Annotated in this window: 179 protein-coding genes and 1 tRNA gene (2 of these 180 cut by a window edge); 102 read left to right on the top strand and 78 right to left on the bottom strand. The window is 74.8% G+C overall.

The genetic code is table 11. The features are described 5' to 3' along the window. The 3 genes from ACZ3J7_RS17355 to ACZ3J7_RS17345 all read left to right on the top strand — a co-directional run. A protein-coding gene (locus ACZ3J7_RS17355; RefSeq protein ID WP_465621570.1) for a type I polyketide synthase crosses the window boundary here: on the top strand, positions 1-518 show its final stretch. It extends 7,543 nt beyond the left edge of the window; 518 of the gene's 8,061 nt are visible here — the last part of the coding sequence; its start codon lies beyond the left edge, outside the window; the stop codon is at positions 516-518. 121 nt (positions 519-639) lie between these two features. Further along, positions 640-9,621 carry a type I polyketide synthase gene (locus tag ACZ3J7_RS17350; RefSeq protein ID WP_465621568.1) on the top strand — a complete coding sequence of 2,994 codons (8,982 nt, stop codon included), beginning with the start codon at positions 640-642 and terminating at the stop codon, positions 9,619-9,621. Beyond that, positions 9,611-13,600 carry a type I polyketide synthase gene (locus ACZ3J7_RS17345; RefSeq protein ID WP_465621566.1) on the top strand — a complete coding sequence of 1,330 codons (3,990 nt, stop codon included), beginning with the start codon at positions 9,611-9,613 and terminating at the stop codon, positions 13,598-13,600. Before ACZ3J7_RS17350 ends, ACZ3J7_RS17345 begins: the two co-directional genes overlap by 11 nt. Before the next feature lie 71 nt (positions 13,601-13,671). On the opposite strand, the gene ACZ3J7_RS17340 is transcribed toward ACZ3J7_RS17345, so the two are convergent. Then, positions 13,672-14,529, bottom strand: coding sequence for a TetR/AcrR family transcriptional regulator (locus tag ACZ3J7_RS17340; RefSeq protein ID WP_465621564.1), 858 nt, complete (start codon positions 14,527-14,529; stop codon positions 13,672-13,674). A 150-nt stretch (positions 14,530-14,679) separates the two neighbouring features. Here ACZ3J7_RS17340 and ACZ3J7_RS17335 point away from each other — a divergent pair, with 150 nt between their 5' ends. Both ACZ3J7_RS17335 and ACZ3J7_RS17330 read left to right on the top strand, forming a co-directional pair. Beyond that, positions 14,680-16,155, top strand: a complete 1,476-nt coding sequence (locus ACZ3J7_RS17335) for an MFS transporter (RefSeq protein ID WP_465621561.1) — start codon at positions 14,680-14,682, stop codon at positions 16,153-16,155. Between the two features lie 70 nt (positions 16,156-16,225). Further along, positions 16,226-17,371 (top strand): LLM class flavin-dependent oxidoreductase, encoded by a 1,146-nt coding sequence (locus tag ACZ3J7_RS17330; RefSeq protein ID WP_465621560.1) that lies wholly within the window; start codon positions 16,226-16,228, stop codon positions 17,369-17,371. Here the strand turns inward: ACZ3J7_RS17330 and ACZ3J7_RS17325 are convergent. The 6 genes from ACZ3J7_RS17325 to ACZ3J7_RS17300 all read right to left on the bottom strand — a co-directional run bounded on the left by ACZ3J7_RS17325 (position 17,323) and on the right by ACZ3J7_RS17300 (position 26,769). Beyond that, positions 17,323-20,427 carry a helix-turn-helix transcriptional regulator gene (locus ACZ3J7_RS17325; RefSeq protein ID WP_465621558.1) on the bottom strand — a complete coding sequence of 1,035 codons (3,105 nt, stop codon included), beginning with the start codon at positions 20,425-20,427 and terminating at the stop codon, positions 17,323-17,325. The genes ACZ3J7_RS17330 and ACZ3J7_RS17325 overlap by 49 nt on opposite strands. Positions 20,428-20,588: 161 nt before the next feature. Then, positions 20,589-21,344 carry a thioesterase II family protein gene (locus tag ACZ3J7_RS17320; RefSeq protein WP_465621556.1) on the bottom strand — a complete coding sequence of 252 codons (756 nt, stop codon included), beginning with the start codon at positions 21,342-21,344 and terminating at the stop codon, positions 20,589-20,591. 59 nt (positions 21,345-21,403) lie between these two features. Then, on the bottom strand, positions 21,404-23,275 hold the full coding sequence (locus ACZ3J7_RS17315; RefSeq protein ID WP_465621554.1) for a dipeptide ABC transporter ATP-binding protein: 1,872 nt from the start codon (positions 23,273-23,275) through the stop codon (positions 21,404-21,406). After that, positions 23,272-24,108: an ABC transporter permease gene (locus tag ACZ3J7_RS17310; RefSeq protein WP_465621552.1), complete on the bottom strand. Its 837-nt coding sequence runs from the start codon at positions 24,106-24,108 to the stop codon at positions 23,272-23,274. Before ACZ3J7_RS17310 ends, ACZ3J7_RS17315 begins: the two co-directional genes overlap by 4 nt. Before the next feature lie 4 nt (positions 24,109-24,112). Beyond that, positions 24,113-25,114, bottom strand: a complete 1,002-nt coding sequence (locus ACZ3J7_RS17305) for an ABC transporter permease (RefSeq protein WP_465621550.1) — start codon at positions 25,112-25,114, stop codon at positions 24,113-24,115. After that, complete coding sequence (locus tag ACZ3J7_RS17300; protein WP_465621548.1) at positions 25,111-26,769, bottom strand: ABC transporter substrate-binding protein; 1,659 nt, start codon at positions 26,767-26,769, stop codon at positions 25,111-25,113. Before ACZ3J7_RS17300 ends, ACZ3J7_RS17305 begins: the two co-directional genes overlap by 4 nt. A gap of 197 nt (positions 26,770-26,966) precedes the next feature. Here ACZ3J7_RS17300 and ACZ3J7_RS17295 point away from each other — a divergent pair, with 197 nt between their 5' ends. Continuing rightward, entirely contained in the window at positions 26,967-27,824 is an 858-nt protein-coding gene (locus ACZ3J7_RS17295) for a LysR family transcriptional regulator (RefSeq protein ID WP_465621547.1), read from the top strand. A gap of 41 nt (positions 27,825-27,865) precedes the next feature. Here the strand turns inward: ACZ3J7_RS17295 and ACZ3J7_RS17290 are convergent, their stop codons facing one another. After that, a complete protein-coding gene (locus tag ACZ3J7_RS17290; RefSeq protein ID WP_465621545.1) occupies positions 27,866-29,116 on the bottom strand; it encodes an acyl-CoA dehydrogenase family protein in 1,251 nt (416 codons plus the stop codon). A 146-nt stretch (positions 29,117-29,262) separates the two neighbouring features. Continuing rightward, positions 29,263-29,409 (bottom strand): hypothetical protein, encoded by a 147-nt coding sequence (locus ACZ3J7_RS17285; RefSeq protein ID WP_465621543.1) that lies wholly within the window; start codon positions 29,407-29,409, stop codon positions 29,263-29,265. 236 nt (positions 29,410-29,645) lie between these two features. Here ACZ3J7_RS17285 and ACZ3J7_RS17280 point away from each other — a divergent pair, with 236 nt between their 5' ends. The 3 genes from ACZ3J7_RS17280 to ACZ3J7_RS17270 all read left to right on the top strand — a co-directional run bounded on the left by ACZ3J7_RS17280 (position 29,646) and on the right by ACZ3J7_RS17270 (position 31,859). Beyond that, positions 29,646-30,164 (top strand): SigE family RNA polymerase sigma factor, encoded by a 519-nt coding sequence (locus ACZ3J7_RS17280; protein WP_465621541.1) that lies wholly within the window; start codon positions 29,646-29,648, stop codon positions 30,162-30,164. An 82-nt stretch (positions 30,165-30,246) separates the two neighbouring features. Beyond that, positions 30,247-31,314 (top strand): hypothetical protein, encoded by a 1,068-nt coding sequence (locus ACZ3J7_RS17275; protein WP_465621539.1) that lies wholly within the window; start codon positions 30,247-30,249, stop codon positions 31,312-31,314. A gap of 50 nt (positions 31,315-31,364) precedes the next feature. Beyond that, the gene (locus ACZ3J7_RS17270; protein WP_465621537.1) at positions 31,365-31,859 is read left to right on the top strand and encodes a GNAT family N-acetyltransferase; all 495 of its coding nucleotides are present in this window, start codon (positions 31,365-31,367) and stop codon (positions 31,857-31,859) included. Positions 31,860-31,959: 100 nt separating this feature from the next. On the opposite strand, the gene ACZ3J7_RS17265 is transcribed toward ACZ3J7_RS17270, so the two are convergent. The 6 genes from ACZ3J7_RS17265 to ACZ3J7_RS17240 all read right to left on the bottom strand — a co-directional run bounded on the left by ACZ3J7_RS17265 (position 31,960) and on the right by ACZ3J7_RS17240 (position 42,051). Then, complete coding sequence (locus ACZ3J7_RS17265; protein WP_465621536.1) at positions 31,960-33,627, bottom strand: translation initiation factor 2; 1,668 nt, start codon at positions 33,625-33,627, stop codon at positions 31,960-31,962. A gap of 106 nt (positions 33,628-33,733) precedes the next feature. Continuing rightward, positions 33,734-35,608 carry a flavin monoamine oxidase family protein gene (locus ACZ3J7_RS17260; protein WP_465621535.1) on the bottom strand — a complete coding sequence of 625 codons (1,875 nt, stop codon included), beginning with the start codon at positions 35,606-35,608 and terminating at the stop codon, positions 33,734-33,736. Positions 35,609-35,773: 165 nt separating this feature from the next. Continuing rightward, on the bottom strand, positions 35,774-39,466 hold the full coding sequence (locus ACZ3J7_RS17255; protein ID WP_465621533.1) for a DUF4132 domain-containing protein: 3,693 nt from the start codon (positions 39,464-39,466) through the stop codon (positions 35,774-35,776). A 75-nt stretch (positions 39,467-39,541) separates the two neighbouring features. Continuing rightward, positions 39,542-41,167, bottom strand: coding sequence for a hypothetical protein (locus ACZ3J7_RS17250; protein WP_465621531.1), 1,626 nt, complete (start codon positions 41,165-41,167; stop codon positions 39,542-39,544). A 77-nt stretch (positions 41,168-41,244) separates the two neighbouring features. After that, positions 41,245-41,763 (bottom strand): GNAT family N-acetyltransferase, encoded by a 519-nt coding sequence (locus ACZ3J7_RS17245; RefSeq protein ID WP_465621529.1) that lies wholly within the window; start codon positions 41,761-41,763, stop codon positions 41,245-41,247. A gap of 200 nt (positions 41,764-41,963) precedes the next feature. Beyond that, a tRNA-Leu gene (locus ACZ3J7_RS17240) sits at positions 41,964-42,051 on the bottom strand. Between the two features lie 275 nt (positions 42,052-42,326). Between ACZ3J7_RS17240 and ACZ3J7_RS17235 the strand changes: the two genes are divergently transcribed. From ACZ3J7_RS17235 to ACZ3J7_RS17225, 3 genes are all read left to right on the top strand, one after another. Beyond that, positions 42,327-43,643: a M20/M25/M40 family metallo-hydrolase gene (locus tag ACZ3J7_RS17235; RefSeq protein WP_014139673.1), complete on the top strand. Its 1,317-nt coding sequence runs from the start codon at positions 42,327-42,329 to the stop codon at positions 43,641-43,643. A 191-nt stretch (positions 43,644-43,834) separates the two neighbouring features. Beyond that, the gene (locus ACZ3J7_RS17230) at positions 43,835-44,077 is read left to right on the top strand and encodes a chaplin (protein ID WP_465621528.1); all 243 of its coding nucleotides are present in this window, start codon (positions 43,835-43,837) and stop codon (positions 44,075-44,077) included. Between the two features lie 393 nt (positions 44,078-44,470). Beyond that, on the top strand, positions 44,471-45,301 hold the full coding sequence (locus tag ACZ3J7_RS17225; protein WP_465621526.1) for a chaplin family protein: 831 nt from the start codon (positions 44,471-44,473) through the stop codon (positions 45,299-45,301). A 98-nt stretch (positions 45,302-45,399) separates the two neighbouring features. On the opposite strand, the gene ACZ3J7_RS17220 is transcribed toward ACZ3J7_RS17225, so the two are convergent. Then, positions 45,400-45,609, bottom strand: coding sequence for a DUF5703 family protein (locus ACZ3J7_RS17220; RefSeq protein ID WP_033258625.1), 210 nt, complete (start codon positions 45,607-45,609; stop codon positions 45,400-45,402). A gap of 340 nt (positions 45,610-45,949) precedes the next feature. On the opposite strand from ACZ3J7_RS17220, the gene ACZ3J7_RS17215 reads away from it, so the two are divergent. Further along, positions 45,950-46,555: a hypothetical protein gene (locus ACZ3J7_RS17215; protein ID WP_465621524.1), complete on the top strand. Its 606-nt coding sequence runs from the start codon at positions 45,950-45,952 to the stop codon at positions 46,553-46,555. 174 nt (positions 46,556-46,729) lie between these two features. Beyond that, the gene (locus ACZ3J7_RS17210) at positions 46,730-49,672 is read left to right on the top strand and encodes an AfsR/SARP family transcriptional regulator (RefSeq protein WP_465621523.1); all 2,943 of its coding nucleotides are present in this window, start codon (positions 46,730-46,732) and stop codon (positions 49,670-49,672) included. Between the two features lie 599 nt (positions 49,673-50,271). On the opposite strand, the gene ACZ3J7_RS17205 is transcribed toward ACZ3J7_RS17210, so the two are convergent. Then, complete coding sequence (locus ACZ3J7_RS17205) at positions 50,272-52,443, bottom strand: helix-hairpin-helix domain-containing protein (protein WP_465621521.1); 2,172 nt, start codon at positions 52,441-52,443, stop codon at positions 50,272-50,274. 30 nt (positions 52,444-52,473) lie between these two features. Further along, positions 52,474-53,451 carry an aldo/keto reductase gene (locus ACZ3J7_RS17200; protein ID WP_465621519.1) on the bottom strand — a complete coding sequence of 326 codons (978 nt, stop codon included), beginning with the start codon at positions 53,449-53,451 and terminating at the stop codon, positions 52,474-52,476. 231 nt (positions 53,452-53,682) lie between these two features. Here ACZ3J7_RS17200 and ACZ3J7_RS17195 point away from each other — a divergent pair, with 231 nt between their 5' ends. Continuing rightward, entirely contained in the window at positions 53,683-54,729 is a 1,047-nt protein-coding gene (locus ACZ3J7_RS17195) for an LLM class F420-dependent oxidoreductase (RefSeq protein ID WP_465621517.1), read from the top strand. 73 nt (positions 54,730-54,802) lie between these two features. On the opposite strand, the gene ACZ3J7_RS17190 is transcribed toward ACZ3J7_RS17195, so the two are convergent. Then, on the bottom strand, positions 54,803-55,396 hold the full coding sequence (locus tag ACZ3J7_RS17190; RefSeq protein ID WP_465621515.1) for a TetR/AcrR family transcriptional regulator: 594 nt from the start codon (positions 55,394-55,396) through the stop codon (positions 54,803-54,805). 212 nt (positions 55,397-55,608) lie between these two features. On the opposite strand from ACZ3J7_RS17190, the gene ACZ3J7_RS17185 reads away from it, so the two are divergent. Further along, positions 55,609-56,256: a peroxiredoxin-like family protein gene (locus ACZ3J7_RS17185; protein WP_465621514.1), complete on the top strand. Its 648-nt coding sequence runs from the start codon at positions 55,609-55,611 to the stop codon at positions 56,254-56,256. A 73-nt stretch (positions 56,257-56,329) separates the two neighbouring features. Here the strand turns inward: ACZ3J7_RS17185 and ACZ3J7_RS17180 are convergent, their stop codons facing one another. Next, positions 56,330-57,136, bottom strand: coding sequence for a helix-turn-helix domain-containing protein (locus ACZ3J7_RS17180; protein WP_465621512.1), 807 nt, complete (start codon positions 57,134-57,136; stop codon positions 56,330-56,332). 495 nt (positions 57,137-57,631) lie between these two features. On the opposite strand from ACZ3J7_RS17180, the gene ACZ3J7_RS17175 reads away from it, so the two are divergent. The 4 genes from ACZ3J7_RS17175 to ACZ3J7_RS17160 all read left to right on the top strand — a co-directional run bounded on the left by ACZ3J7_RS17175 (position 57,632) and on the right by ACZ3J7_RS17160 (position 61,668). Continuing rightward, the gene (locus ACZ3J7_RS17175) at positions 57,632-58,429 is read left to right on the top strand and encodes a TIGR03084 family metal-binding protein (protein ID WP_465621510.1); all 798 of its coding nucleotides are present in this window, start codon (positions 57,632-57,634) and stop codon (positions 58,427-58,429) included. Between the two features lie 76 nt (positions 58,430-58,505). Then, positions 58,506-59,861: an ABC1 kinase family protein gene (locus ACZ3J7_RS17170; protein WP_465621508.1), complete on the top strand. Its 1,356-nt coding sequence runs from the start codon at positions 58,506-58,508 to the stop codon at positions 59,859-59,861. Beyond that, positions 59,858-60,916 (top strand): SDR family NAD(P)-dependent oxidoreductase, encoded by a 1,059-nt coding sequence (locus tag ACZ3J7_RS17165; protein WP_465621507.1) that lies wholly within the window; start codon positions 59,858-59,860, stop codon positions 60,914-60,916. Before ACZ3J7_RS17170 ends, ACZ3J7_RS17165 begins: the two co-directional genes overlap by 4 nt. 44 nt (positions 60,917-60,960) lie before the next feature. After that, entirely contained in the window at positions 60,961-61,668 is a 708-nt protein-coding gene (locus ACZ3J7_RS17160; protein WP_465621505.1) for a maleylpyruvate isomerase family mycothiol-dependent enzyme, read from the top strand. A 174-nt stretch (positions 61,669-61,842) separates the two neighbouring features. On the opposite strand, the gene ACZ3J7_RS17155 is transcribed toward ACZ3J7_RS17160, so the two are convergent. The 5 genes from ACZ3J7_RS17155 to ACZ3J7_RS17135 form a co-directional block, all read right to left on the bottom strand. Continuing rightward, positions 61,843-62,625 carry a helix-turn-helix domain-containing protein gene (locus ACZ3J7_RS17155; RefSeq protein ID WP_465621503.1) on the bottom strand — a complete coding sequence of 261 codons (783 nt, stop codon included), beginning with the start codon at positions 62,623-62,625 and terminating at the stop codon, positions 61,843-61,845. A gap of 293 nt (positions 62,626-62,918) precedes the next feature. Next, positions 62,919-63,956 carry a carboxymuconolactone decarboxylase gene (locus tag ACZ3J7_RS17150; protein ID WP_465621501.1) on the bottom strand — a complete coding sequence of 346 codons (1,038 nt, stop codon included), beginning with the start codon at positions 63,954-63,956 and terminating at the stop codon, positions 62,919-62,921. A gap of 222 nt (positions 63,957-64,178) precedes the next feature. Further along, positions 64,179-65,057, bottom strand: coding sequence for an SDR family NAD(P)-dependent oxidoreductase (locus tag ACZ3J7_RS17145; protein ID WP_465621499.1), 879 nt, complete (start codon positions 65,055-65,057; stop codon positions 64,179-64,181). Continuing rightward, positions 65,054-65,689 carry a carboxymuconolactone decarboxylase family protein gene (locus ACZ3J7_RS17140; protein ID WP_465621497.1) on the bottom strand — a complete coding sequence of 212 codons (636 nt, stop codon included), beginning with the start codon at positions 65,687-65,689 and terminating at the stop codon, positions 65,054-65,056. Before ACZ3J7_RS17140 ends, ACZ3J7_RS17145 begins: the two co-directional genes overlap by 4 nt. Before the next feature lie 288 nt (positions 65,690-65,977). Beyond that, positions 65,978-67,525: a GMC family oxidoreductase gene (locus ACZ3J7_RS17135; RefSeq protein WP_465621495.1), complete on the bottom strand. Its 1,548-nt coding sequence runs from the start codon at positions 67,523-67,525 to the stop codon at positions 65,978-65,980. 280 nt (positions 67,526-67,805) lie between these two features. Between ACZ3J7_RS17135 and ACZ3J7_RS17130 the strand changes: the two genes are divergently transcribed. The 5 genes from ACZ3J7_RS17130 (at position 67,806) to ACZ3J7_RS17110 (ending at position 77,740) form a co-directional block, all read left to right on the top strand. Then, positions 67,806-69,791 (top strand): ASPIC/UnbV domain-containing protein, encoded by a 1,986-nt coding sequence (locus tag ACZ3J7_RS17130; RefSeq protein WP_465621493.1) that lies wholly within the window; start codon positions 67,806-67,808, stop codon positions 69,789-69,791. Continuing rightward, on the top strand, positions 69,788-70,804 hold the full coding sequence (locus ACZ3J7_RS17125; protein ID WP_465621492.1) for an enediyne biosynthesis protein: 1,017 nt from the start codon (positions 69,788-69,790) through the stop codon (positions 70,802-70,804). The genes ACZ3J7_RS17130 and ACZ3J7_RS17125 overlap by 4 nt, the downstream gene beginning before the upstream one ends. Positions 70,805-70,875: 71 nt before the next feature. Next, positions 70,876-76,683, top strand: a complete 5,808-nt coding sequence (locus ACZ3J7_RS17120; RefSeq protein WP_465621624.1) for a type I polyketide synthase — start codon at positions 70,876-70,878, stop codon at positions 76,681-76,683. A 2-nt stretch (positions 76,684-76,685) separates the two neighbouring features. Next, a complete protein-coding gene (locus ACZ3J7_RS17115) occupies positions 76,686-77,156 on the top strand; it encodes an acyl-CoA thioesterase (RefSeq protein ID WP_465621623.1) in 471 nt (156 codons plus the stop codon). A 5-nt stretch (positions 77,157-77,161) separates the two neighbouring features. After that, a complete protein-coding gene (locus ACZ3J7_RS17110) occupies positions 77,162-77,740 on the top strand; it encodes a flavin reductase family protein (RefSeq protein ID WP_465621490.1) in 579 nt (192 codons plus the stop codon). A gap of 188 nt (positions 77,741-77,928) precedes the next feature. Here the strand turns inward: ACZ3J7_RS17110 and ACZ3J7_RS17105 are convergent, their stop codons facing one another. Then, the gene (locus ACZ3J7_RS17105; protein ID WP_465621621.1) at positions 77,929-79,221 is read right to left on the bottom strand and encodes a cytochrome P450; all 1,293 of its coding nucleotides are present in this window, start codon (positions 79,219-79,221) and stop codon (positions 77,929-77,931) included. Between the two features lie 194 nt (positions 79,222-79,415). Continuing rightward, complete coding sequence (locus tag ACZ3J7_RS17100) at positions 79,416-80,399, bottom strand: DUF1702 family protein (protein WP_465621488.1); 984 nt, start codon at positions 80,397-80,399, stop codon at positions 79,416-79,418. Positions 80,400-80,616: 217 nt separating this feature from the next. Between ACZ3J7_RS17100 and ACZ3J7_RS17095 the strand changes: the two genes are divergently transcribed. Further along, positions 80,617-81,588: a hypothetical protein gene (locus ACZ3J7_RS17095; protein WP_465621486.1), complete on the top strand. Its 972-nt coding sequence runs from the start codon at positions 80,617-80,619 to the stop codon at positions 81,586-81,588. 241 nt (positions 81,589-81,829) lie between these two features. Here the strand turns inward: ACZ3J7_RS17095 and ACZ3J7_RS17090 are convergent, their stop codons facing one another. Continuing rightward, the gene (locus ACZ3J7_RS17090; protein WP_465621485.1) at positions 81,830-82,471 is read right to left on the bottom strand and encodes a TetR/AcrR family transcriptional regulator; all 642 of its coding nucleotides are present in this window, start codon (positions 82,469-82,471) and stop codon (positions 81,830-81,832) included. Between the two features lie 80 nt (positions 82,472-82,551). On the opposite strand from ACZ3J7_RS17090, the gene ACZ3J7_RS17085 reads away from it, so the two are divergent. Further along, positions 82,552-83,934, top strand: a complete 1,383-nt coding sequence (locus tag ACZ3J7_RS17085) for a carotenoid oxygenase family protein (protein ID WP_465621483.1) — start codon at positions 82,552-82,554, stop codon at positions 83,932-83,934. Here the strand turns inward: ACZ3J7_RS17085 and ACZ3J7_RS17080 are convergent. Continuing rightward, positions 83,849-84,454, bottom strand: coding sequence for a TetR/AcrR family transcriptional regulator (locus ACZ3J7_RS17080; RefSeq protein WP_465621619.1), 606 nt, complete (start codon positions 84,452-84,454; stop codon positions 83,849-83,851). The genes ACZ3J7_RS17085 and ACZ3J7_RS17080 overlap by 86 nt on opposite strands. Before the next feature lie 206 nt (positions 84,455-84,660). Between ACZ3J7_RS17080 and ACZ3J7_RS17075 the strand changes: the two genes are divergently transcribed. Together ACZ3J7_RS17075 and ACZ3J7_RS17070 are read left to right on the top strand one after the other, a co-directional pair. Then, a complete protein-coding gene (locus tag ACZ3J7_RS17075) occupies positions 84,661-86,232 on the top strand; it encodes a GMC family oxidoreductase (protein WP_465621481.1) in 1,572 nt (523 codons plus the stop codon). Between the two features lie 154 nt (positions 86,233-86,386). Then, complete coding sequence (locus ACZ3J7_RS17070; protein WP_465621479.1) at positions 86,387-87,208, top strand: SAM-dependent methyltransferase; 822 nt, start codon at positions 86,387-86,389, stop codon at positions 87,206-87,208. Positions 87,209-87,303: 95 nt separating this feature from the next. On the opposite strand, the gene ACZ3J7_RS17065 is transcribed toward ACZ3J7_RS17070, so the two are convergent. The 11 genes from ACZ3J7_RS17065 to ACZ3J7_RS17015 form a co-directional block, all read right to left on the bottom strand. Next, positions 87,304-88,074, bottom strand: coding sequence for an AfsA-related hotdog domain-containing protein (locus ACZ3J7_RS17065; protein ID WP_465621477.1), 771 nt, complete (start codon positions 88,072-88,074; stop codon positions 87,304-87,306). Positions 88,075-88,112: 38 nt separating this feature from the next. Further along, positions 88,113-89,165 (bottom strand): ketoacyl-ACP synthase III family protein, encoded by a 1,053-nt coding sequence (locus ACZ3J7_RS17060; protein ID WP_465621475.1) that lies wholly within the window; start codon positions 89,163-89,165, stop codon positions 88,113-88,115. After that, the gene (locus tag ACZ3J7_RS17055) at positions 89,162-90,436 is read right to left on the bottom strand and encodes a cytochrome P450 (RefSeq protein ID WP_465621473.1); all 1,275 of its coding nucleotides are present in this window, start codon (positions 90,434-90,436) and stop codon (positions 89,162-89,164) included. The genes ACZ3J7_RS17060 and ACZ3J7_RS17055 overlap by 4 nt, the downstream gene beginning before the upstream one ends. After that, positions 90,433-91,347 carry a hypothetical protein gene (locus ACZ3J7_RS17050; protein ID WP_465621472.1) on the bottom strand — a complete coding sequence of 305 codons (915 nt, stop codon included), beginning with the start codon at positions 91,345-91,347 and terminating at the stop codon, positions 90,433-90,435. Before ACZ3J7_RS17050 ends, ACZ3J7_RS17055 begins: the two co-directional genes overlap by 4 nt. Continuing rightward, on the bottom strand, positions 91,344-94,061 hold the full coding sequence (locus tag ACZ3J7_RS17045; RefSeq protein WP_465621470.1) for a PEP/pyruvate-binding domain-containing protein: 2,718 nt from the start codon (positions 94,059-94,061) through the stop codon (positions 91,344-91,346). The genes ACZ3J7_RS17050 and ACZ3J7_RS17045 overlap by 4 nt, the downstream gene beginning before the upstream one ends. Next, a complete protein-coding gene (locus ACZ3J7_RS17040; protein ID WP_465621468.1) occupies positions 94,058-94,816 on the bottom strand; it encodes a nitroreductase family protein in 759 nt (252 codons plus the stop codon). The genes ACZ3J7_RS17045 and ACZ3J7_RS17040 overlap by 4 nt, the downstream gene beginning before the upstream one ends. Beyond that, a complete protein-coding gene (locus tag ACZ3J7_RS17035) occupies positions 94,810-95,484 on the bottom strand; it encodes a methyltransferase family protein (protein WP_465621466.1) in 675 nt (224 codons plus the stop codon). Before ACZ3J7_RS17035 ends, ACZ3J7_RS17040 begins: the two co-directional genes overlap by 7 nt. Before the next feature lie 122 nt (positions 95,485-95,606). Next, positions 95,607-96,806, bottom strand: coding sequence for an acyl-CoA dehydrogenase family protein (locus tag ACZ3J7_RS17030; protein WP_465621464.1), 1,200 nt, complete (start codon positions 96,804-96,806; stop codon positions 95,607-95,609). Positions 96,807-96,958: 152 nt separating this feature from the next. Further along, a complete protein-coding gene (locus ACZ3J7_RS17025; protein WP_465621461.1) occupies positions 96,959-98,041 on the bottom strand; it encodes a sigma-70 family RNA polymerase sigma factor in 1,083 nt (360 codons plus the stop codon). Then, a complete protein-coding gene (locus ACZ3J7_RS17020; protein WP_465621459.1) occupies positions 98,020-98,736 on the bottom strand; it encodes a formyltransferase family protein in 717 nt (238 codons plus the stop codon). Before ACZ3J7_RS17020 ends, ACZ3J7_RS17025 begins: the two co-directional genes overlap by 22 nt. 158 nt (positions 98,737-98,894) lie before the next feature. Beyond that, entirely contained in the window at positions 98,895-99,929 is a 1,035-nt protein-coding gene (locus ACZ3J7_RS17015; RefSeq protein WP_465621457.1) for an LLM class flavin-dependent oxidoreductase, read from the bottom strand. Between the two features lie 235 nt (positions 99,930-100,164). Here ACZ3J7_RS17015 and ACZ3J7_RS17010 point away from each other — a divergent pair, with 235 nt between their 5' ends. Then, on the top strand, positions 100,165-100,575 hold the full coding sequence (locus ACZ3J7_RS17010; RefSeq protein WP_465621455.1) for an SgcJ/EcaC family oxidoreductase: 411 nt from the start codon (positions 100,165-100,167) through the stop codon (positions 100,573-100,575). 116 nt (positions 100,576-100,691) lie between these two features. On the opposite strand, the gene ACZ3J7_RS17005 is transcribed toward ACZ3J7_RS17010, so the two are convergent. Next, positions 100,692-101,894 carry a phthiocerol/phthiodiolone dimycocerosyl transferase family protein gene (locus ACZ3J7_RS17005; RefSeq protein WP_465621453.1) on the bottom strand — a complete coding sequence of 401 codons (1,203 nt, stop codon included), beginning with the start codon at positions 101,892-101,894 and terminating at the stop codon, positions 100,692-100,694. 62 nt (positions 101,895-101,956) lie between these two features. Beyond that, complete coding sequence (locus tag ACZ3J7_RS17000; RefSeq protein ID WP_465621451.1) at positions 101,957-102,280, bottom strand: NIPSNAP family protein; 324 nt, start codon at positions 102,278-102,280, stop codon at positions 101,957-101,959. A gap of 251 nt (positions 102,281-102,531) precedes the next feature. Here ACZ3J7_RS17000 and ACZ3J7_RS16995 point away from each other — a divergent pair, with 251 nt between their 5' ends. The 5 genes from ACZ3J7_RS16995 (at position 102,532) to ACZ3J7_RS16975 (ending at position 108,635) form a co-directional block, all read left to right on the top strand. Continuing rightward, positions 102,532-104,040, top strand: a complete 1,509-nt coding sequence (locus ACZ3J7_RS16995; protein WP_465621447.1) for an MFS transporter — start codon at positions 102,532-102,534, stop codon at positions 104,038-104,040. A 160-nt stretch (positions 104,041-104,200) separates the two neighbouring features. Next, positions 104,201-106,081 carry an FAD/NAD(P)-binding protein gene (locus ACZ3J7_RS16990; RefSeq protein WP_465621445.1) on the top strand — a complete coding sequence of 627 codons (1,881 nt, stop codon included), beginning with the start codon at positions 104,201-104,203 and terminating at the stop codon, positions 106,079-106,081. Then, positions 106,082-107,335, top strand: coding sequence for a putative PEP-binding protein (locus ACZ3J7_RS16985; RefSeq protein WP_465621443.1), 1,254 nt, complete (start codon positions 106,082-106,084; stop codon positions 107,333-107,335). It begins immediately after the preceding gene. Positions 107,336-107,451: 116 nt separating this feature from the next. After that, positions 107,452-108,042, top strand: coding sequence for a hypothetical protein (locus tag ACZ3J7_RS16980; protein WP_465621441.1), 591 nt, complete (start codon positions 107,452-107,454; stop codon positions 108,040-108,042). After that, positions 108,039-108,635: a copper resistance CopC family protein gene (locus ACZ3J7_RS16975; protein WP_465621439.1), complete on the top strand. Its 597-nt coding sequence runs from the start codon at positions 108,039-108,041 to the stop codon at positions 108,633-108,635. The genes ACZ3J7_RS16980 and ACZ3J7_RS16975 overlap by 4 nt, the downstream gene beginning before the upstream one ends. A gap of 67 nt (positions 108,636-108,702) precedes the next feature. On the opposite strand, the gene corA is transcribed toward ACZ3J7_RS16975, so the two are convergent. Continuing rightward, positions 108,703-109,692, bottom strand: a complete 990-nt coding sequence (gene corA / locus ACZ3J7_RS16970) for a magnesium/cobalt transporter CorA (protein WP_465621437.1) — start codon at positions 109,690-109,692, stop codon at positions 108,703-108,705. A gap of 62 nt (positions 109,693-109,754) precedes the next feature. On the opposite strand from corA, the gene ACZ3J7_RS16965 reads away from it, so the two are divergent. The 4 genes from ACZ3J7_RS16965 to mshC all read left to right on the top strand — a co-directional run bounded on the left by ACZ3J7_RS16965 (position 109,755) and on the right by mshC (position 113,338). Then, a complete protein-coding gene (locus tag ACZ3J7_RS16965) occupies positions 109,755-110,471 on the top strand; it encodes a histidine phosphatase family protein (protein ID WP_465621434.1) in 717 nt (238 codons plus the stop codon). A 118-nt stretch (positions 110,472-110,589) separates the two neighbouring features. Continuing rightward, complete coding sequence (locus ACZ3J7_RS16960) at positions 110,590-111,153, top strand: DUF3090 domain-containing protein (protein WP_465621432.1); 564 nt, start codon at positions 110,590-110,592, stop codon at positions 111,151-111,153. After that, positions 111,123-112,019 carry an SCO1664 family protein gene (locus ACZ3J7_RS16955; RefSeq protein ID WP_465621430.1) on the top strand — a complete coding sequence of 299 codons (897 nt, stop codon included), beginning with the start codon at positions 111,123-111,125 and terminating at the stop codon, positions 112,017-112,019. Before ACZ3J7_RS16960 ends, ACZ3J7_RS16955 begins: the two co-directional genes overlap by 31 nt. Before the next feature lie 89 nt (positions 112,020-112,108). Next, positions 112,109-113,338, top strand: a complete 1,230-nt coding sequence (gene mshC / locus ACZ3J7_RS16950) for a cysteine--1-D-myo-inosityl 2-amino-2-deoxy-alpha-D-glucopyranoside ligase (RefSeq protein ID WP_465621428.1) — start codon at positions 112,109-112,111, stop codon at positions 113,336-113,338. 99 nt (positions 113,339-113,437) lie between these two features. Here mshC and ACZ3J7_RS16945 read toward each other — a convergent pair whose 3' ends face one another. Then, positions 113,438-114,349, bottom strand: coding sequence for a PAC2 family protein (locus ACZ3J7_RS16945; protein ID WP_465621426.1), 912 nt, complete (start codon positions 114,347-114,349; stop codon positions 113,438-113,440). 256 nt (positions 114,350-114,605) lie between these two features. Here ACZ3J7_RS16945 and adhP point away from each other — a divergent pair, with 256 nt between their 5' ends. The 3 genes from adhP (at position 114,606) to ACZ3J7_RS16930 (ending at position 121,260) form a co-directional block, all read left to right on the top strand. Continuing rightward, complete coding sequence (adhP, locus tag ACZ3J7_RS16940) at positions 114,606-115,619, top strand: alcohol dehydrogenase AdhP (protein ID WP_465621424.1); 1,014 nt, start codon at positions 114,606-114,608, stop codon at positions 115,617-115,619. A gap of 102 nt (positions 115,620-115,721) precedes the next feature. Then, complete coding sequence (locus tag ACZ3J7_RS16935; protein WP_465621422.1) at positions 115,722-116,735, top strand: LacI family DNA-binding transcriptional regulator; 1,014 nt, start codon at positions 115,722-115,724, stop codon at positions 116,733-116,735. Between the two features lie 223 nt (positions 116,736-116,958). After that, on the top strand, positions 116,959-121,260 hold the full coding sequence (locus tag ACZ3J7_RS16930) for a galactose-binding domain-containing protein (protein WP_465621421.1): 4,302 nt from the start codon (positions 116,959-116,961) through the stop codon (positions 121,258-121,260). A gap of 67 nt (positions 121,261-121,327) precedes the next feature. Here ACZ3J7_RS16930 and ACZ3J7_RS16925 read toward each other — a convergent pair whose 3' ends face one another. Continuing rightward, positions 121,328-122,350, bottom strand: coding sequence for a LacI family DNA-binding transcriptional regulator (locus tag ACZ3J7_RS16925; RefSeq protein ID WP_465621419.1), 1,023 nt, complete (start codon positions 122,348-122,350; stop codon positions 121,328-121,330). A 234-nt stretch (positions 122,351-122,584) separates the two neighbouring features. On the opposite strand from ACZ3J7_RS16925, the gene ACZ3J7_RS16920 reads away from it, so the two are divergent. The 4 genes from ACZ3J7_RS16920 to ACZ3J7_RS16905 all read left to right on the top strand — a co-directional run bounded on the left by ACZ3J7_RS16920 (position 122,585) and on the right by ACZ3J7_RS16905 (position 127,532). Further along, a complete protein-coding gene (locus ACZ3J7_RS16920; protein WP_465621417.1) occupies positions 122,585-124,012 on the top strand; it encodes an extracellular solute-binding protein in 1,428 nt (475 codons plus the stop codon). A 75-nt stretch (positions 124,013-124,087) separates the two neighbouring features. Further along, positions 124,088-125,032, top strand: a complete 945-nt coding sequence (locus ACZ3J7_RS16915; protein ID WP_465621415.1) for a carbohydrate ABC transporter permease — start codon at positions 124,088-124,090, stop codon at positions 125,030-125,032. A 2-nt stretch (positions 125,033-125,034) separates the two neighbouring features. Further along, positions 125,035-125,922 (top strand): carbohydrate ABC transporter permease, encoded by an 888-nt coding sequence (locus ACZ3J7_RS16910; RefSeq protein WP_465621413.1) that lies wholly within the window; start codon positions 125,035-125,037, stop codon positions 125,920-125,922. A 35-nt stretch (positions 125,923-125,957) separates the two neighbouring features. Then, positions 125,958-127,532: a glycoside hydrolase family 13 protein gene (locus ACZ3J7_RS16905; protein ID WP_465621411.1), complete on the top strand. Its 1,575-nt coding sequence runs from the start codon at positions 125,958-125,960 to the stop codon at positions 127,530-127,532. A 55-nt stretch (positions 127,533-127,587) separates the two neighbouring features. Here the strand turns inward: ACZ3J7_RS16905 and ACZ3J7_RS16900 are convergent, their stop codons facing one another. Continuing rightward, positions 127,588-128,700, bottom strand: coding sequence for a glycoside hydrolase family 18 protein (locus tag ACZ3J7_RS16900; protein ID WP_465621408.1), 1,113 nt, complete (start codon positions 128,698-128,700; stop codon positions 127,588-127,590). Positions 128,701-128,848: 148 nt separating this feature from the next. Here ACZ3J7_RS16900 and metH point away from each other — a divergent pair, with 148 nt between their 5' ends. The 3 genes from metH to ACZ3J7_RS16885 all read left to right on the top strand — a co-directional run bounded on the left by metH (position 128,849) and on the right by ACZ3J7_RS16885 (position 135,166). Continuing rightward, positions 128,849-132,352: a methionine synthase gene (metH, locus tag ACZ3J7_RS16895; protein ID WP_465621406.1), complete on the top strand. Its 3,504-nt coding sequence runs from the start codon at positions 128,849-128,851 to the stop codon at positions 132,350-132,352. A gap of 171 nt (positions 132,353-132,523) precedes the next feature. Beyond that, positions 132,524-133,228 carry an HAD family hydrolase gene (locus tag ACZ3J7_RS16890; RefSeq protein WP_465621404.1) on the top strand — a complete coding sequence of 235 codons (705 nt, stop codon included), beginning with the start codon at positions 132,524-132,526 and terminating at the stop codon, positions 133,226-133,228. A 342-nt stretch (positions 133,229-133,570) separates the two neighbouring features. Then, positions 133,571-135,166 carry an ABC transporter substrate-binding protein gene (locus ACZ3J7_RS16885; protein ID WP_465621400.1) on the top strand — a complete coding sequence of 532 codons (1,596 nt, stop codon included), beginning with the start codon at positions 133,571-133,573 and terminating at the stop codon, positions 135,164-135,166. A gap of 75 nt (positions 135,167-135,241) precedes the next feature. Here the strand turns inward: ACZ3J7_RS16885 and ACZ3J7_RS16880 are convergent, their stop codons facing one another. Together ACZ3J7_RS16880 and ACZ3J7_RS16875 are read right to left on the bottom strand one after the other, a co-directional pair. Continuing rightward, the gene (locus ACZ3J7_RS16880; protein WP_380331778.1) at positions 135,242-135,913 is read right to left on the bottom strand and encodes a response regulator; all 672 of its coding nucleotides are present in this window, start codon (positions 135,911-135,913) and stop codon (positions 135,242-135,244) included. Then, complete coding sequence (locus tag ACZ3J7_RS16875; protein ID WP_465621395.1) at positions 135,914-136,780, bottom strand: RecB family exonuclease; 867 nt, start codon at positions 136,778-136,780, stop codon at positions 135,914-135,916. It lies immediately after the preceding gene. Positions 136,781-136,938: 158 nt separating this feature from the next. Between ACZ3J7_RS16875 and ACZ3J7_RS16870 the strand changes: the two genes are divergently transcribed. From ACZ3J7_RS16870 to ACZ3J7_RS16860, 3 genes are all read left to right on the top strand, one after another. Further along, a complete protein-coding gene (locus ACZ3J7_RS16870) occupies positions 136,939-138,135 on the top strand; it encodes a site-2 protease family protein (protein ID WP_465621393.1) in 1,197 nt (398 codons plus the stop codon). Positions 138,136-138,180: 45 nt separating this feature from the next. Next, complete coding sequence (locus ACZ3J7_RS16865; RefSeq protein ID WP_465621390.1) at positions 138,181-139,149, top strand: tRNA (adenine-N1)-methyltransferase; 969 nt, start codon at positions 138,181-138,183, stop codon at positions 139,147-139,149. Between the two features lie 183 nt (positions 139,150-139,332). Further along, complete coding sequence (locus tag ACZ3J7_RS16860) at positions 139,333-139,902, top strand: hypothetical protein (protein ID WP_465621386.1); 570 nt, start codon at positions 139,333-139,335, stop codon at positions 139,900-139,902. 37 nt (positions 139,903-139,939) lie between these two features. Here ACZ3J7_RS16860 and ACZ3J7_RS16855 read toward each other — a convergent pair whose 3' ends face one another. Further along, complete coding sequence (locus tag ACZ3J7_RS16855) at positions 139,940-140,227, bottom strand: ferredoxin (protein ID WP_465621384.1); 288 nt, start codon at positions 140,225-140,227, stop codon at positions 139,940-139,942. Between the two features lie 232 nt (positions 140,228-140,459). Between ACZ3J7_RS16855 and arc the strand changes: the two genes are divergently transcribed. The 26 genes from arc (at position 140,460) to ACZ3J7_RS16725 (ending at position 164,884) form a co-directional block, all read left to right on the top strand. Then, a complete protein-coding gene (arc, locus tag ACZ3J7_RS16850; RefSeq protein ID WP_465621382.1) occupies positions 140,460-142,226 on the top strand; it encodes a proteasome ATPase in 1,767 nt (588 codons plus the stop codon). A 105-nt stretch (positions 142,227-142,331) separates the two neighbouring features. Continuing rightward, on the top strand, positions 142,332-143,843 hold the full coding sequence (gene dop / locus ACZ3J7_RS16845) for a depupylase/deamidase Dop (RefSeq protein ID WP_465621380.1): 1,512 nt from the start codon (positions 142,332-142,334) through the stop codon (positions 143,841-143,843). Between the two features lie 97 nt (positions 143,844-143,940). Next, on the top strand, positions 143,941-144,159 hold the full coding sequence (locus ACZ3J7_RS16840; RefSeq protein ID WP_465621378.1) for a ubiquitin-like protein Pup: 219 nt from the start codon (positions 143,941-143,943) through the stop codon (positions 144,157-144,159). A 181-nt stretch (positions 144,160-144,340) separates the two neighbouring features. Beyond that, positions 144,341-145,186, top strand: a complete 846-nt coding sequence (prcB, locus tag ACZ3J7_RS16835) for a proteasome subunit beta (protein WP_465621376.1) — start codon at positions 144,341-144,343, stop codon at positions 145,184-145,186. A gap of 32 nt (positions 145,187-145,218) precedes the next feature. Beyond that, the gene (gene prcA, locus ACZ3J7_RS16830) at positions 145,219-145,971 is read left to right on the top strand and encodes a proteasome subunit alpha (protein ID WP_465621374.1); all 753 of its coding nucleotides are present in this window, start codon (positions 145,219-145,221) and stop codon (positions 145,969-145,971) included. Between the two features lie 97 nt (positions 145,972-146,068). Beyond that, positions 146,069-147,430: a Pup--protein ligase gene (gene pafA / locus ACZ3J7_RS16825; protein WP_465621370.1), complete on the top strand. Its 1,362-nt coding sequence runs from the start codon at positions 146,069-146,071 to the stop codon at positions 147,428-147,430. Between the two features lie 80 nt (positions 147,431-147,510). Further along, positions 147,511-148,506 (top strand): FKBP-type peptidyl-prolyl cis-trans isomerase, encoded by a 996-nt coding sequence (locus ACZ3J7_RS16820; RefSeq protein ID WP_465621368.1) that lies wholly within the window; start codon positions 147,511-147,513, stop codon positions 148,504-148,506. A gap of 113 nt (positions 148,507-148,619) precedes the next feature. After that, the gene (locus ACZ3J7_RS16815) at positions 148,620-149,909 is read left to right on the top strand and encodes an FKBP-type peptidyl-prolyl cis-trans isomerase (protein ID WP_465621366.1); all 1,290 of its coding nucleotides are present in this window, start codon (positions 148,620-148,622) and stop codon (positions 149,907-149,909) included. A 59-nt stretch (positions 149,910-149,968) separates the two neighbouring features. Further along, the gene (locus ACZ3J7_RS16810; protein ID WP_380331750.1) at positions 149,969-150,340 is read left to right on the top strand and encodes an FKBP-type peptidyl-prolyl cis-trans isomerase; all 372 of its coding nucleotides are present in this window, start codon (positions 149,969-149,971) and stop codon (positions 150,338-150,340) included. A 117-nt stretch (positions 150,341-150,457) separates the two neighbouring features. Next, entirely contained in the window at positions 150,458-151,432 is a 975-nt protein-coding gene (locus ACZ3J7_RS16805; protein WP_465621363.1) for a helix-turn-helix transcriptional regulator, read from the top strand. A 26-nt stretch (positions 151,433-151,458) separates the two neighbouring features. Next, on the top strand, positions 151,459-152,394 hold the full coding sequence (locus tag ACZ3J7_RS16800) for a helix-turn-helix transcriptional regulator (protein WP_465621617.1): 936 nt from the start codon (positions 151,459-151,461) through the stop codon (positions 152,392-152,394). Next, positions 152,391-152,621, top strand: coding sequence for a hypothetical protein (locus tag ACZ3J7_RS16795; protein WP_465621361.1), 231 nt, complete (start codon positions 152,391-152,393; stop codon positions 152,619-152,621). Before ACZ3J7_RS16800 ends, ACZ3J7_RS16795 begins: the two co-directional genes overlap by 4 nt. A 13-nt stretch (positions 152,622-152,634) precedes the next feature. Then, positions 152,635-152,811, top strand: coding sequence for a hypothetical protein (locus ACZ3J7_RS16790; RefSeq protein WP_465621359.1), 177 nt, complete (start codon positions 152,635-152,637; stop codon positions 152,809-152,811). A 173-nt stretch (positions 152,812-152,984) separates the two neighbouring features. Beyond that, positions 152,985-153,254, top strand: a complete 270-nt coding sequence (locus ACZ3J7_RS16785; RefSeq protein WP_465621356.1) for a twin-arginine translocase TatA/TatE family subunit — start codon at positions 152,985-152,987, stop codon at positions 153,252-153,254. A gap of 103 nt (positions 153,255-153,357) precedes the next feature. Continuing rightward, positions 153,358-154,251 (top strand): twin-arginine translocase subunit TatC, encoded by an 894-nt coding sequence (gene tatC / locus ACZ3J7_RS16780; RefSeq protein ID WP_465621615.1) that lies wholly within the window; start codon positions 153,358-153,360, stop codon positions 154,249-154,251. A gap of 133 nt (positions 154,252-154,384) precedes the next feature. Then, positions 154,385-155,551, top strand: a complete 1,167-nt coding sequence (locus ACZ3J7_RS16775; RefSeq protein WP_465621353.1) for an NAD(P)/FAD-dependent oxidoreductase — start codon at positions 154,385-154,387, stop codon at positions 155,549-155,551. Next, positions 155,548-155,697, top strand: a complete 150-nt coding sequence (locus ACZ3J7_RS16770; RefSeq protein WP_465621351.1) for a hypothetical protein — start codon at positions 155,548-155,550, stop codon at positions 155,695-155,697. Before ACZ3J7_RS16775 ends, ACZ3J7_RS16770 begins: the two co-directional genes overlap by 4 nt. Positions 155,698-155,701: 4 nt before the next feature. Then, a complete protein-coding gene (locus ACZ3J7_RS16765; RefSeq protein ID WP_465621349.1) occupies positions 155,702-156,010 on the top strand; it encodes a (2Fe-2S)-binding protein in 309 nt (102 codons plus the stop codon). Next, positions 155,991-157,412, top strand: a complete 1,422-nt coding sequence (locus tag ACZ3J7_RS16760) for an FAD/NAD(P)-dependent oxidoreductase (RefSeq protein ID WP_465621347.1) — start codon at positions 155,991-155,993, stop codon at positions 157,410-157,412. Before ACZ3J7_RS16765 ends, ACZ3J7_RS16760 begins: the two co-directional genes overlap by 20 nt. A gap of 103 nt (positions 157,413-157,515) precedes the next feature. Beyond that, the gene (locus ACZ3J7_RS16755; protein WP_465621345.1) at positions 157,516-158,424 is read left to right on the top strand and encodes a dihydrodipicolinate synthase family protein; all 909 of its coding nucleotides are present in this window, start codon (positions 157,516-157,518) and stop codon (positions 158,422-158,424) included. Between the two features lie 99 nt (positions 158,425-158,523). Next, positions 158,524-159,528, top strand: a complete 1,005-nt coding sequence (locus ACZ3J7_RS16750) for a proline racemase family protein (protein WP_465621343.1) — start codon at positions 158,524-158,526, stop codon at positions 159,526-159,528. A 166-nt stretch (positions 159,529-159,694) separates the two neighbouring features. Next, complete coding sequence (locus tag ACZ3J7_RS16745) at positions 159,695-161,074, top strand: aldehyde dehydrogenase family protein (RefSeq protein ID WP_465621341.1); 1,380 nt, start codon at positions 159,695-159,697, stop codon at positions 161,072-161,074. Beyond that, entirely contained in the window at positions 161,074-162,087 is a 1,014-nt protein-coding gene (locus ACZ3J7_RS16740) for a proline racemase family protein (protein ID WP_465621338.1), read from the top strand. Before ACZ3J7_RS16745 ends, ACZ3J7_RS16740 begins: the two co-directional genes overlap by 1 nt. After that, entirely contained in the window at positions 162,084-162,980 is an 897-nt protein-coding gene (locus tag ACZ3J7_RS16735; protein WP_465621336.1) for an ornithine cyclodeaminase family protein, read from the top strand. The genes ACZ3J7_RS16740 and ACZ3J7_RS16735 overlap by 4 nt, the downstream gene beginning before the upstream one ends. Before the next feature lie 176 nt (positions 162,981-163,156). Continuing rightward, complete coding sequence (locus tag ACZ3J7_RS16730) at positions 163,157-163,876, top strand: GntR family transcriptional regulator (protein WP_465621334.1); 720 nt, start codon at positions 163,157-163,159, stop codon at positions 163,874-163,876. Between the two features lie 276 nt (positions 163,877-164,152). Then, the gene (locus ACZ3J7_RS16725; protein ID WP_465621332.1) at positions 164,153-164,884 is read left to right on the top strand and encodes a hypothetical protein; all 732 of its coding nucleotides are present in this window, start codon (positions 164,153-164,155) and stop codon (positions 164,882-164,884) included. 53 nt (positions 164,885-164,937) lie between these two features. Here ACZ3J7_RS16725 and ACZ3J7_RS16720 read toward each other — a convergent pair whose 3' ends face one another. Further along, positions 164,938-165,684 (bottom strand): ABC transporter ATP-binding protein, encoded by a 747-nt coding sequence (locus tag ACZ3J7_RS16720; protein WP_465621329.1) that lies wholly within the window; start codon positions 165,682-165,684, stop codon positions 164,938-164,940. Between the two features lie 47 nt (positions 165,685-165,731). Further along, complete coding sequence (locus tag ACZ3J7_RS16715; RefSeq protein ID WP_465621326.1) at positions 165,732-166,784, bottom strand: FtsX-like permease family protein; 1,053 nt, start codon at positions 166,782-166,784, stop codon at positions 165,732-165,734. A 271-nt stretch (positions 166,785-167,055) separates the two neighbouring features. Between ACZ3J7_RS16715 and ACZ3J7_RS16710 the strand changes: the two genes are divergently transcribed. The 5 genes from ACZ3J7_RS16710 to ACZ3J7_RS16690 all read left to right on the top strand — a co-directional run bounded on the left by ACZ3J7_RS16710 (position 167,056) and on the right by ACZ3J7_RS16690 (position 172,013). Continuing rightward, positions 167,056-168,354 carry a sensor histidine kinase gene (locus tag ACZ3J7_RS16710; RefSeq protein WP_465621613.1) on the top strand — a complete coding sequence of 433 codons (1,299 nt, stop codon included), beginning with the start codon at positions 167,056-167,058 and terminating at the stop codon, positions 168,352-168,354. Then, positions 168,351-168,995 (top strand): response regulator, encoded by a 645-nt coding sequence (locus tag ACZ3J7_RS16705; protein WP_465621611.1) that lies wholly within the window; start codon positions 168,351-168,353, stop codon positions 168,993-168,995. The genes ACZ3J7_RS16710 and ACZ3J7_RS16705 overlap by 4 nt, the downstream gene beginning before the upstream one ends. 139 nt (positions 168,996-169,134) lie before the next feature. After that, positions 169,135-170,025: an AraC family transcriptional regulator gene (locus tag ACZ3J7_RS16700; RefSeq protein ID WP_465621324.1), complete on the top strand. Its 891-nt coding sequence runs from the start codon at positions 169,135-169,137 to the stop codon at positions 170,023-170,025. 187 nt (positions 170,026-170,212) lie between these two features. Further along, complete coding sequence (locus tag ACZ3J7_RS16695) at positions 170,213-171,394, top strand: hypothetical protein (RefSeq protein ID WP_465621321.1); 1,182 nt, start codon at positions 170,213-170,215, stop codon at positions 171,392-171,394. Beyond that, positions 171,324-172,013, top strand: coding sequence for a TetR/AcrR family transcriptional regulator (locus ACZ3J7_RS16690; protein ID WP_465621319.1), 690 nt, complete (start codon positions 171,324-171,326; stop codon positions 172,011-172,013). Before ACZ3J7_RS16695 ends, ACZ3J7_RS16690 begins: the two co-directional genes overlap by 71 nt. A gap of 101 nt (positions 172,014-172,114) precedes the next feature. On the opposite strand, the gene ACZ3J7_RS16685 is transcribed toward ACZ3J7_RS16690, so the two are convergent. The 3 genes from ACZ3J7_RS16685 to ACZ3J7_RS16675 form a co-directional block, all read right to left on the bottom strand. Continuing rightward, positions 172,115-172,588 carry a carboxymuconolactone decarboxylase family protein gene (locus tag ACZ3J7_RS16685; RefSeq protein ID WP_465621317.1) on the bottom strand — a complete coding sequence of 158 codons (474 nt, stop codon included), beginning with the start codon at positions 172,586-172,588 and terminating at the stop codon, positions 172,115-172,117. Positions 172,589-172,686: 98 nt separating this feature from the next. Then, positions 172,687-173,190, bottom strand: coding sequence for a hypothetical protein (locus ACZ3J7_RS16680; RefSeq protein ID WP_465621315.1), 504 nt, complete (start codon positions 173,188-173,190; stop codon positions 172,687-172,689). Continuing rightward, positions 173,187-173,678: a hypothetical protein gene (locus ACZ3J7_RS16675; RefSeq protein WP_465621313.1), complete on the bottom strand. Its 492-nt coding sequence runs from the start codon at positions 173,676-173,678 to the stop codon at positions 173,187-173,189. The genes ACZ3J7_RS16680 and ACZ3J7_RS16675 overlap by 4 nt, the downstream gene beginning before the upstream one ends. Before the next feature lie 101 nt (positions 173,679-173,779). Here ACZ3J7_RS16675 and ACZ3J7_RS16670 point away from each other — a divergent pair, with 101 nt between their 5' ends. Continuing rightward, positions 173,780-174,796: a nitronate monooxygenase gene (locus ACZ3J7_RS16670; protein WP_465621311.1), complete on the top strand. Its 1,017-nt coding sequence runs from the start codon at positions 173,780-173,782 to the stop codon at positions 174,794-174,796. A 55-nt stretch (positions 174,797-174,851) separates the two neighbouring features. Here the strand turns inward: ACZ3J7_RS16670 and ACZ3J7_RS16665 are convergent, their stop codons facing one another. Next, positions 174,852-176,297, bottom strand: a complete 1,446-nt coding sequence (locus ACZ3J7_RS16665) for an aminopeptidase P family protein (RefSeq protein WP_465621308.1) — start codon at positions 176,295-176,297, stop codon at positions 174,852-174,854. A gap of 234 nt (positions 176,298-176,531) precedes the next feature. Here ACZ3J7_RS16665 and ACZ3J7_RS16660 point away from each other — a divergent pair, with 234 nt between their 5' ends. The 7 genes from ACZ3J7_RS16660 (at position 176,532) to ACZ3J7_RS16630 (ending at position 186,672) form a co-directional block, all read left to right on the top strand. Continuing rightward, positions 176,532-178,271, top strand: coding sequence for an ABC transporter substrate-binding protein (locus ACZ3J7_RS16660; RefSeq protein WP_465621306.1), 1,740 nt, complete (start codon positions 176,532-176,534; stop codon positions 178,269-178,271). A 16-nt stretch (positions 178,272-178,287) separates the two neighbouring features. Continuing rightward, entirely contained in the window at positions 178,288-179,256 is a 969-nt protein-coding gene (locus tag ACZ3J7_RS16655) for an ABC transporter permease (protein ID WP_465621304.1), read from the top strand. Further along, the gene (locus ACZ3J7_RS16650; protein WP_465621301.1) at positions 179,253-180,242 is read left to right on the top strand and encodes an ABC transporter permease; all 990 of its coding nucleotides are present in this window, start codon (positions 179,253-179,255) and stop codon (positions 180,240-180,242) included. Before ACZ3J7_RS16655 ends, ACZ3J7_RS16650 begins: the two co-directional genes overlap by 4 nt. Then, positions 180,239-181,225 carry an ABC transporter ATP-binding protein gene (locus tag ACZ3J7_RS16645; protein WP_465621299.1) on the top strand — a complete coding sequence of 329 codons (987 nt, stop codon included), beginning with the start codon at positions 180,239-180,241 and terminating at the stop codon, positions 181,223-181,225. Before ACZ3J7_RS16650 ends, ACZ3J7_RS16645 begins: the two co-directional genes overlap by 4 nt. Continuing rightward, on the top strand, positions 181,222-182,256 hold the full coding sequence (locus tag ACZ3J7_RS16640; protein ID WP_465621297.1) for an ABC transporter ATP-binding protein: 1,035 nt from the start codon (positions 181,222-181,224) through the stop codon (positions 182,254-182,256). Before ACZ3J7_RS16645 ends, ACZ3J7_RS16640 begins: the two co-directional genes overlap by 4 nt. A gap of 151 nt (positions 182,257-182,407) precedes the next feature. Further along, the gene (locus ACZ3J7_RS16635; protein ID WP_465621295.1) at positions 182,408-184,789 is read left to right on the top strand and encodes a collagenase; all 2,382 of its coding nucleotides are present in this window, start codon (positions 182,408-182,410) and stop codon (positions 184,787-184,789) included. Positions 184,790-184,884: 95 nt separating this feature from the next. Further along, positions 184,885-186,672, top strand: coding sequence for a glycoside hydrolase family 36 protein (locus ACZ3J7_RS16630; RefSeq protein ID WP_465621293.1), 1,788 nt, complete (start codon positions 184,885-184,887; stop codon positions 186,670-186,672). Positions 186,673-186,706: 34 nt separating this feature from the next. Here ACZ3J7_RS16630 and ACZ3J7_RS16625 read toward each other — a convergent pair whose 3' ends face one another. The 8 genes from ACZ3J7_RS16625 to ACZ3J7_RS16590 form a co-directional block, all read right to left on the bottom strand. Next, positions 186,707-187,081: a hypothetical protein gene (locus ACZ3J7_RS16625; RefSeq protein ID WP_465621291.1), complete on the bottom strand. Its 375-nt coding sequence runs from the start codon at positions 187,079-187,081 to the stop codon at positions 186,707-186,709. A gap of 128 nt (positions 187,082-187,209) precedes the next feature. Beyond that, positions 187,210-187,599, bottom strand: coding sequence for a roadblock/LC7 domain-containing protein (locus tag ACZ3J7_RS16620; RefSeq protein ID WP_465621289.1), 390 nt, complete (start codon positions 187,597-187,599; stop codon positions 187,210-187,212). 79 nt (positions 187,600-187,678) lie between these two features. Beyond that, positions 187,679-188,749, bottom strand: coding sequence for a transcriptional regulator (locus tag ACZ3J7_RS16615; RefSeq protein ID WP_465621287.1), 1,071 nt, complete (start codon positions 188,747-188,749; stop codon positions 187,679-187,681). Beyond that, positions 188,749-189,132, bottom strand: a complete 384-nt coding sequence (locus ACZ3J7_RS16610; RefSeq protein WP_465621284.1) for a hypothetical protein — start codon at positions 189,130-189,132, stop codon at positions 188,749-188,751. The genes ACZ3J7_RS16615 and ACZ3J7_RS16610 overlap by 1 nt, the downstream gene beginning before the upstream one ends. A 325-nt stretch (positions 189,133-189,457) precedes the next feature. Beyond that, a complete protein-coding gene (locus tag ACZ3J7_RS16605; RefSeq protein WP_465621282.1) occupies positions 189,458-190,744 on the bottom strand; it encodes an MFS transporter in 1,287 nt (428 codons plus the stop codon). After that, positions 190,741-191,334: a winged helix-turn-helix domain-containing protein gene (locus tag ACZ3J7_RS16600; protein ID WP_465621279.1), complete on the bottom strand. Its 594-nt coding sequence runs from the start codon at positions 191,332-191,334 to the stop codon at positions 190,741-190,743. The genes ACZ3J7_RS16605 and ACZ3J7_RS16600 overlap by 4 nt, the downstream gene beginning before the upstream one ends. An 81-nt stretch (positions 191,335-191,415) precedes the next feature. Beyond that, positions 191,416-193,770 (bottom strand): immune inhibitor A domain-containing protein, encoded by a 2,355-nt coding sequence (locus ACZ3J7_RS16595; protein WP_465621277.1) that lies wholly within the window; start codon positions 193,768-193,770, stop codon positions 191,416-191,418. 64 nt (positions 193,771-193,834) lie between these two features. Then, entirely contained in the window at positions 193,835-195,937 is a 2,103-nt protein-coding gene (locus tag ACZ3J7_RS16590; protein WP_465621275.1) for a S9 family peptidase, read from the bottom strand. A gap of 80 nt (positions 195,938-196,017) precedes the next feature. On the opposite strand from ACZ3J7_RS16590, the gene ACZ3J7_RS16585 reads away from it, so the two are divergent. Next, positions 196,018-197,277, top strand: a complete 1,260-nt coding sequence (locus ACZ3J7_RS16585; protein ID WP_465621273.1) for an aminotransferase class V-fold PLP-dependent enzyme — start codon at positions 196,018-196,020, stop codon at positions 197,275-197,277. A gap of 91 nt (positions 197,278-197,368) precedes the next feature. On the opposite strand, the gene ACZ3J7_RS16580 is transcribed toward ACZ3J7_RS16585, so the two are convergent. Together ACZ3J7_RS16580 and ACZ3J7_RS16575 are read right to left on the bottom strand one after the other, a co-directional pair. Further along, positions 197,369-199,855, bottom strand: coding sequence for an RICIN domain-containing protein (locus tag ACZ3J7_RS16580; protein WP_465621271.1), 2,487 nt, complete (start codon positions 199,853-199,855; stop codon positions 197,369-197,371). Between the two features lie 427 nt (positions 199,856-200,282). After that, positions 200,283-201,587: an ROK family protein gene (locus tag ACZ3J7_RS16575; protein ID WP_465621269.1), complete on the bottom strand. Its 1,305-nt coding sequence runs from the start codon at positions 201,585-201,587 to the stop codon at positions 200,283-200,285. A 354-nt stretch (positions 201,588-201,941) separates the two neighbouring features. Between ACZ3J7_RS16575 and ACZ3J7_RS16570 the strand changes: the two genes are divergently transcribed. The 4 genes from ACZ3J7_RS16570 to ACZ3J7_RS16555 are packed head-to-tail and all read left to right on the top strand — an operon-like array spanning position 201,942 to position 207,106. Then, positions 201,942-203,240, top strand: a complete 1,299-nt coding sequence (locus ACZ3J7_RS16570; RefSeq protein WP_465621266.1) for an extracellular solute-binding protein — start codon at positions 201,942-201,944, stop codon at positions 203,238-203,240. A 2-nt stretch (positions 203,241-203,242) separates the two neighbouring features. Beyond that, entirely contained in the window at positions 203,243-204,241 is a 999-nt protein-coding gene (locus ACZ3J7_RS16565) for a carbohydrate ABC transporter permease (protein ID WP_465621264.1), read from the top strand. Continuing rightward, positions 204,238-205,104: a carbohydrate ABC transporter permease gene (locus ACZ3J7_RS16560; protein ID WP_465621262.1), complete on the top strand. Its 867-nt coding sequence runs from the start codon at positions 204,238-204,240 to the stop codon at positions 205,102-205,104. The genes ACZ3J7_RS16565 and ACZ3J7_RS16560 overlap by 4 nt, the downstream gene beginning before the upstream one ends. A 34-nt stretch (positions 205,105-205,138) precedes the next feature. Further along, entirely contained in the window at positions 205,139-207,106 is a 1,968-nt protein-coding gene (locus tag ACZ3J7_RS16555) for a DUF5107 domain-containing protein (protein ID WP_465621260.1), read from the top strand. Positions 207,107-207,158: 52 nt separating this feature from the next. Here ACZ3J7_RS16555 and ACZ3J7_RS16550 read toward each other — a convergent pair whose 3' ends face one another. The 3 genes from ACZ3J7_RS16550 to ACZ3J7_RS16540 form a co-directional block, all read right to left on the bottom strand. Further along, positions 207,159-207,488, bottom strand: a complete 330-nt coding sequence (locus ACZ3J7_RS16550) for an ArsR/SmtB family transcription factor (protein WP_100839265.1) — start codon at positions 207,486-207,488, stop codon at positions 207,159-207,161. A 44-nt stretch (positions 207,489-207,532) separates the two neighbouring features. Next, a complete protein-coding gene (locus ACZ3J7_RS16545; RefSeq protein ID WP_099905299.1) occupies positions 207,533-207,907 on the bottom strand; it encodes a hypothetical protein in 375 nt (124 codons plus the stop codon). A gap of 607 nt (positions 207,908-208,514) precedes the next feature. After that, positions 208,515-209,246, bottom strand: a complete 732-nt coding sequence (locus tag ACZ3J7_RS16540; RefSeq protein WP_465621257.1) for a DUF7873 family protein — start codon at positions 209,244-209,246, stop codon at positions 208,515-208,517. Between the two features lie 246 nt (positions 209,247-209,492). On the opposite strand from ACZ3J7_RS16540, the gene ACZ3J7_RS16535 reads away from it, so the two are divergent. Next, positions 209,493-212,372, top strand: coding sequence for a DEAD/DEAH box helicase (locus ACZ3J7_RS16535; RefSeq protein WP_465621609.1), 2,880 nt, complete (start codon positions 209,493-209,495; stop codon positions 212,370-212,372). Between the two features lie 86 nt (positions 212,373-212,458). Here ACZ3J7_RS16535 and ACZ3J7_RS16530 read toward each other — a convergent pair whose 3' ends face one another. The 3 genes from ACZ3J7_RS16530 to ACZ3J7_RS16520 form a co-directional block, all read right to left on the bottom strand. Continuing rightward, positions 212,459-213,094: a hypothetical protein gene (locus tag ACZ3J7_RS16530; RefSeq protein ID WP_465621255.1), complete on the bottom strand. Its 636-nt coding sequence runs from the start codon at positions 213,092-213,094 to the stop codon at positions 212,459-212,461. A 49-nt stretch (positions 213,095-213,143) separates the two neighbouring features. After that, the gene (locus tag ACZ3J7_RS16525; protein ID WP_465621252.1) at positions 213,144-213,758 is read right to left on the bottom strand and encodes a hypothetical protein; all 615 of its coding nucleotides are present in this window, start codon (positions 213,756-213,758) and stop codon (positions 213,144-213,146) included. A gap of 541 nt (positions 213,759-214,299) precedes the next feature. Beyond that, positions 214,300-215,319: a LacI family DNA-binding transcriptional regulator gene (locus ACZ3J7_RS16520; protein WP_465621250.1), complete on the bottom strand. Its 1,020-nt coding sequence runs from the start codon at positions 215,317-215,319 to the stop codon at positions 214,300-214,302. Positions 215,320-215,480: 161 nt separating this feature from the next. Here ACZ3J7_RS16520 and ACZ3J7_RS16515 point away from each other — a divergent pair, with 161 nt between their 5' ends. From ACZ3J7_RS16515 to ACZ3J7_RS16495, 5 genes are all read left to right on the top strand, one after another. Next, complete coding sequence (locus ACZ3J7_RS16515) at positions 215,481-217,403, top strand: discoidin domain-containing protein (RefSeq protein WP_465621248.1); 1,923 nt, start codon at positions 215,481-215,483, stop codon at positions 217,401-217,403. 72 nt (positions 217,404-217,475) lie between these two features. Further along, on the top strand, positions 217,476-219,374 hold the full coding sequence (locus ACZ3J7_RS16510; protein WP_465621246.1) for an RICIN domain-containing protein: 1,899 nt from the start codon (positions 217,476-217,478) through the stop codon (positions 219,372-219,374). A gap of 234 nt (positions 219,375-219,608) precedes the next feature. Continuing rightward, on the top strand, positions 219,609-221,075 hold the full coding sequence (locus ACZ3J7_RS16505) for a carbohydrate binding domain-containing protein (RefSeq protein ID WP_465621244.1): 1,467 nt from the start codon (positions 219,609-219,611) through the stop codon (positions 221,073-221,075). Between the two features lie 110 nt (positions 221,076-221,185). Next, entirely contained in the window at positions 221,186-222,535 is a 1,350-nt protein-coding gene (locus ACZ3J7_RS16500; RefSeq protein WP_465621242.1) for a radical SAM protein, read from the top strand. Next, complete coding sequence (locus tag ACZ3J7_RS16495; RefSeq protein WP_465621240.1) at positions 222,532-223,560, top strand: aminotransferase class I/II-fold pyridoxal phosphate-dependent enzyme; 1,029 nt, start codon at positions 222,532-222,534, stop codon at positions 223,558-223,560. The genes ACZ3J7_RS16500 and ACZ3J7_RS16495 overlap by 4 nt, the downstream gene beginning before the upstream one ends. 7 nt (positions 223,561-223,567) lie before the next feature. On the opposite strand, the gene ACZ3J7_RS16490 is transcribed toward ACZ3J7_RS16495, so the two are convergent. From ACZ3J7_RS16490 to ACZ3J7_RS16460, 7 genes are all read right to left on the bottom strand, one after another. After that, on the bottom strand, positions 223,568-224,767 hold the full coding sequence (locus ACZ3J7_RS16490) for a type III PLP-dependent enzyme (RefSeq protein WP_465621238.1): 1,200 nt from the start codon (positions 224,765-224,767) through the stop codon (positions 223,568-223,570). Beyond that, complete coding sequence (locus tag ACZ3J7_RS16485) at positions 224,764-225,765, bottom strand: alpha-ketoacid dehydrogenase subunit beta (protein WP_465621236.1); 1,002 nt, start codon at positions 225,763-225,765, stop codon at positions 224,764-224,766. Before ACZ3J7_RS16485 ends, ACZ3J7_RS16490 begins: the two co-directional genes overlap by 4 nt. Then, on the bottom strand, positions 225,762-226,769 hold the full coding sequence (locus ACZ3J7_RS16480) for a thiamine pyrophosphate-dependent dehydrogenase E1 component subunit alpha (protein ID WP_465621234.1): 1,008 nt from the start codon (positions 226,767-226,769) through the stop codon (positions 225,762-225,764). Before ACZ3J7_RS16480 ends, ACZ3J7_RS16485 begins: the two co-directional genes overlap by 4 nt. Then, positions 226,766-227,680, bottom strand: coding sequence for a phytanoyl-CoA dioxygenase family protein (locus ACZ3J7_RS16475; protein ID WP_465621231.1), 915 nt, complete (start codon positions 227,678-227,680; stop codon positions 226,766-226,768). The genes ACZ3J7_RS16480 and ACZ3J7_RS16475 overlap by 4 nt, the downstream gene beginning before the upstream one ends. 83 nt (positions 227,681-227,763) lie before the next feature. After that, positions 227,764-228,756: a 4-hydroxyphenylpyruvate dioxygenase gene (gene hppD / locus ACZ3J7_RS16470; protein WP_465621229.1), complete on the bottom strand. Its 993-nt coding sequence runs from the start codon at positions 228,754-228,756 to the stop codon at positions 227,764-227,766. 116 nt (positions 228,757-228,872) lie between these two features. Next, entirely contained in the window at positions 228,873-230,135 is a 1,263-nt protein-coding gene (locus tag ACZ3J7_RS16465; protein WP_465621227.1) for a beta-ketoacyl-[acyl-carrier-protein] synthase family protein, read from the bottom strand. Continuing rightward, positions 230,132-230,686: the end of a class I adenylate-forming enzyme family protein gene (locus tag ACZ3J7_RS16460; protein WP_465621224.1), read on the bottom strand. The gene runs 1,110 nt beyond the window's last position; the window shows 555 of its 1,665 coding nt (coding positions 1,111-1,665); the start codon falls outside the window, past its right edge — the gene reads right to left on this strand; its stop codon occupies positions 230,132-230,134. The genes ACZ3J7_RS16465 and ACZ3J7_RS16460 overlap by 4 nt, the downstream gene beginning before the upstream one ends.

The raw sequence follows: 230,686 nt of genomic DNA, 5'->3' as shown, positions 1-230,686 counted from the left end.
GCCGCCGCACCCTGCTGCGCGCCGTCCGGACCGAGTCCGCCGCCGTGCTCGGCCTGCCCGGCGCCGACGCCGTCGACCCCCGACGCGGCCTCCGCGACCAGGGGTTCGACTCGATCGCCGCCGTCGAACTGCGCAACCGGCTCGGCCGGCTCACCGGCCTGCGGCTCCCCACCACCCTGATCTACGACCACCCGACCGCCCAGGCCCTCACCGGCGAACTGCTCGCCCTGCTCCCGCTGTCCGCCCCCACGGGCGCGGCGGAAGCCGGGCCCGGGCAGCCGGAGGAGGCGGGCCCCGGGGCCCGCGCGCTGGCCCGACTCGACGAACTGGAAGCCCTGTTCGCCGCCCTGCCCGCCGACGACCCCGACCGGCCGCACCTGCTGCGCCGCCTGGGCGCGCTCACCGGCACGGCCACCGAAGCGGAGCAGGGCCCCGCGTACGACCTCGCCGCCGAGCTGGCCGCCGCCCCCGAGGACGACCTGATCGCCTTCATCGGACGCGAGTTCGGCATCTCCTGAGCAACCCGAGCGGCCCGAGCAACCCGAGCGGTCCGAGCGGTCCGCACGGACCGGACACCTGAACAACCCGAGTAGCAGCCGATCCCTGTCACCAGCCGTGACAAGCGCGAAGGGCGGAACCTTGAACGACGGCCGGATGCGGTACCTCCTGGAACGGGTCACCGCTGAACTGCAGCAGACCCGCCGCGAGTTGAACGACACCAAGGAACGGGCCGGCGAACCGGTCGCGATCGTCGGCATGGCCTGCCACTTCCCCGGCGGCGTCGACTCGCCCGAGGACCTGTGGCAGCTGGTCACCGAAGGCCGGGACGTGGTGGGGGAGTTCCCCGGCAACCGGGGCTGGGACCTGTCCGCGTTGTTCGACGCGGACCCGGACCGCCCCCGTACCTCCTCGACCCGGCAGGGGGCCTTCCTCGCCGAACCCGGCGCGTTCGACGCCGACTTCTTCGGCATCTCGCCGCGCGAGGCGCTGGCCGCCGACCCACAGCACCGGCTGCTGCTGGAGACCGCCTGGGAGGCGCTGGAACGGGCCGGCATCCGCCCCGCCGACCTGCGCGGCACCCGTACCGGCGTGTACGTCGGCGGCAACGGCAACGACTACGTCCCGCCGTTCGGCACCGCCCCCGAGGAACTGGAGGGCTACCTCACCGTCGGCAACGCGGCCTCCGTCGCCAGCGGCCGGATCTCCTACACGCTCGGCCTGGAGGGCCCCGCCGTCACCGTCGACACCGCCTGCTCCGCCTCCTCCGTCGCCCTGCACCTGGCCGTCCGCGCCCTGCGCTCCGGCGAGGCCGACCTCGCCCTCGCCGGCGGCGTCAGCGTGATGACCACCCCGCAGCTGTTCGTCGAGTTCTCCCGCCAGCACGGTCTCGCCCCGGACGGCCGCTGCAAGGCGTTCGCCGCCGCCGCCGACGGCACCGGCTGGTCCGAGGGCGCCGCCCTGCTGGTCGTCGAACGCCTCTCCGACGCCCGCCGCAACGGCCACCGCGTGCTCGCCGTCATCCGGGGCAGCGCGGTCAACCAGGACGGCGCCTCCAACGGCCTCACCGCCCCGTCCGGCCCCGCCCAGCAGCGCGTCATCCGGCAGGCCCTCGCCGACGCCGGGCTCGCCCCGCAGGACGTCGACGCCGTCGAGGCGCACGGCACCGGGACGACCCTGGGCGACCCGATCGAGGCCCAGGCCCTGCTCGCCACCTACGGCCAGGACCGCGACGGCGAACGGCCGCTCTGGCTCGGCTCGGTGAAGTCCAACCTCGGCCACACCCAGGCCGCCGCCGGAGCCGCCGGCCTGATCAAGACCGTCCAGGCCCTGCGCCACGGCGTCCTGCCGCGCACCCTGCACGTCGACTCGGCCACCCCGCACGTCGACTGGGAGGCCGGCGCGGTCCGACTGCTCACCGAGGAGCAGCCCTGGCCGCGCACCGGCACCCCGCGCCGGGCCGGCGTCTCCGCGTTCGGCGTCAGCGGCACCAACACCCACATCATCCTGGAGGAGGCGCCGGCCGAGGAGCCCGCCGAGGCGCCGGTCGGGGCACCGGCCGGGGCACCGGACGGGGCCCTCCCCGCCGAGAACCCGCCCGGCGAGTCGTGGCCCGCCGGACCCTCGCCGACCCCCGTGCTCTGGACGCTCTCCGGCCGCACCGAACCCGCGCTGCGCGCCCAGGCCGCCCGCCTCGCCGACCACCTGCGCGCCACCGGGACCGCCGAACACCCGGCCGCCCTCGCCGCGATCGGCCACGCCCTGCACGCCGAACGCACCGCCTTCGAGGAACGCGCCGCCGTCGTCGGCCGCGACCGCCCCGCACTGCTCGCCGCCCTCGACGCGCTCGCCACCGGCGAACCCTCGCCCGCCGTCGTGCGCGGCCGCGCCACCGACGACCCGAAGACCGTCCTGGTCTTCCCCGGCCAGGGCGCCCAGTGGCTCGGCATGGCCACCGAACTCCTCGACACCGCACCGGTGTTCGCCGAACGCATCGCCGCCTGCGAGAAGGCCCTCGCCGGATACGTCGACTGGTCGCTGGAGGACGTGCTGCGCGGCCGCGCGGACGCCCCCGGCTACGACCGGGTCGACGTCGTCCAACCCGCCCTGTGGGCCGTCATGGTGGCCCTCGCCGCCCTCTGGGAGTCCTACGGGCTGCGCCCCGACGCCGTGGTCGGCCACAGCCAGGGCGAGATCGCCGCCGCCACCGTGGCCGGCGCCCTCGAACTCGACGACGCCGCACGGGTGGTGGCCCTGCGCAGCCGCGCCATCACCGCGCTGGCCGGCACCGGCGGCATGGCCTCCGTCCCGCTGCCCCGCGCCGAGGCCGAGGAACTGATCGCCCGCTGGGACGGCCGGCTGTCGATCGCCGTGGTCAACAGCCCCGAGGCCGTCGTGGTGGCCGGCGAGGCCGCCGCCCTCGACGCACTCGTCGCCCACGGCGAGGCCGAGGGCCTGCGGGTGCGCCGCGTCCCCGTCGACTACGCCTCGCACTCCCCGCAGGTCGAACGGCTGCGCGCCGAACTCGCCACCGCCCTCGCCCCGATCGCCCCGCGCACCGGACGCCTGCCGCTGCTGTCCGCCGTCACCGGCGACTGGATCGACACCCGGCTGCTCGACGGCGCCTACTGGTACACCAACCTGCGCGAGACCGTCCGCTTCGAGGACGCCACCCGCGCCCTGCTGGCCGGCGGCCACCGGATCTTCGTCGAGGCCTCCCCGCACCCCGTCCTCACCGCCGCCGTCCAGGCCACCGCCGAGGACGCCGGGCACCCCGTCACCGCCACCGGATCGCTGCGCCGCGACGAGGGCGGCCTCGACCGCTTCCTCACCTCGCTGGCCGCCGCCGTCACCGCCGGCGCCCGCCACGACGCCGACGCCGTCCTCGGCCGACGCCCCACCACCCGCGTCGACCTGCCCACCTACGCCTTCCAGCGCACCCGGCACTGGATCGACCGCCCCGCCGACCGGGCCGGCGACCCGCTCGGCCTCGGCCTGCGCCCCGCCGCGCACCCCGTGCTCGGCGCCGTCCTCACCGCCGCCGACGGCACCACCACCCTCACCGGCCGCCTCGCCGCGCACACCCACCCCTGGCTCGCCGACCACACCGTGCACGGCCGCACCGTCGTCCCCGGCACCGCGCTCGTCGAACTCGCCGTCCGGGCCGGCGACGAGACCGGACTGCCCGTCCTCGAGGAACTCGTCATCGAGGCACCGCTGCTGGTGCCCGCCGGAGAAGCCGTCGAAGTGCAGGTCACCGTCGGCGCCACCGAGCAGGCGGGCCGCCGCACCGTCGAGGTGCACGCCCGCCCGCAGCACGCCGACCCCGGCCCCTGGCAGCGCCACGCCCACGGCCTGCTCGCCCCCGAGGACAACGACCCCGAGGGCAACCACCCCGCCGTGGAAGGGGACTGGCCGCCGGAGGGCGCCGAACCCGTCCCCGTCGACGAGCTGTACGCGCGCATCGCCGCCACCGGACGCGCCTACGGCCCGCACTTCCAGGGCCTGCGCGCGGCCTGGCGGCACGGGGACGCCCACTACGGGCACCTCGAACTCCCCGCCGAGGACCACGCCGACGCCGCCCGCTGGGGCGTCCACCCCGCGCTGCTCGACGCCGCCTTCCACCTCGCCGACCTGGCCGCCCCGCCGCCCGCCGACGGCACCGTCGCGCTCCCGTTCGCCTGGAGCGCGATCCGCCTGCACGCCACCGGCGCCCACACCCTCCGCGTCCGGCTGCGCACCACCCCCGACCGCACCCTCACCCTGGACGCCGTCGACTCCGACGGCGCCCCCGTCCTCAGCGTCGGCGCGCTCGCCTCCCGCCCGATCACCGCCGCCCAACTCGCCACCGGCACACCGCTGTACGTCGCGGGCTGGCGCGAACTCGCGCCCGGAGCGGCCGCTTCGGGCGCAGCCGCTCCGGGGGAGGACGGCTGGGCCCTGCTCGAACCCCCCGGCGCCGAAGACCCGTTCGGCCTCGACGTGCCCCGCCGGTACCCCGACCCCGTCGCCCTCGCCGCCGCCATCCGGGCCGGCGGGACCCCGCCCGCCCTCGCCTGGCTGCCCGTCGCACCCGGCGCGCCCGGTGCCGGGACACCGCCCGAACGGGCCCGCACCATCCTGGCCGCCCTGCTGGCCACCGTCCAGGAGTGGCTGGCCCACGAGGAGTTGGCCGGCGTCCGGCTCGCCGTCGCCACCCGGTACGCCGCCACCCTCGACGGCGAGGACCCCGACCCGGCCACCGCCGCCGCCTGGGGCCTGCTGCGCACCGCGCAGGCCGAACACCCCGACCGGCTGCTCCTGGTCGACCTCGACACCGCCGCTCCCGGCACCCCCACCCGGCACGCCCTGCCCGCCGTCCTGGCCACCGCCCTCGCCGCCGGCGAGCCCCAACTCGCCCTGCGCGAGGGCCGGGCGCACCTGCCGCGACTCGTCCTCGCCGGGACCGGCGGGAACGGCGGGACCGGCGGGAACGCGGACGCCGCACCCGCCGCCGGCCCGCGGCTCGACCCCGCCGGCAGCGTGCTGATCACCGGCGGCCTGGGACTGCTCGGCGCGCTGACCGCCCGGCACCTGGTGGCGGAGCACGGCGCCCGGCACCTGGTCCTGCTCGGCCGGCAGGGGCCCGACACGCCCGGCGCCGCCGAACTGCTCGCCGAACTCGCCGCCCTGGGCGCCGAAGCGCGGGCCGTCGCCGCCGACGCCACCGACCGGGACGCGCTCGCGGCCGTCCTCGCCGACCTGCCCGCCGCACACCCGCTCACCGCCGTCGTGCACGCCGCCGGGGCGCTCGACGACGGCGTGCTGACCGCCCTGGACGCCGACCGGCTGGAGACCGTGCTGCGCCCCAAGGTCGACGCGGCCTGGCACCTGCACGAACTCACCGCCGAACTCCCGCTCACCGCCTTCCTGCTGTACTCCTCGGCGGCCGGCGTCCTCGGCACCCAGGGCCAGGCCGGGTACGCCGCCGCCAACGCCTTCCTGGACGCCCTCGCCGCCCACCGGCACGCCCGGGGCCTGCCCGCGAGCTCCCTCGCCTGGGGCCTGTGGGCCGACAGCAGCACCCTGACCGGCCACCTCACCGCCGCCGACCTGGCCCGCCTCGCCCGCCAGGGCCTCCGTCCGCTCACCGGCGACGAGGGGCGCGCCCTGCTCGGCGCGGCCCTCACCGCCGGCCACCCCCGCCCCGTCCCGCTCGCCCTCCGTCCGGCCGCCCAACCGGCCGCCGTACCGGCGGTGCTGGCGGACGTCCTGCCCAGCACCGGAACCGCCGCCACCCGGCGCCGCGCGGGCGGCGGCGGGGCCGCGGGCCAGGACCTCGCCGCCCGACTGCGCACCCTCGACCCGGCCCGCCGCGCCTCGACCCTGCTGCGACTGGTCCGGAAGGAGGCCGCGGCCGTCCTCGGCCACCCCGGACCCGACGGCGTCGAAAGCGAACGGGCCTTCAAGGAACTCGGGTTCGACTCGCTCACCGCCGTCGAACTGCGCAACCGCCTGACCACCGCGACCGGCGTGCGACTGCCCGCCACCCTGGTCTTCGACCACCCCACCGCACACACCCTCGCCGCCCACCTCGACCGCCTGCTGCCCGGCGGCCGGACGGACGCCGAGCACACCCGGGACGCCGAGAGCGCCCGGGACGCGGCACCCGCGGTCGACCAGGACGACCCCGTGGTGATCGTCGCGGCCGGCTGCCGCTTCCCCGGCGACGTCAAAACCCCGGAACAGCTCTGGGAGCTGGTCGCCGAGGGCCGCGACGCCATCACCCCCTGGCCGACCGACCGGGGCTGGGACAACGACGCCCTCTACGACCCCGACCCCGACCGCCCCGGCCGCACCTACACCCAGTACGGCGGATTCCTGCACGACGTCGCCGAGTTCGACGCCGCGTTCTTCGGCATCTCCCCGCGCGAGGCGCTGGCCACCGACCCGCAGCAGCGCCTGCTGCTGGAGACCGCCTGGGAGACCTTCGAACGCGCCGGCATCGACCCGCACACCCTGCGCGGCAGCCGGACCGCCGTCCACCTCGGCGTCATGTACAACGACTACGCGGGCCGACTCCGCGCCCTGCCCGAGGAGTTGGAGGGCTACCTGCACAACGGCAGCGCCGCCTCGGTCGCCTCCGGCCGGATCTCCTACGCCTTCGGCTTCGAGGGCCCGGCGGTGACGGTCGACACCGCCTGCTCCTCCTCGCTGGTCGCCCTGCACCTCGCCGCCCAGGCGCTGCGCTCCGGCGAGACCGACCTCGCCCTCGCGGGCGGCGTCGCCGTGATGGCCTCCCCGGCCGGCATGGTCGCCACCTCCCGCCACCGGGCCTTCGCCCCCGACGGCCGGGTCAAGGCCTTCGCCGCCGCCGCCGACGGCACCTCCTGGGCCGAGGGCGTCGGACTGCTGCTGCTCGAACGCCTCTCCGACGCCCGCCGCAACGGCCACCCCGTGCTGGCGGTCATCCGGGGCAGTGCCGTCAACCAGGACGGCGCCTCCAACGGCCTCACCGCCCCGTCCGGCCCCGCCCAGCAGCGCGTCATCCGGCAGGCCCTCGCCGCGGCCCGCCTCACCCCGCAGGACGTCGACGCCGTCGAGGCGCACGGCACCGGGACGACCCTGGGCGACCCGATCGAGGCCCAGGCCCTGCTCGCCACCTACGGCCAGGACCGGCCCGCCGACCGGCCGCTCTGGCTCGGCTCGCTGAAGTCCAACCTCGGCCACACCCAGGCCGCCGCCGGCGCCGCCGGCCTGATCAAGCTGCTCGGCGCCCTGCAGCACGGCATCCTCCCCGCCACCCTGCACGTCGACCAGCCCGCCACCGAGGTCGACTGGGCCTCCGGCGGCGTCGCCCTCCTCACCGAGGCCCGCCCCTGGCCGGAGACCGGCCGCCCGCGCCGCGCCGCCGTCTCCTCGTTCGGCGTCAGCGGCACCAACGCGCACGTCATCATCGAGCAGCCGCCGGCGGAGGAGCCCGGCGGTGGTGGTGGCAGCGGCGAGACGGTCGGTGTCGCGTCATCAAGTGTCGCGTCATCGAATGTCACGTCACCGACCTCCGCGCCGCTCGTCCCCTCCGCGTCCCCTGCGCCGCCCCTGCCCTGGGCGCTCAGCGCCCGGACGGCCGCCGCGCTGGCCGCGCAGGCCGGGCGGGTGGCCGAGCGGCTGGACGGCACCGGGCACGCCGCCGCGGACCTCGCGCACACGCTGCTGACCGGTCGCGCCGGCTTCGAGCACCGGGCGGTGGTGGTCGCCGCCGACGCCGCGGGCGCGGCGGAGGGGCTGCGGGCGCTCGCGGCGGGAGAGCCCGCGGACGGCCTGGTGCGGGGACGGGCGGACGGGGCGCCGAACGTGGTGTTCGTGTTCCCCGGCCACGGGTCGCAGTGGCCCGGCATGGCCCGGGAACTGCTGGCGGCCGAGCCGGTGTTCGCCGAGCGGGTGGCGGAGTGCGCGCGGGCGCTCGCTCCGCACCTGGAGTTCGACGGCGACGGCAGCGGCGGCGAGGACGGCCGCAGCGGCGGGTTCGACCTGCTGGACGTGCTGTGGCAGCGGCCGGGAGCACCCGACCTGGCCCGGGTGGAGGTCGCGCAGCCCGCGCTGTGGGCCGTGCTGGTGGGGCTCGCCGCGCTGTGGGAGTCGTACGGGGTGCGTCCCGACGCGGTGGTCGGGCACAGCCAGGGGGAGGTCGCCGCCGCCACCGTGGCCGGTGCGCTCAGCCTGGCCGACGCGGCGCTGGTGGTCGCCGCCCGCAGCCGGATCCTGGCCCGGCTGGTCGGGCAGGGGTCGATGGCCTCCGTCGCGCTCTCCGTCGACGAGGCGCGGCGCCGGATCGAGGCCTGGCCCGGACGGCTGTCCGTCGCCACCGTCAACGGCCCGGGGCAGGTGGTGGTCGCCGGGCACGAGGACGCCCTGGACGCGCTGGTCGCCCAGTGCGATGCCGAGGGCGTCCGGGCCAAGCGGCTGCGCAACGCGACCCTGGCCGGGCACTCCCCGGTGATCGACCAGGTCCGCGACGAGGTGCTGGCCGCGCTGGCCCCCGTCCGGCCCGGGCCGGAGCGGGTGCCGATCTGGTCCACCGTCACCGCCGCGCCCGTCGACGGCACCGAGCTCGACGCCGCGCACTGGTACCGGAACCTGCGCGAGACCGTCCGCTTCGCCCCCGTCGTCGAGCAGCTCGCGGACGCCGGACGGACCCTGTTCATCGAGGTCAGCCCGCACCCGGTGCTGACCGGCGCGATCCAGGGCACCCTGGACGCGGCCACCGGTGCGGCAGCCGGCGAGGGGGCCGGTGGCAGCGCCGCGGTCGAGACGCTGCGCCGCGACCACGGCGGCCCGGAGCGGTTCGTGCTGGCGCTCGGCGGGGCGTACGTCCAGGGCGTGCCGGTCGACTTCGGCCCGCTGCTCGGCGGCGCCCGTCCGGTGCCCACCGCGCTGCCCACGTACGCGTTCCAGCGCCGCCGCTACTGGCTGGACGCCGACCTCGGTCCGCTCACCACCACGCTGGACGGGCCGGAGCCCGACGCCGACGAGGCCGCCGACGGCGCCTCCGGCGGGCTCGCCGCCGCACTGGCCGCGCTGCCCGCCGCCGAGCGGGAGGCCGCGCTGCTCGACCTGGTGCGCCGACAGGCCGCCGCCGCGCTCGGCCACCCCGACGAGGAGGAGGTGGTGGCCGAACAGGCGTTCCGCGAGCTGGGGTTCGAGTCGCTGACCGCCGTCGACCTGCGCAACCGCCTGGCCACCGCGACCGGCCTGCGGCTGCCCGCCACGCTGGTCTTCGACCACCCGACCCCGGCCGCCGTCGCCGCCGAACTCGCCGTCCGACTGGCGGGGGAGGAGCAGGCCGAAGGAGAACGCCGACTGAGGCTGCTCGTCGAGCAGTTGGAGCAGACCGCGCTGCCGGGCACGCCCGACGACCGGCGGGAGCTCGCCGCCCGCCTGGCCGCCCTCGCCGCCACCCTCGACCCGGGCACCGGCCCCGCCCCGGACGCCGGCCGGGCCCCAGAAGCCGACCCGACCCCGAATGCCGACCAGGCCCCGGATGCCGGTCTCGAACTCGCCAGCGACGAAGAGCTGTTCGCCGCACTCGACCGCGCCCGCCCCGCCGGCGCCCGTACCGGAAGGGGCCGCGACGGTGGCCGATGAGGACACGCTGCGGCAGTACCTGCGCCGCGCGCTGAGCGACCTGCGGGAAGCCCAGGAACAGTTGGAGCAAGTGGAGTTCGAGCGGACCGAGCCGATCGCCGTGATCGGCATGGCCTGCCGCCTGCCCGGCGGAGCCGACTCGCCCGAGCGGCTGTGGCGCCTGCTGCTCGACGAACGCGACGCCACCGGCGACTGGCCCACCGACCGCGGCTGGGACACCGACGCGCTCTTCGACCCGGACCCGACCGTCCCCGGCACCAGCTACGCCGTCCGGGGCGGATTCCTCTACGACGCCGCCGAGTTCGACGCCGCGTTCTTCGGCCTCTCGCCGCGCGAGGCGCTGGCCACCGACCCCCAGCAGCGCCTGCTGCTGGAGACCTCCTGGCACGCCCTGGAGGACGCCGGACTGGACCCCGAGCGGCTGCGCGGCAGCCGGACCGCCGTCTACGCGGGCCTCACCGCGCAGGACTACCACACCCGCCCGGGCGCGGCCCGCCCCGAACTGGAGGGGTACCTCGGCATCGGCAACCTCTCCTCGGTCGCCTCCGGCCGGATCGCCTACACCTTCGGCTTCGAGGGCCCGGCGGTGACGGTCGACACCGCCTGCTCCTCCTCGCTGGTCGCCCTGCACCTGGCCGTCCGCGCCCTGCGCTCCGGCGAGAGCGACCTCGCCCTCGCCGGCGGCGCCGCCGTGATGTCCTCGCCCACCGGGTTCGTCGAGTTCTCCCGCCAGCGCGGCCTCTCCCCGGACGGCCGCTGCCGCTCCTACGCGGCCGCCGCCGACGGCACCGGCTGGGCGGAGGGCGCGGGCGTCCTGGTGCTGGAACGCCTCTCCGACGCCCGCCGCAACGGCCACCCCGTGCTGGCGGTGGTCCGGGGCAGCGCGGTCAACCAGGACGGCGCCTCCAACGGTCTCGCCGCCCCGTCCGGCCCCGCCCAGCAGCGGGTCATCCGGCAGGCCCTCGCCGACGCCGGACTCACCCCGGGCGAGATCGACGCCGTCGAGGGCCACGGCACCGGGACGACCCTGGGCGACCCGATCGAGGCGCAGGCCCTGCAGGCCGTCCTCGGTACCGGGCGCGACCCCGAACGCCCGCTGCTGCTCGGCTCGTTGAAGTCCAACCTGGGCCACACCGCGGCCGCCGCCGGAGTCGCCGGCGTGATCAAGACCGTCCAGGCGCTGCGCCACGGCGTCCTGCCGCGCACCCTGCACGTGGACGCCCCGACCCCGCACGTCGACTGGGCGGGCGGTGGCGTCGCGCTCCTCGCCGAGGCCCGCCCCTGGCCGGAGACCGGCCGCCCGCGCCGGGCCGGCGTCTCCGCGTTCGGCGTCAGCGGCACCAACGCGCACGTGATCCTGGAGCAGTGGACCGAGGAGGAGGGGGAGGAGGAGCGGGAGGAAGCGCGGGCGGTGCCGGACGGTCCGCTGCCCTGGGTGCTCAGCGCCCGGACCGAGGGCGCGCTGCGGGCCCGGGCCGGGCAGGTCGCGGAGCTGCTGCGGACGGACGGCGGCGCGACGGCAGCCGAACTCGCCCGGGCCGTGGCCGAGTCGCCCCGGCACCCGCTGCGGGCCGTGCTGGCGGCCCGGCCGGCGGACGCCGCCGAGCGGCTGGCGGCGTTCGCGGCCGCAGACGGCTCGGGCGAGGCGCCGCGCCCCGCCGGGACGGGCGGCCGGACCGCGTTCCTGTTCACCGGCCAGGGCGCCCAACGTCCGGGCATGGGCGCCGCGTTGTACCGGACCTACCCGGTCTTCGCGGAGGCCTTCGACCAGGCCGCGGCCGCCTTCGAACCGCACCTGCCGTACTCCGTGGCCGAGGCCGTCCTGCGCACCGCCGACGCCGAACGGCTGAACCGCACCCTCTACACCCAGCCCGCGCTGTTCACGCTGCAGACCGCGCTCCTGCGACTGCTGGAGTCCTGGGACGTGCGGCCCGACCTGGTGGCCGGACACTCGATCGGTTCGCTGGCCGCCGCCCACGCCGCCGGACTGCTCGAACTCGCCGACGCCGCCACCCTGGTGGCCACCCGCGCCACCCTGATGCAGCACCTCCCGCCCGGCGGCGCGATGGCCGCACTGGAGGCGGCGGAGGACGAAGTGCTGTCCGAACTCGGCTGGCAGGACGGCAAGGTGGACCTGGCCGCCGTCAACGGCCCCCGCTCGACGGTGATCTCGGGCACCGAGGCGGCCGTCGAAGAAGTCGCGGAGAGCTTCCGGGCCCGCGGCCGACGAGCCACCCGGCTCCGGGTCAGCCACGCCTTCCACTCGCACCTGATGGACCCCGTCCTGGACGAACTCCGCTCGACCGCCAAGGGACTGGCCTTCCGGCAGCCGAACGTCACCCTGGTCTCCGACCTCACCGGCCGCCCCGCGACCGCCGCCGAACTCGCCGACCCCGACTACTGGGCCGAACACGCCCGCCGCCCCGTCCGCTTCCTGGCCGCCGTCCACGCGCTGCGCGCCGAAGGAGCCACCCGGTTCCTGGAGTTGGGGCCGGACGGCATCCTCACCGCCCTCGCCAAGGACGCCCTCGCCGCCGGACCGGCCACCCGCCGACCCGCCGTCCTCGCCGCCGCGCTGCGCCGCAACCGCCCCGAGCCGGAGACCCTGCTGGAGTCCGTCGGCCGCCTGCACGCGGCCGGCGCCCCCGTCGACTGGTCCGCACCGCTGGGCGGGCGGACCACGAACCCGGTCGGCCTGCCCGGCTACCCGTTCGACCGGCGCCGCTACTGGCTGGACGCCGGACCGACCCCCGCAACCGCACCGCCGAGCCGGGAGGAGGCACCGCCGGGCCGGGAGGAGACGCCGACGGCACCGGCCGCCGGACGCTTCGAGGGCCTCGACGGAGACGCCCTGCTGGACGCCGTCCACGCGCTGGTGCGCGCCGAGGCGGCCACCGTGCTCGGGCACCCCGACGCGGCCGCGCTACCCGCCGACGCGGCGTTCGTGGAGCTCGGCTTCGACTCGCTCACCGCCACCGACCTCGCCGAACGCCTCTCCGCCGCCACCGGGCTGCGCCTCTCCGGCGCCCTGACCATCCACCACCCCGACCCGGCGGACCTCGCCGAGCACCTGCGCGGCGAACTGCTGAAGGCCAGGGGAGCGGGAGCCCCGGCGACCGAACCGCTGGCGGAGGTCTACCTGCGGCTGTGCCGGGCCGGCCGGATCCCCGCCGCCACCCGGGTGCTGCTGGCCGCGTCCGAGCTGCGCGCCGAATTCACCGCCGCCGACCGGGCCGGGCACGCCCTGCCGCCGCTCGCCCTCGCCACCGGGCCGGAACCGGAGCCGGGGTCGGCGCCGGAGCCGGCCCTGGTCTGCTTCCCCGCGCTGACCGCGCTGTCCGGGCCGCACGAGTACGCCAGGTTCGGCCGCGCCCTTGACGGCCGGCGCGCCGCGCACGCCGTCCCCGCCCCCGGTTACCGTCCCGGCAGCGCGCTGCCCGACTCCGCCGGGGCGTTCGTCGCGCTGCAGGCCGACGCCGTCCAACAGCTCTACGGGGAGCGGCCGTTCGCCGTCCTCGGCCGCTCGCTCGGCGGCTGCGTCGCGCACGCCGTCACCGCCGAACTGGAGCGGCGCGGCGTCCGGCCGCTCGGCCTGGTCCTGGTCGACAGCTACCCGATGGACACCGGCGCGCTGCCCGGCATGGACTGGTGGATGCCCGCCATGGTCGGCGGCATGCTCGACCGGATCGGCGACCAGGACCTCACCTTCACCGACACCGGCCTCACCGCGATGGGCTCCTACCTGCGCACCTTCGGGCCCTGGCAGCCCACCCCGATCGCCACGCCCACCCTGCTGCTGCGCGCCGCCGACCCCCTCCCCGGCACCCCCGGGCCCGAGCGGCTCGGCGACACCGACTGGCGGGCGTTCTGGCGGCTGCCGCACGAGCGGCTGGACGTCCCCGGCGACCACTTCACGGTGCTGGAGGAGCACTCCGCCACCACCGCCGACGCCGTCCACCGGTGGCTGGCGGCGCGCTGAACCGACGACGAGCAACCGACCGGACAGCGACAACCAGGGTTGTCGGAGAGGAGGTGAAGATGATCGACAACTCAGGTTGTCGCAACGGTGGCCCGGACGGCCGACCGCGGCTCCTCGCGCGGCCAGCGCTTGCGGGCGGCCTGGCGGGTGATGCCCAGCGACTGCCCCACCTCGCCGAAGGACGCACCGGCGGCGAGGGCCGCCCGGGCCGCCCGGTCCACGCGGTCGGCGGCGGCCAGCCGCTCGGCCTCGGCGGCGGCCAGCTCCCGGAGCGGGTCGCCGGTAGCAGGGCCGTCGGCGCCGGTGGCAGGGGTGGCGAGCAGGGGGCGCAGGCACGGTCCGAGCAAGGCGGTCAGCCGCTCGGCGGGGGCGGCGTCGACCTCCGGGACGCGCAGCAGGTAGCGGGAGACCAGCAGGCCGAGGACGACCGTGCCGACCAGGGTGGCCCGCAGCTCGACGTCCTCGCCGGTCAGGGCGTCGGCGACCGGGCTGTTGCCGGGGTCGGCGACCGCGCAGCGCACCGCCTCGGCCGCCTGGGGATGCGTCAGCATCGAGCGCAGCACCGGCATGCTGCGGTCGGGGCGGCCGTCGACGTCGGCCAGGACGTGGGCGAGCAGGCGTTCGCCCAGCTGCTCGGGCGGGCCGGAGAGCGCGCCGCCGAAGGAGAGGGCGAGCTCCGAGACCGCGTCGAACAGGCCCTCCTTGGAGCCGAAGTACTTCATCACCAGGGCCGGGTCCACCCCGGCCCGGTGGGCGACGGCGCGCACCGTCGTCTGCTCGTAGCCGAGGTCCGAGAACAGCTCGCGGGCCGCCGCCAGGATCGCCTGCCGGCTCTGGCTGCGGACCCGTCGGGTGCCGGTGCCGACCGGCGGGGACGGCGAAGGCGGCGGTGGGGAGGGCGGTGCGGCGGTCGGTTCGGGTGCGGGCACGTCGGCCTCCTGCTGGCGGGCCACTGTTGCGGCCGTGTTTCAACGCTCGTTGACCTATTCTCCGGGCGTCCCTACCATGAAAAAGTCTACAAGCGTCGACCGCGGTCGAACCCTCGGCGCTTCCCTCGCCCCGCGCTCCAGGAGCACGTCATGACCACCCGCGCCCCGAATCCGTCCGTGGTCGAACGAGTGCCGCCCGCGCCGCACGGCGCCGGCGCCCTGGCCCTGGCGGTGATCGTCACCTGCCAGCTGATGGTCGCGATCGACGGCAACGTCGTGAACATCGCGCTGCCGCGGATCCAGTCCGGCCTGGACATCTCCCCGGGCGGCCTGGCCTGGGTGTTCAGCGCCTACTCGCTCGCGTTCGGCGGCCTGCTGCTACTCGGCGGCCGGGTCAGCGACCTGCTGGGCCGGCGCCGGACGCTGGCCGGGGGGCTGCTCACGGTGGTGGCGGCCTCGCTGCTCGGCGGCGCGGCCCCGAACGCGGGACTGCTGGTCGCCGCCCGCGCCCTGCAGGGCGTCGGCTTCGCGTTCGCCGCGCCCGCCGCGCTCTCGCTGATCGCGGTGACCTTCGCCGAGGGGCCCGCCCGCACCCGGGCACTGGGCGTGTTCTCCACCGTGGCCGGCCTCGGCATCACGCTGGGGCTGATCCTCGGCGGCCTGCTCGCCACGCTCTCCTGGCGGCTGGTGTTCCTCGTCAACGTGCCGATCGGCCTGGCCGCCGTACTGCTGGCGTACCGGCACCTCCCGGAGACCGAGAGGCACCCGGGACGCCCCGACGTACCGGGCGCGCTGACCTCCACCGCAGGCACCACAGCCCTGGTGTACGGCCTGGTCCACGCCTCCTCGGCGGGCTGGGGCTCGACCGGCACCGTGGCCGCGCTGCTGCTCGGCGCCGCCCTGCTGGCCGGCTTCGTGTACGGCCAGGCCAGGGCCGCGGCCCCGCTGGTCCCGCTGTCGCTGTTCGCCCGGCGCGACCGCTCCGGCGCGTACGCGGTCTTCCTGCTGCTGTTCGCGGCGATGAGCGGCACCTACTTCCTGCTGTCGCTGTACGTCCAGGACGGCCTGGGCCTGCACCCGCTGACCGCCGGGCCGGCGTTCCTGCCGCTGGCGCTGGCCCAGTTCCTGACCGCCCGCAACGCGCCCCGGCTGATCCCCCGGTACGGGGCGAGGGCGCTGATCGTCACCGGCGCCGCCCTGCTGCTCGCCGCCAGTCTCTGGCTGTCCGCGACCGGCCCCGGCACCGGCTACTGGGGCGGCCTGCTCGGGCCGCTGCTGCTGCTCGGCGCGGGCCTCGGCACCGGCTTCGTCCCGCTCAACACGACCGTCCTGGCCGGCCTCGCGCCCCGGGAGACCGGCGCCGCCTCCGGACTGCTCCAGGCCGTCCAGCAGGTCGGCCTCTCGCTGGGCGTCGCCGTGCTGGCCACCCTCTACGGCCGGGCCGTGCACGGCACCGCCGACCCCACCCGGGCCGACCTCGCGCACGGCCTGGCCACCGCCGTGACGGCCGCCGCCGCGTTCAGCGCGCTGGCCGTCCTGATCGGCCTGTTCGTCATCCCCCGCCCGGCCGCGCCCGGGCGGACCGCCGACGCCGCGACCAAGGACACGGCGGGAAACAAGAGTTGACGCAACGTCAGAGAAGCGGCGCGCCCGGAACGAACCCCGGACGCGCCACCCACCCCGAAAGGCACCGCACGTGAGCACACCGCAGCACCTGCACCTCTCCGCCGCCCTCGACGGGGCCGGCTGGCACCCCGCCGCCCGCCACCAGCCGGACGGCACACCGCAGTTCACCCTCGACCACTGGGCCGGGCAGGCCGCCACCGCGGAGGCCGCGCTACTGGACTTCGTCACCGTCGAGGACCCGCTCTCCCGGCTGCCCGGGCCCGGCGACGACCTCGACCGGCGGCTCGGCCACACCCTGCGCCGCCTGGACGCGCTCACCCTGGCCGGCGCGCTGGCCGCCCGCACCCGGCACCTCGGCGTCATCCCCACCGTCGTCCTCAACACCGCGCGGCCCGCGCCGGTCGCCAAGGCGATAGCCAGCCTCGACCACCTGAGCGCGGGCCGGGCCGGCGTGCGCACCCAGCTCAGCCCGGACAAGCCGATCCCGCTGGAGACGCTGTTCAGCCCCGAGGTGCAGGCCCAGCTCGCCCGGATCTTCGACCGCGCCGCCGACGTGGTCGCGGTCGTCCGGGCGCTGTGGGACGGCGTGGAGGACGAGGCGCTGCTGCGCCCGCTGGCCCCCACCCGGTTCGCCGACCCGGACGCCCCGGACGCCGAAGCGGCGGCCGCCGCCGCGGAGTGGCGACTCGACCCCGCCCCGTCCACCGCGCCCCGCCCGCCGCAGGGCCACCCGGTGGTGTTCACCCTCGCGCACATCCTGATCCCGTGGCGGTACGGCGCCCGCGCCGCCGACGTGGTCGCGGTCACCCCGCACACCGCCGAGGACGTCCGCACCACCGTCGCCGAGATCCGCACCGAACAGGCCGCCGCCGGACGGGCCGACCGGACCGTGCACGTCTTCGCCGACCTGCTCGTGCACCTCGACGAGAAGCCCGGCGCGGCCGCCGACCGGCGCGACCGGCTCGACGAGACGCTCGGCACCGCACACACCTCGGACGCCCGGATCTTCGCCGGGACGCCGGCCGAACTCGCCGACCTGCTCCAGGAGTGGCAGGCCGCCGGCCTCACCGGCTACCGGCTCCGGCCCGCCACCACCGCCCACGACCTGCCCGCGATCGCCACCGGCCTGGTCCCCGAGCTGCAGCGCCGCGGCCGCTACCGCACCGCCTACGCCGAGGGCACCTTGCGCGACCGGCTCGGCCTCGGCGCCCCCTGAGCCCCCGTCGGCCGCACCCCGGCCCGCCGCCCGGCGGGCCGGTCACCACCGCCCCGGTCACCGCCCCGGTCACCGCCGCCCCGGTCACCACCCCGTTCGCCGGTACGCTCGGTGGCACCACCGGGAGCCCCCGCTCCCGAACCCGGCCCCGAACCCGGCCCCGACCCCGGGCCCAGCGCCAGCGAACGGGCCAGCTCCGCCCGGCCCTTGACGCGCAGCTTCCGGTAGGTGTGGGTGAGGTGCTGCTCGACCGTGCTGACGGTGACGAACAGCCGCTCGGCGATCTCCCGGTTGGAGTGCCCGGCCGCCGCCAGCGCCGCGACCCGCCGCTCCGAGGCGCTCAGGCCCCACTCGTCGGTGTCCGCCGCGTTCTCCCGCAGCCGCTCCAGCAGCGGACGCAGCCCGGCGGACTCGGCCAGTTCGCGGGCCTGCCGCAGCGCCTCCCGGGCTGCCCTGGGGTCGCCCGCCGCACTCCGGGCCTCGCCCAATTCGGCCAGTGCCCAGGCGTGTTCGGTGAGGTCGACGCCGTCGAGCCGGGCCGCGGCGGAGGTCAGCAGCGCGACCCGGTCGGCGGGGTCCGGCTCGCAGGCGGCCATCGCCCGCAGCGACAGGCCGGCGGTGCGCGGCGCGCCAGCCGCCGGGTGGGCCAGCTGCGCCGCCGCCAACTGCCGTGCCTCCTGCGGGCGTTCGAGGGCCAGTAGGGCGCGGGCCGCGTCGCCCCGCCAGGGCAGGAAGGAGGGCACGTCGAAGCCCCAGTCGATCAGCAGTCGCCCGCAGCGGCCGAAGTCCTCCAGCGCGGCGTCCGGTTGGCCGGCTGCCAGCCGGTGCCGCCCGCGCGCGTACAGGAACTGCGCGCCGTACCGGGAGCGGGTCAACCGGCCCGGCAGGACCGGCAGTCGGCGTTCGGCGTCGGGGCGGACGCCCAGCGCGGCGGCGGAGAGCAGCAGCGCGGAGAGCGGGGCGCCGACCCAGATGCCCCAGCCGTCCGGGGGGAGCAGTTCCAGGGAGCGGACGGAGAGCCGTTCGGCGGAGCGCTGGTCGCCGGTGCGCCAGCGGATCTCGGCCAGCGCCCCCGCCAACAGGGCCTGCCAGACCGGGATCCGGCGCGCGGTGGCCTCGCGCAGCAGCGTCGCGCACCACGGTTCGGCGGTGTCGGCCCGGTCCGCGTACAGCAGCACGTGCAGCGCGGAGACCAGCGAACCGAACGTGCTGTCCTCCAACGGCGTGGTGCGGAGCACCAGTTCGGCGGTGCGCAGGTCGTCGGGGGCGGCGCCCTGGCGCAGCACCCGGGGCAGCGCGAGGGCGGAGCGCTGCTGGGGTTCGCCGACCGGCAGGCCGGGCGGCGGGGAGGGGCGGCCGGGCGGCACCAGGTGCGGGGAGATCGCCCGCACCTGCTCCAGCGCGCGGGTCAGGTCGTCCCGGCCGACCGCGTCGGCGGGCTCCGGCCAGGTCGCCAACCGGGTGATCTCGTCCTCGGTGCCGTGCCAGGGCAGGGACCGCAGCGTGGTCACCCGCTGGCCGTCGGTCAGCTGCTCGGGCCGGTGCGCCAGCGCGCGGACGTGCCGGTACGCCGAGCGCGGGTCGCTGCGGAAGCGCACCAGGGCGCGGGCCAGCACCACCTCGGCGTCGGCCGGGTCCGCGGCGGCGGCCAGCGCCAGGCAGGCCTCGGCGAAGCCCGGGTCGTCCCGCCGCAGCGCCGCGTACGCGGCCTCCCGCAGCACCGGCCCGGCCCAGTCGGCCGAGCCGTCCCGGGCCGCCAGCAGGTGCCCGGAGACCGCCTCGGCGGCCCCGCCCGACTCGTACACCAGCTGGGCGGCGCGCAGTTCGCGGGCGGTGCGCTCGGTGTCGGAGAGGCCGTCCAGGACGGCCCGGGCCACCGCCGGGCCGCGCAGCCGCCACCCGCCGTCCACGCCGTCCGCACCGCCCCCGTCGGTCCCGTCGGCCCCGCCGCCGGTGCCGTCGCCGCCGGTGCCGTGGACCGCCAGGCCGGCGGCGGCCAGCGCGCCCAGGGCGGGGTGCGGGCCGGGCGCGGGGCGGTCCAGCAGCTGGGGGAGCAGGGCGGTGGAGCCGGAGGCGGTCAGCACGGCCAGGGCGCGGGCCGGTTCGGCGGCGGCGGACCCGGCCCGGTGCAGGCAGTCCCGGACGGCGAGGGCGAAGGCCGGGCCGGGCCGGGGCGCCGGATCGCCGGGCGCGGCGTCCTCGGCCAGCGCGCGCAGCAGCAGCGGGTTGCCGCCGGTGAGCCGGTGCCACGGGCCGGGATCGACGGGCGGGGGAGGTGGAACGGGATCGGCGGTCCCGGCGGTCCCGGCGGACGGGGCGGGCAGCAGCCGGGCCAGCAGCAGGCCGGTGCCGGCGGCGGAGAGCCGGTCCACCCGGAGCCGGGCCAGGTGCGGCAGGCGCAGCAGGGCCGCCCACCAGTCCCGGTCGGCGGCGGGGTCGCTCGGCGGGTCGGGCTCGGTGGCCACCAGCAGGACGCGGCCCTGCGGGGTCAGCGCCGCCAGCCGCGCCAGGACCAGCTGGGACGCCGGGTCGGCGTGCCGCAGGTCGTCGACGGCCAGCACCAGCGGCACCCGCCGGGCGCCCGCCGCGAACAGCTGCCACAGCTCCTGGTGCACCCGGGACGGCACCTGCCCGGCGGACGGCGGGTCGGCCGCGCAGGCCTCGTCCCGTTCCGACCGGGCCAGCAGCGCCGCCGCCGCGGCCCGCACCGGTCCGGGCAGCCGGGGCGCGCGCAGCAGCTGCCGGAGCACGCCGTACCGGGCCGAGCGCTCCGAGCAGCGCCCGGTGGCGGTCAGCACGGCGGCGCCGTGCCGTTCGGCGTGCGCGGCTAGGGCGCGCAGCAGCTCGGTCTTCCCGCACGCGGTGGGGCCGGTCACCGCGAGGACGCCGCCGGAGCCGTTCCGGCAGTCGTCCAGCAGGCGGGCGAAACGCGCGAGGTGCGGTGCGCGCTCGACCAGCGCGACGGCCGCGGCCCCGGCGGTGGCCTCGGGGGCGGTGGCCTCGGTGGCCTCGGTGGCCTCGGTGGGCGAGTCCGGACGGCGTTCGGCAGGGGTCACTTCTGCTCCCGGTGGGTCAGGTCGGGGCGGGGTCGCCGCCCGGTGCTGTCGCTGGGGGGTGTGCCGGGCCCGCCGGACCGCGCTGTCCGGGGAGAGTGCCCGTCCGCCGCGGGGCGGCGCAGGCTCCGCGGCGGACGGTCGGTCGGGGCGGAGGTCGGTCGTCAGGCGACGCCGACGGTGAGGCGGTCGCCGATCAGGGCGGCGACGGATTCCAGGTGGGCGGTCAGGTAGAAGTGGCCGCCCGGGTAGCTGCGGACCTCCAGCGGGCCGGTGGTGTGTCCGGCCCAGGCCACCGCCTCGTCCGCGGTGACCTGCGGGTCCGCGTCGCCGGTGAGCACCGTCACCGGACACTCCAGCGGCGGCCCGGGCCGGTACCGGTAGGTCTCGACCGCCCGGTAGTCGGCGCGCAGCGGCGGCAGGAACAGCGCGCGCAGCTCCGGGTCCTCCAGGACGGCGCCGACCGTGCCGCCGAGCGTGGCGAGGTGGGCGATCACCTCTTCGTCGGACGCGTCGTGCAGGGCGGAGTCGGCGCGCACGGTGTGCGGGGCGCGCCGGGCGGAGAGGATCAGCAGCCGGGGCTCCCGTCCGGTGGCCTCGGCCAGCCGCCGGGCGGTCTCGTAGGCGAGCAGCGCGCCCATGCTGTGGCCGAGCAGCGCGGGGGGTTCGGGCAGCCAGTCCGGCAGCAGCACCTCGGCGATCCGGTCGGCGAGTTCGTGCAGGTCGCCGACCGGCGGTTCGGCGTACCGGTCCTGTCGGCCCGGGTACTGCAGGGCGGTGACCTCGGCGCGGCCGCGGAGCGCCGCGGACAGCGGGTGCCAGAAGGTGGCCGTCCCGCCGGCGTGCGGGAAGCACACCAGTCGGGGCGTCCCGGGCTCCTGGGGGTGGTAGCGGCGCAGCCAGTCGTCCTCCGCGGTCATGCGGGGGAACTCCCTTCGATCAGTGGGCGGTTGCTCGTCCGGCGCGGACGGACGGCGGGTCAGTCGACCCGGACGCCGCCCGAGACGGCGGCCAACAGCCGTTCGGTGTAGGGGTGTTGCGGCCGGTCGAAGACCTCGTGGACGTCGCCGCTCTCTACCGCGGCGCCGTCCTTCATCACGATCAACCGGTCACTCACATGGTGCACCACACCCAGGTCGTGCGAGATGAAAAGCAGCGCCAAGCCGAGTTCCCGCTGGAGTTCGGTGAGCAGGTCGAGCACCTGGGCCTGCACCGAGACGTCGAGGGCCGACACCGGCTCGTCGCAGACCAGCAGCCGCGGTTCGACGGCCAACGCCCGGGCGATCGCCACCCGTTGGCGCTGTCCGCCGGAGAGCCGCCCGGGGCGGGCCCGCAGGACGGTGGCGGGCAGGCCGACCTGGTCGAGCAGTTCCAGGGTGCGGGCCTCCCGGGCGGCGCGCGCCAGGCCGGTCGCGGCCAGCGCCTCGCCGACGATCCGGCGCACGTCGTGGCGCGGGTCGAAGGAGCCCAGCGGGTCCTGCTGGACGGTCTGCACCAGCCGCCGCCGCTCCCGCCGCCGCCGCTCGGGCAGGCCGGACCACGGCTCGCCGGCGAAGCGCACGGTGCCCGCGTCGGGCTCCAGCAGGCCGAGGGCGATCCGGGCGACGGTGGTCTTCCCGGAGCCGGACTCGCCGACCAGCCCGAGCGTCTCGCCCGCCGCGACCTGGAACGACACCCCGCGCACCACCTGCTGCACCGACCCGTCCGGGCCCCGGTAGGACTTCTCCAGGCCCTCCGCCGCCAGCAGCACCGGCCGGTCCGCGACCGGCACCGCCGCTGCGGGCTCGCGCAACACGGGCGCGGCGAGCGGGAGTTCCCCGCCCGGGTGCCAGCAGCGCACCCCGTGCCCGGCCGCGTCGGGTCCGGCCGGATCGTGCCTGGCCGAATCGGGCCCGGCCGGATCGGGTTCCGGCAGCGCGACCAGGCAGCGCTCCTCGGCGAACGCGCAGCGCGCCGCGTACGGGCAGCCGTCCGGCCCGGCCGCCCCGACGAGCGCGGGGGCGGGGCGGACGGACAGCGGGCCGCCCTTGCGCTCGCGGCGCGGCACGGCGGCCAGCAGCGCCCGGGTGTACGGGTGCCGGGGGTCGCCGAGCACCCGCTCGGCCGGGCCCTGCTCGACCACGGTGCCCGCGTACATCACGGCGACCCGGTCGGCGAGCCGGCCGACCACTGCCAGGTCGTGGCTGATCAGCAGCAGCGAGGTGCCGCCCGCGACCAGCTCGCCCAGCAGGTCGAGGACCTGGGCCTGCACGGTGGCGTCGAGCGCGGTGGTCGGCTCGTCCGCGATCAGCAGCTCGGGGCCGCCGGCCAGCGCGGAGGCGATCAGCGCGCGCTGGCGCAGGCCGCCGGAGAGCTGGTGCGGGTACTGCGCGGCGCGGCGCTCCGGTTCGGGCACGCCGACGTCCGCGAGCAGGCCGAGGATCCGCTTCCGGGTCTCGGCGCGCGGCGCGGGCCGGTGCAGGCCGAGTACCTCGCCGATCTCGGCGCCGACGGTGCGCAGCGGGTCGAGCGAGACCAGCGCGTCCTGCAGGACCAGGCCGATCCGGCGCCCGCGCACCCCCCGCCAGCCGCGCTCGTCCAGGCTCCGCAGGTCGGTGCCGTCGAACTCCAACCGCCCCGCCTGCACCGAGGACTGACGGCCCGTCAGGCCGACCAGGGTCCGGGCGGTGACGCTCTTGCCGGAACCGGACTCGCCGACCAGCGCCAGGCACTCGCCGCGCTCCAGCCGCAGCGAGACCCCGCGCACCGCGGGCACGCCGCCGAACGCGACCCGCAGGTCGTCGACGGCCAGCAGCGGGGGAACGGCGGCCGCCGCCGCGGGGACGGTCGGCGCGGGGGACGGGGTGCTCATGCGGACCTCCGGGTGAAGCGCTGCTGCAGGTGGCGGCCGACCACGGTGACGGCGACCACGGTCACGGTGACCGCCGCGCCCGGGAACACCCCGAGCCACCAGGCGGTCTCCAGGAAGCCCCGGCCCTCGGCGAGCATCGCGCCCCACTCGGGGGACGGCGGGCGCGGGCCGAGGCCGAGGAAGCTGAGCGCGGACGCCGCGATCAGCGCGGTGCCGAACCCGACGGTCGCCAGGGTCAGCAGCGGCGCCAGCGAGTTCGGCAGCACGTGCCGCAGGACCAGCAGCGGCCGGGGCACGCCGAGCGCCACCGCCGCCTCCACGTACCCGGAGCGGCGCACCAGCAGCGCCTCGGAGCGCACCATCCGGCCGTAGCCGGGCACCAGGGCGAAGCCCAGCGCGAGCACCAGGTTCCCGGTGCCGGTGCCGAGCACCGCGATCGCCAGCAGCGCCAGCAGGGTCGCGGGCAGCGCCAGCAGCACGTCGGCGGCGCGCATCAGCACCTGGTCGGCCCAGCGCCCGCCGAGCGCGGCCGCCAGGCCCAGCACGGCGCCGCCGGCCATCGCGATCACCGTCGACCCGAAGCCGATCGACAGCGCCGGCCCGGCGCCGTGCACCAGCCGGGACCACAGGTCGCGGCCGAGCTGGTCGGTGCCCAGCAGGTGGGCGGAGCCCGGCCCCTGGAGGGCGTTCAGCGGGTCGGTGGCGGTCGGCGGGGCCGAGGCGAACAGGCCCGGCGCGAGCGCGGCCAGCACGATCAGCGCCAGCAGCAGGCCGGCCGCGAGCACCGCCCACGGCGGCCGCCGCACCGTGGTCGAGGAAGTGGGGGAGGCCACCGGATCACCTGCTCCCGAGTCGGGGGTCGAGCACGGTGTAGAGCGCGTCCACCACCGCGGAGATCACCACGAACGCCAGCGCGGAGAACAGCACCACGCCGATCACCACCGGCACGTCCCGGCTGTTGACCGCGCCGAGCACCAGCGCGCCCACCCCGGGCCGGCCGAACACCGCCTCCACCAGCACCGTCCCGCCCAGCAGCGAGCCGGTCAGCCAGCCGGTCAGCGTCACCATCGGCACCGCGGCGTGCCGCAGCGCGTGCCGCACCACCAGCGCCGTCCGCCCGCGCCCGCGGGCCCGTACGGTCACCGCGAACGGCTGCGCCAGCGCCGCCTCCAGGCCCTCGCGCAGCACCTGGGCGAGCGTCCCGGCCAGCGGCAGCGCCAGCGTCACGGCGGGCAGCACCAGCGAGCCGAAACCGTCCGCCCCCGCGACCGGGAACCAGCGCAGGTGGAAGGAGAACACCGTCAGCAGCACCAGGCCCAGCCAGTACGAGGGAGTGGAGACCGCGACCAGCTCCCACGCCCCGGTCAGCGCCCGCAGCCCCGGCCGCCGCCCGGCGGTGGCCACCGCCGAGACGGCCGCCACCAGCAGCGCCAGCAGCACCGCCGCACCCACCAACTGCAGGGTGGGACCCAGCTGCTCGCCGACCAGCCCGGCCACCGGCCGCTGCAACTGGTACGACTGGCCGAGGTCACCGCGCAGCAGCTGCCCCAGGAAGTGCAGGTACTGGCTGAACACCGGCTGGTCGAAGCCCAGTTGGTGCCGGATCTGCTCGCGGACCTCCGGCGAGGTGGTGGTCGACGGGCCGAGCAGCACCGCCACCGGGTCGCCCGGGATCAGCTGCAGCGCGGCGAACGCCAGCGTCGCCGCGCCGAACAGCACCGCCAGCGCCCCCGCCAGCCGGCGCGGCAGCGCCCGCAGCAGCCACCGCAGCAGCGCGGCCGGGGCCGGGCCCCGCGACGGCCGCTTCGCCGTCGCGGGGCCCGGGTGCACCGCTGTCACGCGGTGCGCCAGGTGTCGTAGAAGCTCAGCCAGGTGTCCGAGTCGAAGCTCAGCCCGCCGACCTTCGCCGACGCGCCGGTCAGCGCGTACGGCGTGTACACCGGGACGACGGTGGCCAGCTCGACCGCCCGCTTCTGCACCTTCGTGTACAGCTCGGAGCGCTGGCCGGCGTCCAGGGTGGCCCGGGCCGCGTTGGTCCACTCGTCGAGCTGCGCGTCCGGCAGGAAGGTCGCGTTGATGCCGCCCTTGGCAGGATCGGAACCGGAGTTGAGGAACAGCCAGAGCACGTCCGGCTCGAACCGGGCCCAGGCCAGGTCGACGATGTTGGCCTTGCCGCCGTACACCAGGGTCGAGTAGCCGCCGACGTCCAGCGCCGGGCGCTGCACCTCCACGCCGATCTTCTTCAGGTCGGCCTGGAAGGCCTGGCCGAGGATGTCGCGGCTCTGCTGCGTGGCGGTCGCGGTCAGCTGCGGCCACACCAGGGTCAGCCGCTTGCCGTCCTTGGTGCGGTAGCCGTCACCGTCCCGGCTGGTCCAACCCGCCTCGTCCAGCAGCTTGTTCGACAGCGACTGGTCGAACGGCCAGGAGCCCTCCAGCTCCTTGGCGTAGCCCGGGGTGGTCGCCGAGATCGGGCTCCAGGCGCGCGGGAACTGCCCGAACTGCACGGACTTCACGTCCAGTTCGACGTCGATGCCGCGCTGCACGGCCTGCCGGACCTTCTGGTCGTCCAGCGGCGCCAGCGAACCGTTCAGCCACAGGTTGTAGTTCCCGCCCGGCTGCGCCTGGGTGAGCAGCTTCAGCTTCGAGTCGGCCTTCACCGAGGCGACGCTCTGCGGCGGCACCGCCTTGACCACCTGCACCTGCCCGCTGCTCAGCGCGCCGACCCGTACCGAGGCGTCCGGCAGGAACCGCACCACGAACTTGTCCAGGTACGCCGGACCGGTGTGCTTCGCGGTCGGCGGCGCCCACTGGTAGGCCGGGTTCTTCTCGAACACCGCCTCCTGGCCCTTGCTGTACGACACGAACCTGAACGGCCCGGTGCCGACGTCCGCCGCCCCGCCCTGGCCGAGCTTCGCCGCGCTGTCGGCCAGCGCCTTCGGCGAGTAGAAGCCCAGGTAGGTGGTGGACGCGGCCTGCAGGAACGGCGCGGACGGCTGGGCGAAGTCGACCCGGACGGTGGCCGGGTCGAGCACCGTGGTGCCGGTGTAGGAGCCCAACAGGTTCGCCGCGTACTGCGACTTGGTGTCCTTCGCCACGATGTGGTCGAAGTTGGCCTTCACCGAGGCGGCGTCGAACGGCGTCCCGTCGTGGAACTTCACGTCGGTGCGCAGGTGGAAGGTGAAGCTCTTCAGGTCCGGCGCCACCTCCCAGGAGGTGGCCAGCCACGGGTGGAACTTGCCCTCGGCGTCCTCCGACACCAGCGAGTCGAACACCTGGCGCTGCAACTCGGCGGTGAGGTCCTGGGTCGACACGTGCGGGTCCCAGGACACCGGCTCGGTGTCCACCGCGTACGTCAACGTGCCGCCGGCCACCGGCTTGCCCGCGTCCGCGGAAGCCCCGCCGCCGCCCTTCGCGCCGGAGCACCCGGTCAGCAGCAGGGCGCCGACGACGGCGGGCACGAACACCCGGGCCGGGCCGGGTCTGGGAATGCGCATGGGAATCTTTCCTCCGTACTGATCTCACGTACCGCGTGAAGTGCCGTGCGAACGCGCCCGCTGTTTCCGGGTGTTGCGTTCTGATGACATGCCTCCGACCTGCGCCGGAGCCAAGAAGCCTGCTGTCAGAGAAAGTTGACCGATCGTCGGGTACAGCGCCCTGCCCTGTCGCGGTTCCGCGCTGTTAGCCTCGGCGAATGACCGCGACACTGGACATCGGGGCGCTGCGCAGCCTCACCGCGATCGGCGACCACGGCGGCTTCCACCGCGCCGCGGCGGCCCTGGGCATCTCCCAGTCCGCCGTCAGCCAGCACGTCCGGCGCCTCGAACGCACCCTCGGGCACGCCCTGGTGGAGCGCAGCGGCCGCGGCATCCGGTTCACCGCCACCGGCGAGCTCGCCCTCACCGAGGCCCGCCGGGTGCTCGCCGCCCACGACGAGGCGCTGGTGCGGCTCGGCGTCACCGAACCCGCCGAGAGCGGCTACCTGATCGGCTCCACCGAGCACGTCGCCGAAGGCGTCCTGCCCGCGATCACCCGCACCGTCACCAGCCAACTCCCGGGCCGCACCGTCCGGTTCCGGCTCGACCGGGGCGGTCGGCTGCACGAGGCGCTGGACGAGGGCGCGCTCGACGCCGCCGTGTTCATCGGCGACAACGGCGGCCGCCCCGGCGAGGTGGCCGGCGGCGTCCCGCTGTCCTGGTTCGCCGCCCCCGACTGGGGCGTGCCCGACCCGGGCACGCCCGTCCCGCTGGTCGCCATCGACGGCCCCTGCGTGCTGCGCGACCGCGCGCTGACCGCGCTGCGGGCCGACGGCCGGGCCGTCACCGTGATCGCCGAAGCCGCCCAACTCGCGGGCGTGATCGGCGCGGTGCGCGGCGGGCTGGGCGTCGCCCTGCTCGCCGACCACGGCCCGCCGCCGCCCGGGCTGGTCCGACTGCGCGACCTGCCCGCCGTCCCGCCCGAACCCCTCTACCTGCGCTACCGGGCCGGCGCCCCGGAGCAGCTGACCGGGGTGCTGCGCAGCGCGCTGGACAACCTGGCCCCCCGCCCCTAGGGCGGGGAGCCGGGCGGCGGCGACGACGGCGGGCCGGGGGCTCACGCGAACCGCTGCCCGTAGTCGTTCAGCGCCGACGTGCCGATCGCCAGCAGGGCCGCGTCCTCCTGCGGGGCGTGCACCCCGGCCGCCTGCACGTCGCGGAAGATCCGCTCCAGCGGGCCGGTCTGCGACAGCGCGGAGCTGCCCAGCAGCCGCACCGCGAGCTCCACCGCCCGGGTCAGGTCGCGGATCACCGCGACCTTCGCCGCCAGCGCCTCCACCCCCGACACCACCTCGCCGCGGTCCAGCTTCCCGGCGATCGCGAACACCAGCTGCTCGGCCGTCGACAGCAGCACCTCGATCTCGCCCGCCGTCCGGCGGAACCGCTCGGTGACGCCCACCGGCCGCCCCAGCTGGCTGGGCACCTTGGTGTACCCGACGTGGTGCACGTGGTCCTGCGCCGCCCGGGCCGCGCCCAGGTACAGCGAGGCCGAGATCAGCAGGATCGCGTTGGCGTGCTCCTGGTCCGGCGCGGGGCCGCCGCCGGCCGGGCGCGGCGCGTCGAAGCCGTCGAACTCGATCAGGTCGTCCGGACCGACCTCCACGTCGGTGAACACCACCTCGTGGCTGACCGTCGCCCGCATGCCCAGCTGCCGCCAGGTCGGCAGGATCTCGATGCCCGGCGACCCGCCCGGCACCACGAACACCGCCAGCCGGGGCTGCGGCTCGTCGGTGACCGCCCACAGCAGGAAGTACGCCAGCCCCTCCGCGCCCGTCACGAAGCGCTTGCGGCCGGTGATCGCCCAGCCGTTCGCGGTGCGGCGGGCCACCGTGCCGCCGCCCGGCCCGGAGTCCGGCTCCGCCCGGGCGTGGTTGAGCAGGGTGGGCCGCTCGGCCGACTCGGCCAGGATCCGCCGGTACAGCGCCGCCGGCCACGGGCGGCCGGGCGCCAGCACGTGCGGCACCAGCGTCATGGTGGCGATCAGCGCCACCGAGGTGTCGCCCCGTCCCAGCGCCAGCAGGATCCGTGCCAGGTCACCGAACGAGACGCCCGGCCCGCCCCACTCCTCGCCCACCGTCGCGGTCAGCAGCCCCGCCTCGTGCAGCAACCGGATCGCCGCGTGCGGGAACTCGCCGGTCCGGTCGTACTCGCCCGCGGTGTCGGCGAGCGCCGAGGTGATCTCGTCCAGCCGGGACAGGTCGGGCTTCGGCAGCCGGAAACCCCCGGCCGGAGCCGGAGCGGCGGCCGGGAAGGACGTCGGAAGGGGAGCGGCCGCGGGGTCGCCGGCGGGCGGGGCGGTGCTGGTCATGGCGTGTCCTCGGGGAGGCAGGGGGCACGGGGAGGCAGGACCGGCCGGCGGCACCGGGCGGGCAGGCCGCGGTGGCCGGACGGCACGGCGGCCGGACCGGAGTCAGGGGCAGGAGGAAGGCGGGGGAACGGCGCGGACGGCCGGACTCAGCGACAGCAGGCGGAGCCGACGAACCCGAAGTCGACGGCACGGCGGCTGGTCAGCAGCGGCGCCGACGCGGGGGACAGACGCGGGCAGGCGAACACCGCGGCCGCACACCGGCCGCCGATCACCGCACACACGTTCCCGGACATGCCCCGAGTCTGCTGGATCGCCCGCGCCCCCGTCCACCGCCGACTTGTGATCGGAACCGAACGCCGACGCTTATCGGTCACCCGGCCGCCCGGTGTCCGGCGGGCCGTCACCGACCCGGCGCCCGAACCCGCCTGACGTCCCGTTACCCAATCTTGATCACCCGGGGCGCGACCGGCCGCCCCACCCGCGACGTGTCTTCCCCACGTCGACGAAAACTTTCCATCCGGGGGACCACATGACCGAGGGGCTCGACTTCGACGAGTTCGCGGCCAGCCGGGCACGCCGCCTGTTCCACCTGGCGTACCTGATGTGCGGGGACTGGCACCAGGCGCAGGACCTCGTGCAGACGGCACTGTCCAAGCTCTACCCCGTCTGGGGCCGGCTGCGCCGGGGGGACGGCGAGGCCGGCCTCGACGCGTACGCCCGCAAGGTCCTGCTGCGCTGCTACCTCTCCCACCGGCGGCTGCGGCGCTCCAGCGAACTCGCCGTCGACGAGTTCCCCGAGGAGCCGACGATCGGCGCGCACGAGGGCAGCGCCGCCGCCCTCCGGCTCACCCTGATCGGCGCGCTGCGCCAACTCCCGCCCCGCAACCGGGCCGCCGTGGTGCTCCGCTACCTGGAGGACTACAGCCTGGAGGAGACCGCCGAGGCGATGGGCATCACCGTCAGCGCGGTCAAGAGCCTCAACTCCCGCTCGATGGCCCGGCTGCGTGCCATCCTCGGCCCCGACCGGGCCCTGCTGCTCCAGGACTGACCCGCCACCCCGACCCGCCCGCCCCCGCCACTTCCCACCCCGCCCCCCGTCACCCACCTGCCCGCACGGAAGGCCGCCGACCTTGGACCCGGACCTGGACCTTGAACTCTCCACCCTGATGGAGACGAGCGTCAGGGACCTGAGCGTGCCCGTCGCGGTGATCGTCGCCGAGAGCAGCCGCCGCGGCCGCCGCCGACAGACCGCCCGGCGGCTGCGGATCGCCGGAACGACGCTCGCCGTCGCCGCTGTCGCCCTGGCCGGCGCGAACATCGGCCTGCCGCTGCTCGACGCCGCCCCGGACAGCGGCGCCGGCGTCGCCCCGGCCGCCCACCTGACCGGCGCCGCCGACCCGCTGCCCTCCGCCCCCCCGTCCGTCGACCAGCCCCCACAGCCGCCCGGGCAGACGCCGTCCGTCCCGCCGTCCCCCTCCTCGACCACCGCCGCCCCCCCGTCCTCCTCGCCCGGAGGGCCGTTCACCCCCGGGCCGCTCCCCTCCCGCTCCGTCGACGCGGACGGCCGGGTGCGCTGGCAGCCACTGTCCGCCCCCACCGCCCCGGTCTACAGGGGGGTGAAGGCCCCGCCGGCGAAGGGCATCGTCTTCGAGTTCCGCGACGCGACGGTGCTCGGCAACCTGCGGGCGATGCTGCCGGAACTGGAGGACAACCTCACACCGAGCCAGGGCCACCGGGCCGACCGGGCCCCCGGCGGCTCCACCGTCTTCCTGAAGTACCAGGACCAGGCCGGCCCGGTCAGCCTCGAACTGACCCTCCGCCACGCCGACATCCCCTTCCCGGACGACGGCCTCTCGCCGCGCCCCGACCAGGTCCCCTTCCACTGCGGCCTCGACAGCGGCCTCGGCGGCAACCACCAGACCGCCTGCTTCGCCGGCTACCGCGACACCGGCACCTGGGAGATGGTCGAGATGGACGACTCCCAGGCCACCGGCCTCTACAGCTACCGCGTGGTGATCTGGCGGGTCGACGGCACCATCCTCGACTTCACCCAGTACTGCGGCACCCTCGACTCCCTCGGAGAGGTCCCCGGCGTCCCCCCGGGCGCCCGCGACAAGCCGCCCCTCGACCTCACCACCTGGCGCGGCATCGCCGAGAGCCCGCTCTGGGACGCCTACGTCCTGCCCGTCAAGGGCTGACCGGTGACAGGCGGTTCCGCTCCGTCCCCCCGACCTGCGAGAGTGCCGACATGGACGTGAACGACGCGAACACGAACGACGCGGTCATCCGCCGGGCCGGACCCGAGGACGCGCCCGCGCTGGCGGCCCTGCGCCGACGGTTCAAGATCGAGGACGGCGGGGACGGAGCCCCGCAGGACGAAGCGGAGTTCGTCGCCGCGTGCACGCGGTGGCTGCGCTCCCGGCTGGCCGGGCCCTGGCGCGCCTGGGTCGCGGAGGTGGACGGCCGGATCTGCGGCCACGTGTTCCTGTGCCTGGTGGACAAGGTCCCGAGCCCCTACCCGGACCCCGACGCCCTCGGCTACCTGACCAACTTCTACGTCACCCCCGAGCGGCGCGACCGCGGCCTGGGCCGGTCCCTGCTGGACGAGGCGACCGGCTACGCGCGCGCCCACGGCCTCGACACCCTGGTGGTCTGGCCGTCCGAACGCAGCGCACCGCTCTACCGGCGCCACGGCTTCGACACCCCGGACGAACTCCTCGAACACCCCCTCACCCCCGGCTGAACACCCCACCGCCCACCGCGCCCGCGCCGCCGCCCTCCGCGAAGCGGCCTGCGGCGTGACGCCGTAGCGCCGGCGGGGCGGGGGCGGGGGCGGGGTGGGGTCAGAGTTCCGCGTCGAGGTCGTTCCGGTCGGCGGTCCGTAGGGTCAGGGGGACGGTCGACGGGCCGACGGTGCAGGTGAGTTCGACCGGGGGGTGGGTGGCCGGGCGGGGGTGGGCGACCAGCCAGGCGTAGGCGGCGGAGGCGGCGGCGGCCGGGTCGACCCGGTCCAGGCGGCCGTTCGCGCGGTGCGGGGCGAGGTCGAGGGCGAAGGCGCCGTGCCGGCGGTGGACGAGCAGGCAGCGTTCGGGGGAGAGGAGCGCGGCGGCGACCCGGCAGGACGGCAGTTCGTCCAGGACGTGCGCCGCCCAGCCCGCCGCCGACCAGCCGGTGCCGGGCCGCTGCCACAGGACGGCGGAGCCGCGCTGTTCGGCGAGTCCGGCCGCGCCGTGCCGGGCGGCCAGGTGGTGCACCGGCAGGTCGGTGGCGACCGGGTAGCGGGCGATCCGCACCCGCCGCCCGTCCACCTCGGCCCGGACCGCGAGCGCCGCGGCGCCGGACGCGACGGCGCCGGACGCGGCGGGCCGCGGGTCGGGCAGCAGTTCGGGCGTCAACGGGGTGCGCGGCGGGGTCAGGCCGATCAGCCGGTACAGCTCGGCGCGCAGCAGCGGCAGCGCCTCGTCCGGGCGGGCGAAGGCGTCGACGGCGAACCGGGCCGGGTCCGGGACGGTGGCGCGGGCGTCGCGCAGCAGGGCGGGCAGGTCGGCGGTGCGGGTGAAGCGCGGGGCGCGGTCCAGCAGCCGGGCCATCGGCGTAGCGGGGAGGAGTTCCGTCCCGCCGCCGTAGCCGTCCAGGACCAGGGTGCGGCCGAGCGCCGCCGCGTACAGCGCGGTCGAGCCGTGGTCGGTGAGCACCGCGTCGGCGGCGACCAGCACGGACGCCCACTCCTGGTGGGCGGAGGGCAGCAGCAGTCCGGCGCGCAGCGCGGGGCGGAGCTGTTCGGCGAGGTCGAGCGCGCCCCGGCTGCTGACCTCGTTGGGGTGCACCACCAGTGCCACCCGGTACTCGTCCACCGGCAGCCCGAGCACCAGTTCCAGCGGCAGGTCGGGGCGGCGCGCCAGCAGGCTCTCCGGGCCGTGGGTGGTCAGCACCGCGAGCAGGGTCCGCCCGTCGGCGCCGAGCGCGGCCCGGTACGTCTCGCGGCGGCCGGTGGACTGCCGCATCCGGTCCAGCGTCGGGTCGCCCACCACGACGGCGCGGGCGGCGGCCGGCGGGCAGAACTCGGTGAGCCGGACCAGCTGCTCCTGGTGCCCGAGGCCGTGCAGGTCGGCCCACGGCTCGCCGTCGGCGAGCAGGAACGCCGGATCGAGGCCGGACGGCAGAGCGGGCGAACCCTCGTCCCCGAACGCCTTGTTGAACCCGGCGCCGTGCGGCAGCAGCGCCCGGTTGCGGGCGGACAGGCTGGTCAGCGCGCCCTTCGGGCTGGTGGACAGCACCAGGTCGAACGTCCGGCCGCGCGCCTCGTCGAAGTCCACCACCCGGGCGCCCGACCGGTCCAGCGCGGCCAGCGCGTCCGCCTCGAACCGGGAGCCGGGCACCACGGTGAACCACCGGTCGATCCGCGGGTCGCCCTCGAACACCGGCAGCACGTCCAGCAACCGGTGCAGTGCCACCGCCGACCGGAACGCCAACAGCACGGCGCACCGCTCGATCCGTCCGGCCCCGGGCATGCCCCGATGCTATCCGCGTCCCGCCCTGCCCCGCCCCGGGGACTGACCCGCGGTCAGCCCCCGGAGCCCCCCGGAGGCCCCGGGCACGGGACGGGCCGACGCGGCGTCAGCCGCCGGTGAGCTGGACGGCCGCCTCCACGCCGGAGGCGATCGCGCCGGCGATCCAGGCGTGGTAGCGCGGCTGGCAGTGGTCGCCGGCGAAGAACAGGCGGCCGTCGACCGGGGCGGGGACGTGCGGGCCGAGGCTGAGCAGCTGGCCCGGGGTCTCGATGACGGCTTCGCCGAGGGCCCAGCGGTTGCGCAGCCAGGACTGCGAGACGTGCCGGTCGGTGGCGTAGCGGCGGATCCGCTCGCCGAACAGGCCGGCCAGGTGGTCCAGGGCCTCGGTGTGCCGGTCGGCGGGGGTGAGGGAGTCGAAGCGCAGCGCGTCCTCGGCCCAGTTGTAGGCGGCGAGGACGATGCCGCCGGGGGCGCCGTCGTCGCCCGGGTGGGAGGGGAAGTAGACGAAGCGGCTGGCCTCGTCGGAGACGCAGCCGCCGCCGACGGCCGGGACGGCGTCGCCGTGCGGAGCGGGCCGGTAGTCGGCGCCGAGCTTCGCCCGCCAGGTGGACTCGTCCCACTCCCACCAGCGTTCGGTGAACTCGACCAGCACCTTGTGCGCGGTGTCGTGCTTGACCTCGGCGATCGCCCGGCGCTTGCCGTACGGGAGGAGCGGCGCGAAGTCGACGTGCCGCAGCGCCGCGTACGGCACGGCCAGCACCACCGCGTCGGCCCGGTACTCGCAGCGGTCGCCGCCGATCGCGCCCGCGCAGGCCTCGTCCTCGGGGCCGGTCTCGGGCTCGGCGACCACGGTCACCCCGCCGTCGTCGAACCGGACCCGGGTGACGACCCGGCCGCGTTCGATCGGCAGGTCCTCGGCGAGGGCCTCGGTGAGCGCGTCGGTGCCCGCGCTGAACTCGAAGTAGGTGACCGCCGGGTTGATGTCGGACGCGTCGAAGACCGAGTGCAGGAAGCCGTAGGAGAGCCGGCTGGTCAGGTTCTCCAGCGTCCCGACGGCCTGCACCTGGGCGTCGCTCCAGCCCTCGCTCTCCTGGAGGTAGCGCAGCAGCGAGTAGCCGTCCAGGTCGTACAGCAGCCGGGCCATGCCGATGACGCGCTGGTCGATCGGCTTGTCGCTCCAGGTGCCGTCGCCGTTCCGCACCATGGTGTAGGCGCGGGCGGTGTCCAGGGCGCGGTCGAAGGCCTGGGCGGCGGTCTGGCCGCTGTCCCAGCCGAAGCTCTTGTTGACCGGGCGCGGGTCGGCGGCGTACGCGGCCTTGCTGACGGTCTGCCCGTTGACGTGCACCAGCCGGCCGCCGAGGCCCTTCGGGGCGGTGTACGCGGGGGCGTCGCCGGTGGCGAACTCCTCGCCGGTCCACGACCGGTAGACCACCCGGGCGTCGCCGGAGGACAGGTCCGGGCTGGGCGGGACGTCCACCAGGTGGAACGGGCGGCGCGGCACCTTCAGGTGGTCGGCCAGCGCGAGGGTCAGCACGTGGCTGGACGGGATCCGCATCGCGCCCGCCTCGGCGTGCAGCCGGGGGTCCTGCCACAGGTCGCCGCGGAAGGTCTTCACCCGGCCGCCGACCCGGCTCCGGTTGGCCTCCAGCACCCGCACCCGGTGCCCGGCGGCGAGCAGCAGCCGGGCGCACACCATGCCCGCCACGCCCGCGCCCACCACCAGCACCTCGCGCGCCGCGCCCGGACGCAGCCGCTGACGGCCGGTCAGCAGCTTCAGGTAGTCCAGGGTCAGGTCGCGGTGGTCGGCGTCGGTGAGCAGGATCCGGCGCGCCATGGTCAGCGCGGCCTCCTGTCGGGCCGGGTCGGGCGGGGGCGGGGCCGCCGCGCCGGCGGCCCGGGAGAGGCCGGCCCCGGGGCCGGCCAGGGCGGCGGCGGTCACCGCACCGCCGGAGGCAAGGAAGAGTCCGCGTCGAGAGATCACCCGCCAACCCTGGGCAGCCACCGGCCCCCCGACGCGCTGGCTCGCCCACGAACCGAACCCCGTCACCCCCAGGGGGGCGCTCGAAGCACGCCCCGGCGCGCCTCCCGCGTCCGCACCCTGGCCCTGGCCCTGGCCCTGACCCGCACCCTGGCCCGCACCGCCGGGTCACCCGGCGGTGACCTCCTCCAGGTCGGCGAGCAGTTCGGACGCGACGACCGGGTCCAGGTCGCCGTAGCGCAGCGGGTAGTCGCCGCGGGGGTGGTGGTCACCGGGGGAGGAGTCCAGCCAGACCGTTTCGAAGGTCTGGTCGGGGAACTCGTCGAGCATGCCCACCGCGATGCCCTCGTCGAGCTGGACGACCAGGTGGCAGCCGTCCGCGAGCCGCTTGGAGAACCAGCGCTCCACCCCGGCGTCCTGGGGGGCGCCGCGCTCCCAGCCGCGCTTGGTCAGGCCGAGCAGCCGGCCGACCGGGACGGTGGCCCCCTCGAAGCGGTGCAGCCGGTTGGCGGCGGCCTCCTCGGGGGTCAGGCGGTGGACGGGGCGGCCGAGTTGCGGGAACGGCTGGAGGATCTCGTAGTCGGCGAACAGCTCCGACCAGGCCGCCACCGCCGCCTCGCCCAGCAGCAGCGGATGGGCCAGCCGGACGACCGCGTCGGCCGGCAGCTCGAAGGGCCGGTCGTCGCGGTCGGCGAGGGTGCGGTCCTCGGCGACCCGGAACGCGACGGCGCCCTCCGCCTGCCAGACCAGTCGCCGGGCCAGGTGCCAGACCAGCGGGTGCTCGACGAACAGCGCGGTGAACTCCTCGGCGCTCCAGGCGCGTTGGGCGACCATCGCGGCTTCGAGGCGACGGAGCTGGTCGGCGGCGACGGTGCGGACGTCCTTCTTCAGGGCGGTGTAGCGCTTGCGCTCGGCGGGGGCGAGGGCCTGGTCGTCGCGGGCGCCGACGGCGGGCAGGTCCTTGCGGCGCTTGCCGTCGGCGTCCAGCACGTACGGGCGGAGCTGCTCGTCGAAGCCGACGGTGAACGTCCGCGTCCCGTAGTCGACGACGGTGGTGCCGTCCGGGTCCAGGCCGAAGTCGGGCACCAGGCGGTCGCCCAACTGCTCGGCACTCAGGCCGAGGCCCTCGGCGACCTCGGTGATCTTCTCCTGGGCGCGGGCCTTCAGGGCCTTGAACTTCACCCGCTGCGCGATGCCGTGCAGGTGCAGCAGGGCCAGGTCGGTGCCGATCGCGGCCAGGACGTCCAGCCCATCCACGGCGCGCTGGTGGGCGCCCTGGCCGGGCCAGTCGCGCACGACCGGGGTCAGTCGGCGCACCGTCCCGTCGTCGCCGAGGACGCCGAGCGCGTGCAGGGCCCAGCTCTCCCGGGCGGGCATCCCGGCCTGCCGCCACTGTTCGAACAGGGCCCAGCCGAACTCGGCCAGCGCATCGGCCCGGCAGGCCCCGGCCACCACCGCCAGCCCGGGGTAGGGCGCTCCGGGCCTGGACAGCGCCAGCATGGTCAGCACGTGCCCCGCCGCCGCCTCCGGCAGCGCCGCACCGGAACCGTCGCCCAGCAGCACCTGCGGCAGCACCCCGGGCCGGGCCCAGACGGGCAGGACCGGCAGCCGGGTCGGCAGGGCGGTCTCCAGCGGGTCGGCGGCCAGCACCTCGGCGACGGCCTCCGCCGCCGGGGCGCCGTAGCGGTCGGCCACGGCGGCCGACAGGGCCGCCTCGCCGCCCGCGTCGGCGGCCACCAGCCGCAGGGCGTGCTCGGCGGCCTCCCGCTCCCGCCCGGCCGGGCCGACCGCGTCCGGGACGAGCAGCAGCGCGCCCGCCACACCGTGCCGGGCGAACCACGAACGGGCCGTCGCGTGCACGGACTTGAGCCGGAGCAGACCGTCGGCCAGCAGCCGGGCCGCGTCCGCGTCCAGGAACGGCAGCAGCAGCGGAGCGAGGGCGCCGGGCTTGGACCGCGCGGCGTGCAGCGCCATCGGCAGCGCCGCCGGGCCGTACTTGGCGACGACCGGCGGCAGGAGCTCCGAGCCGCCCCACAGGTCGTTCGGACGCCAGTCGGCGAGGGCCGGGGCGAGCGCGTCGACGGGACCCTGGAACAGCAGCCGGGTCGCGTACCAGAGGCTCCCGGACCCGCTCAGCACCTTCTCCGCCTGGGCGGCCCAGTCGGTGTCCGCCGGGTACCGGTACCCGGAGAAGTCGGCCCGGGCCCAGCGCTCCCGCTCGCCGGGCCGCCAGACCAACTCCCCGCCCCCGCCCGGCCCGTCCGGCCGCAGGCCCTCGACCACCCGCGGCGTCCGGCGGGTGCGCGGGCGGGTCCACGGCGGCGCGACCAGCAGCGGCGGCAGCGCCTCCGGCGCGGCCTCGGGGACCCGGGCGCGGGCCGTCCCCAGCTCGGCGAGCAGCGCGGCCGCCGAGGTGCCCAGCAGGGGCAGGACCAGCGGCAGGGCCCGCGGCAGCAGCTCCGGGTGCGCCGAAAGGTGCAGGGCGAGCAGCTGCCGGGCCGCCGCCGGGTCCGGGCCGCCCCGCGCCTCGCCGTCCCGGCCGTCCGGTGCCGCCGCCTCCGCCAGCAGCCGGACGGCCCGGACCGGGTACCGCCGGGCGGCCTCCAGCAGCGCCGGGCGGACGTGCTTGTCGCCCGCCCGGGCCAGCAGCACCCGGAACGCCCCGTCGGTCGGGAAGTGCACCAGCGCGGCGGCGAGGCCCTTGGCCCCGTCCGTCCCGCGCGCCGTCGCCAGCCAGTCGCCGACCAGCGGGGCGGCGGCCGTGCCGACGCCGTCGACGACGGTCGCGATCAGCTGCACCGGCACCTTGCGCCAGAGCCCCAGGAAGGCGTCACGGAGCGGTTCCACCTGGGCCGGGTCGTCCAGCGCGTGCAGCAGTTGCAGCTGCAGGTGCGACCGGTCGTCGCCGTAGCCGGGCAGGTCCGCCAGGCACTCGTCCAGCCAGCCGGGCACCCCCGGGGCCAGGTACGAGGCGAGCGCCCGGCGCCGGGGCGTGGTCCGCCGCTCGGCGAGGGCGGCGAGGGCCTCCCGGAACTCCGGCTCCGGCGCAGTGGCGAGCAGGGTACGCAGCCGGTCCTCGGCCGGGAGCCGCTGGTCCCCGTAACGCCGCGGGAAGACGGTCCGCGGGCGCAGCGCGACGTCCGAGACGTCGCGCCCGGCCTGCAGGTAGTGGACCTCCACCGCGTCCTTCTCCAGCAGCGCCCGCACCGCGAAGGGGAGGCCGTGCCGGAACGTCCAGGCGTCGACGAACAGCGCGTGCTCCGCGTCGTCGGCCTGCCAGGTGGCCGGCGCCATGGCCGCCACCACGGCGGCACCCACCGCGTCCGGCGCCCCGGCCAGGTAGTCGCGGGCGGCCCGCACCAGCTCCGGGTCGGAGGCGGGGGCGTCCAGCACCCGGGCGATCCACTCCGACCGGCCGTCGATCCGCTGCCGCTCCCGCTCCACCGCCTCCGCCCCGGGCCGCACCACCTCCGGCACCCGGCCGCCGCGCCGGGGCAGCGCCGCCTTCCGCCAGGCGGCGGGCAGCACGAACGCCTCCTCGTCCGGCAGCCCGTCCGCCGCGACCTCCTCGGCAGCGACAGCCGCCACAGCCGCGGCCGGGACGGCCGTCCTGACCGGCCCGGCCGCGATGGCCGCGGCGGCGGTGACCTCGGAGTACCCCTTGCGCTCCTTCTCCGCGACCTGCTTGGCGAAGTGCGCCGCCGCCGCGTCCGCCGAGGGCAGTTCCTTCAGCTGCTCGCGCCCCTCGGTGCCGATCCGCCCGTAGCGCACCCGCACCGAGGAGGCTTCGACGGCCGCCTCCCAGAACTTCGCTGAACCGTCCCCGACGAGCTCCCAGCGCCGCACAGCCCACTCCTCCACGCCCTGACGGTCCGATGATCGACCGATCGACACCGGAACCCTAGCGACGAGCCCCGACACCCCGGTCGCCCGACGTCAGCCACCCGAACGCTCACCCGGCTCCCCGCCCGGCTCCCACGCGGGGCGCTCCGGGGGCGAGGCGTCCGGACGCGGCAGCCAGCCGATCAGCCCGGCCAGCGCACCGCCCAGCACGGCGAACCCGATCGCCGTCCAGCAGGCACCCGTCCAGGAGCGCGAGGCGCCCCGCAGGAACGCGTCGAGCATCGACGCGCAGGAGACCAGGATCCCCACCGCCAGGATCGCCACGGTGTTCCAGGCCCCCGGCGACGCGTACGGCGAACGCTGCCACAGCAGGGCCGGCAGCGGCATCAACAGCGCCGACCCCAGCCAGAACAGCCACGGCCTCCCGTCCCCGCCGAGGAACACCGACGCGGCCACCAGCCAGCCGAACGGCACGGCCTGCCGCAGCACCAGCATCCACCGCAGGTCCGCCGGGTCGCCGGGCTGCGGACCCGCGCGCAGCCGGCGCGCGTTCAGCCCGCTGAAGAGCGCCGCCAGGCCCGCGACGAAGGACGCCAGCAGGCAGGAGAGGAGCAGCCCGATCCCGCTCTCCGACGGCTCGCGCTCCTCCACCGGGGGCAGCTCCACCTGCTGCCACCGGCCGTCCACGGAACGCACCTGCAACCGCTGCCCGGACGGGTAGAGCACCACCACCGTGTGCCCGCCGGGCACGGGCGCCAGCACCAGCGCACCAGGCCGCGGCTGCGGGGCGGCGGTGCCGGTGCCGGTGACGCGAGTGCTCACGGCGACGTCCGGTTCGGCGCTCGGGCCGGCGGCCGGGTCCGCGGCGGTCGGCGTCTCCCCGGGCAGCGGCGGCCGCCGCTCCTGCGGCTCCCGCCACTGCTGCATGCCGGGCGGGAGGTACTCCGCCTGCCAGCCGCTCCCGCCGTCCCGGCTGACCTCGACCGGCAGCCCGTCGCCGCGCAGCCGGAAGCACACCTGCGGGTCCTCGGGCAGGCAGCGGCCGTCCGCCGCGAGCGGGGCGGGGGCGGGGGAGGCCGTCGGCTCGCCGCTGCCCCGGCCGCTCGCGGTGTCGAGGTGCCAGCTCAGGCCGCCGTCCTCGGTGGTCCACCGGCGGCCGTTGTCCAGCACCGGCCTCCCGTCCTGGCTCCACAGGCGCGGCGGCCGCTCGAACGGCGCCGAGGTCGCGGCCATCGCGGCGACCGCGAGCGGGACGGTGACCAGGGCGAGGGTCCGCCGCCAGGGCCGGGGGCGGGCGCCGCGCCGCCACAGCCACCAGGACAGCGCCAGCACCGGCAGCGCCAGCAGGTCGGTGCGGTCGGCGACCATGCGGCTGGGAACACCGGTCAGCAACGACCAGGCGCGGGAGGCGAGTTCGGCGCCGGCCGCGGAGGACTTGGCGGCGGCGAAGGTCACCGCCGTCAGCGCCACGCCCAGCAGCGCCGCCGCCCGCCCGCGCAGGCGGGGCACGGCCGAGGCCGCCAGTGCCAGCACCGGCGGGACGACCAGCATCCAGGCCGCGTCGCTGAGCTTGCCGGTCACCGGTCCGGGCCAGGCCCGCTTGCCCACCCGGTCGTTGAAGGCCAGCACCGCCACCGCCAGCAGCGTCCCCGGGTGCCCCACCCAGCGCAGCGCCCGGCCCCCGCCCGTTCCCCGGGCCGTCCCCCCGTGCGTCCTCATGGTGGCGAGTGTGAAGAACCCGTGTCACGTCACGGACACGGGCTCGTCTCACTCTCGCCGGGCCGGCCGGGCCCCGGTCAGACCCGCAGCTCCAGGACCTGGCCGGGCCAGGGGCGGCCCGCCTGGTCGACCGTGAAGGTCTCGGTGGGGGTGAAGCCGAGGCGCTCGTACTGGCCCACCAGGCGGCGGTCGTCGCCCGCGTAGCAGTCCACCCGCAGCAGGGGGTGGCCCCGGCGCCGGGTCTCCTCGACCGCGTCGGCGACCAGCGCTGCGCCGACGCCGGAGCCGGAGTGCTCACGGGAGGTGACCAGCAGACGCAGGTACAGCTCCGGTGCGCCGGCCGGGGGAACGTACCCGGGGACGAGCTCGGAGAGCACGCAGGCGCCGAGCAGGGTGCCGTCCGCACTCTCGGCGAGCCGGGGCAGGAAGCCCTCGGTGAAGTAGGTGCGCACGTGCTCGACCCGCCCGGGGACGGAGCTGTACGGCTGGTCGCCCCACTGACCGGTGCGGCCGAGCGAGACGAGCCAGGCCACGGCCTCGTCGAGCAGGCGGAGGACTCCGGGGACGTCGTCGGCGGTGCCGGTGCGGATCTTCATGGCCACGGTCTACCAGGTGGCCGGGGCCGGGACGAGTGCTTTTCGCGGCGGCACTGCCCGCCGGTGCGGCGGCCGCGCGGGTCGGGCGGTGAGGGCCGCCCCCCGACGCTCGGAGACCCGGCCGTCCTTCGCCGGAAAACGAAAAAACGGGCCAGGATCTCTCCTGGCCCGTCTCTCCCGGATCCGCCTGAGCGAACCACTGGTGTCCGAGGGGGGACTTGAACCCCCACGCCCGATAAAGGGCACTAGCACCTCAAGCTAGCGCGTCTGCCATTCCGCCACCCGGACCGGGTGTCGTCCGCGCGGTGCGTTCCCCGCGCTGACGTGGACAACAGTAGCAAAGATCGTCCGGCAGACCCAAAACCGGGGGTCGCGGGGAGGGCGGGGCTTCGAAAGCGGGGGAGCGGGGGCGGTGGCGAGGAGTGTCGGGGGGATATGCCCTTGGGGCCGGACGGGTGCTGCGGGAGGATGGCGGGACGGTGCCCGCGGCCCCCGGCCGGGGTCGGGGCGGCGCGGGCCGCAGCCGCGTCGGGGCGGGCAGAGACGAGGTGGGAGTGGTGAGCGTGGGCAGCGAGCGCGTGGTGACGGCGGAGACCGAGGTGGCGGAGATCTGCCGGGACCTGATCCGGATCGACACCAGCAACTACGGTGACGGCTCGGGTCCGGGGGAGCGGAAGGCGGCCGAGTACGTGGCCGAGCAGCTCGCCGAGTTCGGCCTGGAGCCGCAGATCTTCGAGTCGGCCAAGGGCCGGGCGTCCACGGTGGTCCGGATCGAGGGCGAGGACCGGTCCCGGCCCGGCCTGCTGATCCACGGGCACACCGACGTGGTGCCGGCCAACGCCGACGACTGGACGGTGCACCCCTTCTCCGGCGAGATCACCGACGGCTGCGTGTGGGGCCGCGGCGCCGTCGACATGAAGGACATGGACGCGATGACCCTCGCGGTGGTCCGCGACCGGCTGCGCACCGGCCGCAAGCCCCCGCGCGACCTGGTGCTGGCCTTCCTCGCGGACGAGGAGGCCGGCGGCACGTACGGCGCCCGGTTCCTGGTGGACCGGCACCCCGAGCTGTTCGAGGGCGTCACCGAGGCGATCGGCGAGGTCGGCGGCTTCTCCTTCACCGTCAACGACCAGGCCCGGCTGTACCTGGTGGAGACGGCGGAGAAGGGCATGCACTGGATGCGCCTGACTGTCGAGGGCCGGGCCGGGCACGGCTCGATGGAGAACGACGACAACGCGATCACCGAGCTGTGCGAGGCGGTGGCCCGGCTCGGCCGGCACCAGTTCCCGCTGCGGATCACCAAGACCGTCCGCGCCTTCCTGGACGAGCTCTCGGACGCGCTGGGCGTGCGCCTCGACCCGGAGGACATGGACGAGACGCTGCGGGTGCTCGGCGGCATCGCCAAGATGATCGGCACCACCCTGCGCAACACCGCCCAGCCGACCATGCTCGGCGCCGGCTACAAGGTCAACGTGATCCCCGGCCAGGCCACCGCGCACGTGGACGGCCGCTTCCTGCCCGGCTACGAGGAGGAGTTCCTGGCCGAGCTGGACAGCGTCCTCGGCCCGCGCGTCAAGCGCGAGAGCCTGCACCACGACAAGGCGATCGAGACCAGCTTCGACGGCGCCCTGGTCGAGGCCATGCAGACCGCGCTGCGCGCCGAGGACCCGATCGCCCGGGCCGTCCCCTACTGCCTGTCCGGCGGCACCGACGCCAAGTCCTTCCAGGACCTGGGCATCCGCTGCTTCGGCTTCGCGCCGCTGCAGCTCCCGCCGGACCTGGACTTCGCCGGGATGTTCCACGGCGTGGACGAGCGGGTGCCGGTGGACGGCCTGAAGTTCGGCGTACGGGTGCTGGACCGGTTCATCGACCTGGCCTGAACCCGGAGGAGGCGCGCGGTTAATCGGTCCAGCATCAGAGCTTTCCAGCATCCGAAATGGCGATCACCTGTTCGCTTGATCACTTCAACGGGTGAATGCGGTTCCGGTCCCGTTTCCCGGTCGCGGCGGCTTCGTTCTTCCGTCTGCAGCCCGGGGGAACGGGCTGGAAACGACCAGGAGGAACAGTTCAGATGAAGGCCAAGAAGATCGCCGCCGTCGTCGCCGCCACCGGTGGCCTGGTGCTCGCGGGCGCCGGCGCCGCCTCGGCGCACGGCGGCGCGCACGCGGACGGTTCCGCGGTCGGCTCCCCGGGCGTGCTCTCCGGCAACCTGATCCAGGTCCCGGTGCACGTCCCGGTGAACGTCTGCGGCAACACGATCAGCGTGATCGGCCTGCTCAACCCCGCGTTCGGCAACGCCTGCCAGAACGTCTGAGCCGACCCCGCCGCTCGGCGGCGGGCCGCGTGACCCCGAGCTTCCGCCCCCGTGCGACCACTGTGTCGCACGGGGGCGGAAGTATTTCCGGGCGCGTTTCCGGACGCGTTTCCGAGCGCTTTTCCGGAAGCGTGTCGGACGCGCGTCCGGGGCCGGAGCCGGATGGACCTCCCCGGTCGGGTGAAGGGCGCGGTTCCCGCGGGGCGGCGAGTCTCACCCGATCGGATGAACTGACTGCAGACGGCCCAACCTTCACCGTCAGGGGTCGTTGAAGTAGTGCCGCCGCCGTTTCGGCAGGCAATTCCGACTATCCGACCGATGTCCGGTTCCGGGCGAGTGAGAAATCAAGGGGAGTCAATGCGACAGGGCGCCAGGAAAGGCCTCCTCACGGCCATGGCCACCGGCAGCGTGCTGGCCTCGACCGCGGGCTACGCCCACGCGGCCGCCGACGCGCACGGCGTGGCGGCCGACTCGCCCGGCGTGGCCTCCGGGAACGCGGTGCAGGTGCCCGTGGAGCTCCCCGTGAACGCCTGCGGCAACACGATCAACGTGATCGGCCTGCTCAACCCGGCGTACGGCAACGACTGCTCCAACGTCGGCACCGTCCGGCACGCCCCCACCACCGGCACCCACACCGGCGGCACCCACACCGGCGACGACCGCAGCGGCGGCGGCCACACCGGCGACGACCGCAGCGGCGGCGGCCACGGCGGCACCTGGTCGGGCTCCGCCGCGAGCGGGACGGCGAGCGGCTCGCCCGGCGTCGTCTCGGGCAACAACGTCCAGCTGCCGGTCACCGCGCCGGTCGACGCCTGCGGCAACTCGGCCGACGTGGTCGGCCTCGGCAACCCGGCCTTCGGCAACGACTGCGCGAACACCGCCACCGAGCACCACCACCCGGCCACCCCGCCGACCACCCAGCACCCCGGCGACGACTGCCCGCCCGAGCCGACCGGCGGCGACCACGGCACCACCACGCCCGGCACTCCGGGCACCGACCGCACCGGCGGCCTCAACGGCGACCGGCCCGCCACCCCCGTGATCAGGGTCGACACCCCGGCCGCCCCCCAGGTGCAGGCGCGGGCCGCCGCCCCGGTCGTCGAGCAGGCCCAGCTGGCCTCGACCGGCGCCTCGGGCCTGGAGGTGATCGCTCCGGCCGGCTTCGCGCTGCTGCTCGGCGGCGGCGTCCTCTACCGCCGCTCGCGCGCCCTGGCCCGCCGCTGACCCACCCCCGCACGCGCGCGCCCGGGCACCCCGCCGCCGTACCGGACGGCGGTGGGGTGCCCGGGCGCGGGTGCGTGGCGGCTCGGGCGCCGGTCGCGCTACCAGGTGGAACGGACCTGCCGGATGATCCGCCGCTTCAGCCGGACCGTGCGGCTGCCGTCGGGGAACAGCCGGAGCCGGTCCAGCTCCCAGTTCCCGTACTCGGCGTGCTCGGTGAGGAGCTGGCGCGCGGCGTTCCGGGTGGTGCCGCGGGGCAGTCGAAGCGACTGGTACTCGTACTCCGGGAGCCGGACCGTTTTGGTAGGGATCAAGGCGTCTCCTCCGCTGCTGTGCTGCCTGCAAGCCTACGGCGCGTCGCCGACGGGCCGCCGGTTCGGGTGCGCCCCGCCCGCGCGGACGGTCCGAGCCTCGCCCCGGCCGGAGCTGATCGTCAATCAGTTTTCCCGCACCCGGAGGGATACCCGTCCCGAGCCGCGCCGACGCGCGCCCCGGAGGCCGCCCCGGGCCCGCGGCGGATCGGGAAACGGCGTGCGGCGCCGGGAACAGAAGCACGCGGAACGGACATCCGGGGTGAACTTGCCCGGTTTTAGCGGCTGTAGGTGACAACCACTGTGCGTGTCGTCGCCAGGTGGGGATAGCGTCTGCACCATGTCTGATGCCGCGCAGCTGACCATCACCGAGGTACGGGCCGCCGCAGAGGCGGTCAAGGCCGCCATCGACCGCCACCTGCAGGCCGTCTCCAGCTCCACCGAACCCGGCGATCCGGTCGTCGTCCACGCCTACGAGGAGCTCGCGGCGGCGGCCATCGCCTACGACCAGATCCTGTACGAGGTCTACGACGAGGTCACCCCCTTCGAGATCCCCGGCGACGACGCCGGGTCCGGCTACCAGGGCCCCGAGCACCCCGAGGCGATCAGCGTGCTGATCCGCCGCGACTACCTGATCGCCGACCCGAAGCGGCTGCGCGCCCAGGCCGAGCGGGTCGACGAGTCGCTCGCGCCCGCCGAGGGCGCCGAGGGCGAGGTGACGGCCGCGATCGGCGTGCTGTTCGGCGAGTACGAGCCGGACGAGATCGCCGCCCGCGCCGAGGAGTTCGGCCTGGAGGAGGGCGACTCCACGCTCTGGGTCTCGGCCACCGAACCGGCCGACCCCGGCGAGTGGCTGCCCGAGCCGTTCGACGGCGCCGACCCGGAGCTGCTGATCTGCCGCTTCGACGTCAGCGAGGTCTACGACGACGAGCTCGACGAGCTCTGAGCCGCCCGCCCGCCCAGGACGGGTGGACGGACGGATGGACGGACGGTCGGACGGGGCCCGTCCGACCGGTGATCGCCGACGCGACCGGGACCGGACCGAGCCGCGACCCCGCGGCCCGGTCCGGCCCCCGCGCGTCCGGGGGGCCGGCGAACGGCCATGGAGGCGGTGGGACGGGTGCGGTTCCGACTTCTCGGAGCGCTGGAGGTCAGTCGGGACGGCACGCCCTTCGACGTGCCCCGCCCGCGGCTGCGGGCCGCCCTCGCCTACCTGCTGCTGAACGCCGACCGGCCGGTCCCCGCCGAGCGCCTGGTCGACGCGCTCTGGGGCGAGCACCCGCCGCGGACCGCCCGCAACCAGGTGCACACCGTCGTCTCCGGCCTCCGGCGGGCCCTGCCGCCGGAGGCCGCCGGGCTGCTCCGCTCCGACCCGGCCGGCTATCGGCTCGCCGTCGACCCGGACAGCGTCGACGTCGAGCGGTTCGCCCGCGCCGTCACCGCCGCCCGGGCCGCGACCGCCGACGGCCGCCCCGACGAGGCCGCCCGCCGGCTGCGCGGCGCCCTCGACCTGTGGCGCGGCGAGGCCCTGGCCGGCATCGACGCCCCGTTCGCCGGACCGGTCCGCACCCGGCTCGCCGAGGAGCGGTTCGCCGCCCTCGAACTGCTCGCCGACACCGAGCTGGAGGCCGGCCGCCACCACGGCCTCGTCCCCGAACTGACCGCCCTGCTGCGCGAGTTCCCCGACCGTGAGGGCATCGCCGCCCGCCTGGCCACCGCCCTGCACCGCAGCGGCCGCCCGGCCGACGCGCTCACCGTGCTGCGCGAGACCCGGGCGCTGCTGGCCGACGAGTACGGCCTCGACCCCGGCCGCGCCCTGCGGGACGCCGAGGCCGCCGTCCTGCGCGGCGACCCGCCCGCCCCGGCCGGGCCCGGTCCCACCGCCCCCGGGCCCGGTCCCACCGCCCCCGGTCCCGGTCCCGCCGCCTCCGGGGCCGAACCCGCCGCGTCCGCCGGTCCCGCCGCGTCCGGGCCGCCCCCGTACCCCTGCCCGGCCCAGCTCCCGCAGGCCCCGCACGGCTTCGTCGGCCGCCGGGCCGAGCTGGACCGGCTGACCCGTCTGGCCGCCCCGCACGCCACCGCCCCGCACGCGACCGCCCCGGACGGCGGCGGTCCGCGGCTCGCGGTGGTGGCCGGGCCGGCCGGGGTCGGGAAGACCGCGTTCGCGGTCCGCTGGGCGCACTCGGCCGCCGCCGGGTTCCCGGACGGGCAGCTCTTCGTCGACCTGCACGGCTACGACGAGAACGAGCGCGAGACGGCCCCCCGGGTGCTGGAGCGCTTCCTGCTGGCGCTCGGCGTGCCCGGGCACCGGATCCCGGAGGACCCGGTGCTGCGCGAGGACCTGTACCGCTCGACCGTCGCGGGACGCCGCCTGCTGGTGGTGCTCGACAACGCGCAGGACTACGAGCAGGTCCGCCCGCTGCTGCCCGGCGCGCCCGGCTGCTTCACCGTGGTCACCAGCCGGGGCCGGCTGGGCCGGCTGGTGGTGCAGACCGGCGCGGTGCCGCTGCGGCTGGGCGTGCTGCCCCGGGACGAGGCGGTCGAGGTGCTGGCCCGGCTGGCCGGCCCGGACCTGGTCCGGGCCGCACCCGGGGCCGCCGCCGAACTCGCCGACCTGTGCGGCGGCCTGCCGCTGGCGCTGCGGATCTCGGCGGTCCGGCTGATCGAGGAGCCGGAGCTGCCGATCGGCGAGCTGGCCGGCGAACTCGCCCCCGAGCAGGACCGGTTGGCCGGCCTCGGCCTGTTCGGCGACGACCTGACCGTCTCCGGGGCGCTCTCGCACAGCTACCGCCGCCTCACCGCCGAGCAGGCCCGGCTGTTCCGCCTGTTCAGCCTGCACCCCGGCGCCGTCGTCCCGGCAGGGGCCGCCGCCACCCTGCTGGAGCCCCCGGGCACCCCGTTGAGCACCGGCACGCCCGCGCCCGCCCGCCGCCTGCTGCGCTCCCTGGAGGACGTCCACCTGCTGGAGCGGCCCGCCGACGACCCGGGCCGCTACGGCATGCACGACCTGGTCCGGCTGTACGGCCGCCAGCTCGCCGCCGCCGTCGGCACCGACTGCAGCACCCCCGAGGGCGCGGAGGCCGCCGCCGCCCTGGACCGCCTCGCCGAGTGGTACATCGCGCACGCCGACGCCGCCCACCGGCTGCTCGACCCGAAGCGGCTGCGCCCGCCGGTCGAACTGGAACTGGCCTGGCGCGGCCCCGAGCCGTTCGCCGACGCCGACGAGGCCCAGCAGTGGTTCGTCCAGGAGTCCGACAACCTGCTGGCGTTGACCAGGCTGGGCGTCGCCTACCGGCGGCACCGGTCGGTCTGGCAGCTGGCCGTCCTGCACTTCCCCCACCTGATGCGCGGCCACCGGCTGGGCCTGCTGGCCGAGGTGCAGCGGTTCGGCGAGGAGGCGGCGCTGGCGATCGGCCACCGCCCGGCCGCCGCCGCGCTGGCCAACAACCTGGGCATCGCCTACGCGATCCGCCGCGACCGGGCCGCCGCCGGGCACCTGGAACGGGCGATCGCCGGCTACGAGGCGCTCGGCGAGCCCGGCGGCGCCGCCCGGGCCCGGCTCAACCTGGGCAACATGCACTACGAGTTCCGCGAACTGGAGCGGGCCGCGCACTACCAGGAGGGTGCGGTCGGCGCCGCCCGCGCCACCGGCGACGACGCGCTGCTCTACCAGTCCCTGCAGAACCTCGCCCTGGTCCGCAACGAGCAGGGCCGGCACGCGGACGCCCGGGACCTGCTGGTCGAGGCGCTGGCCGTCAGCGAGCGGACCGGCACCGAGCTCGCCGTCGCCGACACCCGGGAGAAGCTCGCCTGGGTCCTGCAGCGCCTCGGCGAGTACCAGCGGGCGTACGAGCTCAGCGAGGGCTCGCTCGCCGTCGCCCGCCGCTTCGGCGACCTGCTGATGGTCGGCCGGGCCGTCGACCAGATGGGCACGGCCCGGATCTCCCAGGGCCGGGCCGCTGAGGGCCGGGAACTGTGGGAGGAAGCGGTCCGGGTCTTCACCGGGATCGGCAGCGTGGAGGCCGAGACCGTGCGCCGCCGGCTCGCCGAACGCTTCCCCTGACCCGCGCCGACCGGGCGCGTTCCCATTCCGGATTCCGGGAATCCCCGCCGGAATCCGTTCCACCCCGGTTCGACGACGATCCGACGCCGATCCGACAGCGTCCCCGCCACGGCCGCGGACGGTCGGGCGCCCCATTCCGGGCCGGTCGGGGACGCCAGCATAAGAAGGCCCGCTACTCGGATTCTCCTCGTCCGCTACTCGCCCCGGGCCAGGCCGCACACGGTCCCACCGAGGGAAGCGCGAATTCGGGTGAGCCGCGTCACTTCGCGAAATCCCCGCCCGGACGGGCGGAATTTCGGCTAACGTTCGGGCAGCAACGGAGTCGCATTCCGGTGTTCCGGTCCGGGGGGAGCGGAACACGGGAGCGCGGTCGCCGTTGCGGCCGTACGTCGTCGCACGGGGGAGTGCTGTCGGCCACGGCGGGGGACGGACGACGGCGCCTCGAAGTCGAGGCGTCCGGGGGGATTGCGGCGGCTCTCCTCCCACCGGACCGCGTCGAACGGCTGGCCCGGCAGCACCGTGTACGCCGTTCCGGGGGCCCGGCGGTGGGGAGCCTTCCCACCGCCGGGCCCCCGGTCTTCCGCCCCGGCGCGTTGCCGCTACTGCTCGGTGAGGACCGACCGCAGCCGGGTGGTCCGGGCCGCCGCGGGCCGCTCCGCGACCGCCTGGGCGAGCGCCGGGCCGACCGCGTGGACCACGGACAGGTGCCGCTCGGCGCGGCCGAACGCCGCGTACACCCACTGCCTGGTGAGCTGCCCCGCCGCCTCCGGGGGCAGCACCACGACCACCGCGGGCCAGCGCCGCCCGACCGCCTGGTGGGCCGTCACCGCCCAGCCGTGCCGCAGCTTCCGGGCCTGGGCGGGGGAGAGCGTGAGCCGCCCGCCGTCGGCGAGCTCCACGTGCAGGCCGTCCGCGTCGCCGTCCAGCACCCGGCCGGGCAGGTTGACGCCCAGCGCGGGGGAGTGCACCACCCGGTCGCCCGGGTCGAAGCCGCCGAACCGGCCGGGGCCGGGGTTCAGCCGGGCCTTGGCGGCGGCGTTCAGCGCCCGGGTGCCGGCCGGGCCGCCGTGGCCCGCGGTCAGCAGCACGGTCCGCTCGGGCGGGACGGACAGCGCGCGCGGGATCGAGTCGGTCAGCAGCTGGACGGCCCGGTGCACGGCCTCCCCGCCGTCCTGCGCGGTGAGGATCACCACCTCCTTGTCCGGGGCGTCCACCGGCAGCAGCTCGCCGACGCCGACGCCGGAGACCAGCTCGCCGATCGGGCCCGGGTCGGGCGTCCGGGAGGCCACCGCCGGGCAGGCCTTCGCGGCCCGCAGGTCGGCGAAGAACCGGCCGGGGCCGGCCGACCACAGGCCCTCCGGGTCGCCGGACAGCACCAGCCGGGCGCCGTCCGGCACCGCCTCCAGCAGTGTCGCGGCGGTCTCCACGTCCAGCAGCGGGGCGTCCAGCACCACCAGCACGTCCAGTTCGAGGGTGCCGTCCACCGCGCGCGGCACGTCGGCGCCGTACAGCAGGTCGCCCAGCGTGCCGATCCGCCCGGCGGCGGGGGAGCCGGCCGGCAGCAGCGCGGCCAGCGCGTCCCGCCCCTGGCCGGTCCAGGTCGCCGCCCAGGCCCGCAGGCCGAGGCCGGCGGCGGCGTGCAGCAGCGCGGCCGGCTCGGCCCGGGCCGCCTCACCGCCGGTGTGCAGCACCAGGCCGGACCCGGCCGCCGCCCGGACCAGCTCCTGCGCGGCGCGCGGCACGGCCGCCGCGGCCTCCGCCCAGGCGTCCGGGCCCGGCGCGCCCTCCTCCGGGTCGGGCGAGAAGGTCGACAGCAGCCGGACCAGGCCCTCGCCCAGGCTCTCCTCCGCCAGCGCCAGCCGCTCCAGCGCCAGCATGGTGCGGACCGGCGGCTCCTCGTCCTCGTCGTGGCTGCCGGGCGGCAGCGGCAGCTCCTCCTGGAACGGCATCACCCGCCCGTCCTCCAGCACCGCCTGCAGCGCGCCCTCCGGGTCCGGCACGTGCCGGTCGCGCAGCGCGGTGGCGACCTCGCCGAGCTCCTGCGCGGAGTGCCCGTGCAGCGCGGCCTGCTCCAGCAGCCAGGCGACCAGCGCCTGGGCGCGGCGCGGGTCGTCCGGCCGGGCGGCGGGGCCGAGCAGGCCCTTCGCGAAGCCGTCCGCGTGCTCGGGGCGCACCCCGGGGAGCGACAGCACCGCCCACGGGTCCTCCCGCAGCTGCTCGGCCGCGCCCTCGCCGAACGCGCCCAGCGCCTCGGCCGCCAGCTCGGCGGGCGCGCCGCCCGCCGCCAGCACCTCGCCGACGGCGGCCAGCGCGGCCCGCCGCTGCGCGTCGTCGAGCGGCACCTCGGACCGCGCGGCGGCGGCGACCGGACGGCGGGCCGGGCGCTCGGCCGGCTCGGCCGGCTCGGTGGGCCCGGCCGGCTCGGACGGTCCGTCGGCCTCGGCCGTTTCGACGGTCTCGACGGCCCCGGCCGCCTCCGCCGCCTCCGCCCCGGGCTCCGGCTCCTCGGACGGGGCGTCGGGGGTCGCCAGGTCGACCTCGCGCGGGGGGCGGGGCGGGGCGACGATGTCGTTCGCGTCGATCGCGCCGATCGCCTTGGCGAGCGCGGCCACCGCGGCGGCCCGCTGCTCGCCGGTGAGCGGCGGGTCAGCGGGCCGTCCGGCTCCGCCGTCCGGGGCGACCGGGGTGTCCGGGGCGCCCGTCGGCTCCGCCGGGCGCTCGGCGCGGCTCTCGACCTGGCTCTCGGCCGGGCTCTCCTCGGGGGTGGTCATCGCGGGAAGGCTCCTTCGACGGGCGGGCGGTCACAGCTCCGTCCAGCCCTGGTCCGGGTAGCGGTGCACCGGGGCCGACACGTCGTCCAGCGCAGCGCGGATCTCACCCGGAAGCGTAAGGGCCTCGACCGACAGTGATGCCTGCAGCTGGGCGGAGGTGCGGGCGCCCAGCAGGGTGGCCGACACGCCGGGGCGGTCGCGGACCCAGGCGAGCGCGACCTTCAACGGGGTGGAGGCCAGGCCGTCGGCGGCGGTGGCGAGCGCGTCCACGATCCGCCGGGAGGCCTCGCCCAGGTAGGGCTGCACCGGCCCGGCGGGGTGCGGGGAGGAGCCGCGCGACTCGGGCGGCACGCCGTGCCGGTACTTGCCGGTCAGCACGCCCCGGCCGAGCGGCGAGCGGGCCAGCAGGCCGACCCCGGCGTCCAGCGCGGCGGGCAGCGCCTCGCGCTCGATGCCGCGCTGGAGCAGCGAGTACTCCAGCTGCACGGCGGCCAGCGGGGTGGCGCCGGGCAGCGCGTGCTGCCGGGCGGCGGCCTTCGCCAGCTGCCAGCCGCTGTACTGGCAGACGCCGACGTACCGGGCCCGGCCGGAGGAGACCGCCAGGTCGAGCGCGTGCAGGGTCTCCTCGGCGGGGGTGGCCGGGTCGTGCGCGTGCACCTGCCACAGGTCGACGTGGTCGGTGTTCAGCCGGCGCAGCGAGCCGTCCAGCGCGTCCAGCAGGTGGCCGCGGGAGGTGTTCGGGCGGCGCGAGCCGGGCAGCGCGCCCGCCTTGGTGGCGATCACCAGCTCGGAGCGCGGGACCAGGCCGTCCGTCAGCCGGGACAGCAGGTACTCGGCGCCGCCGTCCGCGTACACGTCGGCGGTGTCGACCAGGGAGCCGCCCGCGTCCACGAACGCCTTCAGCTGTTCGGCGGCCTCGTGCTCGTCGGTCTCGCGTCCCCAGGTGAGGGTGCCCAGTCCGAGGCGGGAGACCCGCAGGCCGGTCCGGCCGAGCAGTCGCTGTTCCATCGCGCCCTCCGTCACGCCCGCTGTGCCAACCGTGATGGCGCAGGTGGAGGGGTGGTCTCCCCCCACGTGCTGTGAGGGTAGCGGCGAAACCCGCCGGGGCCCGGGACCACCCGCGCGCCGCGCCGCCGCGCGCGCCGCGGTGTGACCCGCACCACCCCTACCGATCGGTAGCACGACCTCCGGCGGGGCGGCTACGCTCACCGGCAGCACCCGACTGGAAGGCTTGGGCACATGCGACTCGGGATCAACCTCGGCTACTGGGGACTCGGCCTGGACGCCGACAACATCGCGGTCGCCCAGGAGGCGGACCGCCTGGGCTACGCGGTCTGCTGGGCCGCCGAGGCCTACGGCTCGGACGCCGCGACCGTCCTCTCCTACGTCGCCGCGAAGACCGAGCGGATCGACGTCGGCTCCGCCATCTTCCAGATCCCGGCCCGCACCCCCGCGATGACCGCGATGACCGCCGCCACCCTGGACACCCTCTCCGGCGGCCGCTTCCGGCTCGGCCTCGGCGTCTCCGGCCCGCAGGTCTCCGAGGGCTGGTACGGCGTCCGCTTCGACAGGCCGCTGGCCCGCACCCGCGAGTACGTGGAGATCATCCGCAAGGCGATGTCCCGCGAGCGCCTGGTCCACGAGGGCGCCAACTGGACGCTCCCGCTGCCCGGCGGCCCCGGCAAGCCGCTCAAGCTCACCGTCCACCCGGTCCGCGAGCGCATCCCGCTGTACATCGCCTCGATGGGCCCGAAGAACCTCGAACTCACCGGCGAGATCGCCGACGGCTGGCTCGGCCTCTTCTTCGCCCCCGAGCACGCCGCCCTCTCCACCGACGCCCTCGCGGCCGGCCGCGCCAAGGCCGGGCTCACCCTCGACGGCTTCGACCTCTGCCCCACCGTCAACATCGCCGTCGGCGAGGACGTCCGGGCCGCCGCCGACACGCTGCGCGACTACACCGCCCTCTACCTCGGCGGCATGGGCAGCAAGGAGAAGAACTTCTACAGCCGGCTGGCCCGCCGGATGGGCTTCGAGCAGGCCGCCGACGAGGTCCAGACCCACTACCTGGCCCACGACAAGGCCGCCGCCGCGGCCGCCGTCCCGCACGAGTTCATCGACGCCACCTCCCTGCTCGGCGACACCGCCCGGATCGCCGACCGGATGCAGGCCTACGCCGCCGCCGGCGTCAGCACGCTGACCCTCGCCCCGGCCGGCTGGACCCTGGACGAGCGGATCGCCGCGCTGCGCACCGGCGTCGACGCGCTGGAGCGCGCCGGACTGGCCTGACCCTCCCCGCTGCCCCGCCCCCGGCGGCCCCCGCACCCGCCCGTCCGTCGCGCCGGGCGTCAGGCGCCGGGCGTCAGGCCGCGGGGGCCAGCGCGTCGATCGCGGCGGCGGCGGTGGCCCGCAGCTCCCCGGCGTCCGCCCCGGCGCGCGAGCGCAGGTTCACCCCGTGCGCCAGCAGGGCCAGCACGTCGGCCGCGGTCTCCGGGTCCGCGCCCGGGGCGAGGGCGCCCCGCCGCCGCGCCGCGCCGAGGGCGGCGAGCAGGGCGGCGCGCAGCTGCCGGTGCTGCCGGTCGAGGACGGCCCGCACCCCGGGGTCGCCGTCCCCGCCGCCCGCGTGGGCGTTGGAGACCATGCAGCCCCACCGGGCGAACTCGCCGGTGCAGCGCGCCTCGACCAGCCGGTCGAAGAACGCGTGGACGGCGGGCAGGCCGCGGCCGTCCTCCTCCAGCTGGTCGAGCAGCGGCCGGGAGCGGCCCTGGACGTAGCGCTCCAGGGCCGCGCGGTACAGCTCCTGCTTGCCGCCGAAGGTGGCGTACAGGCTGGAGCGGCTGAGGCCGGTGGCGTCGAGGACGTCCTGGACCCCGGTGGAGGCGACGCCCCGCCGCCAGAACAGCCGCATCGCCGTGTCCAGTGCCGCGTCCGGATCGAAGTGCTTGACGTCCGCCACGTTCCACCGCCCCTTCCTGAACCGATGGTTCCAAGATATCCGCCCCGGCCCTTGACCGGAGGAGCGCCGCCGACGCTATCTTGGAACGAGTGTTCCAGGATCGGGGGGCGCCGCGGCCGCAGGGCCGGGGCGGCCGCCCGCCGGGGACCGCCGCAGGCACCACCCCGTCCGCCGCAGCCGGCCCCCGGGCCGGCCGACACCCGTGGAGACCCGTGAGCGTCAACGCCGAACTGCGCGCCTTCTTCGCACAGCGCCAGCAGCAGATCCCCGCCGAAGTCCGCGACGTGATGCGGCGGGCGACCCAGGAGCTGGCCGACTCCGGCCAGGCGGACCGGGCCCCGGGCGTCGGCGCCCGGGCGCCGCACTTCACCCTGCCCTCGGCCGACGGCCGGAGCGTCGACCTGGCCGGGCTGCTCGCCGACGGCCCGGTCGTGCTCACCTTCTACCGGGGGTCCTGGTGCCCCTACTGCAACATCGCGCTGCGCTCCCTGCAGCAGCACCACGACGCCATCACGGCCCGCGGCGCCCGCCTCGTCGCCGTCTCGCCCCAGCTCCCGGACGAGTCGCTGTCGCACGCCGAGAAGAACGGGCTGGCCTTCGAGGTGCTGAGCGACCTCGGTTGCGACACCGCGAAGCAGTACGGCCTCGCCTTCGACCTGCCGGACGACCTCGCGGCCGTCTACGCCCGCTCGGGCATCGACCTGGCCCGCTCCAACGGCGGCCACCCGCGCACCCTGCCCATCCCGGCGACCTATGTCATCGACCGTACGGGAACGATCCGTTGGGCCTTCGTCGACGCGGATTACACCGCCCGCGCCGAGCCGAGCGAGATCCTAGCGGCGCTCCAGCGACTGGACTGAGCGACGGCGGGCCGTCCGCACGCCGCCGCCATTCCCGGCCGACGAAATCCGGGGCCGGGCATTCCGGGTGTGTTCATGCCGTGTCGGAAACGGCACCGGCGAATGGCCACCGCGCGGCGGGGGGGCATTCGACCGGCGCCGGCAGGAGCTCCGGCCGGGCCTCGGCCCGCGCCGGGCGCCCGGTGCCGTCGAGCTCCGGAAGGGCCAGCAGGATCGGCAGGTCCAGCTGGGTCACCTCGCGGAGCTGGACGTCGGTGCTGTAGGCCCGGCCGCCGCGGGCCCGGACCGCCCAGCCCGAGCCGACCAGCCGGGGCGGGCGGATCCGGTGCCGGGGGGAGCCGTCCAGCGCCACGGCGGCGGCCCGGATGAACCACAGGCCGTCGGGGACCTGCAGGTGGAACGGCCGCGCCTCGTCCAGCACGTCGCAGGCCTGCGGGTACCCCTCCACGATCGGGGTGTTGAACGCGCCCACGTACACCCGGACCGGGCCGACGTCGGACGGGAAGTAGAGCTGCCCGGTGACGGAGGACAGGCCGTGACCGCCCCGGAGGGAGGACGGGCCGGTCGGCCGGGTGAGCGCCGGCAGGTCGCCGACCTGCGCCAACGCGCGGTAGCGGGTCGGCGAGATGCCGACGCTGCGGGTGAAGCGACTGGTGAAGGTGCCCAGGCTGTTGTAGCCCACCCGGTAGGTGATGTCGGTGACGCTGTCGGACGTTTCCAGCAGATGTCTCTTCGCCATGAATATTCTGATGGCGGTGAGGAATCTCCCGGGCGACGTCCCGGTCAGCTGATTGAATATCCGGGTGTAGTGGAACTTGCTGTAGGAGGCTATTTCCGCCAGCTGCTCCAGGGAAATCGCATTCCCGTGCTCCTGCCACATGACGTCTATACTGCGCTCTATTGCCGCCGCAATCGACATTAGGCTCTCCCCGCCTGGAATCGTGGTGGTCTCGCGCGCCTTGCCTCGGATCGGTGGTCCTGCCCGGCCCCTTCACGTGGCTGTGAGCAGCCCCCCGGCCCGGTGCGGGCGGTGCGACCCGGCGGCGGACGGGGCGGCTGCGGCGGTGGCTTCAGCGGTCTGGTGGCTCCCTCATCCGGCGCGGTGCTCCCCGGTGCTCGTCGCGGCCGGCCGGGGTGGCCCCGGCCGGGTTTTGGCGCAGACACATCGTTTTGCCAGCGGGTAACTCTCGCACCTTCTGGATTGCGGTGTGGGTCAAGTACCTGAAGTCGGCCCGGGCCGGGGGCAACCCATACGTCCCTGAATGTCCAGTGCCGGATACGGGAGGCAAACGCGGAGAAGCGCCCCGCCGGACGCGTCCGGAAAATTGGCGCCGGATCGGATTGAACGCGCTTCACCGGGGAAGGGAATGCCCACATGACCGCGATGCAGGACGTCCGTGCCGACCTGGCCGAGGAGGGGGCCGGGCTCGCCCGGCTGGTGGCGGGGCTCCCGCCGGAGCAGTGGTCCGCGCCGACTCCGGCCGCGGGCTGGACGGTCCGGCACCAGGTGGCGCACCTGGCGCAGGTCAGCCGCCTGCTCGACCTCGCGGTGCACGACCCGGCCGCCTTCGAGACCCGTACGGCGCCCGTCCGGGCCGACTTCGAGACCGGCATGGCGGCCGGGCTCGCCGACCACCTCGCCGAGCCCGTCCCCGCCCTCCTGCGCCACTGGGCCGAGTGGCGCACCGCCGCCGAGAAGGGCCTCGCCGACCTGCCCCGGGGCGAACCGGTGCCCTGGCTGGCCGGCCCGCTCCCGGCGAGCGTGCTCGCCGCGGTCGCGCTGATGGAGGTGTTCGCGCACGGCCACGACGTCCACGAGGCCCTGGGCGTCCCGTACGCCTTCACCGACCGGATCGGCCACGTCGCCTTCCTCGGCACCAGGACCCGGGACCTCGCCTACCGGGCCTGCGGGCTGGAACCCCCCGCCGAGCCGTTCCGGTACGAGCTGACCGGCCCCTCCGGCGTCCACTGGGCCTTCGGCCCCGAGGACGCCGAGCAGCGGATCAGCGGCCCGGCCGCCGACTTCTGCCTGCTCGTCACCCGGCGCAGGCACCGCGACGACCTCGCGCTGACCGCCGACGGCGCGGCGGCCGACCACTGGCTCGGCATCGCCCAGACCTACCTCGGCCCGCCCGGCGGCGGCCCCGGCCGCATTGGGCAATATCGCGTATAGATCGGCCGTTCGACGGCCTGGTTTCCTCGCAGTCGGGCCGGTTCGGCCCGCCCCCCACGAGGAACCTGGAGGCACCGTGCCGCAACGACGGGTGAGCGGATGGCTGCTGGCCGGACGGGCCTGCAGCACCGCGTCGATCCTCGCCGGACACCTGATCGCCGCCCTGCCCCGGCTGCTGACCCGCTCCGGCCGGGCCCGGCTGGCCGACCGGGCGCCGAGGCTGCTGACCGCGCTCGGGCCGTTCTTCGTCAAGGCCGGGCAGCTGGTCAGCACCCGGCGCGACCTGCTCCCCGAGCGCTGGTGCGACGCGCTCGCCGAACTGGCCGACGAGGTCCGCCCGCCGCGCCGCGCCGAGGTCGCCCGGTCCCTCGCGGCGGCCGGACTCGCCGACGCCTACGCCGAGTTCGAGTGGGAACCGGTGGCCTGCGGCAGCATCGCCAGCGTCCACCGCGCCCGGCTCGCCGACGGCACCCTCGTCGCCGTCAAGGTCCAGCGGCACGGCCTGCGCCCGGTGCTGGAGGCCGACCTGCGGCTGGCCCTGCTCGGCGCCCGCGCCGGACGGCTGCTGCCGAGCATGCGGGACCTGCCCGCCGAGGAGATGATCGGCCAGCTCGGCACCGCCGTCCTGCACCAGCTCGACTTCGCCGCCGAACGCGACTCGCTGCTCCTGCTGCGCGCCAACCTCGCCGACCACACCGACCTGCGGATCCCGGCACCGGTCGAGGACCTCTGCCGGCCCGGGGTGCTCACCATGGAGTTCGTCCCCGGCATCCGGCGCTTCCGGCCGCTGGGCATGACCCCCGAACGCCGCGGCGAGGTCGTCCGCGACGTGCTCCGGGCCGTCTACCGGATGCTCTTCGTCGACGGCCTGGTCCACTGCGACCTGCACCCCGGCAACCTCTGCCTGGACGAGGACGGCCGGGTGGTCGTCCTGGACGCCGGCTTCGTGGTCCGGCTGCCCGACGCCGTCCGGCGCTCCTTCGCCGGGTTCTTCCTCAACATGGCGCAGGGCAACGGCCCGAAGTGCGCCGACATCGTCCTGGACAGCGCCGCCCGGCTGCCCGCCGACCTCGACCGCGAAGCCTTCCGCACCGCCGTGACGGAACTGGTGGACGAGGCCTTCGGCGCCCTCTCCAAGGACTTCGAGCTCGGCGCGTTCGCCCCCCGCCTGTTCAAGCTCCAGCGCGACCACGGGGTGTTCGCCGCCGCCGAGTTCGCCTTCCCGCTGCTGTCGCTGCTGGTCCTGGAGGGAATGATCAAGGAGTTCGACTCCGAGGTCGACTTCCAGGCCGAGGCCGTCCCCGTGCTGATGGCCTCCTTCGCCGAGGACGTCCGGGTGGACGCCGAAGCCAAGGCCGCCGCCGAAGCCGCGGCCGCCGGGACCGAGGCCGCCGCCGACGCCAAAGCCGCCGCCCTGCGGGAGCGGGCGTGAACGCCCCCGGACGGCCCTCGGCGCTGGTCGCCGTGACCGGGGGCACCGGCTTCCTCGGCGCGCACACCGTCGCCGCCCTGACGGCCGCCGGCGCCCGGGTGCGGCTGCTGGTCCGCGACCCGGACCGGACGGCGCGCGCGCTCGAACCGCTCGGGATCGCCCCGGACGCCGTGCGGACCGTCGTCGGCGACGTCACCGACCCGGCCTCGGCGGAACGGCTGTGCCGGGGCGCCGACGCGGTCCTCCACCTCGGCTCGGTGTACTCCTTCGACCGCCGGCGCCGCGACGACATCGCCCGCACCAACGTGCTGGGCACCGAGACCGTCCTGCGCGCCGCGGTGCGCTCCGGCGCCGGCACGGTGGTGCACGTCTCCACCGTCGGCGCGCTGCTGCCCAGCGCCGACCCCGCCCTGCACGCCGACAGCGCCGTGGGGCGCCCGACCGAGCCCTACCTGGCCAGCAAGGCCGCCTGCGAGCACACCGCCCGGCTGCTCCGGCGCGAGGGCGCCCCGGTCCGCATCGTCTACCCGCCCGCGCTGCTCGGCCCGCACGACCCCCGGATCGGCGACCAGACCGGCCGGCTGCGCGACGCGCTTCGCGGACTCATGCCGCTCTGGCCCACCGGCGGCTTCCCGCTCGGCGACGTGCGGGACACCGCCGCCGTCCTGGCCGGCCTCGCCACCGGACCGGCCGCCGCCGCCCCGGACCGGGTCTTCACCCCCAACCACTACCTCACCACCGCCGACTACCTGACGGCCCTGCGCACCGCCACCGGCCGCGCCCTGCCCGCCGCCCGGCTGCCCGGCCGGGCGATGCTCCCGGCGGCCCGGCTCGCCGACCTCCTGCAGCGCTGGTGGCCCTGGCACATCCCGGCCGAGTACGGGGCGGCCTACACCTGCGTCCACGCCGTGCCCGTCGCCCCCGCCGCCACCGCCGGCGGCCCCGCGCCCCGGCCGGTCGAACGGACGATGGCCGACACCGTCCACTGGCTCCACCGGCAGGGCCTGCTGACCCGGCGCCAGGCGGGGACCGCGGCCGGACGGACCACCCCATGACGGCGGCGGCACCGCACGGTGCCCCGGGACCGGAGGAGACGAACGTGACAGCGGAACCGACCCGGCACGACCCGGCGGAGCAGTACGCCGCCTACCGCCACGGCCGGGAGGCGGTGACCGGCCTGCTCGCCGCGCTGCCCGACCCGGCGGCCCACCGGGTGCCCGCCTGCCCGCGGTGGAGCGCCCGGGACCTGGTCGGCCACCTGGTGCACATATGCGAGTCCTTCGTCGCCCTGGAGGAGAGCCAGATCGACCTGGACCCGCCGGCCGGCGTGCCGCTGGCCGACCTGCTCGACCGCTGGGAGGCGCTGGACGGCCCGCTGCGGGCGGCCCTGGACCGCAGCCCGGAGCTGCGCCGGCGCATCCTGCTGCTCGACGTGTTCTCGCACGAGATCGACCTGCGGCTGGCCCTGGGGCTGGACCTGCCCGCCGAGCCGGCCGCCCACCCCGCCTTCGACGGCGCGCTGGACCTCTCCACCATGGGCTTCGGCCTGGCGCTGCACGGCGGCGGACTGCCGGCGCTGCGGATCGAGGTCCCCGGCCGCTCCTGGCAGGTGGGCGAGGGCACCCCCGCCGGGACGGTGCGCGGGTCGGCGGTGGACGTGTTCCGGTCGCTGACCGGCCGCCGCACCCCGGCGCAGATCGAGGCCCTGGAGTGGACCGGGGAACCGGCCGGGAAGTGGGCGCAGGCGTTCGCCTGGGGCCCGTTCACGCCGCCCGGGACCGAGGTGGAGCCGCTCGCCGGGCGCTGACCGCGGCCGGACGGCGGCCGCGGTCGGACGGCGGGTGCGCCGGGCCCGGTGGACCCGCCGCCCGGCGCACCCGCCGGGCGGGACGGGCGGGACGGGCAGGACCGGCAGGGCGAGTACGACGGAGGGGCGGGACCACCCGACAGTGGACCCGCCCCTCCGCCGTGCGGCGGGCCCTCATGCCCCGGTCAGTGAGGGCACCCGGGTCGCGGCCGCGGCCGGCACCGGCAGCCGCTGGGAGTCGAGTTCCGGCAGCGCCAGCAGGATCGGCAGGTCCAGCGGGGTGAGCGGCCGGGCGGCCAGCCGGACGGGGAGGTTGTCGAGCCCGTGGCGCACGCACAGCTCCGGGCCCGAGGCGACCAGCAGCGGACGCCGCTCCCAGGGCGGCGCCGGGAAGTCGCTCGCGGCGACCACGGCCGCCCGGATGAACCAGACGCCCTCGGGGACGCGCAGCGTGAACGGGCCGGACCCGTCCAGGAGCTCGCAGGCGACCGGCCGGCCCTGGACGATGGGCTCGCGGAACGCGCCGACGTAGATCCGCACCGGACAGCCGGTCTCCGGCAGGCGGATGCTGCCCTGCACCGTGCAGGTGCGGCGGCCGTCGTTCGGGTGGGCCGGGCCGCTGCGCTCGGTCAGTCCGGCCCGGGCCAGGTTCCGGTAGCGGGCGGGGGAGAGGCTGACGCTGCGGGTGAAGCGGCTGGTGAAGGTGCCCAGGCTGTTGTACCCGACGCGGTAGGAGATCTCGGTGACGCTGAGGTCGGTCTCCAGCAGCATGGTCTTCGCCTGGTGCAGGCGGACGGCGGAGAGGAAACGGCCCGGCGAGGTGCCGGTGAGGTTGCGGAAAACCCGGGAGAAGTAGAACTTGCTGAGGATCGCCGTATTCGCTATCTCGTCGAGCGAGAGCGGTTCCTCGTATCTCTCCCACATGGTGGATATCGCGCGTTCGACAGCGGTCTGCACAGCTTCTCTCCAAGTTCGTCGATGAGTCGTCGGCGGAATGGCCGGAGAATTCCGGGAATTCCGGCAGTTCTCCTCCGGTCGGGAAAGGGGGACGTCAATCCGGAGGCGAAGCGGGGTGCGTGGACATCGGTGGAACCGCGCCCGGGGACGCGTGGAGGAATGCGCCGGAGCGGGAAAGCGCCGGTGCGGGGAAAAGGCCGGAGCGGCGAAAGCGTCGGAGTGGGGAAAGCGCCGGATTTCCGGGCGGGAGCCGCGACGGGGCTTCCCGCCCGGGGCGGGGGAATTCCGGGGGGTCAGTCGTCGGAGAGGAGGTGCCGGACGCGCCGCTGGGCCGCCCGCAGGCTCGCCCAGGCGCAGGTCGCGAGGAGCTCCGGGTCGCCCGCGCCGGCCTGCCGGGCGGCGGTGACGACCCGTTCGTCGACCCGGTAGGAGGCCAGCGCGGTGAGCAGCGCGAGTTCGCCCGCCGGGCGCTCGTCCGGCGGCAGGTCCCGCAGGGGGGCGTCCAGCCAGGTCCGGCCGAGGCCGGGGTCGGTGCCGTCCCAGCGGTCGAGTTCGGCCGCCACCACGGCCCGGACCGCACCGGGCACCAGGTCGGTGCCGGTCCGCTCCACGGCCGCCGCGGCGCGGGCCAGCGCGGAACCGATCCGCTGGTCGGGCGCGGCCCAGTCCAGGTCGGCCGGCAGCGGGGCGGGCGGCAGCAGCGACAGCGAGGCGCCCGGTGCGGTGCCGCCCCGGGCGGAGCCCCGCATCAGGCCGACCAGCACCCGCATCACCGGCCCGAGCGCCCGCTCGGGGGCGTTCGGCGGCAGCGGGTACGGGCCCAGGAAGACGTTGACCATCCGGTTGAGGTACTGCAGGCAGAGCGCCGTCCCGGCCAGTTCGGGGAGCTGCTCGGGCGGGAACGGCGGCTTCCCCCCGCCGGCGACCCACGCCGCCAGCTCGTCGGCGGCCGCCCCGTCCCGGTCGTCCCGGCGCCGCCGGACCGGCCGGGCGGACAGCGAGTCGAGCATGGTGCCGTGCACGGTGGTGCAGAACGGGCAGCGGTTGCCCGCCGAGACGGCGGCCGCCACCGCCTCCTTCGCCGCCCGGGGGGCGTGCCCCTCGACCAGCATGGTCTCGCGCAGGACGGCCCAGCAGGCGGCGAGCAGCTCGGGCACCGGGGCGTGCAGCGCCACCGGCGGGGCGAGCACCCCGAAGTCCCGTTCCAGTTCCCGGTAGACCCGGGCGGTGTCACCGGTCGCCGCCCCGAAGGACACGGTCGACAGGTGGCGGACCTGGAGCAGCGACAGGCCCCTGAGCGGGGCCTGGACGAGCCGTCGCCCGCCGCTCACGCCCCCGCCCCCGGCCCCTGTCCGGTACCGCGGCGGTGCGTCCGTCTCTCGTCCCCCGCAGGCATCTGCGAGTCCTCCCTCGGCTCGTCGACGTCTTCTCACCGGTGCCGTACCCGATCGTGACATCCGGAGCGGATCCGTCCTTCTTCCCGGTTGCGCAGTGCCCCGGCCCGTTCCGCCCGAGCGGGGGCCGGGGCCGCGCCGTCCCTCCCCGGGGACCGGCTAGGGGACCGGGAAGAAGGCCCGGACGAAGCGCTCGAACAGCGCGTCGCCGATGGTCCAGCGCATCCGCGGCAGCAGCCGGGACGGCACCCCGATCCGGTAGCGGATGCGCGGGCGGTCGCTGGTGACGGCCTTCTCGATCACCTTCGCCACGGTCTCCGCGCGCACCGCCATCCGGCCGCGGCCGGTGGGGTGCTCGGTCTCCCGGTAGGCGCCGTGCCAGTCGACGAAGTACTGCCAGAACTCGTCGTACAGGCCGTTGCGCTCCTGCCCGGTCATGCCGAGGTCGGCGACCGAGGTCGGCACGAACCCGCCGAGCACCGGCGACGGCTCGATCAGCACCACCTTGACGCCGTCCCGGGCCACCTCCAGCCGCAGCGAGTCGCTGACGGCCTCCAGGGCGTGCTTGGTGGCCTGGTAGTAGCCGCGGCCGGGGGTGGCGAACTGGCCGAAGATGGACGACATCATGACCACCCGGCCGCCGCCCTGCGCCCGCATCCCGGGCAGCACCAGCTGGGTCAGCCGGCACAGCCCGAACAGGTTGGTCTCGAACTGCCGGCGCACCTCGTCGACGGGGGTCTCCCCGATGGTGCCGTTGAGGCTGTACGCCGCGTTGTTGATCAGGGTGCCGACCGCGCCGTGCTCGGCGCTGATCTTCTCCACCGCGGCGGTCATCGACTCCTCGTCGTTGACGTCCAGGTGCAGCACCCGGATGCCCTGGGCGGCCAGGTCGGCCAGCGCCTCGGGGCGCCGGGCGGTGGCGTAGACCGGCAGGCCGGCCCGGTGCAGCCGCAGGGCGGCGGCCCGGCCGGTGCCGGAGGACATGCCGGTGCTGGACGAGGCGCCGGTCAGCAGGACCGCGCGCGAGGGGCCGCTCACCTGCCCTCCGCCAGGCGCTCCGCGGAGACGGTGGCCTCCTCGGGCTGCGAGGCGATCCGGCTGCGGGTCACCGAGTTGCCCAGGCCCAGGGCGTCCACCATGCGGTTGATGAAGGCGAACAGGGCCGCGGTGAAGACCGCCTCCAGCACCTCCCCGTTGCTCCAGCCCGCGGCCTCGGCGCCGGCCCAGTCCTCGTCGGTGATCCGGAAGGCGCCGGTGCCGACCTTGGTGACCAGGCGCATCAGCACCTTGGTGCGCTCGTCGATCGGCAGCTCCTCCACCGAGGGGGCGCTCTCGATCGCGTCGGTCAGCTCCTGCGGGCCGCCGAACTGGGCCAGGAACCAGTTGTGGGTGCCGACGCAGTACGGGCAGCCGTTGACCTTGGAACTCCAGGCGGAGATCATCTCGCGGGTCGCGCGCGGCAGCACCCCGTCGTTGAAGACCCCGCCGTAGCCGGCGATCACCACTTCCAGCAGGTCGGGACGGGTGGAGACCAGCCGGAACATGTCCGGGACGAAGGGGATGCCCATCCGCGACTTGATCGCGTCGTACAGCTCCTTCGTGCGGCCCTCGGCCGCGTCCTCCTCGACCAGCGGGACGCGGACCGTGCTCAGCACGTTCGGATCGGTCATCGGTGATCACCCTCCCATTCGGCGGTGCGGGCGGCCCGCGGAATTCCCCGCAATTCACCGGGGAAATGCGCGGAATTCCTTTTCGGCGGGCGGCCGCGCGGTTTTTCCCATGGTGGCAGGAATGGGGTCCGACCTCCGTCTCCCAGGTTGCCCTGGGTGGGCCGGACCTGGCCGGACGCGGCCGGGCCCAGGGTGCGGCCGCACCGCGCCGGCCGCGCCGCCGCCGCACGGCGACGGCCGCCCCGGTGCGCGGGGCACCGGGGCGGCCGTCGTCGTCGCGCGGGTGGGTCACTCGGCGCGGAGCCAGTCCGCCAGCCGCTCGCCGATCATGATCGAGGTGAGGTTGGTGTTGCAGTTGACGATCTGCGGCATGACCGAGGCGTCGGCCACGTACAGGCCCCGCGTGCCGTGCACCCGCAGCCGCTGGTCGACCACCGCGCCCTCGTCCTCGGCGGTGCCCATCCGGGCCGTGCCGACCGGGTGGTAGCCGCTGTCCAGGCTGGTGCGGACGTACTGCTCGACCATCGCGTCCTTCTCGACCAGCCGGTCGCTCAGCACGATGAAGCCGTCGCCCATCGAGGCGATGCCCGGGTGGTTGGCCAGCTCCCAGCAGGTGCGCACGCCCTCCACCATCTTCTCCAGGTCGCGGTCGGTGGAGAGGAAGTCCAGCTGGATCTCGGGCCCGGCCGCCGGGTCGGTGGAGGTCAGCCGCAGCCGGCCGACCGACTCCGGCTGCTGGTCCACCACCATCACGCCGAAGATCATCGGCGCCTGGGCCAGCATCTGCAGCTCCGGGAAGAGCGTCAGGTCGAAGTGGTTGACCATGTAGTACTGCATGTCGTTGAAGTCCGCGGAGCCCTTGGAGGTGGTCCGCACCATCGACTGCAGGAACGGCACGTCGGTGGCGACCGCGCCGTCCTTGGGCCGCAGGAAGACGCCGGTCCGCGGGTGGTCCTGCAGGTGGGCGCCGACGCCGGGCCGGTCGAGCCGGACGGCGATGCCCAGCCGGGCCAGGTCCGCGGCCGGGCCGATCCCCGAACGCATCAGCAGCGCGGGGGTGTTGACCGCACCGGCGGACAGCACCACCTTGTGCGCCCGCAGCTCCTCCGGCACCCGGCCGGCCGCCGACGCCAGGACGCCCACCGCCCGGTCGCCGTCGAACAGCACCTCGTGCACCAGGACCCCGCCGAGCACCGTCAGGTTGGGGCGCTCCCGCACCTCGGGGGTCAGGTACGCCATCGCGGTGGAGACCCGGTAGCGCGGGTCGCGGCGGTTGGACGGGATCGGGCCGATGCCGGTCGCCTCGGGGTGGTTGTGGTCGGCGACCTCGGGGAAGCCGGCCGCCAGGCTCGCCTCGTTGAAGGCGCTCTGCATCGGCGTCATCTCCTCCGGCCGGAAGCGGCGGATCGGCACCGGGCCGCCGCTGCCGTGGTACCGGTCGGAGAAGTCCAGGTCGTCCTCCAGCCGCCGGTAGTACGGCAGCACCTGCTCGTACGTCCAGGCCGGGTTGCCCGCGGCCGCCCAGCGCTCGAAGTTCTCCGGGACGCCGCGCAGCGCGATCGTCGCGCCCACCGCGGACGAGCCGCCGGTGAGCTTCCCGCGGGGGAAGATGATGCGCCGGCCGTCCAGGATCTCGGCGCGGAAGCGCCAGTCGTGCGAGCTCATCGACATCGCGTTGCCGTCGACGATGTCCTTCGGGATGTCGGCCGGGTCGGGAAAGTCCGGACCGGCCTCGACGAGCAGCACGGAACGGCCCGGATCCTCGCTCAGCCGGGCCGCGAGGGCAGCGCCGGCCGAGCCGGACCCGACGACTATCACGTCATACGTGTGCACCATGGATTAAACCTCGCCAGACGGGGATTCGAAGAGGCCGATCTCATCCAGAGTTTCGCAGTCGGCCCGCGCCCGGTCTTCTCCGAAACTGCCCACCCCGCGCACCCCGGAAATCCCGACCGGCCGCACCCGGTGCGTCACCGGAACCCCGGCAACGTCAGAGAAGCACGCTTTGTCGGCCCGGGACATCCTCGAGTGTCAGGTCCGGCGGAGGATAGTCGCCGAAATCGATCGCGACGGCCCCGGACAGCCGATTTATCGTCGCCCACGGGAGGGAATTGGGATGTCGTACCGACGACGATTCCGCAGACTCGTACCCGGGTTGGTCACTGTTCTGGTGGCCGCCTCGATGTTCTTCGTGATCCGTTCCTCGGTGGCGGTCGCGGGCGGTGACGATGCGGCGGCGGCCTACAAGTTCAAGGAACTGCCGATCGCGATGCCGCCGGGTTACGAATCGCGGCAGATGAACACGATCCGCAAGGTGAACCCGGCCTACGAGAAGATCCGCGCCTGGATCTCCTCGGTCGGCGCCAGCATCGCCATCAACGACGTCACCGGCCACGGCCTCGCCGACGGCATGTGCATCGTCGACACCCGCACCGACTCCGTCGTGGTCACCTGGACCCCGACCGCCCGCGAGGCCGACCGGTTCACCCCGTTCGTCCTGGACGGCAAGCCGCTCCCGATGGACGACACCATGGCGCCCACCGGCTGCACCCCCGGCGACTTCAACGGCGACGGCCGCAACGACTTCCTGGTCACCTACTGGGGCCGCACCCCGGTGCTGTTCATGGCCAGGTCCGACGCCGCCGCGCCCGCCGCCGAGGCGTACGTGCCGCGCGAGGTCGTCCCCTCGGAGAGCCTCGACGGCCGCTACCACGGCCCGCGCTGGAACACCGACGCCGCGTACGTCGGCGACCTGGACGGCAGCGGCCACCCGTCGATCATCATCGGCAACTACTTCCCCGACTCGGACGTGCTCGACCCCGACGGCATCCGCAACGTCCAGATGAACGACTCGCTCTCCAGCGCGAAGAACGCCGGCGGCGACCACGTGCTGCGCTTCCACTCCTCGACCGCCGGCGCCGAACCGGACGCCCGCTTCATCGAGGAGAAGGACGCCATCGCCTTCGACGCCTCCACCGGCTGGACGCTGGCCGTGGCCGGCGCCGACCTGAGCGGCGACGGCCTGCCCGAGATCTACATCGCCAACGACTTCGGCCACGCCCACCTGCTGCACAACGTCTCCACCCCGGGCCGGATCCGGTTCGAGGAGGCCACCGGCGAGCGCACCCCGACCACCCCGAAGTCCTTCGTGCTCGGCAAGGGCTCGTTCAAGGGCATGGGCGTCGACTTCGGCGACGTCGACGCCAACGGCAGCTTCGACATGATGGTCAGCAACATCACCGTCGCCTGGGGCCTGGAGGAGAGCAACTTCCTCTGGATCAACCAGGCGAAGGACCAGGCCGACATGAAGCGGCAACTCACCGACCACGTCGCCCCGTTCACCCAGGAGGCGGCCGACCACGGCGTCGCCTGGACCGGCTGGGGCTGGGACGCCAAGATGGGCGACTTCCTCAACAACGGCCAGCAGAACATCCTGCAGGCCGACGGCTTCGTCAAGGGCGACATCGACCGCTGGCCGTGGCTGCAGGAGATGGCCATGACCAACGACGACCTGCTCTCCAACCCGAAGATCTGGCCGAACGTCGGCCCCGGCGACGACCTGGCCGGCGACGAGGTGATGGCCTTCTACGCCCGCACCGCCAACGGCAAGTTCGCCAACATCAGCAAGCAGCTCGGCCTCGACGTGCCGATCCCGACCCGCGGCATCGCCACCGCCGACACCACCGGCAGCGGCGCCCTGGACTTCGCCATCGCCCGCCAGTGGGGCCCGGCCGCCTTCTACGCCAACCAGTCCCCGGCCCTCGGCCACGACCTGACGCTGCGGCTGTACCGGCCCGCCGACGCCGCCACCACCGCCGGCCAGGGCCTGGCCACCACCGGCACCCCCGCCTACGGGGCCGCCGTCACCATCACCACCGCCGACGGCAGGAAGCAGATCGGCCAGCTCGACGGCGGCGGCGGCCACGGCGGCTTCCGCAGCTTCGACGTCCGCTTCGGCCTCGGCACCCAGAGCGGCCCGGTCAGCGCCGAGATCACCTGGCGCGACAACTCCGGCGGCCTCCACACCAAGACCGAGCAGCTGACCGCAGGGAGCCACACCCTCATGCTGACCGACGACATCCAGGAGGTGGCGGCCCGATGACCGCGACCGACATCGCCGGCGTCACCGCCCACGCCGTCCGGCCCCGCCCCGCGAAGAAGCAGCCCAACCGCGACCCCCGCTACCTGGCCCTGCGCAACTTCGCCATCTCGATGTCCGTCTTCAACATCTTCGGCTACACCCTGCTGGGCTTCGAACAGCCCTGGCTCTGGCCGCTGATCTGCGCCCCGTTCGGCTACACCGTCGAGATCGTGCTGGAGATGATCAGCGCCTGGGCCCAGGAGCGCACCCCGCGCTTCCGCGGCAACGGCCTGCGCGGCCTGTACGAGTTCCTGCTGCCCTCGCACATCACCGCCCTCGCCGCGAACATGCTGCTCTACGCGAACGACCGGCTGCTGCCGATCCTGCTCGCCGTGTTCATCGGCGTCGCCGCCAAGCACGTCCTGCAGGCCCCCGTGTACGGCCGGATGCGGCACTTCATGAACCCGTCGAACTTCGGCATCACCATGGCGCTGGTGCTGTTCGGCTCCTGGGTCAGCATCGCCCCGCCGTACGAGTTCACCGAGAACGCCAACACCTTCTTCCGGATCGGCATCCCGCTGATCATCACCACCGCCGGCACCGTCATCAACGCCATGCTGACCAAGCGCGTCCCGCTGATCGTCGGCTGGCTCGGCGGCTTCGTCATCCAGGCGCTGCTGCGGCACTGGATCTGGGACGTGGCGGTCTTCTCCGCGCTCGGCCCGATGAGCGGCGTCGCCTTCGTGCTCTACACCAACTACATGATCACCGACCCGGGCACCACCCCCACCAAGCCCCGCAACCAGTTCATGTTCGGCGCCTCGGTGGCCATGGTCTACGGCGTGCTGATGCTCTTCAACGTCGTCTACACCCTCTTCTTCGCCACCACCCTGGTCTGCGGCCTGCGCGGCGCCGGCTGGTGGGTGGCGCACTTCCGGAACAAGCGCAAGCAGGCGGACGGCGCCCTCGGCACCCCGTCCGACCAGTCGGCCGCACCCGAGCGGCCCATGGGCAACGAGGCGGTGGCGGCGTGACGGACAGACGGCTCCGAGCGGTCGAGGAGACCGACGAACCGGGCGGCCGGGGGCGGATCGCGGTGGTCGGCATGGCCTGCCGCTACCCCGACGCCGACAGCCCCGAACAGCTCTGGCAGAACGTGCTGGCCGGCCGCCGCGCCTTCCGCCGCCTGCCCGACGTGCGGATGCGCGCCGAGGACTACTACTCGCCCGACCCCACCGCGCCCGACCGCTTCTACAGCGCCAAGGCCGCCGTCATCGAGGGCTTCGAGTTCGACCGGGTCCGCCACCGCGTCGCGGGCAGCACCTTCCGCGCCACCGACATGACCCACTGGCTCGCCCTGGACACCGCCGCCCGCGCCCTGGAGGACGCCGGCTTCCCGTTCGGCGAGGGCCTGGAGGACGCCAACACCGGCGTCGTCATCGGCAACACCCTCACCGGCGAGTTCAGCCGGGCCAACCTGATGCGCCTGCGCTGGCCGTACGTGCGCCGCACCGTCGGCGCCGCACTGCGCGAACAGGGCTGGGACGACACCGCGCTGGCCGCCTTCCTGGACGGCCTGGAGGTCCGCTACAAGAGCGCCTTCCCGCCGATCGGCGAGGACACCCTGGCCGGCGGCCTGGCCAACACCATCGCCGGCCGGATCTGCAACCACTTCGACTTCAAGGGCGGCGGCTTCACCGTCGACGGCGCCTGCTCCTCCTCCCTGCTGTCCGTCTCCACCGCCTGCGACGCCCTGGTCGACGGCCGGATGGACGTCGCGGTGGCCGGCGGCGTCGACCTGAGCATCGACCCGTTCGAGGTCATCGGCTTCGCCAAGACCGGCGCGCTGGCCACCGGCGAGATGCGGGTCTACGACAAGGGCTCCAACGGCTTCTGGCCCGGCGAGGGCTGCGGCATGGTCGTCCTGATGCGCGACGAGGACGCCCGCGCCCAGGGCCGGTTCCGCTACGCCACCATCCCCGGCTGGGGCTACTCCTCCGACGGCAAGGGCGGCATCACCCGCCCCGAGGCCAGCGGCCACCGCCTCGCCCTGGCCCGCGCCTACCGCGCGGCGGGCTTCGGCATCGAGACGGTCGGCTACTTCGAGGGCCACGGCACCGGCACCGCCGTCGGCGACGCCACCGAACTGCGCGCCTTCTCCGAGGCCCGCCGGGCCGCCGGCGCGCAGGCGCCCGCCGCGCTCAGCACCGTCAAGGGCAACTTCGGCCACACCAAGGCCGCGGCCGGCGTGGCCGGCCTGCTCAAGGCGATCCTCGCGGTCCGCCACCAGGTCATCCCGCCCGCCACCAGCCACGTCGACCCGCACGCCGAACTCACCGGCCCCGCACCGGCGATGCGCGTCCCCGACCGGGCCGAACTCTGGCCCCAGGGCGCCCCGATCCGGGCCGGCATCTCCTCGATGGGCTTCGGCGGCATCAACGCGCACGTCGTCGTCGAGCACGCCGACGGCGTCCTGCGCACCGCCGTGCCCGTCGCCGCCCGCCGCCTGGTCGCCTCCCGCCAGGACACCGAACTGTTCCTGCTGGACGGCGCCGACCCCGCCGAACTGCGCGCCAAGGCGACCCGGCTGGGCGAGTTCTCCGCCCAGCTCTCCTACGCCGAACTCGGCGACCTGGCCGCCACCCTGGAACGCGACCTGGCCGACCGGCCGCTGCGCGCCGCCGTGCTGGCTGCCTCGCCCGAACAGGCCGTGGAACGCTTCGCCGGGCTGGTCCAGCTGCTCGACTCCGGCGCCCGCTCGGTCCTCAGCCCCGCCCAGGGCCTCTACCTCGGCAGCGCCGGACGCACCCCCAGGATCGGCTTCCTCTTCCCCGGCCAGGGCGCCGGCCGGCGCGGCGACGGCGGGGCGCTGCGCCGCCGCTTCGCCCACGCCGAGGAGCTCTACGACCACCTGGACCTGCCCACCGACGGCGACCAGGTCGCCACCGACGTCGCCCAGCCCCGCATCGTCGCCGCCTCGGTGGCGGGCCTGCGGGTGCTCGACCTGCTCGGCATCGAGGCCGTCCGGGCCACCGGCCACAGCCTCGGCGAACTCACCGCCCTGCACTGGGCGGGCGCCATGGACGAGGACACCCTGCTGCGGGCGGCCACCGCCCGCGGCCGGATCATGGCCTCCGCCAGCGACGGCGGCGGCACCATGGCCGCCCTCGCCACCGGCCCCGCGCTCGCCGAGGCGCTGATCGTCGGCGAACCGGTCGTGATCGCCGGCTACAACAGCCCCGGACAGACCGTGGTCTCCGGCCCGGCCGACGCGGTCGACCGGGTCTGCGCGCTGGCCGCCCGGCAGGGCGTCGGGGTCGGCCGGGTCCAGGTCTCGCACGCCTTCCACTCGCCGGCCGTCGCCCCGGCCGCCGCCGGCCTGGCCGCGCACCTGGCCCAGGAGGCGTTCGGCCCGGTCGGCCCGGGCCTGGTCTCCACCGTCACCGGCGGCCCGCTGCCCGCCGACACCGACGTGGTCGACCTGCTGACCCGCCAGGTCGTCGAACCGGTGCGCTTCACCGAGGCGCTGCGGGCGATGGCCCCCGAGGTCGACCTGCTGATCGAGGTCGGCCCCGGCCAGATCCTCAAGTCGCTGGCCGCCGACGTCCTCCCGGCCGTGCCCGCGGTCGCCACCGAGGCCGACGCGCCGTCGCTGGCCGGCCTGCTCGGCACCGTCGCCGCCGCCTGGACGATGGGCGCGCCGGTCCGGCACGAGCAGCTGTTCGCGGACCGCTTCACCCGGCCGCTGCCGCTCGACAAGGAGTTCAGCTTCTTCGCCAGCCCGTGCGAGTCCGGCGACGAGGAGTTCGTGCTGGCGCAGGCCGAGCGGGCCCTGGCCCCCCGGCCCGCCGCCCTGGCCGAGCACACCGCCGCCGACGCCGCCCCGGCGGCGGAGGGCGCCTCCAGCCTGGAGGTGCTGATCCGGCTGGCCGCCGAGCGGGCCGAACTGCCCGTGGACACCGTCGACCCGTCCGCCAACCCGCTGGACGAACTCCACCTCAGCTCCATCACGGTCGGCCAGATCATGAACCAGGCCGCCCAGGAGCTCGGCATCACCGCCCCGATGGTCACCACCGCCTTCGCCACCTCCACCCTCGCCCAACTCGCCGAACTGCTCGACGAGTTGGCCCAGCAGTCGCCGGACTCCGAGCGCCAGTCGGCCGCCGCGCCCGGCGTCGCGCCCTGGGTGCGGCCGTTCCGGGTCGACCTGACCGAGACCGCCCCGCCCGCCCCCGCGGCCGGACCGGGCGGCCGCTGGGAGGTCTTCGCCACCGACCGGCACCCGCTGGCCGGAGCGCTGGCCGAACGGCTCACCGCCACCGGCCCCGGCGACGGCGTCCTGCTCGCCCTGCCCCGCGACTGCGACCAGCGCCACCTCGGCCTGATGCTGGACGCCGCCCGGGCCGCCCTCGACCCGACCCGGCGCGCCGCCGGCACCCGGCTGCTCGCGGTCGGCGACCGCCGCGGCGCGGCCGGCCTCGCCAAGACCCTGCACCTGGAGGCCCCCGACATCCCGGTCACCGTCGTCACCCTGCCCCTCGACGACGACCTGACGCCCGAACGGGCCGACCTCCTCAGCGCCCGGATCGCCGCCGACACCGCCGCCACCACCGCCTTCAGCGAGGTCCACTACGACGCCGACGGCACCCGCCGGGTGCCCGTCCTGCGCGCCGTGGACCTGCGGCCCGACCCCGCGCACCAGGAACTCGGCCCGCAGGACGTCCTGCTGGTCACCGGCGGCGGCAAGGGCATCACCGCCGAGTGCGCCATCGCCCTCGCCGGCGCCAACGGCGCCGCGATCGGCCTGATGGGCCGCTCCGACCCCGCCCGGGACACCGAACTCGCCGACAACCTCGCCCGGATGGCCGCCGCCGGGGTCCGGGTGCACTACGCCCGGGCCGACGTCACCTCCGCCGACCAGGTCAAGGCCGCCGTCACCGAGATCACCCGGGAACTCGGCCCCGTCACCGGCCTGCTGCACGGCGCGGGCCGCAACGAGCCGCAGTCGCTCGCCACCCTCGACGAGGCGTCCTTCCGCCGCACCCTCGCCACCAAGATCGACGGCGTGGAGGCCGTCCTCGCCGCCGTCGACCCGGCCGCGCTGCGCCTGTTCGTCACCTTCGGCAGCATCATCGGCCGGGCCGGCCTGCGCGGCGAGGCCGACTACGCCACCGCCAACGACTGGCTCACCGAACTGACCGTGCGCTTCCAGCAGGACTACCCGGACTGCCGCTGCCTGGCCCTGGAGTGGTCGGTCTGGTCGGGCGCGGGCATGGGGGAGCGGCTCGGCGTGCTGGAGGCGCTGGTCCGCGAGGGCATCGAACCGATCCCCGCCGACGACGGCGTCGCCCTGCTCGGCCGGCTGCTCGCCACCCCCGGCACCGACCCGGCGCTGGTGGTGATGGGCCGCGCGGGCGGCCTGCCGACGATCACCCTGGAGCGCGCCGAACTGCCGCTGCTGCGCTTCCTGGAACGCCCCCAGGTGCACTACCCCGGCGTCGAGCTGGTGGTGGACGCCGAACTCACCGGCGGCGGCGACCGCTACCTGCCCGACCACCTGCTGGACGGCGACCTGCTCTTCCCCGCCGTCCTCGGGATGGAGGCGATGACCCAGGCGGCCACCGCCCTGACCGGCCACCGGGGCACCCCGGTGCTGGAGGACATGCGCTTCCTGCGGCCCGTCGTCGTCCCGGTGAACGGCGCCACCACCCTGCGGGTCGCCGTCCTCGCCACCGGGCCCGACACCGTCGAGGCGGTGGTGCGCAGCGGCGAGACCGGCTTCCGGGCCGACCACTTCCGGGCCGTGCTCCGCTTCGGCACCGACCGTCCCGAGGACGAGCCGGCGCCGGTCACCGACGAGGTGCCGCGACTGCCGCTGACCCCCGGCGAGCTGTACGGGCCGGTGCTGTTCCAGGGCGACCGCTTCCAGCGGTTGCTCGGCTACCGCGACCTCGCCGCCCGGCACTGCCTCGCCGAGATCGACGACACCCCGCGCGCCGACTGGTTCGCCGGCTACCACTCCGACGAGCTGCTGCTGGCCGACCCCGGCACCCGCGACGCGATGATGCACTCCATCCAGGCGTGCGTCCCCGACGCGACCCTGCTGCCGGTCAGCGTCGAGCGGCTGCGGCTGGCCGACGCCGGCGCCGCGCGCACCGGCCGCCGCCTGTTCCTGGACGCCCGCGAGCGCTCCCGGGACGGCGACAGCTACCTCTACGACCTGGACGTCCGCGACGCCGAGGGCCTGCTGGTCGAGCGCTGGGAGGGCCTGCTGCTGCGGGCGGTGCGCAAGCAGGACGGCACCGGCCCCTGGCTGCCCGCCCTGCTCGGCCCGTTCCTGGAGCGGCGGGTCGAGACGGCGCTCGGCCACCCGGTGCGGTGCGTGGTGCTGCCCGGCGGCGAGGGCTCCGGCGGCCCGGTCGCCGACCGGCGCCGGCGCACCGCCGAGGCGGCGAGCTGGGCGCTCGGCCGCACCACCGAGGTGCACCACCGCCCCGACGGCCGACCCGAACTGGCCGACGGACGGCGGATCTCCTCCTCGCACGCGGCGGGCGTCACCTTCACCGTGGTCGCCGACCAGGCCGTCACCTGCGACGTCGAGCCGGCCGCCGAGCGGACCGCCGAGACCTGGCAGGGCCTGCTCGGCCCGGACGGCGCGGCGCTGGCCGACCTGCTGGCCGCCGAGCGCGGCGAGCCGCACGGCACCGCCGCGACCCGGGTGTGGGGCGCGGTGGAGACCCTGCGCAAGGCGGGCCACGCGGTTGCCGCGCTCAGCCTGGAGGACGCCCCCGGGCTCCCGGCCGGCTGGGTGGCGCTCCGCGGCGGCGCGCACCGGATCGTGAGCTTCGTGACGGCCCTGGACGGCGTCGCCGACCCGGTGGTCTTCACCGTCCTGACGGGAGGGGACCGGTGACCGTGCCGGACTACTACGAGTACCGCCACCTGGTGGGTTTCGAGGAGACCAACCTGGTCGGCAACGTCTACTACGTCAACTACCTGCGCTGGCAGGGGCGCTGCCGGGAGATGTTCCTCCTGGAGAAGGCCCCCGAGGTGCTCGCGGACGTCCGCGCCGACCTCAAGCTGTTCACCCTCAAGGTGGACTGCGAGTTCTTCGCCGAGATCACCGCCTTCGACGAGCTGTCCATCCGGATGCGGCTGGCCGACCTCACCCAGACCCAGGTCGCCTTCACCTTCGACTACGTCCGGATCGCCCCGGACGGCGCCGAGTACCTGGTCGCGCGCGGGCAGCAGCGGGTCGCCTGCATGCGCGGCCCCAACACCGACACCCGCCCGACCAGGGTGCCCGAGCCGCTGCGGCTCGCCCTGGAGCCCTACGCCGTCCGCCCGGCGGCGCCCTCCCTGACCGGCACCACCACCGTGGGGTGATCGCGATGTCCTCCTTCCCGTCCGCCTCCGCACCGCTGCCCGGCGCGCTCGACCTGCCCCCGCTCCCGGCGGAGGCGCCCGAGTCCGACGTCCGCGACCCCCGGGCGCTGCGCGGGGTGCTGGGGCGCTTCGCCACCGGGGTGACCGTCCTGACCGCCGGGCGCGACACGCCGTGCGGCATGACCGCCAACTCCTTCACGTCCGTCTCGTTGGAACCGGCCCAGGTGCTGGTGTGCGTGGTGAAGTCGGCGGCGGTCCACGCGGCCGTGCTGGCCGAGGGGGCGTTCGCGGTCTCGGTGCTGGCCCGTGACCAGGAGTGGGTGGCGCGGCACTTCGCCGACCACCGGCGTCCGCGCGGGGCCAGGGAGTTCGAGGGGATCGGCCACACCCGCGGCCGCCACACCGGGGCGCCGGTGCTGGACCACGTCCAGGCGTGGCTGGAGTGCCGGCTCGCCGACGTCCACGAGGGGGGTGACCACACCATCTTCGTCGGCACCGTGCTGGGGGCGGGCCGCTCCGCCCGCCGGGACCCGCTGCTGTACCACGGCGGCGCCTTCGCCGGGCTGGCCGGACTGGCCGGCTGACGCCGCACCACCCGCACGCACCGCGCGCACCGCGCGCACGCACCGACACGACGCCCGGCCGGGGAGACCCCGGCCGGGCGTCCGGCGTTCCCGCACCGCGCACCACGCACCGCGGGCCCGGCGCCGCGGCGGGGGAACGCCGGAGGGCCCGGACCGCGGTCGGCGGTCCGGGCCCTCGGGCGGGCGGGTCAGTCGCGCGGGCGCACCGTCATCGGCAGGCCCCCCTTGACCCGCAGGGTCAGCATCGGCTCGGCCCGCACCCGGTGGCCGGGCGGCAGGGACAGCCGCAGCCGGCGCAGCAGGACGGCCAGCACCACGGTGGCCTCCAGCATCCCCAGGCTGCTGCCCACGCAGACCCGGGGCCCGGCGCCGAACGGCACGTAGGCGTAGCGGTGGCGGCCCGCCGAACGGCCCTTGGCGAAGCGCTCCGGGTCGAAGCGCTCCGGCCGGTCCCAGAACTCCGGGTGCCGGTGCAGGGTGTAGGGGCAGAGCACCACGTCGGCCCCGGCGGGCACCCGGAAGCCGCCGACCTCGTCCGCGGCGAGCGCCTTGCGGGGCAGCAGCCACACCGCCGGGTACAGCCGCATCACCTCCTGCAGGACCATCGAGGTGTAGGTGAGCCGGTGCACGTCCTCGAAGGTCGGCAGCCGGTCGCCGAGCACCTCGTCCACCTCGGCGCGGACCCGGTCGCCGACCTCCGGGTGCCGGTCGAGCAGGTACAGGGTCCAGCTGAGGGTGCTCGCGGTGGTGTCGTGGCCGGCCAGCAGCAGGGTGACCAGTTCGTCGCGCATCCGGGCCCGCCGCGCCACCGGGTCGCGCTCGTCGGCGGTGGCGTCGACGAGCCGGGACAGCACGTCGTCGCGGGTCCCGTCGGAGGCCGGCCGGCGCTCCCGCTCGCCGGCCAGCTCGCCGACGATCCGGTCCAGCTCGGCGCGGGCCCGGCGGAACCTGAGCTGGAGCGGCAGCGGCACCCAGGACGGCACCGAACTGAGGCTCATCATCTCGAAGATGGCCTGGTCCTGGACGATCTCGAACGCCTCGCCGATCGACTCGTAGGCGCCGAGGTCGGCGTCCAGCAGCGAGCGGCCGAGCACGCCCAGGGTGAGCGAGGTCATCTCCTGCCGGACGTCCACCGGGCCGGTGCCCGCCGTGCGGCGCAGCCGCTCGGCGAGCCGGACCGCCTCCTCGGCGATCGCCCCGGCCTGCCGGTTGACCCGGCGCGGCTGGAACACCGGCTGGATGACCTTGCGCTGGGCGCGCCACAGCTCGCCCTCGCTGGTCAGCAGGCCGTCGCCGAGGGCCCGCCGGGCGTGCACCAGGCCGATGCCCTTGTGGTAGTTGGCGTTGTTGTCGGTGAGCACCCGGCGGACGTGGTCGGGGTGGTTGAAGAAGTACAGCGTCTTCGGGCCGAGCGGCAGGCGCACCGCGTCGCCGTACGTGGCGGCCGCCCCGGTCATCACGGCCAGCCGGTCGGAGGCCATCCGGGCCAGCAGCACCGGGGTGGTGGCCCGGGACGGGCCGGGGGGCCGCCGGGACGCGCCGCCGCCGCCGACCGGCCGGACGGCGGCCTTCGCGGCGGGCCCGGTGGCCGGACCGGTGGCCGGGCCGGTGACGGGCGCGGCGGCCTCCGCGCCGGGTCCGGCGGCCGGGCCGGGTTCGGCGGCCGGTCCGGCGGTCACGAGCGGGCCCCGGCGGTGCCGCTGGCGATCCGTTCGGCGATCGCCAGCCGCCACACCTCGTAGGCCGGCAGCTCCCCGTCCACGACCGGTCGCGGCCGGGTCTGCGCGCAGACCGAGGCGGCCTGCTGCGGGGTGAGGCCGCAGAGGACCCCGGTGGCGGCCTCGGCGTGCTCGGTGAGCAGCCCGGACTCCACCCGGGCGGTGGCGGCGAAGGCCGCGCCCTGGGCGAGCCGGGGCCGGTGCGCCCCGGCCCGGTCGAGGAGCAGCCGCAGTTCGGCGTCGGTGGCCCCGGCGGCGTAGCAGGCGGCCAGGCCGACCCCGGCCCACAGGTCGGGGTGCCGGTCGGCCTGGAAGCCGTCGACCAGGTCGGCGACCACGGCCGGGTCGGTGCCGCCGATGAACCACAGGGCCCGGCCGACGCCCTGGTCGATGGCGTTGCCGGCGTAGCGCCGGGTCCCGTCGCCGGGCCAGGGGAAGTCGACCTCCCGGTGGTGCCCGTGCACGTACCGGGCGGTGCGGAAGTACGCCTGGTGGAAGCCGTAGCCGTCCAGGGCGAGCCAGCGCAGCAGCGGGTCGGCGGGCGCGATCGAGGCCCACCGGAAGCGGGGCAGCCGGGCCATCGCCCAGCCGACCCCGACGTGCACCATGTAGTCGTGCGGCGCGCCGTGGCCCGCCAGGAACTCCGCGACCCGGCCGGAGCCGGGCAGCGGCAGGCCGTCCAGCATGGCCAGGCCCATCGCCGCGCCCTCGTAGGCGAAGCCCCGGTAGCGCACCGGGATCCGCTCCAGCCGGTGGTGCGCCTCGTCCTGGTCGCGCGCCTCGACGGCGATCGCGTAGCCGTCCAGGAAGGTGCCGCCCACGGTCTCCAGGTTGGTCCGCGCGGCCTCGTCCTTGAGGTGGAAGCCCCTGGTCGACAACTTCGTCTCGTTGTGGCTCGGTGTCAACAGGCGTCGTCGGACCGCCCGCCAGCCTCCGCTCATCACTGCCTCCCGCCCGCCGCGCGCCCGGATGGCCGCAGCTCTCCGCTTACATGCTTGGGTGCCGCGCGGTGCGGGACTACTCCGACCGTGCCGATGCCGGGCAACACGGAAGTAGTCACCGGGCCGGGTCGATCCACGACACTCTGTCACGCCCCGCGCGCGACCCGCCCCTGACGCCTCCTCAGGGGCGGCCCTCTGTGAGCTGAGGAGACCCCACGTGACCGAGACCATCACGGGCCGGACGGTGAAGGCGCCGCCGCGCGCCACCTCGCTGTTCGTCAACGGCCTGTTCCCCCGCCGCCGCGGCCTGGTCGTCCTGCTGGGCCTACTGGGCGGCCTGCTGCTCGCCTACGCCTGGTCCTCGAAGCTGGCCGACGACGAGATCGGCTTCACCACCGCCAACCACCTGCTCGGCCACGACGCCAAGTCCACCCCGCTGAGCGGCATCGCCGCGGGCGTGCTGTTCGCCTTCGTCTCCGGCCTGGCCGGCTCGTTCACGGCCTGCAACGTGGCGGTGTTCGGCGCGGTCGGCCCGCTGGTCGGGCAGATGAACCTGACCCGCCGCCAGCGACTGGCCCACGCGCTGCGCCCGCTGGGCTGGCTGACGGTCGGCATGCTGCCGGTCTCCGCCGCCTACGGCGTGCTGGTCGGGCTGATGGGCACCCACATGCCGCAGTTCGCGACCAAGTCCACGCCGGGGATGATCTCGCCCCGGATCCTGCAGGCGATGATCGTGTTCGGCGTGATCGGCCTGGTGATGGTGGTGATCGGGCTGGCCGCGGCCGGGGTGCTGCCCGACCCGCTGGCCCGGGTGGCCCGCCGGTTCCCCAACGCCCCGCTGGTGCTGGTCGGGGCGCTGGTCGGCGGCTTCCTGATCGGCCGCCCCTACCCGCTGTTCCGCAACCTGTTCCGGCACGCGGCGCAGGAGCACAACCCCCTGTACGGGGCGGTGGCGTTCTCGCTCCAGTCGATCGGCAACATCCTGGTGATGGCGGTGCTGTTCCTGCTGCTGTCCTTCGCCTTCGGCCGGCCCGTGCAGCGCTGGCTGGCCACCAAGCCGGGCCGGGCGGCGACGCTGACCGCGACCGCGTTCCTGGTGGCGGGCGCGTTCACGGTGATCTACTGGGACGTCCGGCTGCTCGGCAACTTCGACTACATCTGGTGGCCGAAGGCCCCCTGGAACGCGTAGCGCGCACCCCCCCCGCGACGGGGGCGGGGCCCGCCCCCCCCCCCCGGGCGGGGCCCCCCCCCCGGCCCCCGCCCCCGGCCCCCCCCGGGGCCCGGGGCGCCGGGGGGCCCCCCGCCCCCCCCCCCCCCCGCGCCGCCCCCCCCCCCCCGGGGGGGGGGGGGGCCCCGGCCCCCCCCCGGGGGCCGGCCCCCGCCGCCGTTCCGCCGTCCCGGGCCGCCGCCGGGGCCCGGGGCCGAGGGGGTCAGACCGGCCGCAGCGCTCCCAGGGCCACCGACTCCCGGGCCCGGGCCGGGTCGTCCCCGGCGCCGAGGACCATGGCGCAGACCTGCGCCTCGAAGCAGGCGTCCGCGGTGAACGGCTCCACCAGGTAGCCGCCGAGGTCGAGGGTGACCAGGCCGTGCAGGGCGATCCAGAGCTGGTGGGCCACCAGCTCCGGGTCGGAGGGCAGGAAGCGCTCGGCGGCCACGCACCGCTTGACCGCCCGGACGAGGGCGTCCAGGGTGTAGCGGCCGTGCTGCCGGTCGGCGTCGGTGAGCGAGAAGCCGCTGAGGCTGGAGCCGCCGAACATCACGTTGTAGAGGTGCCGGTGCTCGCGGGCGTTGGCCCGGTACGCCCAGCCGAGCGCGACCACGTCGGCGACCGGGTCGTCGGTCTCCTCGACGGCCTCCAGGCGCCGGTTGAGCAGGGTGAAGCCCTCCCGGACCACGGCCCGGACCAGGTCGTCCATCCCGCCGAAGTGGGTGTACACCGCCATGGTCGAGGTGCCGACGGTGGCCGCCAGCTTGCGGGTGGAGAGCGCGGCCGGGCCCTCCTCGCTGAGCAGGCGGGCCGCCGCCTCGATCAGATGGGCGCCGAGATTCGGGTCGACCTTGCGTGGGCTCACCCTTGACAGTATGTCAGCCACCTGTGACCCTAATCAATGACGGCGTTATGTAACGGTGCTATCGACTGGAGGGGGCGACCATGCCCGGCATCACCGGCCACACCACGAGCCACCCGCACAGCACGACCCACCTGCTCGGATCCGGCTACCGGCCGGTGACCGAAGAGACCACGCACACCGACCTGACCGTCCGCGGCACCCTGCCGCCGGAACTCGACGGCACCTTCCTGCGGATCGGCCCCAACGCCCGCGGCGAGCACGACCCCGCCGTCCAGCACGCCTTCGCCGGCGCCGGCATGGCGCACGGACTGCGCCTCGGCGGCGGCCGCGCCCACTGGTACCGCAACCGCTGGCTGCGCGACGGCGCCACCAGCCGCGCCCTCGGCGAACTGCCCACCCCCGGGCCGCGCGGCGGCCTCGACGGCGACGTCAACGCCAACCTGGTCCACCACGCCGGCCGCACCCTGGCCGTCACCGACGGCGCCACCCTGCCCCTCGTCCTCGACCCCGAACTGCGCACCCTCGCCCGCACCGACTTCGACGGCACCCTGCCCGGCGGACTCTGCGCCCACCCGCTCACCGACCCGGTCACCGGCGAACTGCACGCCGTCGCCGTCGACCCGGCCGGGGACCGCGCCCTGCTGCTCACCGTCGACGTCGGGGGACGGGTCCGCGAGACGCTGCCCGTACCGGTCAAGGGCCGCCCCTGGATGCACGCCTTCGCGCTCACCGAGCGCCACGCCGTCCTGTTCGACCTGCCGGTCGCCCACGACCCCGCCGAGGCCCGGGCCGGCTCGCCCGCGCCCTACAGCTGGCAGCCCGACCGCGACGCCCGGATCGGCATCGTCCCGCGCGGCCGCCCGGGGGCCGCCGCGCTGTGGCTGGACGTCCCGCCCTGCTTCGTCTTCCACCCCGTCAACGCCTTCGAGGACGCCGACGGCCGGATCACCGTCGACGTGATCCGGCACGAGCGGGCCTTCGACCGCGACCGGCTGCACCCCAGCGAGTCCGCCCCCGCCCTGTGGCGCTGGACCCTCGACCCGCGCGAGGGCGCCGTGGTCGAGCGGCGGCTCGACGGCCGGGTGCAGGAGTTCCCGCGGATCGACGAGCGCCGCACCGGACTGCCCTACCGCTACGCCTTCACCGTCGAACTCGCCCCCGGCCTCGGCGCGGCCCTGTGCGGCCCCGCGCTGCTGCGCCACGACCTCGCCACCGGCCGCACCGACCGGCACGCCTTCGCCGACGGCCGGCAGGGCGGCGAGGCGGTCTTCGTGCCGCGCGACGCGCTGGCCCCGGAAGGGGACGGCTGGCTGCTGACCCTGGTGCACGACCCCGCCACCGACCTCGGCGAACTGGTCGTGGTGGACACCGCCGACTTCACCGGGCCGCCGGTCGCCACCGTGCCGCTGCCGGTGCGGGTGCCGCACGGCTTCCACGCCCAGTGGGTGCCGTCGCGCTGGTGAGCGCCGCCCCCGGGGGCGGCGCGGCGCCGCCGCCGGGCCCGGGCTCCGGGCGCAGCGCGGTGGTGGCGCCCACCAGCAGGACCCGGCCGAAGAACGCCGCCAGCGCCGGGTCGGGCAGGCCGGTCGCCGCCGCCACCGTCCGCCACAGCGCCCCCCAGTGCCGGGCCGCCGCCGCCCGGATCACCGGGTCGGAGGCCGCCGCCGCGTGCAACTGCCACTGGAAGGCGAAGGGGCTCCCGGTGCCGACCATCCGCCGCCAGGCCCGTTCCCCGGCGCGCAGCGCGGCCGCGCCCCGGGCGTCCTCGGCCGCGGCCGTGAACGCCCGGGCGGCCTCGCGGGTCGCCAGGTCGGCGGCGGCCAGGAACACCTCGCGCTTGGTGGCGAACAGCCGGAACAGGTAGGGCTGCGACACCCCGGCCCGGTCCGCGATCTCCGTCGTCGTGGCGGCGTGGAAGCCCCGCCGGGCGAACACCCCGACCGCCACCCGCACCACCGTCTCCCGCCGCTGGTCCGCTGTCATCCGCACGGCGCTCACCTCCCGCGCCGAGCGTCACCCGCCGACCGGCGTTCCGGCTTCTCCCAGAATGCCGGGCCGGGCCGGCGGCCTCGTCGAACACGGGAGTTCGAGGGCGAACCGCATTTCCCGGGCAATCCGCGAGAAGTGCGCGCCCAACGCCCGGCGATACGGTGCGGGGAAATTCGACCGCACCGACCGGGGAGCAGCGCATGACCGCCTCAGAAACCTTCGACGACATCGTGGTCGGGGCGGGCACCGCGGGAGCGGTCGTCGCGGCCCGGCTCAGCGAGGACGGCTCCCGGCGGGTGGCCCTCGTCGAGGCCGGCCCGCACTACGCCACCCGCGAGCGGACCCCCGCCGACCTGCTGAACGGCAACGCGATGTCGCTGGCCCAGCACGGCTGGGGCCTGTCCGCGCAGCTCACCGCCGACCGCCGCACCGCCTTCCCGCAGGGCAAGGTCACCGGCGGCTCCTCCGCCGTCGGCAACACGGTGATGATCCGCGCCACCCCCGCCGACCTCGACGAATGGGCCGCCCTCGGCAACCCGGCCTGGAGCTGGGACGAGTCGCTGCCCCGGCTGCGCGCCCTGGAGGACGACCTCGACTTCGGCGCCGAGCCGCACCACGGCACCGGCGGCCCGATCCCGGTGCGCCGCTGGCGCCCCGACGAACTCACCGCCGTGCAGCGCCTGTTCCTCGACGGCTGCCTGGAGGCGGGCCACCCCTACGTCGCCGACCACAACCACCCGCTGTCCACCGGCGTCGGCCCGATCCCGTCCAACCGCCGCGACGCCCGCGAACGCGTCTCCACCGCCATGGCCTACCTGTGGCCCGCCGCCGACCGCCCGAACCTGACCGTCGTCCCCGACACCCTGGTCGACCGGGTGCTGGTCGAGGACGGCGCCGCCCGCGGCGTGCGGATCCTGGAGGGCGGCACCGAACGCGTCCTGACGGCCCGCCGGGTCGTGCTCGCGGCGGGGGCGATCGGCTCCCCGACCGTCCTGCTGCGCTCCGGCGTCGGCCCCGCCGCGCACCTCGCGGAGCTCGGCGTCCCCGTCCGGGTCGACCTGCCCGGCGTCGGCGGGGGCCTGGTCGACCAGCCGCGGATCGGCGTCTTCCTGACCCCCCGGCCCGGCGCGGCCGACGAGCGCGCCTCCACCGGCCAGATCGTGCTGCGCACCACCGCCCCGGCCGAGGCCGCGGGCACCGGCGCGGAGCGCTTCAACGACATGTACTACGCGATGGTCAACCACTTCAACCTGGCCCACCACTTCCCGCGGCTGCGCGCCGACGCCGGCACCGACGGCGTGTTCGGCATCATGGCGGTGGTCCGCCGCCCGCACTCCCGCGGCCGGGTCACCCTGACCTCCGCCGACCCGCGCACCGCCCCGCGCGTCGACCTCGGCTACCTCACCGACCCGCGCGACCACCGGCTGTTCGCCGAAGCGGTGCGCACCTGCTGGCAGTTGGCGAACTCGGCCGGGATCGGCGCGCACGCCGAACGGGTGGTGGCCCTGGACGAGAAGGCCGTCCACGACGAGGAACGGCTGCGAGAGTACGTCGAGACCACCGTCGACACCGCCTTCAACCCGGCCGGCACCCTGCGGATGGGGCCGGCCGACGACCCGGACGCGGTGGTCGACCAGTTCGGGGCCGTCCGCGGCGTCAGCGGCCTGCACGTCGCGGACGCCTCGGTGATGCCGTCCATGGTGTGCGCCAACATCGCGCTGACCACCGTGCTGATCGGGGAGCGGGTCGCCGAGGCGCTCCGGTCCGCCTGACCCCGGACCGGGGAGCGGAAAGCGGGAAGCGCAGCACGGAAAGCACGCCGGGCATTCTCGGAGTAATCCCGGGACGGCCGCGGCGGGACAATTCTCACGCCACCGGAAAACACCTGCCCGCCCTCTCGGTGCGGCCTTTCGGAAAGGAACGGACATGGCAGTGGAAAACGCGGCGACCGGGAGCATCGAGGGAGTCGACCCCGAGGTCCCGCACGTCTCCCGGGTGTTCGACCTGATGCTGGGCGGCACCGCCAACTTCCCGGCCGACCGGGCCGCGGCCGAGTACGCCTTCGCGTCCTGGCCCGGCGGCGACGTCCGGGTCGACATCCAGGCGGCGCGCGGCGCGCTGGTCCGGATCGTCCGCCACCTGGTCGCCGAGGCGGGCGTCCGGCAGTTCCTCGACATCGGCACCGGCCTGCCCACGATGGACAACACCCACCAGGTGGCGCGCGCCGTCGTCCCCGACGCCCGCACCGTGTACGTCGACAAGGACCCGGTGGTGGTCGCGCACGCCCGCCACCTGCTCGCCGGCCTGCCCGAGGACGAGGTCCGCTACCTGCACGCCGACATGAAGGACCTCGACCGCATCCTCGACGAGGCCCGGACCGTCCTCGACTTCGACCAGCCGATCGGCGTGATCCTCTTCGGCATCCTGCACTTCTTCCCCGACGACCAGGGCCCCGCCGAGCTGATGAAGCGCATCGTGGACGCCGTCCCGTCCGGCAGCCACGTCGCCTTCTCCCAGTTCGCCCGGGTCGGCGAGGACGCCGCGATGGACGAGGCCTTCGAACTGCTCAACCAGCAGTGGGGCGAGTCGGTGGTGCGCCGGACCAAGCAGGAGACCGCCGACCTGTACTTCGCCGGCCTGGAGCCGGTCGAGCCCGGCGTCGTCGAACTGCCGGACTGGCGGCCCGAGCCCGGCGAGGCCGGGCCCCGCCCGATGCCGATGTGGTGCGGCCTGGCCCGCAAGGCCTGACCCGCCCGCCCCGCTCCACCCGCCCGCCCCGCTCCACCGGCACGAGCCGCGCCCCGACCGCCCAGGCGGCCGGGGCGCGGCTCGTCGCGCGCCCGCTACCTGGCCGGCTCCCGCTCCGCGCCGAACACGCCCGCCAGCACCCGGTCGGTCAGCCGCTCCTCGCGCGCATCGCTCTGCCCCTCCGGCAGCGCGACCGCCTCCAGCCGGGTCGAACTGGTCACCCGGCCCGCCTGCAGCACCTCGATCCGGTAGCTGAAGGCCAGCCGCTGCGGATCGGCCAGGTCGGCGCGCAGCACCACCGCCTCGACAGTCGCCCCGACCGGGAACAGCGGGCTCTCGAACCGGGTGGAGAGCTCGGTCAGCAGGTAGCTGTAGCGCCACTCCGGCCGGCGCGCCGCGTAGTAGCGCTCGCTCACCGTCAGGAACACCTGCCGGGCCGCCTCCACCGCCACCATGCCCTGCACGTGCCGGGTGCCCTGGTGGTCCAGCACCAGCTCGTTGTCGTTGTGCAGCCGCAGGTCGGCCCGGAACACGTCCTCCCCGACCTGCCGGACGTCCGCGAGCAGCACGTTCTGCGGCACCCGCTTGTGCACCTCCCGCACCTCCGGCAGCACGCCCTCCGCGTGCGGCTCCACCCGCACCCGGCCGGACGCCGACCGGTCGACCGCACCGAGCACCAGCGCGAGGTCGTGCTCGTCCACGCCCTGGCCGACCCGCAGCACCACCGGCCCGCCCGGGCCGTCGTAGCGGCCCGCGCGGACCGCGGCCAGGAAGGCGCCCACGGTGGTGACGCGGTCGTGCGCCGCGAACGGCGCGAAGCGGTCGCCCACCAGGACGAGGGTGCGGGAGTCGGAGCCGTCGTTCATCGTCGGGACGTTCCTTCCGGTCGGGTGCGAACAGGGATTCAGGGCCCGGCCCACGCGGGCCGGTCCACCAGCTCCACGACGGCGCAGGCCAGCGAGGCGCCGCCGTTGCTCATCATCAGCACGTGGTCGCCGGGGCCGACCGCGCCGGTCAGCAGCAGGTGCTCCAGGCCCACCACGTGGTCACAGGTGGCGAGGTGGCCCACCGTGCGGCCGAACTCCAGCAGGCCGCGCGAGGCGTCGACGCCCAGCGGGCCCAGCACGCTCTCCAGGTACGCCGCGCCGCCGGAGAACACGTGGGTGGCCCGGGTGATCCGGTCCGCCGTGACCCCCGCCTCGGCCAGGGTGCGGGTGCCCAGCGCGACCCGGGCGGCGTCCAGCGCCCGGCGGGCGTCGGCCGCCGCCACCGGATCGGACTCCCGGTGCCGCCGCAGCCGCTCGCCGATCCGCACCGGCCGCCCCAGCGACTGCTCCGGCGGGAACAGCGGCAGCCCGCCGCGGTACATCTCCTCCAGCGCGGGCACCGACAGCGTCCCCACCGCCAGCAGCCGGGCGAAACCGCCGCGCCGGGAGAGCACCACCGCCGCCCCCGCGTCGCCCAGCACCGACAGCCGGTTGGTGCCCGCCCCCTCGGCGTAGCGCCAGCGGTCGATCAACGGCGACCCGAAGTTGTCCGCCCCCGTCACCAGCGCCGCCGGCCGGTCGTCGCCGGCCAGCCAGCGGGCCGCCAGCTCCATCCCGGCCAGCATCCCGTTGCACGCCTGCCGCACCTCCAGCGCCGGCGCGTCCCCGCCCACCGTGCGGCGCTGCACGTAGCTCTGCGGCGGCCACGCCTCCGGCCCCTGCGCCATCGTCGAGGCGTGCAACAGCACCGCGACGTCCCCCGGCGGGTGCCCGGAACGCTCCAGCGCCGCCGTCGCCGCGATCACCGCCATCTCCGGCGCCGACACCTCACCGGCCACCGCGGCCCCCGTCCACCCGCTCTCCGCGGCCGTCCGGGCGTCGTACCACCCCCGCTCCACCGCCTCCCGCGCGCTCACCACCGGCGGCAGGTAACTCCCCACCCCCGCCACCCACAGCCCCGGCGTCCTCACCCGACACCCCCGCCACCGCTCGCGGCCGCGCCGACCGGGCACCCGCCCGCCGCGCCCGCCGCGCCCGCCGCGTCCCAGCGGACCGGGAGGGCCAGCGGGCCGCGGATGAAGGCGTTCTCGCGCCAGCGCAGCGCCTCCTCTGGGACGGCCAGGCGCAGGTCGGGCAGGCGGTGCAGCAGGGCGGCGAGGCCGGTGCGCAGTTCGACGCGGGCCAGGGGGGCGCCCAGGCAGAGGTGGCGGCCGTGGCCGAAGGCGAGGTGGGGGTTGTCGGCCCGGTCCGGGTCGAACAGGTCCGGGCGCGGGAACACCGATGCGTCCTGGTTGGCCGCGTCGTGCAGCGGCACCACCACCTCGCCGGCCCGCACCAGCACCTCGCCGAGGCGGACGTCCGCCAGGGCCACGTGCGCCGCCCCGCCGGTGCCGATCAGCGCGCTCCAGCGCAGCGTCTCCTCCAGCGCCCGGTCCAGTGCGGCCGGGTCGGAGCGCAGCCGCCCGGCCAGGCCCGGCCGCCGGAGGACCGTCAGCACGGTCATGGCGAGCTGGTTGGCGGTGGTCTCGAAGCCCGCCATCAGCGTGCCCGCGCCGAACACCACGATCTCCCGGTGGCTGAGCCGCTCGCCGTCCGGTGCCGCGAGCAGCCGGCTGAGCACGTCCCCGCCCGGCCGGCCCCCGGCGATCCGGGCCGCGTGCCGGTCGACCAGGTCGGTGAAGTACTCCTGGACCTGCCGGTGCGCCTCGGCGACGTCCTCGGGCGCCCGGCCGCCGACCGAGGTCATGGCGGCCATCAGCGGCCGCAGGCGCTGCCCGTCCTCGGCGGGCATGCCGAGCAGTTCGGTGACCACCGAGAGGGCGAACGGCACGGTGAACCCCTCGACCAGGTCGGCCGGTTGCGGCAGCGCCGCCAGCCCGTCCAGGGCCAGGCCGGCCAGCTCGCGCACCCGGGGCGCCAGCTGCCGGGCCCGCCGGGCGGTGAAGTCCGGGAGCACGGCCCGGCGGCGCCGGCTGTGCACCGGCGGGTCGCTCACCGCCAGCGAGATCGAGTCGGGGGAGCGGGCGAACATCGGCCGGCCCGGGAACGCCTCCCGGCTGAACCGGTCGTCCGAGAGCACCGCCCGGACCTCCTCGTACCGGGTGACCAGCAGCGCCTCGACGCCGCTGGGCAGCACCACCCGGGGCAGGCCGGGCTCGGCCACCAGTTGCGCGTACCGGTCCGGTGGACGCGCGTCGGGGCAGGCGGGGAACGGGAAGCCGGGGAGGGCCTCGGAGCTCAACGCGCGTCCTTTCCGAGCAGGGCGACGGCCAGGTCGGCCAGGAAGGTGCAGATCAGGAAGAGCGCCGCCGCCCAGGCCGGCCAGCGCACGGCCGACCGCCGGAAGAACCGGTCGGCGCCCAGGGCGACGAGGACCAGCGGGGCGAGCACCAGCCACCCCCACGGCCCGGCACCCGCGCCACCGGCCCACGGCCGGGTCAGCAGCAGGCCCAGCGCCACCGACAGCCCGGCCCCGGCCAGCGCCGCCACGGCGGTGCCGCCGACGCCGTACGCGGTGACGTAGCTGCGCTCGCCCGGCGCCGGACGCCTGGTCAGCTTCCGCCCGTACTCGAGGTGCGCGAACACCGCGACGGCGGCCAGCACCGGCAGCAGGTCGTGCCGGCCGGGCGCCAGCCCGGCGTCGTGCAGCACCCCCGCGCCCAGGTAGCCGTTGAGCAGCAGCTGCACCGGCAGGCCGAGCAGGGCGCCGAACACCATGTCGTCGCCCGGGGGCCACCGCCAGCGCAGGTCCAGCCCCAGCAGGACCAGGGCGTACCCGAGCGGCGCCAGGGCCGCCGCCGCCACCGCGGCCCCGCGCGGCGCGTTCAGGGCGAGCACCGCGAGGGCGCCCGCCGCGATCAGCACGGCGAGGTCCCGGGGCCGGACGGCGCCCGACGCCAGCGGACGGCGCGGGTTGTGCACCCGGTCGTAGTCCAGGTCGCGCAGGTCGTCCACGGCGCGCATCAGCAGCACCAGCACCACGAAGCTCGCCGCGGTCGCCACCGTCGCCCAGCCCGGCCAGCGGCCCGGCAGGCGCGGGTCGGCGAGCACGAACAGCGCCGAGCCGCCCAGCGCCCAGGACAGCGCGTAGGGCAGGTAGAACAGCGGGGGGAAGCTGCCCGCCAGGTAGCGGCCCAGTCGGACGGCGATCACGACGGCCCCTCCACCAGCCGGACCGTGCCCGAGGTGCCGTCGAGCTCCACCCAGGCGCCGTCCGGGATCCGGGTCGTCGCGCCGGGCACCGCCACCACCGTGGGCACCCCGAGCAGCCGACCGGTGATCGCGGTGTGCGACAGCATCGTGCCGCGCTCGACCACCAGGCCCTTCGCCGCGGTCATCAGGAACAGCCAGCCCGGATCGGTCTCCCGGGCCACCAGGACCGCGTCCCGGCAGGACTCGGGGGAGACGTCCGGATCGAGCACCACCCGGGCCCGGGCCCGCACCAGGCCCGCGCTGGAGGCCAGGCCGCGCAGCACCCCGTCCTCCGGCCCGTCCGCGGCGGGACCGTCCGCGCCGTCCGGGACGTCCGCCGGCACCGCCGGGGCCAGCGGCACCCCGGCCGCGGTGACCAGGTCGGTGGCGGGGGCGGGCCGCTCCGCGGCGCGCTCCCGCCCGGCCCGGCGCAGCGCCGCCAGGTCGCGCGGCCGGGCGCCCGGCAGGGTGCCGTCGAACGCGCCGAGCACCTCCTCCACGGTCAGGTCGAACACGTCCTCGGCGCGGTCCAGGTGACCGGCCCCGGCGAGCAGCGCACCGAGCCGCAGCAGGACCCGCCGGGACAGGCCGTACAGCTCGGTGCGGCAGAACCGGGTGTCCTCGCGGACCTTGATCAGGGAGCGCACCAGCGCGGCCAGCGCCCGCAGCACGGCCCGGCGCACCGGGCCCCGGCAGGACTCCCGCAGCCGCTCCTCGGCGGCCGCGCGCACCCGCCGCTCGTCGGCGCGGCTGCCCTCGACGGTGCGGCCCTGGCGGACCAGCGGCGCCACCATGTCCAGCACCATGCCCGGGTCCTGCCGGGGCGTCGGCTGCTCCAGCTTCAGGTCGCCGGCCGCCCGGTCGCCGTAGCGGCGCAGGTGCTCGGCGGCGGCCCGGGCCGGGCCGGGGCCGTACACGCCGTCGACCAGCTCCGCCCACGCCGCCCGGCGGGCGGCGGCGTCCCCGGCGCCGAGCACCCGGGCCCGGGCCCGCGGCTCGGCACCGAGCAGCTCGGCCAGCGCCAGCCCGGAGCGCAGCGCCGCCAGCGAGCGGTTCTCCGGCCCGCCCGCGAGCAGCCCGGTCATCAGCACGTGGTCGCGCTGCCCGGCCCAGCGCCGCAGCAGCGCGTCCAGCACCACGGTGACCTGCATGGTCAGGAAGCTGTTGGTCAGCGTGGTGCCCCAGCGCGCCCCGACCCCGGCCCACATCCGCCGGTGGAAGGCGATCAGCTCCTCCGGCCCCCAGTCGTCCAGCCCCGCGCCGGACGCGGCCAGCGCGTCCCACCAGCGCAGCAGGCCGCGCACCTCGGCGGGGTGCCGTAGCAGGCGGCGCACCGTGGACGGGACGAGCGCCAGGGCGCGGCGGCGCCAGCCCGGCTCCAGCGGCCGCCGGGGGTCGCCGGCCAGGCCCATGGCGTGCTCCCACCAGCCCCGGACGAACTCGAACTCCCGCAGCTGGCCGTGGAGTTCGTACCAGTCGTCGATCCGGTAGAAGACCCGGCCGCCGTGCAGGCCGACCATCCGCTCCAGCCGGTGCGCCTGCCCGCGCAGCCGCTCCTCGGAGACGCCCATCCGCCGGTACAGGTCGGTGAAGATCGACCGGTAGAACTCCCGGGCCAGGCTGTAGGTCAGGGCGCCGGACACCCCCGGGTAGCTCTCGGTGATGTTGTGGTTGCTCCAGCGGACCGGCGCCGCGCCCGGCTCGGGCAGGACCATCGGCCGGGCCTGCAGCACCTGGAGCCCACCGTCCTCGGTGAACGCGCCCTCGATGTCCTGCGGGCCGCCGAAGTGCTCCTCGATCCGCTCGGCCACCTCGGTGACCCGGGCGAGCTGCTCCCCGTCCAGCACCGGCCGGTCGGCCAGCGCGGCCGGCACCTCCAGCGGCGCGGGCCCGCCGGGGCCGCCGGGCACGGGCGGGCCGAGCATCCGCCGCTTGTGGGCGAGCCGGGAGCGGACCCCACCCCCGGGGCGGGCGACGAAGAAGTGGTCGACGTCGGCGCGCTCCTGGACGACGCCCTCGCCGATCCCGTACGCGGCGGCCACCACGTGCCGCCCGCCGCCGTCCCGCGGGTCCCGGGTGAACGCCACGAACGACCGGGCGCCCGGCACCATCCGCTGCACGCCGACCGCGACCCGGGTCGCGGCCGGGTCGGCCCCCCGGTGCAGCCGGTAGTGCACGGCCTGCGCCCGGTAGGCGGACGCCCAGCAGTCGGCCACCCGGTCCAGCAGGTCGGCGCGCGGCACGTACAGGAAGCTGTCGCTCATCCCGGCGAACGGGTCGCCGCCGTCGTCCTCGCCCGGCAGGCCCGCCGCCGGCACCACGCAGGCGCGCACCGCGACCAGCCCGTCCGGGCCGGCCAGCGCGTCGAAGGCCGCCAGCACCCGCGCGGCCAGCGGCTCGGGGACCCGCAGGCCGGCGGCGGCCGCCCGGGCCCCGGCGGCCCAGGCGCGGACGGCCGCCGGGTCGTCGGCCGGCGGCGCGGCGGCGAGCCCGGCGCGCAGGTCGGCGGTGGCCAGGTCGAAGGCGGCGGCGGGCAGCCCGAACAGCTCCGGCACCGGGAAGCCGGCCTGCCGCATCGACTCCAGCCGGGCGAACTTGTGCCCCATCACGGCCGCGTCGAGCAGGTCGGCGCCGTGCACCGGCCCGACCGGGGGCGCGTCGGTCCGGACGCTCATCCGCGCGCCCCGTTCCGGTCGCCGGCCCCGTTCCAGCCGTCGAGGTGCAGCACCTCGTCCAGCGGTCGGCGCGGTCCGGGCCGGAACCGGGCCTTGCGGGCGTACGCGACGGGCAGCAGCCCGCCCTGCCGCACCCCCGGGGGGAGCCCGAGCAGCGCGGCGACCTCGGCCTCGGCGTCCAGGTGGACGGTGGTGAGCACGGTGCCCAGGCCCCGGGTGCGGGCGGCCAGCATGAAGCTCCAGGTGGCGGGCGTCAGCGAGGCCCACACCCCGGCCTGGTTGTCGGCCGTCAGCCGGCGCTCGCCCAGCTCCAGGCAGGGCAGCACCAGGACGGGCACCCGGTGCAGCTTGTCGGCCAGCTCCCGGGCCGAGGTGATCGCGCGGAGGGCGGCCGGGTCGGCCTCCGCGGGCCGCTCCAGCTGCGCGGCGTAGCGCCGGTGGAAGGCGGACCGGTAGACCTCGGCGACCTCGGCGCGCCGGTCGGGGTCGGTGAGCACGATCCAGCGCCAGTCCTGCCGGTTGGCGCCGTTCGGCGCCTGGAGGGCGATCCGCAGGCAGTCCTTGACGACCTCCAGCGGCACCGGCCGCTCCAGGTCCAGGCCCCGGCGCACCGCGCGGGTCGTGGTCAGCAGCTCCTCGCAGCTCAGTTCCGCCGGGCCGGCCGGCGCGCCCACCACGGCGGTCGGCTCCGCGGCGGCCGGCTCCGCGACGGCGGGCTCCAGCACGGCCGCGCCCACCAGGGCCGGGCTCACCACAGCCCCGGCACCAGACGGGAGTGGCCGGCCGCGTAGTCGCGGTACGCGGGAATGGCCAGCAGCGCCCGCTCCTCGACCCGGATCCGCCAGGCCAGCACGGCCGCCAGCGCGGCCAGCGCCAGCACGGCGGTCCAGTTCAGGAAGAACAGCACCAGCCCGACGTGCGCGGTCAGCATCCCCGCGTACGCCGGGTGCCGGATCACCCGGTACGGACCGGTGCGGACGATCGAGTCGTCGTCGCGGCGGATCACGTAGTGCGAGTAGAAGCGGCCCAGGGTGCGCATCGCGACCAGGCGCAGCGCGATGCCGCCGAGGTAGAGCGCCAGGGCGACCGGCAGCCACGGCAGGGCGCGCTCCCAGGCGACCGGCGCCAGCACGGACGCCGCGACCGTGGCGAACCGGGTGCAGCCGTACACCACCAGGGTGCCCACCTCGTGCGGCGGCGCGTCCGGCCGGCCGAGCGTCACCGGCATCTCGTACAGCAGCCACAGCAGGTTCGCGACCACGAACGCGACGGCCCACCAGTGCAGCGGCTGGTCGTCGCGCCGCAGGTTCACCACCAGCCCGGCCGCGTTCACCACCACCCCGAGCCCGAACAGGGCGGGCCCGATCAGGGCGGTGGGCCGCCATCTCCGGGAGCCCGGCGCACTCAGCGGGTCGTCGGTCATGGGGCGGCACCTCGGCTTCCGTTAGCGGCGGCGTGACGAGGCCCCAGTCTGGTGCGGTCGGGCCGGGCGGCCTTCTCGCAGATTGCTCGGTCCCGCCGCCGCGCCGGCTGACGGTGCGTCGGCTAACGGCGCATCACCAACGGCTCCTCGCTGAGCAGGTAGGCGCCGACCGTCTCGAAGTGCGAGTAGGAGAGCGCGATGTGCTTGGTGACCGAGTTGACGTCCCGGAAGGCCCGCTCCAGCCGGCTGGAGGTGTACAGCGAGGTCGTCCCGGCCAGCGTGTACGCGGCCTCCACCGCCGCCGTCGCGGCCTCGCCGACCGTCGCCGAGGCGAGCCGGACCAGCGAGCTGAGGTCGTCGCCGGCCGTACCGGACTCCTCGACCTGCCGGGCCGCCTCGAACAGCAGCAGCCGGGCCGAGTACAGCGCCGCCTCGGCGCGCGCGAACCGCTCCTGGACGACGTGGTTGGCGGCGAGCTTCCGGGTGCCGCTGGCCGGGGTCTTGGCGTGCGCGGTGGTCCAGAACGCGTCCAGCGCGTCCTGCGCCACGCCGAGCGCCACCGGCGCGGTGGAGAACGGCCCGAAGTCGAAGTACCCGATGGGGTAGGCCCGGGAGGCCCGCTCCGGCGGCGGCTGGACCATCCGGCCCTTGCGGACGGCGTACGCGTCGGAGACGAACCGCTCCTCGACCCGGAAGTGGTTGCTGCCGGTGCCGCGGAGGCCCACGGTGTACCAGGTGTCCTCGATCCGGACCTCGGAGGCGGGCACGTACAGCATCACGATGTCCGGGCCGGTCGGCGTCTGCACCGGCTGCCAGTCCTCGCAGACCAGCGCCGTGCACACCAGCCAGTCGGCGTGCGCCGCGCCGGAGCCCATCGCCCACTCCCCGCGCAGCAGCCAGCCGCCGTCCACCGGCTGGGCCAGGCCGGAGGGCTTGACCCCGCCGACCGCGAAGCCCTCGCAGTCCAGGAACAGCTCCCGGGAGGTCGGCTCCGGCAGGTAGTCGGACAGCCGGCCGATGGCGCCCTGGACGCCGATCTGCCAGGACACCGAGGCGTCCAGCCGGGCCAGCGCCTCCAGCGCGTACATGCCCGCGGTCAGCGAGACCTGCTCGCCGCCGAACGCCCGGGAGACCCACATCCGGGTGAAGCCGGCGTCCCGCAGGGCCTCGTAGACCTCCCGCGGCATCCTCCGCTCGCGTTCGGCCGCGTCCCGGTGCGCCTCCACCACCGGGGCGACCCGGTCGACCCGGGCGAGCCACTCGCACTGCTCGGGCGTGGGGGCGGCTTCCGGGAGCCGGTACCGCTTCAGACGATCGTTCATGGGGTTCGCTCCTTCGATCCGGTCCGAGCCGCGCGCCACCGTTGACGGGGGCGGGTATCCGGGAGGGGACACCAGTGTCGGACGGACCGCCGGGAGCGGACTCCTCCCATCGTGCCCTCTCGGGCGGACGGGCGGGGCCCCGCGGCGGGCGGTCAGGAGCGGGGCAGCCCGCGCGCGTCGAGCTCGGTCGGCAGGCCGAAGGCGGCGTACACCACGGGGTCCTGGAACACCGAGGTGCGGCTGATGCCGTCGGCGGTGACGGTGAACACCTGGAGGGTGTGCAGCAGGTAGCCCTCGCCGGCGCGCCGGTAGGCGGCGAAGCCGGGCTGGCCGTTGGCGCCGATCCGCTCCAGGTGCCAGTCCGTGCCGGACTTCTCGAACACCCAGTCCATGAACCGGCCGTAGTCGTCCCGGCCGGTGAACCAGTTGAGCATCGGCGGCATCTCCATCAGGACGTCCTCGGTGAGCAGCCGCTTGAGGCTCTCCACGTCGGCGTTCTCGAAGGCCTTCATGTAGCGGTCCACCCAGGCCCGCTGCTCGGCCGCCAGCGGCTCGCCCAGGGACTCGTGCCCGATGCCGGCCTCCTTGAGCCGGGCCCGGGCCCGCTGCAGGGAGCTGTTCACCGACACCACCGTGGTGCCGAGGATGTCCGCGGACTCGGCGGCCGAGAAGCCGAGCACGTCCCGCAGGATGAGCGCGCCGCGCTGCCGGGCCGACAGGTGCTGCAGGGCGGCGGCGAACGCCAGCCGCAGGCTGCTGCGGCCGATCACGGTGCCGGCCGGGTCGCCGCTGTCCAGCAGCGAGTCCGGGAACGGCTGCAGCCACGGCACCTCGTCCCCGCGGACCAGCGGGTCCAGCGGGTCGGCCTCGGTCACCAGCCCGGACGGCAGCGGCCGCCGGGCGGAGCCCTTGAGCGCGGTCAGGCAGGCGTTGGTGGCGATCCGGTACAGCCAGGTGCGCGGCGCGCTGCGGGTCTCGTCGTACTGCTCGCGCGCCCGCCAGGCCCGCAGGTAGGTCTCCTGGACCAGGTCCTCGGCGTCGTGGACGGTGCCGAGCATCCGGTAGCAGTACGCCAGCAGCTCCGACCGGTACGGCGCGATGCGGCGGTCGAAAACGTCTCCTGCGGTCACCGCGCGCCCCTTCCGGCCCTCCTGGCGGCCGTGGTGGTCCGCACGGCCGCACGACTGTACCGCGCGCGGCGGCCGACGGGTGGTCAGAACCCGTTCAGCGCCCACCGGTCGCCGCGCACCGCGCCGGAGCCGGGGACGGGCAGCTCGATCAGCTCGGGCTTGAACAGCGGCGGGACGCCCATCGCCGGCTCCCAGCCGGCCAGCGACTCGTCCTGCTCGACCTCGACCCGGTGGCCGCGCTCCAGGTCGTTCACCACCCGCAGGATCAGGCGCACGCCGAGCGGCGTCAGGTGCTCGCGCCACAGCGACTCGACGGTGGAGCCGGGCGGGACGAGCAGGTGCTCCTGGGCGGCGATCGGGCCCGCGTCGGTGCGCTCGGTCAGGTGGTAGACCGAGCCGCCGGTGACCCGGTCGCCGTCGCGGATCGTCCAGCGGATCGCGTCCCGGCCCCGGTGCAGCGGCAGCAGGCTCGGGTGGTAGCCGATCGCGGCGACCCGGGCCCGGGCCCGGGTGCGGCGGCCGATGAACGCGTGCGAGTGCGCGGCCAGGATGATGTCGGTCGCGTCCGGTATGTGGTGCGCCCGCAGGTCGGTGGACGGCGTCCAGTCGATGCCGCGCGGGTACGCCCAGGACCGCAGCCGGTCCCAGGTCATCGGGTTCGCGTCGTCCTCCGGGCCCTGGCCCGGGGCGAGCCGCCGCCGCTGGCGCGGCGCGGCCACCCCCACGATCTTGTGCTCCTCGACCAGGGCTTCCGCCACGGTGACGGCGAACCCCCCCTGACCGGACAGGTAGATGTTCACGGGGCCTCCTGATGGCAGTGGCTGCGCAGCGGTGACGGCAGCGGTGACGGCAGTGGCTGCGGCAGTGGCGGTGGGTGTGGCCACGAGCGTAGGGGCGGCCGGCGCCGCCGGGCTGCTTCGGTATTGCCCGAGTCCGCGCGGCCCGGCGGGCGGGGCGGTCAGTCCCCGAACGCCTCGCAGGTGCCCAGCAGGCTCTCCTCGAAGCCGCCCTCCGGCATGCCCTTGCCCGCGGTGAACAGCAGGGCCTCGTCGTAGACGCCGTCGAAGCCGGCCGCGAACCGCTCCCGGGCCTCCGCGGGCGTGCCGTGGACGGCCAGCGTGTCGAGCATCCGCTCGGAGACGGCGGCCGCCACGGCCCGCATGTCGCGCCGCCCGAACGCCTCGCGGATCGCCGCGACCTCGGACTCGAAGCCGTGGAAGGCGACCAGCGGGGCCGCCGAGTCCCGGGCCGCGAACACCGCCAGCTGGGTGGCGGCCAGCGCCCGGGCCCGGGCCGGGTCCTCGCTCACCGCGCAGATGGTCATCCCGGTGATCGGGACGGGCCGCTCCCGCCCGGCCCGTTCGGCGGCCTGGGCCAGGGCGGGCCGGACCACCTCCGAGGCGAAGGCGGCGCTGCACAGCGGCAGGCCCATCAGCCCGTCGGCGACCGCGCCCGCGGCCCGGAGCATCGGGCCCCGCCCGCCCGCGAGCAGGATCGGCGGGCGCTCCGTCCCGGCCGGGTCGGCCGGCCGGGGCCAGGGCTGGAGCGTCGGGTCGACCGGGATGCGGCAGCGGTAGAACGCGCCCTGGTGGTCCACCGGCTCCGTGCCGACCTCCCAGATCCGCCGGATCAGCGGCACCAGCTCGGCCAGCCGGGCCGCGGGCCGGGTCTCGTCGAGGCCGTGCCAGTCGGAGATCACCTGCGGGTTCCCGGTGCCCAGCCCCAGCGTGACCCGGCCCGGCGCGAGCTCCGCCAGCGACCGGAACTCGGTGGCGGTGGCCACCGGGGTGCGGCCCAGCGCCCAGGCGATGGCCGACCCGATCCGGATCCGCGAGGTCGCCGCGGCGACCGCGGCCAGCGTCACCACCGCCGAGCGGTCGTAGAACTCGCTGGAGTGGAAGGACGGCAGCCCGCGCCGCTCGGCCTCCACCGCCACCCGCACCGCCAGCGGCACCGTCCCGGCCTGCACCGCCAACCCCGGCCTGGTCTTCATCGCACCGTCCACCTGGACCTCCCGTCCGAAGCGCCGAAGCGCCGCACCACCGAAATCACGTGGCCACGACGCTATTTCCCGCTCCCGGCGCCCGGCTTCTCCGACGTTGTGCAGGCCCGCGGGGCCCGGCGGGAAAAAACTTCCCCGCCGGCGCGATGAGTTCCGGGGCCGCCGCCGGTATGTACGGGTGAGTCCGTCGGAACAGCCAGGCGGACCTGCTCCGAGGGAGATTCCAATGTCTGTCACCCGTACCGAAGACGAGGCCGCGATCAACGCCGTGCTGGGCGCGACCTACCGGGCATGGGAGGCCAACGACGCCGACGCCTTCGTCGCCCACTACAACGAGGACGCGACCGCCATCCTGCCCGGCTCGCTGCGCGGCAGCCGCGAGGTGATCCGGGAGAGCATGGCCAAGGGCTTCGAGGGGATGCTCAAGGGCAGCTCGACCTACAACAAGCAGCTCAGCCTGCGCTTCCTCGGCGACTCCGCCGCGATCGTGGTCAGCGAGTCCGGCATCCTGTTCGCCGGGGAGACCGAGGTCCCCGACGCCCGCAAGATCAACGCCACCTGGGTCCTGGAGAAGAAGGACGGCTCGTGGCACATCGCCGCCTACCACAACAGCGCGATGCTGGCGCCCGCGCACTGACCCCCGGGCGCGGCGCGCACCGCGGGAAGGCCCCCGCTCCGATGCTCCGGAGCGGGGGCCTTCCGCGTGCTGGCCTTCCGCGGGCGGGGGCCGGTGCGCGGGCGGGCGCCGCGCGGTCAGTCCAGGCCGGCCAGCAGCAGCGCCTCGAACTGCTTGGCCAGCTCCTCGATCACCTCGGTGCGGTGGAACGCCGTGTCGTAGACCAGGTCGAGGGTGAGCCGGCCGGCCACGGTCGAACCGAACAGGGTCGGCACCGGCCCGCGCGAGGTGGTGGCCCACCGGCTGTCGACGACCCGCAGGCCCTCCGGCACCGGGTACTCCTCGATGACGCCGATGTTCGAGACCATGAACGAGATCGGCGGCAGCGGGGTGGCCTCGCCCACCGCGCGCTGGGAGACCAGCCGGTGCTGGACCTCCTCCTGGGCCAGGGCCTCCTTGAGCTGCGCGCCGATCCGCCGGCCCACCTCGGCGGGGCGGTCGTCCGCGTCGACGCCGGTGGAGCAGACCAGCCGCGCCACGCAGCAGAACGGCGCGTCCGGGGCGATCGGCGGCTCCACCCGGGAGCGGAGGTCCACGGCGAACGCGGGCGCCACCGGCAGCGGCCCGGCCTCCGGGAACCGGGCGCGCACCGCGCACGCCATCGCCCCGACCATCAGGTTGGTGAGCGAGACCCCCTCCCGGCGGGCGGTGGCGAGCAGCGCGGCCGTGACCTCCGGCTCGAAGGAGAAGGCCCGCACCGCCAGCTCGCCGGGCGCGTCGGCCGCCCCGTGCAGGGTCAGCGGCGGCTCGCCCGCCGGGGGCAGCCGCACCGGCCCCGGCTCGTACGCGGCGAGCAGCGCCTCCTCCAGCGACCCCTCGAACGCGGACCGGCCGCTCGGCGCGCCCTCCACCCCGCGCAGCCCGTCGGCGTAGTGGCCGAGCAGGCGGCGCAGCAGCAGGGTGTTCAGCCGGGCGTCGCTGCCCGCGTGGTCCCCGGCGAAGCTGAGCACCGCCGAGTCCGGCCCCTGGGCGAGCGTGACCCGGTAGATCCGGCGGTCGTCCGGCAGCTCGGTGTTGAGGACCCGGGCGAGTCCGTTGTCGCCCGGGGCGACGAGTTCCAGGCCCGGCCCGTCCTCGCCCAGTTCGACGGAGATCGCGTCCGGGGTGCGGCGGAAGGAGCAGCGCACCAGCGGGTGGTCGCGCTGGAGCAGCTCCAGGGCCCGCTCCAGCGCCGCCGGGTCCACCCGGCCCTCCAGCGTGACGCTCGCGACGACCGGCCCGACGCGCCACAGGTAGAACAGGGACTCGAAGAAGGTGAGGGAACGGCGCTCGTGCGTCATCGGCGAACCTTTCGTGCAGCCGGGGGACACCCGGGGGAGGGGAGCGGGGCGGTCGGCCCCGGTCACGACGCGAACGGCGCGGGGGAGAGGATCCGGCGGTCGAGCCGGGCCACCAGCGGGCCGTCGAGCTCGCTGAGCCGCTTGGCCTCGATCCACCGGGGGTCGCTGAAGAAGGACGTCCAGTTGCGCTCCAGGGCGTCGTAGGAGTCGTGCCGCAGCACGTAGACGACCTGGCCCATGGTCTGCGGGCCGAACTCGGTCAGCGAGATGAAGACCACCTCCATCCCGTGCTTGCCGAGCAGTTCCACGGCGTGCTCGTTGAACCGGCGGATCAGGTCGGGCAGCCGGCCGGGGACGGCGGTGTACTCACGCAGCTCGTAGATCATGGAAGCTCAACTCCCTTTCAGGGAAGGCATGTTGGTCCCGATGGCCGGGGTCCGGCGCGGCGCGGGTTCGCGTCCGGGAGCCTAGCCACGGGACACCCGGGCGGGCTTCTCCCTGAGTGCCCCGGCATTCCCGCGCGGGTCCGCGCGCGAACGGCGATGAGTTCCGCCCCCCTCGCCGGTATGTAGACCGAGCCCGGTCGACGGCACCCCCCGCCGCGGCCCGGGAACGGAACGACCGAACGGAGAGAGCCATGACCACGGCAGGGTCGGCGACGCAGCCGACCGCGGCGCCCGCCGCAGAGTCCGACCGGCGGTGGATGATGCTGGTACTGCTGCTGCTCGGACAGTTCATGGGCCTGGTCGACGTCTTCATCGTCAACGTGGCCACGCCCTCGATCGGCAGCGAGCTGCACGCCTCCGGCGCCGCCCTGCAACTGGTCGTCGGCGGCTACACCGTCGCCTACGCGATGCTGCTGATCACCGGCGCCCGGCTCGGCGACCTGTACGGGCGGCGCCGGATGTACCTGCTGGGCGTCGTCGCGTTCACCCTCACCTCGGTGATCTGCGCGTTCGCGCCCAACGCCGCGACGCTGGTGGTGTTCCGCTTCGCCCAGGGCGCCAGCGCGGCGGTCATGGTCCCGCAGATCATGAGCGTCATCCAGATGCAGTTCCAGGGCCCGGCGCGCGCCAAGGCGCTGTCCGCGTACGGCGCGGTGCTGTCGACCGGCGCGGTGGCCGGCCTCGTCCTCGGCGGCGTGCTCGTCAACGCGGACCTGTTCGGCGCGAGCTGGCGCCCGGTGTTCCTGGTCAACGTGCCGATCGGCCTGGTCCTGATCGCGCTCGTCCCCCGGCTCCTCCCGAAGGACGCCCCGACCGGCCGCCGCAAGCTGGACCTGTACGGCCTGGCACTGGCCGTCCCGGCGGTGTTCCTGCTGGTCCTGCCCGCCGTCCTCGGCCGCGAACTGGACTGGCCGGCCTGGACGTTCGTCTGCATGGCGGCCGGCGTCGCGCTCGCCGCCGTGTTCGTCCGGGTCGAGCGCGGCATCGCGGCCCGGGGCGGCGACCCGCTGCTCAACCTCGCCGTCCTGCGCGCCCCCGGCATGTCGATCGGCATGATCACCGTGGTGTGCGTCCAACTCACCTACGGCGGCTTCCTGTTCGTCTTCACCCTGCACCTCCAGCAGGGCCTGGCCGAGAGCGCGCTGCGGGCCGGCCTGACCTACCTCCCGATGTCGATCACCTTCGGCCTGGCCGGGTTCTACTGGCGCAAGCTCCCCGCCCGGATCCACCACCTGCTCGCCCCGGGCGGCCTGGCCGTCTCCGCGCTCTCCTACGGCCTGGTCGCGATCGCCATGCAGGACGGCGGCTCCGGCGGCGCGCTGATGTGGATCGGCACGATCCTCAACGGCGTCGGCATGGGCCTGTCGGTCAGCCCGCTGCTCACCCAGGCGCTGGTCAACGTGCCGATGGAGAAGGCGGCGGACGCCAGCGGACTGCTCACCACCATCGTCCAACTCGGCCAGGTCGGGGGCATCGCGGTGTACGGTGCGCTGTACCTGACGCTGGTCGACCGGACCGGCGACGGGGTGCGCGCCCACGTCCTGGGCACCGCGATGTCCACCAGCGCGGTCTGGATCCTGGTGGTGGCCGCGCTCGGCGTGGTCCCCGGCCTCCTGCTGTCCCGCATCGTCCTGCGGGCCCGCCGCCCCGCCCCGGCCGCCCCCGCGACCGTCCCCGCCCCGGCGGCCACCACCGACTGACCCCGCCCCCGGCGGCCGCCACCGGCCCCCCGACCGACCGCCGTCCCCCCGCACGGCTCCCCCCGGAACCGTCCGGAACCGCCCGAGCGCCGCGTCCCCCCGACGCGGCGCTCGGGCGGTTCCCGGCCCGGACCCCGCTCCGCGACCGAGAGGCTCCAGCATGACCCGCACAGCAACCCGCCCCAGGATCGTGGTGGTGGGAGCCGGACTGGCCGGCACCGCCACCGCCATCAGGATGCTCCGCTTCGCCCGCCGCCCGGTCGAGGTCGTCCTGCTGGAGCGGCGCACCGACTACCGCTCTGCCGGGGTCGCCTACCACCGGCCCGGGAACCCCTGGGACTACGTCTTCAACATCCAGGCCGGGCGGATGTCGGTGTTCCGGGAGGACGTCCTCGACTTCGTCCACTGGGCCAACCGGGAGGCCGACCGCGCCGACTGGCCCGCGCAGTGGGCCGACCACGAGTTCACCGAACCGGGCCCGGCGCCCCGGCGGATATTCCAGGACTACCTGGAGCAGCGGCTCGCCGAGGCCGCCCACCAGGCCGCCCCCGGCGTCCTGCTCACCGAGACCGACGGCGAAGCGGTCGACCTGGTGCCCACCCCCGCCGGGGCCGAGCTGACCGTCCGGCGCGCCGACGGCACCGACTACCCGCTGCCCGCCGCGCACGTGGTCCTCGCCACCGGCCTGGAGGAACGGGAACTGCCCTTCGCCACCGAGGTGCTGGACCACCCGCGCTTCGTCCGCCACCCCTACTCGGCCGACGGCGTCCGCCGGCTGGAGGCGCTGCCGCCCGAGGCCGACGTGGTCATCGTCGGCTCGGTGCTCAGCGCCTACGACTCGGCGGGCCTGCTGCTGCGCCGAGGCCACACCGGCACCATCCGGCTGGTCTCCCGCACCGGCACCATGTTCCGCTCCTACCCGGGCGGCCACGAGCACGGCGTGCTGCGCCTCCCCTGCCCCCGCACCCTGCTGGAGCCCTACCGCTACCGGGCGGAGTTCCTCGACCGGGTCCGCGCCGAGTGGACGGCGGCCTGCGTGGCCGTCACCCGCGAACACCCCGGCACCGCCCCCGACGTGGTCGCCGAACGGGTCGCCAAGGCCTGGGAGCCCCACCTGCCCGAGGCCCTCGCCCGCATCCCGTCCGCCGAACTGCGCCGCCTGCTCGACGAGTACGGCACCGCGATCGCCGCCCTCCGGGTCGGCGCCGTCCCCTACACCCTCGACGTCATCGAACGGGCGATGCGCACCGGCCCGGTCCGGCTGCTGGTCGGCGCGGTCCGGGCGGTCACCCCCGCCGAGTCCGGCCGGCTGGAGGTCACCGTCGTCGGCGCCGACGACAAGACGACCGTCGAGGCGGACCTGGTGGTCGCCAACTTCGGCCGGGAGAGCGACTACCGGCAGGTCGCCGGACCGCTCTGGCGCAACCTGCTCCGCCGAGGCCTCGCCACCCCGCACGAGCGCACCGGCCGCGGCCTGGAGGTCGACCACCGGGGCGTGCTGCTCACCCCGGCCGGCGGGCCCGCCGGCCCGCTCACCGCGGTCGGCCCGCTGCGCGAGGGCGACGAGATCGTGCGCAACGGCCGCACCGGCGCCTTCGCCTTCAACCTCGCCGCCATCAAGAACCACTCGATCGCGGTCGCGGCCCACGTCGTCGAGCGGCTGGAGCTCGCCGACCCCGCCGATGTGCCCGCCGCCGACCCCGCCGACCTCCCTTTTCCGGCCCGGGAGTTGGCCGGATCCGGTGCCCCTGACGGCACGTTCGAGGAAGCGGTCGACCCGGTGTTCGAGGAGGCTGTGAACCTGGAGGTGCGGAGGATGGCCACTGCGGCCCGGGCCCGGCGGGAGCGGATCGACGCCCGCCTGGACGCCCTGGTCGGCCCCCTCCCCACCCCGGACGACCCCGGACCCCGCCGCCTGCGCGCGGCGGTCACCCGGGCCGCCGTCCGACGGCTCACCGACGTCTCCATGACGCCGCGCCAACTGCGCCGTCACCTGGGGATCACCGACAACGCGGACAGCGACGAGGACACGGAGGACTGAGTGAACGGGCGACGGATCCAGGGCTTCATGCTCACCGGTGGCACCCGGGCCACCCTGCGCGGCACCTGCAACCGCACCGGGCACCCGCAGGAGGGATCCATCCTGATCGCCCCCCACCTGGAGGCGGGCCTGTACGACGCCATCGTCACGGCCGGCGCCGTGGTCTGCGGCGGGGGCGGCCAGACCGGCCACATGCAGTCCCTCTGCCGGGGCCGCGGCATCCCCGTCCTCCGGGTCGACGAGGCCGACCTCGCCGCCCTGGTCGGCGAGGTCACCCTCGACCTGGAGAACGGCTCGATCCTGCTCGACCCCGACCCGGCCCCGGCGCCCGCCCCCGCGCCGGGCGCCACCGCCCCCACCGCGGCGGACCTCGGCGCCGCCTGCGCGGTCATCGCCGACTTCCAGGACATCCGGACCGTCAACTCCTGCGGCCCGGAAGCCGCACGCGTCGACACCTTCTTCATCCGCGAGGAGTTCCTCTGCCTCGCCGCCGGACTCAGCCCGCTCGACGCCCTCGACGGCGGCCCCGAGCAGGTCGCCCGCTACGGGGCCGCCCTCGCCGAACGCCTCTGCTCCTTCGTCGAGGAGCTCATCCCCGGCCAGCGCCTCGTCCTGCGCCTGCTCGACCTGCGCTCCGACCACGCCGCCAGCGTCACCGAGCAGTCCGCCGTCGCCGTCGAGCCCAACCCCGAACTCGGCCTGCACGGCGCCCGCTGGCTGCTCGGCTCGGCCCCCTACCGGGACGCCCTGCACGCGATGCTCGACACGCTGCGCACCCGGCTCGGCGAGCAGGCCGCCCGGGTCCACCTCTCGGTGCCGTTCCTCAACGACGCCGACGAGTACGCCCAGCTGCGGGAGCACCTCGAACTCCCCCCGACCGTCCCGCTCTCCGCCTTCATCGAGACCCCGGCCGCCGTCCACGCCACCCCGGGCATCTGCGCCGCCGGCGCCAGCGAACTGTTCGTCGGCGTCAAGGACCTGGTCCAGTTCTACCTGGCCGCCGACCGCGGCAACCACCTGGTCGCCGACTCCTACCAGACCCGCCACCCCGCCGTCCTGGACGGCGTCCGCCGGGTCGTCGAGGCCGCCCGGGCCGCCGGCACCCCGGTCCGGGTCTTCTCGCTGGCCACCGACCTCGCCCACTACCTCGACCGGCTCCCCACCCCCGACGGCTACATGATGTGCACCGCCGAACTCACCGAGGTCCTCCGGCCGGAGCCGGTCCCCGTCGCGGCGGGCAGCAGGGCACGCTGAGAGAAGCGCGACCCGCCCCGGGACCACCAGGCTGTGGGGCGCGCGCGACACCCCGTGCCGCGCGCCCCCGGACACCCCCTGCCCTCACCCTCCTCATCCCGCGGGAGACCCGACCCATGTCCACGCACAGCGCACCGACCACGAGCGGCCCGAGAGGCCCGCTCGGCCTCCTGAACCACGGATCGCACCGCGCCGCGCTCAACACCTTCATGCTGGTGGTGCTCGCCCACTGGGCCGAGCACCTCACCCAGGCCTACCAGATCTGGGGCCTGGGCTGGCCCGTCCCGAAGTCCAAGGGCCTGCTCGGCTACCAGTTCCCGTGGCTGGTGACCTCCGAGTGGATGCACTACGGCTACGCCCTGGTCATGATCATCGGCCTGTTCCTGCTGCGCCCCGGGTTCGTCGGCCGCGGCCGCACCTGGTGGACCGTGGCGCTGGCGATCCAGTTCTGGCACCACATCGAGCACCTGCTCCTGCTGCTGCAGGCGCAGACCGGGCACTTCCTGTTCGGCAAGCCGGTACCGACCTCGGTGCTGCAACTCGCCTTCCCCCGGGTCGAACTGCACCTCTTCTACAACACCGTGGTCTTCATCCCGATGGTGATCGCCATGTACTACCACCTGCGGCCCAGCCGGCAGGAGCTGTCCGAGATGACGTGCAGCTGCCGGCACGCCGTCCACCGCCACGAGGTCGCGGCGCACGCGTGACCAGCACCGGCTCGCCCAGGCCCTTCCAGCGGGCCATGGCCCTCGGCACCGGGGTCGTCGTCCTGCTCCTGCTCGGCCTGCTCTGGGTCAGCGCCCGCCAGCCGGTACGGCTGGCGGGCGTCACCCCCGCCGACGGCAGCGCCCCGGACCGGGCCCCGACGGAGGTCGCGCTGACCTTCTCCGGCGACGACTTCCGACCCGGATCGGTCTACCTCCAGGTCAACGGCCCCGCCGGCGGGCCGGTCACCGACGGCCCGGCCCGGCTGGACGGCAACCGCCTGGTCGCCCCGGTCCGCACCGACGCCCGGGGCACCTACCGGGTCACCTACCGGCTCGTCCTGGACGGCGGCCGCGAACTCTCCGGCACCACCGCCTTCGGCGTCGGCGGCCCGCCCGCCACGGCCGCCGAGGCCGCCGGAGCCCCCGCCGACGACGCCGCCGCCGCGGGCCACGACCACGGGGTCGACGGCGCCTGGAACCTGCTGCTGCTCTGCGTGGACGCCGTGCTGCTCCCGGGCGCCGTCCTGCTGCTGCTCCGCGCCCCCCGCCTCCGCCGCTCCCGGCCCGCGCCCGCTGCCCCGACCGCCCGCTGACCCGACCGCCCGGCACCCGGCGCACCCGGCCCGCCGCCGCGCGGGCCGGGCAGCGCCGCACGGCCCGCTACAGCCAGCCCGCGCGCTTGAACAGCCGGTGCAGGCCCACGCAGACGCCCGCCATCACCAGCAGCACGGCGGGGTAGCCCCAGACCTGCCGCAGCTCCGGCATGTGCTCGAAGTTCATCCCGTAGATGCCGGCGATCATGGTCGGCACGGCGGCCAGCGCCGCCCAGGCGGAGATCTTCCGCATGTCGTCGTTCTGCTGCACGCTGACCTGCGCCAGGTTGGCGGAGAGGATGTCGGACAGCAGCCGGTCCAGGCTCTCCACCACCTCGTTGACCTTGGCCAGGTGGTCCGCCACGTCCCGGAAGTACGGGCGCAGCTCGCCGGGCACGAACGGCACCTTCACCTCGCCGCCGGCCCGGGTCAGCCGCAGCGCGGGCTCCATCAGCGGGAAGGTCGCCTTGCGGAAGCCCACCACCTGCCGCTTGAAGCCGTAGATCCGCTCGGCCGCGCCGCGCGAGCGCCCGGGGGAGAAGATCTCCTCCTCCAGCTCGTCCAGGTCGGTCTGCAGCTCGGTGGCCACGTCCAGGTACTGGTCCACGACCAGGTCGCAGACCGCGTACAGCACCGCGGCGGGCCCGTGCGCGAGCAGCTCGGGCTGGGCCTCCAGCCGGGCGCGCAGGTCCTTGAGCGGGCTCTCGGGGCCGTGCCGGACGGTCATCACGTACGAGTCGCCCAGGAAGATCATCAGCTCGCCGACGGAGACGGTCTCGTGCTCCTGGTGGTACGCGGCGGTCTTCAGGACGGTGAACACCGAGTCCTGGTAGATGTCGACCTTCGGGCGCTGGTGGGCGGTGACCGCGTCCTCCACCGCCAGCGGGTGCAGGCCGAACTCGTCGGCGACGTGGTCGAACTCCTCGGTGGTGGGGTCCGCCAGGCCGATCCACAGGAAGCCGTCCCCGGCCGCGCGGACCTCCGCCAGGGCGTCCGAGAAGTCCTCCGGGCCCCGGACCCGCTTCCCGTCCCGGTAGGTTCCGCAATCCACGATCATGCCCGCCATTGTGACCCGAACCGGGCCCCGCGGGGAGGTCCGGACCACGTACCCTTTCCGGTATGCCCACCCTGCTGCTCGTGCGCCACGGCCGGTCCACCGCCAACTCCGCCGGGATCCTGGCCGGCTGTACCCCCGGAGTCGACCTGGACGACACCGGACGGGCCCAGGCCGCCGCCCTGCCCGGACGGCTGGCCGACCTGCCGATCGCCCGCCTGGTCAGCAGCCCGCTGGAGCGCTGCCGGCAGACCCTGGAGCCGCTGGCCGCCGCCCGCCCCGACCTGGCCGCGCCCGCGCTCGACGAGCGGCTGGGGGAGTGCCACTACGGCGACTGGACCGGCCGCCCGCTCAGCGAGCTCGCCGGGGAGCCGCTCTGGCGCACCGTCCAGGACCACGCCTCGGCCGCCGCCTTCCCCGGCGGCGAGTCGCTGCGCGCGCTCAGCCACCGCACCGTCGACGCGGTCCGCGAGTGGAACGACAAGATCGCCGTCGACCACGGGCCGGACGCGCTCTGGGTCGCCGCCACCCACGGCGACGTGATCAAGGCGATCGTCGCCGACGCGCTCGGCCTGCACCTCGACCACTTCCAGCGGATCTCGGTCGAGCCCTGCTCGGTCACCGCGATCCGCTACACCCCGCACCGCCCCTACCTGCTGCGGCTCGGCGACACCGGCGCCCTCTCCGCGCTCGCCCCGCGCCCGCACGGGCACTCGGCCGGCGACGACGCGGTGGTCGGCGGCGACACCGGCGCCGACGGCGCCGACGGCACCGAGGACTGAAACCCGCGGCCAACTCTCCGGGCGCGCACGGGAACCGAGCGCCCCGTGTGCCGTACCGGACCCGTTTGGCCGTAGGGTGAGATCGAGAAGACCGCAACCCCCCTCCGGAGCGAGCAGCGTGTCCCGTCAGGTCCACTTCTTCGACCAGCCCGAGCGCTTCGTGGCCGGCACCGTCGGCCAGCCCGGCGCCCGCGCGTTCTACCTGCAGGCCTCCTCGCGCGGCCGGATCACCAGCGTCCTGCTGGAGAAGACCCAGGTCGCCGCGCTCGCCGAGCGCATCGAGGAGGTCCTCGACGAGGCGCTGCGGCGCAGCGGCGGCGAGGCCCCGATCCCGGCGGTCGCCCCCGCCGAGCTGCTCGACACCGCCCCGCTCGACCTGCCGCTGGAGCAGGAGTTCCGGGTCGGCACGATGGCCCTGGCCTGGGACGCCCGGGACGAGTGCCTGGTGGTCGAGGCCCAGGCGTACGTCGAGGAGACCGAGGACGACGAGGAGGCCGAGGCCTTCGACGACGAGAACGGCCCCGACCTGCTGCGGGTGCGGCTCAGCGGCGCGATGGCCCGGGTGTTCGCCAAGCGCGCCCTGGACCTGGTCGCCTCCGGCCGCAAGCCCTGCCCGTTCTGCAACCTCCCGCTCGACCCGGAGGGCCACCTGTGCCCGCGCGCGAACGGCTACCGGCGCTGAACGCGGACCAGGAGCAGCCGGCGGCGGTCGACGCCCCCGGCACCGACCCCGCCACCAGCGCCGCGCTCGCCGCCGACCCCGCCACCGCGCTCACCCTGCTGCGCGAGGGCGCGCTGGCCGTGCACGGCCGGGTCACCGACGCCTCCAACGCCGTCCTGTACTGCACGGTCACCCTGGACGGCCGCACCGCCCCCTGCGTCTACAAGCCCGTCGCGGGGGAGCGCCCGCTCTGGGACTTCCCCGACGGCACCCTGGCCGGCCGGGAGACCGCCGCGCACGAGGTCTCCGCCGCCACCGGCTGGCACCTCGTCCCGCCCACCGTGCTGCGCGAGGGCCCGGCCGGGCCCGGCATGGTCCAGCTCTGGATCGAGCCCGACCCCGCCGCGCCCGACCTGCTCGACCTGCAACCCCTGGACGACGGCCCCCGCCCGGGCTGGCTGCCGGTCCTGAAGGCCGAACTGGACGGCGGCCGGCTCGCCTGGCTGGTGCACCGCGACGACGAGCGGCTGCGCCGCCTGGCCGTCCTGGACGCCGTCCTCAACAACGCCGACCGCAAGGGCGGCCACTGGCTGCCCGCCGCCGACGGCCGCGTCTACGCCATCGACCACGGCGTCACCTTCCACACCGACCCGAAACTGCGCACCCTGCTCTGGGGCTGGGCCGACCGGCCGCTCACCGCCGAGGCGCTCGACGTCCTCGCCCGGCTGGCCGCCGACCTCGACGGCCCGCTCGGCGAACGGCTGCGCCCGCACCTGACGCCCGGTGAACTCGCCGCGCTGAAGGCCCGGACGGACGCGCTGCGGACCTCCGGACGGCATCCCGTGCCGTCACCGCAGTGGCCTTCTATTCCCTGGCCACCGGTCTGATACCGATCCGAAACCGAGCGCGAATCGATTCAGGTCGATTGCGTCCGTAGGTTGGTCTTTCAAATGATCGCGAGGTTAGAGTCGGTCCCATGCATGCCTGGCCCGCCTCCGAGGTTCCCGCCCTGCCCGGTCAGGGGCTTCCCCTGCGCATCCACGACACCGCCACGGGCCGTGTCCGGGAGGTCGTGCCCACCGGCCCGACCGCCCGGCTCTACGTCTGCGGCATCACCCCCTACGACGCGACCCACCTGGGCCACGCAGCCACCTACAACGCCTTCGACCTCGTCCAGCGGGTCTGGAAGGACGCCGGCCACGACGTCCTGTACGTCCAGAACGTCACCGACGTCGACGACCCGCTCCTGGAGCGGGCCGTCGCCACCGGCCAGGACTGGACGGAGCTCGCCGAGCGCGAGACCGCGCTGTTCCGCGAGGACATGACCGCGCTGCGGATGCTCCCGCCCGCGCACTACGTCGGCGCCGTCGAGTCGATCCCGTGGATCGTCCCGCTGGTGCAGCGCCTGCTCGCCTCCGGCGCCGCCTACGAGGTCGACGGCGACGTCTACTTCTCCGTCGAGTCCGACCCCCGCTTCGGCGAGGTCTCCGGCCTCACCCGCGAGCAGATGCTCCCGGTCTTCGCCGAACGCGGCGGCGACCCCGAACGCCCCGGCAAGAAGAACCCGCTGGACGCCCTGCTCTGGCTCGCCGCCCGGCCCGGCGAACCCGCCTGGGACACCGAGCTCGGCCACGGCCGCCCCGGCTGGCACATCGAGTGCGTGGCCATCGCGCTGCGGTTCCTCGGCATGGAGTTCGACATCCAGGGCGGCGGCAGCGACCTGTCCTTCCCGCACCACGAGATGGGCGCCGCGCACGCCCAGGTCGCCCTCGGCGAGCACCCCTACGCCCGCGCGTACGTGCACGCCGGCATGGTCGGCCTGGACGGGCACAAGATGTCCAAGTCCCGCGGCAACCTGGTCTTCGTCTCGGCCCTGCGCCGCGACGGCGTCGACCCCGCCGCGATCCGGCTCGCCCTGCTCGCCCACCACTACCGCAGCGACTGGGAGTGGACGGCCGCCGACCTGGACACCGCGCTGACCCGCCTCGCCACCTGGCGCGCCGCGGTCTCCCGCCCGGACGGCCCCTCCGCGCACGCCCTGCTGGCCGAGGTCCGCGAGGCCCTCGCCAACGACCTCGACACCCCGGCCGCCCTCGCCGCCGTCGACCGCTGGGCCGCCGCCGCCCGCACCGGGGACGGCGAGGACCCCGGCGCCCCGGGCCTGGCCTCCCGCACCGTGGACGCCCTGCTCGGCGTCGCCCTCTAGCGAGCCCCGCCGGGGGCGCGGGGAACCGCGCCCCCGCAACGGGACCGGCCCCGGGAGGGCACCACCCTCCCGGGGCCGGTCCGCGCGGTGCGTCGCCGCCTACTCCTCGTCCTCGTCCTTCGGCCGCTCCGTCGCGTGCCCCGTGATGGGCTTCTCGCCCTTCGGCCCCTGGTTCTCGCGCCGCCGCAGGTACCGCTCGAACTCCCGGGCGATCGCGTCCCCGGAGGCCTCCGGCAGCTCCGCGGTGTCCTGCGCCTCCTCCAACTGCTGGACGTACTCCGCGACTTCGGAGTCCTCCGCGGCGAGCTGGTCGACCCCGAGCTGCCAGGCCCGGGCGTCGTCGGCGAGTTCGCCCGGCGGGATGCGCAGGTCCAGCAGGTCCTCGACCTTGTTGAGCAGCGCGAGGGTGGCCTTCGGGTTGGGCGGCTGCGAGACGTAGTGCGGGACGGCGGCCCAGAAGGTCACCGCGGGCACGCCGGCGTGCGCGCACGCCTCCTGGAGGACGCCCACGATGCCCGTGGGGCCCTCGTACCGGCTCTCCTCCAGGTCCAGCGAGCGGGCCACCGCCGGGTCCGAGGTGACGCCCGAGACCGGGACGGGCCGGGTGTGCGGCGTGTCGCCGAGCAGCGCGCCCAGGACGACGACCAGCTCGACGCCCAGCTCGTGGGCGAAGCCCAGCAGTTCGTTGCAGTAGGAGCGCCAGCGCATGCTGGGCTCGATGCCCCGGACCAGCACCAGGTCGCGCGGCTTGGGCTCGGTCACCCGGACCACCGACAGCCGGGTGGTCGGCCAGGTGATCCGGCGGACTCCGCCGTCGAGCCAGATGGTGGGCCGGTTGACCTGGAAGTCGTAGTAGTCCTCGGCGTCGAGCGCGGCGAACACCTTGCCGCCCCAGGTCTCGTCGAGGTGCCCGAGCGCGGCGGAGGCCGCGTCGCCGGCGTCGTTCCAGCCCTCGAAGGCGCAGATCATCACCGGGTCGATCAACTCGGGAAGGTCTTCCAGCTCGATCACCCGGCATCTCCCTCCGTCAGTGGCGGGGGCTCTCCCGCCCCCGTGGTCCCTTACTGCCCAGCCTACGGGCATTGAATGCCCCCGTGGACCGGGTGAGGTGCCCAAGCGTAGTGGTGTCCGCCGACCCGCCCGCCCGAGTTCCGGCACCGCCCCCGCGCGCCGCTTCCGTTCGCGGTTCGAACGCGGAACCAGCAGGCTGGTTCGAGGGATTCGTCCCTTTCATCCGCATCGTTCCGCCCGCGAGGAGAGCAAGGACATGAAGGCAGCCGTCGTCCGGGACTTCACCAAGCCGCTGGAGATCGAGGAGCGCGAGGTCCCGACCCCGGAGCCGCACCAGGTGCTGGTGCGGATCGAGTGCTCCGGCCTGTGCCACACCGACATCCACGCCGCGCACGGCGACTGGCCGGTCAAGCCGTCCCCGCCGTTCGTGCCCGGCCACGAGGGCGTCGGCATCGTGGAGGCGGCCGGCGACCAGGTCCGGCACGTCAAGGTCGGCGAGCGGGTGGCGATCCCGTGGCTGGCCGACGCCTGCGGCCGGTGCGACTTCTGCGTGACCGGCTGGGAGACGCTCTGCCTCCAGCAGCACAACTCCGGTTACTCGGTGGACGGCGCGTACGCCCAGTACGCGCTGGCGCACGGCGACTACGTCGTCCCGGTGCCGGACGGGGTGGACCCGATGGACGCCGCCCCGCTGTCCTGCGCGGGCGTCACCACGTACAAGGCGGTCAAGCTCTCCGGCGCCCGCCCGGGCACCCGGGTGCTGGTCTCCGGCATCGGCGGCCTCGGCCACCTGGCGCTGCAGTACGCGCGGATCTCCGGCGCCGAGACGGTCGCCGTCGACATCACCGACGAGAAGCTCGAGCTGGCCAGGGAGCTCGGCGCCGACCACGTCCTGGACGCCCGCACCCAGGACGTCGCGCACGAGGTGCACAGGCTCGGCGGCGCGGACGCGGCGATCTCGCTGGCGGTCTCCAACGCCTCCTTCCGGACCGCCTACGACGCGCTGCGCCGGGGCGGCACCCTCGTCCTGGTCGCCCTGCCCGCCGAGGGCGAGCTGACCCTGCCGGTCTTCGACACGGTGCTGAACGGGACGAAGGTGATCGGCTCGATCGTCGGCACCCGGCAGGACCTGGCCGAGGTGTTCCGCCTGCACCAGCTGGGCCGGACGAAGGTGATCCGGGAGACCCGCAGGCTGGAGGACGTCAACGCCTGCTTCGAGGAGGTGCTGGCCGGCAAGGTCTCGGCCCGCCTGGTGTTCGACATGCGCTGACGCCGCACCCGGCGGCCGCACCGGGAGGACGGAACCGAACGGTTCCGTCCTCTTCTGCAAATTCACGCAAGCGGCTTGCGTTTTCTGTCGTACACTCGGCGCATGACACGACGACTCGCCGAGGTGGCGAAGAAGGTCGGAGTCAGCGAGGCGACGGTCAGCCGGGTGCTGAACGAGAAGCCCGGTGTCTCCGAAGCGACCAGGGCGGCCGTGCTCACCGCCCTCGACGTGCTCGGCTACGAGCGCCCCACCCAGCTGCGCGGCGAGCGGGCCCGGCTGATCGGGCTGGTGCTGCCGGAGCTGGGCAACCCGATCTTCCCCGCGTTCGCCGAGGCGGTGGGCGGCGCGCTGGCCGGGCAGGGGTTCACGCCGGTGCTGTGCACCCAGACCGCGGGCGGCGTCTCCGAGGCCGACTACGTCGACCTGCTGCTGGAGCAGCACGTCTCCGGCGTGGTCTTCTTCGGCGGCCTGTACGCGCAGGGCGACGCCCCGCACGACCACTACCAGCGGCTGGCCGAGCGCAGCCTGCCGACCGTGCTGCTGAACGCGGCGATCGAGGACCTGGACTTCCCCCGGGTGTCCTGCGACGACGCGGTCGCGGTCGAGCAGGCCTTCGGCCACCTGCGCCAGCTCGGCCACACGAAGGTCGGCCTGGTGCTCGGCCCGCTGGACCACGTGCCCTCGCAGCGCAAGCTGGCCGCCGCCCGGGCGGTGGTCGCCAAGCTGGGCCTCGAACTGCCGGACGAGCACGTCGAGCGGGCGCTGTTCAGCCTGGAGGGCGGCCAGGCGGCCACCACCCGGCTGCTGCGCCAGGGGGTCACCGGCGTGGTCTGCGCGAGCGACCCGCTGGCGCTGGGCGCGGTGCGCGCGGTGCGCCGGGCCGGACTGGCGGTGCCGGACGACGTCTCGGTGGTCGGGTACGACGACTCCTCGTTCATGATGTGCACCGACCCGCCGCTGACCACCGTCCGGCAGCCGATCGAGGCGATGGGCCGCGCGGTGGTGGACCTGCTGGTCGGCGAGATCGCCGGGGTCCGGGTCACCCACGACGAGCTGCTGTTCGAGCCCGAGCTGGTGGTGCGCGGGTCGACCGCGCCGGCCCGCGACCGGGGCTGAGCGAGGAGCCGACCGGGCCGACCGGCAGGGATAGACGAGCCCCCGAGGGGGAGTGGCGGCAGGGCCGCCGAGCGGGCGGGCACTTCGGTGCCCGCCCGCTTTTCGTATGCGCACGCTCGCACCGATCCGTTGACATGTTCGTAGCCCCGCTGTAACTCTTGGCTGCCATCACGCAAAAGATGGACAGAAGATTGTCATCTTCTCGACCTTATGAAGGGACGTCATGAGATCGAAGCGCATAACCGCGCGGCTGACGGCGTCGTCGGCCACGCTGGGAATGCTCCTGCTCGCCGGGCCCCTCCTCCCGGCGGCACAGGCGGCGGGCGGGCCGAACCTGGCCCTCGGCAAGACCGTCACCGCCTCCAGCGCCAACGGCACCCTCACGGCCGGCAACGTCAACGACGGCAACCAGGACAGCTACTGGGAGTCCAACGGCCTCGGCTCCGCGCAGTGGATCCAGGTCGACCTGGGCGCCCCGGCGGCGATCGACACCGTGGTGCTGAAGGTCCCCTCCTCCTGGGGCGCCCGGACCGAGACGCTCAGCGTGCTCGGCTCCACCGACGGCACCACCTTCTCCACCATCAGCTCCTCCGCGAACCACACCTTCGACCCGGCCTCCGGCGACCGGGCGACGATCTCCTTCGGGGCCACCACCGCCCGGTACGTCCGGGTCGCCGTCACCGCCAACACCGGCTGGCAGGCCGCCCAGGTCTCCGAGCTGGAGGTCTACGGCGCCACCTCGGCCTCGGCCAACCTGCTGGCCGGCCGGAACTTCACCGCCAGCGGCTCCTCGCAGACCTACGTGGCGGGCAACGTCGGCGACGGCAACCAGGCCAGCTACTGGGAGAGCGCCAACAACGCCTTCCCGCAGTGGATCCAGGGCGACCTGGGCTCGGCCGTCCCGGTCAACAAGCTGGTGCTGAAGCTGCCCGCCGGCTGGGAGAAGCGCACCGAGACGCTCAAGGTGCAGGGCTCCACCGACGGCGGCACCTTCACCGACCTGGTGGCCTCCGCCGGCTACGTGTTCGACCCGGCGGCCGGCAACACGGTCACCGTCAACCTGGCCACCAGCACCACCCGGTACCTGCGGCTGACCTTCACCGGCAACACCGCCTGGCCGGCCGGCCAGCTCTCCGAGTTCGAGGCCTACGGCCCGACCTCCGGCGACACCCAGGCCCCCACCGCCCCGGCCAACCTGGCCTACACCTCGCCCGCCGCCGGCCAGGTCAAGCTGACCTGGGGCGCCTCCAGCGACAACACCGGCGTCACCGGCTACGACGTGTACGCCAACGGCGCGCTGCTCACCTCGGTGTCGGGCAGCACCCTGACGTACACCGACAGCCGCCCCGACAGCCAGACGGTGTCGTACTACGTGAAGGCGAAGGACGCGGCGGGCAACCAGTCCGCGGCCTCCAACACCGTCACCCGCACCGGCCAGTCCGGCGACACCCAGGCCCCCACCGCCCCGGCCAACCTGGCGTACACCTCGCCCGCCGCCGGCCAGGTCAAGCTGACCTGGGGCGCCTCCAGCGACAACACCGGCGTCACCGGCTACGACGTGTACGCCAACGGCGCGCTGCGCGGCAGCGTGGGCGGCGGCACCCTGACGTACACCGACAGCCAGCCGGACACCGCGACCGTCTCGTACTACGTGAAGGCGAAGGACGCGGCGGGCAACACCTCCGCGGCCTCCAACACCGTGGTGCGCACCGGCAGCGGCGGCGGGACGGGCACCAACCTGGCGGCGGGCAAGCCGATCTCGGCCTCGTCCTCGGTGTTCACCTTCGTGGCGACCAACGCCAACGACAACGACACCGCCACCTACTGGGAGGGCGCGGGCGGCAGCTACCCGAACACCCTCGCGGTGAAGCTGGGCGCGAACGCCACCACCAGCGCGGTGGTGGTCAAGCTCAACCCGGCCTCGGCGTGGGCGACCCGGACCCAGACCATCGAGGTGCAGGGCCGCGAGCAGAGCGCGAGCGGCTTCAGCACGGTCGTCCCGGCGCAGAGCTACACCTTCGACCCGGCGAGCGGGAACACCGTCACCATCCCGGTCTCCGCGACCGTCGCCGACGTGCAGCTGAAGTTCACCGCCAACTCGGGCTCTTCGGCCGGCCAGGCCGCCGAGTTCCAGGTGATCGGCGTCCCGGCGCCCAACCCGAACCTGACCGTCACCTCGGTGGCCAGCAACCCGGCCGCCCCGGTGGAGACCGACACCCCGACCCTGTCGGCCGTGGTGAAGAACACCGGCACCAACCCCTCCGGCGCCACCTCGGTCACCTTCTACCTGGGCGCCACCAAGGTCGGCTCGGCCGCCGTGGGCGCGCTCGCGGCCGGCGCCTCCACCACCGTCTCCGCGCAGGTCCCGGCGCAGAACGCGGGCAGCTACCAGCTGACCGCGAAGGTCGACGAGGACGGCAAGGTCATCGAGCAGGACGAGACCGACAACGCGTTCACCGCCGCGAGCCCGCTCACCGTCAGCCAGGTCGCCTCCTCCGACCTGGTCGCCGCCCCGTCGACCTGGTCGCCCTCCAACCCGGCCGACGGCAGCCCGGTGAACTTCACCGTCGCGGTCAAGAACCAGGGCACGGTGGCCAGTTCGTCCGGCAGCCACGGCATCACGGTCACCGTCGCGGACGCCACCACCGGCACCGTGCTGAAGACCCTGACCGGCGCGTACAGCGGCACGCTCGCCCCCGGCGCCACCAGCGGCCCGGTCTCGCTGGGCAGCTGGACCGCCGCCAACGGCCGCTACACGGTCCGGACGGTCATCGCGGGCGACGGCAACGAGCTGCCGGTCAAGCAGGCCAACAACACCAGCACCCAGTCGCTGTACGTCGGCCGCGGCGCCAACATGCCGTTCGACACCTACGAGGCCGAGGACGGCGTGCTCGGCGGCGGCGCCCAGCTGGTCGGCCCCAACCGCACCATCGGCGACCTGGCCGGCGAGGCCTCCGGCCGCAGGGCCGTCACCCTCAACTCGACCGGCTCCTCGGTGGAGTTCACCACCAAGGCGGCGACCAACACCCTGGTCACCCGGTTCTCCATCCCGGACGCGGCGGGCGGCGACGGCACCAGCGCCACCCTGAACGTCTACGTCGACGGCACCTTCCTCAAGTCGATCGACCTGACCTCCAAGTACGCCTGGCTGTACGGCTCGGAGACCAGCCCCGGCAACGCCCCGAGCGCGGGCAGCCCGCGGCACGTCTACGACGAGGCCAACGTCCTGCTGGGCACCACCGTCCCGGCCGGGCACCGGATCAAACTGCAGAAGGACTCGGCGAACACCTCGCAGTACGCGATCGACTTCGTCAGCCTGGAGCAGGCCACCCAGATCGCCAACCCGGACCCGGCGAAGTACGTCGTCCCGACCGGCTTCGCGCACCAGGACGTGCAGAACGCCCTGGACAAGGTCCGGATGGACACCACCGGCACCCTGGTCGGCGTCTACCTGCCGGCCGGCGACTACCAGACCGCGAGCAAGTTCCAGGTCTACGGCAAGCCGGTGAAGGTGATCGGCGCCGGCCCCTGGTTCACCCGGTTCTACGCCCCCACCAGCCAGTCCAACACCGACGTCGGCTTCCGGGCCGAGGCCACCGCCAACGGCTCGACCTTCAGCGGGTTCGCCTACTTCGGCAACTACACCTCGCGGATCGACGGCCCGGGCAAGGTGTTCGACTTCGCCAACGTCGCGAACACCACGATCGACAACATCTGGACCGAGCACATGGTCTGCATGTACTGGGGCGCCAACACGGACTTCATGACGATCACCAACTCGCGGATCCGGGACACCTTCGCCGACGGCATCAACATGACCAACGGCTCCACCGACAACCTGGTCTCCAACAACGAGGCCCGGGCCACCGGCGACGACTCCTTCGCGCTGTTCTCCGCGATCGACGCGGGCGGCGCGGACGAGAAGAACAACGTCTTCCAGAACCTCACCTCGATCCTGACCTGGCGCGCGGCGGGCGTCGCGGTGTACGGCGGCTACGCCAACACCTTCCGCAACATCTACATCGCGGACACCCTCTGCTACTCGGGCATCACCATCTCCTCGCTGGACTTCGGCTACCCGATGAACGGCTTCGGCGCCTCGCCCACCACCGACCTGCAGAACATCTCGATCGTGCGGGCCGGCGGCCACTTCTGGGGCGGGCAGACCTTCCCCGGCATCTGGGTGTTCTCCGCCTCCAAGGTGTTCCAGGGCATCAGGGTGAGCGACGTGGACATCGTCGACCCGACCTACAGCGGCATCATGTTCCAGACCAACTACTCGGGCGGCCAGCCGCAGAACCCGATCACCGACACCGTCTTCACCAACGTGTCGATCAGCGGGGCGCGGAAGAGCGGTGACGCCTTCGACGCCAAGTCCGGGTTCGGCATCTGGGCCAACGAGATGCCGGAGGCGGGCCAGGGCCCGGCGGTCGGCAACGTCACCTTCAACCACCTGACGCTGAGCGGCAACGACAAGGACATCCAGAACACCACCTCCACCCTGAAGATCACCGTCAACCCGTAGCAACCGGTACGCACGGAGGGCGGGCGCCCCGGGCGCCCGCCCTCTCCGTCGTGTCCTCCCGGTGGGGTCAGGGCCCCTCCCCGGGCCGCCGCGGGGCCGGTCCGGTGGACGCCCGGACGACCAGCTCCGGCTCGAACAGCAGCTCGCCGGGGGCGGTCGGCGCGCCGTCGATCCGGCCGACCAGCAGCGACACCGCGGCCCGGCCGATCGCCTCGATCGGCTGCCGGACGGTGGTCAGCGGCGGCCGGGTGCAGTTGATGAACGGCGAGTCGTCGAAGCCGATCACCGACAGGTCGCCGGGCACGTCCAGCCCGGCCCGCCGGGCGGCCCGGACCACCCCCAGGGCGAGCGGGTCGCTGGCGCAGATGACGCCGGTCACCCCGTGCTCCAGCAGCCGCCCGGCGGCCGCCTGGCCGCCCTCCAGGCCGAACATGGTGTGCGCGACCCAGCCGGGGTGCGGCTCGCGCCCGCGCAGCGCGTACTGCTCGGTGAAGGAGGCCAGCTTGCGGCGGGACGGCACGTGGTCCTCCGGCCCCACCAGCAGCCCGATCCGCTCGTGCCCGAGCGCGGCCAGGTGCGCGAAGGCCTGCGCCACCGCGACCGCGTCGTCGGTGGAGACCTGCGGGAAGCCCAGCTCCTCGACCGAGGCGTTCAGCAGCACCACCGGGACGCCGCGCTCGCGCAGCTGCGCGAAGTGCTCGTGCGAGGCGTCCGCCTGGGCGCAGTGCCCGCCGGCGAAGACCACCCCGGAGACCTGCTGGTCGAGCAGCACGGCGACGTGGCTGGCCTCGCCGAGGCCCGCGGTGCGGGTGCACAGCAGCGGGGTGAAGCCGCCCTGGGCGAGCGCGCCGCCGACCACCTCGGCCAGTGCCGGGAAGATCGGGTTCTGCAGCTCGGGCAGCACCAGGCCGATCAGCCGGGCCCGCTCGCCGCGCAGCCGCGACGGCCGCTCGTAGCCCAGCACGTCCAGCGCGGTGAGGACGGCGGTCCGGGTCGCGCTGCCGACGCCCGGTCTGCCGTTCAGGACCCGGCTGACCGTGGCCTCACTGACGCCGACGTGCTTCGCGACCACGGAGAGCTTGCTCTTCATACGCAAAAGTAGAGCAGAATTGAGCAAGAAGCTGCAAGGATGCCCGCAAGGTCAGTGAGGCCCCCGGTAGCCGGGCGCGGCCAGGTTTAACGGCACCGAACGACCGTCGATGCACAGTCGTAACTTTTCACTTTCTCGTCAACCTCTTGCGTGGTGTGGTTCAAGGATCTACGTTCCTCACACGTCGGCTTTCGCCCGGCCTCTTCCGAAACCTCTCCCACCCATGGGGTACGCATGAAGCTGAACAGATCGAGCAGGATGGCCGCCCTCGCCCTGGCCGCGGGTGTGCTGCTGAGCACCGCCGCCTGTAGCAGCGACTCCTCCACCGGCGGCGGCGACGCCGCCGCCGGCGTCGCGGACGGCAAGCCGCTCGACCCGAACGCGACCGTCACCATCTCCATCGACTGCGCCCCGGGTGCCGACCAGGCGGCGGGCAAGGCCAACTACGCCGACGACCTGGCACTGTTCAAGACCAAGTACCCGAACGTCACCATCAACGCGAAGCCGTACGTCGGCCAGTGCGAGGTGCCCGCCCAGCAGACCGCCCAGTACAAGGCGCACGACGAGACCGGCGCGTTCCACGCGTACTTCACCGACCGCGAGGCCACCCTCAACTCCGGCGACGCCCAGGACATCACCAAGTACGTCAACGACGAGACGCTGCCCGGCTTCTCCTCCATGCTGCCGTCCGTCAAGGAGAACATGACGGTCGACGGCAAGGTCTACGCGCTGCCGATCAACTACTACACCACCGGCCTGGTCTACAACCGCGACCTGTTCCAGCAGGCCGGCCTCGACCCCGACAAGCCGCCGACCACCTGGGACGAGGTGCAGGCCGCCGCCAAGAAGATCGCCGCCCTCGGCAACGGCGTCAGCGGCTACGAGGACTACTCCGGCGGCAACACCGGCGGCTGGCACTTCACCTCCGAGCTCTACAGCCTCGGCGGCAAGATGGTCACCGACGACGGCAAGAAGGCCGCCTTCAACTCGCCCGAGGGCAAGCAGGTCCTCAAGCGCCTGCACGACATGCGCTTCACCGACCAGAGCATCAGCGCCACCCCGGTCACCCAGTGGGCCGACGCCTTCCCGCCGCTGGCCACCGGCAAGGTCGGCATGTTCCTCGGCGCCCCCGACGTGGTCAAGCACCTGATCGAGGTGCTCGGCGCCGACCCGAAGGCCTACGGCATCGGCCCGATGCCCGGCGCCACCGGCCCCGGCAACAGCCTCGGCGGCGGCGACCTGTACTACATCAAGAAGGGCCAGACCCCGAACCAGATCAAGGCCGAGATCGCCTGGATCAACTTCCAGTACCAGACCCCGGACGCCGGCCAGTTCAACTTCGCCCGCGCCAAGACCCTGGCCGGCAGCAGCAAGGACCCGGTCGCGATCGCCGTCCCGCAGCCGTACTTCTGGTCCGCCGAGTCCCCGCAGATCAAGGCCATCACCGAGTCGCTGAAGACCAACGGCAACCTGCCGCTGTCCCACTACGACCCGTACGTCAAGAACCCCACCAAGTCGATCACCGAGCCGCCGGCCGCCCAGCAGCTCTACAAGATCCTCGACACCGCGATGTCGGCCGCCCTCACCGACCCGAACGCGAACCTCGACAGCGTGCTCGCCACCGCCGAGACCCAGGCCAACCAGATCCTGGCCAACCAGTGACCCGCGCCGCCGGCCGGACCGCGCCCTCCCCGCGGTCCGGCCGGCGGCCGGTCCCCTGACGAGGAGTCACCACCCATGACCACCACACTGACCCGTGGGCGGCCCGGAGCCGACACGGCCCGCACCCCCGACCGGAGCGGCGCCGGACGGCTGCGCCGCTCCCTCGCCCGGAACCTGCGCGCCCACGCCTTCCTGATCGGCGCCCTGCTCTGCTTCGCGCTGTTCACCTGGTACCCGATGGTCCGTGAGATCGTCATGTCCTTCCAGAAGGTCCGCTACGGCGAGACCCACTGGGTCGGACTCGACAACTTCCGGCAGATCTTCGCCGACCCCGAGTTCTGGCCCGCCTGGCGGCACACCCTCGAGTACACCGGCATCGCCCTGGTCTTCGGCTTCGTCGCCCCGTTCGTCACCGCCATCGTCATCAACGAGTTCCGGCACGCCCAGAGCTACCTGCGGATCCTGGTCTACCTGCCCGTGATGCTGCCCCCGGTCGCGGGCATCCTGCTGTTCAAGTACTTCATGGACCCCGGCTACGGCCTGTTCAACCAGGTCCTGGAGTTCCTGCACCTGCCCACCTCGTCCTGGCTCGCCTCCCAGGACACCGCGATGTTCTCCCTGGTCATCGTCTCCACCTGGGCCAACATGGGCAGCGCCACCCTGGTCTACCTGGCCGCCCTGCAGAGCATCCCCGGCGAGCTCTACGAGGCCGCCGAACTCGACGGCGCCGGCCTGCTCCGCCGGATCTGGCACGTCACCGTGCCGCAGACCCGGCTGATCCTCTCCCTCATGCTGATGCTGCAGGTGGTCGCCACCATGCAGATGTTCACCGAGTCCTTCGTCCTCACCGGCGGCGGACCCCAGGGATCGACCACCACCGTGGTTTACATGCTCTACAACTACGCGTTCAACTTCGACAAGTTCAACACCGCGGCCGCACTGGGCGTCGTCCTGCTGCTGGTGCTCGGCGCCTTCTCCGCCCTCTACCTGTGGCTGGAGCGCCGGGGCGGGGAGGAGTGACGATGAGCAAGCCCGTCCACAGCGGAACCCGCACCCTGATCTCCCCGGTCCGGCTGAACCAGCCCGCCGGCCGGCGGACCTACCGGGCCGTCCTGGCCCTCACCCTGGTCACCGCGACCGTCGTCTTCATCGGCCCGCTCTACTGGATGGCCACCGGCGGCTTCAAGTCCTCCCAGGAACTGATCCGGACCCCGCCCACCCTCGTCCCCGAACACCCCAGCACGCATGCCTTCACCGAGGCCTGGGACCGGCTCGGCATGGGGCAGCTGCTGCTCAACACCGTCGTCTACGCCGGTGGAGCGCTGCTGCTCCAGCTGATCTTCTGCGTCGCCGCCGCGTACTCGCTCTCCAAGCTGCGCCCGGTCCTCGGCAACGTCATCCTCGGCATGATGCTGGCCTCGATGATGATCCCGGCCGCCGCCCTGGTCATCCCGCAGTACCTGACGGTGCTCGACCTGCCGCTGATCCACGTCAACCTGATGAACACCCCCTGGGTGATCTGGCTGCCCACCGTCGCCAACGCCTTCAACGTCTTCCTGCTCAAGCGGTTCTTCGACTCGATCCCCGACGAGCTGCTCGACGCCGCCGCCATCGACGGCGCCGGCCCGCTGCGCACCCTGTGGTCGGTGATCCTGCCGCTGTCCCGGCCGATCCTCGGCGTGGTCTCGATCTTCGGCCTGGTCGCGGTCTGGAAGGACTTCCTCTGGCCGCTGATCACCGTCCCCGAGCACGAGACGCTCAACGTCGGCGTCAACACCGCGGCCACCTCGATGCCGCAGAACACCCTGATCGCCGGCCTCTTCCTGGCCTCGATCCCGACCATCGCCCTGTTCCTGGTCTTCCAGCGCAACATCATGGCCGGCCTCACCGCGGGCAGCCTCAAGGGCTGAGCCCGCCCTCCCCCTTCTGAAAGGAAACCCGGACCGTGTCAGAGCAGTGGTGGCGGAACGCGGCGATCTACCAGGTGTACCCGCGCAGTTTCGCCGACGCCGACGGCGACGGCATCGGGGACCTCGCCGGAGTGCGCGCAAGACTCCCGTACCTCGCCGAACTCGGCGTGGACGCCGTCTGGTTCAACCCCTGGTACCCCTCCCCGATGGCCGACGGCGGCTACGACGTCGCCGACTACCGGGACGTCGACCCGCTCTTCGGCACCCTCCAGGACGCCGAGAAGCTGATCGCCGAGGCCGCCGAACACGGCATCCGCACCATCGTCGACGTCGTGCCCAACCACGTCTCCGACCGGCACCCCTGGTTCCGGGCCGCCCTCGCCGCCGCCCCCGGCAGCCCCGAGCGCGAACTGTTCCACTTCCGCGAGGGCCGCGGCGAGAACGGCGAACTGCCGCCCAACAACTGGAGGTCCGAGTTCGGCGGCTGCCCCTGGACCAGGGTCGAGGACGGCCAGTGGTACCTCCACCTGTTCGCCGCCGCCCAGCCCGACCTCAACTGGGACCACCCGCTGGTCCGCCGCGAGCACGAGGAGATCCTCCGCTTCTGGTTCGACCGGGGCGCCGCCGGCGTCCGGATCGACTCGGCCGGCCTGCTCGCCAAGGACCCCGCCCTCCCCGACCTGGTCGACGGCGCCGACCCGCACCCCTACCTCGACCGCGACGACCTGCACGACATCTACCGCTCCTGGCGGGCCATCGCCGACTCCTACGAGCAGCCGCGCGTCCTGATCGGCGAGATCTGGGTCCCCGACACCGAACGCTTCGCCCGCTACCTGCGCCCGGACGAGATGCACACCGCGTTCAACTTCGACTTCCTGGCCCGCCCCTGGGACGCCGCCCAACTGCGCGCCTCGATCGACGCCACGCTCGCCGCGCACGCCCCCGTCGGCGCCCCCGCCACCTGGGTGCTCTGCAACCACGACGTCACCCGCACCGTCACCCGCTACGGCCGCGCCGACACCCGCTTCGACTTCTCCGCCAAGGCCTTCGGCACCCCCACCGACCTCGCCCTCGGCCTGCGCCGGGCCCGCGCCGCCGCCCTGCTCACCCTGGCCCTGCCCGGCTCGCTCTACCTCTACCAGGGCGAGGAACTCGGCCTCCCCGAGGTCGAGGACCTGCCGCTGGACCGCCTCCAGGACCCGATGCACTTCCGCTCCGGCGGCACCGACCCCGGCCGCGACGGCTGCCGCGTCCCGCTGCCCTGGTCCGGCCCGGAACAGCCCTACGGCTTCTCCCCGGACGGCGCCGAGGACCCCTGGCTCCCGCAGCCCGCCGACTGGGCGCACCTCACCGTCGCCGCCCAGTCCGCCGACCCGGACTCCCTCCTCGCCCTCTACCGCACCGGCATCCGCCTGCGCCGCGACCTGCCCGACGCGTTCGGCTGGCTCCCCGACGCCCCCGACGGCGTCCTCGCCTTCCACCGGGGCGACACCCGCTGCCTGGTCAACCTCACCGCCTCGCCGCTCCCGCTCGACGGCGAAGTCCTCCTCGCCTCCGGCCCCCTCCCCGGCGGCCACCTGCCCCCCGACACCGCCGTCTGGCTCCGGTAGGGCCCGCCGCGGGGGCGGGGACGCGCCTCCCGGCGGCCCCGCCCCCGCGCGGGCGTCAGGTGCACCAGCCGTCCCGGTACGCCGCCCAGTGGTCCGGGGTGGCCGCGAAGTCGACGTACAGCGCCAGCCCGAAGTTCCGCCGCCCGCCCGGGCCGAGGCCCAGCCGGGCGCCGCGGACGGCGGCCCGGACGGTCTCGGCGTCGCCCCGGTGGGAGGAGGTGTCGGCCCAGTAGGCGGGCAGGCCCATCAGCAGGTCGACGTCGGCGGGGGTGTTGGCCAGCGCGAGTTCGGTCTGCCGGGCGACGTAGCCGCCGTACAGCGCCTCCACCGGCATCCCGGTGTCGTACGACATCACCGCGACCTGGTCGACCCGGCGCGCGGCGGCCGCGAAGTACCCGGCGGACCAGTACTTGCCGTGGTCGCTGAGCGCGAAGGTGACCCGGCCGAGCCCGGGGACGGGGTCGATCTGCGGGGCGGCGACGGACAGCGGCACCGCGCGGGCGGCGGTCAGCGCGTGCACCTGGTCGAGCAGCGCGAGGAAGCCGGAGGAGCCGGAGTGCACCGGCTCCAGGTCGAGGTGGACGCCGTCGAAGCCCAGGTCGAGGACCTGCCGGGCGGAGGCGGTGAGCCGGTCGCGGACGTCGGCCCGGTCCAGGTGCAGGCCGTCCTTCTCGGGCGCGACCACGTCCCCCAGCCAGGACTGGATCCGCACCCCGGGCATCGCCGCGTGCGCCCGGGCCACGAAGTCCGCCGCGCCGGGCGCCAGCCCCGGGTCGAGCGAGCCGTCGTGCTCCAGCGGCCCGGTGTGCACGTACAGGTCGTGGATGCCGGTGCCGCGCACCCGCTGCGCCAGGGCGGTCAGCTCGGCGGGGCTGCGCCGCCCGTCCACCCAGGCGTGGCCGAGCCAGAGCGCGTCCCTGCCGCGGGTGCGGGCGTCGACGGCCGGGTCGCCCGCGTACTCCCAGCGCAGCGCGGCGGCCGCGCCGAGCACCGGCAGGACGAGCAGGGCCGCGACGGCCGCCAGCGCGGTCAGGACGCGGCGGCGCCGGCTCCACCGCGACCGCTCGCGCCAGCGGCGCCGCGCCCGGCCCGCCAGTGTCCGCCATTCGGACGCGCGCGGCGTGCGCGCGGCCCTCCGCCAACGGTGCCGTTCCCCCGAAGTGGGCATGATCGTGCTCCCTTCCGGTGGACAAGGACGCCCACGATGCGGAACGGGTTCCGTCCGACCCCCGGCGGACCGATACCCTGGCGGGGTGCGCCCCCGGTACCGGGTGGGGCCGCATAGCCGACAGCCGTCGCATCCAGGGAGCAGCCACATGGCCACCGCCGTACCCACCTCCGCCCAGCAGGTCCGCGCCGACGCCCTGCGCGAGGCCCTCGCCACCCGAGTCGTGGTGGCCGACGGGGCGATGGGCACGATGCTCCAGGCGCAGGAGCCGACCATGGAGGACTTCCAGCAGCTGGAGGGCTGCAACGAGGTCCTGAACGTCACCCGCCCCGACATCGTCCGCTCGGTCCACGAGGCGTACTTCGAGGTCGGCGTGGACTGCGTGGAGACCAACACCTTCGGCGCCAACCACTGGGCGCTGGGCGAGTACGAGATCTCCGACCGGATCTTCGAGCTGTCCGAGGCCGGCGCCCGGATCGCCCGCGAGGTGGCCGACGGGTTCACCGCGAAGGACGGCCGCACCCGCTGGGTGCTGGGCTCGATGGGCCCCGGCACCAAGCTGCCGACGCTCGGCCACACCACCTTCGAGGTGGTCCGCGAGGGCTTCCGGCAGAACGCGGCGGGCCTGATCGCGGGCGGCGTCGACGCGCTGCTGATCGAGACCAGCCAGGACCTGCTGCAGACCAAGGCCTCGGTGCTGGGCTGCAAGGCGGCGCTGGCCGAGGCGGGCGTGGACCTGCCGGTCCTCGCGCAGATCACCGTCGAGACCACCGGCACCATGCTGCTGGGCTCCGAGACCGGCGCCGCGCTGACCGCCCTGGAGCCGCTCGGCATCGACTTCATCGGCCTGAACTGCGCCACCGGCCCCGAGCAGTACAGCGAGCACCTGCGCTACCTGGCGAAGAACGCCAAGGTCGGCCTGTCCGCGATGCCGAACGCCGGCCTGCCGGTGCTCACCAAGGACGGCTCGCACTACCCGCTCAGCCCGGTCGAACTCGCCGACGCCCAGGAGTCCTTCGTCCGCGACTACGGCCTGGCCCTGGTCGGCGGCTGCTGCGGCACCACCCCCGAGCACCTGCGCCACCTGGTCGAGCGGGTCCAGGGCCGCCCGCTCACCCCGCGCGACCCGAAGCCGGAGGCCTCCGCCGCCTCGCTCTACCAGTCGGTGCCGTTCCGGCAGGACACCTCCTACCTGGCCATCGGCGAGCGCACCAACGCCAACGGCTCGAAGAAGTTCCGCGAGGCGATGCTCGCCGCCGACTGGCAGACCTGCGTGGAGATCGCCCGCGAGCAGATCCGCGAGGGCGCCCACCTGCTCGACCTGTGCGTCGACTACGTGGGCCGCGACGGCGTCGCCGACATGCGGGAGATCGCCGGCCGCCTGGCCACCGCCTCCACGCTGCCGATCGTGCTGGACTCCACCGAGCCGCCGGTGCTCCGGGCCGGCCTGGAGATGCTCGGCGGCCGGGCCGTCCTGAACTCCGTCAACTACGAGGACGGCGACGGCCCCGACACCCGGTTCGGGAAGATCGCCGCGCTGGCCCGCGAGCACGGCGCCGGCCTGATCGCGCTGACCATCGACGAGGAGGGCCAGGCCCGCACCGCCGAGACCAAGGTCGCCATCGCCGAGCGCCTGATCGACCAGCTCACCACCGAGTACGGCATCGACGAGGGCTCGATCCTGGTCGACTGCCTGACCTTCACCCTGGCCACCGGCCAGGAGGAGTCCCGCCGCGACGGCATCGAGACCATCGAGGCGATCCGCGAGCTCAAGCGCCGCCGCCCGAACGTGCAGACCACCCTCGGCCTGTCGAACATCTCCTTCGGCCTCAACCCGGCCGCCCGCCAGGTCGTCAACTCGGTGTTCCTGCACGAGTGCGTCGAGGCAGGCCTGGACTCGGCGATCGTGCACGCCGCCAAGATCCTCCCGATGAACCGGATCCCGGAGGAGCGCCGGCGGACCGCCCTCGACCTGGTCTACGACCGCCGCGCCGAGGGCTACGACCCGCTGCAGAAGCTGCTCCAGCTGTTCGAGGGCGTCTCCGCCGCCTCCAGCGCCGCGTCCAAGGCCGAGGAGCTGGCCGCCCTCCCGCTGGAGGAGCGCCTGCAGCGCCGGATCATCGACGGCGAGCGCAACGGCCTGGAGGCCGACCTGGACGCCGCGCTGGCCGACCGCCCGGCGCTGGAGATCATCAACGGCACGCTGCTGTCCGGCATGAAGGTGGTCGGCGAGCTGTTCGGCTCCGGCGAGATGCAGCTGCCGTTCGTGCTGCAGTCCGCCGAGGTGATGAAGGCCGCCGTCGCGTACCTCGAACCGCACATGGAGAAGTCCGACAGCGCGGGCAAGGGCACCATCGTGCTCGCCACCGTCAAGGGCGACGTGCACGACATCGGCAAGAACCTGGTCGACATCATCCTGTCGAACAACGGCTACAACGTCGTCAACATCGGCATCAAGCAGCCGGTCTCGGCGATCCTGGAGGCCGCCCAGGAGCACAAGGCCGACGTGATCGGCATGTCCGGCCTGCTGGTCAAGTCCACCGTGGTCATGAAAGAGAACCTGGAGGAGCTCAACCAGCGCGGCCTGGCCGCCGACTTCCCGGTGATCCTCGGCGGCGCCGCCCTCACCCGCGCCTACGTCGAGCAGGACCTGCACGAGATCTACCAGGGCGAGGTCCGCTACGCCCGGGACGCCTTCGAGGGCCTGCGCCTGATGGACGCCCTGATCGGCGTCAAGCGCGGCGTCCCCGGCGCCGCCCTGCCCGAGCTGCGCAAGCGCCGGCACGCCCGGGTCGAGGTCGAGGAGCCGGAGGAGGTCAACCTCGGCCAGATCCGCTCCGACGTGGCCGTCGACAACCCGGTCCCCGCCCCGCCGTTCTGGGGCGACCGGATCATCAAGGGCGTCCCGTTCCAGGACTACGCCTCCTGGCTGGACGAGGACGCCCTGTTCAAGGGCCAGTGGGGCCTCAAGGGCGGCCGCTCCGGCGGCCCCTCGTACGAGGAACTGGTGGAGACCGAGGGCCGGCCCCGGCTGCGCGGCTGGCTGGACCGCCTGCAGACCGAGGGCTGGCTGGAGCCCGCCGTGGTCTACGGCTACTACCCGGCCAACTCCAAGGGCGACGACCTGGTCCTCTACCGCGAGGACGGCTCCGAACTGACCAGGTTCACCTTCCCCCGCCAGCGCCGGGGCCGCCGCCTCTGCCTGGCCGACTTCTTCCGCCCGGAGGAGTCCGGCGAGCGCGACGTGGTCGGCCTCCAGGTGGTCACCATGGGCAACCGGATCTCCGAGGCCGCCAACGAGCTGTTCGCCGGCGACTCCTACCGCGACTACCTGGAGCTGCACGGCCTGTCCGTCCAGCTCGCCGAGGCGCTGGCCGAGTTCTGGCACGCCCGGGTCCGCTACGAGCTCGGCTTCGGCGACGAGGACCCGCAGGACGTGCGGGACATGTTCGCGCTCAAGTACCGCGGCGCCCGCTTCTCGCTCGGCTACGGCGCCTGCCCCAACCTGGAGGACCGGGCCAAGATCGCCGAGCTGCTCAGGCCCGAGCGGGTCGGCGTGGTCCTCTCCGAGGAGTACCAGCTGCACCCGGAGCAGTCGACCGACGCGATCGTGCTGCACCACCCCGAGGCCAAGTACTTCAACGCCCGGTAGGTCTTCAACCGGAGATCATCCGTTCGCCGCCCGCCCGTCCGGTGCAATCCAGCCGGGCGGGCGTATTCTTGATGATCCTGAAACGGGCCGGTCCGCAGACCAGCGGGCCGGCCCGTGCCATCCCCGGGCGCCCCCGCGCGCCCGCCCGCCCCACCCGGAAGGACGGCGCGCATGACGACGGTCTCGACCCCGGTCCGCATCGACGGCGACGGCGAGGGCAGCGGCCTGCACGCCGTCCTGCTCGACATGGACGGCACCCTGGTCGACACCGAGGACTTCTGGTGGCAGGCCGAGGTCGAGCTGTTCGCCGAACTCGGCCACCGGCTCACCGCCGAGGACCGCACCCACGTGGTCGGCGGCCCGATGACCCGGGTCATCGACTACCTGCTCGGCCGCACCGGCGCCGCCCTCACCCCCGCCGAGCTCACCGTGCTGATCAACCAGCGCTTCGTCGAACGGCTGGCCGGCGGCGTCCCGCTGATGCCCGGCGCCGAACGGCTGCTCAACACGCTGGCCGCGCACCGCGTCCCGGCCGCCCTGGTCTCCGCCTCGCACCGGCACATCATCGACATCGTGCTGCGCAGCCTGGGCCCCCAGCACTTCGCCTTCACCGTGGCCGGCGACGAGGTCGCCCGCACCAAGCCGCACCCCGACCCCTACCTGGTCGCCGCCGCCCGGCTCGGCGCCGACCCGGCCCGCTGCGTGGTCGTCGAGGACACCCCCACCGGCGTCGCCGCCGCCGAGGCGGCCGGCTGCCCGGTCATCGCCGTCCCCTCCATCGCCGCGATCGATCCCGCCCCCGGCCGCCTGGTGCTGCCCTCGCTCGAACACGTCGACCTCGCCCTGCTGCGCACCCTGGCCGGCACCCGGGTGTGATCTTGCTCTCTCCCGCCCGCTTTCCCGGTTCCGTTCCGCTTCCGGTGGTATGCGGAACGTGTCCGGCGGCGCGGGTGAAAACGGGCATTGGCTGACAACTCGTCGACTGCCGGGACAAGATCGTCCGAACCCCGTGCGACCACCCTCCGAACCCTCGGTGACCGCCCGGAGGCGATGTGGCACGCTAAGGCGCGTTCAGTCCCGTGCCGTGCCCGCCCCACCCCGGAAAGCCGGGGAACACGCGCACGGCCGCAGCAGACCCGCCCCCGCCGCCCCACCCCGGCGCCGGACGGCGGGCCACCGGCGACAGCCGGCCGCACGCAGTGAGGAAGACCACCCCGCATGACGACGCCCAACCGCCTGGCCGCCCTCAGCTGCGCCGCCCTGGTCGCCACCACGGTGGCCGGCTGCGCCTCCGTCGAGAAGGCCGCCGGTGGCGGCGGTGGCGACAGCACGATCACCATGGGCACCACCAACGTGACCAGCGTGCTGGACCCGGCCGGCGCCTACGACGCGGGCTCCTGGCTGGTCCTCAACAACGCCTTCCAGTCGCTGCTGAGCTTCCCCGCCGGCGCGACCGTGCCGCAGCCCGACGCCGCCGAGTCCTGCCAGTTCACCGGCAGCGACGCGCTCACCTACACGTGCACGCTCCGCGCCGGCCTGAAGTTCTCCAACGGCCACCCGCTGACCGCCCAGGACGTCAAGTTCTCCATCGACCGGGTCAAGAAGATCGCCGACCCGTCCGGCCCCGGCCCGCTGCTGGCCACCATCGCCTCGGTGGACGCCACCGGCGACCGGGACGTCACCTTCCACCTGGAGAGCCCCGACGCGGTGCTCCCCGCCAAGCTGGCCTCCGCGGCCGGCTCGATCGTCGACCGCCAGGTGTTCCCCGCCGACAAGCTGCTGGAGAACGGCAAGCTGGTCGGCTCCGGCCCCTACAAGATCGACTCGATCGAGGCCAAGGGCAAGGCCCCCAGCACCGTCCGGCTCAGCGCCAACCCGGGCTACCAGGGCATCGCGAAGCTGCAGAACAGCAAGTTCGCGGTCCGCTACTTCGACAAGCCCGAAGAGCTGAAGTCCGCCATCGAGTCCGGCGGCGTCGACGTCACCGACAGCAGCCTCGACCCCGCCACCTCGGCCCAGATCAAGGAAGCCGACCTGGCCGGCACCGGCAAGCTCCGGGTCGCCGAGGGCGCCTCCGGCGAGACCCGCTACCTGGTCTTCAACACCAAGGACGAGACCGGCGGCAACCAGGCCGTCCGGCAGGCCGCCGCCCAGCTGGTCGACCGCAAGGCGCTCTCCCACGACGTGTACGCGGGCACCGTGCAGCCGCTCTACTCCGTCGTCCCGGCGGGCCTGGCCGGCCACAACACCGCCTTCTTCGACAAGTACGGCGAGCCCGACCCGGCCAAGGCCAAGAGGATCCTGACCACCGCGCACGTCGCCACCCCGGTCAAGCTCACCCTGACCTGGTCCCGGGCCCGGGCCGGCGCCGGCGAGATGAACGCCGTCAAGCAGCAGCTGGAGAACGGCGGCCTGTTCCAGGTCACCGTCCAGGAGGAGCCCGACTGGACCGCCTACCAGGCCGGCTGGAAGAACGGCAGCTACCAGGCCTACCCCGTCGGCTGGGTCCCCGACTACGCCGACGCCGACGACTACATCAGCCCGCTGGTGGTCGACGGCGGCGCGTACCACAACGGCTGGAACAACACCCAGATCAGCGACAAGCTGGTGCCGGAGTCGATCAAGCTCACCGACCGCTCCGGCGGCGGCGCCTACGACCAGATCCAGAAGATCCTGGCCGACGCCGCCCCGATGATCCCGCTGTTCCAGAACAAGTCCTTCTACGTCTACCACCCCGGCATCACCGGCGTGGACTCGACCGTGGACAACACCGGCGTGTTCCGGTTCTGGGAGATCGGCCGCACCTCGAAGTGACGCCGCGGCGCCCCGCACGCCGAACGGCCCGCCACCCCCGAGGGGGTGGCGGGCCGTTCGGCGTGCGGGGCGCCGCTACAGCGAGCCCGGACGGACCAGGCCGCTCTCGTACGCGTACACCGCCGCCTGCACCCGGTCGCGCAGCTGCAGCTTGGTCAGCACGTGGCCGACGTGCGTCTTCACCGTGGTCTCCGAGACGAACAGCTCGGCGGCGATCTCCGCGTTCGACAGCCCGCGCGCCACCAGCCGCAGCACCTCCACCTCGCGCTCGGTCAGCACCGTCAGCGCCTGCGGCGGCGCCTCGTCGCCCGAGGGCAGCTTGGTGGCGTACATGTCCAGCAGCCGGCGGGTCACCGACGGGGCCAGCATCGCCGCGCCGTCCGCCACCACCCGGATCGCCTGCACCAGCTCCTCGGCCGGCACGTCCTTCAGCAGGAAGCCGCTGGCACCCGCGCGCAGCGCCTCCACCACGTACTCGTCCAGGTCGAAGGTGGTCAGCACCAGCACCTTGGCCGGCCCGTCCCGGTCCGGCCCGGCGATCCGCCGGGTCGCCTCCACGCCGTCCATCCGCGGCATCCGGATGTCCATCAGCACCACGTCCGGCTGCAGGGCGCGGACCTGGTCCAGCGCCTGCTGCCCGTCGCCCGCCTCGCCCACCACCGCGAGGTCGGGCTCCGCCTCCAGGATCATCCGGAAACCGGTACGCAGCAGCGGCTGGTCGTCCACCAGCAGCACACGGATCGTCACCTACGACTCCTTGCCAGGAATGGTCTCTGTAGCCAGCGGCAGCGGGTACGGCGGGGGAGTGCCGCCGAACTCCGGGCAGGACGCCCGGTGGTCGCACCAGTCGCACAGCCGGTTGCGGGTCGCCGGGAAGTCACCGGTGGCCACCGCCGCCGAGATCGCCTCCCACAGCGCCTCCAGCTTCCGCTCCACCGCGAGCAGGTCGGCCTCGTCCGGGTCGTACGTCACCACGTCCCCGCCGCCGCCCAGGTAGACCAGCTGCAGCCGCTTGGGGACCACGCCCCTCCACCGCCACACCACCAGCGCGTAGAACTTCATCTGGAACATCGCCTTGCCCTCGAAGTCCCGCGAGGGCGCCCGGCCGGTCTTGTAGTCCACCAGCCGCACCTCGCCGGACGGCGCGACGTCCACCCGGTCGATGTACCCGCGCAGCAGCAGCCCGGAGGCCAGCGCGGTCTCCACGTACAGCTCCCGCTCCACCGGGTGCAGCCGGGTCGGGTCCTCCAGCCGGAACCACTTCTCCACCAGCTTCTCGGCGTCCGCCAGCCAGCCGGCCAACTTCTCCGGCTCGTCCGGGAACAGTCCGGCCAGCTCCGGCCGTTCCCCCAGCAGCCGCTCCCACTGCGGCTCCAGCAGCCCGCGCGCCCGCTCCGGCGTGCGCTCGGCCGGCGGGTGGTCGAACAGCCGCTCCAACACCGCGTGCACCAGCGTGCCCCGGGTCGCGGCCGCCGACGGCGGCTCCGGCAGCCGGTCGATCACCCGCAGCCGGTACAGCAGCGGGCAGGTCATGAAGTCACCCGCCCGGGACGGCGACAGCCCGGTCGGCCGGGCGGCCGGACGGGGAACGGGCGGGGGGTCGGTCTGCTGCATGCCACGACCCTATTGCACCGGGCGGACACCGGGGGCGAACGGGTCGGAGAGCTGGGTATAGGAGAGGGGAGCGGGCGGGGTGCGCCGCCGTTCCCGGCGAGAGATCACGTAGCGTACGAGGCACCAGCAGCAGCGGACGGCGGGACGGAAGGAGCACGGTGGACGACACCGAGGGGCGGGCACCGGAGAAGCCGAAGCCCGACGACCAGCCGCGCGGCGGCATCCTGATGGGCCGTCCGTTCGGCGTGCCCGTCTACGTCACCCCGTCCTGGTTCCTGGTCGCCGCGCTGATCACCTGGATCTTCGGCAGCCGGCTCGCCGACGTCCTGCCCGACCTCGGCGCCGCCCGCTACCTGCTCGCCTTCTCCTTCGCCGTCGCCTTCTACGGCTCCGTCCTGGTCCACGAGCTCGCCCACACCGTGGTCGGCCTGCGCTACGAGCTCGGCGTCCGCCGGATCCAGCTCCAGTTCCTCGGCGGCGTCTCCGAGATCGAGAAGGAGGCCGACCGCCCCTGGCGCGAGTTCTGGCTCGCCCTCGTCGGCCCGCTGCTCTCGCTCGCCCTCGGCGGCGCCTTCTGGCTCGGCCTGCGCGCCGTCGAACCCGCCACCGTCCCCGGCGTGCTGCTGGCCGGCCTGATGGTCTCCAACCTGGTCGTCGCCGCCTTCAACCTGCTCCCCGGCCTCCCGCTGGACGGCGGCCGGATGCTGCGCGCCGTCGTCTGGGCGCTCACCGGCAACCCGATGAAGGGCACCCTGGCCGCCGTCTGGGCCGGCCGCGTCCTCGCCGTCTCCGTCGTCCTCGGCCTGCCGATGCTCAGCTCCGCCCAGGACGTCGAACGCTCCACCACCGAGGCCATGGTCGACGGCGTGCTCGCGGCCGTCCTCGGCTTCATCATCTGGCAGGGCGCCGGCAACGCGCTGCGCAACGCCCGCCTGAAGGCCGTCCTGCCCCGGCTCAAGGTCCGCGAACTCGCCCGCCGCACCGTCGACGTCCCCGCCGACACCCCCCTCGGCGAGGCCATGCGCCGCGCCCGCGAGGTGCACGCCGGCGCGATCGTGGTGGTCGACGGACGCGGCGAGCCCGTCGCCGTGGTCAAGGAGTCCGCGGTCAGCGCCGTCCCCGAGCACCGCCGCCCCTGGATCGCCGTCACCGCCGTCGCCCGCGACCTCGAACCCGGCCTCACCGTCCCGGTCGACCTGGCCGGCGAGCGGATCCTCGACGTGCTGCGCGCCGCCCCCGCCACCGAGTACCTGGTGGTCCGCCCCGACGGCTCGGTCTACGGCGTGCTCTCCCTCACCGACCTCGAACGCCGCCTCACCGCCGCCCTCCAGGGCCGGGCCGCCGATCCGAGCTGATCATGTGGTCGGGGGCAGCCCTCCGGCTCCCGTAGGATGGCCCCCATGTCCGAACCGACCGGTGCCACCCGCCGACGCGGGCCCTTCCAGGTCGGGGACCAGGTCCAGCTGACCGACCCCAAGGGCCGCCACTACACGTTCACGCTCCAGGCCGGGAACCAGTTCCACACCCACAAGGGTATGTTCCCGCACGACGAGCTGATCGGCGCTCCCGAGGGCACGGTCGTCCGCACGACGGGCAACGTCCCGTACCTCGCGCTGCGCCCCCTGCTCCCCGACTACGTCCTGTCCATGCCGCGCGGCGCGGCCGTGATCTACCCCAAGGACGCGGGGCAGATCCTGGCCATGGCCGACATCTTCGCCGGCGCGAAGGTGGTCGAGGCGGGCGTCGGCTCCGGCGCCCTCTCCACCTACCTGCTGCGCGCCGTCGGCGACACCGGCTCGCTCGCCTCCTACGAGCGCCGGCAGGACTTCGCGGACATCGCCAAGGGCAACGTCGAGCGCTACTTCGGCGGCCCGCACCCCGCCTGGAAGCTCACCGTCGGCGACCTCCAGGACAACCTGGTCGAGACCGACGTCGACCGGGTCATCCTCGACATGCTCGCCCCCTGGGAGTGCCTGGACGTCGCCTCCGAGGCGCTCGTCCCCGGCGGCCTGATCTGCTGCTACGTGGCCACCACCACCCAGATGTCGCGCACCGTCGAGGCGCTGCGCGAGCACGGCACCTTCACCGAGCCGCAGGCCTGGGAGACCATGGTCCGCACCTGGCACCTGGAGGGCCTCGCCGTCCGCCCGGACCACCGGATGATCGGCCACACCGGCTTCCTGCTCACCGCCCGCCGCCTCGCCGACGGCGTCGAGCCCCCGCTGCGCCGCCGCCGCCCGGCGAAGGGCTCCTACGGCGAGGACTACGAGACCGGCCCCGACACCGAGCTGACGCTCGCCGAGCGGGCCGCGATCCGCAAGGCGCAGCGCGAGGCGGCCTCGCACGACGCGCGCGACCTGCCGCAGTAGGTCCGTCCACGCACCGCACCGCACGGCCGGGGCGCGGGGGAGCGGCAGGTGACCGCCCCCCCCGCGCCCCGGCTGTCGGCGTTCTCGGCGTCCGGCGAACCCGTGCGGCTCCCCGCGCCCCTGGTGGGGGCTCTCCGGGGGCCGGTGTGCGAGGATGCGCGGACCGGAAAGGGGAGTCTCGTGGTGACGGAGCGTCGGATACCCGGGCACGCGCGGTCGGGGTGGAGGCACTGGGTGCTGGTCGCGGCCGGGTGCGCGGCCGTGGTGGGCGGGGCGCTGGGGGCGACCTCGGCGACCGGGGCGGTGACGGCGGGTCAGCCGGCCGCGGAGCCCGCGTCCCCGTCCGCGGCGGACCAGGCGCCGCCGGCCGGGGTCGACCTGGCGGAGGTGGCGTTCCCGCTGGAGTGCGGTCCGTTCCCGGTCGCGGTGAGCCTGCGGACCTCGGCGGCGCCGGCCGGGCAGCCGCTGACGGTCGCCGCCGCGCACTGCCAGGCCGACATGGGCACCCCGCCGGACGGCGTGTTCCTGGTCGGCGCGGACGGCCGCCCGGTCGTGCTGCTGCCCGACAGCGAGGGCCTGACCGTCACCGAGCTGGCGATCCGCAGCGACGGCTCGATCCGCGGCCGGGCCCGCGGCTACTCGTCCCCCGACGTGCCGCGCTTCTCGCCCGACCTGGAGGTCGAGCTGGTCTGGCAGCGGGTCTCCGGCGCCTGGCGGACCACCGAGACCAGGACCCCGGTCCGGGGCGCCTGACGGCCCCTCAGCGCCCCTCCCGGCCCCCGGGCGGGGCCTACTCGGCGTCCGGCCCGTAGACCTCGACGCCGTCCGCCGCGCGGCGGACGTGGATGCAGTCGCCGGGGCAGTCCTTCGCGGAGTCGACCACGTCCTGAAGCAGCGTCAGCGGCACGGGCACCGTCTCGCCCGGCTGCTGGCGCAGTTCGTCGTCGGAGCCCTTCACGTACGCGAGCCCGTCGATGTCGAGCTCGAAGACCTCGGGCGCGTACTGCGCGCAGATGCCGTCCCCGGTGCACAGATCCTGGTCGATCCAGACTTCGAGTGCCTCGCCCGTCCCCGCCATTGCCCCTGCCGTTTCTGCGCTCGTCGCCCCGTATTCGGGGACATTCCTGTCACGATACATCCGCGCTGCTTTGAACCGTTGAGCGGTGGGCATCTCCTCTACCAAGAGGGGAAGCACGCAGGGCGAACAACCGGACACGCCCGACCCGCCTTTCTGATCACTAAGGGGTTTACATCGCCCTGGTCCCAGGTAGGTTTGGGTCGTCCAGCTCCCCCAGGAGGAGGTGAGGACCGTGGCAGCCCACGATGACGAGTACGACCGCAGCGCCGGCAGGCCCGCACGGGGGTCCGACGAGGCCGCGCAGGTTTCCTACCTCGAGCAGGAGATCGCTGTCCTTCGGCGCAGGCTCGCGGATTCCCCGCGCGGATCGAGGATCCTCGAGGAGCGGATCGTCGAGCTCCAGACCAACCTGGCGGGTGTGACCGCCCAGAACGAGAGGCTCGTCTCCACCCTGCGCGAGGCCCGCGACCAGATCGTGGCCCTCAAGGAGGAGGTCGACCGCCTCGCCCAGCCGCCGGCCGGGTTCGGCACCTTCCTCGAGAAGAACGAGGACGGCACCGCCGACATCTTCACCGGGGGCCGCAAGCTCCGGGTCAACGTCAGCCCCGGCGTCGAGCTGGACGAGCTGCGCCGCGGCCAGGAGGTGATGCTCAACGAGGCGCTGAACGTCGTCGAGGCGATGGCGTTCGAGCGGATCGGCGAGATCGTCACGCTCAAGGAGGTGCTGGAGGGCGGCGACCGCGCGCTGGTCACCGGCCACACCGACGAGGAACGGGTGGTCCGGCTCGCCGAACCCCTGCACGGCCTGACGCTCCGCCCGGGCGACGCGCTGCTGCTGGAGCCCCGTTCGGGCTACGTGTACGAGGTGGTGCCGAAGTCCGAGGTCGAGGAGCTGGTCCTCGAGGAGGTCCCGGACATCGACTACCGGCAGATCGGCGGCCTCTCCGGCCAGATCGAGCAGATCCGGGACGCCGTCGAGCTCCCGTACCTGCACGCCGACCTGTTCAAGGAGTACGAGCTCCGGCCGCCCAAGGGCGTCCTGCTCTACGGCCCGCCCGGCTGCGGCAAGACGCTGATCGCCAAGGCGGTGGCCAACTCGCTGGCCAAGAAGGTCGCCGAGGTGACCGGCCGGCCGCAGGGCAAGAGCTACTTCCTGAACATCAAGGGCCCCGAGCTGCTCAACAAGTACGTGGGCGAGACCGAGCGGCAGATCCGCCTGGTCTTCCAGCGGGCCCGGGAGAAGGCGAGCGAGGGCACGCCCGTCATCGTCTTCTTCGACGAGATGGAGTCGCTGTTCCGCACCCGCGGCTCCGGCGTCAGCTCGGACGTGGAGAACACCATCGTCCCCCAGCTGCTGGCGGAGATCGACGGCGTGGAGGGCCTGGAGAACGTCATCGTCATCGGCGCCTCCAACCGCGAGGACATGATCGACCCGGCGATCCTGCGGCCCGGCCGGCTGGACGTCAAGATCAAGATCGAGCGGCCGGACGCCGAGGCGGCCAAGGACATCTTCTCCAAGTACCTCAGGGACACCCTGCCGTTCCACCCGGACGACCTCAAGGAGCACGACGGCTCGGTGTCGGTCACCGTCGCCGCCATGATCCAGTCGGTGGTCGAGCGGATGTACTCGGAGACCGAGGAGAACCGCTTCCTGGAGGTCACCTACGCCAACGGTGACAAGGAAGTGCTGTACTTCAAGGACTTCAACTCCGGCGCGATGATCCAGAACATCGTCGACCGGGCGAAGAAGATGGCCATCAAGGACTACCTCGACCACGGCCAGCGCGGTCTGCGCGTCTCCCACCTGCTCGCCGCCTGCGTGGACGAGTTCAAGGAGAACGAGGACCTGCCGAACACCACCAACCCGGACGACTGGGCCCGCATCTCCGGCAAGAAGGGCGAGCGGATCGTCTTCATCCGCACCCTCGTCACCGGCAAGCAGGGCGCCGAGTCCGGCCGCTCCATCGACACCGTCGCCAACACGGGACAGTACCTGTAGCAACGCGCGGCACTCCGTCCGGCTGCGGCGCTCGGCAGGGCCCCGCAGCCGGACGGCGCGTCTGCGCCGGCAGTACCCGCAGTACCCACAGGTCAGGAGGGCCGCATGACCGTACGGCGCGTGATGGGTATCGAGACGGAGTACGGCATCTCCGTGCCCGGGCACCCCAACGCGAACGCCATGCTCACCTCGTCCCAGATCGTCAACGCCTACGCGGCGGCGATGCACCGGGCGCGCCGCGCCCGCTGGGACTTCGAGGAGGAGAACCCGCTGCGCGACGCCCGGGGCTTCGACCTGGCCCGGGACGTCGCGGACGCCAGCCAGCTCACCGACGAGGACATCGGCCTGGCCAACGTCATCCTCACCAACGGCGCCCGGTTCTACGTGGACCACGCGCACCCCGAGTACTCCTCGCCCGAGGTCACCAACCCGCGGGACGCCGTGCTCTGGGACAAGGCGGGCGAGCGGATCATGGCGGAGGCCGCCGAGCGGGCCCTCGAACTGCCCAACGGGCAGCGGATCCTGCTCTACAAGAACAACACCGACAACAAGGGCGCCTCCTACGGCACCCACGAGAACTACCTGATGCAGCGGGCCACCCCGTTCGCCGACATCGTCCGCCACCTCACCCCGTTCTTCGTCTCCCGCCAGGTGGTCTGCGGGGCCGGCCGGGTGGGCATCGGGCAGGAGGGCGGCGGGCACGGCTTCCAGATCAGCCAGCGCGCCGACTACTTCGAGGTCGAGGTCGGCCTGGAGACCACGCTCAAGCGCCCGATCATCAACACCCGGGACGAGCCGCACGCCGACGCCGAGAAGTACCGCCGGCTGCACGTCATCATCGGCGACGCCAACCTCTCCGAGATCTCCACCTACCTCAAGCTGGGCACCACCGCGCTGGTCCTGTCGATGATCGAGGACGGCTTCATCGCCGTCGACCTCGCCGTCGACCAGCCGGTGCGCACCCTGCACCGGGTCTCCCACGACCCCGGGCTCAAGCAGCTCGTCCAGCTGCGCAGCGGCCGCAGGCTGACCGCCGTCCAGCTCCAGATGGAGTACTACGAGCTGGCCCGCAAGTACGTCGAGGACCGCTACGGGCAGGACGCCGACGACCAGACCACGGACGTGCTGGCCCGCTGGGAGGACGTGCTGGGCCGGCTGGAGCGCGACCCGATGAGCCTGTCCCGGCAGCTCGACTGGGTCGCCAAGAAGGAGATCCTGGAGGGCTACCGGCAGCGCGACGCGCTCGGCTGGGACAGCCCCCGGCTCCAGCTGGTCGACCTCCAGTACAGCGACGTGCGGGCCGAGAAGGGCCTCTACAACCGGCTGGAGGCGCGCGGGCGGTTCGAGCGGCTGTTCAGCGAGGAGGAGGTCCGCCGCGCCGTCACCCAGCCCCCGGACGACACCCGGGCGTACTTCCGCGGCCGCTGCCTGGAGCAGTACGCCGACCACGTGGCCGCGGCCTCCTGGGACTCCGTCATCTTCGACCTGCCCGGGCACGACAGCCTCCAGCGCGTCCCGACCATGGAGCCGCTGCGCGGCACCCGGGCGCACGTCAAGGACCTGCTGGACCGGTGCCGCACCGCGGAGGACCTGGTGCGCGTCCTCTCCGGCGGGTAACTTTTCGATCACCGGGGGTGAATATTTCCCCGACGGGGAATCATTCCGGTGAGCAGCCAGCGTTGAACGAGAACACCGAACGAGCGGGGTGAGGGAAATGGCGGAGAAGGACACCGGCGGCGGTCAGCAGCGGGCCAACCGCTCCACCGAGGAGGTGGAGGAGCAGGCCGCGGAAACCCAGGCCACGGACGAGCTCAAGGAGCGCCAGGAAAAGCTCAGCGACGACGTCGACTCGGTACTCGACGAAATCGACGAGGTGCTGGAATCCAACGCGGAGGACTTCGTGCGCGGATTCGTCCAGAAGGGCGGCGAGTGAGCGGGGAGAGAACCCCCTCCTCCACCGAGAACAGCGCCACGAGCGCCGCAGGCGCGCCCTGAGCGCGCCTGCGGCCTCGTGTTCCCGCGAACTCCTCCGCAGGGCACGTGGAACCGGCCCCGGAAGCGGGTAGGGTCCGGGGCACCAAGCAACTTTCGATCTTCGATCCGGAAGGACACGTGTGGAAGCCAACCTCAGTGGCACCGGGCGTCTGCCGGCCGCCTTCCTCACCCCCGGCTCCTCCTCGTTCCTCGACTTCCTCGACAGCCACGCGCCCCAGCTGCTCCCCGGCCGGCGCGCCCTCCCCGAGGGGATGACGGTCGAGGCGCCGCACGGCACCACCATCGTCGCCGCGGTCTTCGACGGCGGCGTGGTGCTGGCCGGCGACCGCCGCGCCACGATGGGCAACGTCATCGCCCAGCGGGACATCGAGAAGGTCTTCCCGGCGGACGAGTACAGCGCGGTCGGCATCGCCGGCACGGCCGGCCTCGCGGTCGAGATGGTCCGGCTGTTCCAGCTGGAGCTGGAGCACTACGAGAAGATCGAGGGCACCGTGCTCTCGTTCGAGGGCAAGGCCAACCGGCTCACCACGATGATCCGCTCCAACCTGGCGATGGCCATGCAGGGCCTCGCGGTCGTCCCGGTCTTCGCCGGCTACGACCTCGACCTCGGCCGCGGCCGGATCTTCACCTACGACGTGACCGGCGGCCGCTCCGAGGAGCGGGCCGGCTTCGCCGCCACCGGCTCCGGCTCGGTGTTCGCCCGCGGCTCGATGAAGAAGCTCTACCGGGACGGACTGACCGGCGAGCAGGCCGCCACCCTCGCCGTCCAGGCGCTCTACGACGCCGCCGACGACGACTCCGCGACCGGCGGGCCCGACCTGGCCCGCAAGATCTTCCCGATCGTCACGCTGATGACCGAGGACGGCTTCCGCCGGCTCACCGAGGAGGAGGTCGCCGAGATCGCGGTCTCCATCACCGACCAGCGCCGCGAGCACCCGAACGGCCCGCAGGCCCCCCTCCTCTGAGTCCGCCCCCACCACCCGAAGGGAGACCGGCGGTGTCCACGCCGTTCTACGTCTCGCCCCAGCAGGCCATGGCGGACCGCGCGGAGTACGCCCGCAAGGGCATCGCCCGCGGTCGCAGCGTGGTCGTGCTCACCTACGCCGACGGCATCGTCTTCGTCGCGGAGAACACCTCCCGGGCCCTGCACAAGGTCTCCGAGATCTACGACAAGATCGCCTTCGCCGCGGTCGGCCGCTACAACGAGTTCGAGAACCTGCGGATCGGCGGCGTCCGCTACGCCGACCTGCGCGGCTACTCCTACGACCGGGCCGACGTCACCGCCCGCGGCCTGGCCAACGTCTACGCGCAGACCCTCGGCACCATCTTCTCCTCGGTCGGCGAGAAGCCCTACGAGGTCGAGCTGATCGTCGCCGAGGTCGGCCGCACCGGCGCCGACGACCAGATCTACCGGCTCACCCCCGACGGCTCGGTGGTGGACGAGAAGAACGCCGTGGTGGTCGGCGGCAACGCCGACTCGATCGGCAACTACCTCGGCCAGCGCCACCGCTCCGGCCTGAGCCTCGCCGAGGCGCTCAAGCTGGCGGTCGACGGCCTGGCCCGCGACCCCAACGGCGGCAGCCCCCGCACCCTGACGCCGGAGCAGCTGGAGGTCGCCGTGCTGGACCGCCAGCGCTTCCAGCAGCGCAAGTTCAAGCGGATCCTGGGCGGCCAGCTGGCCCGGCTGCTCAGCGGCGACGAGTCGGCCGCCGCCGAGGACGAGGGCGACGCGAGCGCCGACACCGAATGACCGGCCCGGGCGGCCCGCCGCACCCGGCGGGCCGCCCGACGGTCCACCGACCGCCACCGAGGGGTTCCACCGAGCTTCGAACAGAGAAGAGTCGCACATGGACCGTCGAATTTTCGGGCTGGAGAACGAGTACGGCGTCACCTGCACCTTCCGGGGCCAGCGCCGGCTGTCGCCGGACGAGGTGGCCCGCTACCTCTTCCGCCGGGTGGTCTCCTGGGGCCGCAGCAGCAACGTGTTCCTGAAGAACGGCGCCCGGCTCTACCTCGACGTCGGCTCCCACCCCGAGTACGCGACCCCCGAGTGCGACGACGTGACCGAGCTGGTCACCCACGACAAGTCCGGCGAGCGGATCCTCGAGGGCCTGCTGGTGGACGCCGAGCGGCGGCTGCACGAGGAGGGCATCGCCGGCGACGTCTACCTGTTCAAGAACAACACCGACTCGGCCGGCAACTCCTACGGCTGCCACGAGAACTACCTGGTGGCCCGGCACGGCGAGTTCTCCCGGCTGGCGGACGTGCTGATCCCGTTCCTGGTGACCCGGCAGCTGATCTGCGGGGCCGGCAAGGTGCTGCAGACCCCGCGCGGCGCGGTCTACTGCGTCAGCCAGCGCGCCGAGCACATCTGGGAGGGCGTCAGCTCCGCGACCACCCGCTCCCGGCCGATCATCAACACCCGGGACGAGCCGCACGCCGACGCCGAGCGCTACCGGCGGCTGCACGTCATCGTCGGCGACTCCAACATGTCGGAGACCACCACGCTGCTCAAGGTCGGCGCCACCGACCTGGTGCTGCGGCTGATCGAGGCCGGCGTGGTGATGCGCGACCTGACGCTGGAGAACCCGATCCGGGCGATCCGCGAGGTCAGCCACGACCTGACCGGCACCCACCAGGTCCGGCTCGCCAACGGCCGGGAGGCCTCCGCCCTGGAGATCCAGGAGGAGTACTACACCAAGGCGCTGGAGTTCGCCGACCGCAAGGGCCTCAACGAGGGCACGGTGGCCCGGGTGCTGGAGCTGTGGGGCCGCACCCTGGAGGCGGTGCGCAGCGGCGACCTGGGCAAGGTCGGCACCGAGATCGACTGGATCATGAAGTACCAGCTGATCGAGAAGTACCGGGCCAAGCACCAGATGACCATGTCCAACCCGCGGGTCGCCCAGATCGACCTCGCCTACCACGACATCCACCGCCGCCGCGGCCTGTTCTACCTGCTGCAGAAGAACGGCCAGGCCAAGCGGGTCACCACCGACCTGCTGACCTTCCAGGGCAAGTCGGTGCCCCCGCAGACCACCCGGGCCCGGCTGCGCGGCGACTTCATCCGCCGCGCCCAGGAGCAGCGCCGCGACTTCACCGTCGACTGGGTGCACCTGAAGCTGAACGACCAGGCGCAGCGCACCGTGCTGTGCAAGGACCCGTTCCGCTCGGTCGACGAGCGGGTGGAGAAGCTGATCGCCGGGATGTGACCCACCGGGTCGTGACGGCCCGTCGGGGGCGCGCCGAGCGCCTCCGACGGGCCGGACGAATCGGGTCATAGGCTGACGCCATGCGTCGAATCGCCTGCCTGCTCACCGTGCCCCTGACCGCCGCGCTGATCGCCGGATGCAGTAGTTCGGACGGCTCGGGGAAGTCCGCCGCGACGACGCCGGCGGCCTCCTCGGCCTCCGCCGTCGCGGTGCCCAGCCCGGTGGCCTCCGCCTCGCCGATGCCGACGGTCGGCGGCGAGTTCGGCTCGAAGGCGACCATCACCCTGCCGTCCGAGCCGCCGTCCGGGCAGTTCGTGGTGAGCACCGTGAGCGAGGGCTCCGGGGAGCCGGTCGACAAGAACGACTGGGTGACCGTCAACTACACGGTCAAGGACTGGACCAGCGGCAAGGACCTGTCCAGCTCCTACGACGACAAGGGCAAGCCGCAGCTCTACCAGGCGGGCACCGGGCAGCTGGTGCCCGCCTTCGACCAGAGCGTGCTCGGCAAGAAGGCCGGCTCCCGGGTGCTGGTGGTGGCCCCGCCGGCGGCCGGGTTCGGCAGCCAGGGCTCCAGCGCGCTGGGCGTCGGCAAGGACGACACCGTGGTGTTCGTGCTGGACGTGATGAAGTCCACCCCGCCGGACGCCACCATCCCCGGCGACCTCACCCAGCCGCCCGCGAACGCCCCGCAGGTGAAGGACAACGGCAAGGCCGCGCCGACCCTCACGATCCCGGCCGGCGAGCAGCCGCCCGCCGACCTCCAGCAGTACGTGCTGGTGAAGGGCACCGGCCCGGAGGTGCGCAGCGGGCAGACCCTGCTGGTCCAGTACACCGGCGTGACCTGGGCGGACGGCAAGCAGTTCGACTCCTCGTGGAACCACGGCGGCGCGCAGGCCCTGCAGGTCGGCGCCGGCAGCCTGATCAAGGGCTGGGACCAGGGGCTGGTCGGCAAGCCGGTCGGCAGCCGGGTGCTGCTGGTGGTGCCGCCCGCGCTGGGCTATGGGGACCAGGCCAGCGGGTCGATCCCGGCGAACTCCACCCTGGTGTTCGAGATCGACATCCTGGACGCCGTCTGAGAACCGCCTGACAGCCCGGCCCGGGCCGGGCTGACCCGCTCTCATGCCGACCTGACATACTGCTGCCCCGCACCAGTGGTACACGCGTCGTCGGGCGAGTCGAATGGGGAGTCATGTCTGAGAAAGCGTCGAGCCCGGGCGAGGCCGACAACACCGGGAACAAGCCTCCCGTGGACCGCGAGTCGATCGTCGTCCCGGCCGAGATGCTGACCCAGGCCGGCTGGGCGCCGCCCGTCGCCGTGCCCGCCGCCGAAGCCAGGACCGAGCAGGCACCGCAGGTCTTCGCGTCCAACCAGCGCAAGGTGCCGCTGTCCGAGGCGGGCTACGACGAGGACCCGGGCGGGGTGGGCCGGCTCGGCGTCATCCTGGGCTCGGTCCTCGCGGTGCTGCTGATCGCCTCCGCGGTGACGCTGTACTACGTCAACAAGGACGGCGGCAGCAAGCCCGCCGCGAAGTCCGACGCGGCGACGGCCAGCCCCAGCGCGGGCGCCTCGGACGCGCCGACCCAGGCGCCGGTGCCGCCGATCAAGGACAGCGCCAAGGTGATGCCGACGGTGGCCGGCGACTTCGGCTCGAAGGCGACCATCACCCTGCCCAAGGAAGCCCCCGACGGGACGTTCGTGGTCAAGGAGCTGTCCGCGGGCAACGGCCCGAAGGTCGAGAAGGGCAACTGGGTCTCCGTCGACTACACGGCGATGGACTGGCAGACCGGCAAGGAGATCCCCGGCTCGTACGGCGAGCAGAACGGCAAGCCGCAGCTCTACCAGGCCGGCGGCGGGTCGCTGATCCCCGCGCTGGACAACGCCGTCGAGGGCCACAAGGCCGGCTCCCGCCTCGTGGTGGTCGCGCCGCCCACCGCCGCGTTCGGCCCGCAGGGCAACAGCCAGCTGGGCATCGGGGCCGGCGACAGCCTGGTCTTCGTGCTGGACATCCGGCAGGCCAACGCGCCCGGCGCGGTGCTCTCCGGTGACGTGACCCCGCCGCCCGCGGACTTCCCGCAGGTCAAGGACAACGGCAGCAAGCCGGCCGAGATCACCCCGCCGAAGGGCGTCGCGGACCCGACCGAGCTGAAGAGCCACGTGCTGATCCAGGGCAAGGGCCGCAAGGTCGAGGCCGGCGAGAACGTGCTGGTGCAGTACACCGGCGTGCTCTACAAGGACGGCAAGAAGTTCGACTCCTCGCTCGACCGCGGCCAGGCGTTCACCTTCACCGCCGGCGCCGGCAAGGTCATCGAGGGCTGGGACAAGGGCATCGTCGGCCAGAACATCGGCAGCCGGGTCGAGCTGGTCATCCCCGCCTCGCTCGGCTACAAGGACCAGGCGAGCGAGAGCATCCCGGCCAACTCCACCCTGGTCTTCGTGGTGGACATCCTGGACGCCGGCGTCGGCGGGAGCGACGGCTGACCGCCCGCCGGTACGCCTAGGATGAGTCCCGTCCGCGCAACCGAACGAGAAGAGCAATCGTGAGCCTGACCAAGCCGGAGATCGACTTCCCGGGCGGCGACGCCCCGACCGAGCTCCAGATCCGCGACATCGTGGTCGGCGACGGCGCCGAGGCCAAGGCCGGGGCGACCGTCGAGGTCCACTACGTCGGTGTCACCTTCGCCTCCGGCGAGGAGTTCGACGCCTCGTGGAACCGCGGCCAGACCTTCAAGTTCCCGCTGGGCAAGGGACGGGTCATCAAGGGCTGGGACCAGGGCGTCGAGGGCATGCGCGTCGGCGGCCGCCGCGAGCTGGTCATCCCGCCGCACCTGGCCTACGGCAACCAGTCGCCGAGCCCGCTCATCCCGGCCGGCTCCACCCTGATCTTCGTGGTGGACCTGCTGGGCGTCTGACCTCGGACGCGCCCCCGGACCCCCGGTTCCACCAGGAGCCGGGGGTTCGGCTTTCTCTGGACCTGCCCGTACCGGTACGGTCAGGCGGGTCACCCCCGATCGGAGGAAGGGTCAGCGATGGCGATCGCCAAGGCAGAGCGGCTGATGAACCTCGCCCTGTGCCTGATGAACACCCGGCGTCCGCTCTCCAAGAAAGAGCTGCGCGAGTCCGTCGAGGCGTACCGGGAGGCCTGGCAGCAGGGCTCCGAGGACGCCTTCAACCGGATGTTCGAGCGCGACAAGGACGACCTGCGGGAACTCGGACTGGTCATCGACGTGGACGAGAACGCGCTCGACGGCGAGGTCGGCTACCTCGCCCGCCGGGACCGCAACCGCCTCCCGGAGATCGCCCTGGACGCCGAGGAGGCCGCCGCGCTGGCGCTGGCCGCCCGGGTCTGGCAGCAGGCCAAGATGTCCGGCGCGGCCAGCGGCGCCCTGCAGAAGCTGCGGGCCGCCGGCGTCCCGTTCGTCGAGGACCGCGAGCACGGCGCGCTGGAGCCGCGGATCCCCGGCCGGGAGGCCGCGTTCGAGCCGCTGCTCACCGCGGCCCGCGACCGGCGGCCGGTCACCTTCGACTACCGCAAGGCCGGCGCCGCGAGCGCCGAGCCGCGCTCGGTCGAACCCTGGGCGCTGGAGTGCTGGCGCGGCCACTGGTACCTGGCCGGCTACGACCGCGACCGCGGCTCGGCCCGGGTCTTCCGGCTCTCCCGGATCACCGGCAAGGTCCGCTCCCGGGCCGGCGCGTTCACCGGCGAGGTGCCCGAGCACGTCGACGTCCGGGCCGTGGTGGCCCGGTTCGCCGGCGAGGGCGCGACCGCCGTCGCGGTGGTGAAGGTGCGCTCCGGCGCCGCCTACCCGCTGCGCCAGCGCGCGCTGGAGACCCGGCCGGTGGACGCCGACTGGGACGAGCTGGACATCCCGCACGGCAACGGCCTGGGCGCCGACCTGGCCGAGTACGGCCCCGACGTCATCGTGATCGGCCCCGAGGACCTGCGGGCCGACGTCATCGACCGGCTGCGCGCCGTCGCCGGTCTCGCGGAGGTAGGACAGTGAGCAACGCGATCGACCAGACGCGGCGGATGCTGTCGCTGGTGACCTACCTGCGCGAGCGGCCCGGCGCCGAGGTGGCCGAGGTGGCGCGGGCGTTCGGGATCACCGAGCGCGAGCTGATCGGCGACCTGAACGTGCTGCCGATGTGCGGGACGTCCTTCCGCGGCGGCGACCTGCTCGACATCGACACCGACGGCGAGCGGATCTGGTGGCACAACGTCGACGACGTCGCCCAGCCGCTGCGGCTGGCCGCCGACGAGGCCACCGCGCTGCTCGTCGCCGCCCGCGCGGTGGCCGGACTGCCCGGCCTGCGCGAGCGGGACCGGCAGGCGCTCACCCGGGCCGTCGCCAAGATCGAGGACGCGGCCGGCGAGAGCGCCGAGTCCGCCGCCCGGATCGGCGTCACCTTCGAGGCCGAGGGCACCGTCTTCGCCGACATCGACCGCGCGCTCAGCGAGGGCCGCCTGATCTGGCTGCGCTACTGGTCGCACGGCCGCGGCGAGCTGACCGAGCGCGAGGTCGACCCGATCCGGCTGGTCACCGAGGGGCACACCTACCTGGAGGGCTGGTGCCGCACCTCCGAGGACCGGCGCACCTTCCGGCTGGACCGGATCGCCGAGATCAAGGTCCTCGACGAGCCCGCCAACCCGCCCCGGCTCCAGCCCCGCGACCTCTCGGCCGGCCTGGTCGCCCCCACCGCCGACGACCCGCAGGTGGTGGTCGAGGTCGGCCCCGGCGGCCGCTGGGTCGCCGAGTACTACACCCACGACAGCGCCGAGGAACTGCCCGACGGCGGCCTGCGGATCACCCTGCGCTCCGCCGAACCCGCCGGGCTGCGCACCCTCGCGCTGCGGCTGGGCCGGGACGGCCGGATCACCGCGCCCGCCGGGCTCGCCGAGCAGGCCCGCACCGCCGCGCTGGCCGCGCTGGAGCACTACCGGGACGGACGGGTCCGAACCACGTGACCGACGGCACCAGATTCAAGGTGTACTGCTCGCAGTGCCGGGAGAAGGTCGAGCTCCCGGCCGCCGAGTTCCGGCTGGCCCTCGGCGCCAGCAAGGAGCGGACGTTCTACAGCTTCAGCTGCCCGGCCTGCGGCGCCGCCGTCCGCAAGATCGCCGGGGAGAGGATCGTCGCCGCGCTCACCGAGGCCGGCGTGCACACCATGCGGCTGCTGCCGGTGGACGGATAGGGGAGGCCCGCACGTGAACTGGACCCTGGTCGGGGCCGTCCTGCTGTCCACCGCGGGCCTGCTGGTGCTCGGCGTGCTCGCGCTGCGGCTGTGGCTGGACGCCCGGGCGCTGGCCCGCGAGGTGGACGGCGCGGTGAGCGCGCTGCAGCGGGCGGCCGACGCCTCCCGGCCCGGGCCGGTCACGGACTGAGCCGGTCGGGCCGGACCGGGCCGGTCGGGACGGCCCGGTCGGGACGGACCGGGCCGGGCGGAGCCGGTACCCGATCGTTGGGGACCGGGTTCCCGCGGCGACACCCCGAGCGGCTACCATCGCCCGCAGAGGGGGAGCCCTGCCTCCCGGACAAGGAAGGCGGTGCTTCCGAGATGCGACTCTTCTCGCCCGGCTCGCTGCTGCTGATCACGGTCTGCGCGGTGCTGCTGTTCGGCGGCAAGCGGCTGCCGGACGCGGCGCGGGCGCTCGGCCGGTCGCTGCGGATCCTCAAGAGCGAGGGCAAGGCGCTGCGCGGGGAGTTCGACTCCGGGCGGGCGGCGTCCGCCGCGCCCGCCCCCGCCCCGGCCGGGCGGCCGGCCGCCGAACCGGACCGGGTGGTCAAGGCCGCCCCCGGCGCCTCCCACCCCGACCGGGCCGCCTGAGCACCCCCGGCGGGCTCCCGCACCACTCCGACTACGACGAGCGCACGATTCGAGGACCGGGTTGAGCAAGACGACCAAGGCGGCCAAGGACCCTGAGGGGCGGATGGCGCTCGCCGACCATCTCCGCGAACTGCGCAACCGGCTGGTCAAGGCGGTGCTGGCGATCGTCGTCTTCACGATCGTCGCCGCGTTCTACCACAAGTCGCTGCTCCAGTTCCTGATCGAACCGCTGCCCGCCTGCGGCCCGGACGGGCGGCCGGCCCCCGGCGTGGCGCACTGCGCCGAGGTCTCCAACATCGGTCTGACCACGCCGTTCACGGTCATGCTGAAGGTCAGCCTGACGGCCGGCGTGGTGGCCGCCACCCCGGTCTGGCTGTACCAGCTGTGGAAGTTCGTCTCCCCGGGCCTGCACCGGCACGAGCGCCGCTACTCGGTGATGTTCCTGGCCGCCGGCACCCCGCTGTTCCTGGTGGGTGCCGCGCTCGCGTACATCGTCATGCCGGTGACCGCGGAGATGCTGATCAGCTTCGTGGCGCCCGGCGTCAAGTCGATCGTGCCGGTGGAGACCTACCTGGACCTGATCACCCGCATGGTGCTGGTGTTCGGCGCGGGCTTCGAACTGCCGCTGTTCCTGGTGATGCTGAACCTGGTCGGGGTGCTCAGCGGCAAGCGGCTGCTCGGCTGGTGGCGCGCGATGGTCATGGGCATCACGGTGTTCGCGGCCTTCGCCACCCCGTCCGCCGACCCGCTGTCGATGCTGGCGCTGGCCGCGCCGATCTGGGCGCTGTACTTCCTGGCGGCCGGCATCGCGCTGCTGAACGACAAGCGCAAGGCGGCCCGCAACCCCGACGCCGGGCTGAGCGACGAGGAGGCCTCCGAGGTGGACCTGTCGGTCGAGGCGGTCGGCGGCGCCGAGGCGGTCGGCCGGGTCGAGACGGTGGAGCCCGCCGCGCCGATCCCTGCCGCGCGCCGCGACCAGATCGACGACATCACCTGACGCGGGGGTGAACCCAGCGTGCCGAAGGGCGGCCCCGGACCACAGCGGTCCGGGGCCGCCCTTCGTCCGTCCGCCGGGATCGGTGCTGGTGGGGGGCTTGCCCGCGATTCAGGCCATGTGACATATTACTGACGTGCTCAAGCGAAACCCCTACGACGTCGTGGTGGTCGGCGCCGGCGTCGTCGGCGCCGCCTGCGCCTACTACGCCGCCCGGTCCGGCCTGAAGGTCGCGGTCGTCGACCGCGGCCCGGTGGCCGGCGGCACCACCGGTGCCGGCGAAGGCAACCTGCTGGTCTCCGACAAGGAGCCCGGGCCGGAGCTCGACCTCGCCCTGTTCTCCGCCGGCCTGTGGCGCGACCTCGCCGCCGAGTTCGGCGAGCGGGTCGAGTACGAGCCCAAGGGCGGCCTGGTGGTCGCCACCGAGCCGGCCGGCCTGGAACCGCTGCGGCGCTTCGCCGCCGGGCAGCGCGCGGCCGGCGTGGAGGCCGTCCCGGTCGCCGCCGACGAGCTGCGTGCGCTGGAGCCCCACCTGGCCGAGGGCCTGCCCGGCGGCTACCTCTACCCGCAGGACGCCCAGGTGCAGCCCGCGCTGGCCGCCGCCCACCTGCTGCGCGCCTCCGGCGCCGACCGCCACCTCGGCGAGGCCGTCACCGGCCTGCTGCGCGGCCCCGGCGGCGCCGTCACCGGCGTGGTCACCGGCCGCCGCGAGATCGCCGCGCCCGCCGTGGTCAACGCGGCCGGCACCTGGGGCGGCGAACTCGCCGCGCTGGCCGGCGTGCGCCTGCCGGTCCTGCCCCGGCGCGGCTTCGTCCTGGTCACCGAACCGCTGCCGCGGATCGTCCGGCGCAAGGTGTACGCCGCCGACTACGTCGCCGACGTCGCCTCCGGCTCGGCGGACCTGCAGTCCTCCGCCGTGGTCGAGGGCACCCCCGCCGGGCCGGTGCTGATCGGCGCCAGCCGCGAGCGGGTCGGCTTCGACCGCACGCTCGACCCCGAGGTGCTGCGCCGGCTGGCCGCCCAGGCCGCCGCGCTGTTCCCGGTGCTGCGCGACGTGCTGGTCCAGCGCTCCTACCGGGGCTTCCGCCCGTACCTGCCGGACCACCTGCCGGCCATCGGGCGGGACGCCCGGGTGCCGGGCCTCTACCACGCCTGCGGGCACGAGGGCGCGGGCATCGGCCTGGCGCCCGCCACCGGGCTGCTGATCAGTCGTCAACTGACGGGTGAGGAGCCGGAGCTGGACCTGGACCCGTTCCGGCCGGAGCGGTTCGAGGACCACCGGGACGAGGAGGACGGGCGGTGAGCGCGGCGCGCGACCCGTTCGCGCTGCTCGGCGGCGACTGCGTGGCGATCCCCCGCCCGGTGGGCGGGCACCGCCCGGAGCGGACCGGCCTCCGCCCGGCCGAGCAGCGGCCCGCGCGGTACGAAGCACGTGAAGGCGAGGAGTAGCCCGATGGACCCGCTCGACCTGGTCGGCGCCGAACCCGGCCCCGCCCGCACCATCCTGTTCGACGGCCGCCCGGTGCCCGCGCTGCCCGGCCGGACGCTGGCCGCCGCGCTCTGGGCCGACGGCGTGCTCGCCTGGCGCACCACCCGCTCCGGCGGCCGGCCGCGCGGCGCGTTCTGCGGCATCGGCCAGTGCTTCGACTGCCTGGCCACCGTCAACGGCCGCCCCAACCAGCGCCTGTGCCTGCTGCCCGCCGAGCACGGCGACGCCGTCACCACCCAGGAGGGCCACGGCCATGCCGACCTCGAAGTCTGAGCCGCACGGCGCCGACGCGGGCGTGTACGACCTCGCGGTGATCGGCGCCGGCCCCGCCGGACTGGCCGCGGCCGACGCCGCCGCCGGGCTCGGCCTGCGGGTCGCCCTGGTGGACGCCGGCAGCCGGCCCGGCGGACAGTACTACCGGCACCCGGCCCCCGAACTGGGCGCCGCGCGCCCCGGGAGGCTGCACCACGGCTGGGCGGTCTTCGCCCGGCTGCGCGACCGGCTGGCGGCCGCACCGCTGGTCGACCACCTGGCCGGCCACCACGTGTGGGCGGCCGAGGCGGGCGCGCCCGGCGACGACGCCAGGCCCTGGCGCCTGCACGCCACCCGCGGCCCCGGAGCCGGCGACCGGACCACCGTCCTGGCCCGCGCCGTCCTGCTGGCCACCGGCGCCTACGAGCGGCACCTGCCCTTCCCCGGCTGGACGCTGCCCGGAGTGGTGACCGCGGGCGGCGCGCAGGCGATGCTCAAGTCCGGGCTGGTGCTGCCCGGCCGCCGGATCGTGGTGTCCGGCAGCGGCCCCCTGCTGCTGGCCGCCGCCTCCTCGCTGGTCTCGGCCGGCGCGAAGGTCCCCGCGATCGTGGAGGCCACCTCCTACCTCGGCTACGCCCGCGGCCTGCCGGTGCTGGCCGGCAACCCCGCGAAGCTGGCCGAGGGCGCCTCGCACGGCGCCGCGCTGCTGCGGCGCGGTGTGCGGCTGCGCCGCGGCAGCGCCGTGGTCGAGGCGCACGGCACCGACCGGGTCACCGCCGTCACGGTGGCCCGGCTGGACGCCCGCTGGAAGCCGGTGCCGGGCACCGGGCGGCGGATCGAGTGCGACGCGCTGGCGATCGGCCACGGGCTCGTCCCGCAGATCGAGCTGGCGGTCGAGCTCGGCGCCGAGACGGTCACCGGGCCGGACGGCGCGGTCGCCCTCAAGGTGGACGCGCGGCAGCGCACCAGCGTGCCCGGGCTGTGGGCGGCGGGGGAGACCTGCGGGGTCGGCGGCGCCGACCTGGCGCTCGCCGAGGGCGTGCTGGCCGCCCACGCGGTGGCCGACCGCCCGGCCCCCGCCCGGGAGCTGGCCACCCGGCGGCGGCGGCGCGCGTTCGCCGCGCTGATGGCCGCCGCGCACGCCCCCGGCCCGGACTGGACCGGCTGGGTCACCGACGACACCGACGTCTGCCGGTGCGAGGAGGTCCCCGCCGGGGAGATCCGCGCGGCCGTGACGGAGCTCGGCGCCGGCGACGCCCGGACGGTCAAGCTGCTCACCCGGGCCGGCATGGGCTGGTGCCAGGGCCGGATGTGCGGGCCCGCGGTGGCCTGCCTGTCCGGCGGCGCCGCCGGGGCGGCCGACAGCCGCCCGCTCTCCTGTCCCGTCCCGTTGGCGCAGCTGGCCGCGCCGCGCGAGGAGTAGGCGCCGCTCCTCCCGGTTCCGGACCGGTTGGGGTGGTGTGCCCCCTTGTGGCCCGCCTCGCCCCTTTGTAAAATGTCACACATCATATCGAGGGAGATCCCCCATGACCCGCACCCCCCACGACGCCGCCCGACCCTGGCGCGGCATCATGGTCGCCACCACGCTGCCCTTCCGTGACGACCTCTCGGTGGACTACGACGCCTACGCCGAGCACGTCCGCTGGCTGATCGACAACGGCTGCGACGGCGTCGTCCCCAACGGCTCCCTGGGCGAGTACCAGACCCTCACCGCCGAGGAGCGCGCCAAGGTCGTCACCACCGCCGTCGAGGCGGCCGGCGACGGCGCCCGCGTGATGCCCGGCGTGGCCGCCTACGGCAGCGCCGAGTCCCGCCGCTGGGCCGAGCAGGCCGCCGAGGCCGGCGCCGGTTCCGTGCTGCTGCTCCCGCCGAACGCCTACCGCGCCGACCACGCCGCGGTGCGCGCCCACTACTCCGAGGTCGCCGAGGCCGGCGTGCCGATCGTGGCCTACAACAACCCGATCGACACCAAGGTCGACCTCGTCCCGTCGCTGCTCGCGCAGCTGCACGCCGACGGCTCGATCGTCGCCGTCAAGGAGTTCTCCGGCGACGTCCGCCGCGCCTACGAGATCGGCGAACTGGCCCCCGAGCTGGACCTGCTGATCGGCGCCGACGACGTGCTGCTGGAGCTGGCCCTCGCCGGCGCCGTCGGCTGGATCGCCGGCTACCCGAACGCGCTGCCCGCCGCCAGCTCGGAGCTGTACCACGCCGCCGTCTCCGGCGACCTGGCCACCGCCCTCCCGCTCTACAAGTCGCTGCACTCGCTGCTGCGCTGGGACTCCAAGACCGAGTTCGTCCAGTCCATCAAGCTCTCCATGGACATCGCCGGCCGCCCGGGCGGTCCGACCCGCGCCCCGCGCCTGCCGCTCGTCCCGGAGATCGAGGCCGCGGTGCGCGCCGCGACCGAGAAGGCGCTGGCCGACGGCCACAGGTAACCGCCCCACCGCGGCGGGGTCCGGACCGGCCCAGGGGGGAGCCGGTCCGGACCGACGCCGCGCCGGACCCGTCAGCAGCCGACTGGAGAGAGCACCGCGATGCGGACCCGTCACGTCTTCCACGCCGTCGACTCGCACACCGAGGGGATGCCCACCCGGGTGATCACCGGTGGCTTCGGCACCATCCCCGGCGCCACCATGGCCGAGCGGCGCACCCACTTCCAGCAGCACCTCGACGCGTTCCGCACGCTGCTGATGTACGAACCGCGCGGCCACTCCGCGATGAGCGGCGCGATCCTGCAGCCGCCCACCCGGCCGGACGCCGACTTCGGCGTGCTCTACATCGAGGTCTCCGGCCTGCTGCCGATGTGCGGCCACGGCACCATCGGCGTCGCCACCGTGCTGGTCGAGACCGGCATGGTGCCGGTGGTCGAGCCGGTCACCACCGTCCGGCTGGACACCCCCGCCGGGCTGGTGGTCGCCGACGTCGCGGTGGAGGACGGCGCCGCGGTCGGCGTCACCCTCCGCAACGTGCCCTCGTACGCGGTCGCGCTGGACCGCGAGGTCGAGGTGCCCGGCTACGGCACGGTCGGCTACGACCTGGCGTACGGCGGCAACTACTACGCCATCCTGCCGCTGGAGCGGTTCGGGCTGCCGTTCGAGCGCGGGCGCAAGGACGACATCCTGGCCGCCGGGCTGGCCATGATGGACGCGATCAACGCCTCGGACGACCGGCCGGTGCACCCGGAGGACCCGTCGATCCACGGCTGCCACCACGTCCAGCTGCTCGCGCCCGGCTCGGACGCGAAGCACTCCCGGCACGCGATGGCGATCCACCCCGGCTGGTTCGACCGCTCGCCCTGCGGGACCGGCACCTCGGCGCGGATGGCGCAGCTGCACGCCCGGGGCGAGCTGGCGCTCGGCGCCGACTTCCGCAACGACTCCTTCATCGGGACGACCTTCGTCGGCCGCCTGGTCGAGGAGACCACCGTGGCCGGCCTGCCCGCCGTCGTCCCGACCGTCACCGGCCGGGCCTGGGTGACCGGCACCGCGCAGTACTTCCTCGACCCGACCGACCCGTTCCCGGCGGGCTTCCTGCTGTAACGGGCGGCGCGGGCGGGCGTGTTCGGGGTACGGGCGGAGCAGGGGGGCGCGCCCGGTTCGGCGGAACCGGGCGCACCGCCCGCCGCCCGTGCCCGGACCACGCCCACCCGCGTCCCCCCGTCGCGGCGCGCACGCCGACTCCCCCTCTGCGAAAGGTTCCTGAGCAATGACCACGATCGACTCGTACAACCCCGCCGACCCGGACGACCTGGTCGTCTCGGTGCCGTCGACGGACGCCGCCGGTGTCGCCGGGGCGATCGCGGGCGCGCGCGAGGCGCAGCGCGGCTGGTGGGCGCTGGGCGCGGCCGGGCGGTCGCTGGCGCTGACCCGGGCCGCCTCGGCGATCGAGGGGGCCGCCGACGAGCTGGCCGAACTGGTCGTCCGCGAGGTCGGCAAGCCGATCGCCGAGGCCCGCGGCGAGGTCGCCCGCACGGTGGCGATCTGGCGCTACTACGCGCAGGCGCCGTTCGCCGCCTCCGGCGAGGTGCACGAGCCCGCCGCCGGGCAGGGCCTGCTGCTGACCCGCCGCCGCCCGTACGGGGTGGCCGGCCTGATCACGCCGTGGAACTTCCCGCTGGCGATCCCGACCTGGAAGGCCGCGCCCGCGCTGGCCGTCGGCAACGCCGTGGTGCTCAAGCCGTCCTCCGAGGCGGTCGCGGTGGCGCTGCGGCTGGCCGAGCTGGCGGGCCTGCCCGAGGGCGTGCTGACCATCGTGCCGGGCGGTGCCGAGGCGGGGACGGCACTGATCGGCGGCGCCGACGTCATCTCCTTCACCGGCTCGACCGGGGTGGGCCGCTCGGTGATCGCGGGGGCGACCGAGCGCGGCATCCCGGTGCAGTCCGAGATGGGCGGCCTGAACGCCGCGCTGGTGCTGCCCGACGCCGACATCGCGCAGGCCGCCGCGCACCTGGCCAACGCCATCGCCGGCTACGCGGGCCAGAAGTGCACCGCCACCAGCCGGGTGATCGCCGTCGGCGACGCGTACGAGCCGCTGGCCGAGGCGCTCGCCAAGGCGCTCGCCGGGACCCCGGCCGCCGACCCGTCCGCGCCGACCACCTCCTGCGGCCCGGTGATCAACCGCCGGTCGCTGGAGCGGCTGACCGACGCCGTCGACACCGCCCGCGCGGGCGGCGCGACCGTGCTGGCCGGCGGCGCCCGGGCCGACCGGGCCGGCTGGTTCCTGGAGCCGACCCTGGTCGAGGGCGTCCCCGCCGGGCACCCGCTGCTGGAGGAGGAGTTCTTCGGCCCGCTCGCCGTGCTGGTGCCCGCCGCCGACCTGGACGAGGCGATCGCGCTCGCCAACGACACCCGGCACAGCCTCTCCACCTCCGTCCACTCGCGCAGCCTGGACGTGGCGCTGGCCGCCGCGGACCGCCTGGACGCCGGCATGATCCGGATCAACGCCCCCTCCAGCGGCGTCGACTACCACCTGCCGTTCGGCGGCGCCAAGGGCGCCTCGTACGGCTCGCGCGAGCAGGGCCAGGCCGTGCTCGACTTCTACACCGCGTCGCGCACCGTCAGCGTGCTGCCCGCCGGGGAGTACTGATGAACCAGCAGGTCTCCACCACCGACTACCACACCGCCGGCGAGCCGTTCCGGATCGTCATCGCGGGCCTGCCGCCGATCCCCGGCGACACCGTCGCCGAGCGCCGCTCGATCGCGATCGGCGCGGGCGGCAGCGCCACCGCGCCGCGCCCCAGCGCGCTGGACGACGTGCGCCGCCTGCTGACCCGCGAACCGCGCGGCCACGCCGGCATGTACGGCGGCTTCATCGTGCCCGCGGACGACGGCGAGGCCCACTTCGGCGTCCTGTTCTGGCACAAGGACGGCTACTCGACCGCGTGCGGCCACGGCACCATGGCGCTCGGCGCCTGGGCCGTCGACACCGGCCTGGTGCCCGCCCCCGAGGACGGCACCGCGCTGGTGCGGATCGACGTCCCGTCCGGCCGGGTCAGCGCCACCGTGCACCGCAGCGGCGGCCGCACCACCTCGGTGACCTTCCGCAACGTCCCGACCCGGGTGCTGGCCCGCAAGGTCGAGCTGGCCACCTCGCGCGGCACGGTCCAGGTCGACCTGGCGCACTCCGGCGCGGTCTACGCCTCGCTGCCCGCCGCCGCGCTCGGCCTGTCCGTCGTCCCCGACCGGCTCGCCGAACTCACCGCCGCCGGGCGGGAGGTCCGGGCCGCGCTGGAGGGCCACGAGGCGCTCGCCGCGCACCGCGACGGCGTCTACGGCGTCATCCTGTACGACGAGCTGCCCGACACGCCGACCGGCCCGCACCAGCGCAACGTCACCGTCTTCGCCGACGGCCAGATCGACCGCTCCCCGTGCGGCTCCGGCACCTCCGCCCGGCTCGCCCTGCTCGCCGACGAGGGCGCCCTCGGCGGCGAACGGGTGCTGCGCCACGACTCGATCATCGGCACCGTCTTCACCGGCCGGGTCCGCGAACCGCAGGACGGCGGCGTGGTCACCGAGGTCACCGGCACCGCGCACCGCACCGGCGAGCACCGCTTCGTCCTCGACCACGAGGACAGCCTGGGCGCGGGGTTCCTGCTGTGACCGTGCCCGAACTCGCACTGACCCTCGGCCACGCCGACGCGGTGGACGCCCTGGAGCGCGCCCTGCTCGACGGCCTCGACGTGGAGGGCTGCCCGGCCCGCGCCACCATCCCGGTGCCGGCCGGCGAACTGCTGCTGATGCCCGCCGCCACCGCCGGGTTCGCGGGCGTGAAGATCGCCGGGGTGGCACCCGCCAACCCGGCGGCCGGACTGCCCCGGATCACCGGCTCGTACCTGCTGCTCGACGGCCCCACCCTGCAGCCCGTCGCGCTGCTCGACGGGGCGGCGCTCACCTCGCTGCGCACCCCCGCCGTCACCGCGCTCGCGCTGCGGGCGCTGGCCGCGCCGGACGCCCGGCACCTGGTGGTGTTCGGCGCCGGGCCGCAGGCGCTCGGCCACGTCGAGGCGCTCCGGGCCGTGCTGCCCGGGCTGGCCGAGGTCACCGTGGTGGCCCGCCGCCCCGGGCCCGCCGCGGAACTCGTCGGACGGGCCGCCGCGCTGGGCCTGGCGGCCCGGACCGGCGGCCCGGAGGCGGTCGCCGGCGCGGACCTGGTGGTGTGCTGCACCACCGCCCGCACCCCGCTGTTCGACGGCCGGCTGGTGCCCGACCGGGCGGCCGTCGCCGCGGTCGGCTCGCACGAGCCGGACGCCCGCGAGGTGGACGCCGAACTGGTCGGCCGCGCCGACCTGTTCGTCGAGGCCCGCGAGGTCGCGCTGCGCGAGGCCGGCGACCTGCTGATGGCCGGGGCGGGGGCCGAACGGCTCGCCAATCTGGCCGAACTGGTCACCGGGAAGGTCGGAGTCCGCCATGATCGACCCAGGTTCTTCAAGAGCGTCGGCATGGCCTGGCAGGATCTGGCGGTGGCGGCGGCGCAGTACCTGGCCGCGGAGTAGCACGGCGGGCCGGTCGGAGGGCGGGCCGGTCGGACGGCGGGCCGGTCTGACGGTGGGCCGGTCGGAGGGCGGGGGGCTGTGCCGGGACACGCACAGCGACGACCGCACGTAGGGCATTCACTCTCCGCAACGTGACATTGTACAATGAGGCCCTATTGGACCTCCGGAGGAACACCATGGCCGACCTCAAGCCCCGCAACCTCATCTCCGTCCAGGAGCGGCTGCGCGACCAGGTCGCCCACGCCCTGCGTGCGGCACTCATCTCCGGTGAGCTGCGTCCCGGGGTGGTCTACTCCGCCCCGACGCTGGCCACCGACTTCGGGGTGTCCGCCACCCCCGTCCGCGAGGCGATGCTCGACCTGGCCCGGGAGGGCCTGGTCGAGGCCGTCCGCAACAAGGGCTTCCGGGTCACCGAGCTCTCCGACCGCGACCTCGACGAGTTCACCGAGATCCGCGCCCTGATCGAGGTCCCCACCGTCGGCCAGGTCGCCCGGATCGCCACCGCCGAACAGCTGGAGGCCCTGCGCCCGCAGGCCCAGGCCATCGTCGCGGCCGCCCGCAAGCACGACCTGATCGGCTACCTGGAAGCCGACCGGCAGTTCCACCTCGACCTGCTCGCGCTGGCCGGCAACGCCCGGCTGGTCGAGACCGTCGGCGACCTGCGCAAGCGCTCCCGCCTCTACGGCCTCAACCGGCTCGACCAGCAGGGCGAACTGGTCACCTCCGCCGAGGAGCACCTCGAACTGCTCGACGTGCTGCTCACCGGCGACGCCGAAGCCGCCCAGGAGTGCATGACCCGGCACCTCGGCCACATCCGCCACCTGTGGGCGGTCGGCGACAAGGCCGCCGGGCAGCCCGCCGAGCCGACGACCGCGCTGCGGCTGCCGGCCCGCTGAGGCCCCCTCCCCGGAACCCTCCGGCCCCGGAACCTCTCCGGCCCCGGAACCTCTCCGGCCCCGGTGCCCCGCCGTCGCGGGGTGCCGGGGCCGACGGCTTCTCCGGGGCGGGGGAGGACGGCTCTTCCGGGGCGGGGGCTGACGGGGATTTCGGAAGGGGCGCGGCTCTTCACCGGCAAAGGGGAGGTAAACGAGGCGGGGGCCGTCGGCGAACCGGTCCGCCGGCCTGCCAGGATCGCGCGGCCGACCCCCCCGAACGAACCGGAAGTACCACCGATGCGCACCAGCCGGCTGCTCGCCGCCACCGCCCTGACCGCAACCGCGGTGGCGCTCCTCACCGCCTGCGGGCCCGGCGACCCGGGCGGGACGGACCCGCAGGCGTCGTCGGAGCCGGCGGCGCTGCTGAAGCGCTCGCACGACGCCGGGACGGAACTGGACTCCGTCAAGGTCACCTTCCGGCTCGCGCTCGACGGCGCCGGCACCACCTCCGGCACCTTCGCCGCCGACCGCCACGGCAACTGCGCCGGCTCGGTGGACATCCCCGAGCAGGGCGGGGTCGACCTGATCCGCACCGGCGGCACCCTCTGGATGCGGCCGGACGCCCGGTACCTGGCGCGGGCGACCAAGCTGACCGGCCTGTCCCCCGGCTACTGGCTGTCCTTCCCGGCCGACAGCGCGGCCGCCACCGCGTACGCCGTCTACTGCCGGATCGGCCTGGACGCGCAGCGCGGAACCGGCGTGGCGGACGTCGGCCGCCCCGTCGGCGAACTGCCCAGCAAGCAGGTCGGGGGCGTCGACGCCACCGTCATCACGACCAGGGACGACGGCGACACGACGAGCGAACTCGCCATCGCGGCCGAGGGCGCGCCCCACCTGCTCGACCTGCGGTTGGGCACGGCGAGCTCCATCTCGTTCACCGACTTCGACCAGCCGGTGGGAGCCACCCCGCCGCCCGAGAGCCAGGTCGTCGCCGCCTCCGTCTACCTGGGGGAGGCGGGGCGACGCTGAGACGCCTGCGCGGGGCGCGCCACCGCCGGGCACTGCGCGGGGAGCCTGCGCGTTCAGGCGGCGGTGAGGCGGCCGTCCTGCATGGTCAGGACGCGGTCGGCGCGGCCCAGCAGCTCGCGGTCGTGGGTGACCATCACGGTCGCGGTGCGGTGCGCCCGGGTCACCTCGGCCAGCAGGTCGACGACCTGGGCGCCGCGCTCGTGGTCCAGCGCCGAGGTCGGCTCGTCCACCAGCAGGACGGACGGGCTGCCGAACAGGGCGCGGGCGATGTTCACCCGCTGGCGCTCGCCGCCCGACAGCTGGTGCGGGCGGCGGCGCTGCTTGGCGCCGGCCAGGCCGACCGACTCCAGCAGCTCCTCGGCGCGGGCCCGGGCCCGGGCTGGGCGGCGGCCGCGCACCGACTCCAGGACGAGCAACTGCTCGACGGCGGTCAGCGAGGCCAGCAGGTTCGACTGCTGGAAGACGATGCCCAGGCGCTCGCGGCGCAGCGCGGTGCGGTCGCGCTCGCCCAGCGCGCCCGCGTCCACGCCGTCGACCAGCACCTCGCCGCGGTCCGGGCGCAGCAGCGTCGCCGCGACCGCCAGCAGGCTGGACTTGCCGGAGCCGGACGGGCCCGCGACGGCCGCGAACTCGCCCGGCGCGACGGCCAGTTCGACGTCGTCCAGGGCGGTCAGCCGGTGCTCGCCGTCCGGGTAGGTGAGGGTCACGCCGCGCAGCGCGAGGCCGGTGCGGACGGCGCCGGGAGCAGTGGTCGGGGTGGTGGCCGAGGTGGTGCTCGGGGTGGTGCTCGGGGTGGTCATGGCGGGGCCTTCCGGAGCGGGACGGGCGGGGCGGGCGGGGCGGGGGTTCATCGGTTGGCGCCCAGGGCGGCCAGCGGGTCGACGGCGGTGATCCGGCGCACCGCGAGGGCCGCGCCCAGCAGGCCCAGCAGCACCATCGCGGCCACCGGCACGCCGACGGTCAGGACGCCCACGTCGAACGGCACCGCCGAGGAGGCGAACGCCCCGCCCGCCGCGCCCAGCGCCCCGCCCAGCAGTGCCCCGCCCAGCAGGACCGCCGCCGCCTGGGCCAGCGCGTCGCGCACCAGGTAGCCGCTGGACGCGCCGACCGCCTTCAGCACCGCGATGTCCGGGCGGCGCTGCACCGTCCACACCGTGAAGAACGCGCCGACCACCAGGGCGCTCACCGCGAACAGGAAGCCCTGGATCAGCTGCAGGCTGCCCTGTTCGGCCGCGTACCCGTTGATGCCCGCCAGCGCGTCGTCCAGCGGCACCGCCCGCAGGCCGGCGGGCAGGCCGTGCGGCGTGCCGCGCACCGCCAGCGCGGTGGGCTGGTGCTGCCCGGAGACCCGCTGCCAGGTCGCCGGGGTGGTCCACACGCTCGGGGCGTGCGAGAGCGAGCGCGCCTCGGTGATCGCCGAGACGGTCAGCTCCTGCGCGCCCAGCGTCACCCGGCTGCCCGGGGCCAGGTGGTACGCGGCGGCGGTGTCGGCGCCGACCGCGAGCTGCCCGTCCTGCGGGGCCGCGCCCCGGGACAGCGGCGGCAGCAGCGCCGCGTCGGTGCCCAGCACGCTCACCGAGGCCGCGCCGCCGCCCGTCGTCAGCCGCGACATCGCCACCCCCAGCGGGTGCACCTCGGTCGCCCCCGCCGCCGCGACCGCGTCCCGCCGGCCCGGCGAGACCGTGCTGGAGGCGAACGACACCTCCGCCTCCGCGCCCGCCGGGGCGCCGAACACCACGCCGTCCGCCGGGAGTCCGGCGATCGCCGAGGACGCCGCCGAGGCCAGGCCGCCGGTCAGGCCGTACAGGAACACCACCAGGGTCGTGATCAGGGTGACCACCGCGCCCATCAGGGCGAACCGCCCTCGGGCGAAGCGGATGTCACGCAAAGCGACGAACACGGGAGACCTTTCGAGCGGACGGGAAGCGGGACGGTTCCAGCCTGGCCCGCGCGGGCGCCGCCGACATCGGGGAGAGGGAGGGAGCGCGCACCCGTCGAGCGGTGCACCCGGAAATCCATCGAACGGTTGATGCCGCGCCGGGGCCCGGGCCGCTCGGCGCCCCGTACCCTCGGACAGCGTGCCCCGTACCGAACCGCCGCCCGTCCCCCCGGCCGACGCGCACGCCTCCCTGGCCGACGCGCACGCCTCCCTGGCCGACGCGCACGCCTCCCTGGCCGACGCGCACGCCTCCCCGGCCGGGCCGACGCCCGCGCTGCGCCTGGCCAACCTCGCCGTGCACGGCCTGTTCTTCACCCTGCTCGCCGTGCTGCTGGCCCGCGCCGCCGCCGACGGCGCGCTCGGGCCCGGCGGCTGGGCCACCGCCGGGGCGCTCGCCGCCGTGTACGCCGCCGGGGGCGCGCTGCGGCGGATCCGCGCGTCGCGGCCGCTGGGCGCCTGCTGGCTGCTCGCCGTCGCCGCGCTGTGGATCGGACTCACCCTCCAGCACCCCGAGTTCAGCTACCTCGCGTTCCCGCTGTACTTCGTCTGCCTGCACGCCCTGCCGCCGCGCCTCGGACTGCCCGCCGTGGCCGCGCTCACCGCCGCCGTCGTCGCCGCCCAGACCACCACCCCCGGCGGCCTCACCACCGCCAAGGTCCTCGGCCCGCTGGCCGGCGCCGCCGTCGCCCTGCTCACCGCCTACGGCTACGCCGCCCTCTACCGGGAGAACCGGGCCCGCCAACGGCTCATCGACGACCTCGTCCGCACCCGCGACGAACTCGCCGCCACCCAGCGCGAAGCCGGCCGGCTCGCCGAACGCCAGCGCCTCGCCCGGGAGATCCACGACACCCTCGCCCAGGGCCTGGCCGGCATCGTGCTGCTCGCCCGCGAGGCCGGCGGCGCCGACAGCCCCGCCGGGGCGGCGCCGCTGCTGGACGAGATCGAACGCACCGCCTCCGCGAACCTCGCCGAGGCCCGCCGCTTCGTCCACGCCCTCACCCCGCCCGCGCTCGACGGCACCACCCTCACCGACGCGCTGCGCCGCCTCGCCGACGGCGCCGGCGCCGCCTTCCACCGCGACGGCGAACCCCACCCGCTGCCCGTCGAAGCCGAGGTCGCGCTGCTGCGCCTCACCCAGGAGGCCCTCGCCAACGCCGTCCGGCACGCCGCCGCCGCGCACATCGCCGTCACCCTCGGCTACCTCGACGACGCCGTCACACTCGACGTGTACGACGACGGCACCGGCTTCGACCCCGCCACCGCGCCCGCCCCCGACTCCTTCGGCCTGCACGGCATGCACGAGCGGATCGCCGCGCTCGGCGGCACCCTCACCGTCGAGTCCGCCCCCGGCGAGGGCACCGCCGTCGCCGCGGTGCTGCCGCTGCGGGCCGTCGAGGCGCCGGGCGCCGCCGTCGGGCCGCCCGCTCCGGCGGAGCGGCCCTCGGACGGGCAGCCGGCGGACGGGCGGCCCTCGGACGGGCGGTCGTCGGGCGGGGCGCTGCGGTTCGGGTTCGCGGGGGTGCGGTGGTGATCCGGGTGCTGGTGGTGGACGACCACCCCGTGGTCCGGCGCGGCCTGCGCGCCCTGGTGGAGGACCTGCCCGAGGTCACCGCCGTCGGCGAGGCCGCCGACGGCGCCGCCGCGCTCGCCCTGCTCGCCGCACTGCCCGCCGACCGGCGCCCGCACGTCGTCCTGATGGACCTCCAGATGGGCACCGGCATGCACGGCGTCGAAGCCACCCGCCGGATCACCGCGCTGCCCGACCCGCCCGCCGTCCTGGTCCTCACCACCTACTCCACCGACGCCGACATCCTCGCCGCCGTCGAGGCCGGCGCGACCGGCTACCTGCTCAAGGACGCCCCGCCCGAGGACCTCGCCGCCGCCATCCACGCCACCGCCCGCGGCGAGACCGTCCTCGCCCCGCCCGTCGCCGCCCGCCTGCTCGGCCGCGTCCGGGCCGGCCGGCCCTCGCTCTCCCCGCGCGAGGCGGAGATCCTGCAGCTCCTCGCCGAAGGGCTGGCCAACCGGCAGATCTCCAAACGGCTCTTCATCAGCGAGGCGACCGTCAAAACGCACCTGGTGCACATCTACGACAAGCTCGGCGTCGATTCCCGCACCTCGGCGATCGCGGCGGGCCTGGCGGCCGGGCTGATCCGGGCGGCCGAGCGCTGAACCGGATCGTGCCCCCCTGCCCCGGTGCTGCCGTGAGCGGGGGCGGGGGACCCGATCGGAGCGGGCAGGGAATGTCGGGTGCGGGGGAGGGGCCGGTCCCTAGGGTCGGTGGCAAGGAAAGGGTCGGAAGGGAGCCGGGGTGCTGGAGCGGCTGAACCAGGCGATGGACCGGGTGGAGGCGGAGCTCGACGGGCGGGTGGACGTGGCCGAACTGGCGCGGATCACCGGGACGTCGGAGTACCACTTCCGGCGGCTGTTCTCGTCGTTGGCGGGGATGCCGCTGTCGGAGTACGTCCGGCGCCGGCGGCTGACCGTCGCGGCGGCCGAGGTGCTGGCCGGCGAGCCGTCGCTGCTGGACGTCGCGGTGCGCTACGGGTACGGCTCCGGGGAGGCGTTCGCCCGGGCGTTCCGGGCGCTGCACGGGGTCGGCCCCGGGGAGGCGCGGCGCGGGGGCGCGGTGCTGAACGCGCAGCCCCGGCTCTCCTTCCGGCTCGTCGTCGAAGGGAGTGGCACCATGCAGTACCGCATCGTCGAGAAGGACGCCTTCCGGGTGGTCGGCCGGAAGGCACGCGTCCCGCTGATCCACGAGGGCGTCAACCCGCACATCCTCGAACACGTCCGGGGCATCCCGCCGGAGACCACCCGGCGGATCGCCGCACTCTCCGACCAGGAACCGGAGGGCCTGCTCTCGGCGACCGTCCGGCTCCCCGGGGAGGGCCCCGACGGGCTGGACGGGTTCGCGGAGGGCAGCCTGCTCGACTACTACCACGCGGCGGTCAGCGGGGCCCCCGAACTCCCGTCCGACCTCGACGTGTTGGAGTGCCCGGCGGGCACCTGGGCGGTGTTCGAGAGCACCGGCCCGTTCCCGCAGGCGCTGCAGCGGATGTGGGCGGACGTGGCCGCGCAGTGGATCCCGTCCAACCCGTACGAGTACCGGCCGGGGCCCGAGATCCTGCGGGTCCGCCCGCTGCCGGACGACGCCGGGCAGTCGCACGCCCAGCTGTGGATCCCGGTGCTGCGGACCGGCTGAAGACCGGCTAGCTGAAAGTGAGTTCGGGTACCACCCGAAGGGGATCCGGGCTCCTCCGGCAGGCCGACCCCCGCCCGGCCGGTCTCGTCCGGGCGGGGGAGGGCGGACGGTCCGGACGGAGGAGGCGTCCGGGTCCGGCGGGCGGGAGGCTCGAACCGACAGCGGACGGACGTCGGGGGGAGTCGCGGTGCGGAAGCTGCCACGAGGCGGGCGGTGGTTCGAACTGCTGCCCGCCGCAAGCGGGTTGTGGGCCGTGGTGGACGCGGCGGTGCAGCTCGGCTGGGCCGCCGCCGGCACCACCGTGCCCTGGACCGCGCACACCGCGTACCCGCGCGCCGCGTTCCCGCCGCTGGCCCTGGCGGCGCTGCTCGCGGGCGCGGCGGCCGTCGCCGCCGGGACGGGGTGGGAGGAACGCGGCGGCGCGCACCGGCGGTCCGCGGTGTCGGCCGTCCTGCTGCTGACCGTCCCGCTGTACGCGGCGGGCAGCGTCGGACTGCCCGTCCACTTCGTCCAACTCGCCACCCTCAGCGGCCTGGAGAGCGCCACCGGCCTGGCCCGGGTGCTGCTCGACACGGCCGGCGCCGCCCTGCTGGTCCTCACCGCGCTCACCCGCCGGCGCCGCCGCACCGGCCGCTGCCCGCGCTGCGGACGGCCGCACCCCGGCCCCGCCACCGGACCCCTGCACCACCCCGCCCCCGCCCCGCCCGACCGGCGCACCCGCACCGCCGCGTACCTGCTGCTGCTCGGACTGCTGCCCTGGGCCGGAGTCAAGACCGTCTGGACCCTCGGCGGCGACGCCCTCGGCATCACCGCCGAAGCCTGGGCCGCCAGCGCCGCCGACGGGACGTCGGGCCCCGCCCGGGCGCTCGCCGAACTCGGCGTCGACGTCACGGTGTTCGCGGCGGCCGTCGGCGTCCTGCTGCTGCTCGGGCTGCTGCACCGCTGGGGCCAGACCTTCCCACGCCCGGTCCCGCTGCTCGGCGGCCACCGCGTCCCGCGCCTGCTCCCGCTCGTCCCGGCCTGGCTGACCGGCGCGCCGCTGGCCGCGTACGGCCTCGTCCTCACCGTCACCGCCCCGCTGCTCGCCACCGGCGTGCTCCCCGCCCCGCGCCCCGTCCCGCCGTTCACCAGCGCCGCCGGCCTGATCTGGATGATCGCGTTCGGCGGCCTCGCCTTCACCGGCCTCGGACTCGGCCTGCTGCTCGCCGCCCGCTCCTACGCCGCCCGCACCCGGCCGGTCTGCGCCGGGGAGGGGTGGGAGGAGGGCGGACGCCGGCGGGTGTGGCAGGATCCGGGGCATGGCCATCCAGCGTTCCCGCCCGCCCGCGCGGGTCGGGCGGCCCCGGGCGGCGGGGCCTTCGGGGAGTGAACTGTCGCCCCGGGACGAGGTGTTGGCGGCGGCGGCGGAGCTGTTCACGGAGAACGGGTACGCGGCCACCACCACCCGGGCGGTGGCCGAGCGGGCCGGGCTGCGGCAGGCGTCGATGTACCACTACTTCGCGCGCAAGGAGGACATCCTCGCCACCCTGCTGGAGTCCACCGTCGAACCCTCGCTGCTGCTCGCCCAGGCGCTGCTCGCCCGCCCCGGGCTCGATCCCGCCGCCGGGCTGTGGGCGCTGGCCGCCGCCGACGCCACCCTGCTGCACCGCGGCCTGTACAACCTCGGCGCGCTCTACCAGCTGCCCGAGGTGCGCGGCGAACGGTTCGCCCGCTTCCGTGGTGCTCGCGCCGAACTCCGGTCCGCCTACGGCGAGTTGCTGGAGCTGATCGCCCCCGGCGAGCCCGGCCGCGAGCTGCGCTGCGACCTGCTGCTCGGCCTGGTCGAGGGCGGCGTCGCGGTGGTCCGGGACCGCGAACGGACCGGCGGGAAAGGGACGTTCGGGAGCGAGCGGGTCGGCCCGGCGGTGGCCGACGCCGCGCTGCGGCTGGCCGGCTGCGACCGGGCCGCCCGGGAGGCCGCCGCCCGGGCCGCCCGCGAACTCTCCTGACGGTCCGCCGCCCCGGTCCAGTCCCGGTCCTGACGGGTGCCGGACGCCGTGCGGGCGGAGGGCGCCGGGGCGGGCCCGGCGCCCTCCCGCGCCGGGACGGTTCAGCCGAACTGGCCGGGGACGTAGTCGCCGGCGGGCTGCCGGACGATCACGTTGATCCGGTTGTAGGCGTTGATCACCGCGATCAGGCCGATCAGGGCGGTGATCTGCTCCTCGTCGTAGTGCTGGGCGGCCCGCTCCCAGACCTCGTCGCTGACCCCGCCGGCCGCGTCCGCGATCCGGGTGGCCTCCTCGGTGAGCTCCAGGGCGGCCCGCTCGGCCTCGGTGAAGACGCTGGCCTCCCGCCAGGCGGCGACCAGGTTCAGCCGCAGCTGGGTCTCCCCGGCGTGCGCGGCGTCCTTGGTGTGCATGTCGGTGCAGAACCCGCAGCCGTTGATCTGGCTGGCGCGGATCTTCACCAGCTCCTGGGTGGCCGCCGGCAGGGCCGACCCGCCCAGGACGTGCCCGGCGGAGTTGAGGTGCTTCAGGAACTTGGCGCCGAGCGGGTTCCCGAAGAAGTCGAGACGTGCGTCCACGGTGGTGGCTCCTCTTGCTGTGTGCGGTGCCTTCCGGCCTTCCGCAGGGTTGACCCCGCGGCCGCCACCGGTGTGACAGGGCGCGGAAGTGGCGCCCGTCACACCGGGGGCGGGGCGACGTTCCACCGCTCGGGCAGGTCGGCTTCGCAGAAGACGCACACGAAGAACCCCTCCCGCACCAGCGAGACCTCCCCGCAGTCGACGCAGCGCCGGAACACCGCCGGGTACGTGAAGCCGTCCGGGTGCGCGGCGCCCGCCCGGGCGAGCGCCGCCGCGACGGCCGGCCAGCACGCGGTGTCCGGGCAGTAGCCGGTCGACAGGTTCGACACCTCCACCACCCGCGGCCCGGGGGCGAAGGCGACCTCGCCCGCGCCCAGCACCGCCCGGCCGCCCGCGCACGCCACGTGCTCGCTGCGCCGGTCCGCGAGCCGCAGCACCCCGTCCGTCCCGACCGTGTACGTGAACGGGCCGGCCGGATCGGGCTGCCGGGCCAGCCAGTCGGCGAGCGCCCCGGGCGAGTCGACCGGGGTGCCCGGCGGGGCGGTGCGGGCCCCGGCGCGGACGTCCGGCGGTCCGACGTACCGGTAGGCGGGCGCGGTCACCTCGACGCGGCGGGGGCGCTGCCGGGCCGCGGGCCGGGGTCCGGGACGGCGACCGAGAGGGCCAGCAGCGCGGTCAGCGCGCCGGCCAGCAGGAGCCGGGAGCGGGAGGAGGCGCCGCGGGCGAGCAGGTGGGCGGCCGCGGCGAAGCAGAGCGCCAGGTACGGGACGGCCAGCAGCCAGACGTGCGGCAGCTCGTCGATCACCAGGGAGAGCGGACGCAGCATCAGCACGCTCAGCGCGGCCGCGCCGAACGCGGTGCGCAGCCCCCGCTCGACCCCGGCCCGGTGCAGCAGCGCCCAGCCGAGCAGCACGAACACCGGCAGCGCGGTCAGCACGATCAGCAGCTCCACCCCCGGCATGCAGGACGGCGAGGCGCACCCGCGCTCGGACGCCACCGCCACCCACGCCTCCAGGCTCGCCACCAGGCCCAGCACGGCCCCCGCCAGCGCCCCGCGCGCGGCCGGCCCCGCCGTGTCGATCCTCCGCACCGCCCGCCCCCCTTCGTCCGTCCGGGCGGTCGCGCCCTGGTGGCCGCCGCCCGGCATAGGGTGGACGCACGGCAGGACCGGACGGTTTCGAGGAGGACGGGATGGACGTCGACTGGGCGGTGCCGCTGGTGGCCGCGCCGATGGCGGGCGGGGCCAGCACCCCCGAGCTGGTCGCCGCCGTCAACGGCGCGGGCGCCCTCGGGTTCCTCGCGGCGGGCTACCGCGACAGCGCCGGGATGCTCCGGCAGCTGCGCGCCGCCCGGGAGCTGACCGGCCGTCCGATCGGGATGAACCTGTTCGTCCCCGGCCCGCCCGCCGCGCCCGGGCCGGTCGCCGCCTACCGGGAGCGGCTGCTGCCCGAGGCCCGGCGCCGGGGCGTGGAACTGCCCGCCGCGATCCCGCCCGACCGGGACGACTGGGACGCCAAACTGGAGGCGCTGCTGCGCGAGCCCGTCGAGTGGCTCTCCTACACCTTCGGCCTGCCCGAGCCGGCCGAGGCCGCCGCCGTCCGCGCCGCCGGGACCCGCCAGCTCGGCACTGTCACCAGCGCCGAGGAGGCCCGCGCCGCGAGCGCCCTCGGCCTGGACGCGCTCGTCGTCCAGGGCCCCGAGGCCGGCGGGCACCGCGCCACCCACCGCGCCGGGGACGAGCCCGGCACCCTGCCGCTGACCGAACTCCTCGCCGCCGTACGGGCGGTGACCGACCTGCCGCTGATCGCCGCGGGCGGGCTCGGGGACGGCGCCGCGATCGCCGCCGCCCTGGACGCGGGCGCGGCGGGCGCGCAGCTCGGTACCGCGTACCTGCGCACCGACGAGTCCGGGGCCTCGCCCGCGCACCGCCGGGCCCTGCGCGAACTCGACGCCACCACCGTCACCCGGGCCTTCACCGGACGCCCGGCCCGCGCGCTGCGCAACGCGTTCACCGACCGGCACGAGGGGCACGCGCCCGCCGCGTACCCGGAGGTGCACCACCTCACCCAGCCGCTCAGGGCCGCCGCGGCGCGCGCGGAGGACCTGGGCGCGATGCACCTGTGGGCGGGCACGGCGCACCGGCGGGCCCGGGACGGGCGGGCGGCGGACGTGACGCGGGAGCTGTGGCGGGAGACCGGCCGGGGCTGAACGGGCCGGGTGCGCGCGGCCCCCGTCGCCCCGGCCCGCCGCGCGAGGGCGGGGCTCAGCCCAGGAGGCCGCCCATCCAGGACTCGATGGCGGCGACCTCGCGGGGGAGGGCGTTCGACATCAGGCGGGCGCCGTCGGCGGTGATGACGAGGTCGTCCTCGATCCGGACGCCGATGCCGCGCAGCTCCGGGGGGAGGGTGAGGTCGTCGGGCTGGAGGTAGAGGCCGGGCTCGACGGTGAGGACCATGCCCTCCTCCAGGGTGCCGTCCAGGTACGTCTCGGCGCGGGCCTTGGCGCAGTCGTGGACGTCGAGGCCGAGCATGTGGCCGCTGCCGCAGAGGGTGTAGCGGCGGTAGAGGCCGGAGTCGTCGCGCAGCGCCTCCTCGGCGGAGACCGGGAGCAGGCCCCACTCGGCGAGGCCCTCGGCGATGACGCGCATGCCGGCCCGGTGGAACTCGCGGAAGGAGGCGCCGGGGCGGAGGGTGGCGATGCCGGCGCTCTGGGCGGCCAGCACGAGTTCGTAGACGTCGCGCTGGGCGGAGGTGAAGGTGCCGGAGAGCGGGAGGGTGCGGGTGATGTCGGCGGTGTAGAGGGTGTCGGTCTCCACGCCGGCGTCGAGCAGCAGCAGCTCGGTGGGGTCGAGCGGGCCGTCGTTGCGGATCCAGTGCAGCACGCAGGCGTGCGCGCCGGAGGCGACGATGGTCTCGTAGCCGGTGCCGTTGCCCTCGGCGCGGGCGCGCCGGTCGAAGGCGCCCTCCAGCCAGCGCTCGCCGCGGTGGTGGCGCAGCGCGGCGGGCAGCGCGCGGACGACGTCCTCGAAGCCGGCGGTGGTGTGGTCGACGGAGAGCTGGAGCTGCTCGACCTCCCAGGCGTCCTTGACCAGCCGCAGTTCGGCGACGGCGGCGGCGAACTGCCCGTCGGCCAGGGCGTGTCCGGCGTCCGGCCGGCCGGCCAGCGCGTCCAGGACCGGGTCGACGCCGGCCAGCAGGCGGGTGCGGACGGAGCCGGTGAAGAGCTTCGGCAGGTCGTCGAGGTGGGCGGTGCGCAGGCCGGTGAGCTGGGCGGCCTCGGCGAGGTCGGCGCGCCGGCCGACCCAGAACTCGCCGTAGCGGCGGTCGCGGTAGAACTCGGCGGAGCCGTCGGAGCGGTCCGAGCGCGGGCGCAGGTAGAGGACCGGCTCGCCGTCCGGCTCGATCACCAGGACGTGGCCGACCTGCTCCTCGCCGGTCAGGCCGGTCAGGTGGGCGTACGCGCTATTGGGGCGGAAGCGGTAGTCGCAGTCGTTGCTGCGGACCTTCAGCCGGCCGGCCGGGACGAGCAGGCGCTCGCCCGGGAAGGCGGCGGCGAGCTTGCCGCGGCGGGCCGGGAAGTACGCGTAGCCGGGGACGCGTTCGTCGGCGGGCAGCGGGGTGGCGGCCCACTGGCCGGCCATGAAGGCCTCCAGTGCGGGGGTGACCGGGAGGTCGTGGCTGCCGGTGTTCAGGGTGGGCTGGTCGGCCATCGTCGGGGGCTCCTCTGACCTGGTTGAGCTGGAACGACTCGGTGGGCGGGAAATCGGGGCGCACCACGCGGACGGGGGCTGCAATGACACGGGTCGATAACGGTCCCGCTCCCTCGTTGCGCAGTGCAATTTCACATTACTATGTTACGGGTCACACCTCAGCGCGGGCCATACCCCGGGCGGCACAGATCCTCCCGTTGAACGGCAGACCGGCCCCCATTCCCGGAGTTGCACATGAACAGGCGTTCCCACGTCGCTCTCGCGGCAGCCATCACGGCGTCCCTCACCCTCGGCCTCGGCGCGTGCAGCAGCACCGGTGGCGGCAGCGGCGACAACGGCGACACCAAGGGCGTGACCACCGCCGGCGACGGCATCGTCGGCGGCACCCCGGTCAAGGGCGGCACCCTCACCATCCTGTCCAACCAGGACTTCGACCAGCTCGACCCGGCCCGCAACTGGACCATGCCGGTCATGGACGTCGGCGTCCGCCTGCTCTACCGCACCCTCACCACCTTCAAGGCCGCCCCCGGCGCCGAGGGCCTCAAGGTCGAGCCCGACCTCGCCACCGACCTCGGCACCCCCAGCGACGGCGCCAAGACCTGGACCTTCCACCTGAAGGACGGCCTCAAGTACGAGGACGGCACCCCGATCGTCGCCGACGACATCAAGTACAACGTCGAGCGCTCGTTCTCCGCCGAACTCGCCGGCGGCCCGGACTACGCCGTGCGCTACCTGGCCGGCGCCGACGGCTACCAGGGCCCGCTGACCGGCCAGCGCCTCGGCAAGGACTCCATCGAGGTCCCGGACGCGAAGACCATCGTCTTCCACCTCAAGCGCCCGGTCGCCGAGTTCGGCTACACCGTCTCGCTGCCGACCTTCGCGCCCGTCCCGCAGGCCAAGGAGGCCGGCGCGAACTACTCCAACCACCCGGTCTCCTCCGGCCCGTACAAGATCGAGACCTACGACCGCGGCAAGCGCATGGTGCTGGTCCGCAACACCAACTGGGACCCGGCCTCGGACACCGTCCGCAAGGCCTACCCGGACAAGATCGTCGTCGACCAGACGCTCAAGAACACCGGCATCTCCGACCGCCTGATCGCGGACGAGGGCGACGACAGGAACGCCATCTCGTACGTCGACCTGCTGCCCGCCAAGATGTCCGAGGTGCTCACCAAGCCGGACGTCAAGGCCCGCCTGGTCAGCGAGAACGCCGGCTGCACCACCATGCTCGACATGAACACCACCAAGGCGCCGTTCGACAACGCCAAGGTCCGCCGGGCCCTCCAGTACGCGGTCGACAAGGAGTCCTTCGCCGCCGCCATGGGCGGCCCGGCCTTCACCGACGTCGCCGGCACCTACCTGCCGCCGGCGCTCACCAACGGCGCGGCCGTCGACCACTTCCTTATCAAGCCCGCGGGCGACCCGGAGAAGGCGAAGCAGCTGCTCGCCGAAGCGGGCTTCCCGAACGGCTTCGAGACCGAGATGGTCACCTCCACCGGCGGCAAGCAGCAGGCCGAGACGATCCAGGCCGCCCTCAAGCGGGTCGGCGTCAACGTCACCATCACCACCGTCGACCCGACCGCCGTCAACTCCATCGTCGGCGACAAGGACAAGCAGCCCGGCCTCGCGCAGCTCGGCTGGTGTCCCGACTACCCGTCGGCCGGCACCTTCCTGCCGATGATCTACGACGGCCGCCTGATCAAGGACAAGGGCAACAACGGCAACATGACCCGGTTCAACGACCCGGCCGTCAACGCCGAACTCGACCGGATCGCCGCCATGGACGACCTGCAGAAGGCCAACGCCGCCTGGCTCGACCTGGACGCCAAGATCATGGACGCCTCGCCCGCCGTCCCGCTGGTGTGGGCCAAGAAGCCGCTGCTGGTCGGCTCCAACGTGGCCGGCGCCTTCGGCTCGCCGATCTGGGCCGGCCAGATCGACTACGCCAACATCGGCCTCAAGTCCGTCAAGTAAGGCGGGAGTTCCCCACATGACCACCCCGCTCACCCCGGCCCCGGCCGGGGGAGCGGGGGCCCCGGAGACCCCCAAGACCTCCCTCGCCCCCGCCTCCCCCTGGGCCCTCGCCCTGCACCGCGTGCGCCGGCAGAAGACCGCCACGGTCGGCGCCGCCATCATCGCCTTCTTCGTCCTGGCGGCCGTCCTGGCGCCGCTGCTCACCGCGGTCAGCGGCACCTCGCCGGACGCCATCGACAAGAAGTCCATCGACCCCTACCTCGGCGGCCTGCCCCGCGGCACCCTCGGCGGCATCAGCCCCGAGCACTGGCTCGGCGTCGAACCCATGCTCGGCCGCGACATCTTCGCCCGGCTCCTCTACGGAGCCCAGATCAGCCTCCTGGTCGCCTTCGTCTCGGCCCTGCTGATCACCCTGATCGGCACCGTCCTCGGCATCACCGCCGGCTACTTCGGCGGCCGCGTCGACGCCCTGATCAGCCGGTTCATGGACATCATGATGTCCTTCCCCAGTCTGATCTTCATGATCGCGCTGCTCTCGGTGGCCCGGGACGTCAACCGCGTGGTCCTGCTCATCGGCGTGATGTCGCTGTTCTCCTGGCCCTACATCGCCCGCGTCGTCCGCGGCCAGACCCTCTCGCTCAAGCACCGCGAGTACGTCGAGGCCGCCCGCGCCAGCGGCACCACCAACCGCCGCATCCTGTTCGGCGAGATCCTGCCCAACCTCACCGGCACCATCATCGTCTACGTCACCCTCGCCATCCCCGGCCTGATCGGCACCGAGGCGGCCCTCTCCTTCCTCGGCGTCGGCATCCGCCCGCCCACGCCCTCGTGGGGCCAGATGATCTCCGACGCGGTGCTCTACTACAAGGTCGACCCGATGTTCTTCATCCTGCCCAGCGCCTGCCTCTTCCTGGTGGTCCTGGCCTTCACCCTGGTCGGCGACGCCCTGCGGGACGCCCTCGACCCGAAGGGCAGCCGGACGTGATCGGATTCCTGCTGCGGCGCCTCCTCGCGATGGCCGCCACCCTGCTCGCCGTCTGCGCGCTCACCTTCGCCGTCTTCTACCTGCTGCCCAGCGATCCCGCGGTCCAGTTCTGCGGCAAGGACTGCTCCGCCGACCGGATCGAGCTCGTCCGGCGGCAACTCGGACTGGCCGACCCCCTGATCGTCCAGTTCTGGCACTACGTCACCGCCGTCTTCGCCGGCCGCTCCTACGGCACCGGCCAGTACGCGATCCAGTGCGACTTCCCCTGCTTCGGCTACTCCTTCCAGTCCGCCCAGCCCGTCTGGGACCTGATGATGGACCGCCTGCCCACCAGCGTCTCGCTCGCCCTCGGCGCCGCCGTGCTCTGGCTGGTGCTCGGCGTCGGCGCCGGCGTGCTCTCCGCGCTGCGCCGCAACACCTGGCTCGACCGCACCCTGATGGTCGGCACCATCGGCATCGCCGCCCTGCCGGTCTACTTCACCGCGATGATCCTGCTCTACGCCGTCGTCTCGGTCGCCGGCCTGCTCCCCTACCCCCGCTACATCGCCTTCGGCGAGGACCCGGCCGGCTGGACCACCAACCTGATCCTCCCCTGGATCACCCTGGCCCTGCTCAACGCCGCCATCTACGCCCGGATGACCCGCAACTCCGTCATCGAGACGATGGCCGAACCGTACGTCCGCACCGCCCGCGCCAAGGGCCTGCGCGAGACCCGGGTGGTCGGCCGGCACGGCCTGCGCCCCGCGCTCACCCCCGTCGCCACCATGCTCGGCATGGACCTCGGCGGACTGCTGGCCGGCGCGCTCATCACCGAATCGCTGTTCAGCCTCCCCGGCATCGGCAAGCTCTTCGCCGACTCGCTCAACAAGGCCGACCAGCCGGTGATCATGGGCATCACGCTGCTCGCCTCCTTCTTCATCATCAGCTCCAACCTGGTCGTGGACCTCGTCTACGCCTGGATCGACCCGAGGGCGAGGCTGTCATGACCTCCCACCCGCTGCTCGAAGTGCGCGACCTCGCCGTCGAGTTCACGACCGAGGAAGGCACCGTCCGGGCCGTCAAGGGCGTCGACTTCACCGTCGAACGCGGCCGGACGCTCGGCATCGTCGGCGAATCCGGCTCCGGCAAGTCCGTCACCTCGCTCGCCGTCATGGGCCTGCACCGGGGCGCCAGGGTCACCGGCTCCGCCAAGCTCGACGGCACCGAACTCGTCGGCGCCCCCGACGAACAGCTGCGCAAGCTCCGCGGCCGCAAGATGGCGATGGTCTTCCAGGACGCCCTCACCGCCCTCCACCCCTACTTCACCGTCGGCGACCAGATCGCCGAGGCCTACCGCGAGCACTTCGGCGGCACCCGCAAGGCCGCCCTGGCCCGCGCCGTCGACGTCCTCGGCGACGTCGGCATCCCCGAACCCGCCCGCCGCGCCGACGAGTACCCGCACCAGTTCTCCGGCGGCATGCGCCAACGCGCCATGATCGCCCTCGCGCTGTCCTGCGAACCCGACCTGATCATCGCCGACGAACCCACCACCGCCCTCGACGTCACCGTCCAGGCCCAGGTGCTCGAACTCCTGACGCGCCTGCAGCAGGAACGCGGACTCGGCATCGTCATGATCACCCACGACCTCGGCGTCATCGCCCGCGTCGCCGACGACGTCCTCGTCATGTACGGCGGATCCGCCGCCGAACAGGCCCGCGCCGACACCCTCTTCACCACCCCCCGGCACCCCTACACCCGCGGCCTGCTCGACTCGCTGCCCCGCCTCGACGCCGAGGACGGCACCGCGCTCAGCTCCATCCCCGGCAGCCCGCCCTCCCTGCTCGCCCCGCCCCCCGGCTGCGCCTTCCACCCGCGCTGCGCCGTCTACGCGGCCAAGCCCGACGCCCGCTGCACCGGCGACCGCCCGCTGCTGCGCCTCGTCGCCGAAGGCCACCGCAGCGCGTGCGTCCACGACGAGGTGACCGCATGACCACCGAGACCCTGACCACCGCGGACCCGGCCGACTCCGGCACCCCCGAAGCCCTGCTCACCGTCCGCGACCTCGGGATGACCTTCCCCGGACCGCGCGGCACCCTGCGCCGCAAGGCCGGCGTCCGCGCCGTCGACGGCGTCACCTTCGACGTCCGCCCCGGCGAGACGCTCGGCCTGGTCGGCGAGTCCGGCTGCGGCAAGTCCACCACCGGACGGATGCTGGTCCGACTGCTCGACCCGACCGCCGGCCGGGTCAGCTTCCGCGGCAAGGACATCACCACGGCCTCGCAGCACGAACTGCGGCCGCTGCGCAGCCGGTTCCAGATGATCTTCCAGGACCCGTTCGCCTCGCTGAACCCGCGGCAGACCGTCCAGCAGATCATCTCCGCGCCGCTGCGCGCCCAGGGCGAGAGCAAGGCCGGGATCCAGGCCGAGGTCCGCGACCTCGTCCAGCTGGTCGGCCTCGCCCCCGAACACCTGGAGCGCTACCCGCACCAGTTCTCCGGCGGCCAGGCCCAGCGCATCGGCATCGCCCGCGCCCTCGCCACCCGCCCCGAACTCGTCATCGCCGACGAACCCGTCTCCGCCCTCGACGTCTCCATCCAGGCCCAGATCGTCGGCCTGATGGAACGCCTCCAGCGCGAACTCGGCGTCGCCTACGTGTTCATCGCGCACGACCTCGCCGTGGTCAAGCACATCAGCCACCGGGTCGCCGTGATGTACCTCGGCCGGATCGTCGAGATCGGCGAGAAGCAGCAGGTCTACGACAACCCGGCGCACCCCTACACCAAGGCGCTGCTGTCCGCCGTCCCACTGCCCGACCCGATCGCCGAACGCACCCGCGAGCGCATCGTCCTGCTCGGCGACCCGCCCAGCCCGGCCAACCCGCCCAGCGGCTGCACCTTCCACCCGCGCTGCCCCAAGGCGCAGGACATCTGCCGGACCGAGGCGCCGCTGCTCACCATCGGCAGCTCCGCCACCGCCTCCGCCACGAGCCGGCAGGTCGCCTGCCACTTCCCCGAGGCGTAACCCCACCGCCCGGCCCCGCCCGGGGCGGCGGCCCGCCCCGGAACGGGCCGCCGGCCGCCGCCCGGCGGGTGCGCGCGCCCCGCCCCGGCAGGGCGCGGAACGCAGTACCCCCACCCGACGCGACGCGTCCATGAGACATGGAGCCCCCACGATGCGTTCACCCCGCCGGACCCTGCTGGCCACGGCCGTCGCCGCCTCACTCGCCCTGCCCCTGCTGCAGAGCGTGCACGCCGCCGCCGACCCGGTGCCCGTCAGCACCGCCACCGCCACCGCCAGCGCCGCCACCGCCGTCTCCTCCGCCAGCGGCCAGGACGCCGCCCCGACCGGGCGGACCGCCTACGACGAGGTGGCTCGGCTGGGCAGCGCCACCGCGACGACCGGCAGCGCCGCGCCCGCGCCCGGCGGCGGCTCGCTCGGCGCCGACCCGCACGTGCCCGGCCTGCTGCCGGACAGGGTCGGCCGCCCCGCGCCCACCGCCGAGGAACCGGCCGCCCCCGCCTCCGCCCCCGCGACCACCGCGGCCGGCGTCCCCTGCGACCTGAACGGCCTCGCCGGGCTGGCCCCGCGGGCGCTCGCCGACTTCCTCGCCGACCGCGCCGTCACCGAGGCCTGTCTGCAGGACGCCCTGTGGACCTGGGACGCCCGCTTCGCCACCACCATGGACGCCGCCCACGTGCAGGCCGTCGCCGCCCGGGCCGAGCAGCTGGCCGCGAGCAACGACCCCCGGCTGTACCAGCTCTGGTACTTCCTGCACGCCGCCGTCTACCACGACTTCGGGCACGACGAGATCGACCTCACCACCGCCCCGACCACCACCGCCGTCCAGCGCGCCATCGACGCGTACGTCGCCGCCGGCCGCGCCTTCGACCCGACGCCGGAGGCCGGCCTGATGATGCGCGAGCTGGCCACCGTCGCGGGGGCCACCGGCAACCGCCAGCACAACCTGCCGCTGGTCGAGCGGATCCTCGCCCAGTTCCGCCCGGGCACCGCGCTGGCCGACTCCTGGGAATGGGGCGGCGCCGCGCTCTCCGCGCTGAACATCAACTACCTCGGCATCCACAACCGCGACCAGGCCTTCCGCGCGGACGTCGCCGCCGACGCCGACTACCGCGCCGCGTTCCGCGCCTTCGCCACCGCCGGCCACCTCAGGGGCACCCGCAACGACTGGGTGGCCCGCGACGCGATGGCCGAGTACGGCCGCTTCGGCGAGATCGACGCGCTCACCGCGCCGGTGACCGCCGAGATCGGCAGCCTGCTCTCCGACACCAGGGCCACCTTCGGCGAGTACTCCGCGCCGTGGATCAAGGTGGTCGGCTGGGCCAACACCTTCAAGGTGTGCCAGCGGTTCGACGTCTGCACCGAGAAGTTCGAGGCCCGGCTCTTCCCCCGCACCTACACGTACGACAACGGCGCGATCGAGGTGCGCACCGCCCTCGACAAGGCCACCGTCGACCGGATGTACTACGCCAGCAAGCAGGTCAAGAGCCAGTTCTTCCGCGTCCTGGGCACCGACGCCCCGCTGGCCGGCGACCCCAACTCGACGCTGCACATCCACCTCTACGCGACCCGCTCCGACTACGAGGTCTACCACCCGCTGCTGACCGGCATGGGCACCGCCAACGGCGGCATCTACATCGAGAACGGCGCGACCTTCTACACCTACCAGCGCACCACCGCCGAGTCGTACCTCACGCTGGAGGAACTGTTCCGGCACGAGTACGTCCACTACCTCAACGGCCGCTGGGCGACGCCCGGTTACTTCGGCGAGAAGCGGTGGTACGCCGGCGACCGGACCACCGCGACGGACGAGGGCACCGCCGAGTTCTTCGCCGGGGCCACCCGTGACCAGGGCGTCAAGGTCCGCCGGGCGCTGGTCGCCGCGCTCGCCCGGGACGAGGCCAACGGCATCCCGCGGCTGACCGTCGACGAGGTCCTGCACGCCGGCTACGACGACACCCCGGCGTTCCACTTCTACAACTACGCCGGCACCTTCTTCGAGTTCCTCCGGAACGCCCACCCCTCGCTGCTGCGCGAGATGTACGGCTACCAGCGCGCCGACGACCCGGCCGGCTTCGACGCCTGGCGCACCCGGCTCGGCGCCGACCGGAACCTGAACCGCGAGTACGCGGCCTTCCTCGACGAGCAGATCGCGAAGGTCGACGAACTCCACGTCCCCGACACCGACTTCACCGCCAACGGCGCCCTGCGGTTCGCCTACCCCGCCGAGGTGCGCGACGCCTTCGCCAAGGCCACCTCCAACACCCCCGACTGCAAGGACAACGGCGACTGGGACAACAAGCCGATGCGCTTCGTCTGCACCGGCCGGATCACCGCCAACCTGAACGACCCGACCGACCCGGACCAGGTGTTCGAGGACATGTCCGGCACCGTCGACTACTTCCTCCTGCGCCGCACCGAGGGCGTCGCCAACAACCTCGACGACATGAACTGCCACTTCGGCGGGGTCGACGTCTGGCCCGGCGGCCGGGCCGGCACCGCCGACTACACCTGCGAGGGCCCGCTCCGCCGCTGAGCGGGGCCGGCGCACCGAGACCCCCGCCCCGACCGGCCTGACGACCGCTTCCGCGGCCGGCCGGGGCGGGACCACCCCGTGAAAGGAACCACCGCGTGACCGCGCTGTCCTGGGACGGCTCCGCACCGCCGTCCGGCCGCACCGAGACCTCCCGCACCGTCGGAGCCGGCCCGCTCACCCTGCGGGTCACCGCCGTCGGCAGCGACGCCGAACCGGCCGTCACCGTCACCGCACCCGACGTCCCCGGCGTGCTGGTGATCGAGGCCGCCACCGCCACCCCGGACGCCCGGCTGCGGATCGAATGGCAGCTGCCCTGCACCGGCGCCACCGGCTACTGGACGCCCCACACGAACGCCCGCTGGCTGCCCCCGAGCTGGGCCCCGCCCCGGGAGGCCTCGCTGCCCAAGGGCGCTCCCGTCGGCAGCCTGGTCGGCCCCGGCGACGCCGCTCTGTGCACCTTCGCGGTCGGCGAACCCGTCCGCCCCGTCACCATCGGCGAAGGCGCCGTCGAGGAGACCGGCCGCTACAGCTGGTGGGTCGAGCAGGACGGCCCGCGGATCGCCCTCCGCCTCGACCTGAGCCGCCGTCACTTCGCCGACACCGTACGGGAGTCGGCCGCCTGGTGGGGCACCCTCGCCCCGGTCCGGGCCGTCCCCGACGCCGCGTTCGAACCGGTCTTCTGCACCTGGTACGCGCTGCACCTGGCGATGACCTCCGCCGACGTCGAGCGGCTCGCCGAACTCGCCGCCCCGCTCGGCTTCCGCTCGCTGATCGTCGACGACGGCTGGCAGACCGACGAACGCACCCGCTCCTACGCCACCACCGGCGACTGGCAGCCCGCCCCGCACGACTTCCCCGACTTCGCCGGGCACGTCCGCCGGATCCAGGCCCTCGGCCTCACCTACCTGCTCTGGCACGCGATCCCGTTCGTCGGCGACCGCAGCGCCGCCGCCGAACGGCTGGAGGGGCACACCCTCACCCACCTGCCGCTGCTGGAGACCTCCCTGCTCGACCCGCGCAGCGCCACCGTCCGCGCCCACCAGGTCGAACGGCTCGCCGCCGCCGTCGAACAGCACGGCGTCGACGGCCTCAAGGTCGACTTCGTCGACACCTTCGCCCGCAAGCCCGCACCCGGCGCCGCACCCCACACCGCCTCCCCGGAAGCCGACTGCGCCACCGTCGCCGAAGGCGTGCGGAAGCTGCTGGCCGAACTCGACACCCGGCTGCGCGCCACCCGCCCCGACGTCCTGGTCGAGCACCGCCAGGACTACATGGGCCCCGGCCTGTGGCCCTACGCCACCATGGTCCGGGCCACCGACTGCCCGCACAACGCGGTCGAGAACCGGGTCCGCACCGCCGACCTGCGGCTCACCGCCGGCCCGCTCGCCGTGCACGCCGACCCGCTGACCTGGCACCCGCGGGAGAGCCCCGAGCAGATCGCCGTCCTGCTCCAGTCGGTGCTCTTCGCCACCGCCCAGGTCTCGGTCGACCTGGCCGCCCAGGACGCCGACCAGCTGACCGCGCTGGCGTTCTGGCTGAGCGTCATGAAGGAGCACCGCGACCTGCTGCAGCGCTCCGAACTGCGCCCGCACCGGCCCGAGTTGGCCTACCCCGTGATCGAGGCCCGGGACGGCGCCCGACTGGCCTTCGGCCGCTACGCGCCGCTGCCGCTGCGGGCCGACGGCGAGTGGGAGCTGCTGCTGGTCGCCAACGCCGACCAGGACACCCTGGTGCGGATCGAGTTCGACCGCGCGCCCGGCACCGTCGACCTGCTGGTGCAGGACTGCCTCGGCGGCACGGTCGCCCGGGCGCGGACCCCGGTCGGCGGGACGGAACTCTCCGTCCGGGTGCCCACCGGGGGCCTGCTCACCCTGCGCAGGTAACCGAACCCCCGCGCTCGGGGCCGACTCCGGAGGATCACACCTCCAGCTCGGCCTCGACCTTCTTCAGCTGGTGCCGGGCCATCGCCAGGTTGGCCCGGTTCCGGTCCAGCGCCAGGTACAGGAACAGGCCCTTGCCGGAGCGCGAGGTCAGCGGCCGGATCAGGTGGTACTGGGTGGAGAGGCTGATCAGGATGTCCTCGATCGCCTCGTTCAGGTTCAGCAGCTCCATCGCGCGCAGCTTGGCCCGCACCACGTCGGTGTTGCCCGCGGCGGCCACGTTCAGGTCCAGGTCGGACCCGCCGCCGATGGTGCCCAGCGCCATCCCGCTGTTGTAGTCGACCAGGGCGACGCCGATGGTGCCCTCGATCGAGCCCATGATGTCCTTGAGCGCGGTTTCCACAGCAGCCATTTTTTCCAGGTACCTCTTCCGTGAAAGGAATTGACGACCCGTCAGCTCTCTTGCACGACGGGTTTGTTGCGGGACGAGATGAGCGTCCAGGGACGGGCCGGGGGTCGGGACGGGGGACGGGGCGGCGGTCAGAGGGGCGTCCGGTCGAGGTCGGCGTCGGCCAGGGCCGCTATCCGGGCCCCGGCCCGGCGGGCCTCCAGGTGCAGCCGGCCCACGTTGGCCTGCGAACCGGCCAGCAGGGTCAGCACGGTGTACGCGCCCGCCGCGTACGTGGCGGTGTAGCCGCGCTCGCCGCGGGTGATCAGCTCCCGGAAGGCGCCCTGTCCGGTCGCCTCGGTCAGCCGCGACCCGACGCCCAGCGCGGCCGCGGTCAGCGCGGCGACGCCCTCCGCCTCCAGGGCGGACGCGTCGTGCGCCACCACCAGGCCGTCGATGGTCGCCACCAGCGAGCCGGTCAGGTGCGGGATCCGCGCCCGCAGGCCTCGCAGTTCGGCCTGCACCTCCGCTTCCGGCAGCACGGGGACCCTCCTCGTGGTCAGTTGTCGAAAGGTCCGCTTCATGACTCGGTCGGCGGGACGGGACGGGCGAGCGGGGCGGTCACAGGGCCTCCAGGGCAGCGCGTAGTCGGAGCAGCAGGCCCACCTCCGGGTCCGAGGAGTCGTAGGAGCGCGGACCGGGCGGCAACAGCACGTCCGGCGGCGCGGCTTGCGGCACGGCGGCCGGCGGCGGGTCGGGGACGGCGGCCGGCCGGGGGGCGGCGAGCAGCCCCGCGGCGGCCAGCTGCCGGACGTCCAGCAGCGTGCCGTAGGTGGAGCGCCCCAGCAGCCGGGCCAGCTCGGGCGCGGTACGGGTGCCGTCCGCCGCCGCCAGCAGCGCCTGCCGGCGGCGGTGCGGCACCGCGGTGCGGCAGCGCGGCACCGCGCCGGTGGCCAGCAGCGGCGCCCGGTCCAGCTCGGCGGACGGCCAGCAGCCGTCCAGCAGCGAGCGGCGGCGGCCGATCGCGCCGCGCAGCTCCAGCACCGAGAGCGGGCGGGCCAGCCGGAACGCCGGGCGGGCGGCCGGGTCGAAGCGCAGCTCCCCGTCGTGCTGGGCCAGCGCCTGCTGGGCGCCGTCCAAGGTGGCCGCCAGCCGGGCGAGTTCGAGCTCGCCCGCGCCGAGCCGGCCGCTGCCCAGCAGGTGCTCGGCGAGCCGGTCGGCGCCCAGCCGCAGGCTGTCCTCCCACTCGCGCGCGGTCAGCCGTCCGGCGCCGGTCAGCAGCCGGCCGACGGTCGTGGCGTCCGGTGCCTCGGCGTGCACCACCAGCCCGCCCGCCAGGTGCACCGCGCCGTCCGGGCCGTGCAGCGCGCCGGTGGAGCCGTCCGCGGCGAGGTCGGTCAGCGCCGCCTCGAAGGTGGTCGCGGGCGCGCAGCTGGAGCGCCGGCGGCGCGGCAGCGGGGCGGCGTGCGACCGGGACCGGGCCGGTGCCGGGTCCGTGGCCGGGGGCGGCTCGGCGGCGTCGGGCCGGTCCGAGGTCAGGTACGGGCCGGGGACGGACCGGTCGAACCGCCCGGCGGGGGAGGGCCGTTGCGCGGAGACCGGGGAGGCGACCAGCAGCGGCGGCAGGGACGGCGGGACGGGGGGAGCGGGCGGGGCCGGTGCCGCCGGGACGAGGGTGTCGGTGGACCACATCAGGAGAGCACCAGCCGCTCGGCGACGGCGGCCAGGCGCAGCCGGGCCATCGCCAGGTTGGCGGTGTCCCGGTCCAGCCGCAGGTAGAGGAAGACGTTGGCGTCGAAGGCCGCGGGGACGAAGCGCAGCAGGTGGTAGTGGCCGGCCGAGGTGACGATGACGTCCTCGGCGGGCGGCGCCCCGCTGTCCGGGTCGGCGAACGAGGGGGTCTGGGTGACGGCCCGGGCCAGCTCGGTGGCGTCGGCCGCGCCCACCTCGTGGTCGCCGTCGGGGCCGAGACCGGCGGTGCCTATGGCCAGGCCGTTGGTCCAGTCGACCAGGCTCACCCCCAGGGCGCCGGTGATCCCCATGGCTTCCGCAAGGCACTCCTCGATCCCGGGCACGTACCGCGTTCCCTCCCCACCGTGCGGGGGCACGGTGCGTCGCCTTCACCGCCTTCACCTGCGGTAGTCTGACCAGAACGCAACGCTACCGGCGCCGCCACGGAAGGGCGAGACTTTCCGTCATATCCCTCGGGCATATGCGCGAATGCGCTAGGGTGCGCGGCCGTTGACGAGTACGCGGCCGGTCGCTGGCGGGGCCGCCCGGCGCGCGGGTGCGGCGCGCGGGGCGCGGAGTGCCGGGCCGGAGAGAGGCCGACGGCCGTACGGGGCGGCCCGGTGGCCCGGGTGCCCGGCGCACGGCCGTCGCGGGAGTGCTGCGCGCGGGTCAGGCCCGGCTCGACTCCTCGTCCTGGGTGGGGAGTTCGCGCATCCGGGGGAGGGGGGAGAAGAGCACCCAGAGGCCGGAGGCGGTGGCGCCGACGGCGGCGATCCAGAGGGCGGGGCGCAGGCCCAGGGTGCTGCCGAGCAGGCCGCCGAGGAGCGAACCCAGCGGGCGCACGCCGTAGTTGACGGCCTGGTAGGCGCCGAAGACGCGGGAGCGCAGCGCGTCCGGGATGCAGGCGGCGAAGACCGCGCCGGCGGTGATGTCGAGGATCATCACGCCGACCCCGGAGAGGAACTCGGCGCCGAACAGCAGGGCGGCGGAGGCGGCGACCGAGCCGCCGGCCAGCGGGAACAGCAGCAGCGGGGCGGGGAAGAGCACCAGTCCGAACAGCAGGGCCGGGCCGACGCCGATCCGGTCGGAGAGCCGGCCGGTGAGGGCCGCGCCGATCAGCGTGCCGACCGCGGCGGCGGCCATCACGGCGCCCAGCAGGCCCGCGCTGAAGTGGAGTTCGGTGGTGGCGTAGAGGACGAACAGGGCGCCGATGACGAAGGTGAACAGGTTGACGGTGGCGGTGCCGAGCAGGGCGGCCCGGATCACCGGGGACCGCCGGATCCAGCGCAGGCCCTCGGCGGCGCCGCCGTGGCCCGCCTCGGCGGGCGGCGGCTCGGCCGGGTCGATCTTCCGGAGGAAGGCGGCGGAGACCAGGAAGGAGCCGGCGTCGACGACCAGGGCCAGTGGCGCGGCCAGGAGTTGGACCAGTAGGCCGCCGAGCCCGGGTCCGGCCACGTAGGTCGCGGCCCGGCTGCCGTTGATCAGCGCGTTGCCGCGCAGGTAGTGCTCGGCGGGCACCAGGGCGACGAACAGCGGCGGGTTGCAGACGTTGAAGAACACCGACAGCGCGCCGACGGCCAGCACCACCGCGTACAGCTGCACCAGGGTGAGCACCCCGGCGGCGTACGCCAGCGGGATGGTGAGCAGGACGGCGGCGCGGCCCAGGTCGGTGGCGATCATCACCCGGCGGCGGCGGCCGTAGCGGTCGGCCCAGCCGCCCGCGTGCAGCGAGAGCAGCAGGTAGGGGAGGTAGCCGGCGGCGGAGAGGTAGCCCATCTGGGCGGCGTCGGCGTGCAGGACGGAGACCGCGACCAGCGGGATCACCAGCAGGGTGATCTGGTCGCCGAGCGAGGAGACGGTCTGCCCGGTCCAGTAGCGGCGGAAGGCCGGGTCGTGCAGCAGCTCGGGTATCCGGCGGCGGACCGCGCCGGCCGGGCGGGTGTCCAGGGCGGTCACGGCGCTTCCCCCTCCGGGCGGTCGGTGGGGAGGGCGAGTCGGACCAGCTGGATGGTGCGGGCGCCCTCGGGGCGCGGGCCCGGCGCGGTCAGGAGCTCCACGTAGGGGCGGAGCAACTCCTCGACGCGGGCGTTCAGTTCGGCGAGCTCGGCGGCGGTGACCAGGACCGCGCTGTCGCCGAAGCCGGCCGCCTCGCGCCACTCGGCGGTGTCCGCGCCCCGGTGCAGCAGCCAGTCGGTGGCGCGGGCGAAGTAGCCGTCCAGGACGGCGCGTTGCAGGGCCTCGGTGGCGGCGGCCCGTTCGGGGTCGGCGGGGGAGGCGTCCCAGCTGGTGAAGGCGGCGGTCGCCCGCCAGGGTTTCTCCCGGCCGCGTCCGCCGCCCGCCTCTTCCACCAGGCCGTACTTGGCGAGCTGGCGCAGGTGGAAGGAGCAGCTCGCCACCGACTCGGTGCCGAGCAGCTCCGCCGCCCGGGTCGCGGTCAGCGGTCCGTGCAGGCGGAGCAGGCCCACCAGGGCCATCCGGGTCGGATGGGCGTAGGCGCGCAGGGCGCGCGGGTCGGTGAGCCGGATGGCCGGCAGCTGGTCGCTCATGTTCTAAAGCTAGCTTTAGAAAGAACGCTTTACAAGCCGCCGACCACCGGGTTTGCCGGATCCCAGTAGATCACGCCCCGGTCAGGAGGCCGGACCCACCTTGACCGTGGTGAGCTTGCCGCCCTGGGTCTCCCGGACGACCTCGATCCTGGTGTTGGTGTCCGGCACCTTCACCCCGAGCTGCGGAATCGCCGGGTCGGTGTACACCCCGCGGCGGTCGTCGAACACCGGCACGGCCGGCTTGGACGGCACCACGGTGGCCACGCCGGCCTTGTGCAGGGTGAACGAGGTGGTCGGCTTCAGCGAGAAGGTCGCGTCGTACGGCTGCGACCGCCCGTTGGTCACCGACCCGTCGGCGAAGCGCTGCGCCTGCGGGTGCGCGTCCACCGGCAGGATCAGACCGCCGCCCAGGTGCTCGACCGTGTTGTTGTCGCCGTACGCGGTGTCCCACAGCCAGACCAGGACGCCCTCCTGGTACGGGTAGGTGTCGATCACGTTGCCCTTGCCGGTGACGCCCGAGTAGCCGAAGTTGTACGGGCCGGTCTTCAGGAAGGCGCCGTACCCGGCGTAGCGGCGGTTCTCCACCAGGTACGCCCGCGGGTGCTCCTTGACGGCGTCCTTGCCCTGGACGGTCGAGAAGCCGATCTCGGTCCAGCCGTCGCCGCCGTTCTCCGCGCCGTCGCGCAGCAGCACCGCGCCGTCGGCGGTCAGCTCGACCGCGTCGACCAGCACGCCCTTGCCGTGGGTGTTGGAGTCGGAGGTGACGTGGAAGCGCACCTGCACGCTCGTGCCGAGGTAGGCGTCGAGCGGGACGTGCAGCCGCCGCCAGGCGTTGGAGGTGCCGCTCAGGCCGGGGGTCAGCGCGGTGGTGTCGCCGATCGGCTGCCCGTCGACGGTGCCGTGCAGCGCCGTCCAGGTCCTGCCGCCGTCGGTGGAGGCCTCCACCGAGAGGAAGTCGTAGTCCTGCTCGATGTCGTACCAGGTGGCCGCGTCCAGCGAGGCCGAGCCGGTGGCGCCGGTCAGGTCGACGGTGCGCGACAGCACCGCGTCCATGTTGTCGCCGGTGTCGCTCCACCACTGCCGGCCGCCCTCGTACGGGGTGGCCAGCGAGGTGGTGGTGGTGCTCGGCGGCAGGTGCACCAGGACGGCCTGCGCCTGGTCGGTGTTGTAGCCGCTGACGCCCAGGGTGTGGCTGGAGCGGGTCGCGGCCTGCGCCTCGTCGTACTCCAGCCAGCCGAGCTGCAGCTTGCTCCAGGCGTCCAGGTCGCCCGGGTACTCGCCGGTGGTGTTCCTGCCCTTGCCCAGGTAGGAGGCGGAGGACATCAGCGACCAGAAGCTGACGGAGTTGTCGCCGCCGCTGGTCGGGTACAGGTCGGGCAGGCCGATGTTGTGGCCGAACTCGTGGGCGAAGAGGCCCACGCCGCTGTTCTCGCCCGCCTGCACGTAGTCGTAGGCGTAGAGGCCGGAGTCGCCGACCGGGGCGCCGCCGATCTTGTTGCCCTCCGGGCCGGTCTGCCCGGTCGGGTCCGGGAAGGTCCAGCTGCGGTGCGCCCACAGGGCGTCGCCGCCCTGCGCGCCGCCGCCCCAGGTCTCGTCGACGCCGGCGTGGACGACGACCAGGTTGTCGAGGTAGCCGTCCGGCTCGTCGAAGTTCCCGTCCTTGTCGTGGTCGTAGCGGTCCTGGACGTCGTACTGCGCCAGCTCCGCCCTGACGTCCGCCGCGGTGCGGCCCTTGGCGATCTCGCCGTCGTACCAGGCCTTGGTGGCGTCCCGGACGAACTCCTGGCCCTGGGTCCACGCGCCGCCGCCCTGCGGGCCCTTGTTCGAGCCGTAGCGGGCCTCGTTCCACGGCAGCGTCACCCAGTCGGAGACGGTGCCCTGGACGTCGTACCGGCCCGAGGACTGGGTGCGGTAGAAGTTGCGCAGCGAGTTCGCGCCGGGCGCGTCGTCGAAGAACATCCGCTGGTAGTAGTCGCGACCGAAGTCGCTCTCCCAGTAGGTGTGGGTGTCGCTCTTGTCCGGCTTCGGGATCGCGTTGTGCTTCGGCCCCGGGGTGCCGCCGTAGCGGGCCTGCCCGTTGTACTGGGTGGTGTCGTCCACCCGGTCGCCGAACTGGGCCAGGATCACGAACACCTTGTCGGTGCGCTGCCGGGCCAGCTGGACGTAGTCGTTGCCGATCTTGACCTTGGCGGGCGCCGTCTTGCCGTTCCTGGCGACCCTGCCCTGGTTGACCTGCTCCAGGGCCTGGGCCTTGAGGGCCTGCCGGGCCTTCTCCTGCGGGGGCAGCGGGGAGGGCGGGGCCTCCGCGCCGTCCGCGCCCTGCCGGACCGTCAGGTCGGCGGCGGGCTCGGCGGGCTGGGCGAAGGCGGGGGTGGTGGTCAGTGCTATCGCACCGGTGGTCAGCGCGGCCATGAGGGCTGTGGGAAGTCTGCGCAAGTGACCCGCTCCTCTGAAAAAGGGTGGATAAACGGATGGGCGGTAATATTTCACATGTCATCCACTACAGGGAAGAGGGTGCGCCCGACTCGCGCCGCACGCCCAACTTCTCCTCGAAGAAGGCCAGTTCCTGCGCGGCCACCCGCTCCAGGCCGCCGTCCGGCAGCATGTGGCTGGTGCCCGGCAGCGCCAGTACGCCGTGCGGCCGACCGGCCCGGGTCAGCGCCTCGGAGAGCCGCAGGGTGTGCGAGGGGTGCACGTTGTCGTCCGCCAGGCCGTGGATCAGCAGCAGCGGGCGGCGCAGCGCCGGCGCGTCGTCGATCAGGCAGTCCGCCGCGTAGCCCTCGGGGTTCTCCTGCGGCAGGCCCAGGTACCGCTCGGTGTACGCGGTGTCGTACAGCCGGAAGTCGGTGGGCGGGGCGCCCGCGCTGGCCGCGTGGAAGACGTCCGGGCGGCGCAGCACGGCGAGCGCCGCGAAGTAGCCGCCGTACGACCAGCCGCGCACGCCGACCCGCTCCAGGTCGAGGTCCGGGTGGACCGCGCCGAGCGCCCGGAGGGCGGCCACCTGGTCGTCGAGGGCGACCCGGGAGAAGCGGCGGAAGATCGCCCGGGTGAAGTCCGGCGAGACGAACGGGGTGCCCCGGTTGTCGACCGTCACCACCGCGAAGCCCCGGTCGGCCCACCACTGCTTGAGCTGCCAGCGGCGCGGCTCGTTGGCGATCACCTGGAAGCCCGGGCCGCCGTACACGTCCAGCAGCACCGGCAGCTTGCGGCCGCGCCGGTGGACGCGCGGGTAGAGCACCGCGGTGGGCAGCCCGAGTTCGGTCACCCGGGCCAGCGACGGCCGCGGGCGGTAGGGGAGTTCGGCCGCCAGGTCGGGGAAGTCGGTGCTGCCCCCGGCGGTCCGCAGCTCGCGGCGGATGCCGTCCAGCGAGGCGGAGGTGAGCAGCAGCACGTCCTCGGCGTGGGCGGCGACCGCGTGCACGCCCGCGCCCTCGGTCAGCTTCTCCAGCGCCCCGGTGTCCGGGTCGAGCAGGAAGACGTGCTGGTCGGCCGGGTCGCCGTCGCCCGCCTCGATCAGCAGCCGGCCGTCGCGCCACGAGCCGACCACCCGGCGCACCTGCAGGCGCTCGTCGGTGAGGATCTTGCCGTCCAGCGCGACGCCGCGGGCCGCCGGGGTGTCGGCGGAGGTCAGCACCCGGCCGTCGGCCAGCCGCAGCGGCGTGCCGGGCAGCGGGTCGACCCAGAACTCGTCCTCGGTGCGCGAGAGTTCGCGGGTCTCGCCGGTCGCCGGATCGGCGGTCAGCAGCAGCACGTTCTGCTGCAGCCGGTCCGCGACGGTCAGCAGGACCTCGCCGTCGCCCTCCCAGCCGGCCGCCGTCACGTACGGGAACCGCCCGGTGTCCCAGACCAGCCGGGTCGGGGCGGAGCCCGGGCGCAGCACCCAGAGCTGGACGTCCGCGTTCGGGCCGCCGGCCTGCGGGTACGCGAAGGACTCCGGAGCCAGCTCCGGGTGCGCCGGGTCGGCGAAGTGCCGCAGCGGCAGCGCGGACTCGTCCACCCGGGCGGCCAGCAGCGCGGTGCCGTCCGGCGCCCACCAGTGGCCGCGCAGCCGGCCCAGCTCCTCCTGGGCGGCGAACTCCGCGACGCCCCACAGCGCGCCGTCCTCCGGGCTCACCCGGCCGCCCGGGGTCAGGTGCAGCGCGCCGTCCGCGACGTACGCCACGACCGAGCCGTCGGCGTTCGGGCGGGGGTCGAACGCCGGTGCCACCACCGGGAGTTCGGTGCTGGTGCCGGTGGCGGTCTCGCACCGGAAGACCCGGCCGTCCAGGGCGAAGACGGCCTGCGCGAGGTCGGCGGTGGCCGCGAACGAGCCGATGCCGGGGGCCCACAGCCGGATCCGCTCGCGCAGCCGGCGCTCCAGCGGCGGCAGCGCCGAGGCGTCGCCGGTGCGCTCCGGGGCGAGCAGCGCCGGGTCGGCGACCACCTGCTCCCGGCCGGTGGCCAGGTCGTACAGCCAGAGGCGCTCGACCGGGTCGGTGGAACCGGTCGAGCGCAGGAACAGGGCGCGGCTCGCGTCGGACGCGAGGGTGACGGCGCGGGGGGCACCGTAGCTGAAGCGGCCGGTGGCGGCGCTCAGCGCGAGGTAGGGGTCGGTGTGAGTCACCCGCCGATGGTTGCCGTGTCGGCCCCCGTTCGGCTAGAAGTATGCAGTGTGAAATGTCACACAGCATTTGGAGGGTGGAGATGAAGAACCCGGGGAACCCGCGCACGACACCGGTACACCCGGGCCCGCTCGCCGCACCCGCAGCACCCGGCGCACCCGGCGCGTCGGACGCCGAGGGCGCCGAGCACCTCCCGCCGCTGCGCGGCAGCAGCACCCTGTTCACCCTCGACCCGGGCAGCGCCCACCTCAACCACGGCTCGTACGGCGCCGTCCCCGTCCCGGTCCAGCGCTACCAGGCCAAGCTCCGCGCCGAGATGGAACGCGACCCCGACGGCTTCTTCCTGGAGGCCCCCGACCGGATCGGCCGGGCCCGCGCCGAGGTCGCCACCGCGCTCGGCGGCGACCCGGGCCGGCTCGCCCTGATCACCAACGTCACCGAGGGCGTCGCCATCGCCCTCGACTCCGTCCCGCTCGACGAGCGCGACCAGGTCCTGGTCACCGACCACGGCTACGGCGTGGTCACCCGCGCCGCCGAACGCCGCGCCGCCGAAGCCGGCGCCGTGGTCCGCTGCGTCCGGATCTCCCCGCACGCCCCCGACGACGAGGCCGTCGCCGAACGCGTGCTCGCCGCCGTCACCCCGCGCACCAGGGTCGCCGTCCTCGACCTGATCACCTCGCCCACCGCCCGCACCATCGCCTCGCCCGCGCTGCTCGCCGAACTCCGCGCCCGCGGCGTCACCACCGTCGTCGACGCCGCGCACGCCCCCGGCGCCCTCCCCGTCGACCTCGGCGGCGCGGCCGGCGGCGCCGACTTCTGGGTCGGCAACCTGCACAAGTGGGCCTTCGCCCCGCGCGCCGCCGCCGTCCTCGCCGTCGACCGGCCCTGGCGGCCCCGGGTCCGCCCGCTGATGTTCTCCTGGGAGCACGACCGGGGCTTCCCCTGGCGGGTCGAGTGGCGCGGCACCTTCGACTACACCCCCTGGCTCGCCGCCCCCGCCGGCTTCGCCCTGCTGCACCGGATCGGCGCCGACCAGCTCCGCGACCACAACGACCGGCTCGCCGCGTACGGCCGCCGCGTCCTCGTCGAACGCGCCGGGCTGCGCGCCCTCCCCGAGGTGTCCGGCCTCGGCATGCGCGCCCTCCGGCTGCCGCCCGGCGTCGCCGAGCAGGAGCACGCGGCCAAGGCCCTGATGGTCGCCGTCCGCCGGGCCCTCGACACCCGCGTCGCCGTCCGCCCCTGGCAGGGCGGCGGCGTCCTGCGGATCAGCGCCCAGCTCTACAACCGCCCCGAGGAGTACCGGCGGCTGGCGGACGGGCTGGCCCGGCTGATCACCCGCTGACGCCCCGCCGCGCGGGGTGCGCGGCGGGGGTGCGCGGCGGGGCGTCAGCGGGGGCGTCCGGCGGGCGGGGGCCGCAGGACGCCCCGGCCGGTCAGCCGAGGGTCCAGCGCTGGAGGGCGGAGCCGGTGTCGGCCTGCTGGGTGACGGCGGCGCCGTCACCGGTGGAGGCGGTGGTGAGGGAGAGGCCGCTGTTCCTGGCGGTGACGCGGTAGCCGCCGGTGGCGGGGGTGAGGACCCAGCGCTGGTTGGCGCCGCCGGTGCAGGTCCACTGGATGATCCGCGCGCCGGCGGCGGTGGAGCCGCCCTCGACGTCCAGGCAGAGGTGGGAGAGACCGTTGGCGAGCTGGTAGCTGCCGTCCGGCTGCCGGGTGAGGACCCAGTCCTGGTTGGTGCCGCCGTTGGCGGCCCAGGTGACGAGCCGGGTGCCCGCGGTGGTGGAGTGGTCGGGGTCGTCGAGGGCCTTGCCCCCGGTGGTCAGGGTGTGGGTGCCGCTCCACGACGGCGCGACGCTCCAGGTGAAGGCCGTGCTGCCGGTGGCGGTGCCGGAGGAGGCGGTGACCGTGACGGTGGTGGAGCCGGCGGTGGTCGGGGTGCCGGTGACGAGGCCCGAGGGGCTGATGGTCAGGCCGGCGGGCAGGCCGGTCGCGGTGAAGGCGAGGGCCTTGCCAGCGCTGTCGGTGGCGGTGAGCTGGAGCGAGACCGCCGTGCCGGGGGCGCCGGACTGGTCGCCGGGGCCCGCGACGGTGACGGTCTCGGGCGCCGTGCCGGTGGCGGTCAGCGTGAGGGTCTGCTCGCCCGCGGTGCGGCCGCCGCCGACCGTGCCGCCGGTGGTGTCGGTCCAGCTGCGGACGGGGGTGGTCTCGGTGGGGCGGCCGGGGGCCGCGGAGAGGCCGAGCACCAGGCCGCTGTAGCGGTTGACCAGGCGGACGGCGCCGGTGGGGGTGTTGTCGGCGGAGGTGCCGGGCACCACCCACCACTGCTGTCCGACGCCGGGGCCGCCCGCCGGGGCGGCGGTGACGGTGGGCCGGGCGCCCCAGGCGCGGCCGCCGGTGGACGCGGAGTCCACGCCGAGCAGTCGGCCGGTGGCGGCGTTGGTGATCCGGTAGGAGCCGTCGCCGTTGCCGGTGAAGGTCCACGACTCCAGGGCGGAGCCGGTGGCGGCGGCGGTGGAGGTGGTGGCGGAGCCGCCGGAGACCTGGGCCAGGACGCGGCCGCCGCCGCTGCCGATCCGGTAGGCCCGGCCCTCGTCGACCGGCCCGGGGGTGGTGGCGGAGGCGCCGACGGTGACGTCGACGTACGCGCCGGAGGCGCCGTTGGCGCAGCTGAACGCGCAGTAGGAGCGGAAGGTCCTGCCGACGATCGTGCCGCTCGTCCGGCTGGCGCCGTCGAGGAACCAGCGGTACCAGGAGGCGGTGTGGTAGCCGCCGGTGTCGCCGAGCAGGAACCACTTCTGGGTGGACAGGTCGGCGGTGGCGTAGAACTGCTGGGGCGCCGATCCGCTCTGGTCGACGGCCTGGGGCTGGCCGACGTAGAGCTTCAGGTAGGCGTCGTAGGTGACGTCCATGACGAACAGCGGCGAGGTCGGGGGCATCGTGCCGGCCGCGATCTGCTGGGCGGCGGTGCCGGTGCGGGCCGGGTCGTACTCGCCGGACACCGGGGTGTACCCGGTGCCGCCGCCGGAGCCGACCGGGACGATGTTGCTCTCCCGGCCGCCGACGCCGGGCTGGCTCCAGGCGCCGTCGTACCACTTCTGCCAGGAGTCCGGGGCCATCTTCCGCGCGATCGGGGCGCGGGCCGCGTGCTCGTAGAAGGCCTTCCAGCCGCCGCTCTTGTCGAGGATCCGCGAACCGTAGAAGACGTAGAAGTACCCCGAGGCGGTGTCGACGTACAGCCGCTGGTCGCCGTCGCCGTAGGAGAAGGTCTGGTTCGGGAACGCGGCGGTGTCGCCCCTGGCGGTGCTGTAGGGGGAGGTGATCACGTGGTCCCTGATGTCCCAGGTCCGGCCCTGGTCCTCGGAGACGGCGTAGTCGACGGCGTCGTAGTGCAGGCCATCGCTGCCGAAGGGCCGGGGGGTGAACTCGTTGTGCACCAGGCCGTACCAGTCGCCGGTGTCGGGGTCGACCCACACCCCCGCGAGGTCGCAGTAGTTCCGCTGGGCGTAGCCGGAGCCGCTCGGCGCGTAGGTGGCCTCGCGGCCGGTGGGGCTGTTGTTGCAGCGCCAGGTGGTGTCGTCGTTCCTGTCGCTGCCGTTCGCGGGGTCGACGGCGTTGCTGATCGGGCCGGACCTGGTCGCGGTGTCGAAGTCGGTGCCGGTGTAGAAGTCCCAGTACCTGCGGTCGCCGGCGCCGTAGAGGGCGGCGGACTGCTGGAAGTAGAAGGTGCCGTCCTTGTCGACGTACGGGGACGCCGGGGTGTCGGTCGGGTACGGGTACGGCACGGGCGTGCCGACGCCGACGGTGTACGCGGCGGCGGGCGGGGGAGTTGGGGCCGCGGCGGCGGGGGCCGCCGGGGCGGCCCCGGACAGCGGGAGGACGGCGGCGGCGAACAGGGCGGCCAGGAATCTGCGCGGGGAGGGCACGGGTGCTCCTTCGGTGAGGGCGCTTCGTGGTGGGGGCACTGCGTCAGGGGCACCGCGCGGTGGGGCGCGCCGGTGCGGCCGCCCGCGGGCCGGGGCCGGACCGAGGGCGGGCCGGGGCCGGGCGGGGCGGGCGGGAGCCGGGCGGCGGCCGGGCGGGGCGATCACCCGCGGTCGGCCGGCGCGGTGCCGGTGTGCGTGAAGTTGCGCTTTCGGGTGCTGATTCGAGCAACTTCACGCACACCGTGGCAGCGCCCGGGGATGAAGTCAAGAGCGGGCGGCGGCCAAGTCGCGGCCCGGACGGGCGGGTTGGCCGTGCCGCGGCGCCCCGGGGCCCGGCAGAGGGCGCGGGGGAGGGCGCGGGGAGGAAAGCGCCCGAGGGCGCGGGGGCGGAACGCGGGGGAGAGGGCCGCGCAGGGGGCGGCCGGGCTCAGGCGGTGCGGGTGCCGTCCTCGTCCGGGGCCGGCCGGACCGGGATGTCGGAGGGGTCCTGGAAGATCCCTTCGAGGGCCAGCTGGGCGCCGCCCCGGGCGGCGTTGGAGAGCCCGAGGGTGGAGGCGGAGACGGCGACCTGCTGGGAGGCGGGGGAGATCCGCCGGCGGTCGAGGAACTCCTGGGCGGGGCCGACCAGGTACCGGCCGAGGGCCGCGAAGTGGCCGCCCAGGACGATCCGGGGCGGGTTCAGCACGTCGACCAGGACGCTGAGTCCGAGGGCCAGGTCGTCCGCGACGGCGGCGAGCGCGGCGAGGGTGCGCGGCTCGCCGGCGTCGGCCCGGCCGAGCAGGTCGTCGAGCCGTTCGGCCAGGTCGACGGAGCGGTCGTGGACCCGGTCGTCGGGGTCGGCGGCGGCGTCCAGGAGGGCCTGCAGTCCGACGGCGACCTCCCAGCAGCCGGTGCGGCCGCAGCCGCAGGGCCGGTCGAGCCGGTCGAGCTTCATGTGGCCGATCTCGGAGCCGCGCAGCAGCTTGCCGCCGGAGATGCCGGCCCCGCCGACGCCGATCCCGCCGGTGACGTAGACGAGTTCGCGGGGTCCGGTGCCGCTGTCGGGGGCGGCCAGGTACTCGGCGAGCGCGCCGGACTCGGCGTCGTTCTCCAGCAGGACCGGGGGCGCGTGCCGTCCCAGTCGGGCGCGCAGCTCCTGGACGGCCCGGACGCCGTGCCAGCCGAAGTTGGTGGCGACCGCGACCGTCCCGGAGGCGCTGTCGATCGAGCCCTGGGTGACCAGGGTGATCCCGATGGTGTGCATGCCGCGGGCGGCGACCGCGCTGAGGCAGTCCGCGACCAGGTCGGCGACCTCGTGCAGGGCGGCCTGCGGGGTGAGGGCGGGGACGTCGAGGGCGAGGCGCTCCTGGTGGACGACGGTGCCGCGCAGGTCGAGGGCCAGGACGGTGACGTGGTCGGGGCCCAGCTCGGCCCCGATTCCGCAGATCCAGCGGCCGTCGAGCTCGACCATCCGGTGCGGCCGGCCGACCGCGCCGGCCCGGTCGAGCTCGCCCTCGCGCACCAGGCCCCGCTGGATCAGGTCGGCGACCAGGACCGAGACGGTGGCCCGGGGGAGGCCGCTCGCGGTGGCGAGGTGGGTGCGCGACTGGGCGCCGTTCTCGCGCAGCTGGCGCAGCATCACGCCCAGGTTGGTGCGGCGCAGCGACGCCTTGTCGGCGACCTCGGGGTGGCCCGCCAGGACGGCGCCCGCGGGGCCGCCGGTGCCGGTGGTGCCGCGCTGCGTCTGTCGCACGTGCTCTCCTCGTTCCGGGCCTGCCGTGCAGGCCGTGGTGGCCTGGCCATATTAGTTCATGCAGCACACGAAATAACCGCGGATGCCCGCGCCCGCCGGGCGCCGACCGGCGCCGACGCCGAGTCGGCGGCTGTCGTGCGCCGTGCCAACCCGCCCTTCGTGCAGGTGGGTTGCCCGTACCCGTGGGCGGTGCGGCGGTTCATCGCGGTTGCGCAACGGCCCTCCGCGCCCCTTGACAGCCTCGATCCTTAATTAACACACTAGCCGAAATAACCCGCCCGGGGCGATCCGCGGCCCCCACCACCGCGCCCGGGCCGGACCCGCCCCCCCAGCAGGCAGCAGAAGAGGACCCTCATGAAGAACCGCGCGCTCAGAACCGCCACCCTCGCCGTGGCGGTCGCCTCGCTGGCCGCCACGGCCGCCTGCGGCTCCGGCGGCTCCGGGGAGAAGGCCGCCGGACCGGTCCGGATCGAGTTCTGGGGCTGGGCCCCCGGCTACGAGAAGTCCGTCGAGCTCTTCAACTCCACCCACCCGGACGTCCAGGTCGTCTACAGCAAGATCTCGCCCGGCGCCAAGGGCGGCTACACCAAGCTGCTCAGCGCCGTGAAGGCCGGCAACGCCCCCTGCCTCGGCTCGGTCGGCTTCGAGACGCTGCCCACCTTCGCCGCCGCCGGCGCGCTCCAGGACGCCACCGCCGCCGCCGCGCCCTACGCGAAGGAGTACGCCGCCGCCGCGTTCGCCCAGTCCGGGGTGGCCGGCCACACCTACGGCCTGCCCGTGGACATCGCCCCGATGGGCCTGATCTACCGCAAGGACCTCTTCGCCAAGTACGGGATCACCGAGGCGCCGAAGACCTGGGCCGAGTACGCCGCCGACGCCGAGACCGTCCACGCCGCCGACCCGAACGCCTACATCGGCTACTTCGGCAACGACGCCTACAACTTCGCCGGCCTCGCCCAGCAGGCCGGCGCGAAGTGGTTCGGCACCGGCGGCGACAAGTGGACCGTGCACGTGGACGACCCGGCGACGAGGAAGGTCGCCGCCTTCTGGCAGGACCTGATCGACCGGAAGCTGGTCAAGGTCGTGCCGAGCTTCGACACCGCCCTCTACCAGGGCATGGGCGAGGGCACCATCCTGTCCGACGTCAACGCGGTCTGGGACACCCCGATCCTCGCCGACAGCGTCAAGCAGACTGCCGGCAACTGGGCCGTCGCCCCGATGCCGGTCTGGGACGCCGCCGCGCCCGCCGCCGGCAACGCCGGCGGCACCCCCACCGCCGTGCTGAAGGGCTGCAAGCACGTCGAGGAGGCCGTCGAGTTCGCCCACTGGTTCGGCACCGACCCGGCCAGCGTCGGCAACCTGATCAAGGAGACCGGCATCTACCCCGCCGCCCTCACCGGCCTGGACAACCCGGCCCTGGCCGAACCCGACCCGTTCTACGGCGGCCAGCGGATCTACGACGTGTTCAAGGCGAGCGCCGCCCGGGTCGACCCCGGCTTCCAGTGGGGCCCGGTGATGACCAAGACCTCCGGCGCCCTCGGCGACGGCCTCGGCCGGGCGGGCGCCGGCACCGGCACCCTGGACGCCGCGCTGGCCGACGCGCAGGCCCAGACCCTGGCCGAGATGAAGACCCAGGGCATGGAAACCGGCTGACCATGCACCCGTCGCCCACCACCCCCGCCCCGGCGCGCCCGGGGGAGCGCCCCGGGCCCACCCCGCCGGACGCCGCCCCGCCGTCCGCCCCGCGCCCGGCCGCCCCGAGGCCGCGCGCCTTCGACCGGCGGCGCTGGACGCCGCTGGGCTTCCTGCTCCCGTTCGGCTCCCTGTTCCTGCTGACCTTCGTCGCGCCGATCTGCTACGCCGTCCACCAGAGCCTCTTCAAGCTGCACCGCTCCGGCCTCGGGCTCACGCCCCCGTCCACGGTCTTCGCCGGCTTCGCCAACTACACCGAGGCGCTGGCGGACCGCGCGTTCACCTCCTCCGTCGTCCGGGTGCTGCTGATCGGCGCCGTGCAGGTGCCGCTGATGCTGGGCCTGGCCCTGCTGCTGGCGCTGCTGCTGGACGGCCGCCGCACCCCGGGCCGGCGCTTCTTCCGGCTGGCCTTCTTCCTGCCGTACGCGATCCCCGGGGTGGTCGGCGGCCTGATGTGGTCCTTCCTGTACCAGCCGGACGTCAGCCCGATCGCCCGGGCGCTCGCCGGCCTCGGCCTGCACGTCGACTTCACCGCCGAGGGCGTGCTGCCCTGGTCGGTGGGCAACATGCTGACCTGGGGCTGGACCGGCTACAACACGATCGTCATCCACTCGGCGCTGAAGGCGATCCCCGGCGAGTTCGCCGAGGCCGCCGAGCTCGACGGCTGCACGGGCTGGCGGCTGGCCTGGCACGTCAAGGTCCCGATGGTCCGGCCCGCGCTGGTGATGAGCACGGTGTTCTCCATCATCGGCATGGCGCAGCTCTACAACGAGCCCGTCGTGATGCGGGCCGTCGCCCCCAACCTGTCCGCCGACTGGACCCCGATCATGGCCGCGCAGAACGAGGTGGCGGCCAACAACTACCAGGCCGCGGCCGCCCGTTCGGTGATCCTCGCGCTGGTGATCTTCGTCCTCTCGTTCGGCTTCATGCGGTTCGTCAACAAGCGCGGAGCGGCCCTGTGAAGAACGCGTCGAAGGGCCCGGTCCGGCCCGCGAACCCGGCCGGCCGGGCCGGGGTGCTCGCCGTCCTGGTGCTCGCGGCGGTCTACTCCCTGCTGCCGGTGTGGTGGCTGGTGGTCTCCGCGACCAAGGGCAGCAGCGACCTCTTCTCCAGCAACGGCTTCTGGTTCGCCGGGCGGATCGAGCTCGTCCGCAACGTCTCCACCCTGCTCGGCGTCCAGGACGGCGTCTTCGGCCGCTGGCTGCTGAACAGCCTGCTGTACGCGGTCGGCGGCGCGGCCGTCGCCACCCTGCTGTCCGCGATGGCCGGCTACGCGCTGGCGAAGTACGCCTTCCGCGGCCGCGAGGCGGTCTTCAACACCGTGCTGGGCGCGATCCTGATCCCGGCCCCGCTGTTCGCCCTGCCGCTGTACCTGATGTTCTCCGCCACCCACGTGGTGAACACCTTCTGGGCGGTGTTCGTCCCCAGCGTCGTCAGCCCGTTCGGCGTCTACCTGGCGCGCGTCTACGCGACGGCCGCGGTGCCCGACGAACTGCTGGAGGCCGGACGGATCGACGGCGCGGGCGAGTTCAGGATCTTCCGGTCGCTGGCCCTGCGGGTCCTGCAGCCCTCGCTGGTCACCATCTTCCTGTTCCAGTTCGTGACGGTCTGGACGAACTACCTGCTGCCGTCGCTGATGCTCGCGAACGACCGCCTGCAGCCGGTCACCGTCGGCCTGGTCGCCTGGAAGGAGCAGCGCGGCCAGACCGTCCCCTACAACCTGATCATCACCGGTTCGCTGCTGTCGGTCGTCCCGATCGTGGTGATGTTCCTGCTGCTGCAGCGCTACTGGAAGGCCGGACTCGCCGCCGGCAGCGTCAAGTAGCCCCCGCACCTACCCCGAAGAGGCAGAGCAACAGATGAGTGAGCTGCGGCTGACCACCCTGACGCTGCCGACCGCGCCGGTCGGCCCCGTCAACCCGCTCCCCCCGCTGTTCGGCGGCACCGACCAGCACCAGGTCGAGGACGCCGGCGACGCGGACGAGGAGATGCGCCACAACATCGGCTACGGCCGGGTGCCCTCCGTGCTGCCCTACCTGGTGCAGGACGGCTACACCCGCGACCGGTCGCCCGCCGAGCACCCCGTGGCGGTGCTGGAGAACGACGTCCTGCGGGCCACCTTCCTGCTCGGCGCGGGCGGGCGGCTCCAGTCCGTGGTGCACCGGCCGACCGGACGCGAACTCCTCTTCCGCAACCCGGTGTTCCAGCCCGCCAACCTCGCCCTGCGCGGCGCCTGGCTGGCCGGCGGCGTCGAGTGGAACATCGGCACCATCGGCCACGCCCCCACCACCTGCGAACCCCTGCACGCCGCCCGCCTCACCCGCCCGGACGGCACCCCGGTGCTGCGGATGTGGGAGTACGAGCGGATCCGCGGCGTCGTCTTCCAGATCGACGCCTGCCTCCCCGAGGGCTCCCCGGTGCTGCTGGTCCACGTCCGGATCACCAACCCCCGCGCCACCGCGGTGCCCATGTACTGGTGGTCCAACACCGCCGTCCCCGAGGCCCCCGACGTCCGGGTGCTGGCCCCGGCCGAGGCCGCCTGGCAGTTCTCCTACGACCGCCGGGTCCGCCGGGTCGCCCTCCCCGCGCCGGACGGCACCGACCTCACCCGCACCACCCTCTCCCGGGACGCCGCCGACTACTTCTTCGACGTCCCCGCGGGCCGCCGGGGCTGGGTCGCCGCCCTGGACGGGGAGGGCCGGGGCCTGGTCCAGGCGTCCACCGAGCGGCTGCGCGGCCGCAAGCTCTTCCTCTGGGGCCGGGGCGCGGGCGGCCGGCACTGGCAGGAGTGGCTGGCCGGACCCGGCCACGCCTACCTGGAGATCCAGGCCGGCCTGGCCCGCACCCAGCTCGAACACCTGCCGATGCCGGCCGGCGCCCGCTGGGCCTGGACCGAGGCGTACGGACTGCTGGAGGCCGACCCCGCCGCCGTCCACGGCACGGACTGGACGGCGGCCCGCGCGGCGGCCGAACACGCCCTGGACGCCCTCCTCCCGCAGCACCTGCTGGACGCCGAACTCGACGCCTCCGCCGCCTGGGCGGACCGCGAACCCGAGGAGGTCCTGCAGGACGGCTCCGGCTGGGGCGCCCTGGAACAGCAGCGCCGCACCCTGGCCGGCGAAGCCCCGCTGCCCACCCCCGGCACCCCGTTCCCGGCCCGCACCCTGGGCCGGGAGCAGGCCCCCTGGCTCGAACTCCTCACCCGCGGCACCATCAGCGCCGACGACCCGGACCGGCCGCCGCCCTCCTACCAGACCGACCCGGTGTGGACCCGGCCGCTGGCCGCCGCCGACGGCTGGCTCGCCCGGCTTCACCTCGGCACCCTGCGCGCCCACGCCGGCGACCACGACGGCGCCCGCGCCGCCTGGCGGAGCTCCGTCGAACGGCGCCCCACCGCGTGGGCCTGGCGCAGCCTCGCCGCCCTCGCCGCCCATACCGGCGACCTCGACGGCGCCGTCCGCGCCTACCGCGAGGCGCTCCGGCTCGCCCCCGCGCTGCTGCCGCTCGTCCTGGAGGCCGCCGACGTCCTGCTCCGCGCCGGGCACCCCCGGGAGGTGCTGGAGCGCCTCGACGCGCTGGACGCCGACCAGCGCGCCGCGGGCCGGGTCCGCTGGACGGAGGCCCGCGCCGCGCTGGACGCCGGGGACGCGGAGCGCTGCGGCCGCCTGCTCCGCGAGGGCATCGAGGTCGCCGACCTCCGCGAGGGCGAGGGCTCCCTGCACGAACTCTGGTTCGCCCACCGGCGGGCCACCGGCGGCGCCGGACCCGACCGGGACCTCCCGAGGGCCTACGACTTCCGGATGCTGGCCGGGGCGGGCGCCGACTGACCGCCGGACGCCCCGCCCCGGCGCCCCGGCCCGGGCCCGGGGCGTCCGGCGGTCAGCGCGCGGCGCGCAGCTCCTCCAGCAGCATGCCCTGGTCGGCGAGCAGCTCGGTGAGGATGCGCCGGGCGGTCCGGAGCAGCTCGGCGACGTCGGCGCCGGCCAGGGCGTAGACCACCGTGGAGCCCTCGCGGGTGGCGGTGACCAGGCCGGAGCGGCGCAGGATGGCGAGCTGCTGGGAGAGGCTGGACGGTTCGATGTCCAGCTCGGGCAGCAGGTCGCGCACCGGGGTCGGGCCGGCCTGGAGCAGTTCGAGGACCCGGATTCGCACCGGGTGGCCGAGCATCCGGAAGAACTCGGCCTTGGCCTGGTACAGCGGTACGGGCATGCTTCCTCCCCTTGTCCGGCGGCACGCGGGCCGCCGACCCGCGCTCAGACCTCCAGCGTCGACTCGATCCGCTTCAGCTGGTGCCGGGCCATCGCGAGGTTGGACCGGCTGCGGTTGAGCGCGAGGTACAGGAACAGGCCGCGCCCGCTGGACGTGGTGAGCGGCCGGATGAGGTGGTACTGGCCGGTCAGGGTGACCAGGATGTCCTCGATGCCGTCCTCGTGGAGGTTGAGCATTTCCATCGCCCGCATCTTGGCACGGACCAGGTCCGTGTTGGCGGCCGCGGCGACGTTCAGGTCGATCTCGCCGCCGTCCCCGAGGGTGCCGAGCGCCATGCCGCTGCCGTAGTCCACCAGGGCGACCCCGATGGCCCCTTCGATGGTCATGGCTTCCTTGAGCGAGGTTTCGAGGTTCGCCATCGCCTGTCTCCTGTCCTGGCTGTGATCGGTTCGGCACGACTGTAGGAACGGGATCGCACTGCGGCCGAGTGTTGACCGGAATCTTTCGCTTCTGGTCGATCCGCGATCGCGGAGTGCCGATTCGCCGACCACATGAAGACATTTGCAACTCAGGATGTGAACAGTTCACGCGTACGCGATTCCTGCGACGGCACCCGGGGAACGCGTCCCGGCGCCTCCGGAACGCGGCGGGGCCCGGGAGCGGTATCCGGCTCCCGGGCCCCTGAGTGCCACCCAATTGTTATGCACCGGCACGTTTAAGGACGGCGATCATGCTCAAAGCGTTCGCTTTACCATTGAAGCTACCGCGCCACGAAGAGGCGCAGGAGGGAGTCGAACCCCCATCTCACGCTGTTGGCCCCGTCCGGTCGATCCGGCGCTCGGCGGCGAATGCTGAGACTTGAGCGAGAGTCTGAGTCTCACGGGGCGCCTCTACCTGTTGGGCCACCCCGGCACGTGGTGCCGGGGGAGGGATTCGAACCCCCACCGTTCCCCGAAGTCAGCTTCAGCTTCAGCGTCAGCTTGCGCTCTCCGCGCCACCCCGGTCTCACCCGGGGCGATCATGGGGCTACCCGAACAGGTAGCCGAAGACGGCGTTGCCGACCCGACGGTCGGTGACCTCCGCCCCGTTCGCTTCCTCGCGGGCGAACTGCACGGCCTGCTGCAGCTTCTCCACCCGCTCCAGCAGCTCGTTCACCCGCCGCGCGGGCAACGCGCCGGAGAACTTCACCGTCGTCCAGTACCCGACCGGCACGTCCTCGTAGTACACCTCGACCTGCGCCGGGTGCTTCTCGGTCGCCTCCGCCTTGACGTGGTTGCGCGGCACCTTCCGGGTACGGACCGTCCGCACCGCCTCGGTCTTCCACGCGTCCGTCGAGGGGTCCAGCGACCAGGACTCGGCGGCGTCCAGCACCGGGAGCTTGCGGACGAACGTCCGCAGGTCGGTGAGCTGCTTCTCCAGGAACAGCAGGTACGTGACGGGGGCCCCGGCCACCAGCGTCCGCCCGTCGACCACCACGTCGGCCCGGGCCTCGGTGTTCGCCCAGTCCTTGGTGGCCGTCACGTCGAACAGCCGGGTCAGCGTCGCCGCCGTCGCCCGCAGCACGTCCTCCGCCTTGACCTGCACCCTGGTCGACTCGGGGGGCAGCTGCTCGCCCTCCTCGTCCTTCGGCTGGTACGTCCGCGACAGGCCGGCCAGCAGCGGGGGCTTCTGCAGGTCCTGGTGGGACTGCGTCAGCTCCTGGAACGACTTCGACTTGACGCCCTTTTCCACGGCGATGATCTGGTTCAACTTGGCCACGCCCGGACGCTAGCGGCCCACCCCGCCGGCCGTCACCCGGTTTTCCGGCCGCGGCCCCTGGCGGTCGCCCCGAAAGTCTGATGTTGATGTCACTCCAGACGGGTAATCTCAGGCTGAGATGCTCGATCACCACACCCCACGCACCCGCTGCGCCCCGTCGCCCCTCCGGGCCACGGCCCCGCAGCCGCAGGCGTCGCCGTCTGCGTTCTCGTCCGGCCACACTCACGGGAAGAACAGGTGACGCCAGTGCCCGGCAAGCCCACGCCCGAAGAGCAGCTCGACCCCGCGGCCCGCGCCGAGGAGGAGCTCAGCCCCGCCGAGCGGTACGCCGCCGCGCGCGAGCGCGCCAAGGAGCAGGCCACCGCGCTGTACGGCTTCCAGCAGCTGTACGACTTCCCGCTGGACGACTTCCAGGTCCGCGCCTGCCGCACGCTGGAGGAGGGGAAGGGCGTGCTGGTCGCCGCCCCGACCGGCTCCGGCAAGACCATCGTCGGCGAGTTCGCCGTGCACCTGGCGCTGGCCGGCGGCCGCAAGTGCTTCTACACCACGCCGATCAAGGCGCTGTCCAACCAGAAGTACGGCGACCTGGTCAAGCGCTACGGCCAGGCCAAGGTCGGCCTGCTCACCGGCGACAACTCCGTCAACGGGGACGCGCCGGTCGTCGTGATGACCACCGAGGTCCTGCGCAACATGCTGTACGCGGGCTCCAGCGCCCTCGACGGCCTCGGCTACGTGGTGATGGACGAGGTGCACTACCTCGCCGACCGGTTCCGCGGCGCCGTCTGGGAGGAGGTCATCATCCACCTCCCCGAGTCGGTGACGCTGGTGTCGCTCTCCGCGACCGTCTCCAACGCCGAGGAGTTCGGCGACTGGCTGGACACCGTCCGCGGCGGCACCGAGGTGATCGTCTCCGAGCACCGCCCCGTCCCGCTCTGGCAGCACGTGATGGCCGGCAACCGGATGTACGACCTGTTCGCCAGCCCCGACCGGGACGGCCGCCCCAAGGGCAGCCTGAAGAACCCCGCCAAGGCCGTCAACCCCGAGTTGGTCCGCCTCGCCCGCTCCGAGGCCGACCGCGGCCGCGACCGGTTCGCCCGCGGCCGGGGCCGCTCGATGCCCGCCGGCCGCCCCGGCCGGGTCTGGACGCCGGGCCGGGTCGACGTGATCGACCGGCTCGACGCCGAGGGCCTGCTGCCCGCGATCACCTTCATCTTCAGCCGGGCCGGCTGCGAGGCCGCCGTCCAGCAGTGCCTCAACTCCGGCCTGCGCCTCAACCGGGAGGCCGACCGCTTCAAGGTCCGCCAGTTCGTCGAGGAGCGCTGCCGCGACATCCCCGACGAGGACCTGCACGTCCTCGGCTACTACGAGTGGCTGGACGGCCTGGAGCGCGGCATCGCCGCCCACCACGCCGGCATGCTGCCCCGGTTCAAGGAGGTCGTCGAGGAGCTGTTCGTCCAGGGCCTGGTCAAGGCGGTCTTCGCCACCGAGACGCTCGCCCTCGGCATCAACATGCCCGCCCGCTCGGTGGTCATGGAGAAGCTGGTCAAGTGGAACGGCGAGACCCACGCCGACATCACCCCCGGCGAGTACACCCAGCTCACCGGCCGGGCCGGCCGCCGCGGCATCGACATCGAGGGCCACGCGGTGGTCCTGTGGCAGCGCGGCCTCGACCCGGAGGCGCTGGCCGGCCTGGCCGGCACCCGCACCTACCCGCTCAAGTCCTCCTTCCGCCCCTCGTACAACATGGCCGTCAACCTGGTCGGCCAGTTCGGGCGGCACCGCTCCCGCGAACTGCTGGAGACCTCCTTCGCGCAGTTCCAGGCCGACCGCTCGGTGGTCGGCATCGCCCGGCAGGTGCAGCGCAACGAGGAGGGCCTGGACGGCTACCGCGAGTCGATGACCTGCCACCTCGGCGACTTCGACGAGTACATGGCGCTGCGCCGCGACCTCAAGGACCGCGAGAACGAACTCGCCCGCGAGGGCTCCTCGCAGCGCCGGGCCGCCGCCATCGAGGCGATCGAACAGCTCCGGCCCGGCGACATCATCCACGTCCCGACCGGCAAGTTCGCCGGCCTCGCGCTCGTCCTCGACCCCGGCCTGCCCCCGGTCAGCCGCAACGGGCACGGCCGCGGCGGACCCCGCCACCCCGACTTCCAGGACGGGCCGCGCCCCGTCGTGCTCACCGCCGAACGCCAGGTCAAGCGCCTCGCGATGATCGACTTCCCGCACCCCGTCGCGGCGATGGACCGGATGCGGATCCCCAAGTCCTTCAACCCGCGCAGCCCGCAGTCCCGCCGCGACCTCGCCTCCGCGCTGCGCACCAAGGCCGGCCACCTCGAACCCGAGCGTTTCCGCAAGGGCCGCGCCGCCGCTGCCGACGACCCCGAGATCAGCCGGCTGCGCACCGCCCTGCGCCAGCACCCCTGCCACGGCTGCGACGAGCGCGAGGACCACGCCCGCTGGTCCGAGCGCTACCACCGCCTGCACCGCGACACCGAGCTCCTCGAACGCCGGATGCGCTCGCGCACCCACACCATCGCCCGCACCTTCGACCGGGTCTGCGGCCTGCTCATCGACCTCGGCTACCTCAGCGGCGACACCGTCACCGACGACGGCAAGCGCCTCGCCCGCCTCTACGGCGAACTCGACCTGCTCGCCGCCGAGTGCATCCGCGAAGGCGTCTGGAACGGCCTCGCCGCCGCCGAGCTCGCCGCCTGCGCCTCGGCGCTGGTCTACGAGGCCCGGCAGTCCGACGACGCCGTCGCCCCGCGCGTCCCCGAGGGCGGCGCCAAGGACGCCCTCGGCAGGATGGTCCGGATCTGGGGCCGGCTCGACGCCCTGGAGGAGCAGCACAAGATCTCCACCGCCGAGGGCGTCGGCCAGCGCGAACCCGACCTCGGCTTCGCCTGGACCGCCTACCGCTGGGCCCTCGGCCACGACCTCGACGCCGTCCTGCGCGACGCCGACATGCCCGCCGGCGACTTCGTCCGCTGGACCAAGCAGCTGATCGACGTCCTCGGCCAGATCCAGGACGCGGCCGGCGACAACGCCGACCTCCGCAAGACCGCCCGCAAGGCGGTCGACGGGATGCGGCGCGGCATCATCGCGTACTCCTCGGTCGGGTAGGGCCCGGTCGGCCGTCCGGTCGGCCGACCGGGACCGGGCACGCCGAAGCCGGTCCCGCCCCCGAGGGGTGGGACCGGCTTCCGCCGTCAGGCCGCGAGCAGCTGCTGGAGCAGGTCGCGGTAGGCGCGCAGCGAGAGGCGCAGGTCCTCGGTGCGGGAAGCACCGTCCGGGGACTCCCGGTGCGCGCCGTCGCGGTCGCCGTCCGCCTGCCACGCCTCGCGCAGGGCGGCCCGGCGCTCGCGCAGGCCGTCGGTCAGCCGGCGCACCGTCTCGTCCAGCGCCTCGTCCGCCTCCCGGACGGCCCGGCCGGGATCGTCCACGAAGGTGCCCACCGCGTGCTCCAGCCGGTCGGTCAGCCGCGAGGCCAGCTCCGGCGGCAGGATCGGGCCGGAGCCGTCCGGCACGGACGGGCTCCCGGCGGCGGAACGCGGACGGGCGGGCTCCGCCGTCTTCGTCATGTCGGCGGGGTGCGGGGCGGTGCCCGCCTGGATCTCGGCCTCCGCAGGAGCAGCGGCGGGGGCGGAGGCGGGAGCGGGGACGGAGGCGGCGCGGGTCGGGGCGGCGGCGGGCGCCGGGGCCTGGTTCGGCGGGGTGTTGGAGACGAAGCGGCCCCGGCTGATTCCGTTGCCGCCGGTGTCGGTGGCGCGGTCCGTGTCGGCGGCGCGGCCAGCGGCGCGGCCGGTGTCGGTGGCGCGGTCGGTGTTCGGGTCGTTGATGGTCATGGTGTCCTCCTCCTCGGGAACGGTGGGCGGCGGGGGGTACGGCCCGCGCTCAGGCGTGGTGCTCGCGCTGGGACGGCAGCCCCCGGGCGGGGCGGGGGGCCGCTGCCGCACGCGGCTTCGGCTCGTCCCCGGCGCCGACCAGCGCGACGAACAGCTCCCGGGCCCGGAGCAGCGCCGCGCGCTGCTCCTCGGTGGCCGCGGGCCGTCCGGTGGCGTCCGGCCGGGCGAGCGCGTGCAGCACCCGGTAGGACTCGACGTGCTCGCCGTGGTCCACCGAGATGGTGTCGATCTGCGCGTCCACGTCCGAGTCCGGGTAGCCGCGGTCACGCGCCACCCGGGACAGCAGCGCCTCCGCGTTCGCCAGCGCCTGCCGGGGGTCGTCGACGAAACGCGCCTTCACTTCCGCCCACTGCCGCTCGGCCCGCTCCCGCTCGGCGCCGCTCAGCGGCGTGAGGGTCAGCTCCCGGTGCCGCTCCACCCGCAGCGCGAGCTCGCGCTCGGCCGCGGCGGTGTCCCCGCCGTGCCGGGCGACGGTGCGCTCGTACTCGGGCCCGAACCGGCGACTCAGGTTCGGGTGCTCCTGCCGGCGACGGACGGCGAACACCACGGCCGCCGCCACCACCACGGCGATCACGACGACCGCCACGATCAGACCGCTGGACATGCTCTGCCTCCTGACGCAGGGGCCGCCCGCCCGGGGCCGCCCAGTTCGGTTCGCTCCCGGCATCGGGTGACCCGTGCGCGGATCCCCAAACCCGGCAGCTCCCTGACGGCACGTCAGATCCCCGCCCCCCGAGCCGACGCCCCGCCCGCCCGCAGGCCGTCCCCGGCCGTCCGGCGCCGGGTGGGTGGGGCCCGTCGGGTGGTCTCCTCCCGCGCGCGCCTGCCTGTTGCCCGCCCGCAGGGCGCCTCCGGCCGTTCGGCGCTGGGTCGGTGGGGCTGTCGGGTCGTCTCTGCCCATGCCTGCCCGCAGGCCGTTCTCGGCCGTCCGGCGGCGGGTGGGTGGGGTCCGTCGGGTGGTCTCCTCCCGCGCGCGCCTGCCCGTTGCCCGCCCTCAGGGCGCTTCCGGCCGTTCGGCGCCAGGTCGGTGGGGCTGTTGGGTCGTCTCTGCCCACCCCTGCCCCTTGCCTGCCCGCAGGGCGTTCCCGGCCGTTCGGCGGCGGGGCTGTCGGGTCGTCTCTCCCCTGCCCGCCCGCAGGGCGTTCTCAGGTGTTCGGCACCGGGCCGGTGGAGTCGCGGACGATGAGTTCGGTGGCGAGTTCGACGTGCAGGGCTTCGACCGCGGTGCCTTCGATGAGGCGGAGCAGCAGGCTGACGGCGAGGCCGCCGAGTTCTTCGAGGGGTTGGCGGACGGTGGTGAGGGTGGGGATGGAGGTGCGACTGAGGTAGTCGTCGTCGAAGCCGGCGATGGAGAGGTCGGTGGGGACGCGCAGGCCGCGCTGGTGGGCGGCGCGGAGGGCGCCGATGGCGGCCTTGTCGTTGAAGGCGACCAGGGCGGTGGGGGGCTGGGGGAGGTCGAGGAGGCGGGCGGCGGCGGTGTGGCCCCAGTCGCTGGTGGGTTCGATGCTGGTGACGAGTTCCGGGGGGACGAGGACGCCGGCTTCGGCGAGGGCGGCGGTGTGGCCGGCGAAGCGCGAGGTGGAGGCGAGCCAGTCGGCGGGGCCGTTGATGTAGCCGATCCGGCGGTGGCCGAGGGCGACCAGGTGGGCGGTGAGGTTGCGGGCGCCGGTGAAGTGGGAGGCGGAGACGGCGGCGATGTCCCGGGGGACGGGGGTGCGCGGGTCGATGACGACGAACGGGAGGTCCTGGCGGCGGAGCCGTTCGAGGTCGGCGCCCTCCTCGACGGGGAGGACGAGGAGCGCGCCGGCGAGGTCGCGGCGGCGGGGCAGTGCGGCGAGCGCCCCGTTGTGCTGGGCGGAGGAGCCGGCGCTGAGGATCAGTTCCCGGCCGTGCCGGTCGAGGGCTTCGGCGACGGCGGTGACGATGGTGCCGAAGTAGTCGGTGAGCAGGTAGGGGCAGCGGACGAAGACCGCGCCGGGCCGGGCGGGGCGCCGGGCGGCGGGTTCGGGGGAGCCGAGGCGTTCCATCGCGGCGCGGACGGCGGCCCGGGTCTCCTCGGCGACGGCGGCCTGCCCGGTCAGGACGCGGGAGACGGTGGCGGGGGAGACCCCGGCGGCGGCCGCGATGTCCCGGACGGTGACCCGGGACGACTTCGGCCTACCCATCTGTTTCATCGTTTCGTTTCATGGACGCGATCATACAACTCCCAACTTGTCAGGGCTGCACGAATCTTGACACGGGGAAAGTCGGTGCCCTTTCCTGAATGCACATGCGGATTGCAGAAATGTTTCATTTCGTTTCATGAAGGCAAGGGGAGAGGATCCCGATGTACCGACGCGTCCTCGGCACCGCCACGGCCGCCGCCCTGGCCCTGGGCCTGACCGGCGCGGCCCCCGCCCCCGCCCCGACCCACCGGGCCGCCGAGGTCCGGGTCTGGGTGACCACCCCGGACGGCGCCGAACTCCTGCACCAGCGCCCGTCGGTGGCGTTCCGGCCGGGCGCCTCCGCCCGCACCACCATCACCGTCGACCCGGGGCGGTCCTTCCAGAGCATGGACGGCTTCGGCGCCTCGATCACCGACTCCTCCGCCACCGTCCTGAGTTCTCTGCCCCCGGCCGACCGGGACGCCGCGCTGCGGCGACTCTTCGACCCGGTGCGGGGGATCGGCATCAGCATGGTCCGCCAGCCGGTCGGCTCCTCCGACTTCACGGCCGCCGCCGCGCACTACACCTACGACGACGTCCCGGCCGGGCAGAGCGACTTCGCGCTGGCGCGCTTCTCGATCGCCCACGACGAGCGGCAGATCCTCCCGCTGCTGCGCCAGGCCCGGCGCCTCAACCCGGAGTTGAAGGTGGTCGCGACCCCGTGGAGCCCGCCCGCCTGGATGAAGACGAGCGACTCGCTGCTGGAGGGCCGGCTCAAGGACGACCCGGCGGTGTACGACGCGTACGCCCGCTACCTGGTGAAGTTCGTCCAGGCGTACGCGGCGGCGGGCGTCCCGGTCGACTACCTGACGGTGCAGAACGAGCCGCAGAACCGCAAGCCCACCGCGTACCCGGGCACCGACCTGCCGGTCGGGCAGGAGGAGAAGGTGATCGAGGCGCTCGGGCCGCTGCTGAGGAAGGCCAGCCCGGGCACCAGGATCCTCGGCTACGACCACAACTGGGCCACCCACCCGGATGACGTGAAGAACACCCCGCCCGGCGAGGATCCCGAAACCGACTACCCCTACCGGCTGTTGGACAGCGACGCCGCCAAGTGGCTGGCCGGGACGGCCTACCACTGCTACGCGGGCGACCCGGCCGCGCAGAGCGCGCTGCACGACGCGCACCCGGACAAGGGCGTCTGGTTCACCGAGTGCTCGGGCTCGCACGGCCCGGACGACACCGCCGCGCAGACCTTCCGGGGGACGCTGACCTGGCACGCCCGCAACCTGACCGTCGGCGCGACCCGCAACTGGGCCAAGTCCGTGCTGAACTGGAACATCGCGCTGGACGAGCACGACGGCCCGCACAACGGCGGCTGCGGCACCTGCACCGCCCTGCTGACCGTGCACGAGGACGGCAGCGTCGGCACCGGCGCCGAGTACTACACGGTCGGCCACCTGTCGAAGTTCGTCCGCCCCGGCGCCCGCCGGATCGCCAGCACCAGCTTCGGCACGCCGGGCTGGAACGGGCAGCTGACCGACGTCGCGTTCACCGACCCGGACGGGTCGACCGTGCTGGTGGTGCATAACGAGAACGACGCGCCGCGCGACTTCGCGGTCGCGGTCGGCGGCCAGTCCTTCGAGTACACGCTGCCCGGCGGCGCGCTCGCCACCTTCAGCTGGCCCGCGTCCGGTGCGCCGAAGGCCGACCGGCGCGAGGTGCCGCTCACCGGCGCCACCGCCGACGCCCGGCCGGCCGCCGCCGACGCCCGCGCGGCGATCGACGCGGACGCCGCCACCCGGTGGAGCACCGGGCAGGCCCAGGCACCCGGCCAGTACCTGGGCGTCGACCTCGGGCGGCGCACCGCCTTCGACCGGATCGCCCTCGACAGCGGCGACAACCTCGGTGACTACGCCCGGAGCTGGCGGATCGAAGCGAGCGACGACGGCACCCGCTGGCGCCCCCTCGCCACCGGCGCCGGCACCGGACAGCTGACCACCGTCGACCTGCCGCGCGGCACCCGGGCCCGCTACCTGCGGATCACCAACACCGGTACCGCGCCCAACTGGTGGACCCTCGCCGACCTCCGCCTCTACCGCTGACCCTTACCCCCCCCCACCCCCTCACCCCCCCCACCCCCTCACCCCCCCCACCCCCACACCAGGAGCCGCCCCGTGCCCGGACCGCACCGCTCCCTCCGCCTGGCCACCGCCCTCGCCCTGGCCGCCGCCGGCCTGGCCACCGCGGGCACCGCCCCCGCCCGGGCGGCCGACACCGTCGCCCAGGTCTGGATCACCACCGCCGACGGCACCAGCCGCCTCGCCCCGGCCGCCTCCGCCGCGTTCTCCGCCACCACCCCGCAGGCGCAGGACATCGCGGTCGACGCGGGCGACGTCCGGCAGCCGCTGGTCGGCTTCGGCGCCGCGTTCACCGAGTCCTCCGCCCACCTGGTGGCCGGCCTGTCCGCCGCGACCCGTTCCGCCCTGATGAACGACCTGTTCGCCACCTCGGGCGGCGGCATCGGCCTGAACTACCTGCGCCAGCCGCTCGGCGCCTCCGACTTCGTCGCGCACCTGCCGTTCTACTCGTACGAGGACACCAGGGGCGCGTTCTCGATCGCCCGCGACCAGCAGGAGATCCTGCCCGCGATCAACCAGGCCCGGGCGGTCAACCCGAACATCCGGATCATGGGCACCCCGTGGTCGCCGCCCGCCTGGATGAAGACCTCGAACTTGCTGAACGGCGGCAGCCTGAAGCCGGAGAACTACGGCGACTTCGCCGACTACCTGGTCAAGGCGGTCCAGGCGTACGGCGCGGCCGGCGCCCCGATCAGCGACCTGACGGTGGCCAACGAGCCGAAGTTCCAGACCACCTACCCGTCCACCGGGATGACGGCCGCCCAACAGGCCGACTTCGTCAAGGTGTTGGACGCCAAGCTGACCGCGGCCGGCCTGCCCACCGAGCTCTACGCCTACGACCACAACTGGGACGACACCGCGTTCCCGCTCGGCGTGCTCTCCCAGGACGCCTCGGTGGCCCGGCTCAAGGGCGCGGCGTTCCACTGCTACGGCGGGCAGCCGGAGGCCGAGCAGCAGGTCGCGGACACCGGGAAGGCGGTGTTCTTCACCGAGTGCACCGGCACCGACTCGGCGACCCCGGCGCAGACCTTCGCCAACACGCTGAAGTGGCAGACCGAGAACCTGGTCATCCGCAACCTGCGCAGCGGCGGCCGCACCGCCGTGCTGTGGAACATCGCGCTGGACGCCAACGGCGGCCCGCAGTACGGCAACTGCTCCACCACCTGCAACGGCGTGCTGGAGGTCTCCAACGGCGGCTACACCAAGAACGCCGAGTACTACGTGCTCGGCCACGTCTCGAAGTTCGCCAAGCCGGGCGCGCACCGGATCGGCTCGACCAGCCAGGGCGGCGGCGGCCTGCAGGACGTCGCCTTCCTGAACCCGGACGGCTCGCGCGGCGCGGTGGTGCTCAACGCGACCGGCTCCGCCCAGCACTTCTCGATCAGCGACGGCGGCCGCTCGCTGGTCTACGACCTCCCGGCCGGCGCGGTCGCCACCTTCAGCTGGCCCGGCGCGCCCACCGGGGGCGGCACGGGCGGCACCGGCGGGACGGTCGACAGCGCGGCCTGGTACACCCTGGCCAACGCCAACTCCGGCAAGTGCGTGGACGCCACCGGCTGGGGCACCGCCAACGGCACCGCCGTCCAGCAGTGGACGTGCGGCGCCGGCGCCAACCAGCAGTGGCGGTTCACCCCCACCGACGGCGGCTACTACCGGGTCGCCAACCGCAACGCCGCCGCGACCGCCCAGGTGCTGGACGTCACCGGCGCCGCCACCGCCGACGGCGCCAAGCTCCAGACCTGGCAGTGGTCCGGCGGCGCCAACCAGCAGTTCAAGCCCGTCCGGCGGACCGACGGCGGCTGGACGCTGGTCAACCGGAACAGCGGCGCGTGCCTGGACGTCACCGACGTCTCCACCGCCGACGGCGCCCGCCTCCAGCAGTGGACCTGCACCGGCGGCTCCGCGCAGTCCTTCCGCCTGACCGCGGTGGGCTGAACCCCCGAGCGGGGGTGGCCGGTTGGTGGACCGGACGCCCCCGGGTGCCCGTCCCGGACGTTGCCTGAGCGTCCGGGGCGGGCACCCGCACGTCCGCCTCCCGGCGGTGGACGCTCCGCCGGTTCGACGTGTTCCGTTCAAGCTGCGCTTACCTCACCATGGGACGGTGTCCCGCGTAACTACGCGCGTAGCACGCCTCAGTGACACCCCATCACGGCACGAGGAGATCGACAGATGACCAGGACTTCCAGGGCGGTCCGCCCGGCCGCGCTCGCCGCGACCGGCCTGCTGCTCGCGGCCCTCACCGCGGCCGTCCAGCCCACCGCCGCCACGGCCGCGCCCGGCGCCCCCGCCGCCACCGGGACCACGACCGCCGCCACCGCCGCCGCCGCCCCCAAGCGGATCCTGTTCGACAACAGCAAGGGCGAGACGGCCGGCAACGCGGACTGGATCATCTCCACCAGCCAGCCCGACCCGCTCCTCCAGAACGCCGCCCCCGCCACCGAGACCTCCTGGACCGGCGCCGTCTCCGCCTGGGGCGTCGCCCTGCAGAAGACCGGCGCCTACAGCCTCAAGACCCTCCCGGCCGGCAGCACCATCAGCTACGGCACCGGCGCCGCCCTCGACCTCGCCAACTTCGACGAGTTCGTGCTGCCCGAGCCCAACATCCGGCTCAGCGACGCCGAGAAGACCGCCGTGATGAAGTTCGTCCAGAACGGCGGCGGCCTGTTCCTGGTCTCCGACCACACCCAGAGCGACCGCAACAACGACGGCTGGGACTCCCCGGCGATCATCAACGACCTGCTCACCACCAACAGCGTCGACAACACCGACCCGTTCGGCTTCTCCGTCGACCTGCTGAACATCACCACCGACAACCCGCGCGCGATCACCGACACCACCGACCCGGTGCTGAACGGCCCCGCCGGCAAGGTCACCGGCTCGATCATCCGCAACGGCACCACCTTCACCCTCAAGCCCGCCGACAACCCGAACGTCAAGGGCCTGCTCTACCGCACCGGCTACAGCGGCACCACCGGCGCCGCCTTCGCCACCTCCACCTTCGGCAGCGGCCGGGTCGCCGTCTGGGGCGACTCCTCGCCGATCGACGACGGCACCGGCCAGTCCGGCAACACCCTCTACGACGGCTGGAACGACCCGGCCGGCACCGACGCCGCCCTCGCCCTGAACACCACCGCCTGGCTCGCCCGGAACAGCGGCACCGGCACCGGCTGCACCGCCGCCCAGCTGATCACCAACCCCGGCTTCGAGACCGGCTCCACCTCCGGCTGGACCGAGACCAACAGCAGCGGCACCAGCACCGTCAACTCCAGCGCCGCCGAGCCCGCCCACACCGGCGGCTACGACGCCTGGCTCGACGGCAACGGCGCCACCACCACCGACACCCTCGCCCAGACCGTCACCCTCCCGGCCGGCTGCGCCACCTACACGCTGAGCTTCTGGCTGCACATCGACAGCGCCGCCTCCACCACCACCCCCTTCGACACCCTCACCGTCACCGCCGACGGCACCACCCTCGCCACCTACAGCAACACCGGCGCCGCCGCCGGCTACCAGCAGCGCACCCTCGGCCTGGCCGGCTACGCGGGCCGGAGCGTGACCCTCAAGTTCACCGGCACCGAGGACTACACCAAGCAGACCTCCTTCGTCCTCGACGACGTCACCGTCAACGTCTCCTGACACGCGCGGGACTCCGCCCGGGGGCACCAGCCCGGCCGCCCGGCCCCGCCCGGCGCCCCCGGCGGAAACCCCGTTCCCCCGGACCGCCGACCGGGGGCATGATGACCGCCATGAACCGCACGGACCAGCAGCGCTTCCACGTCATCGTGCTGTCGAACTTCGCGAAGGGCTTCGACAAGTACGCCCTCACCTACGGCAAGGCCGGCATCCCGGAGAGCACCTACCCGGACCGCTTCCACCTGCTGACCCGCGCCGAACTGGCCATCGGCACCACCAAGGCCGGACGACTGCTGGAACGACTCGCGATACCCGGCGACCGGCTCCTGGTGCTGGAGACCGCCGTCGACCCCGCCGCACTGGCACCCAACCCGGTCACCGGCCTCGGCGCGGAACTGCGCCGGGACCGGATCCGGCTCACCGCCGTCCACGAACTCGACCCCGGCCCGACGGAGGAACCGGTCCTGCGGCCGACCACCGTCGAGGACGCGATGGCCGCCTCGCTGAGCCTGCACCCCCACCCGGCCGGCTACGCCGAACTGCGCCCGCGCTCGGTCTCCGTCCTGCCGGTCGCCGCCGCCTGCCAGGCCGCGTGCGCGTTCTGCTTCTCCGCCGCCTCGATCTCCAGCGACCAGCCGCCCGCCCGCGTCCCCTGGGACCGCGTCGACGACTGGCTGGCCCGGGCCGCGGCGGCCGGCGCCGAACGCGCCGTGATCACCGGCGGCGGCGAGCCCACCCTGCTCCCGTTCGACCAGCAGCTGCGCCTGGTCACCGCCTGCGCGGCCGCCCTCCCCAAGACCGTCCTGATCAGCAACGCCCACAACCTGGCCCGGCTCGCCCCCGCCGACCGGGCCGACCGGCTGGCCGCCCTCGCCGACGCGGGCCTCGGCGTCCTGGCCGTCTCCCGCCACCACCACGACGACGACACCAGCGAACGCCTGATGTCCCTGCGCACCGCCGTCGGCGAGGTCGCCGACACCTGGCGCACCGGCCGCGCCCGCTGGCCGGAACTGCGCCTGCGCCTGATCTGCGTGCTCCAGCGCGGCGGCGTCGAGGACGAGGCGGGCGTCGCCGATTACCTCACCTGGGCCGCCGCGCACGGCGTCGACGAGGTCTGCTTCAAGGAGCTGTACGTCTCCACCAGCACCGAGTCGCTCTACCACGACCACGCCGCCAACCGCTGGAGCCGCGACCACCAGGTCCCGCTCGCCGTCGTCACCCGCTTCGCCGACCGGCACGGCTTCACCGAAGCCGACCGCCTGCCCTGGGGCGCCCCCGTCTACCGGGGCAGCTGGGACGGCCACCCGATCCGGATCGCCGCCTACACCGAGCCCAGCCTGCTCTGGGAACGCACCAACGGCCTGGTCCGCAGCTGGAACGTCCTCGCCGACGGCCGCTGCTACGCCTCCCTGGAGGACCGCGCCAGCGAGATCACCGCCGGAACGGAAGGCACCACCGCATGAGGTACCAGGAGTTCGAGGCGCACCGGACGCGACGGCTCGCCGCCCGACCCGGCCTGCTGGACGCCGCCGAGACCAACGTCTACCGCGCCCTCGCCCCGCTGCGCCCGCCCGCGCCGACCGCCGCCCCGGACGACCGGACGGTCTACCGCTGCGACCTGGCCCGCACCTGGCTGCGGCGCTACGGGCTGCCCGAGGAGTGGTCGCGCCGGGCGATGGTCGGCCGGGGCGTCCGGCACGGGCTCGACCTGCTCTTCCGGCACCTGCGCGCGGCCGGCGGCCGGCTCTGGCTGCCCGCCGACGTCTACCCGGTCTACTTCGACCTGGCCCGGGCCGCCGGACTCGACCCCGGCGACTACCCGACGCTGCCCGCCCCCGCACCGCCGCAGGGCCCGCCGGACGGCGACCGCCCCGAGTACCTGCTGCTCGCCAACCCGAGCAGACCGCTCGGCCGCCACCTCACCGACGCCGAGTGCGCCGACCTGCTCGGCTGGCTGGAGCGCTCGCCGCACCGCCGCCTGCTGATCGACGCGGTCTACGACCTGGCCGTCCCGTTCGCCCCCGGCACCCGGCGGCTGCTGGCGAGCGGCCGGGCCGTCCTGCTGCACTCGGTCACCAAGGGCTGGCTGCACCCGCGCACCTTCGGCGTGGTGCTGCTCGGCCCGGACGACACCGCCGCAGCCGGGGCCTTCCGGGCCGACCCGCCGAGCCGGCGGCAGCTCCGGCTCGCCGAGAGCCTGCTGACCGAGCACGCGGACACCCCGCGGCAGGTCGCCGGGGCCCTGGCCGCCCGGGCCGAGCGGCTCTTCGCCCGGCTGCCCGCCGAGGTCAGCGCGGCGGTCCCGGCCGCCGCGCGGACCAGCCCGGGCGGCTACTTCTTCCCGGTGCCCCTCCCGGCCGACGGACTGCTCGCCGAGCACGGCGTGCTCGCCCTCCCGGCGAGCGTGTTCCGGGAGGGCGGGACGGGCGGGTGGCCCGGGTCCGTCCTCACCAGCCTCGCCGACGCGTTCGGACCGGAGGCCGGCTGAGCGGGGTTCAGGCGTCGGCCGGGAGCACCGTGCAGGGCAGCGGGTCGAAGCCGTTGAAGCCCTGGGTGAGGTAACTGACCGCGTACGCACCGCTGGAGAGGATCCACACCGGGTCGCCGGAGGCCACCGCCCGCGGCACCGGCACCCGGCCGGTGGCCCGCCCGTGCGGGAAGGTGTCGTCGCTGTCGCAGCTCGGGCCGGCGACCACGGCGGGGACCCGGTCCGCGTCCGGGTGGGTCGGGAAGACCAGCCGGTACTGCACCTGGTCCATCTCGTACAGGCCGTTGAACTTCCCGCAGCCCAGGTAGAGCCAGTGCTCCCGCTCGCCGTCCGGCTGCTGACGGTCCGTCAGCCGGTAGACGTGGGTGCGGATCGCGCCCTGGTCGGCGACCAGGTGGCGGCCGGGCTCCAGGACGAACCGCAGCCCGCCGCCGTGCAGCCGGCGCAGCCGCTCCAGACCCTGCCGGACGGTGTGGAAGATGTCGTCGAGCGGCGGTTCCAGGGCGGTGCCGTACCGGTCCACGTAGCCGAGGGCGGGCAGGCCGCCGCCGAGGTTGACGTGGTCGAGCCGGATGTCGTCCCGTTCGAGCTCCACCATGGCGTCGGCGAGCAGGTCGAAGGCCGCCGCCCAGGCCCCGGCGGTCAGCTGCTGCGAGCCGACGTGCACCGAGAGCCCGGCCGGGGTCAGCCCGGCGTCCCGGGCGGCGGACATCACCCGGACGGCGTCCGCCACCGAGCAGCCGTACTTGCGGCTCAGGCCCCACAGCGCGCCCTCGCCGCTGGTCGCCAGCCGGCAGAACACCCGGGCGCCCGGGGCGTGTTCGGCGATCGCCGCGACGTCGGCCAGGCTGTCGGTGGCGAAGTCCCGGATGCCCAGGCGGTGCGCCTCGGCGATGCCCCGGTCGGACTTGACGGTGTTGCCGTAGTGCACCCGTTCGGCCTGGGCGCCGGTGCGCAGCGCCTGGGTGATCTCGTTCGGGCTGGCAGCGTCGAAGCCGGCGCCGAGCGCGGCGAGTTCGGCCAGCACCTCGTCCACCGGGCAGGCCTTCATGGCGAACCGGACGGCGACGCCCGGGAGTTCGTCCCGCAGCGTGAGGTAGCGGCGGGTGATGCCCGCCAGGTCGTAGAAGATCCGGTCGTCGCCGGGCGCCGCCAGGGCGGAGCGCAACGCCGGGCTGAGCGAGGTGAGTTCGGCGGTCGGGTTCAACGGCCCCGGCCCTCGCCGTGCGCAGGAGCGGAGACCTGGTGCTTCATCACCGCGCGGACGGCGTACCGCAGTTGCTCGCGGCTCGGCTGCAGGGCGCGGTCCAGTGCGGGGGCGAACGGCAGCACGGTGCCGTCCGGGCGGGTGATCCGCCGGGGCGGGGCGAGCAGCCGCATCTCCTCGGCGGCGGTGGCGACGATCTCGCCGCCGATGCCGCAGCTGCGGTTGGAGTCGTCGACGACGACCAGCCGGCCGGTGCGCTCCAGCGAGGCGGCCAGCGCCGACCAGTCGAACGGGTACAGGGTGCGCGGGTCGAAGACCTCGACGGAGACCTCCGGGGCGAGCTCCTCGGCGACGGCCAGCGCGTCGTGCACCAGGTGGCCGACGGCGACCACGGTGACGTCGGTGCCCTCGCGGTGGATCCGGGCCGAGCCGAGCGGGACCGGCACCAGCTCCCGGGTCACCGTCTCGCGCACCGGCAGCGCGCCGGCCGGGGCGAAGACCACCACCGGGTCCGGGTCGGCGATCGCCGAGCGGAGCAGCCCGTAGGCGTCGGTGGGCGTGGCCGGCACGACGGTCTTCATCCCGGCGTGCGCGAACAGGCTGTACGGGTGGTCGGAGTGCTGTCCGGCCCAGCCGTCCCGGGAGCCGGAGCCCGGCACCAGGCAGGTCAGCGGGACGTTCGCCTGGCCGCCGGTCATCAGCGAGAACTTGTGGGCCTGGTTGACGAGTTGCTCGAAGACTAGGAACAGCAGCGAGGGGATCTGGAACTCGATCACCGGCCGCCGCCCGGTCAGCGCGGCGCCGATCGCCATCGAGGTGAAGGCCTGCTCGGAGAGCGGGGTGTCGACGATCCGGCCGGGACCGAAGCGGTCCAGCAGGTTCAGGGTCGGGCCGGCCATCCCGGCGCCGATGTCCTCGCCGAACACGCAGACCGCCGGGTCCTCGGCGAGGGCGTCGGTGAGCGCCCGGTTGAGCGCCTTGGTGTAGGAGAGCCTCATGCCGCGGACCCCGCCCTCGGACGCAGCCCGTCCGCGTAGAGGTACTGCGACGCGCCGTCGGGGGAGGGGCGTTCGGAGCCGAGCGCGAACTCCCGGGCGGCGGCCAGCTGTTCGGCCACCGAGGCGTCCAGCCGTTCGGCCAGGCCGGGCGGCAGCAGCGCGGCGGCGCGCGGCAGCGGGTCGAGGGCGCGCCAGTCGGCGACCTCCTCCGGGGTGCGGTAGCGCAGTTTCATCAGCCGTTCCATGGTGTGGTGGCCCTCGAACCGGTAGGTGCGGCACTCCAGGAAGCCGGGGCCGCCGCCGGCGGCGGCCCGTTCGACGGCTCCGGCCGCCGCCGCGCGGACCGCCTCGGTGTCCATCCCGTCCACCTCGACGGCGGGGATGCCGAACGCGGCGGCCCGGCCGGTGACGCTGCCGGCCACCGCGGTGGCGGCCGGCAGCGTGGTGGCGTAGCCGTTGTTCTCGCAGACGAACAGCACCGGCAGCCGCCACATCGCGGCCAGGTTGAAGGACTCCAGCAGCACGCCCTGGTTGAGCGCGCCGTCGCCGAAGAACGCCACCGCGACCCGGTCCTGGCCGGCCTGCCGGGCCGACCAGGCGGCGCCGACCGCGATCGCGCCGCCCGCGCCCACCATGCCGTTGGCGCCCAGGACGCCGAGCGAGAAGTCCGCGGCGTGCATCGAGCCGCCCCGCCCCTGGTTCAACCCGCCGGTGCGGCCCAGCAGTTCGGCCAGCAGCCGGTCCGGCGCGGCGCCCTTGGCGAGCACGTGGCCGTGGCCCCGGTGGGTGGAGGTGATCCGGTCCTGCGGGCGCAGCGCGGCGCAGACGCCGACCGCCACCGCCTCCTGCCCGATGTACGGGTGGATGCCGCCGGTGATCTCCCCGGCCCTCACCAGGCCGAGCGCCAGCTCCTCGAAGCCGCGGATCAGCCGCAGCATCCGGTAGCGCCCGGCGGGGGAGTCGAGGCCGGGGGCGTCCGGGTCGGCCGGCCGGTGCCGGGTCACCGGGCTCCCCGCCAGACGACCGGGCAGATCTCCGGGTCGGCGTAGTCGGGGCGGCCGTCGGCGGTGCGGCGGACCAGCACGTCGTGGTTGTACGAGGCCGGGCTGCCGTCCGGGCGGGTGGCGTGCCGGTACTCGTTGGCGCCGTCCTGCAGGTGCAGCGAGATCGCCCGGCGCGGGAAGTCGGCCAGGTTGGCGCCGCTGCCGTGGTAGGTGCGGCAGTGGTGGAAGCTGACGTGCCCGCGCGGGATCACCACCGGGACCTTGCGCACCTCGGCGCCGTTGTGGTGCGCGTTGGCGGCCAGGATCGACTCCAGCTCGGAGCGGTCGCGCTGGGCGAAGTGCCGGGTGGCGTCCTCCGCGGAGGGCAGTTCCGCCCAGCGGTTGCTGCCGTCGACCATGGTGATGGTGCCGTTCTCCACCCCGCAGTCGTGGAACGGGATGAACGCGGTCAGCATCTCCTCCGAGGTGGAGGTGTGCCAGTAGTGCTTGTCGAAGTGCCACGGCACCTGGTTGGAGGGCTCCTCCGGCACCGGCGGCTTGAAGATCAGGGTCGACTGGAAGATCCGGATCTCCTCGGCCCCGGCGAGCACCGCGGCGACCGCGCCGACCAGCGGCTTGCGCAGGATCGCGGCGATCGCGTCGCTCTCGTAGTGCACGTAGTCGTTGTGCCGCTGGACCGGCCCGTGCGCGGGCTCCCAGGCGGCCAGCCGCGGCGGCCGGACGGCGAGGGCGCGGTCGCGGCGGCCCTCGTAGTAGTCGTCGGTGGCGGCCTGGAGGGCGTCGACCTCCTGGTCGGTGAACAGCTTCCCGGAGAGGTACCAGCCGTGCTCGCGGTAGCCGGCCACCTCCTCGGGCGTGGGCAGCAGGGCGGTCTCGGCCGGGGTCAGGACGAACTCGGGGGCGACGGTCATGGGGCGGTCCTCCTCGGAGGGCGGTCGGGTCGTGGCCTGGCGGAGCGGGTGGCGGCGGCCGGTCGGCGCGCGGTGGCGGCCGGTCAGCGCGCGGCGGCGGTGGCGCGCTGGCGCTCGACCGCCTCGTACAGGGCCTTGATGTTGGCGGTGCCGAAGGTGCCCGCGCCCTGGCGCTCGATCACCTCCAGGAAGAAGGTCCGCCGCGGGTGGGTGGAGCGGGCGAAGATCTGGAACAGCTGGCCGCCGTGGTCCTGGTCGACCAGCACGTCCAGCTCGCGCAGCGTCCCCACCGGGATGGCGGTGTCGCCGAGCCGCTCGGCCAGGCCGTCGTAGTAGGCGCCGGGGGTGGACAGGAACTCGACGCCGCGCGCGCGGGCGGTGCGGACGGCGGTGGCGATGTCGTCGGTGCGCAGCGCCAGGTGCTGGACGCCCGCGCCGTCGTGGTCGGCGAGGAAGGTGTCGATCTGGCCGGCCCGGCGGCTGGTGTCCGGCTCGATCAGGGTGAAGGTGACGTCCCCGGACGGGCTCTGCACCACGCTGGAGTCCATCGCCTGCTCGCCGACCTCGATGTACTCGCCGAAGATCAGCCGCATGCCGAGCGCGGCCTCGCAGAACCGCACGGACTCGGCGAGCCGCCCGGCGGGCACGCAGACCGCGACGTGGTCGAGGGCGTCCAGCAGGTCGCCGTCGACCGGCTCCGGGGCGTCCGGCAGCGGGACGAAGCGCAGCGCGGTGTCGCCGAAGCCGGCGATCAGCGCGCCCGCGCGGTCCAGCACCTCGGCGCCGTGCCGCTCGGCCCGCTCCAGCGCCGCCGCCGGGTCGGCGCAGCCGAGCGCCAGCACGGCGACGCCCTCGCCGTGCCGCTCCACGTAGGCGGCCACCGGGTGGTCGGTGAGCTCGCTGGAGAGCAGCCGCAGCCGGATGCCGCCCTGCAGCAGGTGGACGGCCCGCAGTCCGGGCCTCCACTCGGGCTGCTCGGCGTCGCGCCGGAAGCCGAAGCGCTCCTGCAGCTCGGCGGCGGTCCGCGCGGCGTCCGCGCAGTGGTACTCGACGTGGGTGATCGTCTGGATCGACAAGGCGGGGCTCCCTGGCAAGTGGAGTGGCGAGCGGAGGCGGCGGGCCGCGACGGCGGCGTCGACGGCGGCCTCTTCGAGTACGGGGCCGGACGGTCCCGGGGACGGTTCCGGGCGGCCTACCTGACGGTTGTGGTGGGCGTCGGCCCGAAGACCAGGCTGGTGTTGTGGCCGCCGAACGCGAACGCGTTGCTCAGCGCGGCCCGCAGCCGGACCGGCCGGGCGGCGCCGCGGACGTGGTCCAGGTCGCAGGCCGGGTCGGGCTGGTCCAGGTTGAGGGTCGGCGGGAGCAGGCCGCGGGCCACGGCCAGCGCGGTGACGGCGGCCTCCACCGCCCCGGCCGCGCCCAGCAGGTGGCCGGTGGCGCCCTTGGTGGAGCTGACGGCGGGCCGGTGGGCGCCGAACACGGCGTTCAGCGCGGCGGACTCGGCGGCGTCGCCGAGCTTGGTGCCGGTGCCGTGCGCGTTGACGTAGCCGATGTCGGACGGGTCCAGGCCGGCGTTGGCGAGGGCGGTGCGCATGGCGTCGGCGGCACCGGTGCCGTCGGGGCGGGGCATGGTCGGGTGGTGGGCGTCGGTGCTGGACCCCCAGCCGATCAGCTCGGCGTACCCGGCGGCGCCCCGGGCGGCGGCGTGCTCGGGGCTCTCCAGGACCAGGACGGCGCTGCCGTCGCCCAGCACGAAGCCGTTGCGGCGGGCGTCGAACGGCCGGGAGGCCTGCGCCGGGTCGTCCCAACCCTGGGCCAGCGCACGGGCGTTGGTGAAGGCGGCGATGATCGTCGGGTGCAGCGAGGCGTCCGTCCCGCCGCACACCACCACGTCCGCGTCGCCGGCCCGGATCAGCCGCAGCCCCTCGGCCACCGCCTGGGCGCCGGCCGCGCAGGCCGTCACGATCGCGCTGCTGAAGCCCCGGATGCCGTGCTTGATCGCGATCCGGGCGGTCGCCATGTTGGAGAGCATCCCGGGCAGCAGGTACGGGCTGACGCCGGGGCGGCCGCGCTCCTGGCGGCGGGTCGCCTGCTGCTCGTAGGTCTCCAGGCCGCCGCCGCCGGTGCCGAGCACCACGGCGGTGCGGCGGGCGTCGACGTCCCGGCCGACCAGCAGGCCGGCGTCGGCCAGCGCGTCGTCCGCGGCGGCCAGCGCCAGCAGCGCGAAGCGGTCGACGCAGCGGGTCTCGGTCGGCGGCAGCACCTCGCGGCCGTCGACGTGCGGGGCGATCCCGGCGGCGGGCAGCCAGCCGTGCGCGACGTGGCCCGCCGGGACGGCGGTGATGCCGCTGAGCCCGGAGGCCAGCGCCTCGAAGACCTCGCCGGGCTTGCGGCCCAGCGAGGTGACCAGGCCGATGCCGGTGACGACGGCGCCGGGCCGTCCGACCCGGGTCACCGGGCCGCCGCCGGGGCGGTGGCGGACACCGGGGCGGTGGCGGCCGTCGGGGCGGTCGCGCCGAGGTGGCGCTCGCGCAGCAGCACCTTGCGGACCTTGCCGGTCGGGCCGAGCGGGATGTCCGCGTCGTCGACCACCAGCACCGAGCGGACGGTGGCGGCGGTGTCCGGGTCGAGCGCGGCGAGCACCTCGGCGGTGCGGTCGGCGTCCCGGTCGGCGCCGGCCGCGAGCAGCAGCAGCACGTCGGTGACCACCCGCTCGCCGTCCCGCACCGCGACGACCGTGCAGTCCTGCACGCCGGGGACGTCGGCCAGCACCCGCTCCTCGGACATCGCGGTGTACAGCCGCCGGCCGCCGCCCAGGTCGACCGAGTCGACCAGCCGGTCGACGTGGTAGTAGTAGCCCTCCTCGTCCCGGTACATCAGGTCCCCGGTGAGGAAGCGGCCGCGCAGCCGGGTGCGGTAGGTGGTGACCGAGTCGTTCCAGTAGCCGGGCGCCAACGTCGGCGAGGCGGTGGCGAGTTCGCCGACCTCGCCGGGGCCGAGCGGCTC

Source organism: Kitasatospora sp. NPDC015121, from assembly GCF_055562955.1.
This window is presented reverse-complemented; position numbering and strand designations above follow the sequence as displayed.

What these genes read in the sequence shown, in the direction of transcription:
- ACZ3J7_RS17335 (WP_465621561.1), top strand. Translation starts at nt 14,680, where the DNA reads ATGACCACCCGCGCCCCGAATCCGTCCGTGGTCGAACGAGTGCCGCCC.
- ACZ3J7_RS17245 (WP_465621529.1), bottom strand. Translation starts at nt 41,763, where the DNA reads ATGAAGATCCGCACCGGCACCGCCGACGACGTCCCCGGAGTCCTCCGC.
- ACZ3J7_RS17295 (WP_465621547.1), top strand. Translation starts at nt 26,967, where the DNA reads ATGACCGCGACACTGGACATCGGGGCGCTGCGCAGCCTCACCGCGATC.
- ACZ3J7_RS16935 (WP_465621422.1), top strand. Translation starts at nt 115,722, where the DNA reads ATGACACGACGACTCGCCGAGGTGGCGAAGAAGGTCGGAGTCAGCGAG.
- ACZ3J7_RS16920 (WP_465621417.1), top strand. Translation starts at nt 122,585, where the DNA reads ATGAAGCTGAACAGATCGAGCAGGATGGCCGCCCTCGCCCTGGCCGCG.
- ACZ3J7_RS16840 (WP_465621378.1), top strand. Translation starts at nt 143,941, where the DNA reads ATGGCGGAGAAGGACACCGGCGGCGGTCAGCAGCGGGCCAACCGCTCC.
- ACZ3J7_RS17125 (WP_465621492.1), top strand. Translation starts at nt 69,788, where the DNA reads ATGACCGCGACCGACATCGCCGGCGTCACCGCCCACGCCGTCCGGCCC.
- ACZ3J7_RS16785 (WP_465621356.1), top strand. Translation starts at nt 152,985, where the DNA reads ATGCGACTCTTCTCGCCCGGCTCGCTGCTGCTGATCACGGTCTGCGCG.
- ACZ3J7_RS17180 (WP_465621512.1), bottom strand. Translation starts at nt 57,136, where the DNA reads ATGTGGCAGGAGCACGGGAATGCGATTTCCCTGGAGCAGCTGGCGGAA.
- ACZ3J7_RS16485 (WP_465621236.1), bottom strand. Translation starts at nt 225,765, where the DNA reads ATGAGGCTCTCCTACACCAAGGCGCTCAACCGGGCGCTCACCGACGCC.
- ACZ3J7_RS17230 (WP_465621528.1), top strand. Translation starts at nt 43,835, where the DNA reads ATGAAGGCCAAGAAGATCGCCGCCGTCGTCGCCGCCACCGGTGGCCTG.
- mshC (WP_465621428.1), top strand. Translation starts at nt 112,109, where the DNA reads ATGCATGCCTGGCCCGCCTCCGAGGTTCCCGCCCTGCCCGGTCAGGGG.
- ACZ3J7_RS16915 (WP_465621415.1), top strand. Translation starts at nt 124,088, where the DNA reads ATGACCACCACACTGACCCGTGGGCGGCCCGGAGCCGACACGGCCCGC.
- corA (WP_465621437.1), bottom strand. Translation starts at nt 109,692, where the DNA reads ATGATCGTGGATTGCGGAACCTACCGGGACGGGAAGCGGGTCCGGGGC.
- ACZ3J7_RS16665 (WP_465621308.1), bottom strand. Translation starts at nt 176,297, where the DNA reads ATGGCCGACCAGCCCACCCTGAACACCGGCAGCCACGACCTCCCGGTC.
- ACZ3J7_RS16515 (WP_465621248.1), top strand. Translation starts at nt 215,481, where the DNA reads ATGTACCGACGCGTCCTCGGCACCGCCACGGCCGCCGCCCTGGCCCTG.
- ACZ3J7_RS17315 (WP_465621554.1), bottom strand. Translation starts at nt 23,275, where the DNA reads ATGAGCACCCCGTCCCCCGCGCCGACCGTCCCCGCGGCGGCGGCCGCC.
- ACZ3J7_RS16800 (WP_465621617.1), top strand. Translation starts at nt 151,459, where the DNA reads ATGCTGTCGCTGGTGACCTACCTGCGCGAGCGGCCCGGCGCCGAGGTG.
- ACZ3J7_RS17120 (WP_465621624.1), top strand. Translation starts at nt 70,876, where the DNA reads ATGGCCTGCCGCTACCCCGACGCCGACAGCCCCGAACAGCTCTGGCAG.
- ACZ3J7_RS16805 (WP_465621363.1), top strand. Translation starts at nt 150,458, where the DNA reads ATGGCGATCGCCAAGGCAGAGCGGCTGATGAACCTCGCCCTGTGCCTG.
- ACZ3J7_RS16500 (WP_465621242.1), top strand. Translation starts at nt 221,186, where the DNA reads ATGAACCGCACGGACCAGCAGCGCTTCCACGTCATCGTGCTGTCGAAC.
- tatC (WP_465621615.1), top strand. Translation starts at nt 153,358, where the DNA reads ATGGCGCTCGCCGACCATCTCCGCGAACTGCGCAACCGGCTGGTCAAG.
- ACZ3J7_RS16755 (WP_465621345.1), top strand. Translation starts at nt 157,516, where the DNA reads ATGACCCGCACCCCCCACGACGCCGCCCGACCCTGGCGCGGCATCATG.
- ACZ3J7_RS16545 (WP_099905299.1), bottom strand. Translation starts at nt 207,907, where the DNA reads ATGGCGAACCTCGAAACCTCGCTCAAGGAAGCCATGACCATCGAAGGG.
- adhP (WP_465621424.1), top strand. Translation starts at nt 114,606, where the DNA reads ATGAAGGCAGCCGTCGTCCGGGACTTCACCAAGCCGCTGGAGATCGAG.
- ACZ3J7_RS16635 (WP_465621295.1), top strand. Translation starts at nt 182,408, where the DNA reads ATGCGTTCACCCCGCCGGACCCTGCTGGCCACGGCCGTCGCCGCCTCA.
- ACZ3J7_RS16670 (WP_465621311.1), top strand. Translation starts at nt 173,780, where the DNA reads ATGGACGTCGACTGGGCGGTGCCGCTGGTGGCCGCGCCGATGGCGGGC.
- ACZ3J7_RS17035 (WP_465621466.1), bottom strand. Translation starts at nt 95,484, where the DNA reads ATGACCGACGACCCGCTGAGTGCGCCGGGCTCCCGGAGATGGCGGCCC.
- ACZ3J7_RS16815 (WP_465621366.1), top strand. Translation starts at nt 148,620, where the DNA reads ATGTCTGAGAAAGCGTCGAGCCCGGGCGAGGCCGACAACACCGGGAAC.
- ACZ3J7_RS16925 (WP_465621419.1), bottom strand. Translation starts at nt 122,350, where the DNA reads ATGAAGAGCAAGCTCTCCGTGGTCGCGAAGCACGTCGGCGTCAGTGAG.
- ACZ3J7_RS16890 (WP_465621404.1), top strand. Translation starts at nt 132,524, where the DNA reads ATGACGACGGTCTCGACCCCGGTCCGCATCGACGGCGACGGCGAGGGC.
- ACZ3J7_RS16495 (WP_465621240.1), top strand. Translation starts at nt 222,532, where the DNA reads ATGAGGTACCAGGAGTTCGAGGCGCACCGGACGCGACGGCTCGCCGCC.
- ACZ3J7_RS17045 (WP_465621470.1), bottom strand. Translation starts at nt 94,061, where the DNA reads ATGAGCGTCCGGACCGACGCGCCCCCGGTCGGGCCGGTGCACGGCGCC.
- ACZ3J7_RS17015 (WP_465621457.1), bottom strand. Translation starts at nt 99,929, where the DNA reads ATGAAGACCAGGCCGGGGTTGGCGGTGCAGGCCGGGACGGTGCCGCTG.
- ACZ3J7_RS16820 (WP_465621368.1), top strand. Translation starts at nt 147,511, where the DNA reads ATGCGTCGAATCGCCTGCCTGCTCACCGTGCCCCTGACCGCCGCGCTG.
- ACZ3J7_RS16740 (WP_465621338.1), top strand. Translation starts at nt 161,074, where the DNA reads ATGAACCAGCAGGTCTCCACCACCGACTACCACACCGCCGGCGAGCCG.
- ACZ3J7_RS17225 (WP_465621526.1), top strand. Translation starts at nt 44,471, where the DNA reads ATGGCCACCGGCAGCGTGCTGGCCTCGACCGCGGGCTACGCCCACGCG.
- ACZ3J7_RS17140 (WP_465621497.1), bottom strand. Translation starts at nt 65,689, where the DNA reads ATGACCGATCCGAACGTGCTGAGCACGGTCCGCGTCCCGCTGGTCGAG.
- ACZ3J7_RS16525 (WP_465621252.1), bottom strand. Translation starts at nt 213,758, where the DNA reads ATGTCCAGCGGTCTGATCGTGGCGGTCGTCGTGATCGCCGTGGTGGTG.
- ACZ3J7_RS16875 (WP_465621395.1), bottom strand. Translation starts at nt 136,780, where the DNA reads ATGCAGCAGACCGACCCCCCGCCCGTTCCCCGTCCGGCCGCCCGGCCG.
- ACZ3J7_RS17280 (WP_465621541.1), top strand. Translation starts at nt 29,646, where the DNA reads ATGACCGAGGGGCTCGACTTCGACGAGTTCGCGGCCAGCCGGGCACGC.
- ACZ3J7_RS16855 (WP_465621384.1), bottom strand. Translation starts at nt 140,227, where the DNA reads ATGGCGGGGACGGGCGAGGCACTCGAAGTCTGGATCGACCAGGATCTG.
- metH (WP_465621406.1), top strand. Translation starts at nt 128,849, where the DNA reads ATGGCCACCGCCGTACCCACCTCCGCCCAGCAGGTCCGCGCCGACGCC.
- ACZ3J7_RS16865 (WP_465621390.1), top strand. Translation starts at nt 138,181, where the DNA reads ATGTCCGAACCGACCGGTGCCACCCGCCGACGCGGGCCCTTCCAGGTC.
- ACZ3J7_RS16625 (WP_465621291.1), bottom strand. Translation starts at nt 187,081, where the DNA reads ATGGCTGCTGTGGAAACCGCGCTCAAGGACATCATGGGCTCGATCGAG.
- ACZ3J7_RS17250 (WP_465621531.1), bottom strand. Translation starts at nt 41,167, where the DNA reads ATGAGGACGCACGGGGGGACGGCCCGGGGAACGGGCGGGGGCCGGGCG.
- ACZ3J7_RS16765 (WP_465621349.1), top strand. Translation starts at nt 155,702, where the DNA reads ATGGACCCGCTCGACCTGGTCGGCGCCGAACCCGGCCCCGCCCGCACC.
- ACZ3J7_RS16995 (WP_465621447.1), top strand. Translation starts at nt 102,532, where the DNA reads ATGACCACGGCAGGGTCGGCGACGCAGCCGACCGCGGCGCCCGCCGCA.
- ACZ3J7_RS17000 (WP_465621451.1), bottom strand. Translation starts at nt 102,280, where the DNA reads ATGATCTACGAGCTGCGTGAGTACACCGCCGTCCCCGGCCGGCTGCCC.
- ACZ3J7_RS16530 (WP_465621255.1), bottom strand. Translation starts at nt 213,094, where the DNA reads ATGACCATCAACGACCCGAACACCGACCGCGCCACCGACACCGGCCGC.
- ACZ3J7_RS17200 (WP_465621519.1), bottom strand. Translation starts at nt 53,451, where the DNA reads ATGGAACAGCGACTGCTCGGCCGGACCGGCCTGCGGGTCTCCCGCCTC.
- ACZ3J7_RS16990 (WP_465621445.1), top strand. Translation starts at nt 104,201, where the DNA reads ATGACCCGCACAGCAACCCGCCCCAGGATCGTGGTGGTGGGAGCCGGA.
- ACZ3J7_RS17265 (WP_465621536.1), bottom strand. Translation starts at nt 33,627, where the DNA reads ATGCCCGGGGCCGGACGGATCGAGCGGTGCGCCGTGCTGTTGGCGTTC.
- ACZ3J7_RS16520 (WP_465621250.1), bottom strand. Translation starts at nt 215,319, where the DNA reads ATGGGTAGGCCGAAGTCGTCCCGGGTCACCGTCCGGGACATCGCGGCC.
- ACZ3J7_RS16760 (WP_465621347.1), top strand. Translation starts at nt 155,991, where the DNA reads ATGCCGACCTCGAAGTCTGAGCCGCACGGCGCCGACGCGGGCGTGTAC.
- ACZ3J7_RS16725 (WP_465621332.1), top strand. Translation starts at nt 164,153, where the DNA reads ATGCGCACCAGCCGGCTGCTCGCCGCCACCGCCCTGACCGCAACCGCG.
- ACZ3J7_RS17065 (WP_465621477.1), bottom strand. Translation starts at nt 88,074, where the DNA reads ATGAACGACGGCTCCGACTCCCGCACCCTCGTCCTGGTGGGCGACCGC.
- ACZ3J7_RS17100 (WP_465621488.1), bottom strand. Translation starts at nt 80,399, where the DNA reads ATGAGCGGAGGCTGGCGGGCGGTCCGACGACGCCTGTTGACACCGAGC.
- ACZ3J7_RS16720 (WP_465621329.1), bottom strand. Translation starts at nt 165,684, where the DNA reads ATGACCACCCCGAGCACCACCCCGAGCACCACCTCGGCCACCACCCCG.
- ACZ3J7_RS16565 (WP_465621264.1), top strand. Translation starts at nt 203,243, where the DNA reads ATGCACCCGTCGCCCACCACCCCCGCCCCGGCGCGCCCGGGGGAGCGC.
- ACZ3J7_RS17300 (WP_465621548.1), bottom strand. Translation starts at nt 26,769, where the DNA reads ATGCGCATTCCCAGACCCGGCCCGGCCCGGGTGTTCGTGCCCGCCGTC.
- ACZ3J7_RS17070 (WP_465621479.1), top strand. Translation starts at nt 86,387, where the DNA reads ATGGCAGTGGAAAACGCGGCGACCGGGAGCATCGAGGGAGTCGACCCC.
- ACZ3J7_RS16585 (WP_465621273.1), top strand. Translation starts at nt 196,018, where the DNA reads ATGAAGAACCCGGGGAACCCGCGCACGACACCGGTACACCCGGGCCCG.
- ACZ3J7_RS16570 (WP_465621266.1), top strand. Translation starts at nt 201,942, where the DNA reads ATGAAGAACCGCGCGCTCAGAACCGCCACCCTCGCCGTGGCGGTCGCC.
- ACZ3J7_RS17085 (WP_465621483.1), top strand. Translation starts at nt 82,552, where the DNA reads ATGCCCGGCATCACCGGCCACACCACGAGCCACCCGCACAGCACGACC.
- ACZ3J7_RS17290 (WP_465621545.1), bottom strand. Translation starts at nt 29,116, where the DNA reads ATGACCAGCACCGCCCCGCCCGCCGGCGACCCCGCGGCCGCTCCCCTT.
- ACZ3J7_RS17320 (WP_465621556.1), bottom strand. Translation starts at nt 21,344, where the DNA reads ATGACCGCGGAGGACGACTGGCTGCGCCGCTACCACCCCCAGGAGCCC.
- ACZ3J7_RS16555 (WP_465621260.1), top strand. Translation starts at nt 205,139, where the DNA reads ATGAGTGAGCTGCGGCTGACCACCCTGACGCTGCCGACCGCGCCGGTC.
- ACZ3J7_RS17110 (WP_465621490.1), top strand. Translation starts at nt 77,162, where the DNA reads ATGTCCTCCTTCCCGTCCGCCTCCGCACCGCTGCCCGGCGCGCTCGAC.
- ACZ3J7_RS17215 (WP_465621524.1), top strand. Translation starts at nt 45,950, where the DNA reads ATGTCTGATGCCGCGCAGCTGACCATCACCGAGGTACGGGCCGCCGCA.
- ACZ3J7_RS17270 (WP_465621537.1), top strand. Translation starts at nt 31,365, where the DNA reads ATGGACGTGAACGACGCGAACACGAACGACGCGGTCATCCGCCGGGCC.
- ACZ3J7_RS16690 (WP_465621319.1), top strand. Translation starts at nt 171,324, where the DNA reads ATGGCCATCCAGCGTTCCCGCCCGCCCGCGCGGGTCGGGCGGCCCCGG.
- ACZ3J7_RS16475 (WP_465621231.1), bottom strand. Translation starts at nt 227,680, where the DNA reads ATGACCGTCGCCCCCGAGTTCGTCCTGACCCCGGCCGAGACCGCCCTG.
- ACZ3J7_RS16615 (WP_465621287.1), bottom strand. Translation starts at nt 188,749, where the DNA reads ATGTGGTCCACCGACACCCTCGTCCCGGCGGCACCGGCCCCGCCCGCT.
- ACZ3J7_RS16900 (WP_465621408.1), bottom strand. Translation starts at nt 128,700, where the DNA reads ATGCCCACTTCGGGGGAACGGCACCGTTGGCGGAGGGCCGCGCGCACG.
- ACZ3J7_RS16655 (WP_465621304.1), top strand. Translation starts at nt 178,288, where the DNA reads ATGACCACCCCGCTCACCCCGGCCCCGGCCGGGGGAGCGGGGGCCCCG.
- ACZ3J7_RS16980 (WP_465621441.1), top strand. Translation starts at nt 107,452, where the DNA reads ATGTCCACGCACAGCGCACCGACCACGAGCGGCCCGAGAGGCCCGCTC.
- ACZ3J7_RS16730 (WP_465621334.1), top strand. Translation starts at nt 163,157, where the DNA reads ATGGCCGACCTCAAGCCCCGCAACCTCATCTCCGTCCAGGAGCGGCTG.
- ACZ3J7_RS16965 (WP_465621434.1), top strand. Translation starts at nt 109,755, where the DNA reads ATGCCCACCCTGCTGCTCGTGCGCCACGGCCGGTCCACCGCCAACTCC.
- ACZ3J7_RS16550 (WP_100839265.1), bottom strand. Translation starts at nt 207,488, where the DNA reads ATGCCCGTACCGCTGTACCAGGCCAAGGCCGAGTTCTTCCGGATGCTC.
- ACZ3J7_RS17135 (WP_465621495.1), bottom strand. Translation starts at nt 67,525, where the DNA reads ATGGTGCACACGTATGACGTGATAGTCGTCGGGTCCGGCTCGGCCGGC.
- ACZ3J7_RS17005 (WP_465621453.1), bottom strand. Translation starts at nt 101,894, where the DNA reads ATGACGCACGAGCGCCGTTCCCTCACCTTCTTCGAGTCCCTGTTCTAC.
- ACZ3J7_RS16645 (WP_465621299.1), top strand. Translation starts at nt 180,239, where the DNA reads ATGACCTCCCACCCGCTGCTCGAAGTGCGCGACCTCGCCGTCGAGTTC.
- ACZ3J7_RS16750 (WP_465621343.1), top strand. Translation starts at nt 158,524, where the DNA reads ATGCGGACCCGTCACGTCTTCCACGCCGTCGACTCGCACACCGAGGGG.
- ACZ3J7_RS17010 (WP_465621455.1), top strand. Translation starts at nt 100,165, where the DNA reads ATGTCTGTCACCCGTACCGAAGACGAGGCCGCGATCAACGCCGTGCTG.
- dop (WP_465621380.1), top strand. Translation starts at nt 142,332, where the DNA reads ATGACCGTACGGCGCGTGATGGGTATCGAGACGGAGTACGGCATCTCC.
- ACZ3J7_RS17195 (WP_465621517.1), top strand. Translation starts at nt 53,683, where the DNA reads ATGCGACTCGGGATCAACCTCGGCTACTGGGGACTCGGCCTGGACGCC.
- ACZ3J7_RS16745 (WP_465621341.1), top strand. Translation starts at nt 159,695, where the DNA reads ATGACCACGATCGACTCGTACAACCCCGCCGACCCGGACGACCTGGTC.
- ACZ3J7_RS16930 (WP_465621421.1), top strand. Translation starts at nt 116,959, where the DNA reads ATGAGATCGAAGCGCATAACCGCGCGGCTGACGGCGTCGTCGGCCACG.
- ACZ3J7_RS17285 (WP_465621543.1), bottom strand. Translation starts at nt 29,409, where the DNA reads ATGTCCGGGAACGTGTGTGCGGTGATCGGCGGCCGGTGTGCGGCCGCG.
- ACZ3J7_RS17030 (WP_465621464.1), bottom strand. Translation starts at nt 96,806, where the DNA reads ATGAACGATCGTCTGAAGCGGTACCGGCTCCCGGAAGCCGCCCCCACG.
- ACZ3J7_RS17130 (WP_465621493.1), top strand. Translation starts at nt 67,806, where the DNA reads ATGTCGTACCGACGACGATTCCGCAGACTCGTACCCGGGTTGGTCACT.
- ACZ3J7_RS16910 (WP_465621413.1), top strand. Translation starts at nt 125,035, where the DNA reads ATGAGCAAGCCCGTCCACAGCGGAACCCGCACCCTGATCTCCCCGGTC.
- ACZ3J7_RS16600 (WP_465621279.1), bottom strand. Translation starts at nt 191,334, where the DNA reads ATGAGCGACCAGCTGCCGGCCATCCGGCTCACCGACCCGCGCGCCCTG.
- ACZ3J7_RS17175 (WP_465621510.1), top strand. Translation starts at nt 57,632, where the DNA reads ATGACCGCGATGCAGGACGTCCGTGCCGACCTGGCCGAGGAGGGGGCC.
- ACZ3J7_RS17205 (WP_465621521.1), bottom strand. Translation starts at nt 52,443, where the DNA reads ATGACCACCCCCGAGGAGAGCCCGGCCGAGAGCCAGGTCGAGAGCCGC.
- ACZ3J7_RS16660 (WP_465621306.1), top strand. Translation starts at nt 176,532, where the DNA reads ATGAACAGGCGTTCCCACGTCGCTCTCGCGGCAGCCATCACGGCGTCC.
- pafA (WP_465621370.1), top strand. Translation starts at nt 146,069, where the DNA reads ATGGACCGTCGAATTTTCGGGCTGGAGAACGAGTACGGCGTCACCTGC.
- ACZ3J7_RS16640 (WP_465621297.1), top strand. Translation starts at nt 181,222, where the DNA reads ATGACCACCGAGACCCTGACCACCGCGGACCCGGCCGACTCCGGCACC.
- ACZ3J7_RS17075 (WP_465621481.1), top strand. Translation starts at nt 84,661, where the DNA reads ATGACCGCCTCAGAAACCTTCGACGACATCGTGGTCGGGGCGGGCACC.
- ACZ3J7_RS16885 (WP_465621400.1), top strand. Translation starts at nt 133,571, where the DNA reads ATGACGACGCCCAACCGCCTGGCCGCCCTCAGCTGCGCCGCCCTGGTC.
- ACZ3J7_RS17105 (WP_465621621.1), bottom strand. Translation starts at nt 79,221, where the DNA reads ATGGCCTCCGACCGGCTGGCCGTGATGACCGGGGCGGCCGCCACGTAC.
- ACZ3J7_RS17080 (WP_465621619.1), bottom strand. Translation starts at nt 84,454, where the DNA reads ATGACAGCGGACCAGCGGCGGGAGACGGTGGTGCGGGTGGCGGTCGGG.
- ACZ3J7_RS16505 (WP_465621244.1), top strand. Translation starts at nt 219,609, where the DNA reads ATGACCAGGACTTCCAGGGCGGTCCGCCCGGCCGCGCTCGCCGCGACC.